The organism is Haemophilus haemolyticus (assembly GCF_001679045.1).
Classification (GTDB): domain Bacteria; phylum Pseudomonadota; class Gammaproteobacteria; order Enterobacterales; family Pasteurellaceae; genus Haemophilus; species Haemophilus haemolyticus.
Window position 1 is genome coordinate 72,793 of the sequence record NZ_LYCK01000001.1, and the last position, 230,686, is coordinate 303,478.

General features: G+C 38.1%; 228 protein-coding genes, 9 tRNA genes, 1 pseudogene, 1 riboswitch and 1 other annotated feature (1 of these 240 cut by a window edge). Of the genes and pseudogenes, 149 read left to right on the forward strand and 89 right to left on the reverse strand.

Going from position 1 to position 230,686, the window contains the following annotated elements; all coding sequences use genetic code 11:
- The 3 genes from A8M50_RS08940 to A8M50_RS00425 form a co-directional block, all read left to right on the forward strand.
- Window positions 1-540, forward strand: a 540-nt coding sequence (locus tag A8M50_RS08940; RefSeq protein ID WP_162270450.1) for a hypothetical protein, incomplete at its 5' end; no start/stop codon positions are given.
- Window positions 541-629: 89 nt separating this feature from the next.
- Window positions 630-2,099 (forward strand): surface lipoprotein assembly modifier, encoded by a 1,470-nt coding sequence (locus A8M50_RS00420; protein WP_005645778.1) that lies wholly within the window; start codon window positions 630-632, stop codon window positions 2,097-2,099.
- Between the two features lie 125 nt (window positions 2,100-2,224).
- A complete protein-coding gene (locus A8M50_RS00425; RefSeq protein WP_005645640.1) occupies window positions 2,225-4,075 on the forward strand; it encodes a monovalent cation:proton antiporter-2 (CPA2) family protein in 1,851 nt (616 codons plus the stop codon).
- Between the two features lie 69 nt (window positions 4,076-4,144).
- Here the strand turns inward: A8M50_RS00425 and A8M50_RS00430 are convergent, their stop codons facing one another.
- The gene (locus A8M50_RS00430) at window positions 4,145-4,651 is read right to left on the reverse strand and encodes a single-stranded DNA-binding protein (RefSeq protein WP_005645816.1); all 507 of its coding nucleotides are present in this window, start codon (window positions 4,649-4,651) and stop codon (window positions 4,145-4,147) included.
- A 152-nt stretch (window positions 4,652-4,803) separates the two neighbouring features.
- On the opposite strand from A8M50_RS00430, the gene uvrA reads away from it, so the two are divergent.
- The 9 genes from uvrA (at window position 4,804) to secF (ending at window position 15,130) form a co-directional block, all read left to right on the forward strand.
- Complete coding sequence (gene uvrA / locus A8M50_RS00435) at window positions 4,804-7,635, forward strand: excinuclease ABC subunit UvrA (RefSeq protein ID WP_005645654.1); 2,832 nt, start codon at window positions 4,804-4,806, stop codon at window positions 7,633-7,635.
- A gap of 157 nt (window positions 7,636-7,792) precedes the next feature.
- The gene (locus A8M50_RS00440; protein WP_005645765.1) at window positions 7,793-8,236 is read left to right on the forward strand and encodes an ACP-like domain-containing protein; all 444 of its coding nucleotides are present in this window, start codon (window positions 7,793-7,795) and stop codon (window positions 8,234-8,236) included.
- Between the two features lie 187 nt (window positions 8,237-8,423).
- Entirely contained in the window at window positions 8,424-9,515 is a 1,092-nt protein-coding gene (gene queA / locus A8M50_RS00445; protein ID WP_005645785.1) for a tRNA preQ1(34) S-adenosylmethionine ribosyltransferase-isomerase QueA, read from the forward strand.
- Between the two features lie 357 nt (window positions 9,516-9,872).
- Complete coding sequence (gene tgt / locus A8M50_RS00450; protein WP_005645731.1) at window positions 9,873-11,021, forward strand: tRNA guanosine(34) transglycosylase Tgt; 1,149 nt, start codon at window positions 9,873-9,875, stop codon at window positions 11,019-11,021.
- Between the two features lie 64 nt (window positions 11,022-11,085).
- Entirely contained in the window at window positions 11,086-11,604 is a 519-nt protein-coding gene (locus A8M50_RS00455) for a hemerythrin domain-containing protein (protein ID WP_032826536.1), read from the forward strand.
- A complete protein-coding gene (locus tag A8M50_RS00460) occupies window positions 11,601-11,822 on the forward strand; it encodes a sulfurtransferase TusA family protein (protein WP_005645642.1) in 222 nt (73 codons plus the stop codon). Before A8M50_RS00455 ends, A8M50_RS00460 begins: the two co-directional genes overlap by 4 nt.
- Before the next feature lie 109 nt (window positions 11,823-11,931).
- Window positions 11,932-12,225, forward strand: coding sequence for a preprotein translocase subunit YajC (yajC, locus tag A8M50_RS00465; protein WP_005645638.1), 294 nt, complete (start codon window positions 11,932-11,934; stop codon window positions 12,223-12,225).
- 69 nt (window positions 12,226-12,294) lie between these two features.
- The gene (secD, locus tag A8M50_RS00470) at window positions 12,295-14,145 is read left to right on the forward strand and encodes a protein translocase subunit SecD (RefSeq protein ID WP_005645619.1); all 1,851 of its coding nucleotides are present in this window, start codon (window positions 12,295-12,297) and stop codon (window positions 14,143-14,145) included.
- A gap of 10 nt (window positions 14,146-14,155) precedes the next feature.
- Window positions 14,156-15,130, forward strand: a complete 975-nt coding sequence (secF, locus tag A8M50_RS00475; RefSeq protein WP_005645713.1) for a protein translocase subunit SecF — start codon at window positions 14,156-14,158, stop codon at window positions 15,128-15,130.
- A 98-nt stretch (window positions 15,131-15,228) separates the two neighbouring features.
- Here the strand turns inward: secF and A8M50_RS00480 are convergent, their stop codons facing one another.
- Entirely contained in the window at window positions 15,229-16,278 is a 1,050-nt protein-coding gene (locus tag A8M50_RS00480; protein ID WP_005645548.1) for an AI-2E family transporter, read from the reverse strand.
- A 77-nt stretch (window positions 16,279-16,355) separates the two neighbouring features.
- Here A8M50_RS00480 and arsC point away from each other — a divergent pair, with 77 nt between their 5' ends.
- From arsC to A8M50_RS00500, 4 genes and pseudogenes are all read left to right on the forward strand, one after another.
- Complete coding sequence (gene arsC, locus A8M50_RS00485) at window positions 16,356-16,706, forward strand: arsenate reductase (glutaredoxin) (RefSeq protein WP_005645617.1); 351 nt, start codon at window positions 16,356-16,358, stop codon at window positions 16,704-16,706.
- A 67-nt stretch (window positions 16,707-16,773) separates the two neighbouring features.
- Complete coding sequence (locus A8M50_RS00490; protein ID WP_005645720.1) at window positions 16,774-17,019, forward strand: alternative ribosome-rescue factor A; 246 nt, start codon at window positions 16,774-16,776, stop codon at window positions 17,017-17,019.
- Window positions 17,020-17,042: 23 nt separating this feature from the next.
- On the forward strand, window positions 17,043-17,339 hold the full coding sequence (locus A8M50_RS00495) for a DUF5377 family protein (protein ID WP_005638898.1): 297 nt from the start codon (window positions 17,043-17,045) through the stop codon (window positions 17,337-17,339).
- A gap of 46 nt (window positions 17,340-17,385) precedes the next feature.
- Window positions 17,386-17,742: pseudogene (locus tag A8M50_RS00500) on the forward strand (DUF1440 domain-containing protein); the annotation flags it as partial.
- Window positions 17,743-17,825: 83 nt separating this feature from the next.
- Here the strand turns inward: A8M50_RS00500 and A8M50_RS08975 are convergent.
- From A8M50_RS08975 to pnp, 5 genes are all read right to left on the reverse strand, one after another.
- On the reverse strand, window positions 17,826-17,978 hold the full coding sequence (locus A8M50_RS08975) for a hypothetical protein (RefSeq protein ID WP_005631066.1): 153 nt from the start codon (window positions 17,976-17,978) through the stop codon (window positions 17,826-17,828).
- Between the two features lies 1 nt (window position 17,979).
- On the reverse strand, window positions 17,980-19,431 hold the full coding sequence (gene mltF, locus A8M50_RS00505) for a membrane-bound lytic murein transglycosylase MltF (protein ID WP_005645644.1): 1,452 nt from the start codon (window positions 19,429-19,431) through the stop codon (window positions 17,980-17,982).
- 168 nt (window positions 19,432-19,599) lie between these two features.
- Window positions 19,600-21,438: a DEAD/DEAH box helicase gene (locus A8M50_RS00510; RefSeq protein WP_005645715.1), complete on the reverse strand. Its 1,839-nt coding sequence runs from the start codon at window positions 21,436-21,438 to the stop codon at window positions 19,600-19,602.
- A gap of 120 nt (window positions 21,439-21,558) precedes the next feature.
- Window positions 21,559-22,503 carry a lipoprotein NlpI gene (nlpI, locus tag A8M50_RS00515; protein WP_032826538.1) on the reverse strand — a complete coding sequence of 315 codons (945 nt, stop codon included), beginning with the start codon at window positions 22,501-22,503 and terminating at the stop codon, window positions 21,559-21,561.
- A gap of 81 nt (window positions 22,504-22,584) precedes the next feature.
- Complete coding sequence (gene pnp / locus A8M50_RS00520; protein WP_005645748.1) at window positions 22,585-24,714, reverse strand: polyribonucleotide nucleotidyltransferase; 2,130 nt, start codon at window positions 24,712-24,714, stop codon at window positions 22,585-22,587.
- 273 nt (window positions 24,715-24,987) lie between these two features.
- Between pnp and A8M50_RS00525 the strand changes: the two genes are divergently transcribed.
- The 3 genes from A8M50_RS00525 to A8M50_RS00535 all read left to right on the forward strand — a co-directional run bounded on the left by A8M50_RS00525 (window position 24,988) and on the right by A8M50_RS00535 (window position 27,209).
- Entirely contained in the window at window positions 24,988-25,830 is an 843-nt protein-coding gene (locus tag A8M50_RS00525; protein ID WP_005645540.1) for a glycosyltransferase family 8 protein, read from the forward strand.
- A gap of 75 nt (window positions 25,831-25,905) precedes the next feature.
- The gene (gene nanQ, locus A8M50_RS00530) at window positions 25,906-26,373 is read left to right on the forward strand and encodes an N-acetylneuraminate anomerase (protein ID WP_005645703.1); all 468 of its coding nucleotides are present in this window, start codon (window positions 25,906-25,908) and stop codon (window positions 26,371-26,373) included.
- 347 nt (window positions 26,374-26,720) lie between these two features.
- Window positions 26,721-27,209: a hypothetical protein gene (locus A8M50_RS00535; protein WP_198429500.1), complete on the forward strand. Its 489-nt coding sequence runs from the start codon at window positions 26,721-26,723 to the stop codon at window positions 27,207-27,209.
- A gap of 65 nt (window positions 27,210-27,274) precedes the next feature.
- Here A8M50_RS00535 and A8M50_RS00540 read toward each other — a convergent pair whose 3' ends face one another.
- The 3 genes from A8M50_RS00540 to A8M50_RS00550 all read right to left on the reverse strand — a co-directional run bounded on the left by A8M50_RS00540 (window position 27,275) and on the right by A8M50_RS00550 (window position 29,474).
- Window positions 27,275-27,496, reverse strand: a complete 222-nt coding sequence (locus tag A8M50_RS00540) for a sulfurtransferase TusA family protein (RefSeq protein ID WP_005645725.1) — start codon at window positions 27,494-27,496, stop codon at window positions 27,275-27,277.
- A 9-nt stretch (window positions 27,497-27,505) separates the two neighbouring features.
- Window positions 27,506-28,549, reverse strand: coding sequence for a YeeE/YedE family protein (locus A8M50_RS00545; RefSeq protein WP_005645600.1), 1,044 nt, complete (start codon window positions 28,547-28,549; stop codon window positions 27,506-27,508).
- A 217-nt stretch (window positions 28,550-28,766) separates the two neighbouring features.
- Window positions 28,767-29,474 (reverse strand): 7-cyano-7-deazaguanine/7-aminomethyl-7-deazaguanine transporter, encoded by a 708-nt coding sequence (locus tag A8M50_RS00550; protein WP_005631081.1) that lies wholly within the window; start codon window positions 29,472-29,474, stop codon window positions 28,767-28,769.
- 190 nt (window positions 29,475-29,664) lie between these two features.
- On the opposite strand from A8M50_RS00550, the gene pdxH reads away from it, so the two are divergent.
- Window positions 29,665-30,297 (forward strand): pyridoxamine 5'-phosphate oxidase, encoded by a 633-nt coding sequence (gene pdxH / locus A8M50_RS00555; protein WP_005645545.1) that lies wholly within the window; start codon window positions 29,665-29,667, stop codon window positions 30,295-30,297.
- A gap of 85 nt (window positions 30,298-30,382) precedes the next feature.
- On the opposite strand, the gene typA is transcribed toward pdxH, so the two are convergent.
- Entirely contained in the window at window positions 30,383-32,233 is a 1,851-nt protein-coding gene (typA, locus tag A8M50_RS00560) for a translational GTPase TypA (RefSeq protein WP_005645535.1), read from the reverse strand.
- A 232-nt stretch (window positions 32,234-32,465) separates the two neighbouring features.
- Between typA and glnA the strand changes: the two genes are divergently transcribed.
- Entirely contained in the window at window positions 32,466-33,884 is a 1,419-nt protein-coding gene (gene glnA, locus A8M50_RS00565) for a glutamate--ammonia ligase (protein WP_005645646.1), read from the forward strand.
- Window positions 33,885-33,959: 75 nt separating this feature from the next.
- On the opposite strand, the gene A8M50_RS00570 is transcribed toward glnA, so the two are convergent.
- Window positions 33,960-34,646: an IS3 family transposase gene (locus A8M50_RS00570; protein WP_032826540.1), complete on the reverse strand. Its 687-nt coding sequence runs from the start codon at window positions 34,644-34,646 to the stop codon at window positions 33,960-33,962.
- 118 nt (window positions 34,647-34,764) lie between these two features.
- On the reverse strand, window positions 34,765-35,118 hold the full coding sequence (locus A8M50_RS00575) for a helix-turn-helix domain-containing protein (protein WP_032826541.1): 354 nt from the start codon (window positions 35,116-35,118) through the stop codon (window positions 34,765-34,767).
- Between the two features lie 134 nt (window positions 35,119-35,252).
- Between A8M50_RS00575 and A8M50_RS00580 the strand changes: the two genes are divergently transcribed.
- From A8M50_RS00580 to rfbB, 8 genes are all read left to right on the forward strand, one after another.
- The gene (locus A8M50_RS00580; protein WP_005645576.1) at window positions 35,253-36,044 is read left to right on the forward strand and encodes an ABC transporter permease; all 792 of its coding nucleotides are present in this window, start codon (window positions 35,253-35,255) and stop codon (window positions 36,042-36,044) included.
- Window positions 36,044-36,772 carry an ABC transporter ATP-binding protein gene (locus A8M50_RS00585; RefSeq protein ID WP_005645717.1) on the forward strand — a complete coding sequence of 243 codons (729 nt, stop codon included), beginning with the start codon at window positions 36,044-36,046 and terminating at the stop codon, window positions 36,770-36,772. The genes A8M50_RS00580 and A8M50_RS00585 overlap by 1 nt, the downstream gene beginning before the upstream one ends.
- A 42-nt stretch (window positions 36,773-36,814) precedes the next feature.
- Complete coding sequence (locus A8M50_RS00590; protein ID WP_005645759.1) at window positions 36,815-37,879, forward strand: glycosyltransferase family 2 protein; 1,065 nt, start codon at window positions 36,815-36,817, stop codon at window positions 37,877-37,879.
- Window positions 37,876-39,021, forward strand: coding sequence for a UDP-galactopyranose mutase (glf, locus tag A8M50_RS00595; protein WP_005645812.1), 1,146 nt, complete (start codon window positions 37,876-37,878; stop codon window positions 39,019-39,021). Before A8M50_RS00590 ends, glf begins: the two co-directional genes overlap by 4 nt.
- Window positions 39,022-39,095: 74 nt before the next feature.
- Window positions 39,096-40,022: a glycosyltransferase family 2 protein gene (locus A8M50_RS00600; protein ID WP_005645589.1), complete on the forward strand. Its 927-nt coding sequence runs from the start codon at window positions 39,096-39,098 to the stop codon at window positions 40,020-40,022.
- A gap of 1 nt (window position 40,023) precedes the next feature.
- Complete coding sequence (locus A8M50_RS00605; protein WP_005645742.1) at window positions 40,024-40,794, forward strand: DUF4422 domain-containing protein; 771 nt, start codon at window positions 40,024-40,026, stop codon at window positions 40,792-40,794.
- Between the two features lie 10 nt (window positions 40,795-40,804).
- Complete coding sequence (gene wbaP, locus A8M50_RS00610) at window positions 40,805-42,220, forward strand: undecaprenyl-phosphate galactose phosphotransferase WbaP (RefSeq protein ID WP_005645780.1); 1,416 nt, start codon at window positions 40,805-40,807, stop codon at window positions 42,218-42,220.
- Window positions 42,220-43,263: a dTDP-glucose 4,6-dehydratase gene (gene rfbB, locus A8M50_RS00615; protein WP_005645663.1), complete on the forward strand. Its 1,044-nt coding sequence runs from the start codon at window positions 42,220-42,222 to the stop codon at window positions 43,261-43,263. The genes wbaP and rfbB overlap by 1 nt, the downstream gene beginning before the upstream one ends.
- 11 nt (window positions 43,264-43,274) lie before the next feature.
- Here the strand turns inward: rfbB and A8M50_RS00620 are convergent, their stop codons facing one another.
- Window positions 43,275-44,495 carry an O-antigen ligase family protein gene (locus A8M50_RS00620; RefSeq protein ID WP_005645671.1) on the reverse strand — a complete coding sequence of 407 codons (1,221 nt, stop codon included), beginning with the start codon at window positions 44,493-44,495 and terminating at the stop codon, window positions 43,275-43,277.
- Window positions 44,496-44,643: 148 nt separating this feature from the next.
- Here A8M50_RS00620 and pepB point away from each other — a divergent pair, with 148 nt between their 5' ends.
- The 4 genes from pepB (at window position 44,644) to A8M50_RS00645 (ending at window position 52,780) form a co-directional block, all read left to right on the forward strand.
- On the forward strand, window positions 44,644-45,948 hold the full coding sequence (gene pepB / locus A8M50_RS00625; protein WP_005645822.1) for an aminopeptidase PepB: 1,305 nt from the start codon (window positions 44,644-44,646) through the stop codon (window positions 45,946-45,948).
- A gap of 9 nt (window positions 45,949-45,957) precedes the next feature.
- Window positions 45,958-46,380 (forward strand): nucleoside-diphosphate kinase, encoded by a 423-nt coding sequence (gene ndk / locus A8M50_RS00630; protein WP_032826543.1) that lies wholly within the window; start codon window positions 45,958-45,960, stop codon window positions 46,378-46,380.
- A 257-nt stretch (window positions 46,381-46,637) separates the two neighbouring features.
- Complete coding sequence (locus A8M50_RS00640) at window positions 46,638-48,233, forward strand: ShlB/FhaC/HecB family hemolysin secretion/activation protein (RefSeq protein ID WP_005645750.1); 1,596 nt, start codon at window positions 46,638-46,640, stop codon at window positions 48,231-48,233.
- A 173-nt stretch (window positions 48,234-48,406) separates the two neighbouring features.
- The gene (locus tag A8M50_RS00645; protein ID WP_005645736.1) at window positions 48,407-52,780 is read left to right on the forward strand and encodes a two-partner secretion domain-containing protein; all 4,374 of its coding nucleotides are present in this window, start codon (window positions 48,407-48,409) and stop codon (window positions 52,778-52,780) included.
- Between the two features lie 96 nt (window positions 52,781-52,876).
- Here the strand turns inward: A8M50_RS00645 and cgtA are convergent, their stop codons facing one another.
- The 4 genes from cgtA to rplU form a co-directional block, all read right to left on the reverse strand.
- Window positions 52,877-54,049: an Obg family GTPase CgtA gene (gene cgtA / locus A8M50_RS00650; RefSeq protein WP_005645582.1), complete on the reverse strand. Its 1,173-nt coding sequence runs from the start codon at window positions 54,047-54,049 to the stop codon at window positions 52,877-52,879.
- Window positions 54,050-54,076: 27 nt separating this feature from the next.
- A complete protein-coding gene (locus tag A8M50_RS00655; protein ID WP_005645538.1) occupies window positions 54,077-54,997 on the reverse strand; it encodes a DMT family transporter in 921 nt (306 codons plus the stop codon).
- A gap of 80 nt (window positions 54,998-55,077) precedes the next feature.
- Entirely contained in the window at window positions 55,078-55,335 is a 258-nt protein-coding gene (gene rpmA / locus A8M50_RS00660; RefSeq protein WP_005626413.1) for a 50S ribosomal protein L27, read from the reverse strand.
- Between the two features lie 20 nt (window positions 55,336-55,355).
- On the reverse strand, window positions 55,356-55,667 hold the full coding sequence (gene rplU / locus A8M50_RS00665; RefSeq protein ID WP_005626416.1) for a 50S ribosomal protein L21: 312 nt from the start codon (window positions 55,665-55,667) through the stop codon (window positions 55,356-55,358).
- A 213-nt stretch (window positions 55,668-55,880) separates the two neighbouring features.
- Here rplU and ispB point away from each other — a divergent pair, with 213 nt between their 5' ends.
- Together ispB and A8M50_RS00675 are read left to right on the forward strand one after the other, a co-directional pair.
- Window positions 55,881-56,870 carry an octaprenyl diphosphate synthase gene (ispB, locus tag A8M50_RS00670; protein ID WP_005645722.1) on the forward strand — a complete coding sequence of 330 codons (990 nt, stop codon included), beginning with the start codon at window positions 55,881-55,883 and terminating at the stop codon, window positions 56,868-56,870.
- Window positions 56,871-56,920: 50 nt separating this feature from the next.
- Entirely contained in the window at window positions 56,921-57,658 is a 738-nt protein-coding gene (locus A8M50_RS00675) for an epoxyqueuosine reductase QueH (RefSeq protein WP_005645533.1), read from the forward strand.
- Window positions 57,659-57,709: 51 nt separating this feature from the next.
- Here the strand turns inward: A8M50_RS00675 and rplS are convergent, their stop codons facing one another.
- From rplS to rpsP, 4 genes are read right to left on the reverse strand one after another with little or no spacing between them, the layout of a single operon-like run.
- Window positions 57,710-58,060 (reverse strand): 50S ribosomal protein L19, encoded by a 351-nt coding sequence (rplS, locus tag A8M50_RS00680; RefSeq protein ID WP_005626422.1) that lies wholly within the window; start codon window positions 58,058-58,060, stop codon window positions 57,710-57,712.
- Between the two features lie 36 nt (window positions 58,061-58,096).
- Window positions 58,097-58,837: a tRNA (guanosine(37)-N1)-methyltransferase TrmD gene (gene trmD, locus A8M50_RS00685; RefSeq protein WP_005645800.1), complete on the reverse strand. Its 741-nt coding sequence runs from the start codon at window positions 58,835-58,837 to the stop codon at window positions 58,097-58,099.
- Between the two features lie 37 nt (window positions 58,838-58,874).
- Window positions 58,875-59,402 carry a ribosome maturation factor RimM gene (gene rimM, locus A8M50_RS00690; RefSeq protein ID WP_005645677.1) on the reverse strand — a complete coding sequence of 176 codons (528 nt, stop codon included), beginning with the start codon at window positions 59,400-59,402 and terminating at the stop codon, window positions 58,875-58,877.
- 44 nt (window positions 59,403-59,446) lie between these two features.
- Entirely contained in the window at window positions 59,447-59,695 is a 249-nt protein-coding gene (gene rpsP, locus A8M50_RS00695) for a 30S ribosomal protein S16 (RefSeq protein WP_005626429.1), read from the reverse strand.
- Between the two features lie 310 nt (window positions 59,696-60,005).
- On the opposite strand from rpsP, the gene A8M50_RS00700 reads away from it, so the two are divergent.
- The 5 genes from A8M50_RS00700 (at window position 60,006) to A8M50_RS00720 (ending at window position 65,418) form a co-directional block, all read left to right on the forward strand.
- A complete protein-coding gene (locus A8M50_RS00700; protein WP_005645774.1) occupies window positions 60,006-60,785 on the forward strand; it encodes an amidohydrolase family protein in 780 nt (259 codons plus the stop codon).
- Between the two features lie 24 nt (window positions 60,786-60,809).
- Window positions 60,810-62,621, forward strand: coding sequence for an NAD nucleotidase (gene nadN, locus A8M50_RS00705; RefSeq protein ID WP_005645753.1), 1,812 nt, complete (start codon window positions 60,810-60,812; stop codon window positions 62,619-62,621).
- 284 nt (window positions 62,622-62,905) lie between these two features.
- Entirely contained in the window at window positions 62,906-63,448 is a 543-nt protein-coding gene (gene aroK, locus A8M50_RS00710) for a shikimate kinase AroK (protein WP_005645599.1), read from the forward strand.
- 19 nt (window positions 63,449-63,467) lie between these two features.
- Window positions 63,468-64,556, forward strand: a complete 1,089-nt coding sequence (gene aroB / locus A8M50_RS00715; protein ID WP_005645625.1) for a 3-dehydroquinate synthase — start codon at window positions 63,468-63,470, stop codon at window positions 64,554-64,556.
- Window position 64,557: 1 nt separating this feature from the next.
- Complete coding sequence (locus tag A8M50_RS00720) at window positions 64,558-65,418, forward strand: Dam family site-specific DNA-(adenine-N6)-methyltransferase (protein ID WP_005645595.1); 861 nt, start codon at window positions 64,558-64,560, stop codon at window positions 65,416-65,418.
- A gap of 21 nt (window positions 65,419-65,439) precedes the next feature.
- Here the strand turns inward: A8M50_RS00720 and mobA are convergent, their stop codons facing one another.
- The gene (gene mobA, locus A8M50_RS00725; RefSeq protein WP_005645570.1) at window positions 65,440-66,030 is read right to left on the reverse strand and encodes a molybdenum cofactor guanylyltransferase MobA; all 591 of its coding nucleotides are present in this window, start codon (window positions 66,028-66,030) and stop codon (window positions 65,440-65,442) included.
- A 64-nt stretch (window positions 66,031-66,094) separates the two neighbouring features.
- Between mobA and A8M50_RS00730 the strand changes: the two genes are divergently transcribed.
- From A8M50_RS00730 to A8M50_RS00775, 10 genes are all read left to right on the forward strand, one after another.
- Window positions 66,095-66,361, forward strand: a complete 267-nt coding sequence (locus A8M50_RS00730; protein WP_005645791.1) for a YihD family protein — start codon at window positions 66,095-66,097, stop codon at window positions 66,359-66,361.
- Window positions 66,362-66,373: 12 nt separating this feature from the next.
- Window positions 66,374-66,991: a thiol:disulfide interchange protein DsbA gene (gene dsbA / locus A8M50_RS00735; protein WP_005645630.1), complete on the forward strand. Its 618-nt coding sequence runs from the start codon at window positions 66,374-66,376 to the stop codon at window positions 66,989-66,991.
- Window positions 66,992-67,051: 60 nt separating this feature from the next.
- Complete coding sequence (locus A8M50_RS00740) at window positions 67,052-67,387, forward strand: MaoP family protein (protein ID WP_005626449.1); 336 nt, start codon at window positions 67,052-67,054, stop codon at window positions 67,385-67,387.
- A 142-nt stretch (window positions 67,388-67,529) separates the two neighbouring features.
- Window positions 67,530-68,621, forward strand: a complete 1,092-nt coding sequence (gene trmA / locus A8M50_RS00745) for a tRNA (uridine(54)-C5)-methyltransferase TrmA (RefSeq protein ID WP_005645804.1) — start codon at window positions 67,530-67,532, stop codon at window positions 68,619-68,621.
- Window positions 68,603-69,376, forward strand: a complete 774-nt coding sequence (locus tag A8M50_RS00750; RefSeq protein WP_005645650.1) for a class I SAM-dependent methyltransferase — start codon at window positions 68,603-68,605, stop codon at window positions 69,374-69,376. The genes trmA and A8M50_RS00750 overlap by 19 nt, the downstream gene beginning before the upstream one ends.
- Window positions 69,370-69,804 carry a SoxR reducing system RseC family protein gene (locus A8M50_RS00755; RefSeq protein ID WP_005645607.1) on the forward strand — a complete coding sequence of 145 codons (435 nt, stop codon included), beginning with the start codon at window positions 69,370-69,372 and terminating at the stop codon, window positions 69,802-69,804. Before A8M50_RS00750 ends, A8M50_RS00755 begins: the two co-directional genes overlap by 7 nt.
- A 112-nt stretch (window positions 69,805-69,916) precedes the next feature.
- The gene (locus A8M50_RS00760) at window positions 69,917-70,138 is read left to right on the forward strand and encodes a hypothetical protein (protein WP_005645740.1); all 222 of its coding nucleotides are present in this window, start codon (window positions 69,917-69,919) and stop codon (window positions 70,136-70,138) included.
- A gap of 153 nt (window positions 70,139-70,291) precedes the next feature.
- Window positions 70,292-70,807, forward strand: a complete 516-nt coding sequence (gene mobB / locus A8M50_RS00765) for a molybdopterin-guanine dinucleotide biosynthesis protein MobB (RefSeq protein ID WP_005645648.1) — start codon at window positions 70,292-70,294, stop codon at window positions 70,805-70,807.
- Complete coding sequence (locus tag A8M50_RS00770) at window positions 70,804-72,192, forward strand: MDR family MFS transporter (protein WP_005645605.1); 1,389 nt, start codon at window positions 70,804-70,806, stop codon at window positions 72,190-72,192. The genes mobB and A8M50_RS00770 overlap by 4 nt, the downstream gene beginning before the upstream one ends.
- Window positions 72,193-72,345: 153 nt before the next feature.
- A complete protein-coding gene (locus A8M50_RS00775; protein WP_005645666.1) occupies window positions 72,346-73,989 on the forward strand; it encodes an ABC transporter substrate-binding protein in 1,644 nt (547 codons plus the stop codon).
- Between the two features lie 69 nt (window positions 73,990-74,058).
- Here the strand turns inward: A8M50_RS00775 and ligA are convergent, their stop codons facing one another.
- Window positions 74,059-76,077 carry an NAD-dependent DNA ligase LigA gene (gene ligA / locus A8M50_RS00780; RefSeq protein ID WP_005645744.1) on the reverse strand — a complete coding sequence of 673 codons (2,019 nt, stop codon included), beginning with the start codon at window positions 76,075-76,077 and terminating at the stop codon, window positions 74,059-74,061.
- A gap of 109 nt (window positions 76,078-76,186) precedes the next feature.
- Window positions 76,187-77,173, reverse strand: a complete 987-nt coding sequence (gene zipA / locus A8M50_RS00785) for a cell division protein ZipA (protein WP_005645691.1) — start codon at window positions 77,171-77,173, stop codon at window positions 76,187-76,189.
- A gap of 152 nt (window positions 77,174-77,325) precedes the next feature.
- Between zipA and cysZ the strand changes: the two genes are divergently transcribed.
- Together cysZ and cysK are read left to right on the forward strand one after the other, a co-directional pair.
- On the forward strand, window positions 77,326-78,144 hold the full coding sequence (cysZ, locus tag A8M50_RS00790; protein ID WP_005645814.1) for a sulfate transporter CysZ: 819 nt from the start codon (window positions 77,326-77,328) through the stop codon (window positions 78,142-78,144).
- Between the two features lie 99 nt (window positions 78,145-78,243).
- Window positions 78,244-79,194, forward strand: a complete 951-nt coding sequence (gene cysK, locus A8M50_RS00795) for a cysteine synthase A (protein ID WP_005645685.1) — start codon at window positions 78,244-78,246, stop codon at window positions 79,192-79,194.
- A 100-nt stretch (window positions 79,195-79,294) separates the two neighbouring features.
- On the opposite strand, the gene sodA is transcribed toward cysK, so the two are convergent.
- On the reverse strand, window positions 79,295-79,942 hold the full coding sequence (gene sodA / locus A8M50_RS00800; RefSeq protein ID WP_005645593.1) for a superoxide dismutase [Mn]: 648 nt from the start codon (window positions 79,940-79,942) through the stop codon (window positions 79,295-79,297).
- A 261-nt stretch (window positions 79,943-80,203) separates the two neighbouring features.
- On the opposite strand from sodA, the gene ccmA reads away from it, so the two are divergent.
- From ccmA to A8M50_RS00855, 11 genes are all read left to right on the forward strand, one after another.
- Window positions 80,204-80,842 carry a cytochrome c biogenesis heme-transporting ATPase CcmA gene (ccmA, locus tag A8M50_RS00805; RefSeq protein WP_005645729.1) on the forward strand — a complete coding sequence of 213 codons (639 nt, stop codon included), beginning with the start codon at window positions 80,204-80,206 and terminating at the stop codon, window positions 80,840-80,842.
- Between the two features lie 4 nt (window positions 80,843-80,846).
- A complete protein-coding gene (gene ccmB, locus A8M50_RS00810) occupies window positions 80,847-81,512 on the forward strand; it encodes a heme exporter protein CcmB (RefSeq protein ID WP_005637214.1) in 666 nt (221 codons plus the stop codon).
- A gap of 59 nt (window positions 81,513-81,571) precedes the next feature.
- Complete coding sequence (locus A8M50_RS00815; protein WP_005645615.1) at window positions 81,572-82,312, forward strand: heme ABC transporter permease; 741 nt, start codon at window positions 81,572-81,574, stop codon at window positions 82,310-82,312.
- 42 nt (window positions 82,313-82,354) lie between these two features.
- Window positions 82,355-82,558 carry a heme exporter protein CcmD gene (gene ccmD, locus A8M50_RS00820; RefSeq protein ID WP_005645660.1) on the forward strand — a complete coding sequence of 68 codons (204 nt, stop codon included), beginning with the start codon at window positions 82,355-82,357 and terminating at the stop codon, window positions 82,556-82,558.
- On the forward strand, window positions 82,555-83,076 hold the full coding sequence (gene ccmE, locus A8M50_RS00825) for a cytochrome c maturation protein CcmE (protein ID WP_005631161.1): 522 nt from the start codon (window positions 82,555-82,557) through the stop codon (window positions 83,074-83,076). Before ccmD ends, ccmE begins: the two co-directional genes overlap by 4 nt.
- On the forward strand, window positions 83,073-85,019 hold the full coding sequence (locus A8M50_RS00830) for a heme lyase CcmF/NrfE family subunit (RefSeq protein WP_005645761.1): 1,947 nt from the start codon (window positions 83,073-83,075) through the stop codon (window positions 85,017-85,019). The genes ccmE and A8M50_RS00830 overlap by 4 nt, the downstream gene beginning before the upstream one ends.
- A 112-nt stretch (window positions 85,020-85,131) precedes the next feature.
- A complete protein-coding gene (locus tag A8M50_RS00835) occupies window positions 85,132-85,671 on the forward strand; it encodes a DsbE family thiol:disulfide interchange protein (protein ID WP_005645772.1) in 540 nt (179 codons plus the stop codon).
- 5 nt (window positions 85,672-85,676) lie between these two features.
- Window positions 85,677-86,138 carry a cytochrome c-type biogenesis protein gene (locus tag A8M50_RS00840; protein ID WP_005645674.1) on the forward strand — a complete coding sequence of 154 codons (462 nt, stop codon included), beginning with the start codon at window positions 85,677-85,679 and terminating at the stop codon, window positions 86,136-86,138.
- Window positions 86,139-87,056, forward strand: a complete 918-nt coding sequence (gene ccmI / locus A8M50_RS00845; protein ID WP_005645719.1) for a c-type cytochrome biogenesis protein CcmI — start codon at window positions 86,139-86,141, stop codon at window positions 87,054-87,056. It abuts the gene before it with no gap.
- Between the two features lie 225 nt (window positions 87,057-87,281).
- A complete protein-coding gene (locus A8M50_RS00850) occupies window positions 87,282-87,812 on the forward strand; it encodes a DUF8095 domain-containing protein (protein ID WP_005645794.1) in 531 nt (176 codons plus the stop codon).
- A gap of 10 nt (window positions 87,813-87,822) precedes the next feature.
- Window positions 87,823-88,122, forward strand: a complete 300-nt coding sequence (locus tag A8M50_RS00855) for a hypothetical protein (RefSeq protein WP_005645634.1) — start codon at window positions 87,823-87,825, stop codon at window positions 88,120-88,122.
- A gap of 68 nt (window positions 88,123-88,190) precedes the next feature.
- Here A8M50_RS00855 and A8M50_RS00860 read toward each other — a convergent pair whose 3' ends face one another.
- The 4 genes from A8M50_RS00860 to A8M50_RS00875 form a co-directional block, all read right to left on the reverse strand.
- Window positions 88,191-89,558, reverse strand: coding sequence for an L-serine ammonia-lyase (locus tag A8M50_RS00860; protein WP_005645776.1), 1,368 nt, complete (start codon window positions 89,556-89,558; stop codon window positions 88,191-88,193).
- Between the two features lie 35 nt (window positions 89,559-89,593).
- Window positions 89,594-90,832 (reverse strand): HAAAP family serine/threonine permease, encoded by a 1,239-nt coding sequence (locus A8M50_RS00865; RefSeq protein ID WP_005645609.1) that lies wholly within the window; start codon window positions 90,830-90,832, stop codon window positions 89,594-89,596.
- 222 nt (window positions 90,833-91,054) lie between these two features.
- Window positions 91,055-93,226, reverse strand: coding sequence for a heavy metal translocating P-type ATPase (locus tag A8M50_RS00870; protein WP_032826546.1), 2,172 nt, complete (start codon window positions 93,224-93,226; stop codon window positions 91,055-91,057).
- Window positions 93,201-93,407, reverse strand: coding sequence for a heavy-metal-associated domain-containing protein (locus tag A8M50_RS00875; RefSeq protein WP_005634291.1), 207 nt, complete (start codon window positions 93,405-93,407; stop codon window positions 93,201-93,203). Before A8M50_RS00875 ends, A8M50_RS00870 begins: the two co-directional genes overlap by 26 nt.
- A gap of 76 nt (window positions 93,408-93,483) precedes the next feature.
- Between A8M50_RS00875 and cueR the strand changes: the two genes are divergently transcribed.
- A complete protein-coding gene (cueR, locus tag A8M50_RS00880; protein ID WP_005645709.1) occupies window positions 93,484-93,870 on the forward strand; it encodes a Cu(I)-responsive transcriptional regulator in 387 nt (128 codons plus the stop codon).
- Window positions 93,871-93,883: 13 nt separating this feature from the next.
- Here cueR and metJ read toward each other — a convergent pair whose 3' ends face one another.
- Complete coding sequence (gene metJ / locus A8M50_RS00885) at window positions 93,884-94,201, reverse strand: met regulon transcriptional regulator MetJ (protein ID WP_005645566.1); 318 nt, start codon at window positions 94,199-94,201, stop codon at window positions 93,884-93,886.
- A gap of 247 nt (window positions 94,202-94,448) precedes the next feature.
- On the opposite strand from metJ, the gene rho reads away from it, so the two are divergent.
- Entirely contained in the window at window positions 94,449-95,711 is a 1,263-nt protein-coding gene (gene rho, locus A8M50_RS00890) for a transcription termination factor Rho (RefSeq protein ID WP_005645796.1), read from the forward strand.
- 53 nt (window positions 95,712-95,764) lie between these two features.
- Here rho and A8M50_RS00895 read toward each other — a convergent pair whose 3' ends face one another.
- The 4 genes from A8M50_RS00895 to ppdD are packed head-to-tail and all read right to left on the reverse strand — an operon-like array spanning window position 95,765 to window position 99,502.
- On the reverse strand, window positions 95,765-96,457 hold the full coding sequence (locus A8M50_RS00895) for a prepilin peptidase (RefSeq protein ID WP_032826547.1): 693 nt from the start codon (window positions 96,455-96,457) through the stop codon (window positions 95,765-95,767).
- Window positions 96,454-97,674 carry a type II secretion system F family protein gene (locus A8M50_RS00900; protein ID WP_005645613.1) on the reverse strand — a complete coding sequence of 407 codons (1,221 nt, stop codon included), beginning with the start codon at window positions 97,672-97,674 and terminating at the stop codon, window positions 96,454-96,456. The genes A8M50_RS00895 and A8M50_RS00900 overlap by 4 nt, the downstream gene beginning before the upstream one ends.
- Window positions 97,671-99,065, reverse strand: a complete 1,395-nt coding sequence (locus A8M50_RS00905) for a GspE/PulE family protein (protein ID WP_005645627.1) — start codon at window positions 99,063-99,065, stop codon at window positions 97,671-97,673. Before A8M50_RS00905 ends, A8M50_RS00900 begins: the two co-directional genes overlap by 4 nt.
- Entirely contained in the window at window positions 99,062-99,502 is a 441-nt protein-coding gene (ppdD, locus tag A8M50_RS00910) for a prepilin peptidase-dependent pilin (RefSeq protein WP_005645818.1), read from the reverse strand. The genes A8M50_RS00905 and ppdD overlap by 4 nt, the downstream gene beginning before the upstream one ends.
- A 114-nt stretch (window positions 99,503-99,616) precedes the next feature.
- On the opposite strand from ppdD, the gene ampD reads away from it, so the two are divergent.
- The 6 genes from ampD to tadA all read left to right on the forward strand — a co-directional run bounded on the left by ampD (window position 99,617) and on the right by tadA (window position 104,275).
- Window positions 99,617-100,171, forward strand: a complete 555-nt coding sequence (gene ampD, locus A8M50_RS00915; RefSeq protein ID WP_005645711.1) for a 1,6-anhydro-N-acetylmuramyl-L-alanine amidase AmpD — start codon at window positions 99,617-99,619, stop codon at window positions 100,169-100,171.
- Between the two features lie 525 nt (window positions 100,172-100,696).
- Window positions 100,697-101,287, forward strand: coding sequence for an RNA pyrophosphohydrolase (gene rppH, locus A8M50_RS00920; protein ID WP_005631202.1), 591 nt, complete (start codon window positions 100,697-100,699; stop codon window positions 101,285-101,287).
- Window positions 101,287-102,084 carry a sulfite exporter TauE/SafE family protein gene (locus tag A8M50_RS00925; RefSeq protein WP_005645820.1) on the forward strand — a complete coding sequence of 266 codons (798 nt, stop codon included), beginning with the start codon at window positions 101,287-101,289 and terminating at the stop codon, window positions 102,082-102,084. Before rppH ends, A8M50_RS00925 begins: the two co-directional genes overlap by 1 nt.
- A gap of 8 nt (window positions 102,085-102,092) precedes the next feature.
- A complete protein-coding gene (lgt, locus tag A8M50_RS00930) occupies window positions 102,093-102,899 on the forward strand; it encodes a prolipoprotein diacylglyceryl transferase (protein ID WP_005645724.1) in 807 nt (268 codons plus the stop codon).
- Window positions 102,900-102,908: 9 nt separating this feature from the next.
- Window positions 102,909-103,760 carry a thymidylate synthase gene (locus tag A8M50_RS00935; protein WP_005645602.1) on the forward strand — a complete coding sequence of 284 codons (852 nt, stop codon included), beginning with the start codon at window positions 102,909-102,911 and terminating at the stop codon, window positions 103,758-103,760.
- The gene (tadA, locus tag A8M50_RS00940; protein WP_005645705.1) at window positions 103,760-104,275 is read left to right on the forward strand and encodes a tRNA adenosine(34) deaminase TadA; all 516 of its coding nucleotides are present in this window, start codon (window positions 103,760-103,762) and stop codon (window positions 104,273-104,275) included. The genes A8M50_RS00935 and tadA overlap by 1 nt, the downstream gene beginning before the upstream one ends.
- Window positions 104,276-104,308: 33 nt before the next feature.
- Here tadA and A8M50_RS00945 read toward each other — a convergent pair whose 3' ends face one another.
- Window positions 104,309-104,623, reverse strand: coding sequence for a DUF721 domain-containing protein (locus A8M50_RS00945; RefSeq protein ID WP_005645632.1), 315 nt, complete (start codon window positions 104,621-104,623; stop codon window positions 104,309-104,311).
- A 78-nt stretch (window positions 104,624-104,701) separates the two neighbouring features.
- Between A8M50_RS00945 and secM the strand changes: the two genes are divergently transcribed.
- From secM to mutT, 3 genes are all read left to right on the forward strand, one after another.
- Window positions 104,702-105,004, forward strand: a complete 303-nt coding sequence (gene secM, locus A8M50_RS00950; RefSeq protein ID WP_005645802.1) for a secA translation cis-regulator SecM — start codon at window positions 104,702-104,704, stop codon at window positions 105,002-105,004.
- A gap of 124 nt (window positions 105,005-105,128) precedes the next feature.
- A complete protein-coding gene (secA, locus tag A8M50_RS00955; protein WP_005645563.1) occupies window positions 105,129-107,834 on the forward strand; it encodes a preprotein translocase subunit SecA in 2,706 nt (901 codons plus the stop codon).
- Between the two features lie 64 nt (window positions 107,835-107,898).
- Window positions 107,899-108,309 carry an 8-oxo-dGTP diphosphatase MutT gene (mutT, locus tag A8M50_RS00960; protein ID WP_005645826.1) on the forward strand — a complete coding sequence of 137 codons (411 nt, stop codon included), beginning with the start codon at window positions 107,899-107,901 and terminating at the stop codon, window positions 108,307-108,309.
- An 83-nt stretch (window positions 108,310-108,392) separates the two neighbouring features.
- On the opposite strand, the gene holA is transcribed toward mutT, so the two are convergent.
- The 4 genes from holA to yggU form a co-directional block, all read right to left on the reverse strand.
- Complete coding sequence (gene holA, locus A8M50_RS00965) at window positions 108,393-109,427, reverse strand: DNA polymerase III subunit delta (RefSeq protein WP_005645587.1); 1,035 nt, start codon at window positions 109,425-109,427, stop codon at window positions 108,393-108,395.
- Window positions 109,427-109,930: an LPS-assembly lipoprotein LptE gene (locus A8M50_RS00970; protein ID WP_005645746.1), complete on the reverse strand. Its 504-nt coding sequence runs from the start codon at window positions 109,928-109,930 to the stop codon at window positions 109,427-109,429. The genes holA and A8M50_RS00970 overlap by 1 nt, the downstream gene beginning before the upstream one ends.
- Window positions 109,931-110,025: 95 nt before the next feature.
- Window positions 110,026-112,611 (reverse strand): leucine--tRNA ligase, encoded by a 2,586-nt coding sequence (gene leuS, locus A8M50_RS00975; RefSeq protein ID WP_005645664.1) that lies wholly within the window; start codon window positions 112,609-112,611, stop codon window positions 110,026-110,028.
- A gap of 128 nt (window positions 112,612-112,739) precedes the next feature.
- Window positions 112,740-113,027: a DUF167 family protein YggU gene (yggU, locus tag A8M50_RS00980; RefSeq protein WP_005645806.1), complete on the reverse strand. Its 288-nt coding sequence runs from the start codon at window positions 113,025-113,027 to the stop codon at window positions 112,740-112,742.
- Window positions 113,028-113,179: 152 nt separating this feature from the next.
- Here yggU and uppS point away from each other — a divergent pair, with 152 nt between their 5' ends.
- From uppS to lpxD, 6 genes are all read left to right on the forward strand, one after another.
- On the forward strand, window positions 113,180-113,899 hold the full coding sequence (gene uppS / locus A8M50_RS00985; protein WP_005645727.1) for a polyprenyl diphosphate synthase: 720 nt from the start codon (window positions 113,180-113,182) through the stop codon (window positions 113,897-113,899).
- 21 nt (window positions 113,900-113,920) lie between these two features.
- On the forward strand, window positions 113,921-114,787 hold the full coding sequence (locus tag A8M50_RS00990) for a phosphatidate cytidylyltransferase (RefSeq protein WP_005645611.1): 867 nt from the start codon (window positions 113,921-113,923) through the stop codon (window positions 114,785-114,787).
- A 9-nt stretch (window positions 114,788-114,796) separates the two neighbouring features.
- The gene (rseP, locus tag A8M50_RS00995) at window positions 114,797-116,128 is read left to right on the forward strand and encodes a sigma E protease regulator RseP (RefSeq protein ID WP_005645798.1); all 1,332 of its coding nucleotides are present in this window, start codon (window positions 114,797-114,799) and stop codon (window positions 116,126-116,128) included.
- Window positions 116,129-116,147: 19 nt separating this feature from the next.
- The gene (bamA, locus tag A8M50_RS01000; protein ID WP_005645670.1) at window positions 116,148-118,526 is read left to right on the forward strand and encodes an outer membrane protein assembly factor BamA; all 2,379 of its coding nucleotides are present in this window, start codon (window positions 116,148-116,150) and stop codon (window positions 118,524-118,526) included.
- A 111-nt stretch (window positions 118,527-118,637) separates the two neighbouring features.
- Window positions 118,638-119,246 carry an OmpH/Skp family outer membrane protein gene (locus tag A8M50_RS01005; RefSeq protein ID WP_005645543.1) on the forward strand — a complete coding sequence of 203 codons (609 nt, stop codon included), beginning with the start codon at window positions 118,638-118,640 and terminating at the stop codon, window positions 119,244-119,246.
- A gap of 12 nt (window positions 119,247-119,258) precedes the next feature.
- Entirely contained in the window at window positions 119,259-120,284 is a 1,026-nt protein-coding gene (gene lpxD, locus A8M50_RS01010; RefSeq protein WP_005645668.1) for a UDP-3-O-(3-hydroxymyristoyl)glucosamine N-acyltransferase, read from the forward strand.
- Window positions 120,285-120,463: 179 nt separating this feature from the next.
- On the opposite strand, the gene tsf is transcribed toward lpxD, so the two are convergent.
- From tsf to mtr, 4 genes are all read right to left on the reverse strand, one after another.
- Entirely contained in the window at window positions 120,464-121,315 is an 852-nt protein-coding gene (gene tsf / locus A8M50_RS01015; RefSeq protein WP_005645732.1) for a translation elongation factor Ts, read from the reverse strand.
- Between the two features lie 133 nt (window positions 121,316-121,448).
- Entirely contained in the window at window positions 121,449-122,171 is a 723-nt protein-coding gene (gene rpsB / locus A8M50_RS01020) for a 30S ribosomal protein S2 (RefSeq protein ID WP_005645552.1), read from the reverse strand.
- A 177-nt stretch (window positions 122,172-122,348) separates the two neighbouring features.
- Window positions 122,349-123,113: a class I SAM-dependent methyltransferase gene (locus A8M50_RS01025; protein ID WP_005645669.1), complete on the reverse strand. Its 765-nt coding sequence runs from the start codon at window positions 123,111-123,113 to the stop codon at window positions 122,349-122,351.
- Window positions 123,114-123,177: 64 nt separating this feature from the next.
- A complete protein-coding gene (gene mtr / locus A8M50_RS01030) occupies window positions 123,178-124,434 on the reverse strand; it encodes a tryptophan permease (RefSeq protein ID WP_005645559.1) in 1,257 nt (418 codons plus the stop codon).
- Between the two features lie 120 nt (window positions 124,435-124,554).
- On the opposite strand from mtr, the gene A8M50_RS01035 reads away from it, so the two are divergent.
- A complete protein-coding gene (locus tag A8M50_RS01035; protein WP_005634227.1) occupies window positions 124,555-125,334 on the forward strand; it encodes a M48 family metallopeptidase in 780 nt (259 codons plus the stop codon).
- 97 nt (window positions 125,335-125,431) lie between these two features.
- On the opposite strand, the gene A8M50_RS01040 is transcribed toward A8M50_RS01035, so the two are convergent.
- Complete coding sequence (locus tag A8M50_RS01040; protein ID WP_005637314.1) at window positions 125,432-126,646, reverse strand: pyridoxal phosphate-dependent aminotransferase; 1,215 nt, start codon at window positions 126,644-126,646, stop codon at window positions 125,432-125,434.
- A gap of 156 nt (window positions 126,647-126,802) precedes the next feature.
- On the opposite strand from A8M50_RS01040, the gene A8M50_RS01050 reads away from it, so the two are divergent.
- The 4 genes from A8M50_RS01050 (at window position 126,803) to A8M50_RS01065 (ending at window position 131,972) form a co-directional block, all read left to right on the forward strand.
- A complete protein-coding gene (locus A8M50_RS01050) occupies window positions 126,803-128,074 on the forward strand; it encodes an isochorismate synthase (protein WP_032826548.1) in 1,272 nt (423 codons plus the stop codon).
- A 14-nt stretch (window positions 128,075-128,088) separates the two neighbouring features.
- Window positions 128,089-129,795: a 2-succinyl-5-enolpyruvyl-6-hydroxy-3-cyclohexene-1-carboxylic-acid synthase gene (gene menD / locus A8M50_RS01055; protein ID WP_005645770.1), complete on the forward strand. Its 1,707-nt coding sequence runs from the start codon at window positions 128,089-128,091 to the stop codon at window positions 129,793-129,795.
- Window positions 129,796-129,856: 61 nt separating this feature from the next.
- The gene (gene menH / locus A8M50_RS01060) at window positions 129,857-130,600 is read left to right on the forward strand and encodes a 2-succinyl-6-hydroxy-2,4-cyclohexadiene-1-carboxylate synthase (RefSeq protein WP_005645665.1); all 744 of its coding nucleotides are present in this window, start codon (window positions 129,857-129,859) and stop codon (window positions 130,598-130,600) included.
- 55 nt (window positions 130,601-130,655) lie between these two features.
- A complete protein-coding gene (locus A8M50_RS01065) occupies window positions 130,656-131,972 on the forward strand; it encodes an MFS transporter (protein ID WP_005634220.1) in 1,317 nt (438 codons plus the stop codon).
- Window positions 131,973-132,044: 72 nt separating this feature from the next.
- Here the strand turns inward: A8M50_RS01065 and hpf are convergent, their stop codons facing one another.
- From hpf to arcA, 3 genes are all read right to left on the reverse strand, one after another.
- Window positions 132,045-132,368 (reverse strand): ribosome hibernation-promoting factor, HPF/YfiA family, encoded by a 324-nt coding sequence (gene hpf, locus A8M50_RS01070; protein ID WP_005645591.1) that lies wholly within the window; start codon window positions 132,366-132,368, stop codon window positions 132,045-132,047.
- Window positions 132,369-132,603: 235 nt separating this feature from the next.
- Window positions 132,604-133,974 (reverse strand): alanine/glycine:cation symporter family protein, encoded by a 1,371-nt coding sequence (locus tag A8M50_RS01075; protein ID WP_005645757.1) that lies wholly within the window; start codon window positions 133,972-133,974, stop codon window positions 132,604-132,606.
- A gap of 111 nt (window positions 133,975-134,085) precedes the next feature.
- Window positions 134,086-134,196: riboswitch (glycine riboswitch) on the reverse strand.
- A gap of 198 nt (window positions 134,197-134,394) precedes the next feature.
- Window positions 134,395-135,105, reverse strand: coding sequence for a two-component system response regulator ArcA (arcA, locus tag A8M50_RS01080; RefSeq protein ID WP_005627543.1), 711 nt, complete (start codon window positions 135,103-135,105; stop codon window positions 134,395-134,397).
- A 190-nt stretch (window positions 135,106-135,295) separates the two neighbouring features.
- Between arcA and A8M50_RS01085 the strand changes: the two genes are divergently transcribed.
- From A8M50_RS01085 to adk, 12 genes are all read left to right on the forward strand, one after another.
- Window positions 135,296-137,035 carry a protein-disulfide reductase DsbD gene (locus tag A8M50_RS01085; protein WP_005645764.1) on the forward strand — a complete coding sequence of 580 codons (1,740 nt, stop codon included), beginning with the start codon at window positions 135,296-135,298 and terminating at the stop codon, window positions 137,033-137,035.
- Between the two features lie 112 nt (window positions 137,036-137,147).
- The gene (locus tag A8M50_RS01090) at window positions 137,148-137,552 is read left to right on the forward strand and encodes a DoxX family protein (RefSeq protein ID WP_005645657.1); all 405 of its coding nucleotides are present in this window, start codon (window positions 137,148-137,150) and stop codon (window positions 137,550-137,552) included.
- A 181-nt stretch (window positions 137,553-137,733) separates the two neighbouring features.
- Window positions 137,734-139,332: a bifunctional phosphoribosylaminoimidazolecarboxamide formyltransferase/IMP cyclohydrolase gene (gene purH, locus A8M50_RS01095; RefSeq protein ID WP_005645661.1), complete on the forward strand. Its 1,599-nt coding sequence runs from the start codon at window positions 137,734-137,736 to the stop codon at window positions 139,330-139,332.
- A gap of 185 nt (window positions 139,333-139,517) precedes the next feature.
- The gene (purD, locus tag A8M50_RS01100) at window positions 139,518-140,807 is read left to right on the forward strand and encodes a phosphoribosylamine--glycine ligase (protein ID WP_005645751.1); all 1,290 of its coding nucleotides are present in this window, start codon (window positions 139,518-139,520) and stop codon (window positions 140,805-140,807) included.
- Window positions 140,808-140,930: 123 nt separating this feature from the next.
- Complete coding sequence (glyA, locus tag A8M50_RS01105) at window positions 140,931-142,196, forward strand: serine hydroxymethyltransferase (protein ID WP_005645550.1); 1,266 nt, start codon at window positions 140,931-140,933, stop codon at window positions 142,194-142,196.
- On the forward strand, window positions 142,193-142,489 hold the full coding sequence (locus tag A8M50_RS01110) for a DUF1294 domain-containing protein (RefSeq protein WP_032826549.1): 297 nt from the start codon (window positions 142,193-142,195) through the stop codon (window positions 142,487-142,489). Before glyA ends, A8M50_RS01110 begins: the two co-directional genes overlap by 4 nt.
- Before the next feature lie 109 nt (window positions 142,490-142,598).
- Complete coding sequence (gene coaE / locus A8M50_RS01115; protein ID WP_005645810.1) at window positions 142,599-143,219, forward strand: dephospho-CoA kinase; 621 nt, start codon at window positions 142,599-142,601, stop codon at window positions 143,217-143,219.
- The gene (gene yacG / locus A8M50_RS01120; RefSeq protein ID WP_005645697.1) at window positions 143,212-143,418 is read left to right on the forward strand and encodes a DNA gyrase inhibitor YacG; all 207 of its coding nucleotides are present in this window, start codon (window positions 143,212-143,214) and stop codon (window positions 143,416-143,418) included. Before coaE ends, yacG begins: the two co-directional genes overlap by 8 nt.
- A gap of 116 nt (window positions 143,419-143,534) precedes the next feature.
- Window positions 143,535-144,782, forward strand: coding sequence for an ATP-dependent RNA helicase RhlB (gene rhlB, locus A8M50_RS01125; RefSeq protein WP_005645636.1), 1,248 nt, complete (start codon window positions 143,535-143,537; stop codon window positions 144,780-144,782).
- 43 nt (window positions 144,783-144,825) lie between these two features.
- Window positions 144,826-145,842 (forward strand): UDP-glucose 4-epimerase GalE, encoded by a 1,017-nt coding sequence (galE, locus tag A8M50_RS01130; RefSeq protein WP_005645769.1) that lies wholly within the window; start codon window positions 144,826-144,828, stop codon window positions 145,840-145,842.
- Window positions 145,843-145,984: 142 nt separating this feature from the next.
- Window positions 145,985-147,262, forward strand: coding sequence for an MFS transporter (locus A8M50_RS01135; protein ID WP_005634191.1), 1,278 nt, complete (start codon window positions 145,985-145,987; stop codon window positions 147,260-147,262).
- An 83-nt stretch (window positions 147,263-147,345) separates the two neighbouring features.
- Complete coding sequence (adk, locus tag A8M50_RS01140) at window positions 147,346-147,990, forward strand: adenylate kinase (protein WP_005625977.1); 645 nt, start codon at window positions 147,346-147,348, stop codon at window positions 147,988-147,990.
- Between the two features lie 68 nt (window positions 147,991-148,058).
- Here the strand turns inward: adk and acrB are convergent, their stop codons facing one another.
- The 6 genes from acrB to A8M50_RS01170 all read right to left on the reverse strand — a co-directional run bounded on the left by acrB (window position 148,059) and on the right by A8M50_RS01170 (window position 156,287).
- Entirely contained in the window at window positions 148,059-151,139 is a 3,081-nt protein-coding gene (gene acrB, locus A8M50_RS01145; RefSeq protein WP_005645620.1) for a multidrug efflux RND transporter permease subunit AcrB, read from the reverse strand.
- A gap of 17 nt (window positions 151,140-151,156) precedes the next feature.
- A complete protein-coding gene (gene acrA / locus A8M50_RS01150) occupies window positions 151,157-152,353 on the reverse strand; it encodes a multidrug efflux RND transporter periplasmic adaptor subunit AcrA (RefSeq protein ID WP_005634187.1) in 1,197 nt (398 codons plus the stop codon).
- A 31-nt stretch (window positions 152,354-152,384) separates the two neighbouring features.
- Window positions 152,385-152,948, reverse strand: coding sequence for an efflux transporter AcrAB transcriptional repressor AcrR (gene acrR, locus A8M50_RS01155; protein WP_005634185.1), 564 nt, complete (start codon window positions 152,946-152,948; stop codon window positions 152,385-152,387).
- A gap of 171 nt (window positions 152,949-153,119) precedes the next feature.
- A complete protein-coding gene (locus A8M50_RS01160) occupies window positions 153,120-154,112 on the reverse strand; it encodes an amidohydrolase family protein (protein ID WP_005631292.1) in 993 nt (330 codons plus the stop codon).
- A gap of 197 nt (window positions 154,113-154,309) precedes the next feature.
- Window positions 154,310-156,067 (reverse strand): DUF3413 domain-containing protein, encoded by a 1,758-nt coding sequence (locus tag A8M50_RS01165; RefSeq protein ID WP_005645789.1) that lies wholly within the window; start codon window positions 156,065-156,067, stop codon window positions 154,310-154,312.
- A gap of 1 nt (window position 156,068) precedes the next feature.
- On the reverse strand, window positions 156,069-156,287 hold the full coding sequence (locus A8M50_RS01170; protein WP_005625990.1) for a YejL family protein: 219 nt from the start codon (window positions 156,285-156,287) through the stop codon (window positions 156,069-156,071).
- Window positions 156,288-156,415: 128 nt separating this feature from the next.
- On the opposite strand from A8M50_RS01170, the gene yejK reads away from it, so the two are divergent.
- The 5 genes from yejK (at window position 156,416) to A8M50_RS01195 (ending at window position 161,121) form a co-directional block, all read left to right on the forward strand.
- Window positions 156,416-157,432 carry a nucleoid-associated protein YejK gene (gene yejK, locus A8M50_RS01175; RefSeq protein ID WP_005645701.1) on the forward strand — a complete coding sequence of 339 codons (1,017 nt, stop codon included), beginning with the start codon at window positions 156,416-156,418 and terminating at the stop codon, window positions 157,430-157,432.
- A gap of 64 nt (window positions 157,433-157,496) precedes the next feature.
- Entirely contained in the window at window positions 157,497-157,910 is a 414-nt protein-coding gene (gene bamE / locus A8M50_RS01180; RefSeq protein ID WP_005645784.1) for an outer membrane protein assembly factor BamE, read from the forward strand.
- A gap of 54 nt (window positions 157,911-157,964) precedes the next feature.
- Window positions 157,965-158,651, forward strand: coding sequence for a response regulator (locus tag A8M50_RS01185; protein WP_005645734.1), 687 nt, complete (start codon window positions 157,965-157,967; stop codon window positions 158,649-158,651).
- Between the two features lie 4 nt (window positions 158,652-158,655).
- Complete coding sequence (gene cpxA / locus A8M50_RS01190) at window positions 158,656-160,056, forward strand: envelope stress sensor histidine kinase CpxA (protein WP_005645667.1); 1,401 nt, start codon at window positions 158,656-158,658, stop codon at window positions 160,054-160,056.
- A 108-nt stretch (window positions 160,057-160,164) separates the two neighbouring features.
- Complete coding sequence (locus tag A8M50_RS01195) at window positions 160,165-161,121, forward strand: sigma 54-interacting transcriptional regulator (protein ID WP_005645808.1); 957 nt, start codon at window positions 160,165-160,167, stop codon at window positions 161,119-161,121.
- 11 nt (window positions 161,122-161,132) lie between these two features.
- On the opposite strand, the gene hflX is transcribed toward A8M50_RS01195, so the two are convergent.
- The 4 genes from hflX to A8M50_RS09015 all read right to left on the reverse strand — a co-directional run bounded on the left by hflX (window position 161,133) and on the right by A8M50_RS09015 (window position 164,256).
- On the reverse strand, window positions 161,133-162,494 hold the full coding sequence (gene hflX / locus A8M50_RS01200) for a ribosome rescue GTPase HflX (protein WP_005645787.1): 1,362 nt from the start codon (window positions 162,492-162,494) through the stop codon (window positions 161,133-161,135).
- Window positions 162,495-162,508: 14 nt separating this feature from the next.
- On the reverse strand, window positions 162,509-162,784 hold the full coding sequence (gene hfq / locus A8M50_RS01205; RefSeq protein WP_005645681.1) for an RNA chaperone Hfq: 276 nt from the start codon (window positions 162,782-162,784) through the stop codon (window positions 162,509-162,511).
- A 91-nt stretch (window positions 162,785-162,875) separates the two neighbouring features.
- Window positions 162,876-163,844, reverse strand: coding sequence for a 23S rRNA pseudouridine(955/2504/2580) synthase RluC (gene rluC / locus A8M50_RS01210; RefSeq protein ID WP_005645738.1), 969 nt, complete (start codon window positions 163,842-163,844; stop codon window positions 162,876-162,878).
- 211 nt (window positions 163,845-164,055) lie between these two features.
- The gene (locus tag A8M50_RS09015; protein ID WP_157776299.1) at window positions 164,056-164,256 is read right to left on the reverse strand and encodes a hypothetical protein; all 201 of its coding nucleotides are present in this window, start codon (window positions 164,254-164,256) and stop codon (window positions 164,056-164,058) included.
- On the opposite strand from A8M50_RS09015, the gene rne reads away from it, so the two are divergent.
- Together rne and A8M50_RS01220 are read left to right on the forward strand one after the other, a co-directional pair.
- On the forward strand, window positions 164,256-167,069 hold the full coding sequence (rne, locus tag A8M50_RS01215; protein WP_032826551.1) for a ribonuclease E: 2,814 nt from the start codon (window positions 164,256-164,258) through the stop codon (window positions 167,067-167,069). The two genes, A8M50_RS09015 and rne, sit on opposite strands and share 1 nt — an antisense overlap.
- A gap of 152 nt (window positions 167,070-167,221) precedes the next feature.
- Window positions 167,222-167,311: transfer RNA gene (locus A8M50_RS01220), tRNA-Ser, on the forward strand.
- A gap of 51 nt (window positions 167,312-167,362) precedes the next feature.
- Here A8M50_RS01220 and priC read toward each other — a convergent pair.
- The 5 genes from priC to cmoA form a co-directional block, all read right to left on the reverse strand.
- Window positions 167,363-167,950: a primosomal replication protein PriC gene (gene priC, locus A8M50_RS01225; RefSeq protein WP_005645203.1), complete on the reverse strand. Its 588-nt coding sequence runs from the start codon at window positions 167,948-167,950 to the stop codon at window positions 167,363-167,365.
- Window positions 167,951-167,983: 33 nt separating this feature from the next.
- Window positions 167,984-169,336 (reverse strand): Na+/H+ antiporter family protein, encoded by a 1,353-nt coding sequence (locus tag A8M50_RS01230; RefSeq protein WP_005645201.1) that lies wholly within the window; start codon window positions 169,334-169,336, stop codon window positions 167,984-167,986.
- Window positions 169,337-169,445: 109 nt separating this feature from the next.
- Window positions 169,446-169,566, reverse strand: a sequence feature (His leader region).
- Between the two features lie 94 nt (window positions 169,567-169,660).
- Window positions 169,661-170,350, reverse strand: a complete 690-nt coding sequence (gene rnt, locus A8M50_RS01235) for a ribonuclease T (RefSeq protein WP_005645243.1) — start codon at window positions 170,348-170,350, stop codon at window positions 169,661-169,663.
- Window positions 170,351-170,423: 73 nt separating this feature from the next.
- A complete protein-coding gene (gloA, locus tag A8M50_RS01240) occupies window positions 170,424-170,831 on the reverse strand; it encodes a lactoylglutathione lyase (protein ID WP_005645220.1) in 408 nt (135 codons plus the stop codon).
- A 75-nt stretch (window positions 170,832-170,906) separates the two neighbouring features.
- Window positions 170,907-171,629, reverse strand: coding sequence for a carboxy-S-adenosyl-L-methionine synthase CmoA (cmoA, locus tag A8M50_RS01245; RefSeq protein WP_005645197.1), 723 nt, complete (start codon window positions 171,627-171,629; stop codon window positions 170,907-170,909).
- Window positions 171,630-171,826: 197 nt separating this feature from the next.
- On the opposite strand from cmoA, the gene aspS reads away from it, so the two are divergent.
- The 6 genes from aspS (at window position 171,827) to ruvB (ending at window position 177,152) form a co-directional block, all read left to right on the forward strand.
- Window positions 171,827-173,593, forward strand: a complete 1,767-nt coding sequence (gene aspS, locus A8M50_RS01250; RefSeq protein WP_005645238.1) for an aspartate--tRNA ligase — start codon at window positions 171,827-171,829, stop codon at window positions 173,591-173,593.
- Window positions 173,594-173,614: 21 nt separating this feature from the next.
- Window positions 173,615-174,088: a dihydroneopterin triphosphate diphosphatase gene (gene nudB / locus A8M50_RS01255; protein WP_005645189.1), complete on the forward strand. Its 474-nt coding sequence runs from the start codon at window positions 173,615-173,617 to the stop codon at window positions 174,086-174,088.
- Between the two features lie 12 nt (window positions 174,089-174,100).
- Window positions 174,101-174,841, forward strand: coding sequence for a YebC/PmpR family DNA-binding transcriptional regulator (locus A8M50_RS01260; protein WP_005645263.1), 741 nt, complete (start codon window positions 174,101-174,103; stop codon window positions 174,839-174,841).
- A gap of 46 nt (window positions 174,842-174,887) precedes the next feature.
- Window positions 174,888-175,460: a crossover junction endodeoxyribonuclease RuvC gene (gene ruvC, locus A8M50_RS01265; protein WP_005645209.1), complete on the forward strand. Its 573-nt coding sequence runs from the start codon at window positions 174,888-174,890 to the stop codon at window positions 175,458-175,460.
- A gap of 62 nt (window positions 175,461-175,522) precedes the next feature.
- Window positions 175,523-176,137 carry a Holliday junction branch migration protein RuvA gene (gene ruvA, locus A8M50_RS01270; RefSeq protein ID WP_005645187.1) on the forward strand — a complete coding sequence of 205 codons (615 nt, stop codon included), beginning with the start codon at window positions 175,523-175,525 and terminating at the stop codon, window positions 176,135-176,137.
- A gap of 7 nt (window positions 176,138-176,144) precedes the next feature.
- Window positions 176,145-177,152, forward strand: a complete 1,008-nt coding sequence (ruvB, locus tag A8M50_RS01275; protein ID WP_005645216.1) for a Holliday junction branch migration DNA helicase RuvB — start codon at window positions 176,145-176,147, stop codon at window positions 177,150-177,152.
- A 51-nt stretch (window positions 177,153-177,203) separates the two neighbouring features.
- Here ruvB and A8M50_RS01280 read toward each other — a convergent pair whose 3' ends face one another.
- Window positions 177,204-177,488, reverse strand: a complete 285-nt coding sequence (locus A8M50_RS01280) for a DUF5339 domain-containing protein (RefSeq protein ID WP_005634127.1) — start codon at window positions 177,486-177,488, stop codon at window positions 177,204-177,206.
- Window positions 177,489-177,940: 452 nt separating this feature from the next.
- Between A8M50_RS01280 and A8M50_RS01285 the strand changes: the two genes are divergently transcribed.
- From A8M50_RS01285 to iscX, 21 genes are all read left to right on the forward strand, one after another.
- Window positions 177,941-179,506 (forward strand): cytochrome ubiquinol oxidase subunit I, encoded by a 1,566-nt coding sequence (locus A8M50_RS01285; RefSeq protein WP_005645222.1) that lies wholly within the window; start codon window positions 177,941-177,943, stop codon window positions 179,504-179,506.
- Between the two features lie 14 nt (window positions 179,507-179,520).
- Window positions 179,521-180,657: a cytochrome d ubiquinol oxidase subunit II gene (gene cydB, locus A8M50_RS01290; protein ID WP_005645224.1), complete on the forward strand. Its 1,137-nt coding sequence runs from the start codon at window positions 179,521-179,523 to the stop codon at window positions 180,655-180,657.
- 110 nt (window positions 180,658-180,767) lie between these two features.
- The gene (ybgE, locus tag A8M50_RS01295; protein ID WP_032826521.1) at window positions 180,768-181,061 is read left to right on the forward strand and encodes a cyd operon protein YbgE; all 294 of its coding nucleotides are present in this window, start codon (window positions 180,768-180,770) and stop codon (window positions 181,059-181,061) included.
- 78 nt (window positions 181,062-181,139) lie between these two features.
- On the forward strand, window positions 181,140-181,550 hold the full coding sequence (ybgC, locus tag A8M50_RS01300; protein WP_005645191.1) for a tol-pal system-associated acyl-CoA thioesterase: 411 nt from the start codon (window positions 181,140-181,142) through the stop codon (window positions 181,548-181,550).
- Window positions 181,551-181,567: 17 nt separating this feature from the next.
- Window positions 181,568-182,254, forward strand: a complete 687-nt coding sequence (gene tolQ / locus A8M50_RS01305) for a protein TolQ (protein WP_005626973.1) — start codon at window positions 181,568-181,570, stop codon at window positions 182,252-182,254.
- A gap of 64 nt (window positions 182,255-182,318) precedes the next feature.
- Window positions 182,319-182,738 (forward strand): colicin uptake protein TolR, encoded by a 420-nt coding sequence (gene tolR / locus A8M50_RS01310; protein WP_005634116.1) that lies wholly within the window; start codon window positions 182,319-182,321, stop codon window positions 182,736-182,738.
- Window positions 182,739-182,752: 14 nt separating this feature from the next.
- Window positions 182,753-183,940: a cell envelope integrity protein TolA gene (gene tolA / locus A8M50_RS01315; RefSeq protein WP_005645195.1), complete on the forward strand. Its 1,188-nt coding sequence runs from the start codon at window positions 182,753-182,755 to the stop codon at window positions 183,938-183,940.
- 41 nt (window positions 183,941-183,981) lie between these two features.
- Window positions 183,982-185,265, forward strand: a complete 1,284-nt coding sequence (tolB, locus tag A8M50_RS01320) for a Tol-Pal system beta propeller repeat protein TolB (RefSeq protein ID WP_005634111.1) — start codon at window positions 183,982-183,984, stop codon at window positions 185,263-185,265.
- A 25-nt stretch (window positions 185,266-185,290) separates the two neighbouring features.
- On the forward strand, window positions 185,291-185,752 hold the full coding sequence (pal, locus tag A8M50_RS01325) for a peptidoglycan-associated lipoprotein Pal (protein WP_005626966.1): 462 nt from the start codon (window positions 185,291-185,293) through the stop codon (window positions 185,750-185,752).
- A gap of 153 nt (window positions 185,753-185,905) precedes the next feature.
- A tRNA-Lys gene (locus tag A8M50_RS01330) sits at window positions 185,906-185,981 on the forward strand.
- Window positions 185,982-186,004: 23 nt separating this feature from the next.
- Window positions 186,005-186,080, forward strand: a tRNA-Lys gene (locus A8M50_RS01335).
- A gap of 116 nt (window positions 186,081-186,196) precedes the next feature.
- Window positions 186,197-186,916 carry a tRNA (cytosine(32)/uridine(32)-2'-O)-methyltransferase TrmJ gene (gene trmJ / locus A8M50_RS01340; RefSeq protein ID WP_005645266.1) on the forward strand — a complete coding sequence of 240 codons (720 nt, stop codon included), beginning with the start codon at window positions 186,197-186,199 and terminating at the stop codon, window positions 186,914-186,916.
- 56 nt (window positions 186,917-186,972) lie between these two features.
- Window positions 186,973-187,428: a Fe-S cluster assembly transcriptional regulator IscR gene (gene iscR, locus A8M50_RS01345; protein WP_005645205.1), complete on the forward strand. Its 456-nt coding sequence runs from the start codon at window positions 186,973-186,975 to the stop codon at window positions 187,426-187,428.
- Between the two features lie 71 nt (window positions 187,429-187,499).
- Window positions 187,500-188,714: an IscS subfamily cysteine desulfurase gene (locus A8M50_RS01350; RefSeq protein WP_005645193.1), complete on the forward strand. Its 1,215-nt coding sequence runs from the start codon at window positions 187,500-187,502 to the stop codon at window positions 188,712-188,714.
- Window positions 188,715-188,771: 57 nt separating this feature from the next.
- Window positions 188,772-189,155 carry a Fe-S cluster assembly scaffold IscU gene (gene iscU / locus A8M50_RS01355; protein ID WP_005626962.1) on the forward strand — a complete coding sequence of 128 codons (384 nt, stop codon included), beginning with the start codon at window positions 188,772-188,774 and terminating at the stop codon, window positions 189,153-189,155.
- Window positions 189,156-189,208: 53 nt separating this feature from the next.
- Window positions 189,209-189,532, forward strand: a complete 324-nt coding sequence (iscA, locus tag A8M50_RS01360) for an iron-sulfur cluster assembly protein IscA (RefSeq protein ID WP_005626961.1) — start codon at window positions 189,209-189,211, stop codon at window positions 189,530-189,532.
- A 12-nt stretch (window positions 189,533-189,544) separates the two neighbouring features.
- A complete protein-coding gene (gene hscB, locus A8M50_RS01365; RefSeq protein WP_005645256.1) occupies window positions 189,545-190,066 on the forward strand; it encodes a Fe-S protein assembly co-chaperone HscB in 522 nt (173 codons plus the stop codon).
- A 30-nt stretch (window positions 190,067-190,096) separates the two neighbouring features.
- Complete coding sequence (locus tag A8M50_RS01370) at window positions 190,097-190,783, forward strand: DUF2625 domain-containing protein (RefSeq protein WP_005645233.1); 687 nt, start codon at window positions 190,097-190,099, stop codon at window positions 190,781-190,783.
- 18 nt (window positions 190,784-190,801) lie between these two features.
- On the forward strand, window positions 190,802-192,661 hold the full coding sequence (gene hscA, locus A8M50_RS01375; RefSeq protein WP_005645218.1) for a Fe-S protein assembly chaperone HscA: 1,860 nt from the start codon (window positions 190,802-190,804) through the stop codon (window positions 192,659-192,661).
- A 40-nt stretch (window positions 192,662-192,701) separates the two neighbouring features.
- Window positions 192,702-193,043 carry an ISC system 2Fe-2S type ferredoxin gene (gene fdx, locus A8M50_RS01380; protein WP_005645184.1) on the forward strand — a complete coding sequence of 114 codons (342 nt, stop codon included), beginning with the start codon at window positions 192,702-192,704 and terminating at the stop codon, window positions 193,041-193,043.
- On the forward strand, window positions 193,043-193,237 hold the full coding sequence (gene iscX / locus A8M50_RS01385; RefSeq protein WP_005645247.1) for a Fe-S cluster assembly protein IscX: 195 nt from the start codon (window positions 193,043-193,045) through the stop codon (window positions 193,235-193,237). The genes fdx and iscX overlap by 1 nt, the downstream gene beginning before the upstream one ends.
- A gap of 50 nt (window positions 193,238-193,287) precedes the next feature.
- Here iscX and A8M50_RS01390 read toward each other — a convergent pair whose 3' ends face one another.
- The 6 genes from A8M50_RS01390 to rlmN all read right to left on the reverse strand — a co-directional run bounded on the left by A8M50_RS01390 (window position 193,288) and on the right by rlmN (window position 199,095).
- Entirely contained in the window at window positions 193,288-193,902 is a 615-nt protein-coding gene (locus tag A8M50_RS01390) for a YfgM family protein (RefSeq protein WP_005645207.1), read from the reverse strand.
- Between the two features lie 17 nt (window positions 193,903-193,919).
- Window positions 193,920-195,191, reverse strand: coding sequence for a histidine--tRNA ligase (gene hisS / locus A8M50_RS01395; protein WP_005645214.1), 1,272 nt, complete (start codon window positions 195,189-195,191; stop codon window positions 193,920-193,922).
- Window positions 195,192-195,200: 9 nt separating this feature from the next.
- Window positions 195,201-196,307 carry a flavodoxin-dependent (E)-4-hydroxy-3-methylbut-2-enyl-diphosphate synthase gene (ispG, locus tag A8M50_RS01400; protein WP_005630108.1) on the reverse strand — a complete coding sequence of 369 codons (1,107 nt, stop codon included), beginning with the start codon at window positions 196,305-196,307 and terminating at the stop codon, window positions 195,201-195,203.
- A gap of 11 nt (window positions 196,308-196,318) precedes the next feature.
- Window positions 196,319-197,230: a RodZ domain-containing protein gene (locus A8M50_RS01405; protein WP_005645186.1), complete on the reverse strand. Its 912-nt coding sequence runs from the start codon at window positions 197,228-197,230 to the stop codon at window positions 196,319-196,321.
- Between the two features lie 70 nt (window positions 197,231-197,300).
- Entirely contained in the window at window positions 197,301-197,843 is a 543-nt protein-coding gene (gene pilW / locus A8M50_RS01410) for a type IV pilus biogenesis/stability protein PilW (protein ID WP_005645212.1), read from the reverse strand.
- A 100-nt stretch (window positions 197,844-197,943) separates the two neighbouring features.
- Complete coding sequence (gene rlmN, locus A8M50_RS01415) at window positions 197,944-199,095, reverse strand: dual-specificity RNA methyltransferase RlmN (RefSeq protein ID WP_005630119.1); 1,152 nt, start codon at window positions 199,093-199,095, stop codon at window positions 197,944-197,946.
- A gap of 246 nt (window positions 199,096-199,341) precedes the next feature.
- Between rlmN and A8M50_RS01420 the strand changes: the two genes are divergently transcribed.
- From A8M50_RS01420 to A8M50_RS01440, 5 genes are all read left to right on the forward strand, one after another.
- Window positions 199,342-200,220, forward strand: coding sequence for a D-alanyl-D-alanine carboxypeptidase family protein (locus A8M50_RS01420; RefSeq protein ID WP_005645253.1), 879 nt, complete (start codon window positions 199,342-199,344; stop codon window positions 200,218-200,220).
- 202 nt (window positions 200,221-200,422) lie between these two features.
- Window positions 200,423-201,304, forward strand: coding sequence for a metal ABC transporter substrate-binding protein (locus A8M50_RS01425; RefSeq protein WP_005637458.1), 882 nt, complete (start codon window positions 200,423-200,425; stop codon window positions 201,302-201,304).
- The gene (locus A8M50_RS01430) at window positions 201,304-202,224 is read left to right on the forward strand and encodes an ATP-binding cassette domain-containing protein (RefSeq protein ID WP_005634082.1); all 921 of its coding nucleotides are present in this window, start codon (window positions 201,304-201,306) and stop codon (window positions 202,222-202,224) included. The genes A8M50_RS01425 and A8M50_RS01430 overlap by 1 nt, the downstream gene beginning before the upstream one ends.
- Window positions 202,225-202,227: 3 nt before the next feature.
- On the forward strand, window positions 202,228-203,076 hold the full coding sequence (locus A8M50_RS01435) for a metal ABC transporter permease (protein WP_005645260.1): 849 nt from the start codon (window positions 202,228-202,230) through the stop codon (window positions 203,074-203,076).
- Window positions 203,069-203,884 (forward strand): metal ABC transporter permease, encoded by an 816-nt coding sequence (locus A8M50_RS01440; RefSeq protein ID WP_005645182.1) that lies wholly within the window; start codon window positions 203,069-203,071, stop codon window positions 203,882-203,884. The genes A8M50_RS01435 and A8M50_RS01440 overlap by 8 nt, the downstream gene beginning before the upstream one ends.
- 355 nt (window positions 203,885-204,239) lie before the next feature.
- On the opposite strand, the gene A8M50_RS01445 is transcribed toward A8M50_RS01440, so the two are convergent.
- Both A8M50_RS01445 and rnhA read right to left on the reverse strand, forming a co-directional pair.
- A complete protein-coding gene (locus tag A8M50_RS01445; protein ID WP_005645258.1) occupies window positions 204,240-205,322 on the reverse strand; it encodes a porin in 1,083 nt (360 codons plus the stop codon).
- 254 nt (window positions 205,323-205,576) lie between these two features.
- The gene (rnhA, locus tag A8M50_RS01450) at window positions 205,577-206,047 is read right to left on the reverse strand and encodes a ribonuclease HI (protein WP_005645230.1); all 471 of its coding nucleotides are present in this window, start codon (window positions 206,045-206,047) and stop codon (window positions 205,577-205,579) included.
- Between the two features lie 60 nt (window positions 206,048-206,107).
- Between rnhA and dnaQ the strand changes: the two genes are divergently transcribed.
- From dnaQ to A8M50_RS01465, 3 genes are all read left to right on the forward strand, one after another.
- Window positions 206,108-206,878, forward strand: a complete 771-nt coding sequence (gene dnaQ / locus A8M50_RS01455) for a DNA polymerase III subunit epsilon (RefSeq protein ID WP_005645250.1) — start codon at window positions 206,108-206,110, stop codon at window positions 206,876-206,878.
- Window positions 206,879-206,965: 87 nt separating this feature from the next.
- A tRNA-Asp gene (locus A8M50_RS01460) sits at window positions 206,966-207,042 on the forward strand.
- Between the two features lie 23 nt (window positions 207,043-207,065).
- Window positions 207,066-207,142 (forward strand) — tRNA-Asp (locus A8M50_RS01465).
- A 133-nt stretch (window positions 207,143-207,275) separates the two neighbouring features.
- Here A8M50_RS01465 and A8M50_RS09090 read toward each other — a convergent pair.
- Entirely contained in the window at window positions 207,276-207,335 is a 60-nt protein-coding gene (locus A8M50_RS09090) for a hypothetical protein (RefSeq protein WP_371316032.1), read from the reverse strand.
- A gap of 225 nt (window positions 207,336-207,560) precedes the next feature.
- Here A8M50_RS09090 and der point away from each other — a divergent pair, with 225 nt between their 5' ends.
- The gene (der, locus tag A8M50_RS01470) at window positions 207,561-209,072 is read left to right on the forward strand and encodes a ribosome biogenesis GTPase Der (protein WP_005645168.1); all 1,512 of its coding nucleotides are present in this window, start codon (window positions 207,561-207,563) and stop codon (window positions 209,070-209,072) included.
- A 79-nt stretch (window positions 209,073-209,151) separates the two neighbouring features.
- On the opposite strand, the gene A8M50_RS01475 is transcribed toward der, so the two are convergent.
- The 4 genes from A8M50_RS01475 to udk are packed head-to-tail and all read right to left on the reverse strand — an operon-like array spanning window position 209,152 to window position 212,764.
- Complete coding sequence (locus tag A8M50_RS01475) at window positions 209,152-210,342, reverse strand: sugar transporter (protein ID WP_005645174.1); 1,191 nt, start codon at window positions 210,340-210,342, stop codon at window positions 209,152-209,154.
- A complete protein-coding gene (locus tag A8M50_RS01480; protein WP_005645166.1) occupies window positions 210,342-211,526 on the reverse strand; it encodes a hypothetical protein in 1,185 nt (394 codons plus the stop codon). The genes A8M50_RS01475 and A8M50_RS01480 overlap by 1 nt, the downstream gene beginning before the upstream one ends.
- 3 nt (window positions 211,527-211,529) lie before the next feature.
- Window positions 211,530-212,117 carry a dCTP deaminase gene (dcd, locus tag A8M50_RS01485; protein ID WP_005637479.1) on the reverse strand — a complete coding sequence of 196 codons (588 nt, stop codon included), beginning with the start codon at window positions 212,115-212,117 and terminating at the stop codon, window positions 211,530-211,532.
- Between the two features lie 8 nt (window positions 212,118-212,125).
- Window positions 212,126-212,764, reverse strand: coding sequence for a uridine kinase (udk, locus tag A8M50_RS01490; RefSeq protein ID WP_005627960.1), 639 nt, complete (start codon window positions 212,762-212,764; stop codon window positions 212,126-212,128).
- Window positions 212,765-212,930: 166 nt separating this feature from the next.
- On the opposite strand from udk, the gene A8M50_RS01495 reads away from it, so the two are divergent.
- From A8M50_RS01495 to fbpC, 4 genes are all read left to right on the forward strand, one after another.
- Entirely contained in the window at window positions 212,931-213,971 is a 1,041-nt protein-coding gene (locus tag A8M50_RS01495) for an ABC transporter substrate-binding protein (protein WP_005630149.1), read from the forward strand.
- A 121-nt stretch (window positions 213,972-214,092) separates the two neighbouring features.
- Entirely contained in the window at window positions 214,093-215,127 is a 1,035-nt protein-coding gene (locus A8M50_RS01500) for an ABC transporter substrate-binding protein (RefSeq protein WP_005645162.1), read from the forward strand.
- A gap of 63 nt (window positions 215,128-215,190) precedes the next feature.
- Window positions 215,191-217,248 carry an ABC transporter permease gene (locus A8M50_RS01505; RefSeq protein WP_032826520.1) on the forward strand — a complete coding sequence of 686 codons (2,058 nt, stop codon included), beginning with the start codon at window positions 215,191-215,193 and terminating at the stop codon, window positions 217,246-217,248.
- 24 nt (window positions 217,249-217,272) lie between these two features.
- Window positions 217,273-218,322, forward strand: coding sequence for a ferric ABC transporter ATP-binding protein (gene fbpC / locus A8M50_RS01510; protein ID WP_005645176.1), 1,050 nt, complete (start codon window positions 217,273-217,275; stop codon window positions 218,320-218,322).
- An 89-nt stretch (window positions 218,323-218,411) separates the two neighbouring features.
- On the opposite strand, the gene A8M50_RS01515 is transcribed toward fbpC, so the two are convergent.
- Complete coding sequence (locus A8M50_RS01515; protein WP_005645171.1) at window positions 218,412-219,728, reverse strand: NCS2 family permease; 1,317 nt, start codon at window positions 219,726-219,728, stop codon at window positions 218,412-218,414.
- Window positions 219,729-219,961: 233 nt separating this feature from the next.
- Between A8M50_RS01515 and A8M50_RS01520 the strand changes: the two genes are divergently transcribed.
- Window positions 219,962-220,492 (forward strand): inorganic diphosphatase, encoded by a 531-nt coding sequence (locus A8M50_RS01520; RefSeq protein ID WP_005630160.1) that lies wholly within the window; start codon window positions 219,962-219,964, stop codon window positions 220,490-220,492.
- 118 nt (window positions 220,493-220,610) lie between these two features.
- Here the strand turns inward: A8M50_RS01520 and A8M50_RS01525 are convergent.
- The 4 genes from A8M50_RS01525 to A8M50_RS01540 all read right to left on the reverse strand — a co-directional run bounded on the left by A8M50_RS01525 (window position 220,611) and on the right by A8M50_RS01540 (window position 220,975).
- A tRNA-Lys gene (locus A8M50_RS01525) sits at window positions 220,611-220,686 on the reverse strand.
- 19 nt (window positions 220,687-220,705) lie between these two features.
- Window positions 220,706-220,792 (reverse strand) — tRNA-Leu (locus A8M50_RS01530).
- A gap of 27 nt (window positions 220,793-220,819) precedes the next feature.
- Window positions 220,820-220,893, reverse strand: a tRNA-Cys gene (locus A8M50_RS01535).
- Window positions 220,894-220,899: 6 nt separating this feature from the next.
- Window positions 220,900-220,975: transfer RNA gene (locus A8M50_RS01540), tRNA-Gly, on the reverse strand.
- 246 nt (window positions 220,976-221,221) lie between these two features.
- On the opposite strand from A8M50_RS01540, the gene A8M50_RS01545 reads away from it, so the two are divergent.
- The 3 genes from A8M50_RS01545 (at window position 221,222) to trxA (ending at window position 223,782) form a co-directional block, all read left to right on the forward strand.
- The gene (locus tag A8M50_RS01545; protein WP_032826575.1) at window positions 221,222-222,331 is read left to right on the forward strand and encodes a methionine biosynthesis PLP-dependent protein; all 1,110 of its coding nucleotides are present in this window, start codon (window positions 221,222-221,224) and stop codon (window positions 222,329-222,331) included.
- Window positions 222,332-222,343: 12 nt separating this feature from the next.
- Window positions 222,344-223,339 (forward strand): 2-hydroxyacid dehydrogenase, encoded by a 996-nt coding sequence (locus A8M50_RS01550; RefSeq protein WP_005646086.1) that lies wholly within the window; start codon window positions 222,344-222,346, stop codon window positions 223,337-223,339.
- Between the two features lie 119 nt (window positions 223,340-223,458).
- The gene (gene trxA / locus A8M50_RS01555; protein WP_005627940.1) at window positions 223,459-223,782 is read left to right on the forward strand and encodes a thioredoxin; all 324 of its coding nucleotides are present in this window, start codon (window positions 223,459-223,461) and stop codon (window positions 223,780-223,782) included.
- 100 nt (window positions 223,783-223,882) lie between these two features.
- Here the strand turns inward: trxA and A8M50_RS01560 are convergent, their stop codons facing one another.
- From A8M50_RS01560 to A8M50_RS01585, 6 genes are all read right to left on the reverse strand, one after another.
- Window positions 223,883-224,347, reverse strand: a complete 465-nt coding sequence (locus A8M50_RS01560) for an OsmC family protein (RefSeq protein ID WP_005646064.1) — start codon at window positions 224,345-224,347, stop codon at window positions 223,883-223,885.
- On the reverse strand, window positions 224,340-225,509 hold the full coding sequence (locus A8M50_RS01565) for a cobalamin-independent methionine synthase II family protein (protein ID WP_005646037.1): 1,170 nt from the start codon (window positions 225,507-225,509) through the stop codon (window positions 224,340-224,342). Before A8M50_RS01565 ends, A8M50_RS01560 begins: the two co-directional genes overlap by 8 nt.
- A gap of 53 nt (window positions 225,510-225,562) precedes the next feature.
- Window positions 225,563-226,369 carry a phosphate/phosphite/phosphonate ABC transporter substrate-binding protein gene (locus A8M50_RS01570; protein WP_005646082.1) on the reverse strand — a complete coding sequence of 269 codons (807 nt, stop codon included), beginning with the start codon at window positions 226,367-226,369 and terminating at the stop codon, window positions 225,563-225,565.
- 13 nt (window positions 226,370-226,382) lie between these two features.
- Window positions 226,383-227,510, reverse strand: coding sequence for an acyl-CoA dehydrogenase family protein (locus A8M50_RS01575; RefSeq protein ID WP_005646057.1), 1,128 nt, complete (start codon window positions 227,508-227,510; stop codon window positions 226,383-226,385).
- A 111-nt stretch (window positions 227,511-227,621) separates the two neighbouring features.
- Complete coding sequence (locus A8M50_RS01580; RefSeq protein WP_005646076.1) at window positions 227,622-228,410, reverse strand: TatD family hydrolase; 789 nt, start codon at window positions 228,408-228,410, stop codon at window positions 227,622-227,624.
- Between the two features lie 54 nt (window positions 228,411-228,464).
- Window positions 228,465-228,974, reverse strand: coding sequence for a peptidylprolyl isomerase (locus A8M50_RS01585; RefSeq protein WP_005646093.1), 510 nt, complete (start codon window positions 228,972-228,974; stop codon window positions 228,465-228,467).
- A gap of 102 nt (window positions 228,975-229,076) precedes the next feature.
- Here A8M50_RS01585 and cysS point away from each other — a divergent pair, with 102 nt between their 5' ends.
- Window positions 229,077-230,456, forward strand: coding sequence for a cysteine--tRNA ligase (gene cysS / locus A8M50_RS01590; protein ID WP_005646049.1), 1,380 nt, complete (start codon window positions 229,077-229,079; stop codon window positions 230,454-230,456).
- 74 nt (window positions 230,457-230,530) lie between these two features.
- Here cysS and A8M50_RS01595 read toward each other — a convergent pair whose 3' ends face one another.
- Window positions 230,531-230,686: the final stretch of a ferritin-like domain-containing protein gene (locus A8M50_RS01595; RefSeq protein ID WP_005646055.1), read on the reverse strand. It continues 711 nt past the right edge of the window; only the last 156 of its 867 coding nucleotides appear in the window; the start codon falls outside the window, past its right edge; the stop codon is at window positions 230,531-230,533.

The window sequence follows — 230,686 nt, forward strand, 5'->3', positions numbered from 1 at the left end:
GAGGCAGAAGCAGCTAAAGAAGATGCAACTAAACCAGCGGCATCTTCATACGATGATCTTAAAAAGCTGTTTTATCTACCTGTAGTAGATGGTAAATCTAGCGATTTAATTGATGCAACTTATAACGGTAAAGTATTTGCAAAAGTTAAGCTTGGTGACAAGGACGAGGAACGCTACGCACAAACGACGATAGGTGAAGACGGTAATGTTACACTTAATGTTCAAAAAAATTCTCCTGATAAATTTAAAATGTCGGGAACTATCGATAGTAAAACCGTAGGTAGCATTGAGTTGAGAGAAAAAGAGATTATAGAAAATAAAGTGAAAGATGGTCATGTAGGGTTTTGGGATGAGGATGTTGAAGGTAAGTATTCTGCTACTATTTCAAAAAATGGTGATATAGTTGGACGTGTGGAGTATGATCCTCGTCATTACGTAGAAGAGAATCATTTTTATCCAAGCCTTGATGACACAAATGGTGCAACAAAATATATTTTTGGCTATGAAGCCTTTTTTGATGCAACCAAACAACCTAAATAATCGTTATAAAACAATATTTGGCGGATTTTTGTCCGCCATTTTTCAACTTATTGTTTGTTTATAAATATTTACTTAAAGTTACTCATTTTATGAAAAGTATTGCTCTCTTTTTTACTGCACTTTTCCCCGCTCTTGCTTTAGCAGAAACAACGGCACTAGATATTCGTCAAACACCAATTAAAACCGAACTTGAACCACAAATTAATGTCGCTAAGCTTGAAAAACGCGAACAAAATTTACCGCCCTTAGGCACAGAGCAAGCCGAACAAATTCAAATTACCCTTGAGCAACTTAAACAAAACCCCGCTTTAACCCAAGAATTATTAAGCCGTGCCATTTACGCACGCAATCCAGAAATGATAAAAAAATTGCTGGAAATTTACCGCACTTTTCCAAATCGTGACCCGATTATGGAACGCTTTGCGGAAGGAAAATTGGCTGCGATAACGGAAAACTATACTGTAGCCATTGATAAATATCGCGAAATTTTAGCCAAAAATCCAAATTTAAACCCTGTACGAATTGAACTGGCTATTGCTTTATTTAATCAAAAACAAGACGGTGCTGCTAAAGACCAATTTGAAAAAGCACAAACCGCAGAGGATTTACCGCCTCAAGTTAAGCGTTTAATGGATGCTTATTTAGAGGCTTTAAAAGAACGTGATAGCTGGAATGTGGACTTTTCTTTTAATTATGTACGTGATACCAATGTCAACAATGTCGGCGAGGGTAAAACGGTCGCATTAAATAATGGTGGCACCTTAACACGTTCGGAATCTATGATGCCACAAACAGCACACGGCTTAGCGTACTCACTCGATATTTCCAGAGATTTCAATTTATGGCGTTCTCATTACCTCACGGTGGGCAATGAGTTCGGGGGCAAGAGCTATTGGGATAATCATGAATTTGATGATATTTCCAACCGCACTTTTGTTGGCTATGCACATAAAACCGCGAAACAAAATTTCCGTATTAAACCCTTTTATGAAAAACGTTGGTATGGCGGCGAAAGTTACCGTTGGTCTAACGGGGCAAGGGTGGAATTTTCTCGTTGGTTAAGCCCAAATTGGCAACTTTCTACAGCAGGAGAGTTTTCAAAACAACGTTATTTAGACAGTACATCACAAAACGGCAATAACAAACTAATTTCCGCAACCTTACTGTGGGCAAGAACACCGAAACAGTTTTTCTATCTCGGTTCTGATTTCATAGCAGAAAGAACGAAGGTTCGTCAATATGGTTCAGACAGTAAAAGCCTACGTTTAGGTTGGGGACAAGAATGGAATTGGGGTATTTCCTCACGTCTCGGCTTATCATTAATGAAACGTGAATTTAAAGATATTGCCAAACTTGGTAATCTCAATTTGTTTTCTTTTGGAAAACATCGAGAAGATAAAATTTATGGCGTGAATTTATCTCTATGGAAACGCGACTGGCATATTTGGGGAATTACACCAAAACTCCAACTAAGCTGGCGTAAACAAGATAGCAATATTCCAGAAATGTATTCTTACACTCAGAAGAATGTGAATATGTTGTTTGAAAAGACATTCTAAGTTAATTAATTGAACTTAGGTTTATTCATTTTTAAAGTGAGCATAATATGAGATATGCTCACTTTTTTATTTAAAGGAAACTAGTTAGAATACAATTATATTCCGTTTCATCATTGGAGCTATTAATGTCCCATCTTGCCGATTCAGATCTGATTAAAACCGTAATTTTGCTTGCGTCGAGCGTGACTATTGTGCCGTTATTTAAACGCCTAGGGCTTGGTAGTGTGCTAGGGTATTTAGTGGCGGGCTGTATGATTGGTCCTTCAGTGTTCGGTGTTATTCAAGATCCGGCTTCAGTCGTGCATTTGGCTGAATTGGGTGTCGTGATGTTCTTGTTCATTATTGGGCTTGAAATGCACCCTGAACGGCTTTGGTCTATGAAAAAAGCAATTTTTGGTCGGGGATTGTTACAAGTTGGATTCTGTGGTGTGCTGCTTACTTTTGCGGGGATTTATTTACTCGATTTACCGAAAGAAGTCGCGTTTATAGCGGGTATGGGATTTACACTTTCTTCAACCGCGATTGTGATGCAAACGTTAGAAGAACGTTGTATTACCAGTACATCTAAAGGTCAGCGAATTATTTCGACTTTAATTTTTGAAGATATTGCTATTGTGCCATTATTGGCATCAGTGGCGTTTCTTGCGCCTCATTCTGAAGAAAGCACTCATACCGATTGGATGTCTATCGGCATCGCATTAGGGGCAGTAATCGGCTTGATTGTCGCGGGTAAATGGTTAATGAATCCGTTATTCCGATTAATTTCTAAAGCACATATTCGCGAGATGATGACAGCGGGTGCTTTATTAGTTGTACTTGGCGCAGCATTAGCCATGGAAATTGGCGGACTTTCAATGGCAATGGGGGCATTTGTAGCGGGAGTTATGTTGTCAGAATCTTCGTTCCGCCATCAATTAGAAGCGGATATCGAGCCATTTCGTGGTTTATTGCTTGGCCTGTTTTTTATGGGGGTGGGCATGTCATTGGATTTGAGCTTAGTGTTTAATCACTGGTTATTACTACTCGGAATTGTATTCCTTTATATTATTGGCAAAGGACTTTCTGTGTATGTTGTTGCTCGAATCACTCGCTTAGAACATAGGGAAGCAGTCGGAAGAATGTCACTCTTGGCGCACGGTGGTGAATTTGCTTTTGTACTTTTTTCTGCCGCAACGACAGCGGGCGTAATGAGTAACCATGAAAATGCTACTTTTACTGCTGCAGTAATTATTTCCATGTTGTTTTCTCCATTTATTACACAAATTACTCGTAAATTAGCGCAATCTGGAGAGAGAAAATCAGCGACTCAACCAGATACGAGCGATCTGTCGCCTATTGATGATTTAGAAGATAACGTGCTTGTAATTGGTTTTGGCCGCTTTAGCCAGATCGTATGTCAAACATTATTAATCCGTGGCATCAGCGTTTCAGTGATTGATCGTAATATAGAAAATATCCGTGCTGCGGCAAAATTTGGTTTTAAAGTCTATTATGGTGACGGTATTCGTTTGGATGTACTTTACGCCGCGGGAATTGAAAAAGCTAAATGTGTCGTGATTGGTATTAATGATACAGATCGCATTGAAACGATTGTGAGCCAACTTAAAGGAGCTTATCCAAACTTGCCGATTTTAACCCGCACTTATGATAGAAAAACGACAGTAAGCCTAATTAAGCAAGATGTGGATTTTATTGTGCGTGAAACTTTTGAATCTGCCATTGCCCTTAGCCAAGCAACATTGATGAAACTTGGCATTGATAAGATTGAGGCTGATGAAGTCATTAAAGAAGTTAGAGCATTGGATCAAGAACGTCTAAATGAGGAAGTTCTGCATGGTTTTTCTAATGAAATCTTAAAAAAATATTGGACGCCAAAACCATTTATTAAACCTCATGTCGATGCTCAAGCATTAAATGATGAAACAGCAGGAATATTGATTGAGGAATCTGAAGAAACGTCAAATAATAATTCTTAAAATTCTTTCAATACATTTCAACTAAAAAAGGAAGCAAATTGCTTCCTTTTTGTTTTGAGTCCGTTTGAATTAGAAGGGGATATCGTCATCGAATCCATCCATTGGTGGCTCAGCCTGTGGTGCAACTTGTTGTGGTGCTGGACGAGATGATTGATAATTACCACTATTGTTAGTTTGACGAGCTTGGTAAGAAGGTTGTGGTGCAGCTCCCATATCACTAGGGTAACCACCTGCGTTTTGATTGCGCGCACCAAGCATTTGCATTACATCACCTTGAATTTCTGTGGTGTAACGATCTTGACCATTTTGATCTTGCCATTTACGCGTTTTTAGACGACCTTCCACATATACTTGAGAGCCTTTGCGTAAATATTCACCGCAAATCTCCGCTTGACGACGATAGAATACAATGCGGTGCCATTCCGTTACTTCACGGCGCTCGCCAGTATTGCGGTCGTTCCAGCTTTCACTCGTTGCTACGCTAATATTTGCTACGGCATCGCCATTCGGCATGGTACGAATTTCAGGATCATTGCCTAGATGACCCACAATAATGACTTTGTTAACTCCAGCCATAAAAAACCTCATTTTTTATCTAAAAAAGTGCGGTTATTTTGCCTGAAATTTTTCAAAAGATCTATATATTTTAACTGGATATTTGCACAGATATTAAAATATGCGATAATGATCGCAGAATTTAAACTTATTTCATCCTTTTGAGTTATTTTATGGAAAATATCGATATTCGCGGGGCTCGAACCCATAACCTGAAAAATATAAATCTAACTATTCCACGCAATAAACTTGTGGTGATCACTGGGCTTTCAGGTTCGGGAAAATCCTCTTTAGCGTTTGATACACTTTATGCGGAAGGTCAGCGCCGCTATGTTGAATCTCTTTCGGCGTATGCGCGTCAGTTTTTATCTTTAATGGAAAAGCCTGATGTGGATTCTATTGAGGGACTTTCCCCTGCAATTTCGATTGAACAAAAATCTACCTCACACAATCCACGTTCTACGGTGGGAACAATTACGGAAATTTACGATTATTTACGTTTATTGTTTGCCCGAGTAGGTGAACCGCGTTGTCCAGATCATGATGTTCCATTAACGGCACAAACGATTAGTCAAATGGTGGATAAAGTATTAAGTTTGCCAGAAGACAGTAAGATGATGTTACTTGCGCCAGTTGTCAAAAATCGAAAAGGTGAACATGTTAAGACTCTAGAAAATATTGCAGCGCAAGGTTATATTCGAGCACGTATTGATGGCGAAATTTGTGATTTATCTGATCCACCAAAATTAGAGTTACAGAAAAAACATACTATTGAAGTGGTGGTAGATCGCTTTAAAGTGCGGTCAGATTTAGCAACACGTTTAGCAGAGTCTTTTGAAACCGCATTAGAGCTTTCAGGTGGCACCGCGATTGTGGCAGATATGGATAATCCGAAAGCGGAAGAATTAGTTTTTTCGGCAAATTTTGCTTGTCCGCATTGCGGTTATTCTGTGCCAGAATTAGAACCACGTTTATTTTCCTTTAATAATCCTGCCGGAGCTTGCCCTACTTGTGATGGTTTGGGTATGCAACAATATTTTGATGAAGATCGTGTGGTGCAAAATCCAACTATTTCCCTTGCTGGTGGTGCGGTAAAAGGTTGGGATCGTCGTAATTTCTATTATTATCAAATGCTCACCTCATTGGCGAAACATTATGATTTTGATGTTGAAGCCCCTTATGAATCTTTGCCAAAGAAAATTCAACACATCATTATGCATGGCTCAGGTAAAGAGGAAATTGAATTCCAATATATGAATGATCGTGGCGATGTGGTTATTCGCAAGCATCCTTTTGAAGGTATTTTGAATAATATGGCTCGCCGATATAAAGAAACAGAATCAATGTCGGTGCGAGAAGACTTAGCAAAAAATATTAGCAATCGACCTTGTGCAGACTGTGGTGGATCTCGTTTACGACCAGAAGCGCGTAATGTGTATATTGGAAAAACGAATTTACCGATGATCGCGGAAAAAAGCATTGGTGAAACGCTCGAATTTTTCACCGCACTTTCTCTTACTGGTCAAAAAGCGCAAATTGCAGAAAAAATTCTTAAAGAAATCCGTGAGCGTTTGCAGTTCTTAGTGAATGTAGGTTTGAATTATCTTTCTCTTTCTCGTTCAGCTGAAACTCTTTCAGGCGGTGAAGCACAACGTATTCGCCTTGCTAGCCAAATTGGTGCGGGGCTTGTTGGTGTAATGTATGTATTAGATGAACCTTCTATTGGCCTACATCAACGTGATAATGAACGCTTACTTAACACGTTAATTCATCTGCGTAATCTTGGTAATACAGTAATTGTCGTGGAACACGATGAAGACGCGATTCGTGCGGCTGACTATATTATTGATATTGGACCTGGTGCTGGCGTGCATGGCGGGCAAGTTATTGCGCAAGGAAATGCCGATGAAATTATGCTGAATCCAAATTCCATCACGGGACAATTTTTATCGGGCGCAGATAAAATCGAAATTCCTAAAAAACGCACCGCACTTGATAAGAAAAAATGGCTCAAACTTAAAGGGGCATCAGGTAATAACTTAAAAAATGTGAATTTAGATATTCCCGTTGGTTTGTTTACTTGCGTAACTGGTGTATCAGGCTCAGGAAAATCAACACTCATTAATGACACTTTATTTCCACTTGCGCAAAATGCATTAAATCGAGCGGAAAAGACGGATTACGCACCTTATCAGTCTATCGAGGGATTAGAGCATTTCGATAAAGTTATTGATATTAACCAAAGCCCGATAGGACGTACGCCACGTTCAAATCCTGCCACTTATACAGGTTTATTTACCCCGATTCGTGAACTTTTTGCAGGTGTGCCAGAGGCACGTGCTCGTGGTTATAATCCGGGGCGTTTTAGCTTTAACGTACGAGGTGGGCGCTGTGAAGCCTGTCAAGGCGATGGTGTACTCAAAGTTGAAATGCATTTTTTACCCGATGTTTATGTTCCTTGCGACCAATGTAAAGGTAAACGCTATAATCGCGAAACCTTAGAAATTCGTTACAAAGGCAAAACGATTCATCAAGTTTTAGATATGACGGTGGAAGAGGCTCGCGAGTTTTTTGATGCGATTCCAATGATTGCAAGAAAATTACAAACCTTGATGGATGTGGGATTATCCTATATTCGATTAGGTCAATCTTCTACAACACTTTCAGGAGGTGAAGCGCAGCGCGTTAAGCTAGCGACGGAGCTTTCTAAACGTGATACAGGTAAAACTTTATATATTCTAGATGAGCCGACTACTGGTTTGCATTTCGCTGACATTAAGCAATTACTTGAAGTACTGCATCGATTACGCGATCAAGGAAATACTATCGTCGTCATTGAACACAATCTTGATGTGATTAAAACGGCAGACTGGATTGTTGATCTTGGTCCTGAAGGGGGAAGTGGTGGCGGACAAATTATTGCTACAGGCACACCTGAAGAAGTTGCTAAAGTCGCAGGATCTCATACCGCCAGATTCCTTAAACCAATTTTGGAAAAACGTTAAAAATTACCGCACTTTTAGTATAAAAAGTCGTAAAATGAAAATTAGAATTTAGTTTCATGTTAATCGATTTTTTGATTTAACATTGGGAACTTTATTTAATTAAACGTATCTAAGTAGCGCCTCAGTCAGATTGGGGCTTAATTAAGAGGATTTAATGATGAACTTTACTAAAGTTTTACCGGCATTTGCTGCCGCTGTTGTATTATCTGCATGCGCAAAAGAAGCACCAGTAATGGAAAAAGCATCGACTCAAATGGCTGCTCAAACTGCGTCAACTATTACTGACAAAACAGTAGTTTATTCTTGTAATAAAAAAACTGTGACTGCAGTGTATCAATTTGAAAATCAAGAGCCAGTTGCGGCAATGGTTAGTTTAGGTAACAAAATTATTGCAAAAGATTTTGCTCGTGATAAATCACAAAATGATTTTACAAGTTTCACTTCTGGTGACTATGTTTGGAATGTAGATAGTGGTTTAACTTTAGATAAATTTGATTCTGTTGTGCCGGTGAATTTAATTCAAAAAGGCAAAACTAGCGATAAGATCATCATCAAAAACTGTGATGTAAACGCAAAAGCAACTAAAAAAGCAAATTTATAATTCATCAAAATGGCTAGCGTAATTGCTAGCCATTGTTCTATCTTAAATAGTTCTTAACTTGCATCAGCTCAATAGATAAATAAAAAATTTTAACTACAACATAGAAGATAAGATTTTTATTTTTTCTTGAGATCATCCCCGATTCAAACTAGACTTACCGCCTGTTTTATTTAACCTAAACTTTATTATGCGTGTTTCAGATTTTAATTTCGATTTACCTGATGAACTTATTGCTCGCTATCCAAAAGAGGATAGAGCATCTTGCCGTTTATTACATTTGAATGGGGAAAATGGAGCGGTAATTGACCGCACTTTTTCAGATGTATTGGATTTAATTGATGAAGGCGATTTATTGATTTTCAATAATACTCGCGTCATTCCTGCAAGAATGTTTGGGCGTAAAGCCAGCGGTGGGAAAATTGAAGTTTTAGTTGAACGCATGTTAGATGAGCATCGTTTCTTAGCGCATATTCGTTCATCAAAATCACCCAAAGAAGGGGCTGAATTATTTTTAGGTGAAGATAAATTAGGCGAAAATCATGGAATTAAAGCGGTAATGACAGCGCGTCATAGCGCATTGTTTGAAGTGGAATTAAGTGATAAATCAACCGCTCTTTTAGATGTGTTGCAAACCATTGGACATATGCCATTGCCGCCTTATATTGACCGTCCTGATGAAGAAGCCGATCAAGAATGTTATCAAACGGTTTATAGTCAAGTACCGGGGGCTGTCGCAGCGCCAACAGCAGGATTACATTTTGATGAGAACTTACTTGAGAAACTCAAAGCTAAAGGCGTGAATTTTGAATTTGTCACATTGCATGTAGGCGCGGGCACATTCCAGCCTGTTCGAGTCGAAAATATTGAAGATCATGTGATGCATGCAGAATACGTAGAAGTTTCCCAAGAAGTTTGCAATGCAATTATTGCAACAAAGAAAGCGGGTAAACGTGTTATTGCAGTGGGAACGACTTCTGTTCGCTCTATTGAAAGTGCGGCGCTTTCTGCGGAAGAATTTGGCAATCCAGATTTAATTGAGCCTTATTTTTCTGATACTTCTATTTTTATTTATCCAGGAAAAAAATTCCGAGTGGTGGATTGTTTAATTACTAATTTCCACTTACCTGAAAGCACATTGATAATGTTAGTTTCAGCTTTTGCTGGTTATAAAAATACTATGAATGCGTATAAGCATGCAGTGCAAGAAAAATATCGTTTCTTTAGTTATGGCGATGCGATGTTTATTAATAAAAATTCTAATGTGAGAGGATTGGAATAAGTTGTTTGACTTGTAATTAGTCAGCACCTACAATAAAGAGCAAGAGATGGCGGTAACTATCCCTTGTCGGCATCCCTTGTCGGAGAATCTACATAGCCAGCGCTACCTTTCAATAGTAGGCAAAGTAGAATAACAATGATTAGTTTAATAATGAGATTAATCATAGTTTTTATCCTCAATTTGATTACAAATGAAGGATCTACTCAAACAGCCCGTTAGGTGCATACTGGCGGACTGATTTTAGCAGATCCGCCTCTGCTCAAAGAGCATTGGAAATATAATATCACAAGGCCTGTATTTTTTAACAGGCTTTTTTATTCAAAAAAATCTTCGAACTGTTTATTCGTTGGAGCAAAAATGAAGTATGAATTAGATAAAACAAGCGGCAATGCTCGTCGTGGTCGCTTGGTATTTGAACGTCCACAAGGCACGTTCAGTGTAGAAACCCCTGCGTTTATGCCAGTGGGCACTTATGGCACCGTAAAAGGCATGACACCAGAAGAAGTGCGTGCGACAGGTGCAGAAATTTTGCTTGGTAACACCTTCCATTTATGGCTTCGTCCTGGACAGGAAGTGATGCGTAAACACGGTGATTTGCACGACTTTATGCAATGGCATCGCCCGATTTTGACAGACAGTGGCGGGTTCCAAGTATTTAGTTTAGGTAAATTACGTAAAATCACCGAAGAAGGCGTGAAATTCCAAAACCCAATTAATGGTGAGCGCATTTTCCTTTCACCTGAAAAATCCATGGAAATTCAATATGATTTGGGTTCTGACATTGTGATGATTTTCGATGAATGTACGCCTTATCCAGCGACTTTCGATTATGCGAAAAAATCCATGGAAATGTCTCTTCGTTGGGCCAAACGCAGCCGTGATCGCTTTGATGAATTAGGCAATAAGAATGCACTATTTGGTATTATTCAAGGCGGCGTATTTGAAGAATTACGCAAAGTATCACTAGAAGGTTTAGTGAATATTGGCTTTGACGGTTATGCGGTGGGCGGTTTAGCGGTAGGCGAACCGAAAGAAGATATGCACCGTATTTTGGAATATATTTGTCCACAAATCCCGGCTGATAAACCGCGTTATTTAATGGGGGTAGGTAAACCAGAAGATTTAGTGGAAGGCGTACGTCGTGGTATTGATATGTTTGACTGTGTAATGCCAACTCGTAACGCACGTAATGGTCATTTATTTGTGACTGATGGTATTGTTAAAATCCGTAATGCAAAATATCGCGATGATACCAGCCCATTGGATCCTGAATGTGATTGCTACACCTGTAAAAACTACACCAAAGCGTATTTATATCATTTAGATAAATGCGGTGAAATTTTAGGTGCACGCTTAAATACCATTCACAATTTACGCTATTATCAACGTTTAATGGCGGAAATCCGTCAAGCGATTGAAGACGATCGTTTTGATGATTTTGTGGTGGAATTCTATGCTCGCATGGGCAAACCTGTTCCACCATTACAATTAGCGGATAAATCATAATTGATGAAAGTGCGGTAGAAAAATGAAGCGTTTTTTGACCGCACTTTTTAACAAAGGAAACCTTATGCAAATTCTTGAACCTCAACAATTCGCCACCTGGAATGAACCTATTGAAATGCTTTATGCCTGTCATAGTAAGGTAAAACGTTTTTGTCGCCAGTTAAGCATTTTGCCTGATTATCTAGAAAAACATGGCTATACTCAGGCTGTGTTAAATGATGTTGAGCAGATTTTAACTTATTTCAATTGTGCCGCACCGTTACATCATGAGGATGAAGAATTAGATTTTTTCCCTCAATTAGTCAAAGTGGCTCCGCAAGCACAAAGCTCCATTGATGAATTAGAAAAACAGCACGAATATTTGCATGAAAATTGGAATGCACTATCTGCGCAGTTAGAAGCGCTTATTTCTGAACAACGTCAAAATATTGATGAACATTTAATTGAACGCTTTATTCAAGGTTATGATCGTCATATTGCGTTAGAAGAACCGCTATTTGAAATGGGGCGTGAATGCTTAAGTGCGGATATTTTGGCTGAAATGGGCAAGAGCATGAGTGCTCGTCGTCAAATTAAAGAATGAAATATCAGCTCAATTTAACCGCACTTCGATGTCCGATTCCTCTTTTAAGTGCCCAAAAAGCCTTAAAAAATTTGGATAAAAATGATGAGCTAATGCTGATCTTAAACCTTGAAAGTGCGGTGGAAAATTTTTCTATTTTTGCAGAAGAAAATTCGGTTGCTTTGGTCGAGCAATATTACGCTTCGGAAAAAGAATTTATCGTTATCTTGAAAAAATAAAATTAATCGCCATAACGTAGGATATTGGGCGTGGTTCACCTTTCCCAATGAGTCAATTTATGGTATTTTAAGCACAATTTTCAACTTAAATTAACAAGGAAAACATACAATGGAAGCACAAAGCCCAATGTCCACGTTATTTATTTTCGTGATCTTTGGTTTAATTTTTTACTTTATGATTTATCGCCCGCAAGCTAAACGCAATAAAGAACATAAAAAATTGATGTCTGAGCTTGCAAAAGGTACTGAAGTTTTAACCGCTGGTGGTTTAATCGGCAAAATTACTAAAGTAACCGAAGGTAGCGATAGCATCGTGATTGCGTTAAACGACACGACAGAAATTACGATTAATCGTAACTACATTGTGAGCGTTCTTCCTAAAGGTTCATTAAAATCACTTTAAGAGTAACGTTAAATTATTTTCCAGAGCCACGAATTGTGGCTCTGTGCGTTAGAAAAGAAAAGGAAAACTATGTTAAACCGTTATCCATTATGGAAGAATTTGATGGTGATTTTTATTGTGGCCATCGGGATTTTATATTCTCTTCCAAATATTTATGGTGAAGATCCTGCGGTTCAAATTTCTGGTACGCGCGGTCAAGAAGCGAATACTAGCGTGCTTGGACAAGTTCAAGATGTGCTTAAAACCAACAATCTTCCAACCAAATCTATCGTGCTTGAGAACGGCTCAATTCTAGCTCGTTTCACTAATACCGATGATCAACTCCTCGCTAAAGATAAAATTGCTGAACGTCTTGGCAATAATTACACCACTGCATTAAATCTTGCGCCTGCCACTCCAGCTTGGTTAAGTATGTTTGGTGCTAACCCAATGAAATGGGGATTAGACTTACGCGGTGGGGTTCGTTTTTTGATGGAAGTTGATATGAATGCTGCACTTGTAAAACGCCAAGAGCAATTACAAGACAGTTTACGTAATGAACTTCGCAAAGAAAAAATTCAATATACGGCAATTAAAAATACTGAGCACTTTGGTACTTCTGTCACATTGGCCGATGCAAGTCAACGCTCTAAAGCGGAACGTATTATTCATCAGTTACATCCAACCTTAGATATAACAGAGTTGGATAACGATAGTATCAATTTAGGTCTTTCAACTTCAGCATTAAATGAAGCACGCGACTTAGCAATTGAGCAAAACTTAACGATTTTACGTAAACGTGTTGCTGAATTAGGTGTATCTGAGGCGGTTATTCAACGTCAAGGTGCTGAACGTATTGTGATTGAATTACCTGGTGTTCAAGATACTGCTCGCGCAAAAGAAATTTTAGGGGCAACTGCAACGCTTGAGTTTCGTATTGTAAATCAAAATGTTACAGCCGATGCAATTTCTCGTAATATGTTGCCAGCTGATTCGGAAGTTAAATATGATCGCCAAGGTCATCCTGTTGCATTATTTAAACGCGCAGTATTAGGTGGTGAGCATATTATTAATTCAAGTTCTGGTTTAGATCAGCATTCAAGCACCCCGCAAGTGAGTGTAACCTTGGATGGTGAAGGTGGTGAGATTATGTCTCAAACCACCAAAAAATATTACAAGAAACCAATGGCGACGCTTTATGTTGAATATAAAGATAACGGTAAAAAAGACGAAAATGGTAAAACTATTTTAGAAAAACATGAGGAAGTCATTAATGTGGCGACGATCCAAGGTCGTTTCAGTTCTAATTTCCAAATTACCGGTGTTGATAGTATCGCGGAAGCGCACAATCTTTCTACCTTATTGAAATCTGGCGCATTAATTGCACCAATTCAAATTGTTGAAGAACGTACAATTGGCCCATCTTTGGGTGCACAAAATGTAGAACAAGGGATTAATGCGAGCTTTTGGGGACTCATCGCTGTGATTGTCTTTATGCTGTTCTACTACAAAATGTTCGGTATTATCGCAAGTTTTGCTTTGGTCATTAATATTGTGTTGTTAGTGGGGTTAATGTCTATTTTACCTGGTGCGACACTTTCCATGCCAGGAATTGCCGGTATTGTATTAACCTTAGGTATGTCGGTGGATGCAAACGTGTTGATTTTTGAACGTATTAAAGAAGAAATTCGTAATGGTCGTCCAATTCAACAAGCAATCAATGAAGGTTACAACGGGGCGTTTACCTCTATTTTTGATGCTAACTTAACGACAATTTTAACCGCAATTATCTTGTATGCGGTGGGGACTGGCCCAATTCAAGGATTTGCGATTACGCTTTCACTTGGTGTGGCAATTTCAATGTTTACCGCAATTACAGGAACACGTGCATTAGTTAATACGCTTTATGGCGGCAAACAACTTAAGAAATTATCAATTTAGGTAGGGAACGATGAAAATTTTTGCAAAAGATAAAGACGGACATTTTATCCGTGAAATCAATGGGATTAAACTCCCGTTCCCATTGACCGAATTTATGAAAATGCGTAAATGGGGATATGTTTTTTCCGCACTTTTAATGGCCGTTTCGCTATTTTTTATCGTATCAAAAGGCTTCAACTGGGGCTTGGATTTTACCGGTGGGGTTGTTTTTGATACCCATTTTTCACAATCTGCAGACTTAGAAAAAATCCGTGGTAAGCTCCATGAAAATGGTATTGAAAGCCCAATTGTGCAGACAACGGGTTCTGTTCAAGATGTCATGATTCGTTTACCAGCTACGGACAATGATTCAGGCATTGGAGATCGTGTAAAAGGGATGCTCCAAGAAGTAGATTCTGGCATTAAGATTCGTAGTGTTGAATTCGTTGGACCAAACGTAGGGGAAGAATTGGCTCAAGGAGCGGTATATGCGACATTAGCAACATTAGCGATGATGCTAGTTTATGTAGGTTCTCGTTTTGAATGGCGTTTAGGTTTCGGCGGTATTGCATCCCTTGCGCATGACGTAATTATTACTCTTGGTGTGTTTTCAGCGTTACAAATCGAAATTGATTTAACCTTCGTTGCAGCGATTTTATCTGTTGTGGGTTATTCTATTAACGATAGTATCGTAGTTTTTGACCGTGTGCGTGAAAACTTCAGAAAAATAAGACGTCTAGATACGATTGATATTATTGATGTTTCTTTAACGCAAACTTTATCAAGAACCATCATGACCTCTGCTACAACATTAATTGTTGTTATTGCATTGTTCTTTTTTGGTGGTCCATCAATTCATAACTTCTCTTTAGCGTTACTTATTGGTATTGGATTTGGTACATATTCTTCAATCTTTATTGCAATCGCAATTGCATACGATGTTGGATTACGCCGTGAACATATGATCCCGCCTAAAGTAGATAAGGAAATTGATGAATTACCTTAGTTAAATTCTATTCTTAGAATAAACTTCAATAAAAAATAGTTAACCAAAAATTCATGGTTAACTATTTTTTTATTTGTATCGCTTTTTAATTTAGACTTTTAATCTTGAGGTAAAGCATTTATAACCGCTTTCACTAAAGTCGCTAAAGGAATGGCAAAGAATACGCCCCAAAATCCCCATAAACCGCCGAAAATTAATACTGAAATGATAATAATCAATGGATGCAAATTCACTGCTTCAGAAAATAAATAAGGGACGAGTAAGTTTCCATCTAAGAGCTGGCTCACAGCAAAAGCGATGATGATATACCAAAATGTTGGGGTGATTCCAAATTGGAATAAAGCAACCAATGCAACTGGAATCGTGACAATTACCGCGCCAATATAAGGAACGAGAACTGAAAGCCCCACCGCAAAAGCCAATAAGAGCGGGTAATTTAGTCCGAATATTAAGAAAATAATGTAGGTGATGAGCGTGACAATCAGAATTTCTAATAATTTTCCATGAATGTAGTTGGAAATTTGCTGTTGCATTTCTTTCCATACTTTGAAAGCTAAGTTTCTATTTTTTGGTAAAAAATGGCTCACGCCTTGTAAAAGTTCTGATTTATCCTTCAACATAAAAAACATCATTAATGGCACTAAAAAGGCATAAATCCCTAAAGAAACCAAGTTCATGATGGAGGATAAAGAAAGTTTTACCGCAGATTCACCAAAACCAAGGATTTTTTCTCGCACAGAATTGAAAATAGAATCTACCATTGAATAGTCGATGAGTTCAGGATAATGCTCAGGTAAGTTTAGTAACCATTCATTGAGCTTATTAAACATTGCGGGCAAATCACTTAATAAGGAAATAGTTTGATTCCATAGCATTGGCATGAGGATCAAAAAGAAGATTGTCGCTAGTCCAATAAAGCCACCAAAAATGATGATTGTGGCTAACATTCTTGGACATTTTAAATGTTGATGCAAAAAATTGATCGGCATTTCTAGTAAATAGGATAGTACTAGAGCAATCAACAACGGCGCGATTAAATCTCCAAAAAAATAAATGGAGATAAAGCCAAATAATAATATTGCTAATAGCCCCATCGCTTGTGGATCGCTTAAGCGACGCGAGTACCAGCTTTTCAACATTTCTAGCATAATTTCTTTTCCTATAAGTATTTTTTGCCATTATAAGTTAAAATTTATAGTGTTTATAGCTACTAAGAGGAAATCCTATGTCTGTCGTGATTTATCACAACCCTCGTTGTTCAAAAAGTCGTGAAACGCTAGCATTATTAGAAAATCAAGGAGTTCAGCCAATCGTTGAATTGTATTTGCAAAAACAGTATTCCGTTAATGAATTACAAAGCATTGCTCAAAAATTAGGGATTGATGATGTGCGCCAAATGATGCGTACGAAAGATGATTTATATAAAAGCTTAAATTTAGATAATTTAGATCTCTCTCAAGCTGAATTATTAAAAGCCATGAGTGAACATTCAGCGCTTATTGAACGTCCAATCGTTATCAATGGTAATCAAGCTAAAATTGGGCGTCCGCCAGAAAGTGTACTTGAGATTTTGTAATTTAAACGTTTGCGCGTATAATACTCCTGCCGTGGAAATCCTTCCGCGGCTTTTTTGAGGAAAAATCATGGGAAAGAAACAAAAAAGTGCGGTTGAAAATGAAACCGTTTATTTGCACACTCGAGGAGTGATAAAAGATAATGCAGTGATGGCATTATTGCATGATAAATTATTTCGTCAGCGTGTTGAGAAAAAACGCAAAGGGAAAGGGAGTTACCAACGTAAAGCGAAACACGCAGGGAAAATGTTTGAAAAGCCCGATTATAAATTTTTTGATTACAAAGACTTTATAATCGGGTTTTTCTTAGGCTAAAAATAGTAAAAAGGAGTATAAAAATGTCAAATCAGCCTCAAGTCCTATTTAATAATACATGGAATGTACGCATTAGTGATCCTGGTGAAGAGGGGGCTAAAAGCCATTTTTTTGAAACTATTTACCTCACTTTAACGGCATATTTTGAAGAAAATAGAGTACGTTATGAGTTTGTTCGTAAAGTAGAAGATCAAATAAAAATTCAACGCTCTTTTACAGAACTAAATGAGTTATTCAAATTTCTGGGTGATTATTTTGATCCCGTTTTTATTGGATTATTAGGCGTAAAAATTGGGAACCTTGGTGTGAAATCAGAATAATAACTTGACTAATCCACAAAGTATTTTAGCAAAATACCTATATTTAGGTGCCAATCCAACAAATGTGGCATTTACCTTTGCTGATCATGCATTCAATTGGATTAGTGTTACCCATATGATCTTTTCTTTAGTTTTTGCGATTGGTTACTGCTTAGTCGCAGAACGTTTTCCAAAAATTAAATTTTGGCAAGGTATTGGAGCAGGGATTATTGCTAATATTTGCGTGCACTATATTACTTTCCCTGCACTAGATTTAACCCCACCAGTTGCAGAATGGCCGCTATATGAACATATTTCAGAATTAGTTGGGCATATTTTCTGGTTCTAGACTATTGAGGTTATTCGTCGTGATTTACGTAATCGCTTAACTGGCGAGCCAGATGCAGAGATTCCTTTAGCTTAAGCTAAACAATATAAATTTTGATAAGAAACGGGTTAAGACTAATAAGTTTTAACCCGTTTTTTTGTTGGATAGAGATGCTTTAATTAACAACAAATTTCTTGTACGACAAATTGTAATGAATGTCTTGCAAATTGCTGTTGTTTACGGTGTTTCAAGCGTCTCAAACGTAGGTTACGTGATAAAGAGGTTTGTTGTAAATTGGTTTTCTTTTTAAGAAAAGTTTTGCGTTTTAACATTTTATTTATCCTTTTTTTCTTTTATTTCTTCTGAATTTCCAACCGCACTTTCGTTGTTTGCATTATCATTCGTTGTTTGATTTTCTTGGACTCGATGATAATTCACAATGCTATTCATATAGCGGCGAATATTTTCTACATATTGATGGGCTTCATAGCCTCGTGCATAGCCGTATTTCAGTTGGGAATAATAGCGTTTTTCTGCTAATAAAGGCAGATTTTTTTTCACATCGAGCCAATTATCTGGATTTCCGCCAAGATTTTTGGTTAAACGACGCGCATCAATTAAGTGGCCTAGTCCCATGTTATAGGCGGCCAAGGCAAACCAAATTCTTTCTTCTTTTTCAATGGTTTCTGGAATTTGACTAATTAGCCAGTGTAAATATTCTGATCCCGCTTTAATGCTTTGTTCAGGATCTGTTCTATCACTGATTTTCATATGTTGCGCAGTATCTTTCGTTAGCATCATTATGCCACGCACGCCCGTAGGTGATGTTGCATCTGGATTCCAATGAGATTCTTGATAAGCGACGGCCGCGAGTAATCGCCAATCTAATTCACCTTTATATTTTTCAAAGAGCGGTGAAAATTGTGGCAATATATTTTCAATCGCGTTCATATAAGAGCGCGTATCCACGTAATCAAATTGTGAAATATGCCCTAAATATTTTTCTTTTAAATTATCTACTAGCCCTGTTTCTTGTGCATTATTCATAAAATTGAGTAAGGCAGCTTGCAAATCATTGTAGGCATTATTTGGTAAATACCAGTGAATGTTTGCTTCATCAGTAATATCAAAGGCAATGGCTAATTCTGGTTTGATTTGTTGGATCGCCGCGATATCAATGGAATTTGCAATAACGTAAGGAATTTTTCCTTCAGATAGTTGTAGCAATAGTTCTTCTTGAGTAAACGCTTGATTTCTTTTCCAAGTTAATTGTGGGGATTGTTTTTGTAATTCTTTTAGTGTTTCTTCCAATGATGAATTGTTAGCGATATAAATTTCTTTCTTGATATCGCCTAGATTTTTAGGGCGTTGTTCATCTTTTCGATAAGCTAATTGCCATGAAGCTGAATGATATGCCGGGCCAATTTGGAAACGTTCAGCATTATTAGGATGATATAAAAGGTGAGCCGCAGCTAAATCAATATTATGCTTATCTAACTCATTAAATAATTGTTCTTGATTATCGAAAGTTTTAATTTCGAGTTCTACACCTAGTGAATCAGCAAATGCTTTAGCCAATTCATATTCAAAGCCTCGTTCGCCGTCTTTATTTATAAAATAAGAAATAGGGTTGTTCATTGTGCCCACCATGAGTGAGCCTCGTTCTTGAATTGCTGTATAGTGGTTTTCTTCAGAATGGCGTAAAAATTGCCATGGGAATACCATATCAATAGCCCAAAGCAACAAAGCCAAGGCAGTAATAATACGTAAAAAGAGACCTTTCAATGATTTTTCCTATATAAAAAGCTTGCGGGATTGTAGCCAGAATTTAAGCAATAGACAATAAAAAGCCCCTTGAGGTTCAAGGGGCTAATTCTACTTTATCATTAGTGCTAAATTTTAAATGATGTAAAAACATTAGGAAGTAGCACTATTCGTTATATCGTAAGGATATTATCCTCGGCGATCACGGCGTGGTTTATCGCTAAAAGAGCGGTTACTTTTTTCATTAAATTTACGATTTCCACGATTGTCACCACCGCGTTCATTACGTCCGCGTTCTCCACGGAAATCGCCACCACGACCTTTACGTTTACCGTTAAAATCATCGCCACCACGGGAACTATCAGACTTCACCGCACCTAAGAAAGACATTTGCATTTGTTTATTCAATACGCGTGTTTTACCGAATTGTTGCAATAATTCTTTCGGCATACCTTGTGGCAATTCAACGGTAGTGTGGTCATCATAAAGTTTGATATGACCAATATAGCGGCTATTGATATCACCTTCGTTAGCAATCGCACCAACGATATGGCGAACTTCTACACCATCTGCACGACCCACTTCGATACGATATAAATCCATTGGTTGTGGATTTCCATAGCCTTTACGTTCGCCACGACGTTCAGCTGAACGTGGATTTTCACGGCGATCACCTCGTTCATTACGTTCACGACGACGTTTTTCCATTGGTGGATCAGGTGGAAGAATTAATTTTTGTTTGCCTTGTAGCAACATTAACATTGCTGCAGCAATATCTTCTTGATCCTGATCGGCTGTGAATAAGTCTTCTAATAAACTACGATATTGTTCTAAATCGTGATGCTCGAGTTGTTTCGTAATTTTTGCAACGAATTTTTTGCGGCGGCATTCTTGTAACACAAGATGATTTGGCAATTCTACTTCATTGATACCTTTTTTCATTAGGTGTTCAATATTACGAAGTAAACGACGCTCACGAGGCTCAACGAATAATAAAGCACGACCAGAACGACCTGCACGACCAGTACGGCCAATTCGGTGTACATAAGATTCTGCATCCAGCGGAATGTCGTAGTTCACCACAAGGCTGATACGTTCAATATCAATACCGCGTGCGGCTACATCGGTTGCCACAACAATATCCAAACTACCGCTACGTAAACGATCGAGGGTTTGTTCGCGGAGTTGTTGTGTCATATCACCATTAAGTGCAGCAGAACGGAAACCATTTTTTTCAAGTAGTTCTGTAATGTCTAAAGTACCTGTTTTAGTGCGAGCAAAGATAATCGCAGCATCAAAATCTTCCACTTCTAAGAAACGAAGAAGGGCTTCATTTTTACGCACTCCGTGCACATACCAACAACTTTGGTCGATATCTGGGGCATTTTCGTTATTAACTTTGATCTTCACTTCTTTCGGATCATTCATAAAACGTTTCGTAATACGACGGATCGGTTCAGGCATTGTTGCAGAGAATAACGCTGTTTGGTGATTCTCTGGTAATTCTGCCATGACGGTTTCTACATCATCAATGAAACCCATACGTAGCATTTCATCTGCTTCATCTAATACGATAAAACGAAGTTCAGAAAGATTTAATGTTCCGCGGCGAATATGGTCAAGAATACGACCCGGTGTACCCACAACTACTTGTGCGCCTTGCTTTAATGCACGAAGTTGGATGTCATAACGTTGGCCACCATATAAGGTAACAATGCGAGTGCCGTGAGCATATTTAACAAATTGTTCGCACGCATCGGCAACTTGAATAGCAAGTTCGCGAGTCGGAGCCATCACTAACATTTGTGGATGTTTTTCACTTGGATCGATTTGCGCTAATAAAGGCAGTGCAAAGGCAGCGGTTTTACCACTACCCGTTTGTGCCATACCTAGCACATCATTGCCACTGAGCAAATGCGGGATACAAGCTTGTTGAATTGGAGAAGGGGTTTCAAAACCTAAGTCAGAAACAGCTTTTAAGATGAACTCAGGTAAGCCTAAGTCATTAAAAGTAATTTTGTCAGTCATTAAAATACTCGAATATAAATAAGGAAAGCTCAAAGAGGCCTTCGGTTTATTAAGTTGAGCAGAGCGAATGAATTTTTTTATTCATTCTACTGTAAAGAGCGGTGAGTTTTTGATTGATTTTTAGAAAGCAATCGCTTTTGTTACCGCACTTTTCTCTTCTTTTTCGTCTTCTGTTTGAACCGGTTTTAATTTCATTAGTTCAAACGCGGCAAAACGATACTCAACAAAGTTATAAACCTGATTTGCCATAGCTAGTTTAAATAAAGCTGCTGCTTCATCTACTAGCCCTACATTGAGTTTTTGTTTTGCTAGATAAAAATAGGTTTCTGTGAGAATTTCAGCATATTGTTGTGAATTTTCAGCAAAGTCACTCGCACGTTGTTGTAATTCTTCTACAGAGATGTGTCCTAAGTAATATTGAACGATATGTGTACCCCAGAAGTCCTCTGATAGCCCTTTTGCTCGTTCAACAAGGTTTGTTTGGGCTTCTTGTGGTTTTAATTTTTGTTCGTTCAAATATAGCCATAAGACACGATAGGGATCTTTTGTATCGGCTTGGTAGAACTGTAAGAAATCTTGCTGAGCAAGATGGTAGCGCCCTACATAATAAAAATTTAAACCACGATTAAGGTGGGTATAGTCATAACTTGAATCTAATTCAAACACCGTATTGAATGCTTCCAATGCGCCGTCATAATCTTCTTCAAGCAATAAATAAAGCCCTAAGTAATTGTACACAGATGCCATTTTAGGCTGTAATGCAAGGGCTTGAGTAAAATCGTAACGAGCAAGTCCCCATAATCCAAGGGAATCATAGAGTACGCCACGTTCAAAATGTAGCGATGCACGTTCTTCATTACTCATTTTTCCAACGAGCAGTACTTGGCTTAATCGTACGATCATCACTTCTTGTTCAAAGTGAGTATTCGGGTTTTGTTCAGCCAACACGACATGATTTTTAGACACAAAACCGCCCCTAGACTGAACACAGCCTGCAAGGAGTAAGATCGCACATAAGCTAAATAAATAGACTATAAAATGGCGAGATAAGCGAAAACACTGCATTTGCTTTCTTTATGCCTAAAAGTTGGAAAACAACAAAACTTGGCAGCGAGTGCTACCAAGTTTTGATTCGATATTCCAAGATTATTCCTGTTCTTCTACAGAATCTTCTTGGTTAATTTCAGTTTCTTGTTTTGGAGCCAAGTCTTTCATTGTTAAACGAATACGACCTTGACGATCGATTTCAACAACTTTTACGTTTACTTCTTGGCCCACTTGGAGGTAATCGCTAACTTTTTCTACGCGCTCTTCAGCAATTTGAGAAATATGAACTAAACCTTCTTTATTTCCAACGATTGCTACGAATGCACCAAAATCAGCAAGACGAGTGACTTTACCTTTGTAAATTGCGCCAGCTTCAACTTCTGCAACGATTTCTTCGATACGTCCCATTACGTTTTTCGCAGCATTACTATCTACTGCGGCAATTTTCACTGTACCATCATCATCAATGTCAATTGATGTACCAGTTTCTTCAGTTAATGAACGAATTGTTGCACCACCTTTACCAATGACATCTTTGATTTTCTTAGGATCAATTTTCATTGTGTAGATGCGCGGCGCGTAATCTGAAATATCCGCACGTGGAGCTGGGATTGCTTGTTCCATTACACCAAGAATGTGCATACGCGCACTTTTCGCTTGGTTTAATGCAATTTGCATAATTTCAGGGGTGATACCTTCAATTTTGATGTCCATTTGAAGGGCGGTCACACCTTCACGTGTACCCGCTACTTTAAAGTCCATATCACCTAAGTGGTCTTCATCACCTAAGATATCTGAAAGCACCACAAATTTTTCTTCTTCTTTCACTAAGCCCATTGCGATACCCGCAACTGCTGCCTTGATTGGTACACCTGCATCCATTAATGCTAAAGACGCACCACATACAGAAGCCATAGAAGAAGAACCGTTAGATTCAGTGATTTCAGATACAACACGCACTACATACGGGAATTCTGCAAGGCTTGGCATAACAGCCGCTACACCGCGTTTTGCTAAACGACCGTGACCGATCTCACGACGTTTTGGAGAACCAATCATTCCTGTTTCGCCTACAGAATATGGAGGGAAGTTGTAGTGGAATAAGAAGTGATCTTGACGTTCACCTGTTAATTCATCGATGATTTGTGCATCACGTTCAGTACCTAACGTTGCAACGGCTAATGCTTGCGTTTCACCACGGGTGAAAATTGCAGAACCGTGAGTACGTGGTAATACACCTGTGCAAATATCTAATGCACGAACGGTATCAACGGTACGACCATCAATACGTGGTTCACCTGCAATGATACGGCCACGAACGATTTGGCTTTCAAGTGCGGTGAAAATATCCACGATTTTACCTTCGCTGATTTCTTCATCTTCTGCTGTGATTTGTGCAATCGCATCTGCTTTAATCGCATCGATTTGTTCGTAACGAGCTTGTTTTTCAGTAATGCGGTATGCATCGCCTAAACGTGCTTCTGCAATCGCTTTTACTTTATTGATTAAATCTGTGTTTGGCTCTGGAGCAACCCAATCCCAACGTGGTTTGCCAGCTTCTTTTGCAAATTCTTTGATTGCTTCAACTACAACTTGTTGTTGTTGATGACCGAATACAACTGCCGCTAACATTTGTTCTTCAGTTAAAATGTCTGCTTCAGATTCAACCATTAATACGGCTTTATCAGTACCCGCAACCACTAAGTCCAAACGGCTTTGTTTTTGTTCAGCCATAGTTGGGTTTAATACGAATTGGTTGTCAATAAAACCAACACGAGCCGCACCGATAGGGCCGTTGAAAGGTACACCAGATAAGGTTAATGCTGCAGAAGCACCGATCATTGCCACTAAGTCTGGGCTGATTTGTGGGTTTACAGAAACTACAGTTGCCACAACTTGGATTTCGTTGAAGAAACCTTCTGGGAATAATGGACGAATTGGACGGTCGATTAAACGTGCAATTAAAGTTTCGCCTTCAGATGGACGACCTTCACGTTTGAAGAAACCACCAGGGATTTTACCCGCCGCATAAGTACGCTCTTGGTAGTTTACGGTTAATGGGAAGAAGTCTTGACCTTCTTTCACATCTTTTTTAGCAACAACAGTCACGAATACCGTAGTATCGTCCATGCTTGCCATGACCGCAGCCGTTGCTTGACGTGCAATTGCGCCGGTTTCTAGAGTAACGGTATGTTGACCGTATTTAAATTGCTTAACAATTGGGTTCACAATGTTTTCCTTAAAATTTACATTAAAAACAATGCTTTATTTTCCAGATTGCGACTAGCAAAAGAAATCTTTTGTAAAAACAACCGCACTTTCGAGCGCTTAAAATTGCTTTTGATAGCCGCACGCTAATGTAGAAAATAAAGCCTAAGCATTATACAGGATGTTTTGCCTTAGTGGGTAACTTTATTTCACATTGTCAACTTGTTATGATTGTGTCACTTTTATTTTGCTCTAAAAAAGTTGATTTTGACTCACTCAAATTAGATTCCCCTTATGAAATATAATGTAATTATGGCTAGTGATGCCAACTATCTTCCTTATGTAGAAATCACACTGAAATCTTTATTAATGCACCATGAAAATCTCTCTGTTTTTATTTTACATACAGGAGATATTTCTGAGTCGTGGCAAAATGATCTTCAACCTTATTTTGCTAAACGCTATTCAACATTACAATTAGTTCATATAGATAAATCAGAATTAAATTCTTTCAGTGCAAATAATTATATTACTTCTGCTACTTATTTAAGGTTTTATATTGATCGCTTGCTTCATTATAGCGATATTCCTTATTGGATTTATCTTGATTGTGATATCGTGATTAATGGCAATATTATGCTTCCTTTTGAATGCTTAGATTTTTCTCGCCACTCATTAGCCGCAGTTTTAGATCCTTATGTAACTCGCATAGGCCATCCTTATCAAGATGGGGATTATTTTAATGCGGGAGTTTTATATTTGAATATGGAGAAGTATCGCTTAGGTATTTCATCATTTTCTAAAGAATTATTTGAATTACATGAAAAGTTAAAAGAACGTTTAATTTATGGCGATCAAGATATACTAAATTACTATTTTAAAGATTGTTGGATACCATTAGACAAGCGTTATAATTTTCAATTAGATCATATGATTTCAATTAATAGTCTTGATATTTCTCCTGTTATTTTTCATTTTACAGGTCCTCATAAGCCTCTCGATAATATTTTTTCTGAGAATGCTTGTGTTAATGCCGTAATTTCATTGTTTAGACTTTATGCGTCAATAAGTTGGCAAGATGTTTGCTCTCTTCCGCTCGGTACTGTAAGAGCTAATTGGACTAATCAAGAGAGATGATGTAATCGGTAGCTTTATTTAATTTAACCGACTTGGTATCATAGGATAACTTTTATCCACTATAAGGAAAATTCTATGATTATTAGCAGTTTAACCAGCCCAAATTTTAAAGTTGGTTTACCAAAAGTGATTGCTGAAGTATGTGATTATTTAAATACGTTAGATTTGAATACGTTAGAAAATGGTCGCCATGATATTAACGATCAAATTTATATGAACGTAATGGAACCAGAAACTGCAGAATCAAGCAGCAAAAAAGCAGAGTTACATCATGAATACTTAGATGTTCAGGTGTTAATCCGAGGTACGGAAAATATAGAAGTTGGCGCTAATTATCCTGATTTGTCTAAATATGAATCTTATAACGAAGCAGACGATTATCAACTTTGTGCAGATATTGATGATAAATTTACCGTCACAATGAAGCCAAAAATGTTCGCTGTATTCTATCCTTATGAACCGCATAAGCCTTGCTGTGTAGTGAATGGAAAAACAGAAAAAATTAAAAAATTAGTCGTGAAAGTGCCAGTAGAATTGATTTAAATATTTTAATTAATCACACCAAAAGTGCGGTCAGAAATTCATATGTTTTTCTGACCGCACCTTTTAGAGTTAAGTTTTTACCTTTTTATAAGGAAAATTAAATTAAAATTATTGATGAGTTTATTAAAAAAACTGAAGAGTTTTATGAGGAACTTAAAGGACAAGATAGACATAGATACTGTTCTTGGGAACATTGTTATGCTCAATTTTATGAAGCCAGACAAAATCCTGAAAAAGCCAATGTTGATAATTTAAGTTTACATTTGGCGTTCTATTTAGCCAGTTGGGGGATGTATAGAGGGTCGTCCTTTTTATTGCAATATGATTACACTATCCATACTTCGGTTGTGGAAGAAATTTTAAAACAAAAATATGACAAATTATTGGGTTTAGAATGTAATGAATTAAATAATGACGAAATTTGCTCTTTACTGGATGAATTAAATACGAAAATAAAGGAGATTTATGATCCGTTTCGTTCGAAGGTAAAGAAACCAAAAGGAAAAAAAGATATTTCAAATATTTTAGTTTCTAAGATTTTATTGGGAACTTTAGGTTGTGTACCTGCTTATGATCGTTTCTTTGTTAAGGCAGTGACAAATATTGATAAAAATACAAAGAAGAAAGTGACAACAAAAAATTACAATATTGCCTCTTTAAAGAAATTAATTAAATTTTATGAAGAACACCAAGAAAGGCTGGAAGAATTAAGAAGTAAATTTTTAATTGAAAATGAATTTAACGAAGATAAGAAAACTCTACTTTATCCGCAAATGAAAGTACTTGATATGGGTTTTTGGAAAATTGGTTTTGATTTGTCTAAAGAGGCAGAATAGGTTTTCAAATTTACTAGAAAAAGTGCGGTCAGAAATTTATGTATTTTTCTGACCGCACTTTTTTATTATTTAATCACTGTAATTGACCATTTGGCATCATCAATTTGCTCGAAGTTTGTCACTTCATAACCTTCTTCAGCCGCCCAAGCGGGAATGGCTTCAGTAGCTTGGGTGCAGTCGAATTCAATTTCTAGGCCATAGCCTTTATTTAACTTAGCCATGGCTTCCTTAGCTTCAACGAGAGGAAATGGGCAAACAAGGCCGAGTGTAGGTAATTTAACGATCATATAAACTCCTTATGATGCTTTTGTTAATTTTAAACGTTGTGGACGGATAATGGTGAAGTAGGCGGCCACCCAAGTGCCGAGAATCATCAATGGCAATGAGACCCAACCTTGCCAAGAGAAAAAGGCGGTTTCGACTAAGCCATTACCGATAGAGCAGCCACCCGCAAGGGTTGCACCGATGCCCATGAGAATACCGCCGAGTCCGCTGCGTAGAATCGTGGTGGCATCCGGTACGCGGACACGGAATTCATTGCTTGCTTTCGCGCCAATGAATGAGCCAATAAAAATTCCTAAGACTAAGAATACGCCCCAGTTAATAAATTTACCGTCGCCAGTAACGAGGAATTGCATAATATTGGCTGATGGACCAGTGATCCCAAGTCCAAATTCACGACCAGTAGCGACACTGAGTGGCCAAGCGGCAAGTGCGATTAATCCGATTAATACGGCAGAGAAAAATGGATGCCAGCGTTTTTCAAATAATAAATGAGCAAGTCCCGTTTTCTTTGGTTTTAATGCCGCGACTTTTATGCTTGGTTTGCAGAGATGTTTGTACACATAGAAAGCAGTCACTAAAGTTAATAATGCGACTAACCACCAAGGTGATATACCGAATGTATCGTAAATATTGCGTTGTTCGATATTGATGCTACGTAAAGTTTTATTGAATTCGCCTAATGGGCCGGTACGCATGATGGCACTTAGCAACATATAAGTGAATAACGCGACCCAACTGCCGACTAAGCCTTCCGCAGCACGGTACCAAGTTCCTGTTGCACAACCGCCAGCAAGAACAATGCCGATACCAAACACAAAGGCACCGATAATCACTGCTAAAAATGCAAAATTTTCAGCTGGGTCGACATTTAATACCCCGATTTCCTTTAACAGGAAGAAACCGATGGATTGCACGGTAATCGCCAATAAAAGGGCTACAAACATTTTGTTATTTTTGGTGACATACATATCGCGAAATGCACCAGTAATACAAAAGCGCCCACGCTGCATCACAAATCCGAGTAAAATTCCGCAAAGTAATCCGGTTAAAAGCATAAATATTCCTTCTATTTTAGAACTAAGTAGGTCGGTATTTTCTAAAAAAATAAGAAGGTAGCGCCAATAACTTTTAGCTAGAAAATATGTTTTTTTGATATAAAAAAAGTGCGGTTATAAATTTATACTTTTTACCACACTGCTTTAGCAACGTAATAATAATTAACCCCACTCAAAAGAGCGGGGTTAATTGTTTTATATGCGCTAGAAATTTGGTTTATGCAGGAACGCGTTCTGCTACGAGCATTTGTAGTTTTCGTAAAATGACATTTAATACTACGCCATAGGCTGGGACGAACAAGATAATTCCTATAAATAATTTAAATAGATAATCTACAAAACCGAGTTGTGCCCAGTGTTCAGCCATGAAAGGATCTGCACTTTGGTAGAATGCTACACTGAAGAAAACAAAAGTATCAGCCATTGAGCCGAATGTCATTGAGCTAGTTGGCGCCACCCACCATGTTTTTAACTGGCGTAAGCGGTTAAATACGATCACATCAAGTAATTGTCCTACCACGTAAGCGGCAAAGCTCGCAATAGCAATACGGAATACAAACAGATCAAAATGCGTTAATGATTCGAAACCTTGGAATTTGCTTTCAGAGAATAAAACAGATATGACGTAACTTACAATAAGTGCAGGAAACATCACCACGAAGATGATTTTTCTTGCATCTTCCGCACCGAAAATACGCACAGTCAAATCAGTAGCTAAAAAGATAAATGGGAATGTGAGTGTTCCCCAAGTACTGTGGAAAGAAAAATCATTTGCTGCACCAAGTGCGGTTAATTTTAGCGTGATTTCAAACGGGATTTGTACAAAGTAATTGCTCGCGGCAATGATGAATATGTGGAAAAAGCTGAGCCAGATGATTGCACGACGTTTTTGTTGATCATTAAAGATCGGAGAGTTTAATTTCATGTTGTACCTTTTTAGTTTAAATAAATCGGGGTTAGGGAACCCGAGGTTAAATATAGGGGGCTAGATAATACGCATATTTCAAATAATTGCAAGATTCGATGCCATTTGAGTTTTATTTTATGAAAATTGACGAACGATTTCACAGACTTTATTCTATTTGCATTTTTCATCAAATTTGAAAGGAGAGAAAATGGAGTTACACAATATTCGCGATGAATATACTAAACGAGTGCTTTCACAACATGATTGCCATGAAAATCCAATCTCGCAATTTGAACAGTGGCAGAAAGAGGCAATTCATGCTCAAGTTAACGAGCCTACTGCAATGAATATTGCGACTGTTGATGAACAAGGTCACCCAAATAGCCGAATGGTATTGCTAAAAGAAGTCAATGAGCAAGGTTTTGTCTTTTTTACGAATTATCTTAGCCGAAAAGGCGGCTGTATTGAGCGCAATCCTTATGTCGCTCTGACTTTCTTTTGGCCTGAATTGGAACGCCAAGTGCGAATTGAAGGTAAGGCAGTCAAAATCTCAGCAGAACAATCCGATAAATATTTTGCTACCCGACCTTACACCAGTCGTATAGGGGCTTGGGCAAGTGAGCAAAGTTCGGTGATTTCCAATTATAAATCTTTGTTAGCAAAAGCCGCATTAGTTGCCGCTAAACATCCGTTAAATGTGCCTCGACCAGATTATTGGGGTGGCTATTTAGTTGTGCCAGAAACCGTGGAATTTTGGCAAGGTCGCCCAAGCCGTTTACATGACCGAATTCGTTATCGCAAAGAAAGTGATAATTGGATTAGAGAAAGACTTTCTCCTTAGTAAATTAAGCATAAAAATAACCGCACTTTAGTTGTATCCCAAAGTGCGGTTAATTTTTTACAAATTTTCGTGCTAGCGTTGTTTATTAATGCGTGCTAGTACTTGTCGTTGTACGATTTGCACGTTTACGATCGTTTTCCGTCAAAAGTTTTTTACGGATACGAATCGATTCAGGTGTCACTTCCACTAACTCATCGTCATCGATAAATTCAATCGCTTGTTCAAGACTGAATTTTACAGGCGTAGTTAGCACAATCGCATCGTCTTTACCTGACGCACGCATATTGGTGAGTTTTTTACCTTGCAAGCAGTTTACTGTTAAGTCATTTGAGCGGCTATGAATGCCGATAATTTGACCTTCGTAAACTTCTACGTTTGCATCAATCATTAACTTACCACGTTCTTGTAAGCCAAATAATGCGTAACCCAGTGCTTTACCTGTTGCATTAGAAATCAACACACCATTTTTACGTTGACCGATATCTCCACCTTTGATTTCATCATAGTGGCTAAAGCTTGAGTAAAGTAAGCCGGTACCAGAAGTCATGGTCATAAAGTCACCACGGAAGCCAATTAATCCACGGCTAGGAATGATGTATTCTAAGCGAACGCGGCCTTTACCGTCTGGTAACATATCTCGAACTTCACCTTTACGGATACCTAATGCTTCCATCACAGAACCTTGATGTTGTTCTTCCACATCAATAGTTACTTGTTCGTATGGCTCTTGTTTTTTACCATCAATATCACGGTAGATTACTTTAGGGCGAGAAACGGCAAGCTCATAACCTTCACGACGCATATTTTCGATTAACACAGAAAGATGTAATTCACCACGACCAGAAACACGGAATTCATCTGGGTTTGGGGTTTCTTCTACGCGTAATGCCACATTGTGAACTAATTCTTTATTTAAACGTTCAAGAATTTGACGAGAAGTCACATATTTACCTTCTTGACCCGCAAATGGAGAGGTATTTACACAGAAGAACATGGTTACAGTTGGTTCATCAACGGTTAATGAAGGTAAGGCTTCAACGGCGTTGATATCACAAATCGTATCAGAAATATTTAATTCACCTAAACCAGTGATCGCCACGATATCGCCCGCGTAAGCAATATCTTCTTCATAACGTTGTAAACCAAGATGACCAAGTACTTGACCGATACGACCTTGACGAGTTTTTCCTTCACTATTGATGATAGTAACTGGTTGGTTTGGTTTAATCGAACCACGCTTAATACGACCAATGCCGATAACACCTACATAGTTGTTGTAGTCTAATTGTGAAATTTGCATTTGGAATGGCGCATCAAGTTCTACTTTTGGCGGTTCTACATGTTTCACAATGGCTTCAAATAACGGGGTCATATCTTCTGCTAATTCTTCGTGCTCAAGACCTGCAACACCATTTAATGCAGATGCATAGATAATTGGGAAGTCTAACTGTTCATCTGTTGCACCAAGATTAACGAATAAATCAAATACTTGATCTACCACCCAATCAGGACGTGCGCCTGGACGGTCAACTTTGTTGATAACTACGATTGGTTTTAAACCATGAGCAAAGGCTTTTTGGGTCACGAAACGCGTTTGTGGCATTGGGCCATCAAACGCATCAACAACTAATAGAACAGAGTCCACCATAGAAAGTACGCGTTCAACTTCTCCACCGAAGTCTGCGTGTCCCGGAGTATCCACGATGTTAATGCGGTAGTCATTCCAGTTAATCGCGGTATTTTTTGCAAGAATTGTAATGCCACGTTCTTTTTCAAGATCGTTTGAGTCCATAACTCGTTCATCTACATCACCACGTGCAGATTCAAAAGTACCAGATTGTTGAAGAAGTTTATCTACAAGAGTGGTTTTACCATGGTCAACGTGCGCAATAATTGCGATGTTACGGAGTTTTTTAATATCGATTTCGTTTTTCATTGTTTAATGCTTTGATTAGATGAAATGCAATTTCTTATTGCATCGTTACATAAAAAATGGTGCAACGAGTTGCACCCTACGTTTCTACATTTGTCGAAAGGGCAAAAATTATACATGCATTTTTCTTTTTCTGCTATGACTAGAATAAGAAAAATAAATCTCATGAAAAAATAGTATGGTTACGTTATAATGCGTACTTATTTTAATCGGACTAATTATAGAGGACTCCCTAATGCCAAACGCAAATGCAATCGCCAATGTATTTAAGCTAATTGAAGAAAATAATGTGAAATTTGTGCTTCTTCGATTCACCGATATTAAAGGCAAAGAGCATGGTGTATCCATTCCAGTAAGCCTTGTGGATGAAGAAATGTTTGAAGATGGCAAGATGTTTGATGGTTCCTCTGTAGAGGGATGGAAGACCATTAATAAAGCCGATATGTTGCTTATGCCAATGGCTGAAACTGCAGTTGTCGATCCATTCGCGCAAATTCCAACGCTTTCTATTCGTTGTAGCGTTTATGAACCAACGACAATGCAAAGCTATGATCGCGATCCGCGCTCTATTGCAATTCGTGCAGAAAATTATATGCGTTCAACCGGTATTGCGGATCAGGCTTTTTTCGGCCCAGAGCCTGAATTCTTCTTGTTTGATGATGTGCGTTTTAATGTATCAATGAACAAAGCGTCTTTTTCTATTGATGATATAGAAGCTGCTTGGAACACGAATAAAAAATATGAAGAAGGCAATAATGCTTATCGTCCATTGAAAAAAGGTGGATATTGTGCCGTTGCACCGATTGATAGTGCACACGATATTCGTTCTGAAATGTGCTTGATTTTAGAAGAAATGGGATTAGTCATCGAAGCCCACCATCATGAAGTAGCTACTGCTGGGCAGAATGAGATTGCGACTAAATTCAATACACTAACCTTAAAAGCAGATGAAACGCAAATCTATAAATATGTCGTACAAAACGTTGCATTAGAGCACGGTAAAACGGCGTGTTTTATGCCAAAACCAATTACTGGAGATAATGGTTCAGGCATGCACTGTAATATGTCGTTAAGCAAAGATGGAAAAAATATTTTCCAAGGCGATAAATATGCTGGTCTTTCAGAAACCGCACTTTACTACATCGGCGGTATCATTAAGCATGCTAAAGCATTAAATGCGTTCACTAACCCAAGCACTAATTCATATAAACGTTTAGTGCCAGGTTATGAAGCGCCAGTGTTATTGGCTTACTCAGCAAGCAACCGTTCAGCCTCAATCCGTATTCCTGCAGTAACCAATCCGAAAGCGATTCGCGTAGAAGCACGTTTCCCCGATCCTTTAGCAAACCCATATCTGGCTTTTGCTGCATTATTGATGGCAGGTCTTGATGGTGTAGTAAACAAAATCCACCCTGGCGATGCAATGGATAAAAATCTTTACGATCTTCCACCTGAAGAATTAAAAGATATTCCAGCGGTAGCAAGTTCACTAGAAGATGCGTTAAGTTCATTAGAAAAAGACTATGAATTCTTAACTCAAGGTGGCGTATTTGCTAAAGATTTTATTGATGCGTTTATCAGTATCAAACGTAAAGAAGTGGAGCGTTTAAATATGGCACCACATCCGGTTGAGTTTGAGATGTATTATGCATAATGATAAACAACAAAATTCAAGTTGTTGAACAAGAAAAGTGCGGTCGTTTTGATCTGACCCAAAAAATCTAGACGATTAATTCAAGGACTGACAATGATATTGTATCAGACTCAGTCCTTTTAATTTTAGTTGAATTCGTCGGTGATTATAGTAATCCAAATAATCCCTGATAGAATCAACTATCTCTTCTCTGCTGTTAAATTCCCGACCATAAAAACATTCCTTTTTTAATCGCCCAAAGAAACTTTCCATCGCTGCATTGTCCAAGCAATTTCCTTTTCTAGACATACTTTGAATGATGCCATGTTCAGCTAAAATTCGACGATAAGCCACCATTTGATATTGCCAGCCTTGGTCTGAATGTAAAATGACACCACAGGCTTTATTTAACCCTTTGACGGCTTGCATTAACATGTACTCTACTTGTACCCAGTTTGGGGAGTAGCTGAGGTTATAGGAGACTATCTCATTGTTAAATAAGTCTAAAATTGGGGATAAATAGACTTTACTTCCATCTTTCGCCTTAAACTCGGTGATATCGGTCACCCATTTTTGTTTCGGGGCTATTGCGCTAAAATTGCGTTCAAGATGATTTGGGGCAATCACCCCTATCGCGCCTCGATAGGGGGTAAATTTCTTGCTTTTTCTTGATCGCACTTGAAGGCCAAGTGTCTGCATTAAACGTTGGACTTTCTTATGATTGACACATCGCAAACAGGCATGAACGCGTCGATAGCCATAATCAGGATGATTGGCTTTGATGGTTTAATGGCCTTTTTCAGCGGCTCATCCTTATCTAGTTTAATCTGAAGTTTGGCAAAAAACGTACTACGCGCTAACTGTGCAAAACCTAAAAGCCATTTTAACGGATAGCGTGTTCTTAACCTTTGGATAATTTCTGTTGCTCGGCTTCGTCCTGAAGTCTGAGCCTTCTCAACTCCTTTAGGTAGGCTACCTCCGCTTCAAGCAGTAAAATTCTCAGGCGTAAACGGTCTTCTTCAGTTTTGGGTGGCGGTGGCATTTTTGCATATCTGGGTTTCATCGGCGGTCGTCCTGATGGTTTACGGGGAATAAGTCCTTTTATGCCACTTTTTTCAAATCGTTTCAACCATGTCCAGACTAAGGCGTTGGAAGGAATATTGTAAAAACACGCAGCCTTTCTGATACTCATTTTCCCATTCAAAATAGGTTGAATAACCTGTAATTTAAATTCGATTGTGTAGTGTTTACCCATAAAAAATCTGCACCTCAATTGTTGGTTGTTGAGTCCAACTTTTGGGAGCAGATCAATTTTGACCGCACCTTTTGTATTGTTAATTTATATAACTACCGTATAATCACGCTGAGAAAAATTTATAGGAATAATTTATGATTAAAGGTTTTGTAAACGGATTTCAGCGTTTTTGGGCTTTTGATGAGCTACTTAAGCAGCTAGTTATTCGCGATGTAAAACTTAAATATAGACGAAGCTATCTGGGTTATTTGTGGAGTATTTTAAATCCACTAATGTTAATGATGGTGTTAGTAATCGTTTTTTCAAATCTCTTCCGATTTGATATCCCTAATTTCCCTCTTTATATGATTGCAGGCCAAACAATGTTCAATTTTATGATTGAAGCAACTAATAATGCGGTCTGGTCTATTACTGGAAATGCTTCATTGCTTAAAAAAACTTATGTGCCGAAATATATTTTTACCCTTTCTAAAGTAGGAAGCTCATTAGTTAATCTTGTCTTTTCTTTGGGGGCTTTAGTACTAGTGATGGTTTTTACTGGTGCTGAGTTTTCTTGGAACCTTTTATACTTTCCTATTATTATCTTGCAAGTGCTGATTTTTAGCTTGGGTATTAGTTTATTTTTAGCGGCAGCAACAGTTTTCTTCCGAGATATCCAATACCTTTGGGGGGTGTTTACTTCTATGTGGATGTATATGACACCACTGTTCTATCCTGTAACAATAATCCCTGAAGAATATCGTTGGCTATATAAAAACTTAAATCCTATGTATAGATATATTGAACAATTTAGGGATATTGTTTTACATGCACACGCTCCTAATTTTCATTCTATGTTTTTAGGTTTTTTAGTTGCACTTATTGTATTAGTTGTTGGAATTTGGTATTTCAATAAGAAACAAGACGAATTTATTTTATATATCTAATGAATACAGAAACTGTTATTAAAGTTACTAATGCCACTGTGCGATTTAATAAAGCGACAGAGAATTATAATGGCTTGAAAGAGTACGTAATTAAGATGCTAAAAGGTGAGCTTATGTTCCAAGAGTTTTTAGCATTAAAAGACGTTAACCTTGAGGTTAAAAAAGGTGAGTCATGGGGGCTAATTGGCACCAATGGTTCGGGTAAGTCGACACTTTTAAAGTTAATTTGTGGTATTTTAAAACCTTATAAAGGTATCGTAGAAGTGCACGGTAATATAGCTCCTCTGATTGAGTTAGGGGCAGGTTTCGATGGTGAGCTTACAGCAAGAGAGAATATCTATCTTAATGGTGCGATACTCGGGCATAAAAAAGCCTTCATGGAGCAGCACTTTGATGAAATTATCGAATTTGCTGAGCTTCAAGATTTTGTGGATGTGCCACTTAAAAACTTCTCATCAGGTATGGCTGCGAGGTTAGGCTTTGCTGTAGCAACGATTGTTAAACCAGAAATTTTAATTGTGGATGAAGTCTTGGCTGTAGGTGATGCTGCATTCCAAGAAAAATGTAAGCAAAGAATGGAGAAAATGTTAGCTGGAGGCACAACACTTTTATTCGTTTCACACTCTATCGACCAAGTAAAAGAACTTTGTCAGAATGTTATTTGGATTGATAAGGGAGTGGTAAAGGTTGCTGGTAAGGCGGAAGATGTAATTCCTTTATATGAGTAACATACTCAGTAAAAAACAAGATAAGTTATTATAGGAAAAATTATGAATAAGAAACTACTAATTAGTATTATTGTGCCTGCATATAATGTAGTTGAATATTTATCAGACGCGATAAATTCTATTATCTCTCAATGGGATGATGATTGGGAGTTAATTGTTGTTAATGATGGTTCAACAGATGGAACATTTTCCTTATTAGAAAAATATAAAGCTAAAATTAACTCTCAAAGATTTGTGGTCTTAAATAAAGAAAATGGTGGTCTAAGTTCAGCAAGAAACGCAGGGTTGGCAATTGCTCAGGGAGAGTATGTGGTTTTTTTGGATGGTGACGATTTATTTAGTAAAAGAAAATTGCCATACATTAAATATTGTTTATTAGAAAATAAACCAGATTGTTTAGTGATTGATTTTCAGTATTACTGGGATGATGGTTGTACTTTGGGAACCCACAAATATAAGAAATTGCCTGAACGAAAATTATTAAATGTGAAGGAAAATAATATTGTCTCAGCTGTTTATCATAATGCGCAAGTGTATGCTTGGCGTCATATTTTTAAGAAATCTATTTTAAATAAGAGATTGAGTCCAGTTGGATTTAACTATGAAGATGTGAGAACTACAACGTTACATATTGATGAATGTGAAACAATTTTCTATTTACCAATAAAATGTATACTTTACCGTCAAAGAGATGGCAGCATTATGAAGGTGAAAAATAGAAAAAATATTCTAGATCTATCTTCTGCCCTTAGAACGGTAACAGATGAATTCAAAAATAGATATGGTGTTATTCCAAAGGATATCGCTTTGGAGCATTCGATTTTTAACTTATCTATTTTTACATGGGCATGTGGAGATACGTTATCTAATGTTGAATTAGATCCTAAAGAGCTTTATCCTTTATTTGTGGATAATTTCAAATATTCCAATTTAGTAGATATGGATCTTCTGAAGAAAGAAATGCGTAGAGATCCTAAGACATGGAGAAAATTCTATATATTTTATAATTATCCTCAATCATTCTATTTGGCTTTTTATCTTCGTCATAAGTTTAATAGAACATATAAATTATTAAATAAATTACGGAATTTTGTTTATAAAACATGAATTTTCTCTTAATTGGCGCAGGTTTCTCAAATGCCGTTATCGCTCGAGAGTTAGCAGAAAAAGGATATAAAACTGTTGTTATCGATTCTCGTGGCCATGTGGCAGGTAACTGTCACTCTGAACGTGATGCTGAAACGAATGTAATGGTGCATGTTTATGGTCCGCATATTTTCCATACTGATAATGAGCGAGTATGGACTTATGTGAATAATTTTGGTGAGTTTATGCCGTTTGTTAATCGTGTAAAAACGATTAGCCAAGGTGCTGTGTATTCTCTTCCAATTAACTTGCATACGATTAACCAATTCTTTGGCAAAACGTGTTCACCGAAAGAAGCAAAAGCGTTAATTGAAGCACAAGCAGATTTGTCTATTACTGATCCGCAAACCTTTGAAGAGCAAGCAATGCGTTTTGTCGGTAAAGATTTATATAAAGCTTTCTTCTATGGTTACACTAAAAAACAATGGGGTGTTGAGCCAAAAGAGTTACCGGCAAGCATTTTAAAACGCTTACCTGTGCGTTTTAACTATGACGATAACTACTTCGCACATAAATTCCAAGGTATGCCCAAAAACGGTTATACACAAATTGTGGAAGCGATTTTAGATCATAAAAATATTGAAGTACGTTTAAATACGCCGTTTGCTGAGTCTATGAAAGCAGAATTTGATCATATTTTCTGGTCAGGTCCTTTAGATGCATACTTCGGGTTTGAATTAGGTCGCTTAGGTTATCGTACTTTAGATTTCGAGGCATTCCGTGATGAGGGCGATTTCCAAGGTAATGCGGTAATTAACTATGGTGATGAAGAAGTACCCTATACGCGTATTTCAGAACATAAACACTTTGCACCATGGGAACAACATGAGAAAACAATTTGTTATCGTGAATTTAGCCGTCTATGTGGTGAAAATGATATTCCGTATTACCCGATTCGTTTAGTGAAAGATAAAGCACTCTTGCAACAATATGTTGAAAAGGCAAACAAAGAAACGCAAGTTACTTTCGTAGGGCGTTTAGGTACTTATCGTTATTTAGATATGGATGTGACGATTAAAGAAGCCTTAGAAACAGCTGATGTTGTAAAAGAATCATTAGAAAAACAGACCGCACTTAAACCTTTTTATGTAAATATGGACTAAAGTATAGCGAGTCTAGAAATAAAGCCATATACGATTTCGTGTATGGCTTTTGTTTAAATAAAATTGAGTTGATTATGCACGCTGAAAAATCCATTTGTGCGGTGGTTGTGACGTTTAACCGCAAAAAATTATTACTAAATTGTTTAGGTGCTCTGAAAGCCCAAACACGCCAATTGTCTCATATTGTCGTGATTGATAATGCTAGTACAGACGGTACTGCAGATTTTTTAGTACAGCATAATTGGACAAATAGTGATTTTTTTACTTTGATTACTTTGCCTGAAAATATGGGTGGGGCAGGTGGATTCCATGAAGGAATCAAGTATGCTTTTGAGCATGGCTTTGATTATATTTGGTTGATGGATGATGATGGTGTTCCAGCTGCAGATTGTCTAGATAAGTTACTCCCATTTGCGACAGAAAATAATTATTTAGGCCCACTAGTGCTTGATATTAAACAATCAAATAACTTTTGTTTTCCTATGCGATTACCTTCAACGTTGAAAAGATTGGATACTTTAGCTGATCTGAATACGTTAGAAATCAAAGAAAAAATAGATGGTATTGTTATTCCATTTAACGGTATTCTGCTTTCATCGAAAGTGGTTGAAAAGGTCGGTTTCCCTTTAAAAGAGTATTTTATTTGGGGTGATGATATGGAATACACTGCAAGAATGAAAAAATATGGTGTAGACATTGCTTCTATCGTGGATGCTTATTTTTATCACCCTAAAGATGAATCATTAGGTACGCCGATGTTTTTTAACAAACTACATTTTAATGATACACCATCGAAGTTGAAGCTTTATTGCATGTGTAGAAATGCCATATCCAATTATAAAAAATATAGTAGCTATTTGCATGTTTCTGCATTTATACTTAAAACGCTGTGGTTTTATTTATTTACCAAACCGAGTTTTTCTAAATTAAGCATTGCTGCCAGAGGAGTTTTTCATGGCATAATGGGCGACTTCTCTCATCATAAGGATTACTTAAAATAACATGCAAAAGCTTACTGTATTAGTGATTGCGCATAAAGACTATGAGTTTCCAGATTCTGCATGCTATCGCCCGCTTTTTGTGGGAGGGAAGACTACAAGCGATCTAAAAAATGAAAGGTTTTACCAAGATAGTATTGGTGTGAATATAGCTGAAAAGAATAGTAGTTTTTGTGAGCTAACAGGACTTTATTGGGCTTGGCAAAATGGTATCTTTAAAAATAACCAATATGTTGGGTTAGTGCACTATCGCCGTTATTTTGCAGGTGAAAAGTTATGTTTGAAGAAACAGCATATTGCATCAGAAAGAGAGTTGCTATCTCTTCTAGAAAAATATGATACGATTTTACCGAAAAAACGAAATTATTTTATTGAATCAATTTATTCTCACTATCAACATGCCCATCATGTTAAGGATCTGAATTGTACAAGGGAAATTATTTCTGAATTGCATCCTGAGTATATAACGAGCTTTGATGCAATTATGCAAGGCCGAAAGATTCATATTTATAATATGTTTGTCATGTCATCAGAGAAAGCATCAGAATACTGTAAGTGGCTTTTCCCTATTTTGTTTGAATTAGAAAAGCGAATAGATATAACCCAGTATGATAGCTACCAAAAAAGAGTATTTGGTTTTATTGCCGAGCGCCTATTCAATGTTTGGTTGCTTCATCATCAGTTAAAGTTTTGTGAAATTCCGGTAGTTAATTTGGAAGGCGAGAATTTTTTAAAAAAAGCGATTAATTTATTAAAACGGAAATTTTTAAAATAAGGATTTCACTATGCATAAAATTACGTGGTGTAAATTTATTTTGTTAGCTACTGATTTTTTAACACTTTTCAGTTCATTATTTATTGCTTATGAAGTGTTAGATATCACTCGTGGCGGCCGTTTTTATTTCCCTTTGGAAGAATTTAATGCCTATGTATTGATTCATGCCTGTGTATCTTTCGTTGGTGTGTTATGGTTTTGGATACGATTACGGCACTATACTTACCGCAAACCGTTTTGGTTTGAATTAAAAGAAATTATCCGTACCTTACTAATCCTTTTCATTATTGAATTGGCTATAGTTGCCTTTTCTCGTCTATATGTTTCCCGTTATTTCTGGTCTGTAACTTGGATTTGTATCTTTGTTGGACTTCCTTTTTTCCGGATTCTTGTAAAAAAGCTTTTGATAAAAAGTGGAATATATTTGAAAGAAACGATCATTATTGGCAATGGAAAAAATGCTAAAGAAGTATTTAACGCCTTAAATAATGAATCATATTTAGGATTCGACATAAAATTATTTGTGACAACGGAAGATTATCATTCAGAGTTTATTGAAGGTATTCCCGTCATACGCCATAACCCTGAGCTACTAATGAAATTAGTGTCGCCAGAATTTACTCAGTTTATTCTTGCAATTGATGAAGAAAATAAAGCCAAACAAGATTTTTGGTTGCGTTATTTAATTCGCAAAGGATGCCGTTCTATTTCAGTGATTCCTGATTTTCGAGGTATTCCACTTTATGGCACGGATATGTCTTTTTTATTTAGCCAGGAAATGGTGCTTTTTAGAGTAAATAATAATTTAGCAAAACGTTCATCTAAGATTGTTAAAAGAACCTTTGATATCTTAGGTTCATCTTTTCTTTTACTTTTATTGTTACCATTTTGTATTCCTTTATATTTTATCATTACAAAGGATGGCGGTAATTTCATATACGAGCATCCAAGAATTGGTCAGCATAAAAAGAAATTCAAATGTTTGAAGTTTCGAACAATGGTGAATAATTCAGATGAAGTGTTAGAAAAGATTTTGGCAACGGATGAAAGTGCTAGATTAGAATGGGAAAAAGACTTCAAACTTAAAGATGATCCACGCATTACACCAATAGGCAGATGGTTAAGAGAGAGAAGCTTAGATGAACTACCTCAACTTTGGAATGTACTTAAAGGTGAAATGAGTTTAGTCGGACCTCGTCCAATAGTGAAAAAGGAATTGTCTTATTATCAAGAGGACGTTGATTATTACCTTATGGCAAAACCTGGAATGACAGGCTTATGGCAGGTAAGTGGGCGAAATAATGTGAGCTATGATACGCGAGTTTATTTTGATACTTGGTACGCTAAAAACTGGTCTCTATGGAATGATATTGTGATCTTACTTAAAACAGCTAAAGTGGTGTGTAAGAAAACAGGGGCCTATTAATGACGCGAATTCTCATCACCGGCGGTTCTGGTTTCATCGGTTCTGCCCTTATTCGATATATCATTAATCAGACTCAAGATTCTGTTATCAATATTGATAAACTGACCTATGCGGCAAATCAATCAGCTTTGAAAGAGGTAGAAAATAATCCTCGTTATGTCTTTGAAAAAGTTGATATCTGTGATCTTAACGCAATAGAAAGCGTTTTCGAGAAATATCAGCCTGATGCAGTGATGCATTTGGCGGCAGAAAGTCATGTCGATCGTTCTATTTCTGGAGCAGCTGATTTTATTCAAACCAATATTGTTGGTACTTATACATTATTAGAAGTGGCGAAGAATTATTGGCATACCTTAGACGAAGCTAAAAAAACGACCTTTCGATTCCACCATATTTCTACAGATGAAGTGTATGGGGATTTATCCCCTTCTGAGCCTGCCTTTACCGAACAGTCTCCTTATCATCCGAGTAGCCCTTATTCAGCCTCAAAAGCGGCGAGTGACCATTTGGTGCACGCTTGGCATCGCACTTATGGTTTGCCGGTGATTATCACAAACAGTTCCAATAACTATGGGGCTTATCAGCATGCTGAAAAGCTTATCCCTTTAATGATTTCAAATGCTGTGATGGGGAAACCTTTGCCAATTTATGGTGATGGGCAGCAGATTCGTGATTGGTTATTTGTGGAAGATCATGTCCAAGCTTTATATTTAGTTTTGACAAAAGGTCGAGTCGGGGAAAACTATAATATCGGTGGAAATTGTGAAAAAACAAACCTTGAAGTGGTTAAAACAATTTGCCAATTACTCGAAGAACTTGCGCCAAATAAGCCTAATCACATTAAGTATTACGAAGATTTAATGACTTTTGTCAAAGACCGACCTGGTCACGATGTGCGATATTCATTGGATTGTTCTAAAATTCATGCAGAATTAGGTTGGCAACCACAAATAACCTTTGAACAAGGACTTCGTCAGACGGTAACATTGTACTTGTGTAATAGAAACCTTAATCAAAATAAACTAAAAGAGGATAATACCTGATATCTTATTATTTAATTTTGTTTTCGTTTAATTAGGCAATAAAATATAAGGCAAGTAAAAAAATAAAATATATTACCTGAATTATGGGCTAAGAATGATTGACTTGTGAAAAAGAATAGATGAGAAATAATATGTGTAATTCCTAGGATAGTAATGCATTTTATTTCTAAATTTTCAGTATTTAAATTTTTAATAAAGAAAAATAATGGTATTAGAATAACAAAAATTAATCCTATAAATCCAATTATCCCTCGTTTCACCCAGGATTCTAAATATTGGTTATGTAAACTTTTAAAGCCTAAAGTTGTTTTAGCCATTTGTCCTGAGCTAACTTGTCGATCTCTAAATTGGTTGTATCCTTCACTACCATGACCAAATATAGGTGCTTCCTTAATAGCAATTAATGCATTTTCCCACATATCAAAGCGAGCCCCTAAGGATGTATCTTTATTACTTTCTTCAAAGTAATTAATTATATCTGATTTTGCTTCATTATAACGTTGTTCAATTCCAAATTTAGAGCTTGAAAGTAATGTGGAAAATGTCAGGATGGTTAGTATAAATAAAGATAGAATTAATTTTTTATTAATATATTTTCTATATAGAACTAAAACAATATAAAATATAATAGGGAAACCAATCCATCCACCTCTAGCCCCAGATAGTGCACTAGTACTTACAGCTAGTATCAGACCAATCATTCCGAATAGTGCTGATTTATATTCTTGTTTTATAGAAAAATAGATACTAATAATAAGACTTGATATTGCTAAAGATATGGCGATATCACCCATTTGTATATGCATTGTTTCAGGAAATGGTTTTTCATATCCTAATACAAACTTCTGAAATAACGCAATACATCCAGTAATTAATGCACTAGAAGGAATTGCATATAAAATTGTTTTCCTTTTTATTGGAAAGTTTTTGAATAAAAGTAGTAGGGGAATGAATAAAAGAAGTCGGCTTGGATTGTCTATTTCTCTTATTCCATCTTTATTGATAATGATAGATAATAAGAATGTGCAGAAATAAAATAAAAAAGAAAAAATCAGTTTTTTATCTTCAGAGCTAAAAGATAGTTTTTTCTTTAATGGTATGAAATAAATCAATCCAATCGCGCTTAATATTATTGGTGCATAATTATAACCCTTTGGAATGATCAAAACGGTTAAGAAAAATAGAGAAACTAAGAGGTTAATTGTAAACGTTAGATGTTTTTCTTGAATCATACGAATAAAAGCATGTGCAAACTTAAATTTAGTAGATTCTACCTTAAATATTTGTAAAATGCTTGTTATTCATGATTGAATGATATGAAATTAGGTATAAAACTGGTATAGTTTTTTAATCCTTTTTTGTTTTATGTATGGGGAAGATATGCAAATCACGATTTCAAATTCGTTAGCCACAGACGCTTGGGGAAAAAATGCTATTTTGAGCTTTGACTCTAATAAAGCTACGATTCATTTAAAAAATAATGAAAAAACTGACCGCGCTTTAGTTCAACAAGCTGCTCGTAAATTGCGTGGGCATGGAATTAAAGATGTGGAATTGGTCGGTGAAGAATGGGATTTGGAATTTTGCTGGGCGTTTTATCAAGGTTTTTATACAGCAAAACAAGATTACGCGATTGAGTTCCCACATTTAGATGATGAGCCACAAGATGAATTGTTAGCGCGTATCGAATGTAGCGATTTTGTGCGTGGAATTATTAATGAACCAGCACAAAGTTTAACGCCAGTTAAATTAGCGGAGCGTGCGGCTGAATTTATCTTAAACCAAGCTGATATTTATAATAAAAAAAGTGCGGTAAGTTTTAAGATTATTTCTGGTGAGGAACTTGAGCAACAAGGTTATCATGGAATTTGGATGGTGGGTAAAGGCTCTGCTAACTTGCCCGCTATGTTGCAACTTGATTTCAATCCAACGCAAGATCCGAATGCGCCAGTGTTAGCTTGTTTAGTTGGCAAGGGGATTACTTTTGATAGTGGCGGCTATAGTATTAAACCAAGTGGTGGAATGAGTACAATGCGAACTGATATGGGCGGGGCTGCATTATTAACGGGGGCTTTAGGTTTCGCTATCGCTCGCGGATTAAATCAACGCGTTAAACTGTATTTATGTTGTGCAGAAAATTTGGTAAGCAATAATGCATTTAAATTGGGTGATATTATTACTTATAAAAATGGCGTAAGCGCAGAAGTGTTGAATACTGATGCTGAAGGACGTTTGGTGTTAGCTGATGGATTGATTGAGGCTGATAACCAAAATCCAGGTTTTATTATTGATTGTGCGACGTTAACTGGCGCGGCAAAAGTGGCTGTAGGAAATGACTATCATTCGGTATTATCTATGGATGATGAGCTCGTGAAGAATCTTTTCCAATCAGCACAAGAAGAAAATGAACCCTTCTGGCGTTTACCATTTGAAGATTTTCATCGCTCACAAATTAATTCATCCTTTGCCGATATTGCTAATATTGGTTCGGTTCCAGTTGGAGCGGGTGCAAGTACTGCAACTGCATTTTTATCATATTTTATAAAAAATTATCAGCAAAATTGGTTGCATATTGATTGTTCCGCGACTTATCGTAAATCTGGTAGTGATTTATGGGCTGTTGGGGCAACAGGGATTGGTGTGCAAACTTTAGCAAATTTAATGTTATCAAAATCATTGAAGTAAGGAGATATGATGACAGAAAGAACTTTTTCGATTATTAAACCTGATGCTGTAAAGCGCAATCTAATTGGGGCGATCTTAACTCGTTTTGAGCAAAATGGCTTTAAAATCATAGCTTCTAAAATGGTACGCTTAACTCGTGAGCAGGCTGAAGGCTTTTATACAGAGCATCAAGGCAAAGAATTTTTTGCTCCTTTAGTTGATTATATGATGTCTTCACCGATAGTGGTGTCCGTTCTTGAAAAAGAAAATGCAGTGAAAGATTATCGCACTTTGATTGGTACAACGAATCCAGAAACTGCAGCAGAAGGTACAATTCGTAAAGATTTTGCATTGAGTCAGCGTGAGAATTCGGTTCATGGTTCGGATAGTGTGGAAAGTGCAAATCGTGAAATTGCTTATTTCTTTACTGATTCTGAAATTTTTGAGCGTTGATGCTTAACTTGTAAGACTTGATATATAAAGGCTAATTGCAATTTTGAATTTAAATTGATTAAGTCTCACTAGTCGCCATTTATATAAATTTTATCGGATTCTGGATTCAGTATCTTGAGCCGATAAATGTATAAATGGCGTTTTAGTATTATTAGAACGTTAGTTTTAATTATAGTTATAAGCACTTCCCTTATTAAATTAAGAGGTAGATTCCGATATACTGAATATAAACTGTAATTGTTATGAAGCTTTTTCATATGAAATACCTTTCTTTCTCATTTCTTTTACTTGCTACTTCACCTGTGGTTTTAGCAGATAATTTGACTCAATCATTTCAACAAACTAAACAGCAATTCAATGAATTTCAATCTTTGAATCAAAATCGTTGGATTCAACAACATTCTTTTCAATCTGCTACTCAACAATCAAAAAATGATTCTCTTTCAAAAGCTTGTTTAAATTATCAAGGCATTCAATTTAAGGGCGTGACACTTGTTAAGGCAGACCACTTATTACCAAAGAAAGAAGAGTGCATAAATGAGGAAAGATTGAATCAGCTTAGTCAGCAGCTTACGCAGGAATATATTGATAAGGGATATATTCATAATCCATTCCAATTTGAAGATGATCACTCAGGTTTATTAACTTTGCATGTTTTTGAAGGAAAAACTGCAGAATTAGAAAGTGATGATAAGCAACTTAATTTAAATCAGTTGTTACCAAATGTTTTGGGTAAACCACTTAAAGTGCAAGATCTTGATCAAGCACTTGACCAAGCGAATCGTATATCTGGAAACAATGTGACCGTTGATGTTTTGCCCGCTAAAAATGGTGAAATAAGATTGTCTTTTAGTAATGAGCCAACTTCTCGTATTTCAGGCTCTATTGGCATAGATGATCACGCGTCAAAAAATTATGGACGTTGGCAAGCACGTGCTGCGGTGAACATTGGAAATCCGTTTGGTTTATCCGATACGTTATATTTAAGTGGAGCACATACTTTAAAATCCCGTTATCAATTTAACCGCTCTTTGTTACTTCATTATTCTTTACCATACGGATATTGGACATTTAGTAGTTTTGCATCCTTCTCACAATTTAAATCACCTTTAATACTGGAAAACTTTTCTTTACAGCAAAATGGTCGTACTGTTCAAGCTGGAATTTCAGCTGAATATGTTTTCCATCGAGGTGCAAACCATATATCTACATTTTCTACCCAATTTGAAAAACTCAAGAGTAAGCATCGTCTTGAAGATGTAGTATTGGCATTGCAAAGTCCGACACTTTCTAGTATTTCTGTTGGTATCAATCATCTCCAATTATTTGAAAATGGAAATTTAGTTGTCGATATTCGTTATGAACAAGGAAAAAATAAAGCAGAGGATCAACCTGAATCTCAATTTAAACGTTGGAACTTGGATCTGAAATTTAATCGTTATCAAGCGTTAGGTAGCGAAATTTTCCGTCACTCTCATCAGCTCACTGGGCAATATGGTTCTCATTATTTACCATCGGTAAAACAAGAGGATTTAACAGGTTATAATCGTGTTCGTGGGTTAAATGATTTAAATTTATCGGCTGAAAAAAATCTTGTATCACATAACGATATTGCTTGGATCAAGCAAACGAAAATAGGAACATTTTCGCCTTATTTGGGTTTTGATTTAGGCATACAGAAATCTGTTAATGAAGATCAACGTGAAAAAGCACTTGCTTATGCGATAGGATTAAATTGGTCTCGTAAAGCATTTCAAGCAAATCTTGAATGGGCAACTGGACGGTTATTTGGTAAATCAGATGGCGTAAAGCAAGAACGTTTTATTTCAACGAATTTTGTCTACTTGTTCTGATGTAATCAATAAAAAATCTTAATCCTGTGATACAGATCACGTTTTCTAGATTTTAAATACTGGTCGAACTTCTCTGATTTTGTTTTAATACAAACACTTCTCATAACTATCAAGAGGCACTGTAACCATACAAGAGAGCCTCTTGAATTATTCTCCATCTTAGAGGTAATAATATGTCTAAATCTTACTCATTAAGTAAAATTTCTCTCGCCATTACATTAAGTATTGCAGGACAGTCAGCTTTCGCTGAAATTAATGTTGCAGACAGTAACACTCAAGTTACTAAAAAACAAAATATTGAAATCATCAATATTGCTAATCCAAGTAATTCGGGGCTTTCTCATAACCGATATAATAAATTTAACGTAGAGCAAGCGGGTGCTGTTTTAAACAATGCGCGTCAAAATGGAAAATCCCAACTTGCTGGTGATCTTAATGCTAACCCAAATCTCAAAACTCAATCTGCAAAAGTTATCCTTAACGAAGTGATTAGTCGTAATCCTTCTAAAATTGCAGGTAAACAAGAAGTTTTTGGGGATAAGGCTGATTATGTGTTAGCTAATCCAAATGGTATTAGTGTTGAAGGTGGTGGCTTTATAAATACACCTAGAGCTTCTTTAGTTGTTGGTAAACCTCAAGTATCGACTGGAAATTTAAATGGTTATGATGTTGCCGGGGATAAGGGATTGAATACCAATGGCAAAATTACAACAAGTGGTGATATTGATTTAATTGCACCGCAAGTAAATGTTGCTGGTCAAATCTCAACAAGTGAAGGGGTAAATGTGATTGCGGGTAAAAATAAAATTACTCGAGAAGATAACGGTACACTAAAAATCACTACAACAGAAAAAACAGGGCAAGTATTAGATGGGCGAGTGGTTGGTAGTATTCAAGCTGGCAGAATTCGTATTCATTCTGCGGATGATCGAGCCACAATTACAGCTCAAGCAACAGAGCTAAGCGCAAAAGAAATTAGTATTACCGCCGGTAAAGCGAATATAAATGGAAAAGTAAGTCGTGGAGATGGTTATAGTTCAGGTAAATCTGGCAAAGTAGGAGCCGTTAATGTTCGTGAAGAACGTAGTGGCACCTCTGAAAATTATCAAGCGACACATATTAAAGCAGATAAACTCAATATTAATGTTATTAATCAATTGAATATTAATGGTGCCGATATTCAAGCTAAAACTAGCCAAATCAATGGTGGTGGCGTTCATTTAGGTTCAGAAAAAACAGTTGTTGCGAATAAATCTAGCAAATTTCAAAGTAAAGGTGGTTGGTATCGTAATGAATTGGATAGCAACAGAACAGAAACTACTCACCGTATGACTATCGCAAGCGACAATATCAATATAGTTGCTACAAAAGGTAAAGTGACAACGGAAGGTGCAAAAATTTCAGCAAAAACAACCGCACTTTATGGAGAGCAAGGAATAACTTTACGTGGAGCAAGTGCTACTCAATCTCAAGCAGCTTATGCTGATTTTAAAAATGAAACGGCTCGTTTAAAAACGGGTACGAGCAATCAAGATAGTCATATTCAACGTTATACAGCAACTGAAATTTCAACACAAAATGACCTTGTTTTAGGTGGCAAAGGCGATGTTAATCTTATTGGCGTGGTTGCGAAGGTTGATGGAGCATTATTAGCTAAAAATGAAGGAAATTTAGCTTTTAATGCAGAAAAAACAACGGAACATTATAGCTTAAATGACCATATGCGTTTCTGGGGAGGCTTGGCAGGTTCTAAAACTGTGGGGACAGGGAGAAACGCTGAGATTATTCATGGCTCAGATCTCACTGTAAGAGGTGATGCTGTATTAGATGCGAAAAGAGGCGTCCATATTACTGGTAGCCGAGTGGTGACTGGTGGTAATGGTATTGTAAAAGGAAATGCAGGTTCCTTAACTATTGATAGTGCTCACGCAAATAAAACCGCTAGTGATTATGCTCGTCAGGGGACGATTTTTGATATAACTAAAGCTCGTAAAAGCAGCTATGAACATACTTCCACTGCACATGGTTCAACACTTAAATCAGAGTCAAACCTACAGCTTTCTACTAATAAAAATGTCAGTATTATAGGCTCAAATGTTCAATCTGCAGGTTTATTGGATATTGCTGCGAAAAGTGGTATTGAGATTAAAGGTGCGACTAATCATATTGAAAAATCTTCAAATGAAGCAGGTTTCAGTCTTTTTGGTGGATTTGATAGTTTAAAAACTACATTCCAGCATGGACATTTAGCAGCGAACTTAAATATAGATAACAGTAAAGGTAAACCAAGTGTTGATTCTGATGCTGAAATCAGTATTGATAAAAAGCCTGATGCTGTAAAAGCAGAAGGCAAATTCCATGTAGGTTTGCATGCGTATAACAATAGCCAAAATAGCCAAGCTACGACGCATACGGCCTCAACATTAAAAGGTGGGGACGTCTCTTTAACTGGAAAAAAAGTGGTGATTTCTGGTAGTGAAGTTGCCGCAGCAAAAGGTAATTTAGCTATTCAAGCTGATCACATCACTACGAAAGCAGATTCCAACGAATCTATCCAAAATAGTGTGAAAAATGAGGTGAATATCGGTTTAAGTGGTACTGTAACAGAAAGTAAAGTTAGTGGTACTTTAGGTGCAAGCGTGAATTATTCACTTAATTCATCTGTAGATAATAAAGCACAAGTGAGTAAGCTTTCCGCTGCAAATAATGTTCAACTTAATGCAAATCGTATTGAGCACCAAGGTACACAAGTACAGTCTAATGGAAATATTCAAGAAAATGCCAAACAGATTGTTCATTCTACAGCACAGGATAGCCATAATGGTTTCGGCAATAATGTGAATGTAGGAGTAACAGTTTCAGCCAGCATTGATAATAAAAAAGCATTTAGCGTTCAAGCAGATCTTTCTGCAAAAGGTGGGCGTGAAACATCCTCAAGTGTTACTCATCATGCTTCAGCATTACAAGCGGGTGAAAATGTGGATGTAACGGCAAATCATATTCAAGATAATGCAACGAAATATAATGTTGGTGAAACGGCTCAATTTAACTCACAAAACCATCAACTTGTTGCTGTCGCTAATCAAGCTTCAACAGACAAAATGAATGCTGGAGTAAGTGTTGGTGTTTCGGCTAATACGAGTGATTTTCAACGTTTTAATGTATCCGCTAATGTAGGCGCAAATTACAGTCAATCAAGTAATCATGAAAGCAATTCAGTACAAGGTTCTGTTAATGCTAAAAATATAAACATCAACACAGGTAAATTAAACAGCCAAGCAAATATTCATGGAAAAGAAAACGTGAATATTAATGCTCAAACTGCACAATTTAATCAAGCAACAAACAGTAAGAACCAATCTGGCGGTGGTTTTGATGCTAAGTTAGGCGTCGGTGCTATGGTTGTACCATCGGCGGGGGCGGCAGTTCCATCTATTGATGTAAGTGTGTCTGCAAATGGTAACCAAGGTAACCAAAGCCAAGCAGTAACAGGCTCTATTTCTGGTAAAAACGTGAATGTCCAAACCCAAGGCGTGCTAAGTTTGCAAGGAACGAATGTGCAGGCTACAGAAAATGCAAATTTATCTGGTAAGCGAGTAAATATCACGGCGGGCAATGATCATAATCAAAATACAGCAGCAACTGTTGGATTAGGTGTAAATATTGGTGCTGATGTATCTAATGTTGGCTTTAATGCGAATGTTGATGTGAATGTTGGTAATAGTCAAACCCATACTGGCGTTTCAGTAAATGGCAAGAATGTAAATATTACCGCACAGAATGGGGTGAATTTACAAGGCGTAAATTCTCAATCTCAAAACCTTAACTTAAATGCAGGTAAAGGTAATTTATCACTTACAGCAGCAAAAGATAATGTGAACAAAACCGATGTGTCCGTAGGATTAAAAGTAGGTGGCAGCGTTAATGATCAAAAATGGACGCCATCATCTGGTAGTGGAAATTTATCGGTAAATGTTATTCGTAATGAAACTCATACTGAAACCACTATGAATACCAATACAGCGACAATTAATGCTGGTGGTAATGCTAAATTTGTGGGTGGTTCCGTTAATGCAAATCATGTAAACGGTACAATTTCTGGTGATTCTCATACTGAACAACTAGCAAATAAGGTGAATGAAGTGAGTGTCAATCTTTCTGCTAATGGCAGTGGCAAACTCACTGTTCCAACAGCAGATAAATGGGCTGAAACAGCTAAAAAAGATTGGGATAATGGGACTATTGCTGGTGTGAAAGCAGATGCGAAAGTTGAGGTTAATGCGAAAAAACAACAAACTGCAACTAATGCTGGGGTGAATGCTAAGCATAATCAGATTGTAGTAAAAGGTGTCAAAACCCGTACTGAAATGAAAAATGCTCATAGCCGTCAACTTCATTTTAAAGTAGATGCTACAACACAAATTAAACAACGTGTCGAAAGCAAACTTCCAGAGAGTGTGAAACCAATAGTCAAACCTATACGAGGTCTCCACTTACAATTGGTAAAAAATAATAAGCCAAGTGTTAAAGTGCGGGTAAAATACTAGAGGTTTTCATCTAAGGTATCTCCTTTATATAATAAAAGCACCTAAACAATAGTTTAGGTGCTTTTAAATTTTTAATACTTATAAAATCAGACCTTCTTAAGGTTTATAGATGAACTCAATTCCTTCATCGTCTTCTTCGGTCCAATCATCATCCCAATCTTCTTCATCATCAAATTGATGCTCTGCTAGTTTTTCTTGATGATAATCTTCCCATTTGAATTTTACTTCTTCAGGTGCAACTTGTTGTATTTCGGCTTCGCGTGGATTCGCTATGATAAAGTCCATAATATCACGACAAAGTGATGGAACATTTTTTCCTGTTGCAGCTGAAATCAAGTAATAATCTTCTTCCCAACCTAATTGTTCAGCAATTTCTCGAGCTCGCTCTTCAGATTCTTTATCGCTCATCGTATCAATTTTATTGAATACCAACCAACGTGGTTTTTCTGATAATTTTTCACTGTATTGGAAAAGTTCAGATTCAATAATAGCCACGTTATCTGCTGGATTAGATCCATCAATTGGGGCTATATCAACTAGGTGAATAAGCACTCTACAACGTTCTAGATGTTTCAAAAAGCGAATTCCTAGTCCTGCGCCATCTGCTGCGCCCTCAATTAATCCTGGAATATCAGCGACTACGAAACTATGTGAGTCGTCAACTTTCACAACACCGAGACTTGGCACTAAGGTAGTAAATGGATAATCTGCAACTTTTGGTTTGGCTGCTGAAACGGCACGAATAAAAGTGGATTTACCCGCATTAGGTAAACCGAGCATTCCCACATCGGCAAGTAGCATTAACTCTAGTAATAAATCGCGTTTTTCGCCTGGCGTTCCCATTGTTTTTTGACGCGGTGCACGGTTTATCGATGATTTGAAACGGGTATTCCCTAAACCGTGATAACCACCTTTGGCTACCAACATTTTTTGACCGTGTTGGGTTAAATCTCCCAAAGTTTCTTTAGTATCGTTATCAATAGCGCGAGTTCCTACGGGAACAGGTAAAATAATATCTTTACCGCGACGCCCTGTACAATCTGAACTTCGTCCATTCTCTCCACGCTCTGCGGCAAAGCGTTTATTAAAGCGATAATCGATTAAGGTATTAAGGTTTTCATCTGCTTGTAAATATACATCGCCACCATCACCACCGTCGCCACCATCAGGGCCGCCTTTAGGAATAAATTTCTCTCGACGGAAACTTACGCAACCGTTGCCACCATCCCCAGCCTCAATTCGAATAAGGGATTCATCAATAAATTTCATTAAAACTTCTCCAAAATAAACCGCACTTTAATGAGTTTTATGCGGTAATAATTTATGTCCAATCGCGGATAAAATTGCCCCGCATACTACAACAAATGCGCCAATATAGCTAATATTATTCAATTCTGGTGCGGCAAAATCTGATGGGCTAAAATAATGAGCAATATGAGAAAATAGGATCGTGAAAAGCGGTACAAGTGTGATAACAACACTGACTTTTGATACATCCCAACGATTAAGTGCTTCCGCATAAGAGCCGTATCCAATTAAGGTATTTAAACAACAGTAAATAAAACAAATCAAAGCTAAAGGTGTGAGTTCTTGTACTTGCGAGAATTCAGCCATCGGCATAAAGGCTATGGCACAACCTAAATACATCATTAGCAAGATTTGTTGTGAATTAAATTTACGCAACATTAATTTTTGCGCCATTCCATAAGCGACCCAAATAAGGGATCCTGCTACGCTTAAGATGACACCTGTTGAATACTGATTTAGTCCGGCAAATACATCAAAACTATCATTAAAGAATAAGCCTAAACCAATTAACAATAAGAAAAGTCCGATCTTTTGGTGCATCCCCAATTTTTCTTTGAAGATCAGTACACCACAGATAAGCATTCCAAAAGAGGATAAATGAATAAAAATTTGTGCAACTGAAGGTTCAATATAATTCAGCGAACTACTAAATAATAGAAAATTGCCAGTAAGACCAATTACCCCAATAATAGCAAGCCAAGCATATTGGCCGACCTTCATTAGTTCAGGTAATTTCTTTTTATAAGCAAGTAGAGCTAATAATGAGATCGCCGCTACAATAAAACGATACCATACGATAGTTTGCGCATTCATTACAGATAAAGCTTGTTTGAGAGCGATAGGTAAGGATCCCCAAGCCATAGCGGTAATAAGCGCGAAAGTAAAGCCTAATAAAGGTTGTTGTTTCATTGCTTGCTCGCTTATGTGAAATTAAAAAAGACAAAACGCCCCACAAAATTGTAGGGCGTTTCAATCGAATAGATTTTAAATTATTCAGTAACAATACTTACGTATTTACGGCTTTTCTCGCCTTTTACTTCAAATTTAACTTTACCATCTGCAGTTGCGAATAAGGTGTGGTCTTTGCCCATACCTACGTTGCTACCCGCGTGGAACTTAGTACCACGTTGACGAACAATGATGCTACCTGCTAATACAGATTCGCCACCGAAACGTTTAACACCAAGGCGTTTAGCTTCAGAATCGCGACCGTTACGAGTTGAACCACCAGCTTTTTTAGTTGCCATCTACTTGATCTCCTCTGAAATTATGCTTGAATCCCAGTGATTTTCACTTCTGTGAACCACTGACGATGACCTTGTTGTTTACGGCTGTGTTTGCGACGACGGAATTTAACGATTTTAACTTTCTCGCCACGACCTTGTGCAACTACTTCAGCCACTACTTTTGCGCCAGCAACTACTGGTGCACCGATTTTAACATCTTCACCATTAACGACCATCAACACAGAATCGAACTCAACTGTTGCGCCAGTTGCAAGTTCAAGTTTTTCTAAACGAACAACTTGACCTTCGCTCACACGGTGTTGTTTACCGCCACTTTGGAAAACTGCGTACATAAATACTCCGCTTAATTGTGTTTCCCTGCTCTTTAGCAGTCCACACTTAAAAATTCATATAAATAGGTCGCAAATTCTACGGAAAAATCCTACCTATGGCAAGAATTTATTTACAATAAAATAAAAAAATTCCCTTCATTTGCGGATTGATTTCAGAAAGTCTGAAAATTCGGGTAAAATGCACCGCACCTTTGACTAATAATTGATGAAAAAATGAAGAAACAAGATCTTATGAGCATAGACGAGATCCAGAAACTTGCAGATCCCGATATGCAAAAAGTTAACCAAAATATTCTTGCTCAGCTTAATTCAGATGTTCCATTAATAGGGCAGTTAGGTTTTTATATTGTTCAAGGTGGTGGTAAGCGGATCCGTCCATTGATCGCAGTTCTTGCAGCTCGATCTTTAGGGTTTGGAGGCTCTAATTCAATTACTTGTGCTACTTTTGTTGAATTTATTCATACTGCCTCTTTATTACATGATGATGTGGTGGATGAGTCTGATATGCGTCGTGGGCGCGCTACGGCGAATTCAGAATTTGGGAATGCTGCAAGTGTACTTGTAGGAGACTTTATTTATACGCGTGCATTTCAATTAGTTGCACAATTAGAGTCATTGAAGATTTTGGGAATCATGGCCGATGCGACTAACGTTTTAGCGGAAGGCGAAGTTCAGCAGTTAATGAATGTTAATGATCCTGAAACGAGCGAAGCTAATTATATGCGTGTAATTTATAGCAAAACTGCGCGTTTGTTTGAAGTGGCAGGTCAGGCTGCGGCAATTGTTGCGGGCGGAACAGAAGTTCAAGAAAAGGCTTTACAAGATTATGGGCGTTATCTTGGAACTGCATTTCAGCTCGTGGATGATGTATTGGATTATAGTGCAAATGTGCAAGCTCTAGGTAAAAATGTAGGCGATGATTTAGCTGAAGGAAAACCAACCCTTCCTCTACTACATGCTATGCGTCATGGTAATGCTCAACAGGCTGCTTTAATTCGCGAAGCGATTGAGCAAGGTGGTAAACGTGAAGCTATTGATGAAGTATTAGCCATTATGGCTGAGCATAAGTCTTTAGATTACGCGATGAGTCGTGCAAAAGAAGAAGCTCAAAAAGCTGTAGATGCAATTGCAATTTTGCCAGACACTGATTATAAGAAGGCGTTGATTTCTTTGGCTTATTTGTCTGTGGATAGAAATTATTAGCCCTTGATTTAGTTTATATACTTGATACCCATTAATTTTAATTAAACTTTATGAATACAGAATTTCAATCTAAACCTGAGCAGAGTGCGGTTAACTTTCAAGGTAAAACTCGTAAACAAAAGGTACGCAAAGATCCTAACGCACCTTTTATTCGTGAAAAACTTGAGTTGCCAGATGGGCATAATAAACTTCTTTTACATTCATGCTGTGCACCTTGTTCGGGTGAAGTGATGGAGGCAATCCTTGCATCTGGCATTGAATTTACGATTTATTTTTATAATCCAAACATTCATCCACTCAAAGAATATTTAATTCGTAAAGAAGAAAATATTCGTTTTGCCCAAAAATTTGGCATTCCATTTATTGATGCAGATTACGATCGTCAAAATTGGTTTGATCGTGCCAAAGGAATGGAATGGGAGCCTGAGAGGGGAATTCGTTGTACTATGTGTTTTGATATGCGTTTTGAAAAAGCTGCTGAATATGCTCATGAACATGGTTTCCCTGTATTTACTAGTTGTCTTGGTATTTCTCGCTGGAAGGATATGAATCAAATCAATGGCTGTGGCCATCGCGCTGCGGAAAAATATGATGATGTTATTTATTGGGATTATAACTGGAGAAAAGAAGGTGGCTCGCAACGCATGATTGAGATTAGTAAGCGTGAGCGGTTTTATCAACAGGAATATTGTGGTTGTGTGTATTCTTTACGTGATAGTAATAAATGGCGTGAAGAGACTGGTCGTCAAAAAATTGAAATCGGAAAATTGTATTATAGTGCTGATTAATATGATGAATGCAAAAAAGGCTTGGAATTCCAAGCCTTTTTCTTTGCGAAATTATTCGCCCAAACGCTCTTTAATACGAGCAGATTTACCTGAACGTTCACGTAAGTAGTAAAGTTTAGCTTTACGTACCGCACCTTTACGTTTAACTGCGATAGAATCTACAGCTGGAGAGTGAGTTTGGAATACACGCTCAACGCCTACGCCGTTAGATACTTTACGTAAAGTAAATGCTGAGTGCAAGCCACGGTTACGAATTGCAATAACCACGCCTTCGAATGCTTGCAAACGACGTTTGCTACCTTCAACTACCCATACTTTAACTTCTAAAGTATCACCTGGGCGGAAGCTAGGTACGTTTTGTTTTAATTGTTCTTGTTCAAGTTGTTTGATAATGTTAGACATTGTTTGATCCTTTATTGATCCTAGATGTAACTGAAACTAACTGTTATGCTCGGCTTGCGTCTCTTTTAACAGTTTACGTTGTTCGTCAGTCAGAGCTAGGCCTTCTAAGAGCTCAGGGCGTCGGAGCCACGTTCTTTGTAGCGATTGTTTTAATCGCCATTTCCGAATTTCTTCGTGATGTCCCGACATCAGCACGGGCGGTACAGTTAATCCTTCTAACACTTCCGGTCTGGTGTAATGCGGGCAATCTAATAAACCGTCTGCAAAAGAATCTTCTTCTGCGGAGGCTTGTTTGCCCAATACACCGGGAATAAAACGTGCAACAGCATCAATTAATGTCATTGCAGGCAATTCTCCACCGGTCAGAACGTAATCGCCGATTGACCATTCTTCATCAATTTCAGTTTGAATCAATCGCTCATCAATACCTTCGTAACGTCCACATACCAAAATCAATTTCTGATTTTGAGCAAGTTCGGTTACACCGCCTTGATCGAGTTTACGTCCTTGTGGCGAAAGGTAAATCACCTTTGCGTCTTCTCCTGCCGCTGCTTTCGCAGCATGAATCGCATCCCGTAAAGGTTGCACCATCATTAGCATTCCTGGACCACCACCATAAGGTCGGTCATCCACGGTTTTATGCTTATCGAATGTAAAATCTCTTGGATTCCAACATTCCACTTTCAGAAGATTATGTTTTACGGCTCTGCCTGTAACCCCAAATTCCGTAATTGCTTTAAACATTTCGGGAAATAATGAAATCACCCCTATCCACATAAAAAGCCTACTACATTACGTTTGTGCATACTTGAGATTAGAAACCAGCGTCCCAATCCACTTCAATAGTTTTCGTGGTGAGATCGACTCTTTTAACTACTTGTTCATACAAAAACGGAATTAACCGCTCTTGTTTTCCAAAAGCATCTTTAGTGTTGGCTTTAACCACTAAAACATCATTAGAACCCGTTTCCATCATCTCTGTCACCGTTCCCATTGTATAACCTTCTAGGTTTACGACTGAGCAACCAATTAAATCGTGCCAGTAATAATCGCCTTCTTCCAGTTCTGGGAAAACAGATAAATCCACACCAATTTCAACATTTGCTAAAATTTGTGCAGCTTCACGGTCATCAACGCCTTTTAATTTAACGATGATTTCGTGATTATGATGACGCCAGTTTTCTAATTCAGTTGGCTGCCATTCACCTTTGATTTTTAAAAACCAAGGTTGATAATTAAAAATGCTTTCAGCTTGTTCTGTTGATGAATAAATACGTAACCACCCACGAATACCGTAGGTTGAGCCTAATTTGCCCACAACTTCAATACGTTGTTGTTCCATATTTCTCACCTATCTTAGCTTAAGAACTAAATCAAAAAGCAAAATTATGCTGCTTTTTGTGCTTCTTTTACCAAGCTCGCAACACGATCAGAAAGTGATGCACCTTGACCAACCCAGTGGTTAACACGGTCTAAGTCGATACGAACACGTTCTGCGTTACCTTGTGCGATTGGATTGAAGAAACCTACACGCTCAATGAAACGACCGTCACGTGGTGAACGGCTGTCAGCTACTACGATTTGATAAAATGGGCGTTTTTTAGCTCCGCCACGAGATAAACGAATGGTTACCATAACCTTCCTCTAAATGTTTAATTACTAAAAGAATATTCCTAAACTCGAAAGCGATTTAAGAATATAGCTTACTTTTTTCTCTGTATATATAGACAAAAAGCCTGCGAATTTTATACTTTTTGAGCAAAATTGCAAGTTTTGGATGAGCATTCTAATAAGTACGTTATATTCTCTTGAAAAAGTAAACATTATCATTCACATGCAATTTTGTTTTACGTATAATCTAAAAAACTCTTAAACAGTTTTAGGTCAAGTTTACGCGTTAAGCGGTATTTTACATTGATAAAATATCAGTTAAATGAGGTTTATTATGAAAATCGGTTTTCATTCTGTGTTACTTGGATTAGCGTCATGTATTGGCATTCAACAATCTGTGATAGCAAGTCCTCCTCCGTCTTCTCAACAATCAGTATCTACTGAGTCCGCTGAGGCTTTAAAACAACAATTTTCAATCGCTTTAGCCAAACAAGAAAAGCAACAAGTTTCGATTTTACAGAAAAAACTCACCGCACTTTTTTCTTTACCTCCTCAATTCCTAGATAATCAGATCCAAATAAGCGAAAAAATCCTAACTCGCATTTTTAAAACAGATAAAAATCTCACTCCTAAATTTCTTGATTACTTATACTTTGAGCCGATAAATACTGGCGATGCTAATTTAATTCAGGAAATGAAGAAAAACTTATTGGTGTCTTTTTTAGCGAATGAGCAGGCAAAAATTTATATTCGTCAAACAGATAATTCGGAGCAATTTGTTCAGGCTTTACTAGAAAGGGGAGCCAAACCAGATCAAATTATATTATTGTCTTTGGATGCTAAAGGCATATTTCAAAAAATTATTGAACAGATGCGTCAAGATTTTCCTAATCAAACAACTTTTTCTATTACTGAGAATCGAGTGAGTTTGATAACCCCTTCTTCTGAAATTAAGCCCCGCCTCGCTCTAGCCAATATGATGTTTGCTCGCCAATTTAAAGGGGTGGAGGTTGATGATTTTTCGTATTTAGATCAAGCACGTGAAAATCTTCAACACAATAACTATGCTATTCGTTATAAGACTTTCCAAGCAATGCTTGAAGGCTTAAATTAATCCGTTTACTCACAAGGAGCCATTATGTTTTTATCTAAAAAATCAGTTACCTTTGCAGTTAGTGCGTTAGCAATGCTTTGCTCAGGTGCAGCCTTTGCTAAAGAAGCGCCGCAAGCACATAAAGCTGTGGAGTTAAGTATCTTACATATTAACGACCACCATTCTTATTTGGAACCGCACGAAGCAAGAATTAATCTAAATGGTCAACAAACAAAGGTTGATATTGGCGGTTTTTCTGCTGTGAATGGAAAACTTTATGAGTTACGTAAAAAGTATAAAAATCCATTAGTGCTACATGCTGGTGATGCGATTACCGGTACGCTGTATTTCACACTTTTTGGCGGTTCCGCTGATGCGGCTGTCATGAATGCTGGTAATTTCCATTATTTTACTTTGGGTAACCATGAATTTGACGCGGGTAATGAAGGTTTATTAAAACTACTCGAGCCATTAAAAATTCCAGTACTTTCAGCCAATGTTATTCCTGATAAAAATTCAATTTTATATAACAAATGGAAACCTTACGATATTTTCACTGTGGATGGAGAAAAAATTGCCATTATCGGATTAGATACCGTGAATAAAACGGTTAATTCATCTTCACCAGGTAAGGATGTGAAGTTCTATGATGAAATTGCTACCGCACAAATTATGGCAAATGCGCTAAAACAACAAGGCATTAATAAAATCATTTTACTTTCACATGCAGGAAGTGAAAAAAATATCGAAATTGCTCAAAAAGTAAATGATATTGATGTGATCGTTACTGGGGATTCACATTATTTATACGGAAATGATGAATTACGTGGTTTAAAACTTCCAGTAATCTATGAATATCCGCTTGAATTTAAAAATCCGAATGGCGAACCGGTATTTGTAATGGAAGGTTGGGCTTATTCTGCTGTTGTGGGTGACTTAGGTGTTAAATTCAGTCCTGAAGGTATTGCGTCTATTACTCGTAAAATTCCTCATGTGTTAATGAGTTCTCATAAACTTCAAGTGAAAAATGCGGAAGGTAAATGGACTGAATTAACAGGCGATGAACGTAAAAAAGCGCTTGATACTTTAAAGTCAATGAAGAGTATTTCACTTGATGATCATGATGCAAAAACAGACATGCTTATTTCAAAATATAAAAGTGAAAAAGATCGTTTAGCACAAGAAATTGTTGGCGTCATCACCGGTTCTGCAATGCCGGGTGGTTCAGCAAATCGTATCCCAAATAAAGCAGGCTCAAATCCAGAAGGTTCTATTGCAACGCGTTTTATTGCAGAAACAATGTATAACGAACTCAAAACAGTGGATTTAACCATTCAAAATGCAGGCGGTGTTCGTGCGGATATTTTACCAGGCAATGTAACCTTTAATGATGCTTATACTTTCTTACCTTTCGGGAATACGTTATATACCTATAAAATGGAAGGTTCGTTAGTGAAACAAGTGCTTGAAGATGCGATGCAATTTGCTTTAGTTGATGGTTCTACAGGGGCATTCCCTTATGGCGCGGGCATTCGTTACGAAGCGAATGAAATACCAAATGCGGAAGGTAAACGTTTAGTCAGCGTGGAAGTATTGAATAAACAAACCCAACAATGGGAACCAATTGATGATAATAAACGTTATCTCGTTGGTACCAATGCTTATGTAGCTAGCGGTAAAGATGGTTACAAAACTTTTGGTAAATTATTTAATGATCCAAAATATGAAGGCGTTGATACATACTTGCCTGATGCGGAAAGTTTCATTAAATTTATGAAAAAACATCCACACTTTGAGGCTTACACTTCATCAAATGTAAAATTTAATGCTTCAACTGATGCATTACCTAAAAAATAAAATTGAAAAATAGACTAAAAATAGCGCGTATTTAACGCGCTATTTTTGTTATTAGTCTGAGTCTTGAAAATTTCATCGATGATTGAGAATCTTAACTATTCCATATCTGGATGGTTTCTCGTAGAAAATAAATTCCCTAGAAAGGTTGAAAAATAGGGTAGTTTATTGCGATAATCTAGGCCATTTTTGGGGAGATCTTTCAAGTAGTCGAATTTGTTTTAGACTGTATTTTTGTTAGAAAGATCAAATTTTTATTTCACCTTTAATTTAATTAGAAAAGAACAATGGCGGAAAAACGTAATATTTTTTTAGTGGGACCAATGGGTGCAGGTAAAAGCACTATCGGTCGTCAATTAGCACAACAGCTTAATATGGATTTTATTGATTCCGATGCCGTGATTGAAGAGCGTACGGGCGCGGATATTAGCTGGATTTTTGATTTGGAAGGTGAAGAAGGCTTCCGTAAGCGTGAAGAACGCATTATTAATGAGCTTACTCAAATGCAAGGCATTGTGCTTTCAACTGGTGGTGGCGCGGTACTTTCTAAAGAAAGTCGTAATTATCTATCTGCACGTGGCATTGTGATTTATTTGGAAACAACGGTGGAAAAACAATTCCAACGTACTCAACGTGATAAAAAACGTCCATTGCTCCAAGATGCAGAGAATCCTCGTCAAGTATTGGAAGATTTAGCAAAAATTCGCAATCCGCTTTATGAAGAAATTGCGGACATCACTTTGCTAACTGATGAGCAAAATGCCAAAGTAATGGTGAATCAAATTGTTGATTTAATTGATAATATGAATGGATTGAATGGTGCACTTTAAACACACCTAAGGATAAATTATGCTGTGCGTCAACGTGGAATTGCAAGAGCGTCGCTATCCTATTTTAATTGGTAGCGGATTGTTACAAGATGAACGTAGTTACCCGATTAAACGAGGGGATCGCGTGATGATTGTAACGAATCCCACGATCGCACAGTTTTATCTTGATACCGTCATCTATGCGTTAGAAAAACGTGGTTGCGTGGTTGATCATGTTTTATTGCCAGATGGCGAAAAATACAAAACGCTTGAATCTTTAAACTTAATTTTCACCGCACTTTTGCAAGGTAATCATGGACGAGATACCACGATTATTGCATTGGGCGGCGGTGTAATTGGCGATGTTGCTGGCTTTGCTGCGGCAAGTTATCAGCGCGGCGTCCGTTTAATTCAAATTCCAACCACATTGCTTTCACAAGTGGATTCTTCAGTGGGCGGTAAAACGGCTGTTAACCATGAATTAGGCAAAAATATGATTGGCGCATTCTATCAGCCATCAATGGTTATTATTGATACGCTCACGCTTAATACACTTCCTAAACGTGAAGTAAACTCGGGTCTTGCTGAAGTTATCAAATATGGTGCCATTTTAGATTACGAATTTTTTGAATGGCTAGAACAACATATTGATGAACTTGTCGCTTTGCATCCTGAAGCGCTTCAACATTGTATTTCTCGTTGTTGCCAAATTAAAGCAGATGTGGTTGCGAGAGATGAAACAGAAAAAGGCGATCGTGCATTGCTCAATCTTGGACATACTTTTGGGCATGCTATTGAAACTCACTTAGGTTATGGAAACTGGCTTCATGGCGAAGCTGTTTCGACGGGAATGATGATGGCAGCAGCGCTTTCGGAAGAACTTGGTAATATTTCTATTGCAGATGTGTCTCGCCTTGAAAAATTACTTGCTCGTGCCAATTTGCCCACCGTATCACCGGATACGATGCAGCCGGAAGACTATTTACCGCATATGATGCGTGATAAAAAAGTTCTAGCGGGTAAATTGCGTCTGGTGCTACTCAAATCTCTAGGCCAAGCTTATGTGGCGAATGATGCCGATCATACCCTCGTGTTAAACGCAATTCGTTGTTGTACTCAAACGGATTAAGATGTTACGTCCGAAAAAACAATCTTTAAAACCTAAGTTAAAACACCGTCCATTTTTAAAATGGGCGGGGGGAAAATTTCGCTTAACGGACGATATAAATAGAGCCTTTCCAAACAAAAAAAACTGCTTAATTGAGCCATTTGTGGGCGCTGGAGCAGTGTTTCTTAATTCTAATTTTGAACGCTATATTTTGGCAGATATCAACCCTGATTTAATCAATCTATTCAATATTGTTAAAGAAAATGTAGATGGTTATATTGAAGCTTGCAAGCCGATTTTCTTCGCTGATGATGCCAATACACCCGATTATTACTATACCAAACGTCGCCAATTCAATGCATCTACGGATCCTTTCGAACGTTCGATTATTTTTTTGTATTTGAACCGTTTTGGGTTTAATGGATTATGCCGCTACAACAGCAAGAATGAATTTAACGTACCTTTTGGTGCTTACAAAACTCATTATTTTCCAGAAGATGAATTACGTTATTTTGCTCATAAAGCGCAAAGTGCGGTATTTTTATGCTGTGATTTTCAAAAAACTTTTGAATTTGCCGATAAAGATTCGGTGATTTATTGTGATCCGCCGTATGCTCCGCTACAACAGGATACTAATTTTACTGGTTATGCGGGCAATGAGTTTGGTTTGATGCAGCAACGTGCTTTGGCAGATTTAGCGAAATCTATACAAAAAGAAAAACAAATTCCGATATTGATCTCGAATCACGATACTAAATTTACGCGTGAAATTTACAATGGTGCAAAATTTAAACGGGTAAAAGTTCAACGTTCTATTAGTCAGAATTCAGAAAAACGCGTAAAAGTGAAAGAATTAATTGCGATATTTGGAGCCCGTAAATAATAAAAATAAATCGCACTTTTGCTAGTTATCAATTAGATTACTGTTTTTCTTTAAATCATCCAGCGTATTAAAATTCTCGAAATGCCCTTCTTCTTTCGTAAATTTTACTGAAATTCCACCATTTTCGTTCATAAATTGTAAAAGACGTCGTTCACCTGATGCTAAGTAGTGTCGCAATTTTTCTTTTAGCTGAACGGACATCAAACAAAAAACGGGATGTTCATGTTCTTCATCGCAAGCATACGCAATTAAAGTGCGGTCATTTTTAACCGCGCTTTTGAGTTTATCTAAAAGATTCGTAGGGAAAAAAGGTGTATCACAAGGAGTAAAAAGGATGAAGTCACTTTTTGTCTTTTCTAGGGCTGTCAGCATGCCGCTCAATGGACCTTGAAAATCGGGTAGTTCATCGGAAAAAACAGGAAAGCCAAATTTAGCATATTCTGTTTGACTTCGGTTAGCATTAATCGAAATATCATGAACTTGTGGTTGCAAGCGATGAATAACATGTTGAATTAAAGATTGTTTACCTAAAATCTGTAATCCCTTATCTTGCCCGCCCATTCTGCGTGCTTTGCCACCTGCCAAAATTACCGCACTTATTGTAATTGTCATATTTTAATCTATCGTTATTTCAAGTATCATTTGTCTATTTTTTACGATTAAAAAGGAAATAGCAATGAAATGTAAGCGTTTAAATGAAGTTTTGGAACTTTTACAGCCTTATTGGTCTAAAGATCCGGATTTGAGCTTAATGGAAATTTTGCAAAAAATTGCCAATGAATCAGGTTTTCAAAAGCCATTAAATGAATTAACTGATGAAGTGATTATTTATCAGTTAAAAATGGGTGGTATAGATAAGCATGAGCCAATTCCTGGTCTCAAAAAAGATTATGAAGAAGATTTTAAAACCGCATTGCTCCGTGCTCGCGGTATCATTAAATAAGAAGGAAAGCAAATGAAAAAAGTATTACTTGTGTTAGGTTTAGGTATCAGCATGCTTATGTCTGCAAATAGTTTTGCAGCAGATTTACAAGAAGGCAAACAATATGTTCAAGTGAGTCAACAGGCTTCACAGCAAAAAGAAGTGATTGAGTTTTTCTCATTCTACTGCCCGCATTGTTACGCCTTTGAAATGGAATACAAAATTCCACAACAAGTCGCAGATGCTTTACCAAAAGACGTGAAATTTAAACAATATCATGTGAATTTCTTAGGTCGCCAGTCTGAAAACTTAACTCGTGCTTGGGCGTTAGCAATGGCATTAGGTGCTGAAAGCAAAGTAAAGGCACCATTATTTGAAGCGGCTCAAAAGGATGCCTTGAAGTCAATGGATGATATTCGAGCTATTTTCTTATCTAATGGTGTAACGGCCGAGCAATTTGATGGTGGCATTAATAGTTTTGCAGTGAATGGTTTAGTCAATAAACAAGTAAATGCCGCAGAACAATTTAAAGTGCGTGGCGTACCTGATTTTTATGTAAATGGTAAATTCCGTGTAAACCCTGAAGGTTTAAATTACGATGATTTCGTGAAAGATTATGTGCAAACCGTAAAAGGTTTATTGCAAAAATAACGAAAAATTGGTTTAATGCCTGCCCTATTTGTAAATATTAATGAAAGAAGAGAGAATATTATGGCTGCAAGTTTTAGCGTAACGCGTCGTTTCTTTGACGACAAAAACTACCCACGTGGTTTTTCCCGTCACGGTGATTACACAATCAAAGAATCACAAGTGCTTGAGCAATATGGTCAAGCGTTCAAAGCATTAGACTTAGGGGAACGTGAGCCAGCGACTAAAGAAGAAAAAGATTTCGTCGCGTTTTGCCGTGGTGAGCGCGCAGCAGAGACTTTCTTTGAAAAAACTTGGAATAAATATCGTACTCGTATTAACACTAAAAAACGTGTTTACACCTTATCTGGCGATGTGAGTGAAGCTGCCTCTGGCGGTGAAGATTATTCCGGCGAATAAGATATGTTAAATAAGGCAGGCGGAAGTCTGCCTTTTGTTTTTGAATAGCTTGTTAAATCAGGCTAATTCACGGCCGATAACTTTATTCTCCTATCTTTGTATGAACGATTCATCTTCATACGCCCTATGAATACTAATTTCTATGCAATTACCGATTTCTCAATACAACGAACTGCTACAAAAAAAACTTGAAAAATTAACCTCACTTTTGCGCCCTTTCAATGCACCTGATATTCAAGTTTTTGACTCTCCAACAAGTCATTATCGTATGCGTGCGGAGTTTCGTATTTGGCACGAGCAAGATGATTTTTACCATATTATGTTTGATCAATCGACGCTGCAGCGTTATCGCGTGAATGAGTTTCCAATTGCCAGCATGCTAATTAATCGTATGATGCAAACCTTATTATCCTTGTTAAAACAACAAGAAGTGCTACACAAAAAATTATTCCAAATTGATTACCTTAGCACCTTGAGCAATAAGATTATTGTGAGCTTGCTTTATCATAAAACGCTCACTGAAGAATGGGAAAGTGCGGCTAAAAATCTGAAAGTTTTACTCGAAAAGCAAGGTTTTGATGTGCAAATAATCGGGCGTGCAAGTAAACAAAAAATCTGTTTTGAGCAAGATTATGTGGATGAAGTTTTACCTGTGAATGGCAGAAATTATGTCTATCGACAAGTCGAGAATAGTTTTACCCAGCCAAATGCAACGGTAAACTGCAAAATGCTTGAATGGGCAATTGATTGTACCCAAAATAGTGAAGGTGATTTATTAGAACTTTACTGCGGAAACGGTAATTTTTCTATTGCACTTGCACAGAATTTCCGTAAGGTATTAGCAACAGAAATCGCCAAACCTTCTGTAGCCGCTGCACAGTTTAATATAGCTGAAAATAAAGTTGATAATTTACAAATTATCCGTATGTCAGCGGAAGAATTTACGCAGGCTATGAATGGGGTTCGAGCCTTTAATCGCTTGAAAGGGATTGATTTAAAATCTTACGAATGTAATACTATTTTTGTCGATCCTCCTCGCGCAGGGCTTGATCCTGATACAGTGAAACTTGTACAAAATTACGATCGCATTTTGTATATTTCCTGCAATCCACATACGCTGTGCGATAATCTTGTTGAACTTTCAAAAACGCACCGAATTGAAAAAGCAGCGTTATTTGACCAATTCCCTTACACTGACCACATGGAAAGCGGCGTATGGCTCATTCGCAAGTAGGCATTCAATTAATTTCTGAATCTCCAGAAAAAACATTAGCAGAATTGACCGCACTTTGTGCTGAACATAACATTATTCATGATGAACAAAGCCCACTTGCACTTGTTCAAACCGATGAACGCTTAGAACTTCGTAAACTAGACGAACCTAAACTCGGGGCGGTTTATGTTGATTTTTTAGGAGGCACAATGGCTCATCGTCGTAAATTTGGTGGTGGTCGCGGTGAAGCTGTAGCGAAAGCGGTAGGGATTAAAGGTTCGGAATTGCCAACGGTTATTGATGCCACAGCAGGTCTAGGGCGTGATGCCTTTGTGCTAGCCTCGATTGGTTGCCAAGTTCGCTTAGTGGAACGTCATCCTGTCGTTTTTTTACTTCTACAAGATGGTTTAAATCGTGCTTATCAAGATGAAGAAATCGGTGAGATGTTGCAACAAAATTTGTGCTTGCTGAATGTTCATCATATTAATGAACTTGATCCTAATACCGATTATGCCGATGTGGTTTACCTTGATCCAATGTATCCGCATAAACAAAAATCTGCGCTAGTAAAAAAAGAAATGCGCGTATTCCAGCATTTAGTCGGAGCTGATTTAGATGCCGATGAATTGCTTTTACCTGCATTACAATTAGCTAAAAAACGTGTGGTCGTGAAGCGTCCTGACTACGCAGAGTTTCTTGGTGGAAAACAACCGCACTTTAGCCGTGAAACGAAAAATCATCGCTTTGATATTTATATGGGAGAATCCCAATGCTAAAAGAAAATGCCGTTGTTATTAGCTATGAAAATGGTATTGCCAAAGTGAAATGCCAATCCCAAAGTGCCTGTGGCCAATGCGCAGCTAAAAACAGTTGTGGGACATCAAGCCTTTCCGAATTAAACGGTAAACGTGGCGAGCATATTTTTAATGTAGAAACATTAATGCCATTACGCGAAGGTCAAATTGTTGAAATTGGATTAGAAGAAAAGTCGATGTTGTTGTCTGCATTATTGATGTATGTTGTACCGCTTTTGACCTTGTTGATTGCGACGATGTTGTCTGATTACATCAGCGATAATGAAATTCTGCGTGCCATTTTAATCTTTGGGTTAACCGCACTTTCTTTCATTTTTGTAAAATCTTATAGCAGAAAATTAGGACAACAAACAGAATTTCAGCCTGTTTTATTGCGCATATTGTCTTAAGTTTTTTATTCGCTTTTTATTATTTCTGCGATCTAGATCGCAAACTATAAAGCTAGTTGAGTAATTTTCTTTCTATTCCAGCAAAATTTCTCTTTTATTCATCGGAGAAATTATGCTGAATTTATTTAAATTACCCATTGAGAAAAGCTCTTTAGAGGCTTGGTCAAAACTTAGTGATGATGTGGCAAAAGTTGCTATTCTAGCAATGCCTGTTATACTTTATGGCGAGCAACCGCTTTTCCTAAAAGGATTAAATATTAGTTTTTTGCTCATTATTGCTTATGCTTGCCTTGTGATGGGGCGTAAATTTCGTCAATTAGTGGAGGGAAAATAATATGTGGCTTACTATAGGGCTTGGCATTGTTGCTCTTCTTGCTATTGGCGGACTTATTTTTGCCAATTATGCAGCAAAACATTCTTAATTTATTAACCCCGATCTTTCGGGGTTTTCCGTATCTAAAGTGCGGTTATTTTTAAGGTTATTTTTATGAACAATCAGATTCCTTTACTTGGAATTACCGGTTACAGCGGTAGTGGTAAAACAACATTATTAGAAAAACTTATCCCAGAACTTATTGCTCGTCACATTCGCGTTTCGGTGATTAAACATAGCCATCATAATATGCAAGTTGATAAGGAAGGAAAAGATAGTTGGCGTATGAAAGAGGCGGGTTCTTCTCAAGTCATTTTAGCGAATGATGAACGTTGGGCGATAATGACGGAAACGCCAAAACCTGTTTCATTGGATTATTTAGCGCAACAATTTGACCGCACTTTAACGGATTTAGTGTTGGTGGAAGGCTTTAAACAAGAGCCAATTCCAAAGATTTTGCTCCATCGTCAGGAAATGACAAAACCTTTACCCGAAATTGACGAATATGTGCTCGCAGTTGTAACGAATTATCCCCTTGAAATTGACCGCACTTTGTTGGATATTAACCGCATTCCGCAAATTGCCGATTTTATTGAAAATTGGTTGCACCATTTTCACGGAGCACGATGACTGAATCCAATGCCTATCGCGGTTTAGCTTGGGTAGCAGCAATGGCACTTTTTATGCAAAGCCTAGATGCCACCATTCTTAATACTGCCTTACCGGCGATATCCTCCGATTTACATAAACCCGCCTTTGAAATGCAAATGGCGATCATCGCTTATTCTTTAGCCGTTGCATTATTTATTCCTCTTACCGCTTGGGCTGCGACAAAATTTGGGACATTGACCGTTTTTCGCGCTGCGGTGCTGACTTTTATTTTAGGTTCTATTGCTTGTGCTGCAGCCCCTAATTTAGAAAGTTTAATTTTAGCCAGAGTGATTCAGGGGATGGGCGGTGCTTTTATGATGCCAGTGGCGCGTTTAGCCATTATTCAAGCTGTCCCCAAACAACAATTAGTTAATGCTTGGAATTTAATGGCAACTGCAGGTTTGATTGGGCCAATTCTAGGGCCTATTTTGGGTGGATGGTTAGTCATTCACGCTAGCTGGCACTGGATTTTTTTAATTAATATTCCAATTGGTGCACTAGGAATTTTGGCATCAGGCAGCGTGATGAGTAATATTAAAGGCGAGGCAGAGAAACTAGATTGGACAGGTTTTTTACTCTTTGCATTAGGATTAGTTGGCATCACACTTGGTTTGGATTTACTCGGTGAAAGTCAGCATAGTGCAATTACAACCTATAGCGTGTTAGTTGTTGGTGTTCTGTTACTTGTGGTGTATTGTAGCTATGCCAAAAACAATGAAGATGCCATTTTACCTTTATCCCTTTTCCGTACTCGTACATTCAGATTAGGCATTATTGCCAATATTTTTATCCGATTATCTGCATCTGGTGTTCCTTTTTTATTGCCTTTGATGTTCCAATTATCTTTCGGTTATAGTGCTGAAATGTCAGGCTGGCTATTAGCTCCGATTGCGCTCATTTCTGTGATTTTGAAAATATTAATTGGACGAATTCTAAATCGTTGGGGCTATAAAACAACGCTAATTTCATCTGCACTTTTGATGGCTGGCTCTGTGATTTCAATGGCTTGGTTAGATAAACAAAGTTCTCTAACTTGGATTATTTGCAATCTCATGTGGTACGGTGCTTGCATGTCGATAATTTTCACTTCAATTAATACGTTGACTGTAGGTGATCTTTCAAAACAACAAGCAGGCACAGGTTCTACAGTATTAAGTATTGTGCAGCAAGTTGGGATTGGATTTGGTATTGCTATTTCATCGATAATTCTAAATCTCTATAGACATTTCTTTAGCGCGAGTGATGGATTACAACAGGCATTTAGCTATACTTTCTTAACCTCATCACTTTTTACAATCGCCTTAGTTTGGTCGCTTATGAAATTACATAAAAATGATGGCGATCATTTACGGAAGAATCCTTAGATTAATTTGTTATAATCCATAGAATTTTTTTATTTAAAAAAAGCGACATTTGCTTATATCTTATTAAACATTTATTTTAGATAGGATTTATCTAGCATCTTGGTTATATCACTATGCTCGCATAAATCTCTGCCAACAAAGTGAGGAACTATCATGAAGCTAAAAGCAACACTAACTCTTGCGGCTGCAACTCTTGTATTAGCCGCTTGTGATCAATCAGGTTCAACAAATAAACCGACCGCACAAGCTGAAACTAAATCAGCATCTAACAACACTTTCGTTTACTGTACAGCAAAAGCACCTTTAGGATTTAGCCCTGCACTTGTAATGGAGGGAACATCTTATAATGCAAGCTCACAACAAGTGTATAACCGCTTAGTTGAATTTAAAAAAGGCTCAACAGATATTGAACCAGCCTTAGCTGAAAGCTGGGAAATTAGCGATGATGGTTTAACTTACACATTCCATTTAAGAAAAGGTGTTAAATTCCATACAACAAAAGAATTTACCCCAACACGTGATTTTAATGCAGATGATGTTGTATTTTCATTCCAACGTCAGTTAGATCCAAATCATCCATATCACAATGTATCTAAAGGGACTTATCCATATTTCAAAGCAATGAAATTCCCTGAGTTGTTGAAATCAGTGGAGAAAGTAGATGACAATACAATTCGTATTACCTTAAACAAGAAAGATGCGACTTTCTTGGCAAGTTTAGGCATGGATTTTATTTCTATTTATTCCGCAGAATATGCTGATGCAATGCTGAAAGCAGGTAAGCCAGAAACAATTGATAATCGTCCAGTGGGGACTGGGCCATTTGTGTTTGTTGATTACAAAACGGATCAAGCTGCCCAGTATGTAGCAAACGAAAACTATTGGAAGGGTAGAACACCATTGGATCGTTTAGTTATCAATATTGTGCCAGATGCGACAACACGTTATGCAAAATTACAGGCCGGTTCTTGTGATTTAATTTTATTCCCGAATGTAGCGGATTTAGCCAAAATGAAAACAGATCCAAAAGTACAACTTTTGGAACAAAAAGGTTTGAACGTGGCGTATATCGCATTCAATACCGAAAAAGCACCGTTTGATAATGTCAAAGTTCGTCAAGCGTTGAATTACGCAGTGGATAAAAAAGCGATTATTGAAGCAGTTTACCAAGGAGCAGGTACACCAGCTAAAAATCCACTTCCTCCAACAATTTGGAGTTACAACGATGAAGTTCAAGATTATCCGTACGATCCAGAAAAAGCAAAACAACTTTTAGCTGAAGCAGGTTACCCAAATGGTTTTGAAACTGATTTTTGGATTCAACCTGTTGTACGAGCTTCTAACCCAAATCCAAAACGTATGGCTGAACTTATCATGGCGGACTGGGCAAAAGTTGGTGTAAAAACTAACCCAGTTACCTATGAATGGGCGGATTACCAAAAACGTGCGAAAGCGGGTGAGTTAACTGCGGGTATCTTTGGTTGGTCTGGTGATAATGGTGATCCTGATAACTTCTTATCTCCATTATTGGCAAGTTCAAACGCGGGCAATTCCAATATGGCTCGTTTTAAAAATCCAGAATTTGATGCATTACTAGATAAAGCAATCGGATTAACAAATAAGGAAGAACGCACCGCACTTTATAAACAAGCGCAAGTTATCATTCATAATCAAGCACCTTGGATTCCAGTGGCACATTCTGTTGGTTTTGCACCACTTAGTCCACGCGTAAAAGGCTATGTACAAAGCCCATTTGGCTATGATGCTTTCTATGGTGTGAGTGTTGATGGTAAATAATTAATACTATTTCAGTTTTTTAGGCCCTTATTTCGTAAGGGCCTTTTTATTTATATGATTCTAATTTAATTAATTTAAAATATTAACCTGCTCTAAGAATTCTTCTTCTGTTAATACTGTAATATTTAGTTCCTGTGCTTTGGTGAGTTTAGAGCCAGCGGCGTCGCCTGCGATGACAAAGTCCGTTTTACTTGAAACAGAACCGCTTACTTTGGCGCCTAGCTGTTGTAGTAATGATTTTGCTTCATTGCGACCCATTTGAGTGAGGGTGCCGGTGAGGACGACGGTTTTATCTTTGAATAAGTTTTCATTGGCTTCTTTTACTTCCACGGTTTCCCAATGTACGCCTTGTGCGATTAAGTCATCAACGACAGCAACATTATGTGTTTCACGCCAGAATACAAAAATTCTGTTTGCTACAACTTCACCCACATCAGGCACTTGTTGAAGCTCTTCAAGATCAGCGGCTTTAAGCGCATCTAAAGTTTTGAAGTGATTAGCAAGATTCAATGCAGTGGCTTCACCCACTTCACGAATGCCTAAAGCAAAAATAAAGCGAGCAAGAGTCGTGCTTTTGGCTTTCTCAAGACTATTGAGAGCGTTTTCTGCAGATTTTGCGCCCATTCTTTCTAAGCGTGTGAGCGTAGTTAAATCAAGTTTAAATAAGTCCGCAGGTGTATGAATCAGTTCTCTATCGACTAATTGTTCTATTAATTTTCCGCCTACACCATCAATATCCATGGCTTTACGAGAGACGAAATGTTTTAGCGCCTCTTTGCGTTGTGCAGCACAGAATAATCCTCCCGTACAGCGAGCTACTGCCTCGCCTTCAATACGAATAATTTGAGAATCGCACACGGGGCAATTTGTTGGGAAAATAATTGGTTTAGCATTATCAGGGCGACGTTCATGTAATACGCCGATAATTTGTGGAATCACATCGCCTGCTCGACGAATGACAACAGTATCGCCAATAGCAATATTTAAGCGTTCAATTTCATCACCATTGTGTAAGGTGGCATTACTTACTGTGACACCTGCAACAAATACTGGTTCTAATTTAGCGACTGGTGTGATTGCACCGGTTCGGCCAACTTGAAATTCAACATCATTTAGCACCGTTAATTCTTCTTGAGCGGGGAACTTATAAGCAATCGCCCAACGAGGTGCTTTAGAAATAAATCCTAGCTCATTTTGTAAGGCTATATCATTGATTTTTAGTACAGTTCCGTCAATGTCATAACCCAGCGAGCTTCGTTTATTCTGAATATCTCGGTAAAAATCTAAAACTTCATTCGTACCATTACATAAACGAATTTCTGGATTCACTGGAATACCGATAGATTTTAGCCATTGCAAACGAGCATAATGAGTGTTCGGTAGTTCAATGCCTTCAGCAATACCAATACCATAAGCATTTAATACCAATGGGCGTTTACTTGTAATATTAGGATCAAGTTGACGCAAAGAGCCTGCTGCTGCATTACGAGGGTTCGCAAAAGTTTTTTCACCATGTTCTAGTGCATATTCATTTAAACGCTCAAATCCTGCGTGTGGCATAAAAACTTCGCCTCGCACTTCTAAACGTGCTGGAGGATTATCTGTTAGAAGTTGTAATGGAATATTACGAATAGTGCGGATATTAGCCGTAATATCTTCGCCTGTGGTGCCATCACCACGAGTGGCAGCTTGGGTGAGAATGCCATTTACATACAAAATACTCACTGCTAAACCATCAAGTTTAGGTTCACAACAGAAGGTAAGCGGTTTAGGTAATATGATTAAACGATCTTCAATACGTTTTACAAAGGCATTGAATTCTTCATCGGAAAAAGCATTATCTAAAGAGAGCATGGGAATTTCATGACGAATTTGGCTAAACCCAGAAAGTGGTTTTGCACCAACACGTTGAGTTGGGGAATCTGAAGTAAGAAATTCAGGATGCTCTAGCTCTAACGCTTTTAGCTGATGAAAGAGGCGATCATATTCGCTATCAGGCACTGTTGGATTATCTAGAACGTGATATTCGTATTCATATTGGCGCAAGGTTTTGCGTAGATTGTCTATTTGAGTTTGAATATTTGTCATAAAATTCTCGGGGAAAATGACCGCACTTTTTGTATGTTTAGAGTGAAAATAGACAGGCGTAAAGCCTGTCTCAATAAAGATAAAAGTGCGGTAAATTTAAGGTATGAATTTACACGCGAGCAAGATATGTTTGCTCTGCATTTTCATCAAAGATTTCTTGTTCTTCAGTAAGCACGATGCCTTGTAAATCTTCGGCTAATGTATGTGCTGCGCGGATCATCATTCGTAAATTAGCGAGATTATTACCTGGTGATGGCAGTTGCATAAATAATACAATTCCCATTGTGCTAAAATCCACTAAGTTGTAAGCATCGAATGTTCCTGGTTGCTCTAAATTTGCCACGCTAAAGAGAATGGGACTTGCTACACTTAAATCTAAGTGGCGGTGATACATTTCATCCTCTCCTAAGATAAACCCTAAGTTTTCAAGTGCTTGTACTAATTTTGCACCGTTAAATTGGTCGCTAGATTTTGGAATAAGATAAAGTTGAATATAGCCAGTTTTTTGTTTCGGTTTAGCTGTCGTTTCTGCTTTTGATTCATTAAAAGATACGTTGTAGTCCACTTGACGTTCTTCGTGAGCTAATTCCGCAAGTTGCGCTCTTAATTCTGGTGATGATGAATTAATTCCGTCGAAACTAGCATTTTGGCTTTGTTCTTCAATTTGTTCCAATGTCATATTCGCAACGCTATTTGATGTCGGCATATCATATTGTGGTTGAGTCGGCTTTAACGGCTCAGAACGATGATTTCCCATATCATAAACAGGTTGAACATTTGGAATCGAAATCTTAATGTCATCGACGCTTTTTTCACTTTGTCTATAATCGACAGGTTCTTGAGTCACTGCAGTATTAGGCATGACTTGATGACGAATTGGTGCATTTGCTTGCACTCCAGTGACGTGAGACAAATTAGCATTTGTTGGTTGCGTTTCTTCTTGCGTGTGGGACCTTTGCACATGAGACGTGCGGTCAAATTTATTAGCTTTATCAAAATATTTTGATTTCTCACGACGATTTGACCATAATCCGTGCACGATTAAGGCAACAAGTGCCAAAATGCCCACAATAATCAAAATTGTATTTAAATCCATCTTTATTCCTTACGCGTGCTAGTCCTGCGAGAATGCTATTAATGGCGCTAATCCTACCATATTTCAGTAGGTGAAAAAATACTTCAATGCGTGGAATTTTAAGGGAAAAGAGCGGTCTGTTTTAGGCGTATTTTTATTGAAAGGAAAGAAAAATGTTGAACCCGAATGAATTAAAATCTGGTTTCCATTATTTTGTAATGGGCTGGCATTACATTACACAAAAAGGTTTGCGTCGGTTTGTTATTATTCCAATTTTGCTCAATACCGTTTTGCTTTGTGGTTTATTTTGGCTTTTTATTAGCCAAATTACGAGCGCTATTGATTGGGTGATGAATTTTATTCCAGACTGGTTGAGTTTTCTCAGTGTCATTTTACTGACACTTTCGATCTTAACAATTTTGTTGCTCTTTTATTTTACCTTCACCACACTTTCTGGCTTTATTGCCGCACCTTTTAATGGTTTGTTGGCGGAAAAAGTAGAAAAAATGCTGACGGGGGAAAATATTAATGATGATGGTCTTGTTGATGTAATAAAAGATGTGCCTCGTATGCTTGCTCGAGAGTGGCAAAAATTACGTTATAGCCTACCCAAAATTATCGCCTTATTTTTACTGAGTTTTATTCCTTTGGTTGGGCAAACCATCGTGCCTGTACTAACTTTCTTGTTCACTTGTTGGATGATGGCAATTCAATACTGTGATTATCCTTTTGATAATCACAAAGTCTCTTTTGATATCATGAAAAATGCGCTTGGCAATCAACGAACTCAAAGTTTAACTTTTGGTGGATTGGTTACTTGTTGTACTTTTGTACCAGTGATTAATTTATTAATTATGCCTGTTGCAGTATGTGGTGCGACGGTGATGTGGGTGGAAAATTATCGTAATAACTTACGTTTTAATATGAATAACCATTCTTCATCTCAAACAGGGCTTGAGGCTCGTTCAGAAAATACAGGGATTGTTAAATAGCTTGCGGTTATAAAATAGATCAAATAACTATTTTTTTTATCAAAAGTGCGATGCTATAAATAAACCAACATCAACGAAGTCCAACGAAAGGGAAATATTATGACAATTTATGCAGACAATTCTTATTCTATCGGAAATACGCCACTTGTGCGTTTAAAACACTTTGGTCATAACGGCAATGTGGTCGTGAAAATTGAAGGTCGTAACCCAAGCTACAGCGTAAAATGCCGCATTGGGGCGAATATGGTGTGGCAAGCAGAAAAAGATGGCACGCTCACAAAAGGGAAAGAAATTGTAGATGCAACGAGCGGTAACACCGGTATTGCTTTGGCTTATGTTGCTGCCGCTAGAGGTTATAAAATCACGCTCACCATGCCGGAAACAATGAGCCTAGAAAGAAAACGTTTATTGCGCGGATTGGGTGTGAATTTAGTGCTTACCGAAGGCACAAAAGGAATGAAAGGCGCGATTGCGAAAGCAGAAGAAATTGTTGCTTCTGATCCAAACCACTATGTCATGCTTAAACAATTTGAAAATCCAGCCAATCCACAAATTCACCGAGAAACAACAGGCCCTGAAATTTGGAAAGATACGGAGGGAAAAGTAGATGTTGTGGTTGCTGGCGTAGGAACAGGCGGTACGATTACGGGTATTTCTCGCGCGATTAAATTAGATTTTGGTAAACAAATCACTTCTGTTGCCGTTGAGCCAGTTGAATCACCTGTCATTACTCAAACTTTAGCGGGCGAAGAAGCAAAACCAGGCCCACACAAAATTCAAGGCATCGGTGCTGGTTTTATTCCAAAAAATTTAGATTTATCTATTATTGATCGCGTAGAAACTGTTGATAGCGATACCGCACTTGCTACAGCTCGTCGCTTAATGGCAGAAGAAGGCATTCTTGCTGGTATTTCATCTGGTGCAGCTGTCGCAGCCGCAGATCGCCTAGCTAAATTACCAGAATTTGCTGATAAACTCATTGTCGTTATTTTGCCTTCAGCTTCTGAACGCTATTTAAGCACAGCACTGTTTGAAGGGATTGAGGGATAAATAAAAAAGAAAAAAGTGCGGTGAATTTTCACCGCATTTTTGTATTTGGCATCTCTGGAAACAAAAAAGCCTAGCATTTGCTAGGCTTCTTTAATATTGATTATTTTGCGCAGTTGCAGTGTGCTGTTTTTTGTTCAAAACGTTCTGCGACGAAATCCCAGTTTACCACGTTCCAGAATTCTTTAATGTAGTCTGGACGGCGGTTTTGGAATTTTAAATAGTAAGCATGTTCCCAAACGTCTAAACCTAAAAGTGGAAAACCTTCACAACCAGCTACTTCTTTACCCATTAATGGGGTATCTTGGTTTGCTGTTGATACCACTGCTAATTTACCTTCAGCAGTTAATACTAACCACGCCCAACCTGAACCGAAACGAGTTGCTGCTGCTTTTTCAAATTCTGCTTTAAATATATCTACAGAACCGAAATCACGTTCAATAGCATTTTTTAATGCGCCCTGTAAGGTTGTGCCTTTTTTTAAACCTTTCCAGAATAAGCTGTGGTTTGCATGACCACCCGCGTTATTGCGTAATACGCCACGTTTTTCTGCAGGGATTTTGTCAAGGTTAGAAACTAATTGACCTGGGCACATTTCCACTAACTCAGCAGGTAAACCTTCTAATGCAGCGTTTGCATTGTTTACATACGCTTGGTGGTGTTTGCTGTGGTGGATTTCCATTGTTTGCGCATCGAAATGTGGTTCTAATGCATCGTAGGCGTAGCCTAATTCAGGTAGAGTGTAAGCCATAATTTATTCCTTCTATGTAAAGACAAATTTCGTTGAGGGTTTTGGTCTATAACCAAAATTGGGCAAATAATAGCAAAAATTTTGATTTAGATCATTAAATGTTTTTCCTTTTGCATTAATAGACGAATTTATTAAACCTTGTTTTAAATCAATAAACCTATTAATCTACACCTAAAGAGTTATCTGTTTTAGGGGCTAAAATCTCGTCAAATATTTCTCTTGTGATAGAATACCGCCACTTTTTATTTTCCCTTTGCAATTATGTTTGAACCACACAAGTTATCTCTGCAAAATTTATCCTGCCAACGTGGTGAGCGCGTACTTTTTCGTGCTTTGACTTGCGATTTTAATAGCGGTGATTTTGTGCAAATTGAAGGGCATAATGGCATAGGTAAAACCAGTTTATTGCGTATTCTTGCTGGTTTAGCTCAACCTTTAGAAGGCGAAGTGCGGTGGGATGCTGAAGCAATTTCTAAACAACGTGAACAGTATCATCAGAATTTGCTTTATTTAGGTCATCTTTCTGGTGTTAAACCAGAATTAACCGCGTGGGAAAATTTGCAGTTTTATCAACGAATTAGCCAAGCTGAACAAAATACTGACATTCTGTGGGATTTGCTTGAGAAAGTAGGGTTGTTAGGTCGTGAAGATTTGCCTGCCGCACAACTTTCTGCTGGGCAACAAAAGCGTATCGCGTTAGGTCGCTTATGGCTGTCTCAAGCGCCCTTATGGATTTTAGATGAGCCGTTTACTGCGATTGATAAAAAAGGCGTGGAAATTCTAACCGCACTTTTTGATGAGCATGCTCAACGAGGTGGTATTGTGTTGTTGACCAGCCACCAAGAAGTGCCTAGTTCTCATCTGCAAAAATTGAATTTAGCGGCTTATAAAGCGGAATAACTTAATGATTTTTTTAGAGATAATTAAACGAGAACTTCAAATTGCGATGCGCAAAAATGCGGAAATTTTAAATCCCCTATGGTTTTTTTTGCTTGTGATTACCTTGTTTCCACTTGTTATTGGGCCGGATCCTAAATTACTTTCTCGTATCGCACCGGGTATCGCATGGGTAGCCGCATTACTTTCAGCATTGCTTTCTTTTGAACGTTTATTCCGTGATGATTTTATTGATGGTTCTCTTGAACAATTAATGTTAACCGCACAGCCTTTGCCGATGACGGCTTTGGCTAAAGTCGTTGCACATTGGTTGCTCACCGGTTTGCCACTTATTTTGCTATCACCGATTGCAGCTTTATTGCTTTCTCTTGAGGTCAATATTTGGTGGGCATTGGTTTTGACATTGTTACTGGGTACCCCTGTATTGAGTTGTATCGGTGCAATTGGCGTGGCTTTAACGGTGGGATTGCGAAAAGGTGGCGTGTTGTTGAGTTTGCTTGTTGTTCCGTTGTTTATTCCTGTTTTGATTTTTGCGTCCTCAGTATTAGAGGCGGCAGGATTAAATGTACCTTATGGGGGACAACTGGCGATTTTAGGTGCCATGATGGTTGGTGCAGTAACGCTTTCGCCTTTTGCCATCGCAGCGGCACTGCGAATTAGTTTAGATAATTAATTTCATTCCACCGCATAAAAGTGCGGTGGTTTTTCTCTTTAATTTTTAAGGATTTTTTTATGTGGAAGTGGCTACATCCTTATGCAAAACCCGAAACTCAATATCGTATCTGCGGTAAATTGAGTCCGTTATTTGCATTTTTAACGCTTATTTTACTCGGTGTCGGCATTGTATGGGGCTTAGCATTCGCCCCAGCAGATTACCAACAAGGTAATAGTTTCCGAATTATGTACGTGCATGTACCGACAGCTATTTGGTCAATGGGCGTGTATGGTTCAATGGCGATTGCGGCTGTGGTTGCCCTTGTGTGGCAAATTAAGCAAGCTCACCTCGCAATGATTGCAATGGCGCCAATTGGTGCATTGTTTACTTTTTTATCGCTTGTGACTGGCGCGATTTGGGGTAAACCAATGTGGGGCACTTGGTGGGTGTGGGATGCTCGCTTAACTGCAGAATTGATTTTATTCTTTCTTTATCTTGGTATCCTAGCGCTTTATTCTGCTTTTTCAGATCGTAACGTAGGGGCAAAAGCAGCGGGGATTTTATGCATTACAACGGTCGTGATTTTACCGATTATTCATTTTTCTGTGGAATGGTGGAACACGTTACATCAAGGTGCGAGTATCACTAAACTGGAAAAACCATCCATTGCAATTCCAATGTTGGTTCCATTAATTTTGTGTATCTTCGGTTTTTTAACCTTGTATATTTGGCTTACTTTAGTGCGTTATCGCGTGGAATTATTGAAAGAGGATGCGAAACGTCCTTGGGTTAAAGTATTAGCTCAAACACTGAAATAAAGTGCGGTTAGTTTTTTAGCGATTTTTTATAAGGAATATTTTATGTTTTTCCAAACTTGGAGTGATTTTTTTAATATGGGTGGCTACGGTTTTTACGTATGGTTATCCTATGCAATAAGTTTAGTGGCAGTTATTGCCTTAATTGTTCAAAGTGTAAAACAACGCAAGACAGTGTTACAAAATGTATTGCGTGAGCAACAACGCGAAGAACGTTTACAACAAGCAAATAAAGGGAACACACTATGAATCCAAGACGTAAATCCAGATTTAAATTAGTCATTTTTGTTGTGCTCGGCATTGCTATTGCAAGTGGATTGATGCTGTATGCGTTACGTCAAAATATCGACTTGTTTTATACTCCATCTGAAGTGATTCAAGGTAAGGATAATAACCCGAATCAAAAACCTGAAGTGGGGCAGCGAATTCGTGTTGGTGGTATGGTGGTTGAAGGCACGGTAGTGCGTGATCCAAAAAGCTTAAAAGTGCGGTTCGATTTAAATGATATTGGCCCTGCGATCACTGTTGAATATGAAGGCATTTTGCCAGATCTTTTCCGCGAAGGACAAGGTATTGTGGCTCAAGGAGTATTAACTCAGCCAACCGTTTTAACCGCAACAGAAGTATTGGCTAAACACGATGAAAATTATGTGCCACCAGAATTAGGTGAAAAAATGCAAAAAGTGCATAAACCAATGGGGATTGGTGATGCAGATTTAAAAGGCGAAAGCACACGTGATCGTCAAGAAAAAGAAGGCGCAAAATGATTGCTGAATTAGGAAATTATGCGCTGGCTTTAAGTTTAGCTGTATCGCTTATGTTGGCGATTTTCCCTTTGTGGGGGGCAGAAAAGGGCAATGCACAATTAATGGCATTAGCTCGCCCAATGACTTATGGTTTATTTGCAAGTTTAAGCATCGCTTTTGCTGCGTTATTTTATTTATTCGCAGTAAATGATTTTAGTGTGCAGTATGTGGTGAATAACTCTAATACGGCTTTACCTATTTATTATCGTTTGTCTGCCGTATGGGGTTCTCATGAAGGTTCTTTATTACTGTGGATTTGGCTATTGGCCGTTTGGTCATCTGCCGTTGCTTTGTTGAGTAAACATTTACCTCAAGAAGCGGTTGCTCGCGTGCTTGGTATTATGGGGATTATTAGCGTAGGTTTTGTGTTGTTCGTCTTGTTCACCTCAAATCCTTTTACGCGTACTTTCCCTGATTTCCCAGTGGACGGAAAAGAGCTCAATCCAATGTTGCAAGATGTAGGCTTGATTTTCCATCCGCCATTACTTTATATGGGCTATGTTGGTTTTTCTGTGGCATTTGCGTTTGCGATTGCATCCTTAATGACCGGAAAATTAGACTCGGCTTGGGCGCGTTGGTCACGTCCTTGGACACTTGCTGCTTGGGTGTTTTTAACTTTAGGTATCGTGCTCGGTTCTTGGTGGGCTTATTATGAGCTTGGCTGGGGGGGCTGGTGGTTCTGGGATCCTGTGGAAAACTCATCGTTTATGCCTTGGCTTGCTGGTACTGCATTGATTCACTCCCTTTCTGTCACAGAAAAACGCGGTTCTTTCAAAGCTTGGACGGTATTACTTGCTATTTTAGCCTTTTCACTTTGTTTGCTCGGCACATTCTTAGTTCGTTCTGGCATCTTAGTTTCAGTTCACGCATTTGCATCGGATCCAACTCGTGGTTTGTATATTTTGGCTTACCTTGTTGTGGTGATTGGTGGTTCGCTAGCGCTCTATGCGTATAAAGGCAGTCAAATTCGCTCTCGTGATAATGCAGAACGTTATTCACGTGAAAGCATGTTGTTATTAAATAATATCTTATTAATGACCGCACTTTGCGTTGTGTTCTTAGGAACGTTGTTACCGCTCGTTCACAAACAACTTGGTTTAGGCTCTATTTCTATTGGTGCGCCATTCTTTGATCAAATGTTCTTAATTATTATGACACCATTTGCATTATTGCTTGGTATTGGACCTTTGGTGAAATGGCGTAGAGACCAATTTTCTGCAATTCGTACGCCTGTTGTTATCAGCGTATTTGTTATGGTGATTGCAGGTTTTGCGTTACCTTACTTCTTGCAAGATAAAATTACCGTGAGTTCGGTGCTTGGTTCAATGATGACGGTGATTATCGCGTTACTTGCGCTTTATGAGTTGCAACAACGTGCTACGCATCGTGAGTCATTCTTTGTGGGCGTACGAAAACTATCTCGTTCTCATTGGGGAATGATGTTAGCTCACTTAGGCGTAGCAATGACTGTTTGGGGGATCGCATTTAGCCAAAACTTCAGCGTAGAACGTGATGTTCGAATGAAAGTCGGGGAAAGTGCACAAATTGGTCGTTACGATTTTAAATTCGCCGGAGTGACGGATGCGAATGGTCCAAATTATGTTGGTGGAAAAGCGAAAATTGATATTTCGAAAGATGGGCAACCAGAGGCAAGTTTATTCGCAGAAAAACGTTTTTACACAGTAAGTCGTATGTCTATGACGGAAGCCGCTATTGCTGGTGGTTTAACTCGTGACCTTTATGTGGCACTTGGTGAAAAACTTGAGGACAATTCTTGGGCGTTACGCTTATATTACAAGCCATTTATTCGCTGGATTTGGATTGGCGGCTTGTTTATGGCGTTAGGTGGATTGTTGTGTATGTTCGATCGACGCTATCGATTTAACGCTTTATTGAAAAAATAATATGACGGCGCACCTTGATTAAGGTGTGCCTTAACTTTTAATTAGCTTGTGTGAATAATGCGGGCTTTCAGGAAAGCCAACTTTGGTTTTTATATTTAAAGTGCGGTAAAAAATGAAAAAAAAATTACTCGTTCCTCTTATTCTCTTTTTATCGATAACAATTGCCTTTTTAGTGCAATTAAAACGCAATGCGCAAGGTGAAGATATTAAAGCATTAGAGTCTGCTTTGGTTGGAAAGCCTGTGCCAGCAAAAAATTTAACGGAGTTGTTTGAAAATAAAGCTTACACGAACGAATTGTTTCAACAAGGTAAGCCAGTTTTGCTTAATGTTTGGGCAACGTGGTGTCCGACTTGTTATGCAGAGCATCAATATTTAAACAAACTTGCTAAAGATGGTGTGAGAATTATCGGTTTAGATTATAAAGATGAATCACCTAAAGCAATGAAGTGGTTAAAAGATCTTGGTAATCCTTATAAAGTTGTTTTAAAAGATGAAAAAGGTTCTTTCGGTTTGGATTTAGGAGTATATGGTGCGCCAGAAACTTTTATTATAGATGGTAAAGGCCTGATTCATTATCGTTATGCTGGTGATGTAAACGAGAAGGTTTGGATTCAGACTTTGAAACCAATTTATGACAAACTTTCGGAGTAACAATAATGAAAAAAACATGGCTATTTTTGACCGCACTTTTGTTTAGCTCAATGGCGTTTTCAGCTATTGATGCACTTAATTTTACTTCTCCACAGCAAGAGAGTGATTACCATCAATTAACACAATCTTTGCGTTGCCCTCAATGTCAAAATAACAATATTGCGGATTCCAATGCGACTATCGCTGTGGATATGCGTGGCAAAGTATTTGAGCTTTTACAAGAAGGCAAATCGAAAAATGACGTAGTGGATTATATGGTGGCTCGTTACGGCAATTTTGTAACCTATGATCCACCTATGACAGCGAGCACATTAGTGCTATGGATTGCGCCATTATTGCTTGTGTTGTTAGGTGTGGTATTTTTATTAAGACGTAAACCAAAAGCTCAAAGTGCGGTGAAATCCCAAGATGTTTTAACTGATGAAGATAATGCTCGTTTGGCAGAATTATTAAACAAGGATAAATAGATGAATTTTGCATTAATTTTTATATTAACCACTTTAGTTGTGTCGTTAATTTGTTTTTATCCTTTATTGCGTCAATTCAAAGCGAAACATGGGCAAAAACGTGATGATTTAAATAAGGCGTTATATTTCTCGCGCTTGGAAGAAATTGAGCAAGATAATTCCCAAGGTTTAGTTGAAAATGTTGAGCAGCTCAAACAAGAATTACAGAAAACCTTGCTTGATGATGTTCCGAGCAAGGTTCAAGAGAATGTGGATTCTTCAGGTAAATCTTATGGAAAAGTGTGGTTTGTGTCTGGTGTGTTGGCGCTAGGAATTATCGCGGGCTCTTCTTATTTTATGGTGGGCTCTTGGCAAGCCGAATCGATGTTAGAGCAAACTTATGCGAAATTGCCATATTTCTTTGATCGAATGAAAGATGAAGATAAAAATCCATTTTCTGATGCAGAAATGCAGCAATTTTCTACCGCACTTCGAATTGATTTGCAAAAAAATCCAATTGATGCAAAAAAATGGTGGATGCTCGGTCAAATTGGGATGAATTTAGGTGATGCACGTTTGGCATTCGATAGCTATCAAAAGGCTAATAAACTCGAACCAGATAATGTGCAATATAAATTAGGCTATGCCCGCGTATTGATGTTCTCTGAAGATGCGACTGATAAACTTAAAGGTGGAGATTTATTACGTGAAGTGATTCGTCAAGATCACACTAATGTTGAGGCGTTAAGTTTGCTCGCGTTCCGTTACTTTGAAACGGAAGATTATAAAATGGCGGCAGTGACTTGGGCGATGATGCTACGCTTAATGCCGAAAGATGATGAGCGTGTTCCACTAATTGAAAAAAGTATTCGTGCCGCGCGTGATGCTTTAGAAGCTCAAAATGAAGAAAAATCAAAAAGTATTACGCCTGAAAAATAACCTAGTAGATTGTACCTCTTTTTGGTATAGTGCGATGGATTGGTGATTTTAGCGTAGTTATTAGTCAAAATAACAATTAAACTGTTACCTAGCTTTTTGATGAAAATTTAATGCAAGCTTGTTGGAGTCAGTAAATAAATTTCACCTGGTTGTATTTTTTTATAGAGCTGACAATCTATCTCGCAGAACAATATTAATTTAACGAGTATTAAGGAAAAACTTGAAATGAAGCAAAAAAATTGCACTTCTTTTTCTTTGTTCTGTCTTATAGCAGGAAGTTTATTTACTTCGCCATTTTCTCTTGCCGATGGCTTTTCTAGCTCAATTACTTATGTTGATGCTGGAGATAAAAAAACGTTTAATTCTGATGTTTCGGATAATGATGTTAAAAAGCTTGCTCAAAGTATAGAATTAAAAGTTTATAAAATTGATGAAATGAGCTCATCTGAGAGCATTTATGAGTCTCCAGCTGGTATTTGTCACGGATTTAAAGTAAAAAATGGGGTGGATTACACCAATTCAACGCATCATTATATTTACCCTGATGATACGAGTGAATATTATGGCAGTGTAACGGGGGCAACGATTTATAGTCGGAAAGAGTCTCAGAATTTAAGTTATGTGCCTGTTTATTCAATTACAAACAAAGCTTTGTTTGAGCGTATTCAATTACAGGAAAATAAAACATTGAAAGAAAAAGCAGTTAATCATATTTCCGAAGGAAGAGCGGTATTAACTGACGTAATTTGTAAATAGGATGTATTTAATGAGAAAAATAGTTTTTGTTAGTTGTGCAATTTTAGGTTTAGCAGCATGTTCATCTCAACCAGAACAAACTAGTGGCGGTGTTTATGATATGAAGGCTGTGCAAGAGTATAATGCTCGTGTAACAAGTGGTAATACGGTTACTCAGGCGCAGAAAGATAAAGTGGCAAGTCAAGTTGATACTAACTTAAAATTGAATGCGAGTGATAATAAGGTTAAAACTCGAGTGAGAAGTTCGCTACCAGTTATCCCCGTAGTCCCAAGTGTCGGGTATCATTATAATTACCATTATTTTAGATAGAAAAACTAAAGCCTTGATTATCAAGGCTTTAGTTTTATATACAATAAATTGAATTGAAATTTTTGTATTTAAGTACAAACAATCTTAACTGCAAGTCCGCCTTGCGATGTTTCGCGGTATTTGGCGTTCATATCTTTGCCTGTTTCGTACATTGTTTCAATCACTTTATCTAAGGTTACTCTTGGATTAGTGGTCCGGCGTAAAGCCATGCGTGATGCATTGATTGCTTTTACTGAAGCAATCGCATTGCGTTCGATACAAGGTACTTGAACTTGACCACCGACAGGGTCGCAAGTTAATCCCAAGTTATGCTCCATTGCAATCTCAGCTGCGATACATACTTGCAGTGGATTACCACCCAAAATTTCAGCTAGTCCTGCAGCAGCCATTGAACAGGCTACACCCACTTCACCTTGGCAACCCACTTCTGCACCAGAAATCGAAGCATTCATTTTATAAAGTGAACCAATCATACCTGCTGCTAATAAATAGCGTTCAATGATTTCAGGTGTTAATGGTGAGATGAACTTCTCATAGTAAGCCAATACAGCTGGAATAATCCCGCATGCACCGTTTGTTGGTGCTGTGACTACACGTCCACCCGCTGCATTTTCTTCATTGACAGCAAGTGCAAACATATTGACCCAGTCGATCACACGCATTGGATCGTTGGACAAATTAGTATTTGCTTGCAACATACGATAAAGAGATGCTGCACGACGTGGCACTCGTAATGGCCCAGGTAAAATCCCTTCAGTGTGAATACCGTGTTCGATACAAGCTTGCATCGTCTTCCAGACATTTTCTAGATGAGCACTGACAGCTTCTTTGCCATGCAAGGCAACTTCATTTTCCAACATCACAGTGGAAAGCATTAAGCCGTTATCACTGCAATGTTTTAAAATATCTTCTGCATTTTTGTAAGGATAAGGCACTTGGACCGTGTTTTTTTCTTCTTGGCCAAAATGGGCTTCATCGACAATAAAACCACCACCGATCGAATAATAGGTTTGGCGATAAAGTTCTGTGCGATTTTCATCAAGAGCGGTAATTGTCATGCCATTTTCGTGCAATTTTAAAAAAGTGCGGTGGAAAATGAGATTATTTTCAAAATCAAATTTTACCGTCTTTTGACCAATATTAATTGGTAAAAGCGCAGTTTGTTTCACTTTATCGATGAAATCTGAAATCATATCGATATCCACATTATGTGGTAAATAACCCGCTAGCCCCATGATGATGGCGATATCCGTACTGTGGCCTCTCCCTGTCATCGAAAGAGAACCATATACATCCACATGAATTTCAGCCGTTTGTTCAAACTGATTTCGTTCAATTAAGTCGTCTATAAATTGTTTGCCGGCTTTCATCGGACCGACAGTGTGGGAACTGGATGGCCCAATTCCCACTTTAAACATATCAAATACGCTAATCATAAATTTCTCAAAATTCGCTAAACTTTAAAGGGCGCTTATAATAATCCATAAACAACCGCAGAGATAGCGATTAATCCCATAATCGTTACAAAAACATTACTGAAACGTCCTCTGTAGCGTTTCATCGCTGGGATTTTACGAATCGCGTACATTGGCATGATAAACAAAATCATCGCAATGATTGGACCGCCAAGAGATTCGATTAAGCCTAAGATACTTGGATTAATAATCGCAACGCCCCATAAAGTTAATAGGAAGAAAAGTGCGGTCGCATAATTGAGTTTTTTACGATTTACAGATTCGCCTTTCATTTTCAAATATAAGCCTTCTAAGCCTTCACGTGCGCCCATATAGTGACCAAAGAATGAGCTAGTAATCGCTAAGAATGCAACAAGCGGGCCAAAATAAGAGATATATGGGTTATCAAATTTATTCGCTAAGAAAGACAAGATACTGATATTTTGTGCTTTTGCTGCCACTAATTCTTCAGGTGTTAGTGTTAATACACAGCTAAATACGAAGAACATTACGAAGAATAATAAAATGGTTGAGGTGCCTTTTTCTGTATGGCCGATATGGCGTTCTGCACCCTCGAAAGTTTTGTATTCACGGAATTGTGAGCAAGTGAAAGATGAAATTGCTGGTGAATGGTTAAATGAGAATACCAATACAGGAATAGTAAGCCACAATGTGGTGACAAAACCGCCTGCTGTTGGGAATTCATGTAACATCGCACCATTCCATTCCGGAATTAAGTAAATAGAAAGTGCGAATAAAATTAATACTAATGGGTAAACAAGCCATTCTGTGATTTTTAGCATCACTTTTTCATTAAATAGCATGACGGAAATCAATACTGCAATTAATACAAAAGAGAGAATAGCTCGGTTTGGCGATGCCATGCCAAGTTGGTTTACAATGAAAGAATCGACTGTGTTAGTAATACCGTTTCCGTAAATTAAAAGAATGGGGAAAATCGCGAAGAAATAAAGTAGGGTGATAAGTTTACCCGCTGTTTTACCAAAGTGTTCTTCCACTACTTCAGTAATATCGCTGCCAGGATTTTTTGATGAAAGTACAAAATAGGCTAAGCCACGGTGAGCAAAATAGGTCATTGGTCCGACGATAATTGCCATTAAAACTAACGGCCAAAATCCGCCCATCCCTGCGTTAATCGGTAGGAATAAGACGCCAGCGCCAACCGCCGTACCGAAAAGGTTTAACATCCATGTTGCATCAAATTTGTTCCATTTGAGTTTTTCTGTTGGTTTCATAGTTTGCTCCAAAGCATAAATTATTTAAATTTGTCAATTTGCAGAGCAAAATATGCCCTAACAAAATTTGAGTATTATGTTATGCCGATAAATAGAGAATCTCAAAGAGCAAATTCTAAAATTGTGATCAAGTTAAAATTTTTTTATAAAAAGTGCGGTAATTTTCAGCGACAAAAAAATCGGTGCGAGCACGACACCGATTGCGTATAAAAATAAATGAAATTAGAACCGCACTTTTTTCAATCTTAAGGCGTTCATCAATACGGAAATTGAACTCATCGCCATCGCGGCGCCTGCAATCACTGGATTTAGAAAACCGAAAGCAGCAAGGGGTATGCCGAGAATATTGTAAATCAATGCAAAAAATAGATTTTGTTTGATATTTTTCAAGGTTGCCCTTGCAATAAAAAGCGCATCCACAAGTTGATTCACCGAATGTTGCATAAGCGTTGCAGAGGCCGTTTGTTCTGCAATATCTGAACCTGATTTCATCGCAAAACTGACGTTTGCAGCGGCTAAAGCAGGCGCATCATTTATTCCATCACCTACCATGGCAACAACATGACCTAGATCTTTCAGCTTTTGAATTTGTTCCGCCTTATCTCTAGGGCTGAGTCCACCAAAGGCTTTCTTAATGCCGAGCTGTTTTGCTATGTAATCCACGACAGATTGTTGATCGCCACTCATAATTACTACATCAATATTTTGCTGTTGTAAGCGTTGAATGGCGTGCAAACTATCGTTTTTTAAGGTGTCCGTTAGTGCAAATGCGCCAATGGGTTCATCATTTATAGATACTGCCACAATGCTCGCAATCTGCCAGATATCTTCTAAATTTTTAGGCAAGATTAAACCGCAATAATCTGGTTTACCGACTTTTATTGTTCCCACTTGTTCTAATTCAGCTTGAATGCCTTGACCGACTTCCATTTTTGAAAAAAGTGCGGTAGGAATTTCTAACATTTTTTGTTCTGCTGCTTGCACAATAGCTTTTGCAATTGGGTGGTTAGCTTGTCGTTCAACTGCTGCGGCAAAACAATATAAATCTTCTTCAGAATACATGGCATTTTGTGGTTGCCATAGTGCTGAAATTTCAAGCTCGCCTTTTGTTAGTGTGCCAGTTTTATCAAGCACAACGGTATCCACGTGGGCGGTTTCCTCCATTGCTGCCGCATCTTTAAACCATACGCCAGCATTGACCGCTTTACCCAAACCAACCATTATGGCTGCTGGTGTGGCTAATCCTAAGGCACAAGGGCAAGCAATCACAAGCACGGCTACTGCGTGAATAAGTGAAGATACACTATCATTCGTCAGAATATAAGTGAGCGCGAAAGTAACAAGTGAAATCACTAATACGGCTGGCACAAACACTGACGCAACTTTATCGGCAAATCGCGCAATTGGCGCTTTTGAGCCTTGCGCATCTGATAATGCATTCATCATATCGCCAAGTAAGGTTTGGCTACCAAGTTGATTCGCTCGATAGATAATAGAACCTTCTGTTACCATTGCCCCCGCTAATACTTTTCCACCTTTCTGTTTTTCTTCTGGACGAGATTCGCCCGTTAAATGACTTTCATCACACCATCCATTTCCACTTTCAATTATGCCGTCTGCTGCAATACGCTCGCCTTGATTTGCACGAATGATTTCGCCGATATTTACTTGGTCAAGAGCAATTTCAGTCCATTTGTCATTACGTAGAGCAGTGACTTTTTTCGGTGTCAGTTGCAAAAGCATGCTTAAGCTATTTAGGCTATGCTTTTTAGTGCGCTCTTCAAGAAATTTTCCAAGACTGACAAAACCAATCACCATAACTGAAGCTTCAAAGTACACATGTCCCATTGCATGATTGGCGTGGTAAAACAACATGAAAGCAGAATAAAAATAAATTGTGAGCGTTCCTGTACTGACAAGTACATCCATATTGGCAAGTCCACCACGAATACTACCGATTGCTCCGCGATAAAATGGAATGGCTAGCCAAAGTTGCACAATGCTCGCTAATGCAAATTGCCAAATAGGGGGCAGCATCAAGTGATGTGATCCGCTCATCATGCCAAGCATACCAATCAGAAATGGAATATTGATTATCCAAAGTATGATTAATCGCCAAGGGATTGATGTATTTTTTTCTTCTATTGGCAATTCATTGGCTTGTTTGATATGAGCAGAAAAACCTGTTTTATGAATAATCTCTATAATTTGAGTTTCGCTTGCTTGCGTAGAGTCAAATACAACTTGAGCTTCTTCAGCGGCAAAATTCACCCCAGCTTGTTGCACGAATGGTTTTTTATTTAAAACTTTTTCAATGCGATTGGCACAAGATTGGCAGGTCATCCCACCAATCTGAATCGAAATTTTTTTACTCTGTGGCGTCAAATCCGGCATCTTCAATTACCTCAATCAACTGTGCAACATTGACTCGATTTTCATCAAAAGTAATATTTGCTTTCCCTTCTAATTGCACATCAGCAGACTGTACGCCATCTAATTCAGTTAAAACTCGAGTAACGCTTTTTACGCAACCGCCGCAGTGCATACCTTCTATGTTTAATGTGATAGTTTTCATTTTTACTCCTTGTTAGTCGTTTTATTGATGGCTACACTATAAACCTTTACGTAAGGTTAAGGTCAAGAAATTTTTTATGAATATTAGTGAAGCTGCCAAATTAGTAGGTTTATCTACCAAACAAATCCGTGATTATGAAAAAATGGGTTTAATTAAACCCGCTGTTCGCAGTTTGTCAGGCTATCGAAATTATGGAGAAAGCGATTTAGAAAGGTTGTATTTTATTCGTCACTCACGCGATGTTGGGTTTTCATTACATCAAATCGCACAATTATTAGAACTACAAGATAATCCTAATCGTAGCAGTCGCGAAGTGAAAGCACTAACGGCGCAACATATTGCGATGTTAAATCAACAAATAGAACAGTTACAAAAAATGGTACAAGAATTGCAGCATTGGCATGATAATTGTCAGGGCAATGACTGCCCTGAATGTTCAATTTTGAATGGATTAAAAGGATAAATGAAAAGTGCGGTTAATATTCCCAACTTTCTGGATCGACGCCTAATTCACGCATAAGCACTTTGGCATCTTCGGGAATTTCATCATTACGGTCTTTCATTAAATCGGCATCAGTGGGCAAAGGTTGACCGGTGAAAGCATGCAAAAATGCTTCGCAAAGTAATTCACTGTTAGTTGCATGACGTAAACTTTTTAATTGGCGGCGAGTGCGTTCATTCGTCAAAATTTCTAACACTTTGATCGGAATAGACACAGTGATTTTTTTTACTTGCTCGCTTTTTTTGCCATGTTCTGCATAAGGGCTGATATATTTTCCGTCCCAATCCGCCATAATTTACCTTAGTGCTTATTGATAACCTTACAAATTGTCCGTATTCTAATGAAAAATCAAATAAATAACAATCTAGACGGCTAAACTTCTATGTTAAAAAGAGAAAGAAAAGTGCGGTAATTTTTTAGATTAAATATAAAGAAACACTAGACAGTACAGGGTTTTAGTGGTAATTTACGCGCCATTCAAAGGGCATTGGCTCACCATTCGAATCATCAATTCTTATTAATTCCAATATTTATTCATTATGCATTTAACTGAACTTAAAAATACGCCTGTTTCTGATCTTGTGAAACTTGGCGAAGAACAAATGGGCTTAGAGAATTTAGCTCGTTTGCGTAAACAAGATATTGTCTTTGCAATTTTAAAACAGCACGCCAAAAGCGGTGAAGATATTTTCGGCGGTGGCGTGTTAGAAATCTTACCGGATGGTTTTGGTTTCCTTCGTTCAGCTGACAGTTCCTACCTTGCAGGCCCTGATGATATCTATGTTTCCCCAAGTCAAATTCGTCGTTTTAACCTTCAAACTGGTGATAAAATCGAAGGTAAAATTCGTCCACCAAAAGAAGGCGAACGCTATTTTGCACTTTTAAAAGTTGATCAAGTTAATGATGACAAGCCTGAAGTTTCTCGTAGCAAAATCTTATTTGAAAACTTAACGCCATTACATGCTAATTCTCGTTTAAGAATGGAGCGCGGCAATGGCTCAACAGAAGATTTAACTGCCCGTATTTTGGATTTAGCATCACCAATTGGTAAAGGTCAACGTGGTTTGATTGTTGCTCCGCCAAAAGCGGGTAAAACCATGTTGCTGCAAAATATTGCGCAAAGTATCACGCATAATTATCCTGATGTAGAGCTTATCGTATTATTGATTGATGAACGCCCAGAAGAAGTGACAGAAATGCAACGTTCAGTAAAAGGCGAAGTTATTGCTTCTACTTTTGATGAGCCTGCAACTCGTCACGTTCAAGTGGCAGAAATGGTAATCGAAAAAGCGAAACGTTCAGTCGAGCATAAAAAAGATGTGGTAATTTTGCTTGACTCTATTACACGTTTAGCACGTGCTTACAATACAGTAACCCCCGCTTCAGGTAAAATTTTGTCTGGTGGTGTGGATGCTAACGCGTTGCATCGTCCAAAACGTTTCTTTGGTGCTGCTCGTAATGTGGAAGAAGGTGGTAGTTTAACGATTATTGCGACTGCGCTAGTTGATACCGGTTCGAAAATGGATGAAGTTATTTTCGAAGAATTTAAAGGTACAGGTAATATGGAATTACACCTTTCTCGTAAAATCGCAGAAAGACGTGTATTCCCAGCCATTGACTTTAAACGCTCTGGTACTCGTAAAGAAGACTTACTCACAACACCTGATGAATTACAAAAAATGTGGATTCTTCGTAAGATTCTTAATCCAATGGATGAAGTAGATGCAATGGAATTCTTGATTGATAAGCTCATGATGGCGAAAACCAACGAAGAGTTTTTTGAAGTGATGAAACGTTCGTAAAAGTAACCGCACTTCTATGAAGAACAAGGGGAAAATATTATTTTTTCCCCTTTTTAATATCCGTAATATTTGACGAAATAAATGATGATAGCCGACAAGTTCATAAAAGGGGCAAAAGGTAAAAATTCTTTTTTCTTCCTATGAATAAGCGAAAAACATATTCCAAGAACTGAGGCTAATAATAAAAAGTGCGGTAAAGTTTCTAAATGAATAAAACTTCCTAATGCCATTGCTAGCCAATAATCTCCTCGTCCAAAGGCTTCTTTTTTGTAATAGAATTTTGCAATCCAATAGATTGCGTAGAAAACAATAAAAAAACTTGCCGCACTTTTTATGCTTTCAGATAACGTAAGCAATGAAAAATTATTGTCTGCTCCAAATAAACCAAGAGTAAGTAACCATAAACAGGATGTAGTAGAAATAAGTTGATAATCCCAATCAAGATAACTGATTGTCCAAAGAATAAGAAGTGTGAGTCCGATCCATATAGTAAAAATAGAATCTTTGAAGGCAATTTGTAAAAATATAAATCCAATTCCAACACTTAAAAAATACCTCAAAATATGACCGCACTTTTTTTGTCGAATAGAGGCAAAGTGCGGTTGAAATAACAGAAAGTTTTGTGGAAATAATTCAATATAAGTTGTATAAATCTCTTGCTGTAAACGCGTAATAAAACCAGATAGGTAGAACCACAGTGCGATCCCTAAGATACCGCCTAATAAAAACATTGCGAAGTAAATCATTGAATAACAGAGCCCATATTAAAGATAGGTAAATACATTCCCATCATAATAATTCCAATCAGACTACCGATGATCACCATCATTAATGGTTCTAGCATTTGTGAGAGTAAGTCAATTTGATGATTAAGTTTTTCTTGGTAATTATCCGCGATATGCTCTAGCATCAAAGCGAGTTTTCCGCTTTGCTCGCCAATTTGTAGCATTTGTTGTGCTTCCATCGGGAAAAGATCGCTACTTACACTATTAGAAAATGCATAGCCTTGAGAAACCCATTGTAAAATTGACCGCACTTCTTTATATAATACGATGTCATTTATGAGAGTTTTCTTGGCTTGCCAAGTTTGTGTGCGAGGTAGAAAACTGTCTAGTGCTTGATTAAGCGGTACGCCGGCTTGCAACATAATTTGTAAACTTTGACTAAAGTTCACTAAACGTGAAAGCTTTTTAATTGTGCCAAAAATAGGCGTGATAGAAATAAGTTGATTTTTCTTTTGATAAAACCAGGTCTGGCGTTTTAGATAGAAGTAATAAAATAGAAAAAAATTAAAAGAGAAAAATAGCAAAACGCCGATATTTTGCTTAAGAAAATTGGATATAGAGAGCAATATTGCGGTGATTGTTGGTAATTCGGCGTTGTTGCCACTGTACATTTCAGCAAATTGAGGTACGATAAAAAGCAGTAATGCGAGTGTCAATAATAAAGAAATTCCCAATACCATTGAGGGGTATAACATAATTTTCTGTAATTTACGTTGTAATGCTAAAGATTGGCTACGATGCGTGGCTATTTTTTTACAAACAACGGAAAGTTTGCCCGTCATTTCTCCCACTTGAATCAGTTGAATTTCTTGTTGAGTGAGATATTTTCCTTGTTGTTCAATTGCTTGTGAGAATGCTAAACCAGATTCAATAGATTGAATCAGTCGTTCAAGCCATTCATTGAGCATAATTTGAGTGCAATTTTGTTGCAAAATTTGCATACTGTTTTTTAACGGAATAGCGGATTGTAGCAATGTCGCTAATTGATTGAGTAATTCACTGATTTCTGAATTTTTGGGCTTTGCCCCAAATTGCCAGTTTTGTTGTAATTTGATGTGAGTAAGCCCACGGCTTATTAATTGAAAGTGTGCTTGTTGTTTCGTATCCGCAATAATTGAGCCTTTTTGTTTCTGATTTAATGCGTTACTACCTTGATAATAAAAGAGTTTTTTAGTCATGAGTTTTTACCTAACACACGTTCAATTTCTTTCTCATCTGTTATACCTTGACTAACTTTTTCTAAACCACTCGCACATAAATTTTGAAAATCAGTTTGATAGCCATTCTGCTGCCAATGTAGAAATTGATACACGCCGATTCGGCCTCGATAACCTTGATGGCAATCACAAGAATTTATTAAATTTCCACCGCACTTTGGACAGATTTTTCGTACAAGACGCTGCGCAATGACGAGTAGTAAACTGTTTTCAATTTCATGTTGTTGAATACCGAGTTGTTGTAAGCGAGATATGGCAGATATTGCATCATTGGTATGTAAAGTTGAAAGCACCAAATGCCCAGTTTGAGCGGCACGTAGTGCAATCATTGCACTTTCTTCATCGCGAATTTCACCTAGCATAATGATATCGGGATCTTGACGTAAAAAAGCGCGCAATAGACGGCTAAAATCTAATCCAATTTGTGGATTAATTTGGCTTTGAATAATGCCATCAAGCTCAATTTCAATGGGATCCTCTGCGGTCATAATATGTTTATCAGGTGTATTTAGCCACTGAAGTGCGGTGTAAAGTGAGATACTTTTCCCACTTCCTGTTGGGCCTGTAACTAAAATTAATCCTTGTGGTTGGCTAAGCGCGCGTTGAAATGCTTGTTGTTGACTCTCTGTCATACCCAGTTCAGAAAAGCTGAGTTCTACTGGTTTATTTTGCTGTGCTCTCAGGACAACTTTCTCTCCCCAATGGGTTGGCAACGTTGAAAGACGGAAATCAAGAATATCGGAAAAAGTGGTTTTAAATTGAAATCGTCCATCTTGTGGAAGGCGGGCTTCACTGATATCTAATTTAGCGAGCAATTTTAGGCGAGAAATAATTCGATTCGCCAAATTTTTACTAAGTGGAGGCTGAGCTTGTAAAACACCGTCAATTCTAAACCGCACTTGGAAATGATCCGATAAGGTCTCCAAATGAATATCTGAGGCATTGTTTTGTAAAGCAGATTCAAAAATTTGATTAAGCAAGCGAATAACGGGCTCATCATCTTGTTGTTCAAGATGGGACTGTTCTTGATGTTGGTAATATTTAACTTGCTCTTCCACTTGAAGTTGATTTGGGGCAAGTTGTTGTAATAGTTCTTTAAGTTGAGTGCTTTCTAATAAAACTGGCTCAACAAGCTTGCCAGTTATAAACGCAATAGTTTCACAGGCGGAAAGATTAGAAAGAGAATCGACACCTAGCCAGAGACGATTATTTTCTTCTTTGAGTGGTAACGCAAAATAACGTAAGAGTAGCGACTGTTGTTGCTGATTACGCCCCCATAAATCTGGCGAGATCGTAAATATCTCGCCATTTTGTGCTTTTACACGAGGTTTTGCACCAGTTAAGTCGATCATTTTGAACAGAATCCAGCAGGGAAAATATCGGCATTCGTTGTGCCACAGGTGGTTTTCCATGTAACGCCTTTTGCACTATCGCCTTCAGCTGTGAGTGTATAACTCATTCCATCTAATGTACCATTACCCTCTACTGTTATTCCACCGTTGCTTGTTGTCACTGATTTTACATAGCCTTTTGCTGTTGTAATATCAGCCGCAATTCCATTGCTTCCTCCTGAGCAACTAGAAGGTTTGCCTGTGCTATAAACGCATAATTCCACATCTGACTTATAAGGTGCGGAAGCTTGCAGTAATTCGGATACTGCTGCTTTTTTGGTATAATTTTGATAAGAAGGAATAGCGATAGTGGCTAAAATCGCGATGATGGCGATGACTATCATCAATTCAATTAAGGTAAACCCTTTCTTCAAGGTAGTTTGTGTAGTTAGTTTCATTTATTTTCCTTTCGTTAAGCCTTTATTGGCTGAAATATTGTGAAAAGGGAAAATTGTTTTGTAAAACAGACCGCACTTTTTCTGCGATCCTGATCGCAAAAATAGGAAAAATGTATGCGAAAAATAAAAGATATTGAGAAAGGATTGCTGACTGATTGTCGACAAATTCCATCTCCTCATTTTGATGAACGTCCAGATTTACAAGATATTTCACTTCTGGTGATCCATTACATTAGCTTACCGCCAGAACAATTTGGTGGCGGATATGTGGATGATTTTTTTCAAGGAAAATTAGATCCTAAGATTCATCCTTATTTTGAAGAAATTCATCAAATGCGTGTTTCTGCCCATTGCTTGATTGAACGAGATGGGCGAATCACGCAATATGTTAATTTTAACCAAAGGGCTTGGCATGCTGGATTATCTTGCTTTCAAGGGCAAGAAAAATGTAATGATTTTGCCATTGGAATTGAGTTAGAAGGTAGTAATGAACAACCTTTTACTAATGAGCAGTATTTGGCATTACAAGAACTTACTAACTTAATCATGAAAAGTTACCCTAAAATTACGAAAGAGCGGATTGTTGGGCATTGTGATATTTCGCCAGGGCGTAAGATCGATCCTGGTCAATATTTCGATTGGGAACGTTATTTTGCCTGCCTGAAATAATTTGTTCAAAAATCAGACATTAAAATTTAGAGACTTCTGTGTATTACAAATATTGTTATGTTTTGTTTCTAAATGTTTGAATTTAAATTGAAAAATTTTATCTAGGGATTGTCTTGGAAAGGTTTGTTTGAGTTATACAACATTATGGATTTTCTCAATCACAATTTTATCCACAGAAATATTGAATAACTCAAAGAGCTAGCTAAAAGATCTTTGGGGAATGGAATCTCTTTAAAAATTGTATTTTTTTACCGCACTTTCTTCCATTTTTATATGTGAAAAGTGCGGTTTATTTTTGTTTAAGATCTTTTAATTAGAAATAATTCAATTTATTTTTAAGTTTGATGAGATAAGGATTCCGCCCTGTTTTTACGTGATCAATTCACAATCAGAAATACGTTATTCACAATGTTATCCACAATCTGTGTATTTTATTGTGTAATCAGCCCTTTGGTTGATAAAAACACTGATTTATGAAACAATCTGCAGACTATTTTTATATGAAAAATTTAAGGTAAAACGATAGTGATCGATTTTGATGGCTACCGTCCAAATGTGGGTATTGTGATTTGTAATCGCAACGGGCAAGTGCTTTGGGCGAAGCGCTGTGGGCAAAATTCGTGGCAGTTTCCGCAAGGTGGCATTAATGATAATGAAAGTGCCGAGCAAGCGATGTATCGTGAACTGTACGAAGAAGTTGGTCTACAGCCTAAAGATGTGCGCATTTTATATGTATCTAAGCATTGGTTGCGTTATAAATTACCAAAACGTTTGTTGCGTTATGACAGCAAACCGATGTGTATAGGGCAAAAACAACGCTGGTTTTTGTTACAGCTTGTTGGCGATGAAAAAAATATCAATATGCAAACAACCAAATCGCCAGAATTTGATGGGTGGCGTTGGGTGAGTTTTTGGTATCCTGTTCGTCAGGTCGTATCTTTCAAAAAAGAAGTGTATCGCAAAGCGATGAAAGAGTTTTCGGGCGTGTTGTTCTCAGAAAATCCTCCTGTATATCAACCTGCGCGAGAATTGGAGCAAAAATCTTATACTCATCCTAAAAAATATAATGGTTCAAAATTTCCAAAACGTTCTTTTAATAAAACAAGGAATTCATAATGCTTAGCTTTATTTTACTTTGTTTGCTTGTGGGGGCTGTGGCTGGCTTTTTTGCTGGGCTTTTTGGTATTGGCGGTGGATTGATGATTGTTCCTGTGTTGGTGTACTTACTACCAATGGTGGGTGTGCCAGAACCTTTATTAATGTCTACCGCACTTGGAACTTCTTTCGCAACGATTGTTATTACTGGCTTTTCTTCGGCTCAACGACATCATAAGTTAGGTAATGTTGTGTGGAGTGCAGTGAAGATCCTTGCTCCGAGCATCATGGTTAGCGTGTTTATTTGTGGTTTTTTTATCGGAAAACTTGATCGCGATATTTCTAGTAAATTATTTGCCTGTTTAGTGGTTTATCTCGCGGTTAAAATGGTCTTATCTATTAAACCTAAGACAAATAAAATAGTTAAACCTTTGACGACTCAATCGTCTATTATAGGTGGCATTCTAATTGGCATGGCATCTAGTGCTGCAGGCATCGGTGGTGGTGGATTTATTGTACCATTTTTAAATTCTCGCGGTATCGATATGAAAAAGGCTATTGGTTCCTCGGCTTTCTGTGGCATGTTACTCGGAACTTCTGGAATGTTCAGTTTTATGTTAAGCGGCTGGGGAAATGCAGCTATGCCAGAATATTCTTTAGGTTACATTTATTTCCCTGCAGTGTTATGTATTACTGCCACATCGTTTTTCACGTCAAAACTTGGTGCAACCGCGACCTCAAAACTACCCGTGCCAACTTTAAAGAAAGGGTTTGCACTTTTATTAATTACCATTGCTGTTGATATGTTTATTAGATAGAGAAAATTATGAATTCAAATTACTTGCTTCTGCCTCATTTTGATCCAACTCTTTTTACTCTTGGTGATAGCAATATCGGCTTACGTTGGTATGGTTTGATGTACCTTTTGGGTTTTATTTTTGCACGCTGGCTTGCGGTTCGCCGTGCTAATCGCCCAAATAGCGGTTGGACAGTGGATCAAGTTGATACCTTACTTTTCAATGGTTTTATGGGCGTATTTATTGGCGGACGTGTTGGCGATGTATTTTTTTATAATTTGGATCGTTTCTTACAAGAGCCGCTTTATTTATTCCGCGTTTGGGAAGGTGGAATGTCTTTTCATGGCGGCTTAATAGGCGTCATTGTTGCCATGATTTGGACGTCTTATTCACAAAAACGTAATTTTTGGCAAACGGCTGATTTCGTTGCGCCTTTAATTCCATTTGGTTTAGGTCTAGGTAGAATTGGTAATTTCATTAATCTCGAGCTATGGGGACGCGAAACGGATGTGCCTTGGGCAATGATTTTTCCGAATGATTCACTATTACTTCCTCGTCATCCATCACAACTTTATGAAGCTTTTCTAGAAGGTATAGTGTTGTTTGCAATTCTGAATATTTTTATTAAAAAAACACGTCCAATGGGCTCTGTTGCTGGCTTATTCTTAATTGGCTATGGTATCTTCCGTTTTATTGTGGAATATGTGCGTGAACCTGAAGTTGAAAATTTCTTTGGCGTCATTACAAGAGGACAAGCACTTTGTTTACCGATGATTATTGGTGGTGCCTTAATTATGGCTTGGGCTTATTCACGCAAAAGTGCGGTAATAAAATAGGAGATTTTTATGAAGCAATATCTTGATCTTTGTCGCCGCATTGTTAATGAAGGTGAATGGGTTGCCAATGAGCGTACAGGTAAGCGCTGTCTCACTGTTATTAATGCAGATTTAGAATATGATGTGGCGAATAATCAATTTCCGCTGATTACCACGCGTAAAAGTTATTGGAAAGCGGCCATTGCTGAATTTTTGGGTTATATTCGTGGATATGACAATGCCGCTGATTTTCGCGCACTTGGTACTAAAACTTGGGATGCTAATGCGAATGAAAATGCCGCATGGCTCGCGAATCCTCACCGTAGAGGTGTTGACGATATGGGACGCGTATATGGTGTGCAAGGCAGAGCATGGCGTAAACCTAATGGTGAAACCATCGATCAGCTACGCAAAATTGTTAATAATTTGACGAAGGGCATTGATGATAGAGGGGAAATTTTAACCTTTTTTAACCCAGGGGAATTTGATCTTGGTTGCCTTCGTCCTTGTATGCACACGCATACTTTTTCTCTTGTGGGTGATACTTTACATCTTACTAGTTATCAACGTTCCTGTGATGTTCCGCTTGGATTGAATTTCAATCAAATCCAAGTGTTTACTTTCTTGGCGCTTATGGCACAGATTACAGGTAAAAAAGCAGGCAAGGCATATCATAAAATTGTGAATGCGCATATTTATGAAGATCAGCTTGAGTTAATGCGTGACGTACAACTTAAACGCAAGCCTTTCCCATTGCCAAAATTAGAAATCAATCCAGATATAAAAACGCTTGAAGATTTAGAGACTTGGGTCACGATGGATGATTTCAAAGTCATTGGCTACCAATCTCATGAACCGATTAAATATCCTTTTTCCGTCTAATGGATGCAGCAAAAGTGCGGTCAGAATTTGACGAGAAAATGATGCGCCATGCCCTTGAGCTTGCCGATAAAGCGGAAGCGTTAGGTGAGATTCCTGTGGGGGCGGTTTTGGTTGATGACGCTGGAAATATTATTGGAGAAGGTTGGAATCTCTCCATTGTTCAAAGCGATCCTACCGCCCATGCTGAAATTATCGCTTTGCGAGACGGCGCAAAACATCTCCAAAATTATCGTTTACTGAATACTACGCTTTATGTGACATTGGAGCCTTGCACAATGTGTGCTGGGGCAATTTTGCATAGCCGTATTAAACGCCTAGTATTCGGCGCTTCTGATTATAAAACCGGTGCGGTTGGATCACGTTTCCATTTTTTTGATGATTATAAGATGAATCATACTCTGGAGATTACATCTGGTGTATTGGCAGAAGAGTGTAGTCAGAAATTAAGCGCATTTTTTCAGAAGAGACGCGAAGAGAAAAAAATAGAGAAAGCATTGTTAAAAAAGCCTGATTGATATTAAATTTCCATTTGCTCCTATTCTTATATTTTAAAAACCAGGGTTTATTGTTATCTCAAGTTGTTTTACATGCGGAAATTCTTCTTGAATGAGTTTCAACAATTCTGTCTGTCTGAATAAAATTCCTTGGCGAACGATCGCATTTGCTGTCTCAATAAAAATTGAGTTATCTATCATATTACCAATACGAAATTTGCCGTGAAATTCCTGTGGAAAAATGCGGTTAAATTTTTGATTAAGTTCATTGATGGCAAGGCCTTTTTTCATTATTTTGGCAAAGGGCGATTGCTCAAGTACATCCATAATATTGACTGCTTTTTGATAACGCTCAGCCTTGTTTTCCATAAAGTCTGCCCTCAGTAAATGACATTAGTTTAGATTTCCGCTACAATACACGCAATTTTCATAATAAACAACTAGACGATGATTTCAGGCACTGTCAAACCGAATTTTTGGTCGCGATTACTTTTGAGTATTATCGCGATTTTTGCTTTGCCTAACGCACAAAGTTTTGAAAATCAAAATAATGCGGAAAATTATTCTTCGAGTGTTTCCATTCAACAAGCGTTAGAAACGGTAAAAGTAGCACGTGAAGTGCAACGACAAGCCATTCCTCAACCTTTAATTTCCCACCAAACTGAAAAACAACCTAAAATTCAACCGCACTTTTTTGCTGAAGTGTTGAATCTTAGTGCGCCAATTCGAGCTGGTCCCTTGCTTATTTAATTTTCTGTTTTCTGTGAAGAATATTGCTATTGAAATAGCGATATTTTAAAAAAATTATTGTGCATGAAAGAAAGTATTTCATACGCATTTAACTATTTAACTTATATATTTAAAAAGAGAAATTATGAGCATTTTAACGAAAATTTTTGGCAGCCGTAACGACCGTATTTTACGTAAATTAAGAAAACAAGTTGCAAAAATCAATAAATTAGAACCTGAGTTTGAATCCCTAACAGATGAACAACTTCGTGCAAAAACAGATGAATTCCGTCAACGTTTAAGTGCGGGCGAAACTTTGCAACAAATTTTGCCAGAAGCATTCGCAACGGTACGTGAAGCAAGTAAGCGCGTGCTTGGTATGAGACATTTTGATGTTCAGCTTATTGGTGGGATGGTATTGACTAACCGCTGTATCGCAGAAATGCGTACTGGTGAAGGTAAAACATTAACTGCGACTTTGCCTTGTTATTTAATCGCACTTGAAGGTAAAGGCGTTCATGTTGTCACGGTGAATGATTATCTTGCTCGCCGAGATGCAGAAACCAACCGTCCGTTATTTGAATTTTTGGGCATGAGTGTAGGCGTAAATATTCCTGGTTTACCGCCTGAAGAAAAACGTGCAGCTTATGCAGCAGATATTACTTATGCAACCAATAGTGAACTTGGTTTTGATTACTTACGTGACAATTTAGCTCACTCAAAAGAAGAGCGTTTCCAACGTACTTTAGGCTATGCGTTAGTGGATGAAGTGGATTCCATCTTAATCGATGAAGCACGTACGCCATTGATTATTTCTGGTCAAGCTGAAGACAGTTCTGCGCTTTATATTGCAGTCAATAAACTGATTCCAAACTTAATTAAGCAAGAAAAAGAAGATACAGAAGAATACCAAGGTGAAGGTGATTTTACTTTAGATCTTAAATCTAAACAGGCGCACTTAACTGAACGTGGCCAAGAAAAAGTGGAAGATTGGTTGATTGCGCAAGGTTTAATGCCGGAAGGGGATTCTTTGTACTCTCCTGGTCGAATTGTGTTGCTTCATCATGTTATGGCTGCCTTGCGTGCGCACACATTGTTTGAAAAAGATGTCGATTACATTGTGAAAGATGGTGAAATCGTGATTGTTGATGAACACACTGGTCGAACAATGGCAGGTCGTCGCTGGTCAGATGGTTTACACCAAGCCATTGAGGCAAAAGAAGGGGTTGAAATTAAGAGTGAAAACCAAACTGTTGCGTCAATCTCTTACCAAAACTACTTCCGTTTATATGAGCGTCTTGCCGGTATGACGGGGACTGCGGATACCGAAGCGTTTGAGTTCCAACAAATTTACGGCTTGGAAACTGTTGTGATTCCAACAAACCGTCCAATGATTCGTGATGATCGCACCGATGTGATGTTTGAAAATGAACAATATAAATTTAATGCGATTATTGAAGACATCAAAGATTGTGTAGAACGCCAGCAACCTGTATTAGTGGGGACGATTTCAGTAGAAAAATCGGAAGCGTTGTCTAAGGCTCTAGATAAAGCGGGCATCAAACACAATGTGTTGAATGCAAAATTCCACCAACAAGAAGCGGAAATCGTGGCAGAAGCTGGTTATCCTGGTGCGGTGACTATCGCAACGAATATGGCGGGTCGAGGTACAGATATTATCCTTGGTGGTAACTGGAAAGCGCAGGCTGCTAAATTAGAAAATCCAACTCAAGAACAAATTGAAACGCTTAAAGCTGAGTGGGAAAAGAACCACGAGATTGTAATGAAAGCAGGTGGTTTGCATATTATCGGTACAGAGCGTCATGAATCTCGCCGTATCGATAACCAGTTGCGTGGTCGTTCTGGTCGTCAAGGTGACCCAGGTTCTTCTCGTTTTTACCTTTCTTTGGAAGATGGCTTAATGCGCATTTATTTGAATGAAGGTAAACTCAATTTAATGCGTAAAGCGTTCACCGTGCCTGGTGAGGCAATGGAATCGAAAATGTTGGCGAAAGTTATCGCATCTGCCCAAGCAAAAGTTGAGGCTTTCCACTTCGATGGTCGTAAAAACCTACTTGAATATGATGATGTAGCAAATGACCAACGTCATGCAATTTATGAGCAACGCAATTATTTGCTTGATAATGATGATATTTCCGAAACTATCAACGCCATTCGCCACGATGTATTTAATAGCGTGATTGATCAATATATTCCACCACAATCTTTGGAAGAACAATGGGATATTAAAGGGCTTGAAGAACGTTTGGCTCAAGAGTTTGGTATGGAATTACCAATTTCTCATTGGCTGGAAGAAGATAATAATCTGCACGAAGAAAACTTGCGTGAACGCATCGTCGAAGTCGCAGAAAAAGAATATAAAGAAAAAGAAGCGCTGGCTGGTGAAGAAACCATGCGCAACTTTGAAAAAGGTGTCATGTTACAAACCTTAGATGAGCTTTGGAAAGAACACTTAGCTGCTATGGATTATTTACGCCAAGGTATTCATTTACGCGGTTATGCACAAAAAGATCCAAAACAAGAGTATAAAAAAGAATCTTTCCGTATGTTTACGGAAATGTTGGATTCTTTAAAACACCACGTTATCACGACTTTAACGCGTGTACGTGTGCGTACTCAAGAAGAAATGGAAGAAGCTGAACGTGCTCGTCAAGAAATGGCTGCTCGTATCAATCAAAATAATTTACCAGTGGATGAAAATGGTCAGGCAATCCAAAATTCAGATTCTGAAGATTATTCAGAACGTCGTATTGGACGCAATGAGCCTTGTCCTTGTGGTTCGGGTAAAAAATACAAGCATTGTCATGGCAGTCGTGCTGCTCGCCATTAATGATTAGCCAAAGTGCGGTGATTTTTCACCGCACTTTTTTGATAGGTGCTATTGGATAGAAAAAATGGATAAAAAAATTATACAAGTCGCTGCAGGTATTATTCGTAATGAGTTTGGGCAGATCTATTTAACGCAGCGTTTAGAAGGACAGGATTTTGCCCAATCTTTAGAATTTCCCGGTGGAAAAGTGGATGCGGGAGAAACTCCAGAACAGGCTTTAAAACGTGAACTGGAAGAGGAAATTGGCATTGTGGTATTAAATACTGAACTTTACGAACGCTTCCAATTTGAATATCCGACAAAGATTATTTCTTTTTTCTTTTATGTTGTAGATGAATGGATCGGTGAGCCTTTTGGGCGAGAAGGGCAAGAAGGTTTTTGGGTTGAGCAACGCGCATTGGATGCAGGACAGTTCCCACCAGCTAATGCTAAATTAATTCATCGATTGCTGAATGAAACAAATAATTCTCTTTAAAATAAACCCCAGTTTTTAGCTGGGGTTTATTTTTAATCTATTGATTGCAAAGAATGTGAATTCACAGGTGAAAAAATAGTGCTCTACAAACAAATTTTTACAGATAAATCAGCGAGTTTAATCCACACTTCATCGCTAAATTCTTGCTTAGCAAGACGTTCAATATTGGCAAGCTCTTGGATAATTTCGTAGAGTTTTTGGTAGGTTAAACGTTGAATCGCACTTAAAAAGAGCGGTCGGCGATTTTGCCAGATTTTTAGACGGTCAAATTCAGTCTTAATTTGTTGAGTTGGAAGTTTTTCCTTTGTCACAATACGTTGCTGTGGTTTGGTAAGTTCAAGCAACGTAAATAATTCTCGCTGTAGTGTGCGTAATAAAATAACAGGTTGCACATCTTCAGCTTGTAACCCTTGTAAAATACGTTTAGCGCGATTGGCTTTTCCCATTAGCAAAGCATCAATCCATTGAAATGGGGTAAAAATTGAGGATTGTTCGACGACACTAATGACACGATTATAGTTAAGTTTATGGTCAGGATAGAGCAAATCTAAAAGTTGCAGAGCTTGTTTGAGCGCAAGCAGGTTATTCTCATAACTGTAACAAAGTTGTTGAATTGCTTCATCATCAGCTTCTAATCCCATCGCTTTGGTACGATTTTTTACCCAACGAGGAAGATTTTCAGCCGTAGGTGTTTGGCAATTTACAAGAATTGCACTGGTTTCATATTGGTTTAGTTCAACAAACCATGCTTGGTTTTCATTTGCTTTTGTTAGTTTTGAAATTTGTAAAATTAGCAAGATATCGTCATGTAGAACCGAGATAAATTCTTGCAGATTTTTCTGTAAAAGTGCGGTGAAATTTTCAGGTAAATTTAATACCATGACTTGTTTGTTAAAAAACAATCCCATGGACTGACAGGATTCTATGAGTTGTGCCCAGTCAGTTTGGCTATCAATCTGAATGTTATTTTTCTCATCGAATCCTTGTTGGTTGGCTGTTTTATAAATGGCATCTTCACTTTCACTCAGTAACAATGGATCTTGCCCTACCAAAAAGTAAACTTTGGCTAAACGTTGGGAAAGATGTTGATTAAGTTGCTCAGGGAAGATGCGATTCATTATTTGTTTTTCACTTGTTTTTCTAATGCAACCATTTTAGTAATGAGCTGACGTGCAGCTTGTTCCCGCATATCATTCCAAATTACTTCTCGTTCGGCGGATTTAGCTAGTGCTGCGCGAGAGTTATCAAAGAAAGTGCGGTTGACTTTTGCCGTGATTGGGTGGCTTTCACCATTCGCTAAACGAATGCTTGCTTCCACTTCTAACATCAATACTTTTTCAGCTTCACGCCCGCGTTTAAATACAGAAGCGACTTCATCATTTGTGCGGAATTTATTGATGCGTAAAACAGGAATGCCTTGAGTTGAATTGACGAGCTGAATATTGTTCGCTTGTAGCTGATTACGCATCGCCACTGACATTTCGCTGTATGGATCAGGGCTTTCAAATGTAAGAGTACGTAATTCTTGTGGAATTAATGTACCTTTTTGAAAATGCCAGCCACAAGCAGAAAGTACGGTAATGCTTGCGACAATAAACAACGCTTTGATTGATTTAATCATAAAAATTACCTTTATTGTGGAGTGTATGAATTTAAAATCCATACACTAATAAAGATAGAATCTGTGAAATATCAATATTCCACAGATTCTACGGATTATGGTTTAACCACAAAATTCAACATTTTTAATGGAATATAGATTTCTTTAAGGATTTCTTTTCCATCAAGGAATTTTGCAACATTAGGATCTGCTTTGGCTGCCGCTTTAATTTCTTCTTCTGAAGACGTTGCAGGGACAGTCACTTTTCCACGAACTTTGCCATTTACTTGCACAACAATCAGTTTTTCATCTTCTACCATTGCAGCTTCATCAGCTTTCACCCATTCAGCGGTATCGATGTTGCTTTCATTTCCTAGCGCTTGCCATAATTCAAAGCAGATATGTGGTGTAATTGGATAAAGCATACGAACAACAGCGCTTAATGCTTCCGCCATGACAGCACGATCTTGATCGCTTTCTAAAGATGCTTTGGTCAATTTATTCATCAATTCCATTACGGCTGCAATCGCAGTATTAAATGTTTGACGACGACCAATATCATCGCTCACTTTCGCAATGGTTTTATGTACTTCACGACGAAGTGCTTTTTGTTCTGCGGAAAGTGCGGTCAAATCTAGGCTAGTTTTGGCTGGATTTTGTTGATATTGATATACCAAATTCCAGACACGACCTAAGAAACGTTTCGCACCTTCTACGCCAGATTCTTGCCATTCCAAGGTCATTTCTGCTGGAGAGGCAAACATCATAAATAGACGAACAGTATCGGCACCATATTTTTCTACCATTTCTTGTGGGTCAATACCGTTATTTTTGGATTTCGACATTTTAGTCATGCCACTGTGGACTAGTTCTCGCCCTTCAGGATCGGTCGCCTTAATAATTCTGCCTTTTTCATCACGCTCAAGAGTCACCTGTGTTGGACTCACCCAAATACGCTCATTGGTTGGACTGGTGTAGTAGAAGGCATCTGCAAGCACCATACCTTGACACAATAATTTATCGGCTGGTTCGTCACTGGTTACAAATCCTGCATCACGCAATAATTTGTGGAAGAAACGGAAGTAGAGCAAGTGCATTGTTGCGTGTTCAATACCACCGATATATTGATCCACTGGTAACCAATAGTTTGCTTCTTCCGCATCCAGCATGCCATTTTGATATTGTGGACAAGTGTAGCGCGCGTAATACCAAGAGGATTCCATAAAGGTATCAAAGGTATCCGTTTCTTTTAACGCTGGTGCGCCGTTAAGAGTTGTTTTTGCCCAGTTAGGATCTGCTTTAATTGGACTTTTTACGCCATCCATTACCACATCTTCAGGAAGAATAATTGGTAAATCTTCCATTGGTGCAGGTACTACATCGCCATTTTCAAGGGTTAGCATCGGAATTGGTGCACCCCAATAACGTTGGCGAGAAACACCCCAGTCACGTAGACGATAATTAACTTGACGTTTTCCAACGCCTAATTTTTCTAATTTATCTGCAATGCCGTTGAAAGCGCTATCAAAATCTAAACCATCAAACTCAGCTGAGTTCACTAATTTACCGTGCTCAACGAAAGCTTGTTTGTTTAAATCAATTTCTTCATCTGCAAGTGGTGCGATCACTTGTTTAATTGGCAAACTGTATTTTTGAGTAAATTCAAAGTCACGTTGGTCGTGAGCTGGAACCGCCATTACCGCGCCGGTACCGTAGTGCATTAACACGAAATTAGCGACCCAAATCGGTAATTTTTCACCCGTCAATGGATGAATAGCAAATAAGCCCGTTGCCATTCCTTTTTTCTCCATTGTCGCAAGATCAGCTTCCGCTACTTTTGCGTTTTTCGCTTCTTGGATAAAGGTGGCTAATTCAGGATTATTTTGAGCCGCTAAACTTGCTAATGGATGTGCTGCCGCAATGCCTAAATAACTCACGCCGTAAAAGGTATCTGGACGCGTGGTGTAAACAGCTACTTTTTCGTTGGTGTCTGCAACATCAAAGGTAATTTCTACCCCTTCAGAACGACCAATCCAGTTACGTTGCATGGTTTTTACCATATCTGGCCATTGTGGAAGGGTATCTAAACCACCTAATAATTGCTCTGCATAGTCAGTAATTTTGATAAACCATTGTGGGATTTCTTTTTGTTCCACAGGTGTATCACAACGCCAGCAACAACCTTCGTGTACTTGCTCGTTTGCGAGTACGGTTTCATCGTTCGGGCACCAGTTTACGGTTGAGGTTTTTTTGTACACTAAGCCTTTTTTATAAAGCTCAGTGAAGAACCATTGCTCCCATTTGTAGTATTCTGGTTTACAGGTTGCGATTTCACGATCCCAGTCGAAACCAAAGCCTAAAAGCTGAAGTTGTTTTTTCATGTAGGCAATGTTTTCGTATGTCCATTTAGCAGGCGCAGTTTTATTTTTGATCGCCGCACCTTCTGCTGGTAAGCCGAAAGCATCCCAACCAAATGGTTGCAATACGTTTTTTCCTAGCATGCGTTGATAACGAGAAATTACATCACCAATAGTGTAGTTGCGCACATGCCCCATATGCAAGCGACCAGAAGGATACGGGAACATAGAAAGACAGTAATATTTTTCTTTAGATTCGTCTTTGATTGCTTTGAAAACTTTATTTTCTGCCCAATATTGTTGAACCTTTGGTTCGATCATATCGGGGCGATATTGTTCTTGCATAAAATCACCTTAAATTTTAACCGCACTTTTGCAGCATTTTGACAATAGAAAATGTGGCATAGAATACCGTAAAATGGCATAAATTGATAGGGTGAGAGTTCAAAGTGCGGTGATTTTTTTCTTTGTTTTTACAATAGATTTTGAATTTCTTTGGGAATTAATTTGGGTTCAGGAATCCAAACTTGTTTGTGTCGGCTCAATTCTCCTTTTTCTAAAATAATACTGCTTTTGGGCACTTTGAAGGATTTACTTAAAAATTTCAATAAATGCGTATTTGCTTGACCATCAACAGGTGGCGCAGTAATGGTAATTTTTAGTTCATCATCGTGAATGCCAGCAATATGATCTCTACTGGCTTTTGGTTGTAAGAATATTCTTAATCTAATACCGTCTTTATTTTGTTCAATCGCAGACATAAATTCTTCGTTTTGTTTATTTTTCTTTATTATAAAAATGAATTATGTAAAAAATAAAGTGTGGATTAGGGCTCGCTAATCCATAGCAAGCAAATACAACTTATGATATAGTTCACAGCCGAATTTATAGGGATCTTTTTATAATAAAAATAATGATAGAACTCGATCAAAACAATATTCCAAAACACGTTGCCATTATTATGGATGGCAATGGGCGGTGGGCAAAACAAAAAAATAAAATGCGTATTTTTGGCCATACCAATGGCGTATCTGCAGTTCGCCGAGCGGTAAGTTATGCTCGCCAAATTGGCGTGAATTTCCTTACACTTTATGCTTTTAGTAGCGAAAATTGGAATCGACCAGAGCAAGAAGTCAGCGCGTTAATGACGCTTTTTATGCAAGCTTTAGATCGCGAAGTAAAAAAATTACATAAAAATAATATTCGCCTGAAAATTATTGGCGATGTATCTCGTTTTAGTGAATCTTTGCAAGAAAAAATTTCAAAAGCGGAAAATTTAACAGAAAAAAATACCGCACTTACGCTTAATATTGCTGCAAATTACGGCGGTTGTTGGGATATTGTGCAAGCAGCAAAACAACTTGCAGAAAAAGTAAAAAATAATGAAATGAGCGTTGAAGAAATTGATGAAATTGCTTTTCAGCGTCATTTGGTTACACAAGATGAACCACCAGTTGATCTATTGATTCGTACGAGTGGTGAACAACGAATTAGTAATTTTTTATTATGGCAAATTGCATATGCAGAACTTTATTTTTCCGATGTGCTATGGCCAGATTTTGATGAGGCGGAATTTAACCGCGCCATCGCTTGTTATCAACAACGTCATCGCCGTTTTGGCGGGACAGAATAATTCAATAAATGGATTAAAATTATGCTTAAACAACGAGTTTTATCTGCCATTGTGTTAATCGTAGCTGTACTATGTGCGCTATTTTTATTCACGCCTTTTTATTTTGCCCTCGCGTTATGTGCTGTGGCGACTTTAGGCGTTTGGGAATGGACTCAGTTTGCTCGCCTTAAACAGCCTTTAGCGCGTTTTTGTGTTGCAGCCTTTTTAGGCGCCTTTATCTTTTTGTGGCTCTATACTGAGGGCAACTATTTAGATGCAGGTCGTGTGTTCGAACAGCATCTTCAGCTTTTATTGATGAACGCTGTTGGTTGGTGGCTTTTAGCTTTATTGCTTGTGGTGAGTTATCCTAAATCAGCTAAATTTTGGTCTAAAAATCCTCTTTTACAGCTTTTATTTGCCTTTTCTACTTTAATCCCATTTATCGCGGGCGTATTACGTTTACGTTTAGAACACTATACCCATGATCCTTATCACGGCTTATTTTTATTACTTTATGTATTTGTACTTGTTTGGGCGGCTGATTCTGGTGCTTATTTTAGCGGACGAGCATTTGGTAAACGTAAACTTGCTCCAAAAGTTTCACCGGGTAAAAGCTGGGAAGGCGTTGTTGGTGGTTTAATTACAGCGTTAGTGCTTGCTTTTGTATTTATTCATTTCTTTGGGGATTCTTTGGTTGGTGAGCGAAACATATCTGGATTCGTTATTCTTTCCGTTGCAACAGTTGCAATTTCGGTATTGGGTGATTTAACTGAAAGCATGTTTAAACGTGAGTCTGGTGTGAAAGACAGCAGTCAATTGATTCCTGGTCATGGCGGTGTATTAGATCGCATTGATAGCTTGACTGCCGCGGTACCTTTTTTCAGCTACTTCTATTTCTTTGTGTTATAAGGATTCTGAATGTCATTTTTGTGGTCGCTAGGTTCTTTTATCATTGCTATTGCGGTATTAGTATCCGTTCACGAATATGGTCACTTTTGTGCCGCTAGAAAGTGCGGTATAAAAGTCCATCGTTTTTCAATTGGCTTTGGTAAGGTAATTTGGAAACGTATCGATAAGCACGGTACAGAATTTGCGATTTCAATGATTCCTTTAGGCGGTTATGTAAAAATGCTTGATGGACGTAATGAAGCGGTTCCAGTTGAACAAAAGTCACAAGCATTTGACAGTAAAAGCGTATTACAACGCGCATTTGTGATTATTGCAGGCCCTTTGGCGAATTTTATTTTCGCGATTTTTGCCTATTGGGTCATCTACCTTTATGGAATGCCAAGTGTTAAACCTGTGATTGAATCGATAACGCCAAGTTCAATCGCGGCACAAGCTCACATTGAATCTAATACACAAATTCTTGCTGTTGATGGAGAAGAAACTCAAGATTGGGAAACCATCAATATGCTACTTGCCACAAAAATGGGTGAGCCTAATGTTGAAATTACCCTTTCTCCTTTTGGTTCTAATATTGAACAACAGCGGACTTTAAATCTTACAAATTGGACTTTTGATCCTGAAAAAGAAAGTGCTTTTGAGGCATTAGGGATTATGCCTATGCGTCCTAAAGTTGAAATGGTGCTTTCTAAAGTTGTTCAAGATTCTCCCGCTGAGAAAGCTGGTTTACAAATCGGTGATAAAATTTTAAAAGAAAATTTAACCGCACTTCCTTGGCAAGATTTTATAAAACAGGTCGAACAAGGCGAATCTTTTTCTATTAAAGTTGAACGTAATGAGGAAACGCTTGACAAAATTATCACTCCAGTGCGTAATCAGAGTGGAAAATGGTTTGTAGGTTTAAGCCCAACTTTCGTAAAATTATCTGATGAATATCGTACAGAATTAAAATATGATATTCTTGACTCTTTGCAAAAAGGCATTGAAAAAACTAGCCAACTTTCTGTGTTAACCTTGAAAGTGTTAGGTAAACTAATTACGGGTGATTTGTCATTAAATAATTTAAGCGGTCCGATTTCTATTGCAAAAGGTGCTGGTGCATCCGCTAATATTGGATTGGTGTATTTTTTAAGTTTTATGGCATTGATTAGTGTTAATTTAGGCATTATGAATTTATTCCCATTGCCTGTATTAGATGGCGGTCATTTAGTTTTTTTAGCAATGGAAGCTGTTAAAGGAAAATCTGTTTCTGAGCGGGTGCAAAGCATCTGTTATCGAATTGGCGCAGCACTGTTATTAAGCTTAACGGTGTTTGCATTATTTAATGATTTTTTACGTCTATAATTTATATAGGATACAATCGATGAAAAAACTTCTAATCGCAAGTTTATTATTCGGTACGACAACGACTGTGTTTGCCGCACCTTTTGTGGCAAAAGATATTCGTGTGGATGGTGTTCAAGGTGACTTAGAACAACAAATCCGAGCAAGTCTACCTGTTCGTGCTGGTCAGCGTGTGACTGACAATGATGTGGCTAATATTGTCCGCTCTTTATTCGTAAGTGGTCGATTCGATGATGTGAATGCACATCAAGAAGGCGATGTACTTGTTGTTAGCGTTGTGGCTAAATCGATCATTTCAGATGTTAAAATCAAAGGTAACTCTGTTATTCCAACTGAAGCACTTAAACAAAACTTAGATGCTAACGGTTTTAAAGTTGGTGATGTTTTAATTCGAGAAAAATTAAATGAATTTGCCAAAAGTGTAAAAGAGCACTATGCAAGTGTAGGTCGCTATAACGCAACAGTTGAACCTATTGTCAATACGTTACCAAATAATCGCGCTGAAATTTTAATTCAGATTAATGAAGATGATACAGCAAAATTAGCATCATTAAATTTCAATGGTAATGAATCTATTAGTAGCAGTACGTTGCAAGAGCAAATGGAATTACAACCTGATTCTTGGTGGAAATTATGGGGTAATAAATTTGAAGGCGCTCAGTTCGAGAAAGATTTACAGTCAATTCGCGATTATTATTTAAATAATGGTTATGCCAAAGCACAAATCACTAAAACTGATGTTCAGCTAAATGATGAAAAAACGAAAGTGAATGTAACCATTGATGTAAATGAAGGTTTACAGTATGACCTTCGAAGTGCTCGCATTGTTGGTAATCTGGGCGGTATGGCTTCAGAACTTGAACCTTTGCTTTCTTCATTACATTTAAATGACACTTTCCGTCGCAGTGATATCGCAGATGTTGAAAATGCGATTAAAGCAAAATTGGGTGAACGTGGTTACGGTAGTGCAACGGTGAATGCAGTACCTGATTTTGATGATGCAAATAAAACTTTAGCAATTACTTTTGTTGTTGATGCTGGTCGACGTTTAACTGTTCGTCAACTACGCTTTGAAGGAAATACTGTTTCAGCAGATAGTACTTTACGTCAAGAAATGCGCCAACAAGAAGGGGCGTGGTATAACTCGCAATTAGTTGAGTTAGGTAAAATCCGTTTAGATCGTACAGGATTCTTCGAAACGGTAGAAAACCGAATTGATCCTGTAAAAGGTACGGATGACGAAGTAGATGTCGTGTATAAAGTTAAAGAGCGTAATACAGGTAGTATCAACTTTGGTATTGGTTACGGTACAGAGAGTGGTATTAGTTATCAAGCTAGTGTTAAACAAGATAATTTCTTGGGAACGGGTGCTTCAGTTAGCCTTGGTGGAACACGTAATGACTATGGTACTAGCGTAAATTTAGGTTATGTTGAGCCGTATTTTACGAAAGATGGGGTCAGTTTAGGTGGAAATGTTTTCTTTGAAAACTATGACAACTCTAGAAATGATACCTCTTCTAATTATAAACGTACGACTTATGGTGGTAACGTTACTTTAGGTTTCCCTGTAAATGAAAATAACTCTTACTATGTAGGATTAGGTTATACTTATAATAAAATTAGTAACTTCGCAACAGAATATAGCCGTGAACTATATATGAAATCAATGAACTTTAATGGAAATGCCATTAAAACAAACGACTTTGATTTCTCATTCGGTTGGAATTATAACAGTCTCAATAGAGGATATTTCCCAACTAAAGGGGTTAAAGCAAGTCTTGGTGGACGAGTTACAACTCCTGGTTCCGATAATAAATACTATAAATTAAGCGCAGATGTTCAAGGATTCTATCCATTAGATAGAGATCATCGCTGGGTAATGTCGGCAAAAGCATCTGTTGGCTATGCAAATGGATTTGGTAACAAACGCTTGCCATTCTATCAATATTATACTGCGGGCGGTATTGGCTCTTTACGTGGATTTGCGTATGGTGCTATTGGACCAAATGCTATTTATTTAAATCCTTCGCAAAATAAATGGGTGCCAAGCACAGATGTTGTGGGTGGTAATGCAATAGCTACAGCTAGCGCAGAGTTAATTGTGCCAACTCCATTTGTTGGTGATAAAGGCCAAAACTCTGTTAGAACTTCATTATTTGTGGATGCAGCAAGTGTGTGGAATACAAAATGGAAATCCGATAAAGCATTAAACGCAAGTATTGCTGCGTTAAAATTACCTGATTATGGAAAAGCTAGTCGAGTTCGTGCATCTGCAGGGGTAGGCTTCCAATGGCAATCACCTATTGGGCCGTTAGTGTTCTCTTATGCTAAACCAATCAAAAAATATGAAAATGATGATGTAGAACAGTTCCAATTTAGTATTGGTGGTTCTTTCTAATTAAATTGAACTTTTTTCATCATTTAAATTCAAAGATAACATTCTCAGCCTAATAAAGTTAGGCTGAGAAAACATTAAACAAACCACTATTTAATTAAGGATATTGATCAAATGAAAAACATCGCAAAAGTAACCGCACTTGCTTTAGGTATCGCACTTGCTTCAGGCTATGCTGCAGCGGAAGAAAAAATTGCTTTCATTAATGCAGGTTATATTTTCCAAAATCACCCAGATCGCCAAGCGGTAGCGGATAAACTTGATGCTGAATTTAAGCCTGTAGCTGAAAAATTAGCTGCAAGTAAAAAAGAAGTTGATGATAAAATTGCAGCTGCGCGTAAAAAAGTAGAAGCAAAAGTTGCAGCTTTAGAAAAAGATGCGCCTCGTTTACGTCAAGCAGATATTCAAAAACGCCAAGAGGAAATTAATAAATTAGGCGCGGCTGAAGATGCTGAATTACAAAAATTGATGCAAGAACAAGATAAAAAAGTTCAAGAATTCCAAGCGCAAAATGAAAAACGTCAAGCAGAAGAGCGTGGTAAATTATTAGATAGCATTCAAACTGCGACAAATAATTTAGCAAAAGCGAAAGGTTATACTTATGTGCTTGATGCAAATTCGGTTGTATTTGCGGTAGAGGGTAAAGACATCACAGAAGAAGTGTTAAAATCTATTCCTGCTAGTGAAAAAGCAGCACCTGCTAAAGCAGAAGAGAAAAAATAATAGGTTCTCATAATGCAAAAATCCTATTCTTTACAAGAATTGGCAACTCAAATCGGCGCTACCGTTCGCGGTAACGCCGATGTTGTTGTTGAGAATATCGCTCCACTCGATAAAGCCCAATCAAATCAACTTACTTTTATTTCTAACGCAAAATTTCGTGCGTTATTGAAAGATTCTAAAGCAGGAATTTTGGTTGTTTCTGAAGAGGATGTCGAACACTGTTCTCCAGAAAGCAATTTACTTATTGTTAAAGAGCCTTATGTAGCTTACGCAATTTTGGCTCAATATATGGATAGCACACCAAAGGCTGCGCAAGGCATTGCAAAAAGTGCGGTAATTTTTGATGGCGCATCTTTAGGAAAGAATGTTTCAATTGGCGCCAATGCTGTTATTGAAGAAGGTGTTGTACTTGGTGATAACGTGATCATTGGTGCAAATTGCTTTGTTGGTAAAAATACCAAGATCGGTTCAGGCACTCAACTTTGGGCTAATGTAACTGTTTACCATAACGTTGAGATTGGCACAAATTGCCTAATTCAATCAGGAACGGTCATCGGTAGTGACGGTTTTGGTTACGCAAATGATCGTGGTCGTTGGGTTAAAATTCCACAAGTAGGGCAAGTAATAATTGGTAATAACGTTGAAATTGGTGCGAATACCTGTATCGATAGAGGCGCATTAGATGCAACGATTATTGAAGATAACGTGATTATCGATAACCTTTGTCAAATTGCACATAATGTTCATATCGGCACAGGTACAGCGGTTGCTGGTGGCGTTATCATGGCGGGTAGTTTGACTGTTGGGCGTTATTGCTTAATTGGCGGTGCAAGTGTGATTAATGGCCATATGGAAATTTGCGATAAAGTCACGATTACTGGAATGGGAATGGTTATGCGCCCAATTACAGAGCCTGGCGTATATTCCTCTGGTATTCCATTGCAAACGAATAAAGAATGGCGTAAAACAGCGGCACTGACATTAGGTATTGATGGAATAAATAAACGTTTAAAAGCGTTAGAAAAGAAAATTTCTTAATTTATTCTGAAGTTTTATTACAAAATCCACACTTTAAAAGTTTACTATTAAAGTGTGGATTTTTTATTTTACTAAGCGTAACTAAAAAAGTTTAAGCCTGTTAATTAAGCAGCTTATCCTATAAAACAAATAAGCCCAACTTAAGTTGGGCTTATTAACATATCGTTATCTTTAAAGAATTACGCGTTACCGCCAGTGATTTTTGCAACTTCAGCTGCGAAATCTTCTTCTTTTTTCTCGATACCTTCACCCACTTCTAAACGGATGAAGTTAGACACAGAAGTGTTTACTGATTTTAAGAAATCCCCTACAGATACAGAAGGATCCATTACAAATGCTTGACCTGTTAATGAAACTTCACCAGTGAATTTCTTCATACGACCTTCAACCATTTTCTCTGCGATTTCTTTTGGTTTACCAGAGTTGATCGCAATATCGATTTGGATTTGGCGTTCGTGTTCAACCACTTCAGCAGATACATCTTCTGGGTTCACGAATTCAGGTTTAGATGCAGCTACGTGCATTGCTACTTTTTTCAGTTCATCAGCAGAACCTTCGCCCGCAACTAATACGCCAATTTTTGCACCGTGTAAGTATTGTGCAATTACTTGACCATCTAAGTAAGCAACACGACGGATATTCATATTCTCACCGATTTTAGCAACTAATGCAGCACGTTTTTCTTCAAATTGTGCTTGTAATGCTTCGATAGTTGTACCTTTGTTTGCTGCTGCGAAATCAGCCACTTCGTTTGCTAAACCTAAGAAGCCAGCATCTTTTGCCACGAAGTCAGTTTCACAGTTCATTTCAACTAATACACCGAAACCATTTTCTACACGAGCAAGGATAACACCTTCAGCTGCAACACGGCCTGCTTTTTTAGCTGCTTTAGCTTGACCAGATTTACGCATGTTGTCGATTGCTAACTCAATATCACCGTTTGCTTCAACTAATGCTTTTTTACATTCCATCATACCGGCACCGGTACGTTCACGAAGTTCTTTTACTAATGATGCTGTGATTTCAGCCATTTTTAAAATCCTCTGTCGAAAATGCGATTTATTTTGACCGCACTTTTAGATAAAAATATAGGGGCTAAACTTTAGCCCCTATGCCAATTAATCGTTTGATTATTAAGGGCTTCGCCTTATTGCAAAACTTAAATTATTCTGCGTCAGCTGCTAATTCTTCAGCAACTTGAGCTTCGTTACCACGACCTTCTTTAACCGCTGCTGCAGCTGCAGAAACGTAAAGTTGGATAGCACGAGTTGCATCATCGTTACCTGGGATAACGAAATCTACGCCAGCTGGAGTTGAGTTAGTATCAACGATAGCAAATACAGGAATACCTAGGTTGTTTGCTTCTTTAACTGCGATATGTTCGTGATCCGCACCGATAACAAATAATGCATCTGGTAAGCCACCCATATCTTTGATACCGCCAAGGCTTAATTCAAGTTTTTCCATCTCACGGCTACGCATTAACGCTTCTTTTTTGGTTAATTTATCAAAAGTACCGTCTTGAGATTGGGTTTCTAAATCTTTTAAACGTTTAATTGATTGACGAACGGTTTTCCAGTTAGTCAACATACCACCTAACCAACGGTGGTTTACGTAATATTGCTGACAATCTAATGCTGCTGCTTGAACTGCTTCAGACGCTGCACGTTTTGTACCAACGAATAATACTTTACCGTTGTTGCTAGCAATGCGAGTTAATTCCGCTAAAGCTTCGTTGAATAAAGGTAAGGTTTTTTCAAGGTTGATGATATGAACACCATTACGAGCACCAAAAATGAAAGGTTTCATTTGTGGATTCCAGTAACGAGTTTGGTGTCCGAAGTGTACGCCTGCGTTGATCATGTCGCGCATTGAAACTTGTGCCATAATATTTTCCTTTTGTTGGGGTTGAGCCTCCACATATCAGCTAATCGACCGTTTGGCACCCCGATTAAGCCTTGTTGATATGTGTGTGTTGTTAGTAATTAAAAAGCTGCTTTTGAAAGTCAAAAATAGCGGGACGATTTATACCATAAAGTGCGGTTAAAAACCAGTTTATTTTGTTTATTTCTCCACTTTTCTTGCTTTGATAAATAACAATGGTGGGCGGTGTGATAAATCTTTAAATTCATTATGCCATTGCGGTTGGTCGGCAAGCATTGGTTCTTCCATTTGCTCGATTTGAAACCCTGCATGAATTAAATTATTGATAATTGTCGCTGTTGTTCGATGATAGGTTTGAAAAGGTTGTTTGAACCAATTTCTATTGCGTTCGCCCTCTTCTCGGTAATGATTTAAACGATAAGCAACTTGCTGTTTTTTGTCATTTTTTTCCCAGCGTTCTCCTTCTTTGTGGCAGGTAGTTATCGGGTGTTCTTGTGAGAAAACCAATATGCCATTAGACGAGAGTTTGTCATAGATAGTTGATAATAATGCCGGAAAATTTTCAATATAATGAAAGGCAAAAGAGCTAGTAATCACATCGAAATGACATTCTAGCAATTCTGCTAATTTTTCCATTGGTAAGTGATATAAGGAAAAACGCCCTGAAAATTGACTGCACTTTTGCAGATCTTTTTCAGCTTGTTCAAGCATTTTTTCTGAAAGGTCGGTTCCAATTACTTTAGCTGCCCCTCGTTCTAGATAAAGTTGTAAATGTCCTCCGGTGCCACAGGCTAAATCGAGTAATTTTTTCCCTTTTAAATCAGGCAACAGTGAGAGCATGGTGGGCTTTTCAACAATTTCATTGAGACTAATTGGATTTGCGCGGAGTTTCTGATAAAGCTCAAAGAAGTTTTCTTTGTCATAAACGCTAGTTTTATTATTCATCTCATATCCTATATTACAAATAAAAAGGGCGCATGATATACGCCCTTATTGTATCGAGTAAAACTTATCCTGTGAAATTGGCAAACCACCCTAAGTTTGCGCCGACTTGTGCCACAATGTTTAACACACCGAATAAGATCACAAAGCCAATCATAAAATTACCACCGTAAACTTTATAACTCGCTTGTGGGAATTTTTGACGGCTTGCTTTAGCAAGAAGTGCAGGTACGATTGCAGCCCAAATGGTTGCTGCTAATCCTGCATAACCAATGGCAATCACAAAGCCATAAGGGAATTGTAAACTTAACAATAGCGGTGGTAAAAATGTCACTAATGTGGTTTTTGTTCGTCCTAACAAGCTGTCATCAAATTTAAACAGATCCGCAATATAGTCAAATAAGCCTAACGTTACGCCTAAGAATGACGTAGCAATCGCCATATAAGCAAAGAAATTTAATGCTACGGCAAGGTATTCTACTTCAATATATTTATGTAATGCCTCTAGTAATGCTGAAACATCGCCGCCTTTTTCAATTACCGGAGCAAATTCGTTGCGTGGCAAATTACCTTGCACTGCAAGTTGCCATAAAATATAAATTACGAGTGCTAACCCCGTACCAATAAAGATTGATTTCATGACTCGGCTGCCATCACGGTTGTAATATTTTACTAAGCTCGGCACGTTTCCATGAAAACCAAAAGACACTAAGCAAACTGGAAGTGCGGTAAATAAATAAGGTAAATATGTTTGTTCGCCTTCAGCAACGGTATTGAATAAAACTTCTGTTTTTACAGAGCTTAATAAACCGGTTGTAGAAAGGAAAAAAGCGACAACCATCCCGACAATTAATACGGTTGTGAAACGATCCACAGCTTTGGTTGAAAGCCACACGAAGGCTGCAAGGATAAGGCAGAAAATTAAAGATCCTGAAGTTCTTCCAATATCCACCGCACTTTCAGCAGAACTAAATGCTTGGTTGAGCAGATTTTGTGTAATGCCTCCGCCTGAGGTGATGTAGGCATAAGTCAAAATATATAAGACGAAAGCAACGGAAAGACCATTGATAATATTCCAACTTTTTCCTAATAAATCTTTAACGATGGTGTCAAAACTTGAACCTGTTGGATAATGTAGATTAGCTTCTAGGATCATTAATCCTGATGTTGTCATACAAAACCAAGTATAAATTAAAGCGAGAATCGAACCAATAAACCATACACCAGCCGTTGAAGTTGGGTTGGCAAGCATGCCTGCACCAATAGCTGTACCCGCGATGATCATCGCACCGCCTAAGAGAGAAGGGGATTTTTGTTGTGTCATAAAATGCCTCTAAAATAAATTTGCACTATTATAGTAGTACAAAAGGAAAGTGCAATATATTTATATCGACAAAAAATAATAAATTCATATAATCTGCGTCAGTTCAAAAAAGGATCACTTATGAAAAAACAACTTAAAAGTTTTGCTTTTGCGCTATTAGCTAGTTCACTTATCACAGCTTGTGCTGATTCAGCTTCTATAAATCGAGAGGCTGCGAGTAGTTATGCACAAGAAATGGGAAAAATTCGTACTCAGGGTGCAATAGATACTTCATCAAATACCGCAAAACGAATTCACCATGTGTTTCATAAAATGGTGAATTATGCAAACCAAGCCAATGAGACTGGACAGCAATTTAACTGGCAAATTAATGTGATTAAGTCAAAAGAATTGAATGCTTGGGCAATGCCAGGTGGTAAAATGGCATTCTATACTGGGTTAGTTGATACCTTACAACTTAATGATAATGAGATCGCGGTGGTAATGGGGCATGAAATGGCTCATGCATTAAAAGAGCATGGTAAAGCTAAAACTAACTTTGGAACCGTGAGTAATATTGTTGGTGCCATTGGAGGGACGGCATTATCCATTGCAGTTGGGACGGATGTGACTGATTTGGTTTCGCTTACTAAAGATTTTGCGTTAGACAAACCTTATTCTCGTAGCGCTGAAACTGAAGCAGATGAAGTCGGACTAATGTTAATGGCCCGTTCTGGATACAACCCACAGGTAGCGCCAGGATTGTGGCAAAAAATGGCAAAAGTGTCTGGTGGTTCTCGAGGAGCTCTTGATGTGTTAGCTTCTACTCATCCTAGCGATCAGTCTCGTCAAGAAAACTTACAACGTTTATTACCTGAAGCGATGGAGCTTTATAAAGCCGCTAAAGATAAAAATGGCTAAATAAATTTAGTCAAAAAAATGACCGCGCTTTATTTTTGAAATTTACAATAAAAAGAGGGGACATTTAGTCCCCTTTGTAATTTTGTCAACGCATACATTATTGACGGTAATCCGACAAAAATCTTGCTAATTTTGTAATGGCCTCTTCAAGCTGATTCACATAAGGAAGGGTGACAACACGGAAGTGATCTGGTGAATGCCAATTAAATCCTTTACCGTGCACAAGTAGTACTTTTTCTTGGCGAAGTAAATCAAGCACCATTTTTTCATCACTGTGAATATTGAATTTTTTCACATCAATTTTCGGGAACATATACATCGCCCCCATTGGTTTCACGCAAGTAATGCCTGGAATTTGAGTGATGAGATCGTAGGCTTTATTGCGTTGCTCAAGTAATCGGCCTCCAGGTAAAATAAATTCATTAATACTTTGATAGCCACCAAGTGCGGTTTGAATTGCATGTTGCATTGGTACGTTGGCACATAAACGCATTGATGCCAGCATATCCAAGCCTTCAATATAACCTTTCGCATTATGTTTTGGTCCGTTCAAAATCATCCAGCCTTGACGGAACCCCGCAACTCGATAAGCTTTTGATAAACCATTCAGCGTAACCGTTAATAAATCAGGAGCAAGTGCGGCAATATGATGATGCACCGCGCCATCGTATAAAATTTTGTCGTAGATTTCGTCAGCGAAGATAATCAAATTATTTTGGCGCGCGATTTCCACAATTTCTTGTAATAATTCTTTGCTATACACCGCTCCAGTTGGGTTGTTCGGGTTGATGATGACAATCGCTTTAGTCTTCGCATTCACCTTGGCTTTAATATCATCAATAGCGGGGAACCAATTTGCTTCTTCATCACAAAGGTAATGAACAGCCTTGCCGCCAGAAAGGGTTACCGCAGCAGTCCAAAGCGGATAATCAGGCATCGGCACAAGTACTTCATCGCCATCATTGAGTAATGCTTGCATGGCCATTGTAATAAGCTCAGAGACGCCGTTACCAATATACACATCATTGACGGTTGCGCCGTGAATCCCTTTTGATTGGTAATATTGAACAATGGCTTTACGAGCAGAATATAACCCTTTTGAATCGCAGTAGCCTTGAGCTGACGGTAAATTACGCAATACGTCAACTAAAATTTCATCTGGTGCTTCAAAGCCGAAAGGTGCGGGGTTGCCGATATTAAGTTTTAAAATTTTATTGCCTTCTTCTTCTAAGCGTAGTGCTTCTTTGTGCACTGGCCCGCGAATGTCATAACATACGTGTTCTAATTTGTCGGATTTTGGGAATAATCGCATAGTGAAATCCTTTTGTTTCTAATAAATTTTTCGAGAAAAGTGCGGTTAATTTACGCTGAATTTTCAATATTGAAAAGATTTTGTAAAAAAATTTTTTGTCATTAACAATCTGCGGTAGAATACGGCTAATTTTTTGTGTATTTAAAACAAAATCTAATGAGTTATTTAGCGCAGGCAATAGGCGAGTTAGAATCGCAAATTCACGCATATTTACAGCAATCAACGAATGAACTTGTCCGTTTTCAGGTGGAACTGGACAAGGTCGATTTGTTGGCGTGGCTGAAAGGTCAATCTGCGTATCCACAATTTTATTTACATTTTCGTGATGAAGCAAAAGCATTGGCTGCTCTTGGTGAAGAGCGGTCATTTTCACAGTTAAATTTAGCGCAAGAATTTATTGAAGAAAGTGGTTTTCCGCTGGTAGGTGGTTTGCAATTTCAAGGTACAGCACAATTTGTACTGCCAAAAATTCTTGTTGAACAGGATGAGAAAGGTGCGTTGGTATCATTTTTTGTGAAAGATGAGCAAAGTGCGAATGATACTTTAGCCCACCTCAAAACTTTTGAAAATCTCACCGCACTTTCTACTTTGCCAAAACAGATTCCTTTGCATACAGAGCCTCGAGCTAACGAAAGAACCTGGTGTGATTGGGTAAATCAGGCTTTGGTGGAAATTAAAAGTGGAGAGCTGACAAAAATTGTTTTAGCTAATGAAACCACTTTTCATTTAAAGCAAGCGATTAATGCGTACGATTTTTTAGCAGAAAGCGAAAAACAAAATCAAGGTTGTTATCATTTTTTGTGGGCTGAAAATTCTCATTCGTTTTTTGTTGGTTCTACGCCAGAACGCCTATTTGCTCGTGAGTATAACTTGTTGCTAACCGAAGCTTTGGCGGGGACGGCATCGGTTTTGGAAAGTGAGGAAGAAACGCAATCTCAAGCCAATTGGTTATTAAATGACGAGAAAAATTTAAAAGAAAATTGGTTGGTCGTAGAAGATATTTCGCAGAATTTACGTAAGCAAGTAGAAAGTTTTGATGTAAGCGATGTGGAATTGAAACCGTTACGTAAAGTACAACATTTGATTCGTAAAATTCGTGCAAATTTGACCGCACATTATGCAGATGTAAATATATTAAAAGCGATTCATCCTACAGCAGCGGTATCGGGTTTGCCACAACAACAAGCCAAAATGATTTTGTCAGAAATTGAAACCTTTGATCGAGGCTGGTATGCGGGAACATTGGGCGTTATGAGCGATGCATGTTCAGAGTTTTGTGTAGCGATTCGTTCTGCCTTTATTGAAGATCATCGTATTCGTGTATTTGCTGGCGCGGGCATTGTGGCGGGCTCGCAGCCATTGGAAGAATGGAAAGAAATTGAACGTAAAGCAGCAGGGTTAATTTCCTTGTTTGCAGAAGAAAAATGATAACGGAGAAAAAAATGTCGGTAAGCGTGTTTAATCGTTGTTGGTCGAGAGTGATTTTAGAAACCTTGGTGCGCCAAGGCGTTTCTCACGTTTGTATCGCGCCAGGTTCGCGTTCGACACCTTTAACTCTAGAAGCGGTACGTTTGCAAAATGCGGGCTCAGTCACTTGTCATACGCATTTTGATGAACGTGGTTTAGGTTTTTTTGCTTTGGGTATTGCTAAGGCAACTCAATCACCTGTTGCAATTATTGTGACATCAGGCACGGCGACTGCAAACCTTTATCCTGCCATTATTGAAGCACGCCAAACAGGCGTGAATTTATTTGTTTTAACTGCTGATCGTCCACCAGAACTTTGGGAGTGCGGTGCAAATCAGGCGATTTTGCAGCAAAATATGTTTGGTCAATATCCGGTTGCAAATGTTAATTTACCTAAACCGAACGCGGATTATTCTGGGCAGTGGTTGATTTCTATACTTGAACAGGCTGCCTTTCAACAAAAACAACAAGGTGGCGTTGTTCATATTAATGTGCCATTTTCCGAGCCTCTTTATGATGCAACTGATGAGGCTGTAGATTCTCACCCTTGGCTGCTGCCGTTACAACGCTGGTTAATTCAAACTAAGCCTTGGATGAATGTGGAAGCGCAACAGAACGAAGTATTAATGCATGAAAACTGGGATCATTGGCGTACCAAACGTGGTGTCGTTGTGGTTGGTCAATTACCGGCAGAACAAGCGATGGGCATTAACTCTTGGGCAAGTGCTATGGGATGGGTGTTACTGACGGATATTCAATCTGGTGTTGTTCCAACGACGCCTTATGAAGATATTTGGCTAGCAAACCAAACTGTTCGTGAAAAACTTCTGCAAGCTGATATTGTGATTCAATTTGGTGCACGCTTTATCAGTAAACGAATTAATCAATTCTTACAGGCGTTTAAAGGTGAATTTTGGTTGGTTGAACAAAGCGGTAAAGCACTGGATCCTTACCATCATTCATTGACAAGATTTAATGCTAAAGCACATCATTGGTTGCGTGCGCATCCACCATTACGCCAAAAGCCTTGGTTGCTTGAGCCATTAGCTTTATCTAAGTTCTGTGCGACCTTTATTGAACAGCAAGTAGGCGGAAATTTAACGGAAGCCTCACTTGCATTACGTTTACCAACACTTTTACCTTATAACGGTGTTTTATTTTTAGGTAATAGTTTACTTGTTCGTCTGGTTGATGCGCTAACGCAATTACCAGAAAGTTATCCCGTTTATACCAATCGTGGTGCGAGTGGAATTGATGGTTTGTTGGCTACGGCTGCGGGAATTGGTATTGGTTCAAATAAACCTGTTGTTGCGGTGATTGGCGATACGTCCACTTTATATGATTTGAATTCTTTCGCATTATTTAAAAATGTTACGCAACCAACGGTAATTTTTGTGATCAATAATAATGGCGGTGCGATTTTTGATATGTTACCTGTGGATGAACAAGTCAAAGATCAGTTCTATCGATTACCGCATAATGGTGATTTTTCTCAAATTGCGTCAATGTTCGATCTCAAATACGCCCATCCTTATACTTGGGCGGATCTCAATTCCGTTGTGAAACAGGCTTATAGTCGCCGCAAGGCAACGTTAATTGAAATTAAAACGAATCCGAGTGATGGTAGTAGTTTGTATAAACGCTTAATCGAGCAAATTAGTCACGCCGTGATTGGTGCTTAAGTATTCTGTAGGCGGGCTTTAGTCCCGCCATATTTTATTATTTCTATCAATAATCCCTTCAATGATAAACATTATTTTTCTTCACGGACTTCTTGGTACAAAAAATGACTGGCAAAAAGTCATTGAAAATCTACCGCACTTTAATTGTATTGCGCTAGATTTACCCTTTCACGGGCAAGCTAAAGATATTGAAGTCACAAATTTTGAAGAAACGGCAGAGTATTTGGCTCGGCAAATTAAAAGTGCGGTGAAAAATGAACCGTATTTTCTTGTTGGGTATTCGCTAGGTGGCAGGATTGCTTTGTATTATGCACTGCAAGCTCAGGTGGAAAGATCTAATTTGCAAGGTGTTATTTTAGAAGGGGCGAATCTAGGTTTAAAAACTGACGAAGAAAAACAGGCTCGTTTTCAGCAGGATTTTGCTTGGGCTCAACGTTTTATGCAAGAATCACCAGAAAATGTATTAAATGATTGGTATCAACAGCCCGTGTTTTCTCATTTAACTGAAGAAGAAAGACTGCAATTAGTTGAAAAACGAAAATTAAATTGCGGTGAAAATATTGGCAAGATGCTATTGGCGACAAGTCTATCCAAACAACCTGATTTTAGTGAAAAAGTGAGGTTAAGTTCTTTGCCATTTTTTTATTTTTGTGGGGCACGAGATCATAAGTTCCAAGTTTTAGCCAAAGAAAATCAAATTAATTTAGTAACCATTCCTTCCGCTGGGCATAACTCACATTTAGGAAATTCAAAATATTTCTCTGAAAAAATAGAAAATTGCATATTAAAAATTGCTAGACCTTAGTTAAAATGCTAGGATTCAATCCTTTCTCTTTATAATAAACTACTAAGGAAATACAATGTCTACACAACTTCGTAATAATCCGATGAAAGTGGCGTTAGCCTCGATGGTCGGTACGGCAATCGAATTTTTTGATTATTATATCTATGCAGCTGCCGCTGTATTAGTTTTCAATACGCAATTCTTCCATAGCGATGATCCGCTTTCTAATGATTTACTTTCTCTTTCTACGCTTGCTTTAGCATTTTTTGCACGTCCAATTGGTTCGGCATTATTTGGTCACTTTGGCGATAAAATTGGTCGTAAAAAAACCTTAGTTGCCTCCCTTGTTTTAATGGGCGGTTCAACGGTAGTAATTGGCTTACTTCCTAACTATGCTCAAATCGGTATCTGGGCACCGATTTTGCTTTGCGTATGCCGTGTTGGTCAAGGTATTGGACTCGGTGGCGAATGGGGCGGTGCAGCTTTAGTTGCAACAGAAAATGCGCCAGAAGGTAAACGTGCATGGTACGGTACTTTCCCTCAATTAGGTGCACCAATCGGTTTATTTGTAGCGAATGCAACATTCTTCTTGGTTAGCTATTTCCTCGGGCAAGATGCCCTTGTGGAATGGGCATGGCGTATTCCGTTTGTATCTTCTGTTTTATTGGTCGCTGTCGGCTTATATGTTCGCTTAACTTTGCATGAAAGCCATGTATTTGTGGAAGCGGAGCAAAAAGGTAAAAAGTTGAATGCACCAGTGAGTGTTGTTTTTACTAAACACTTAAAACCAATGGTTATTGGTACATTTATCATGGTGGCAACTTATTCTCTGTTTTACATTATGACGGCTTTTGCTCAGGCATATTCTCGAACAGCACCAAAGCTTTCTGAAGCAGGTTATGCGCTTGGCTTAGGTATCCCAGCAAATACATTTACTGGCTTGTTATTAATTAGCGCTATTGTATTTGGTATTTTTATCAGTATTTCTGGTGTTTATGCCGATAAAATTGGTCGCCGTAAATGGTTGATTTGGGTGACGGTAGCCGTTGGCGTGCTCGGTTTAACCATGCCATTCTTCTTAGAAAATGGTACCCCAATGAGCGTATTTGCATTTTTAGTAATTGGTATGGCGATCATGGGGATGACATTTGGTCCAATGGCTGCGCTATTACCAGAATTATTTCCAACGGAAGTGCGTTATTCAGGCGCATCTCTTGCCTATAATTTAGCATCAATTATTGGTGCAACGATTGCGGCGATGATTTCTTTAAAAATTAATGCGTCATTTGGTGTGATGGGTGTAGGTATTTATTTAGCAATCAATGCCCTCATGACGCTATTGGCATTATTAGCGTCAAAAGAAACTAAAAACGTAGATTTAACACAAATCTAATCCTAGTTAAGAAAAAAGAGCGGTGAAATTTCACCGCTCTTTTGCCTTTCTTTCTTTAGTTTATTTTCAATATTAACTTTCAAACGAATCTTTTAAGCGTTCATCTGCTCGACGAGATTCATTTTTATGTTGAAGTTTATTAAGCTGGCGCTCCAATTTTTCCTCAACTTCATTAATTGCTTTATACATATCATCTGAGGTTGCACTTGCCAATAAATTGCCCAGTGGCGTGCCAATAGATGCTTCTACAGTAAATCCATTCGGTACTTTGTTTAAAACAAAATGGGGGGTAATTAACTGTGTTTGCCATTTACCTAATTTCGCGAGTCTTTCCTCCACGTGTTCACGAATTGTAGGGGTGATTTCCATTTGTTTGCTGGTGATATTAAGTGTCATAGCATTTACCTCTTTGTTGCGCGATTTACAGTTTTCTTTAATTACAAAATAGCTTTCTTAATTCAGGTTTTCAAGGTCTTTAAGAGGAAATGTCAAAGTAATTTTTAAAAATATGATCTATGTCTAATTTCTGAAAAAAGCTGTTTTTCTTTCTAAGATAAGTTGTTAAGATGGGAAATTGTGATAAGAAAAAAAAGTGTGGATATTGATTGTATCCACACCTTTTTTCATTTGATTATTCTACGATTTCATCTTGATCGTGATGATTTATTTTCAATCGTTGGAAATAGTCTTTTGTTTCTTCAATCACAACTTTTCGCAATCCAATGAGCGCGATGAGATTTGGAAATGCCATTAAACCATTTACGATATCGGCGATAATCCATATTAAATTTAAGTGTAAGAATGAGCCTAACCCCACCAACACAATATAAGCTAAACGATATAGTTTTACGCCACGAATACCAACGAGATAAACAAAGCAACGTTCACCGTAGTAACACCAGCCTAAAATAGTTGTGAATGCAAAAAATAATAAACCGACGGTTACAATCGTTGCGCCAATTGATGCCCCTAAACCTTGTGCAAAGGCGTAGTTTGTTACTGTTGCACCCGCTAATTCAGGGTTATTCCAAGCTCCTGTTAACACTAATACAATACCTGTCATTGTACAAACGATGATGGTATCCAAGAATGTTCCTGTCATGGAAATTAAGCCTTGACGGACAGGCTCACGAGTTTGTGCCGCTGCAGCTGCAATTGGTGCGCTTCCTAAACCTGATTCATTGGAGAAAATGCCTCGAGCAACGCCTGATTGAATAGCCTTCATTACGGTAAAGCCAACAGCCCCGCCTAGCGCAGCTTGGGGCTCAAAAGCGCTATAAATAATTAATGAGATCGCATCTGGTACTTTTTCTATATTTAAAAGGATAATAACTAGTGAAGTAGTGACGTATAAAATCGCCATAAACGGCACAATTACCGATGATGCGGTTGCGATACGTTTTACACCACCAAGAATGATTAAGCCGACTAAAAGTGTAACAATAATTGCAGTAACTAAAACTGGAATATTAAAAGTGTCTTGCATTGCATGGGTAATCGCATTGACCTGTGGGAATGTACCGATCCCGAAAAAGGCAACCATTACACCAAATAATGCAAATAATTTTGCTAGCCATTTGATACCTAACCCGCGTTCAATGTAATACATTGGACCGCCAGCCATAAAGCCATTTTTATCGCGAACACGGTATTTTACCGCAAGCAAGCATTCAGCATATTTTGTTGCCATTCCTAATAAGGCGACCAGCCACATCCAAAAAATAGCGCCAGGTCCACCTGCTTGTACAGCAGTTGCAACGCCCACAATATTCCCCGTTCCGATTGTTGCTGCTAATGCGGTACAAAGTGCGGCAAAAGATGAGACATCACCTTTTCCACCTTTATCTTTTTTAAATAAATAACCTAGCGCACGTGGTAAATAGCGAATTTGAATAAAGCCTAAACGTAGCGTTAAATAGAGCCCCGTGCCCGATAAGAGTATGAGTAGCGGAGCGCCCCAAATAAAGCTATCAATAGCTGAAAGAATTGACTCAATTGTCATGTGATTCCTCGTCGTTTAAATCAAAAATAAACACGACAAGAAGACGAAAAGATACAATGGAAAAGAAAGTGCGGTGAAAAGATAGATAATTTCCACACTTACGATAGATTGTCTTTTGCCCCTGTCCTTTTGCCTGAGCGTTTGAAAAACGATTGAAAAATTAACCGCTCTTTTGCGCCTTCGGCGTCCATTTCTAAAATGGATCTCTCCAAGGGTTCGTCCAGTAACAGTCCCTGCCATCGCACCTGAAAGATTTTACATCGTCGGTGTGGGGTCAATTCCCCGCTCTCCAGCTACCTTCATCCGAACTCACTTTTCATTGTGACAATCACAATGAAAGCATGTGAATTCTATCAAAATGGGAAATTAATTTCAAAAAGGAATTTTAAAATAGTCTCTCAGTTGATAGAAATAATGGCTTTATTCTATATCCCCACAAAAACGATACCCTTCACCATGCACCGTCATAATGATATTTGGGGTATTAGGATGATCTTCAAAATGTTTTCTAATGCGTCGAATTGTGACATCTACAGTACGATCCTGAGGTTTCAATTCACGTCCCGTCATTTTTTTTAGTAATTCTTCACGAGTTTGTAATTTTCCTGGATTTTCACAGAAATGCAGCATTGCACGAAATTCACTGCGCGGAAGTTTAAATTCTTGACCTTCTGGCGTAATTAAACTGTGGCTATTTAAATCTAATTTCCAACCATTAAAACGATAGAATTCTCGACCAAATGTATTTTCTTTTTCTTGATGTGGCATTGTGCGATGCAATAGATTACGTGCACGGATAGTCAATTCCCGAGGATTAAAAGGCTTGGTTAAATAATCGTCGGCACCGATTTCTAGCCCTAGAATTTTATCGACTTCATTATCACGACCAGTTAGGAATATTAGTGGCAAGTTGAGCTCTTCGCGGAGCTCTCTTGCTAATAATAAACCGTTTTTACCCGGTAAATTAATATCCATCACCACCAAATTAATATTGTGGTTTTCCAACATGTGATGCATCTCTGCGCCATTTTCTGCTTCAAGCACATCATACCCTTCTGCTTCAAAAATCCCTTTAAGCGTATTTCGGGTAACGATTTCATCTTCAACAACGAGAATTTGTGGAGTAGCCATTTTCCATCCTTATACTTATTTTGGTGTATGCTATCATGATTCCATTCTAGCGGTGTAACATTGTTGTAACAATAAAAAAGTGCGGTTATTTTTTATAAGATTTTCTTTTTTATGATCTAAATCATAGTTTTAGATATTCAAATTTCTTTGTGATAGAATTTTGCGCATTTTTACTTTTCCTTTCAATTCTATGAAAAAACTTTTTCTTTTTTTTACACTGATTTTTACCGCACTTGCAGCTAATGCAGGTCTATTTGATAAAAAACAATCTTTCTTGAAAGTAGATGATGCTTTTGCATTCTCTGCCACTTTATCTACGGATAAAAGTCAATTACAGGTTCATTGGGACATTGCTGATGGCTATTATTTATATCAAGATAAGATTAGTGCTGAATTAGTGGGTAAATCGGATTCTCTCACTTTGCATGCCCAACAAGCAGCTGAATTACACCAAGATCCTTATTTTGGTGAAGTGAAGGTGTTTACTCACTCAATTGATGGCGTATTTATCGGCGCATTTAGCAATGCTGATGATCAGGTTGAAATCACTTATCAAGGATGTACCGAAGGTTTTTGCTATCCGCCTGAAACTAAAGTATTACGAATTGGGGATTTAGCCGTTTCTCAAGAGAAAATTGTCGAAAAAACAGTTGAAAAAAATACCGCACTTTTATCTGAACAAGATCGTTTAGCTGATGGTTTATTCCATAGTAAATGGGCGATTTTGGGTTTCTTTTTCTTGGGATTGGGACTGGCTTTTACGCCTTGTGTATTGCCAATGTTACCGTTGCTTTCTGCTATTGTTATTGGTCAGCAACAACGTCCAAATATGATGCGAGCGTTTAGTTTAGCTTTTCTTTATGTTCAAGGCATGGCACTGACTTACACCTTGTTAGGACTAGCAGTAGCGGCTATTGGTTTGCCGTTTCAAATCGCCTTGCAACATCCTTATGTGATGATTGGGCTTTCTATTTTATTTGTTGTGCTTGCCCTTTCAATGTTTGGCTTATTTACCATTCAATTGCCAAATAGCTTACAAAATAAATTGAATACATGGAGTCAAAAACAAACCTCAGGTGCTTTTGGCGGTTCCTTTGTGATGGGAATGATTGCTGGGTTGGTGGCATCACCTTGCACATCTGCACCACTTTCTGGCGCTTTACTTTATGTGGCGCAAAGTGGTGATTTATTCACTGGCGCGGCAACTCTTTATTTACTCGCACTTGGTATGGGCGTGCCGCTAATGTTAATCACATTGTTTGGTAATAAAATTTTGCCAAAATCAGGTGAGTGGATGAACACAGTGAAACAAACATTCGGCTTTGTTATGTTAGCGTTACCTGTGTTTTTACTTTCTCGTATTTTGCCTGAAGTATGGGAGCCACGCTTATGGGCTGGATTAGTGACAGCATTCTTTATTTGGTTTGCGTTGCAGATGCCTAAGAGTGGTTTTGGCTATGCCATTAAAATTATCAGTTTTGCGTTGGCTATGGTTTCCGTACAACCTTTGCAAAATTGGATTTGGCAAGCTCAGACCACAACACAAAGTGCGGGAGAAAATAAGCCTGTTTCTCAGGTTAAATTTAAGCAAATTAAAAATATTGAAGAACTTGACCGCACTTTAGCGGAAACTCCGCATTCGATCGCGATGTTGGATTTATACGCGGATTGGTGTGTGGCTTGTAAAGAATTTGAAAAGTTGACTTTTTCAGATCCAAAAGTGCAACAGCAATTTCAAAATATCTTATTGTTACAAGTGAATATGACAAAGAATAGCCCTGAAAATAAAGCATTAATGGAACGCTTTAATGTGATGGGATTACCCACAATTTTATTTTTTGATAAGCGAAATAATGAGATTCAAGGAAGTAGAGTAACGGGCTTTATGGATGCCGATTCTTTTTCTAATTGGATTGAAAAGCTACTTTAGTTATTTTTTAATTTTAGTAAAGAGTTTTTTTCAATTTTGATTATTGTTTAACTATCCGTTAAATATTAATATGACACAGTTTTAATTCATCTTTAAACACAAAGGAAAGCAAATGAACAATCTTGAAAAATATCGCCCTTATGTATTAGCGCTATTACGCATGACTGCTGCTTACATGTTTATCTTACATGGCACAGCAAAATTATGGGAGTTCCCAATTTCCATGACGGGTGGAAATGGCCCAGTCGGTGACTCTATGATGATTGTAGGTGGCGTGATTGAAATTGTCGGTTCAATCTTATTAATTTTAGGATTATTTACGCGTCCAGCTGCGTTTATTTTATCTGGTCAAATGGCTTTTGCGTATTTCTTTATGCATGTGGCTGGAAAAGGGAATTTATTATTCCCAATTGCAAATGGCGGTGAGCTTGCGTTACTTTACTCTATACTTTTCTTATATTTTGTATTCTCTGGTGCAGGTGCTTGTGCCTTAGATAACAAGTTTTTTAAAAAGTAGTTTAGTTGTAGTTTCATAATTTAATCCTTTTATTTGCCCACGTTTTGTGGGCTTTTTTATATCTAAAATTTACCGTACTTTATTCTGATTACATTTTATTTAATCTTTCCTATATTTACGCAAACGATTGCGTTATAATTCACCCCGCTTATTTTTAACCATTTAATGAAAGGAAAATGTAATGACAGATCGTCCAATTCGTCAGGCTTTACTGAGTGTTTCTGATAAAACCGGTATTGTAGAATTTGCTCAAGGATTAGTACAGCGTGGTGTAAAACTACTTTCCACAGGAGGTACCGCAAAATTGTTGGAGCAGCATGGTTTGCCGGTGACTGAAGTGTCTGATTATACGGGATTCCCTGAAATGATGGACGGTCGTGTGAAAACCTTACATCCAAAAGTGCATGGTGGGATTTTAGGTCGTCGCGGTACAGATGATGCCATCATGCAACAACACGGCATTGAAGGCATTGATATGGTGGTGGTGAATTTATATCCATTTGCAGCCACCGTGGCTAAACCTGATTGCACCTTGGCTGATGCGGTAGAAAATATTGATATCGGTGGACCAACTATGGTGCGTTCTGCCGCGAAAAACCATAAAGATGTGGCGATTGTGGTGAATAATCATGATTTCAACACAATTCTTGCAGAGATGGATAAACATCAAAACAGCCTAACGCTTGAAACTCGTTTTGATCTTGCCATCAAAGCATTTGAACACACCGCGCAATACGATTCTATGATTGCGAACTATTTCGGACAAATGGTGAAACCATATCATGTAGCTGAGGAAGAAGATGCGAATGCGAAGTGCGGTCAATTCCCACGGACTTTAAATTTGAATTTCGTGCGTAAACAAACCATGCGTTACGGCGAGAATGCCCATCAAAATGCTGCTTTCTATGTTGATTTGAATGTGAAAGAAGCGAGCGTGGCTACGGCTAATCAACTGCAAGGTAAAGCCTTGTCTTACAATAATATTGCTGATACTGATGCAGCACTTGAATGCGTGAAAGAATTTGATGAGCCAGCTTGTGTAATCGTTAAACATGCCAATCCATGCGGCGTGGCTTTAGGTAAAGATATTTTAGAAGCCTATAATCGTGCATACCAAACCGATCCAACTTCTGCATTTGGCGGCATTATTGCTTTCAACCGTGAATTAGACGAAAAAACCGCGAATGAAATTGTGGAACGTCAATTTGTTGAAGTGATTATTGCACCGAAAGTTTCTGCCGAAGCGCAAGAAGTGGTGAAACGTAAGAAAAATGTTCGTTTGCTTGAATGTGGCGAATGGACGTCACGTTCTGAACGTTTGGATTTTAAACGTGTAAACGGCGGTTTATTAGTACAAGATGCGGATTTAGGCATGGTTGGTGTGGAGGATTTAAAAGTGGTGAGTAAACGTCAACCAACTGAACAAGAATTAAAAGACTTATTATTCTGCTGGAAAGTGGCGAAATTTGTGAAATCCAATGCCATTGTTTACGCCAAAGATAACCAAACCATCGGCATTGGTGCAGGCCAAATGAGCCGTGTGTATTCGGCCAAAATTGCAGGTATCAAAGCACAGGATGAAGGCTTGACCGTGGCAGGTTGTGTAATGGCATCTGATGCGTTCTTCCCATTTCGTGACGGTATTGATGCAGCGGCGAAAGTAGGGATTCAATGTGTGATTCATCCAGGTGGCTCAATGCGCGATCAAGAAGTCATTGATGCCGCGGATGAACATAATATGGTGATGGTATTGACTGGAATGCGTCATTTTAGACATTAATTTATCTAACTATCCCCCTCTTTAGCAAAGAGGGGAAGGGGAGATTTGGCAGAAGTGATTTCAAGCTCATACTAAATTCAATATCGTTTAAATCTCCCCCTCGCCCCCTCTTTACAAAAGAGGGGGGAATTGCAGGTAAAAAATAGCCGCACTTTTTTAAATTAAGCATACACAAGGACTACAACATGAATATCCTCATCATCGGAAACGGCGGTCGTGAACACGCCCTCGCTTGGAAAGCAGCACAATCTCCACTAGCAGATAAAGTTTTTGTCGCACCAGGCAATGCGGGTACCGCATTGGAACACAAACTAGAAAACGTGAATATTTCTGCAACAGATATCCCCGCATTAGTGAAATTTGCTCAAGATAACCAAATTGGATTGACAATTGTAGGACCAGAGGCTCCGCTGGTAATTGGTGTGGTGGATGCATTTCGTGCAGCTGGATTGAAAATTTTTGGTCCAACGAAAGCGGCGGCGCAATTGGAAGGTTCAAAGGCATTCACTAAAGATTTCCTCGCTCGTCACAAAATTCCAACAGCAGAATATCAGAACTTCACCGAAGTAGAGCCGGCATTGGCATACTTGCGAGAAAAAGGTGCACCAATTGTCGTAAAAGCAGATGGTTTGGCGGCGGGCAAGGGCGTCATCGTGGCAATGACATTGCAGGAAGCGGAAGAGGCTGTGCGTGATATGCTTTCTGGCAATGCCTTTGGTGAAGCGGGTAGCCGAGTGGTGATTGAAGAGTTTCTAGATGGCGAAGAAGCCAGTTTTATCGTCATGGTAGATGGTAAAAACGTCGAACCTATGGCGACTAGCCAAGATCATAAACGCGTGGGCGAAAATGATACAGGTCTGAATACCGGCGGTATGGGGGCATATTCACCAGCCCCAGTGGTGACACCAGAAATTCATGATTGCATTATGCGTGAAGTGATTTATCCAACAGTCAATGGCATGGCGGCAGAAGGCAATGTTTACACAGGTTTCTTGTATGCAGGACTAATGATTATGCCGAATGGCCAGCCGAAAGTGATTGAATTTAACTGTCGTTTTGGTGATCCGGAAACGCAGCCGATTATGCTTCGTCTTGAATCCGATCTCGTTGAGCTTTCTCTTAAGGCTTGCGAGGGAAAATTGGATGAAGTGAAATCCCAATGGAACCCGAAGGCTTCTTTAGGTATCGTATTAGCAGCAGAAGGTTATCCGGGAGATTATCGCAAAGGCGATGAAATCAGCGGTTTGCCTCAAAGTGCGGTCGAAAATGAGAAAGTTTTCTTAGCGGGCGTTGCAGAACAAGAAGGCAAGTTAGTCACGAACGGCGGTCGTGTGCTTTGTGTTACTGCGTTAGGCGAAAGCGTATTTGAAGCGCAACAAAAAGTCTTAAAACTCGCTGAACAAATTCAATGGTCTGGACGTTTTTATCGTCGAGACATTGGTTACAGAGCTGTAGAACGAGAGTTGCAAAAATAATTCATATCATTATGATGAATTAATTTCATTTAAGTGATGAAAATTTAGGAATGAAATTTTAATTAAGTTTTTATCCATAAACAGTTAAACTATCTGCCATAAATTACATAACAGGAGAACACAATGTTTACAAGAAATATGACTATCGCTGATTACGATCCAGTATTGTGGCAAGCGATCCAAGATGAAAATCGTCGTCAAGAAGAACATATCGAACTAATTGCATCTGAAAACTATGCTAGTCCGCGCGTGATGGAAGCTCAAGGCTCACAATTCACTAATAAATACGCTGAAGGCTATCCAGGTAAACGTTATTACGGCGGTTGTGAGTATGCAGACATTGTGGAACAGTTAGCAATTGATCGTGCGAAAGAATTATTTGGTGCAGATTACGTGAATGTTCAACCGCACTCTGGTTCACAAGCAAATGCTGCGGTGTATGGTGCATTGATTAATGCGGGCGATACTATTTTAGGTATGGATTTGGCTCACGGTGGGCACTTAACTCACGGTGCAAAAGTAAGTTTCTCTGGCAAGATTTATAACTCTGTGCTTTATGGAATCACTGCGGATGGCTTAATTGATTATGAAGATGTTCGTCAAAAAGCATTAGAATGTAAACCAAAACTTATCGTTGCTGGTTTCTCAGCTTATTCACAAGTTGTGGATTGGGCGAAAATGCGTGAAATCGCAGATGAAGTTGGTGCATATTTATTTGTGGATATGGCGCATGTAGCAGGATTAATTGCAGCGGGTTTATATCCAAACCCACTCCCTCATGCACATGTTGTGACAACAACAACTCACAAAACATTGGGCGGTCCGCGTGGTGGTTTAATTCTTTCATCTTGTGGCGATGAAGAAATCTACAAGAAATTACAATCATCCGTATTCCCTGCAAACCAAGGTGGTCCATTAGTTCATATTATTGCGGCAAAAGCAGTTTGCTTTAAAGAAGCATTAGAGCCTCAATATAAAGAATACCAAGCAAATGTGTTGAGAAATGCAAAAGCGATGGTTGAAGTATTTAAACAACGTGGTTATGACGTTGTGTCAAATGGTACTGAAAACCACTTGTTCTTGGTAAGTTTCATTAAACAAGGATTAACAGGTAAAGCAGCTGATGCGGCATTAGGCAAAGCAAACATTACCGTGAATAAAAATGCTGTACCAAACGATCCGCAAAAACCATTTGTGACTTCAGGTATTCGTGTAGGTACACCATCTGTAACTCGCCGTGGTTTCAATGAAAATGATGTGCGTGAATTAGCTGGCTGGATGTGCGATGTTTTAGATGCTTTAGGCAAAGAAAATGAAGAACAAGTGATTGCTGAAACTAAAGAAAAAGTATTAGCAATTTGTAAACGTCTTCCAGTTTATCCGAAATGATTTATTTTCTTTCGTTGATTATATGGTTAGCGGCGATCAATATCGCCGCTTATTTTTTTATGTGGAGAGATAAAATTCGGGCCATGCGTAATGAGTGGCGAATTCCTGAAAAAACATTTTTTCTTCTAAGCCTTTTAGGTGGTTTTATGGGAATACATTTAGCTATGAACCATTTTCGTCATAAAACCCTGCATTTTAGTTTTAAATTTATTGTTGTTATTAGTGCATTTCTTTGGGGTGTCGTTTTTCCATGGTTATATTTTTCTTTTATTTTTCAATATGTAAAAGCATGATAATGTAGATAAACTAATTTGTTATACCTCACTAAACATTGTGCTTGGAGAACTGATTTTTACTAGCGTTATTTTGTATAATACTGAAAATTTTTTTATGGGAAATCATATGACTTATATTGTTGGCTTAACTGGTGGTATTGGTAGTGGTAAAACAACGATTGCTAATTTATTTGCCGATCTTGGCGTACCTCTAGTGGATGCAGATGTGGTTGCTAGAGAAGTCGTTGCGAAAGATTCCCCTTTATTATCAAAAATTGTTGAACATTTTGGGGATCAAATTTTAACGGAACAAGGCGAACTTAATCGTGCGGCTTTACGAGAACGAGTTTTTAGTCATGATGAAGATAAATTGTGGTTAAATAATCTTTTACATCCCGCTATACGTGAACAAATGAAACAACAACTCTCTGAACAAACTGCGCCTTACACATTATTTATCGTCCCTTTATTAATAGAAAATAAATTGACCGCACTTTGTGATCGTATTTTGGTGGTGGATGTGAGTCCACAAACTCAACTTGCTCGTTCAGCTCAACGAGATAACAATAATTTTGAACAAATTCAACGAATTATGAATTCTCAAGTTTCTCAACAAGAGCGTTTAAAATGGGCGGATGATGTGATTAACAATGATGTTGAACTGGCCCAAAACTTACCGTATTTGCAGCAAAAGGTGCTAGAATTGCACCAGTTTTATTTACAACAAGCGGAAAATAAAAATGTCTGACGAAATTATTGAAGTACCTTGTCCGATTTGCCAAAAATCTGTGCCTTGGACAAATGAAAGTACTTTTCGACCTTTTTGTAGTAAGCGCTGCCAGTTAATTGATCTTGGCGAATGGGCTGCTGAAGAAAAAGCGATTCCAAGCGATACTGCTGATTTTGCAATGGATCCAAATGTGAGTGACGAATGGAGTATTAAATAGAGATTAACCGATAGGAAACCCTATCGGTTAATTTTTATAAGTGCGGTCCTTTTTTGAGGATTTTCCCTAAGCATGCTATGCTAAACGTAATTTTATTATTCTAAAATGTGATTTTTATGCAACAAGATTATTTAAGCCAACAACGATTCTCCGATCTTCCTCTACATCCGATTGTACGAGATGCTTTGGCAAAAAAAGGCTTTGATTTTTGTACCCCAATTCAGGCTTTATCCTTGCCTAGCAGTTTAAATGGACGAGATGTCGCAGGACAAGCTCAAACTGGTACAGGCAAGACAATGGCTTTTTTAACTGCTACTTTTCACCATCTTTTAACTCACCAAGATCCTAATCTTGAATATCGTCACCCAAGAGCTTTGATTTTAGCACCTACTCGAGAATTAGCGGTGCAGATTAGTAATGACGCAGAATTTCTTACAAAAGCAAGTGGATTAAAGACCGCACTTGCTTATGGTGGCGATGGTTATGATAAACAGCTACAAGCGATTGAGCGTGGCGTCGATATTTTGATTGGTACGACGGGGCGAGTCATTGATTATGTAAAACAAGGCGTAATTTGTTTAGATGAAATCCAAGTTGTCGTACTAGATGAAGCGGATCGAATGTTTGATCTTGGGTTTATCCGTGATATTCGTTATTTATTGCGTAAATGCCCCGCTCCACAAGCGCGTTTAACGATGTTATTTTCAGCGACGCTTTCTTATAAAGTGCGTGAATTAGCATTTGAAGATATGAATGACCCTGAATATATTGAAATTGAACCGGAACAAAAAACAGGGCACCGAATCAAAGAAGAACTTTTTTATCCATCTAATCAGGATAAAATGGCACTTCTCTTAACCTTAATGGAAGATGAATGGCCTGAGCGCTGTATTGTATTTGCAAATACGAAACATCGTTGTGAAGAAATTTGGGGGTATTTGGCGGCTGATGGACATCGTGTTGGTTTACTGACTGGCGATGTAGCACAGAAAAAACGTTTGTCGTTATTGAAACAATTTACCGACGGTGATCTAGATATTTTAGTAGCAACAGATGTGGCTGCTCGTGGTTTGCATATTTCTGATGTGACGCATGTTTTCAATTATGATTTACCCGATGATAGAGAAGATTACGTTCACCGAATTGGCCGTACTGGACGAGCAGGGGAAAGTGGCGTTTCGATTAGTTTTGCTTGCGAAGAATATGCGATGAATTTACCCGCTATTGAAGAATATATTGGCCATTCTATCCCAGTGAGCCAATATGAAACAGAAGCCTTGCTTGAACTGCCGAAACCATATCGTTTAAAACGTGCAGATCCGGCGCAAGGGCATACAAGACATCGTTCTTATCACACAAAATAGTGATATAATTTTTTTAGTTTCAATAATTAATAAGGAAATCATTATGGCCATTTTAGTGACAGGTGGCGCCGGTTATATCGGTTCTCACACAGTTGTAGAATTATTAAATGCTGGCAAAGAGGTGGTGGTATTAGATAATCTTTGCAATTCATCGCCAAAATCCCTTGAGCGTGTAAAACAAATTACAGGCAAAGAAGCAAAGTTTTATGAAGGTGATATTTTAGATCGTGCTTTGTTACAAAAAATTTTTGCAGAAAATGAGATTAACTCCGTTATTCACTTTGCTGGGTTGAAGGCCGTAGGTGAAAGTGTTCAAAAGCCGACAGAATATTATATAAACAATGTCGCTGGCACCCTTGTATTAATTCAAGAAATGAAAAAAGCGGGTGTTTGGAACTTCGTATTTAGCTCATCTGCAACGGTTTATGGTGATCCAAAAATTATTCCAATTACGGAAGATTGTGAAGTCGGTGGTACAACCAATCCTTATGGTACCTCTAAATATATGGTTGAGCAGATTTTACGTGATACAGCAAAAGCGGAACCAAAATTTAGCATGACCATCTTGCGTTATTTTAATCCGGTTGGGGCGCATGAAAGTGGATTAATTGGTGAAGATCCAAATGGTATTCCAAATAATTTATTACCTTATATTAGCCAAGTTGCTATCGGTAAATTAGCACAACTTTCTGTATTTGGTAGTGATTACGACACCCATGATGGAACAGGTGTGCGTGATTATATTCATGTAGTGGACTTAGCTGTGGGGCATTTGAAAGCGCTTCAACGTCATGAAAATGATGCTGGCTTACATATTTATAACCTAGGTACAGGCCATGGTTATTCCGTATTAGATATGGTAAAAGCCTTTGAAAAAGCCAACGACATTACCATTGCATATAAACTTGTAGAACGCCGCCCTGGTGATATTGCGACATGCTATTCTGATCCTAGTTTAGCTGCAAAAGAGCTTGATTGGGTGGCAGAACGTGGTCTTGAAAAAATGATGCAAGATACGTGGAACTGGCAGAAAAATAATCCAAAAGGGTACAGAGATTAATATTCTCTAATATTTGTTTTTCTTTTTTAGGAAGAAGAATGCTAAACATTGGGGGAGTGATTCAAAATCCCCCTAATTTTTACACTTATCCTTTAATTGAAAGGCAAAGTTTCTAAAATATAACCCAAATTAACCGCACTTTATGTCAAATTCCCTTTCTTCCCAAATTTTTACACGCAAGATGTTGATTTGCGTATTCACAGGTTTTAATTCTGGTTTGCCATTATTTGTGTTATTGCAAATGTTGCCTGTTTGGCTGACAGATAAACATCTTTCAATTGAGCTTATTGGTGCAGTAACCGGTGTGATGTTGCCTTATGGATTGAAATTTTTGTGGGCACCATTATTGGATCGTTATTTCCCGAGTTTTTTAGGGCGTCGTCGTAGCTGGATGTTGCTTTCACAAGTGGCATTATTGATCTTACTTTACATCATTAGCCTTTTTGATCCGCTCACACAACTGAGCATGGTAGCAAATATTGCATTGCTTATAGCTTTTTTTTCAGCCACACAAGATATCGTGTTAGACGCTTATCGTCGTGAAATTTTGAGTGATCATGAATTAGGTTTGGGAAACACTATTCATATTAATGCTTATCGAATTGCGGGATTAATTCCTGGTGGGCTGTCGCTCTATTTGGCGGCGATTTATCCTTGGGAAACAGTCTTTTTATGGACCGCACTTTGTATGTTAGCGGGCATCTTCATGACATTATTTTTAGCAAAAGAACCAAAAATAGACATGCAGCAAACTAATCAGCCGTTCTATCAAGCATTTTGGATTCCATTACAAGAATTTTTCCAGCGTAAGGGCGTTATTCAGGCTATCGGTTTTTTACTGTTTTTGTTTTTGTATAAGTTCGGGGATTCTTTTGCCACAACGCTACAAACCAAATTTATTTATGATATGGGGTTTAGCAAAGAGGATATAGCCATTGTTGTAAAAAGTACCGCACTTTGGTCAAGCATTTTATCTGGGCTTGCCGGTGGTGTGATAATGCTAAAACTGGGTATTAACCGTGCATTGTGGCTATTTGGGCTTGTACAAATGGTGACAATTGGTGGGTTTATTTGGTTGGCCGCTTTCGGACATTTTGATGTTATTACATCGGCCGAGTTATGGAAACTGGGTGTTGTGATTGCGGCAGAATATATCGGTGTTGGACTTGGCACCGCAGCTTTTGTGGCTTTTATGGCGCGTGAGAGTAATCCTCTTTATACCGCAACACAGCTTGCACTTTTTACAAGCCTTTCAGCTTTGCCAAGTAAAGTTTTAGGTATGCTTTCTGGTTATGTTGTGGGAGCAGTGGGGTATTATCAGTATTTTTGGTTTTGTTTATTTTTAGCGATTCCTGGCATGCTTTGTTTATTTTGGGTAGCGCCTTGGAATCAAGATAATAATACGGCCAATTCACTATAAAAGTGCGGTAAAAATTATAAAAAATTTGACCGCACTATGCTTTATCAGTATCTTAACCACGTTTTTATTAATGGAGATTTTTTATGAAAATTATTCTTTTAGGTGCACCAGGTGCAGGTAAAGGCACTCAAGCACAATTTATTATGAACAAATTTGGTATTCCACAAATTTCAACTGGCGATATGTTCCGTGCTGCAATTAAAGCAGGGACTGAACTTGGCAAACAAGCTAAAGCATTAATGGATGAAGGTAAATTAGTACCAGATGAATTAACCGTTGCCCTTGTAAAAGATCGTATTGCACAACCTGACTGCGCAAATGGTTTCTTGTTAGATGGTTTCCCTCGTACTATTCCTCAAGCGGATGCATTGAAAGATTCAGGCGTTAAAATTGACTTTGTTTTAGAATTCGATGTGCCAGACGAAGTGATTGTTGAACGTATGAGTGGTCGTCGAGTGCACCAAGCATCTGGTCGTTCTTACCACATCGTTTATAATCCACCAAAAGTGGAAGGTAAAGATGATGTAACAGGTGAAGATTTAATTATTCGTGCAGATGATAAACCAGAAACTGTATTAGATCGTTTAGCCGTATATCATAAACAAACCAGCCCATTAATTGATTATTACCAAGCAGAAGCGAAAGCGGGGAATACTCAATATTTCCGTTTAGATGGTACAAAAAAAGTAGAAGAAGTTAGCCAAGAGTTAGATAAAATCTTAGGCTAAAAATAATCTAAAAAAATAAACCGCACTTTGGGTGACCTAAGTGCGGTTTGTTTTTTTCTATGTTTTAATTAGTGGGTTGTTTTATTTTCATCAAAAACCGGTAATGGTTTGTGTTCGGTTGCGACATAGCTATATACCACAGGCAATACGAACAAGGTGAAAATAGTACCAATGGATAATCCTGCTACAATCACTATCCCCATACTAAAGCGAGATACTGCTCCCGCACCTGTTGCATAGAGTAATGGAATTAAGCCAGCTACCATTGCAGCGGTTGTCATTAGGATTGGGCGTAAACGTACTTTTGCAGCATGAGTGATTGCCTCAATTCGCGTTTTACCATGGTTTAGCTGCTCTTCTTTTGCGACCTCACACATTAAGATACCGTGCTTGGTGATTAATCCAACGAGAGTAATTAACCCGACTTGAGAATAGATATTTAATGTTGTTCCCGCGATGCCAAAGAAGGATAAAATATTTAAGCTCACTAATGCACCACTTACGGCTAATGGTACGGAAATCATAATTACCATTGGGTCACGTATAGATTCAAACTGAATGGCAAGTACTAAGAATATGATGATAACAGCCAATGCAAAAGTGACGGCTAATGCGTTACCTTCTTGTACTAATTGACGTGCTTCAGATTTAAAGTCAAACGTATAGCCTTGCGGTAAGTTGTCTATTGCATGTTGTTGTAGCCATGAAACTGCATCACCCGTTGATGAACCAGGCATTGGTACTGCGCTAATCTGTGCTGAGTTTAATTGGCTAAAGCGTGATAATGAAGTTGGCTGTGTTTCTAGCTTCATCGTGATTAAACTGCTTAATGGCACAGATTGCCCATTACTTGCCGTTAAGTAATAATTTTTGAATGCTTCGGGCGATAAACGGTCGTCACGTTTTACTTGTGAAATAATCTTATAGGCACGTCCATCGACATCCACTCGCGTAATTGTTGCTCCAGATAAGAAACTTCCGAAAGTATTACTGATTTGTTGCATCGTAATACCGTAAGTACCGGCTTTCTCTTTATCGACTGAAATTGTCATTTGCGCCGTGTCATAGGTCAAATCTAAATTTGTATAAATAAATTTGCCAGAGGCTTTCATCGCACTTAAGAATTTCTCAGCGGTATTTGCCAACGATTTATAATCTTGAGCCGTTTTTAACACAATAGCGATTGGAGGGCCTTGTTCCCCTGTATCAATTTCAGGAAAGTTAAATGCAGATACGGAGACTTCTGGAATTGATTTCGCTTTTGCATTGATTTCATTCATTACTGCAGATTGTTTTCGTGAACGTTCTTTCCAGTCTTTCAATGTGATGATATTTAACGAACCATTAGAATTTGGCGCGCCTGCAATACTCATCCCAAAAGAGACTTCAGGTGTTTCCATTACATTTTTCATGTATGGTTGCATTGCATTTTGAATGTAATCCACATTTACGCTAGATGGCGCATTACCAATCGCAATAAATGCACCTTTATCTTCATTTGGTGTTAATTCATTAGAAAGTGAATTAAACAAAAATGGGAGCGTTGAGAAAATCACCACAGCAAAAGCCAGCATTGATTTACGATTGAGCATAACGAGATCAAGCATGTATTCGTAAATACGATTTACTTTACCTAAGGTATGTTCTACGCGTTCTTCCATCCATGTTGGTTTAGCATTGGATTTGAGTAACTTACTACTCATCATTGGCGATAACGTTAATGCCACAACACCAGAAATAAACACTGCACCAGCAAGGGTTAAAGCAAACTCTTTAAACAATGTGCCGGTAATTCCGCCCATTAAAGCCATCGGTGAATAAACCGCGATCAATGCGATAGTCATAGAAATTACAGGCACGGCAATTTCACGAGTACCAATAATTGCTGCGCGGAATGGTGTTTCTCCTTCTTTAATATGACGATCCACGTTTTCTAACACGACAATCGCATCATCAACGACTAAACCGATAGCGAGAATAAGTGCTAATAGTGTCATTAAGTTAATAGAAAAATCTAAACTTTGTAGCATCATTAAAACACCGATCAACGAAATCGGAATGGTGAGAACTGGAATTAAAATTGCGCGAAACGATCCGATAAACATCAAAATAACCACTAATACAATAACAGTTGCTTCCACAATAGTTTTAATTACTTCATGAATTGAGCTATTAATTGCAATAGTGCGGTCATAAAGAATGTCAGTTTCCATACTATCCGGTAGTTGCTTTTTAATACTTTCAAAGAGCGGTCGGATTTTCTCTGCCACTGTTAATGGATTAGCCGATGAAGTTGGATTAATGCCTAATACAACAGAATCCGCACCATTTGCAGTTGCACGAGAATTATCACTTTCTTTGTTCAATTCAATGGTTGCAATATCGCGCAGGCGTACTAAATCATCGCCACGAGAAGCAACAATTAAGTTACCTAATTGCTCAACTGATTTTGTCGTTGTTTCAACTTTGTTGCGGTAAGTGACATAGTAGCCGTTATCATTACCAGCCGCAGTTTGTACATTATTTGCAGAAAGAGCAGACATTACCGTTGGCGCAGAAAGATTTTGTGACGCCATTTTTTGTGGATCTAACCAAATACGTAATGCATATTCAGCTGCACCAAATACTTGTACTTCTGCCACACCTTCAATCGTAAAGAATTGAGGTTTGACTACGCGATTAATGTAGTCTGTTACTTGACTTGAGTCTAGTTTGTTGGAGCGGAAACTTATATACATAATCCCCGTACCACCGGAAGATGAAGCCACCGTTGGATCTTCAATACCGCTTGGTAATTTTGAACGCACAGCATTTACTTTTGCCAATACATCAGCAAGTGCTCCGGCAGGATCGGTATTCAGTTTCATTTTGACTGTAATAGTCGATGCATTTGGAGCACTACTAGATGACATATAGTCAATGTTATCCGCTTGGGCGATAGATTCTTCTAGTGTAGAAGTAACAAATGCTTGAATTAGATTTGCATCAGCACCAGGGTAGGCAGTTGTTACCGTAATTACCGTGGTGGTCATTTTAGGGTATTCACGCACTGTCAATTTCGAAATAGCTTGCAAACCTAAAATAATAATAAGCAAGCTAATTGAAATCGCTAAAACAGGACGACGAATAAATATATCGGTAAATTTCATTCGTATTTCCTAGTTGATTAAAGGTTAGTTTTATTTACTGGTTCTGTTGCACCTACAATGTCTTTTTCAATCCATTCTACAAGACTGCCATTGCCGATACCTTGTTGACCACCAGTGATAATTTTATCACCCGGTTTTACTTCATTACCTTGTAATTGAGAATAAATGCCTTGGCGATCTTTAGTAAATACAGTGATTTGTTTTGCTCGATATAAACGATCTAATTTTTTATTCTCAGCCATTTTCTCTTTGTCTTCATCAGATAATGGTGTGAGTAAGTAAGCAATTTCACCATACATGTTGTAGCTAATGGCTACTTGTGGAACGACAACTTGATTTGTTTCAGTTGGAAGCGCAATGCGTAAACGTGAGAACATGCCTGAAAGCAATTTACGCCCATCCTCTGGATCAAATGTAGCCTGAACATCAACTAAACCAGTTGATGAATTAATGGCAGGTTCAATAGCTGTGATTCGAGCTGAAAATGTTTCGCCCAAGCGAGCATCTGTTGTCGCTGTGACGCGTTGACCGATATGCAATTTATCTAAATCATTTTGTGAAAGGGCAAAATCCACTTTCATTGAGCTAGTATCTTCAACACGCACAATTTCTGTTCCAACATTCACATATTGACCAAGGTTTACTTTCACAATACCTGCTTTGCCATCAAATGGCGCAACGATTTTACGGCGCTCAATTGCTGCTTTTAAAGATTCGATATTGGCTAGTTGAGCGTCATAAGCCGCTTTTGCGTTATCCATTTCTTGTCGTGAAACGGCATTGCTTTTCAATAAATTCGCATAACGTTGATAAGTTTGGCGAAGAGCTGGGAGTTGTGCCTGTGCGGCTTGAAGGCTAGCATGTTCTACTGAACTGTCGAGTTCAATGAGTAAATCGCCTTTTTTCACTTGTTGGCCATTTTGCACAAATACTTGAGAAATCGTACCGGCATTTTGTGTACTGAGCATTGCGCCTTGATTTGGACGCACAAGACCTGTTGTGTTAATAACTGGCGTCCATTCACGCGGTTGAACTTCAAGTGCAGTCACTGGGCTTGAAGGTTCTGGCATGCCCGCAATGGCTCGGCTTATCATTACGCCTTTTATCATATTAAAACCGATGACACCGGCAAAAATTAAGACAAATACCACTAAAATTATTTTCATAAAGAAAATATGTGAGCGTTTTGGTCTTTGATGTTGAGTTTGACTCATGTTTAAAGCTCCGTTATAAAAATAACAACAATTATTTCTGAATCGCACGCCAAGAGCGTTCAATCACAGATTCTAAAATTTCAGGCTTAAGATCGAAATCGATAAATTTTGTATCAGAGGCTAAATTTATCGCTGTTTTCAAACTTAATAAAAAGAGAATATCTTCAGATAATTCCGCTAATAAGCCAGCTTTTTGTGCTTGATGATGAAATAAATCCCAACGGCAGTTTTTAACGTTTTTACAAATATCCTTGAAATTAGGCAAAGATTCATATTGCTTTAAATTGGATAAGATAGTGGGATTTTCTTGTAAGAAATACCAAATGTTTTTCCACATTTGTCGATACTGTTCGAAAAAAGGCTTAGTTTCATCAAAATCTTTTTCAAGTGTTGCCATAAACATTGAAAACACTCTGTGTGCAAATTGTTCAAGCAACTCATCTTTGTTTTTGAAATAAAGGTAAATCGTTCCTGCTGCTACATTTGCTTCTTTCGCAAGTTTGTGCATAGAAAGTTGATTCAACCCTTCTTTTGCCATTAAACGATCTGTCGCTGAAAAAATCTGTTCAGCTAAGTCTGTTTTAGCTTGTCGCATAAGATCCTTGAGTAAAATAAGGAGCAATAATTGCTCAAAATGAATGAGCGTTCATTTTATTTGTTTTTTGGCAAGTTAAAAAACACAAAAGCACAACGAAAATGGGCAACACTTAAAANNTTTTAAGTGTTGCCCATTTTGACCGCACTTTTGATTGTGAGGAATAAAAAGCTAAATTGGCTCTAGCCCTAACACTTTACGACCATTAATACTTGCAATATTGACCATTTCGTCTAAGTGTGGGAAACGGCATCCTGCAGCCAATAGGCTTAATTCTTGCCATAAATCGCCTTCACATAGAGGAACCATGTAATCACAAATATTATCTGTGCCTAGGGCAACGGTGATACCTTCGGGGATCATTTCATCTGCTGGCGTGAGCGCATTATGGAATGGCATAAGATCTTCTTTGCGATTACTGTCAATCCATGCCATAGGACAGGCGATCATCATCATTTTGGCTTTACGCATTTTTTCGTAAAGTTTGTAGCGATATTCTTTTGAATGTGAGCCAATGGAAATACCATGGATACCTACAACTCGCCCCTCCATTCCGTGTTCAATGGTTTTGTCGCAAAGTTGCTCGGTTTCTTTTTCACTTGGATTGTTGAATTGGTCTACATGTACATGACACATAATTCCAAGAGATTTGGCCTTATCTAACAAGATATCCATCGCTTCTAAGCCACGTCCATAATCCAATTCATCACGATATGGTAAGCCGCCAATCATATCTACCATTTCTGCACCAATATCAAACCATTTACGCGCAGTGGGTTCGATTACCCCTTTTAAAGTTTGATTGGCAAATTTCAAAATAATGTCATGTTTATACACTTCGCGGGCTTTGTGTGCGGCAATAATTGCACGATCTTCACAAATTGGGTCTATATCGACAAAAGTACCAAATGCGGTTACACCTTGGGATATCATTAATTCAATAGATTGGCAAAAACGTGCGTAATAATCATCAACACTGGAAGTGCGTTTTACTTCATCCACTAAATCCCATTTTTGTTGCAAATTACTACTATGATAAATCCCAATTTTCTCTGGCGTCATCGTAAAAGCGCGGTCAGCATGTGCATGGGCATTTACCCACCCGCCTTTTTTGATAATTTCATCGCGAATATAGGTTTTAAAACTACGAACGTGGCTTTTCATACAAACTCCGTAAAAAAGAAAGGATAAAAAGACGAGAATGTATATTAATTGAAAGGTACTGTAAGTACGGCGAGAAGCATTATGATAATGTTATGAAAAACTCACGGATTTTCATTAATAACATTTTTCAGTCTTAAACTGAGTCGTGAGTATAAAGGCTTAAGGGCAAAAAATCTATTCTTTTATGCCCTTATAGATTATTTTTCAAAGAAGAAATTTTGTAATTGGAAGGCTTCTAAGAAGATTCCAAGTGGCGGTCTGTCTGAAGATTGCTCGATATAATCTTTATCGAATTTTTTGTAATTCCCTTTGCGATCAATGTGATATTGTGTTCCATCAGGTTGAATCACCACATTCCAATGGAAATTAGAGGCAAGCACCCAGTCATCACCCTTAAGATCAAAGAGATTACGTCCCTGACTATAATCCATCAACGGGTTTTCTACACGGAATACTGTTTGCATTAATGCAGAGAAAATATCCGCATGATTACTTAATCCATTTTGTTTGCCTACTGGTAAATCTTTCCAATATACAAGCAATGGCACTTGAACTTCATCGCGCCCAAAGTAGTTTTCTCGCTCTTTTTCATTCATTTCATTAAAGGTTAAACCATGCTCTGACGTGATAATGACTAACGTATTTTCAAGCGGTGTAGTTTCTAACACTTTTGCTAAAAGAGAATCAATGTCCTGCAAAGTGCGGTCATAATCTGATGGATTTTTAGCCTCCAAGGCTAAATCTAAATAAGCAAACCAAGGTGAGTCAGTTTTTTGTGCTTTAATAAAATCATTGAGATTTTTTACCGCACTTTCATTATTTGGTTTGTTGGTTTTATTTGATGGAAGTTTTATTTCACGAAATAATGCTTGGCGGAAGACGCTATCTTTAAAATTCGTAGCAGAAAATAAACCCAATTGATAATGTTCAGCACGTAATTTTTCGATTAAAACAGATTGGGTATGATTGCTTAAAATGCTATCGGTGTAATTTGCATTTAGCCCGTAAAATAACCCAATTAAGCCGGCGTTGTTACTATTGCCTGTGCTGTAATGATTAGTGAATTCTGTTGAACTTGTTACAAATTCAGCAAGTTTTGGCATCTTTTCACTAGAAATCGCATCATAGCGTAAACCCGAAACCGTTACGATCAGAATATTAGGTTTGTACGTAATTGGTGCGTAAGTGAGTTCTTTTTTCGGATAATCAATTTTTAAGGCATCTAAACGGCCTTCTTGTGCCAATTTTTGCGTATATTCTTCTCCATCCAAGAAACCGTGTTTTTCTAAAAAAGAACGAGCTGTCATTGGATAAGATAAAGGGAAATTAGATCGTTGCATGGTAATAGGACGATACAAATAAGCATCTGCCCAAGCATAAATTAAATGCGTCACAATAAACATTGCGGTTAAGAATATACCGGTTCCTTTTAGCCATTTTTGGCGTTCAAGACTGCGTAATTTTTCCCAACTCCAGCGAGAAAATAACATTTGTGCCAGTAAAATTATTGGCATTGGTGCAAAAAATATTTGCCAATCGCGTGACATTTCACCATTTTCTGGATTGACCAGCAAATTCCATACAACAGAGGATAAATGCAGATTAAAACGATTGAAAACGGCGGTATCAAATAATAATAAGGTTGTACAAATCGTGGAAAATATCACGGTTAATCCGCGAAAAGTGCGGTGATTTTTAACAATGAAACTTAGTGGAAAGACCACGAGTAAGTACAACGCAAAAACGTTGAAACTGAAATGTCCAAGCAAACTCACAAAGAAATAAAGTTTTCCTGCGAGAGTATCTGGCCAGTCAATGATAAAGGCATAACGAGTGCCAATAAGAAAAGCAACAATAATATTAAAAAAGGCAAACCAATGGCCCCACGAAATTTTTCGTGAAACGTCATCACGGTATTGTTTGCCGCTGAAAGTGCCTTTTTTAATCCATTTCATATTAACGTGTTTTTACCGCATTAATTAAGGAATTCGAAAACGCTTGAGCTAATGCCTCACGTTGAGTTTGCGGCACACTGGTGGTTAATAAATTGCTTGCCATGTTACCCAGAGCGATTAAGGAGAGATCTACAGGGGCTTTATGCTTTTCTAGCACTGCGATCATATCGTTTACAATCGCACTTAATTGAGCATCAGAATATTTAGAATGTTGAGCCATAATGTTAAAAATAAAACAAAAAATTTGGCTTATGATACCCGATTATTTGGTAGAACCTAAATAATTTCTTTTTTCTTGCTTAAAAAGTGCGGTTATAATTTGCGGCAAATTTTTCAAAGGTGACAAAAATGAGTATTACCGTTAATCAAATTGTTTTGCATCAGTTAGTCAAAAATGTGGATGGCGACAGCATAAAAATGGAAAGCGTATTACGCGATGAGCTGTTGTCAATTACGCCAGAAGTAGAACAAATGATGTTGCAACTTCATCAAGGCTATCAAAACAAAGCGAAGGCTTTTGGCGTGTTTCAGGAAAAGTCTATATTTGCACAACATTTAAATCGTTTATTGGAACAAGAAATTGAGTTTTTAGGTTTTAGTCAACACTCAACAAAATTGCTTGCAGATGAGCTGGGCAAATATAACTTTGCAGAAAGTGGAACCTTGATTTTATGTCAATATAATTTCTTGGCGACAGATTACTTGTTTATTGCATTGCTTGATAGCCGTCATAGTATGTTAGTGGATGAGCATTTAGATATTCGCCGTACAGAATATCTTGATATTACTCAGTTTGATATTGCGGCAAGAGTGAATTTGACGGATTTGCAGGTGAATGCAAACTCTAATCGTTATTTAACTTTCATAAAAGGTCGTGTTGGTCGCAAAATTAGTGATTTTTTCATGGATTTTTTAGGTGCCGAAGAAGGGTTAAATCCACAAGTTCAAAATCAATGTTTATTGCAAGCTGTGAGTGATTATTGTGATCAAGGTGAACTCAACAAAGAGCAAACTCAAGCAGTGAAAAAACAAGTGTTTGAATATTGTAAAGCTCAACTTGCAGGCGGCGATGAAATTGAATTGCAGGAACTTTCTGATTCCTTACCCACTCTAAACGAACAGCCTTTTGTTACCTTTGCGGGAGAACAGAATTATGGCTTGGAAGACAGCATTCCGCCAGTACGTTCAACTTTAAAATCCCTAACAAAATTCACTGGTTCAGGAAAGGGGGTGAGTATTAGTTTCGATGCTGATTTATTAAATACTCGAATTCAATGGGAACCGATGACTGATACACTTACTATCAACGGTTTACCGCCGAATTTAAAAGATCAATTACAAAAGGCTTTAAAATCAGAGAATTAATTTGGAAATATGCTCAAACTTGGGTATTATTTGACAGTACTTTTGCACAAATAAGGTAAAGAAAATGCAAGTTAAAACACTTTTAGGCGCAACCTTTTTAGCATTAAGCGTCGCTTCTTGTTCCACCATTGAAAAAGTTGTATATCGAATTGATGTACCACAAGGCAACTATTTAGAAGCGACTACAGTTGCTCAAGTTAAAGAAGGCATGACTGCTCAACAAGTACAATATTTGTTGGGTACGCCAGTATTAATCGATCCTTATAATAGTCAGACTTGGTACTATGTGTTCTTACAACAACGTGCTTATGAAACACCTGTTCAACATACTTTCACTGTAAAATTTGATCAACGTGGGATTGTGACAGAAACCAATCTTGATAAACCTTTGCCAGAAGTTTCTCAACAAGGCGAGAACAACACCATTATTCAAACTGGTGAGAAACCAAAATCAAGCTGGTGGCAATTCTGGAAATAATCTTTCTATTTTCACCGCACTACAACAAGAACTATTGATAAAAAGGAATCCCCAATGTCAAAACTCTTGCTCGTTGATGATGATGTTGAATTGACGGAATTACTTTCATCCCTTTTAATGCTAGAAGGGTTTGATGTTCAAACAGCAAATAATGGATTAGAGGCATTACAAAAACTTGATGAGAGCCATGAGTTGGTTTTGCTTGATGTGATGATGCCGAAGCTAAATGGTCTTGATACATTAAAAGAAATTCGCAGAGTCTCTAATGTGCCAGTGATGATGCTTACTGCAAGAGGTGACGATATCGATCGTGTAGTGGGCTTAGAATTGGGTGCGGATGATTACTTGCCTAAACCATTTAATGATCGTGAATTAGTTGCAAGAATTAGAGCGATTTTGCGTCGAAGTGTGTCGCCATCAAATAATGTTGACGATACAAAAGAAATATTATCTTTTGAAAACGTAACTTTATATTTGACTCGCCAAACTGCGATGTATGGCGAGGAAAACTTAAATTTAACCGATTATGAATTTAAAATTCTTTATCTATTACTGAAGTCGAAAGGTAATATTGTTACTCGAGAAGAATTAAGTTTAGAGGTAATGGGAAAATCGCTAAGTCCATTTGATCGCTCTCTTGATATGCATATATCTAATTTGAGACGCAAGTTACCAGAGCGAGAAAGCAAATTGCCTTGGTTTAAAACCTTACGCGGAAAAGGATATCTTTTAGTCACTTAGTTTTATGAAATTGCGTAGTCTTTTCAGTTTAAATCAACTTGCAATCAGAACATTTGCTCTGTTCTGGTTTTCTTTTTTCATTATGATGAGTCTTGTGATCGCACTACCTAACTTCGATCTCAGACTCTATTCTCCTCTAAAAGAATCAGATATTGTTAACTATCAAAAAGAAATTCTGAATATCGTTCGTAATGGTCAATTACAAGGACTAATTTCAAAAGTTCCTGTTTTACATTCAGATAAATTTCAACCTTTCAGACCTGTTCTGATTAATTTAAAAACTAAAAATATTCTCGGCGAATTGCCAGAGGAAGCGCCTTATATTCGAAGATTTGCAGATGTGTCTGGCGATTTTTCAGAACCTAAACGTAAAAATTTTAATGAGCTTCAGCTTTCAGGGCCGTTCCAAGTTTATTTAGGGGATACGGCTTCCTATGCCTTGTATTTTATTTCTTACGTTAATCCACAGCGTGAGATTTTTAATTATGTTTTTGATAGACCCATTATATTGATTTTGATTATTCTTTTAATCACTAGCCCATTGCTTTGGTGGTTTACAAGAATGCTGACTAAGCCTATTTCTCGCTTGCAAGAAGCAGCGAATTCAGTGGCATTAGGTAATTTTAAAATTGATAAGAGCTTAGTGGCTAATGGTCCATTAGAATTACGTCAAGTTGGTCAAAGTTTTAATCGAATGGCAACGTCTATTGATAATCTAATTTCTAATCAACAAACTCTACTTTCATCGATTTCACATGAATTAAAAACGCCACTTACTCGTTTACAGTTGGCTACAGCGCTTGTTCGCCATGAATGTGGTGAAACAGATAGCGTAAAACGCATTGAAAGAGAAATTGGCCGAATGGATAAGATGATTAGTGAGCTACTTCTACTTTCACGCCATCAAATGAATAGTCAAGTGGAACGGGAGATTTTTTATGCCAATACGCTTTGGACTGATATTATCAATGATGCAAAATTTGAGGCAGAGCAACGTGGAATAGCGTTTCTTGTAAAAATTAATCTGCCGAAAAATGAACCACAACTTAATGGTAATTTTAGATTGCTAGAAAGTGCGGTTGAAAATATTGTGACAAATGCGCTCAAATATACAAAAAATAAAATTGTATTAAGCATTTCTTTTCTGAAAGAAGAGCGTGAAGGGTTCCTGTCGATTCGTATTGATGATAATGGTGCTGGCATTAATCCCGATGAATTTGGGAAAATTTTTGAGCCATTCTATCGTGTGGATGAAACACGAACTAGAACGACTGGTGGTACAGGTCTGGGACTGGCGATTGTATCTAATGTTATTAAAGAACATCAGGGTAAAGTTTGGGCGGAAAAAAGCCCAATGGGTGGACTTGCTGTGACTATACAATTGCCATTATGGATCAGTAACTAAAAATCAAAATAGACCGCATTTTCATTCCCTAATGTGTAAAATAATATTTACACCTTTATGTAAAAAAACTATCATAATCCAATCTTATTTTCCCTACATTTCTGATATATGACCAGTTTCAAATTTAATCCACAAAATCCTTTCGATTGTTTTATTGTGCAAAGTGAATCCATGAAAAGTGCGGTAGAAAATGCGAAACGTTTTGCTATGTTTGATGCGCCTTTATTGATTCAGGGGGAAACTGGGACTGGAAAAGATTTGTTGGCTAAAGCCTGCCATTATCAGAGTTTGCGTCGTGATAAAAAATTTATCGCAGTAAATTGTGCTGGGTTGCCTGATGAAGATGCGGAAAGTGAAATGTTTGGTCGAAAAGTTGGAGACAGTGAAACCATCGGTTTTTTTGAATATGCGAATGAGGGAACTGTATTACTAGATGGTATTGCTGAACTTTCATTGAGTTTGCAGGCTAAATTATTGCGTTTTTTAACAGATGGATCTTTCCGTCGAGTAGGTGAAGAGAAGGAACATCATGCAAACGTACGAGTGATTTGCACATCACAGGTTCCACTTCATTTGCTTGTTGAGCAAGGTAACGTGCGTGCTGATTTGTTTCATCGCTTAAATGTTCTCACTATTAATGTTCCAGCATTACGCGATCGCATGGCAGATATTGAGCCACTGGCACAAGGTCTTTTACAGGAAATCAGTGAAGAATTAAAAATTGCAAAACCAACTTTCGATAAAGATTTTCTTCTTTATTTGCAGAAATATGATTGGAAAGGGAATGTTCGTGAGCTTTATAACACTCTTTATCGTGCCTGCTCTTTGGTACAAGATAATCATTTAACTATCGAAAGTTTAAATCTTGCTCCTCCACAAAGTGCGGTGATTTCTTTGGGTGAATTTGATAATAAAACCTTAGATGAAATCATTGGTTCTTATGAGTCGCAAGTCCTAAAATTATTTTATGCAGAATATCCAAGCACGAGAAAATTAGCTCAACGTTTAGGCGTTTCCCATACTGCGATTGCGAATAAATTGAAACAATATGGAATTGGAAAATAATTTTCTATAAATTAGCCATTGTCTGATTGTATTTTAATATCTGCTAACCTAGAAAATTGCTTACATAACTTTAACCACATAATCTTATCAATCTGCACATTTAACAAAAATTCGCCTTGTTCAGAAATTTGTTCGTGACGTACACAATCAAGTTGATAAAAAGCATGGCGAAGTTTGCCTTCGTGCGGTTGCAAAATTAAAGAAAGAGAAAGTATCTCGTTTTTTAACCGCACTTTAATGGCTTCAAACAATAAATGAATACCCTGCTCATCTTGCGCAGAGAGATAGACTGCAACAGGCTGGTTTTCATCATTGTATTCGATATGCGGTACAACATTTTCCAACAAATCAATTTTGTTATATATCAATAGAACAGGCACTGGTCCTGCACCAATTTCTTCTAGCACATCATTGACGGCATCGATATTTTCTTGTTTTCGTGAATCGGCCGCATCAATCACATGGAGTAATAAGCTAGCTTCTACCGTTTCTTGTAAAGTCGATTTAAAGGCTGAAACAAGATCATGCGGAAGCTGTCGAACAAATCCTACTGTATCCGCTAAAATTGCTGTACCTACATCTTGAATCTGTAATTTTCGTAAAGTGGGATCTAATGTTGCAAAAAGCTGATCTGCGGCATAAACCTCTGCATTGGTTAAACGATTAAATAAGGTTGATTTCCCTGCATTGGTATAGCCAACAAGTGAAATGGTCGGGATATCTGCTTTTTGGCGTGTTTGGCGATTTTGATTGCGCTGTTTCTCCACTTTTGCCAATCGATTTTGTAATTGAGAAATGCGCACTTTAATCAATCGACGATCTGTTTCTAACTGGGTTTCACCCGGCCCACGTAATCCTACCGCCCCTTTTTGTTGATCTAAGCCTGTTTTGCGACGAACTAATCGAGTGGATAAGTGTTTTAGTTGCGCAAGTTCAACCTGTAATTTTCCCTCATGAGAACGTGCTCGTTGGGCGAAAATATCTAAAATGACGCCAGTGCGATCGACCACTCGACAATGACATAAACTTTCTAAGTTACGTGTTTGTGCTGGGGTTAATTGATGGTTAAAAAGCACAACATCAGCATTATGTGATTGCACCGCATTTGCAATTTCTTGAGCTTTTCCCTCACCTACAAAATATTTAGCTTGAGGAGTGCTACGGCTTGTAGTGATAGTATCTAATACATCCACATTGGCAGAATCAGCGAGTAGCAAAAACTCTTGTAGATCATCAGTGTTTTTATCTTGCGCAAAGAAAACGTGAACCACGATGGCGGTATCACGCGTTTTATCAGATTGTTGGGATGAAGAAAGTGCGGTTGAAATTTTCAGAGAATTTTCAACCGCACTTAATAAATATTGATTATCCATTGATGGATCTGTGATTATTCTGCTTGAGTTTCCACGCTTTCAACGGCTTCAGTTGTTGCTACATGATGGTTGCTATTGTGATGAGAAACAGAGCGCGCAGGCACAACGGTTGAAATTGCGTGTTTATATACCATTTGGTTCACAGTGTTTTTTAATAAAATCACGAATTGATCGAATGATTCAATTTGACCTTGAAGTTTGATTCCGTTTACAAGGTAGATTGATACAGGAATGCGTTCGCGACGAAGCGCATTTAAATAAGGATCTTGTAAAGATTGTCCTTTTGCCATTTTGCTATCCTTTGTTGTCGTTATTATGAAATTTTGGTGATAGAAACGAGTTGTCTCCGCGCGCAAGTGTAGCAATAAACACAAATGTTGTCTATTTGCTTTCCCGTAACTTTTGCAAAATTGCTTTCATTTTATGATCTAGTGGTGCATTGAAACGTAGTGTTTCGCCATTTTTAGGGTGCTCAAATCGAATTGAAAAGGCATGCAAGAACAAACGGCTCAATCCCAATTCGCTCATTTGTTTATCAAAATCTTTATCGCCGTATTTATCATCTAATGCAATAGGATGTCCTGCATATTGTGTATGTACACGAATTTGATGTGTACGCCCTGTGACTGGTGAAGCCTTCACAAGTGTAGCATTTGTATAGCGTTCTTCAATGCTAAATCGAGTTTCAGATGGTTTGCCTTGCTCGCTGACACGCACAATGCGCTCTCCGCTAGATAATTCATTTTTCAAAAGCGGTGCTTGAACAACTTTTACATGGGATTGCCATTGTCCACGTACTAACGCTAAATAATCTTTTTGAACGGTTTTGACGCGAAGTTGTTCATGCAAATTGCGTAATGCTGAACGTTTTTTAGCAATTAATAAAATGCCTGATGTATCGCGATCCAAACGATGAACTAGTTCTAAAAAACGGGCCTCTGGACGCAGTGCTCGCAAGGCTTCAATCACGCCAAAATTTAAACCACTTCCACCATGCACTGCGATTCCTGAAGGTTTATTTAAAACAATCAAACAATCATCTTCAAATAAAATTTGGTTTTCAAGTGCGGCGACTTTATTGAGATTTTTTGAAATCGATGTATCATTTTTTTCAGCCACACGCACTGGTGGAATGCGAACGATATCACCTGTTTGCAATTTATACTCTGGCTTAATACGGCCTTTATTTACCCGCACTTCACCTTTACGCACAATACGATAAATTAAACTTTTAGGCACACCTTTGAGTTTTGCTAATAAATAATTATCGATACGTTGGCCGCTTTCATCTTCACTAATTGTCAGCATTTTTACTGATGAATTAATGATTTTTTCGTTTTGTTCAGTCATCTTTTTCCCTTTTGAAAATTGGCGCGAATCATATCACAAAGGCTCTATTAACGTAACTCTATGAACGTAATATTCACCTTGCTAATTAATCGTTTTCTATGGATAATAGAGCGTCTTTTTGCGCCTAGGAATTTGCGTAAAAAAGGATAAGTTTTGTTGGTGAAAACTCAATGCGGCAATCGGCATAAGACATTGATAATCAACATTTTTCTTAAAATAAATTAGCCGCTTGCAACGCGTGTGGAATATCGCGTTGTTTTATAAAGCAAAGGTTTATGCTTGATAACGTTATCAATGCACCCAGCAACATACAGTCGTGAGATTGACTGGCGCGAGAAACACGAGGTCGATAACGAAGCAAAGTGCGGTTTATTTTGAGGTCTTTTAAAATATTTAATAAGAGAATTGACAATGAAAAGAATGTTAATCAATGCGACTCAAAAAGAAGAGTTGCGTGTAGCGCTAGTTGACGGACAGCGCTTATTTGACCTGGATATTGAAAGCCCAGGACATGAGCAAAAAAAAGCGAATATCTACAAAGGGAAAATTACTCGCGTTGAGCCAAGCTTAGAAGCGGCTTTTGTAGATTATGGTGCAGAACGTCATGGTTTTTTACCATTAAAAGAAATTGCTCGTGAATATTTCCCCGATGATTATGTTTTCCAAGGTCGTCCGAATATTCGCGATATCTTGAGTGAAGGCCAAGAAGTTATCGTTCAAGTTAATAAAGAAGAACGCGGAAATAAAGGGGCAGCCTTAACCACTTTCGTTTCTCTTGCTGGCAGTTATTTGGTCATTATGCCAAATAATCCGCGTGCGGGGGGAATCTCTCGTCGTATCGAAGGGGATGAGCGCACTGAATTAAAAGAGGCATTAAGTTTATTAGATGTGCCTGAAGGCGTAGGCTTGATTGTTCGTACCGCTGGTGTGGGCAAATCTCCAGAAGAGTTGCAGTGGGACTTAAAAGTTTTACTTCACCATTGGGAAGCAATTAAACAAGCATCTCAAAATCGTCCAGCGCCTTTCTTGATTCACCAAGAAAGTGATGTGATTGTACGTGCTATTCGTGATTATTTGCGCCGTGATATAGGCGAGATCCTTATTGATAGCCCTAAAGTGTTTGAGAAAGCAAAAGAGCATATCAAACTTGTTCGCCCAGATTTCATCAATCGCGTGAAACTTTATCAAGGCGAAGTGCCTCTTTTCAGCCACTATCAGATCGAATCTCAAATCGAGTCAGCATTCCAACGTGAAGTGCGTTTACCTTCTGGCGGTTCAATCGTTATTGATGTAACTGAAGCATTAACTGCTATTGATATTAACTCTGCGCGTTCTACTCGTGGTGGTGATATTGAAGAAACAGCATTAAATACTAACCTTGAAGCGGCAGATGAAATTGCTCGCCAATTACGTTTGCGTGACTTAGGTGGTTTAGTTGTTATCGATTTCATTGATATGACGCCAGTTCGTCACCAACGTGAAGTGGAAAATCGTATTCGTGATGCCGTTCGCCAAGATCGTGCTCGCATTCAAATTAGCCGTATTTCTCGTTTCGGTTTGTTAGAAATGTCGCGTCAGCGTTTAAGTCCTTCATTAGGTGAGTCTTCACATCACATTTGTCCTCGTTGTCAAGGAACAGGTAAAGTGCGTGATAACGAATCTCTTTCCTTGTCTATCTTGCGTTTAATCGAGGAAGAAGCGTTAAAAGAAAACACCAAGCAAGTGCATACGATTGTGCCTGTACAAATTGCTTCTTATCTTCTCAACGAAAAACGTAAAGCGATAAGTAATATTGAAAAACGTCACAATGTAGATGTTATTGTTGCGCCAAATGAAGCAATGGAAACACCGCACTTTAGCGTTTTCCGCTTACGCGATGGAGAAGAGTTGAATGAGTTGAGCTATAACTTAGCAAAAATTCACTGTGAGAAAGATGAAAGCACTGAGGAATCTCTTGTTTCTCGTAATGTGGAAACAACCGTTGTTGCTGAACAACCCGCAGTTGAAAGTGCGGCAGTGGCCCTTTCTATTTCTGAAGCTGCTCCGACTCCAGTTGAGCGTAAATCGAATGAACCGTCTTTGTTAGCGAAAATTATCGCGAAGATTAAAGGCTTGTTTGCTTCTGAATCCGAAGAAAATAAACCAAAAAATAACCGCACTTCGCGCAATTCTAATCGTAATCAACGTCGTCCACAGGATCGCCGTACTTCTCGTCGACCACGTTCTGAAAATAACGAAACGGAAAGAACCGAAGAGCAAGTTCGTAATATCCGCGAGCGTAATCAACGCCGTCCGCGCCGTAACTTAGTGGAAGAAAGCATCGCTGAAAGTGCGGTAAATTCTACACCGGTTTTTGAGGCTCAAGATGAAAAAACTGAGCAAGTGACTCAACGCCGTCAACGTCGTGATTTACGTAAACGCGTGCGTGTTGAAGACAATGAGATTTCTGTTGAAAATAACGAAAGCATAGTTGAACAAATGCCAGAAGTGGATGTTGTCGAAGTTCAGGCCGTTCAAGATGATGAAAAACCAGTTCGTCAAAACCAAGAACGTTCTGAACGTCAAGATCGTCAACGCCGCACTCCACGTCATTTACGTGCAGCGAATAATCAACGTCGTCGCCGTAATCAAGAGCCAAAATCGCCAATGCCATTATTTGCTGCAGTGGCTTCACCTGAATTGGCAAGTGGAAAAGCGTGGGTGGACTATTCAACAGTGAACACTCCGAAAGAAAATAATTTCTTATCGGTGGATGAATTGCTAGAGCAAGAGAAAACTAAAAAAGGTTTTATCACGCCAGCAATGGGGATTGTGGTTGAAGAAAAATCTCTTGAAGTAAAACCAGCATTAGATTTTATTACTCAGCCCGCTAATGAATCTGTACAGAAAAAAGTACAAGAGTCTTTAGAGCGTTTAAATTCTCATAAACCTCAAGAAACAGTTGAGTCTATTGAGTCAAAGATTACCGTACATGAGCCTGAAATTGTAAATGAACCAGCCTTTATTCGTACCTATGAGTTTAATGGGCGTTTAGGTACCATTTCTTCAGTGACTCATACAAAAGCAGAGATGACTTTGGCGAAAGCGAGTGATGAAATGCCAGAAGCTTTCCCAATTACTGAATGGCAAGATTCTCGCTATTATTTTTACGGTAAAGGGGCGGCAGGGCATCATTGTGCGATTAGCCATGTATATTCTGAGCCTACCCGAGCAAAATCAGAGTAATCTAAAATAAAAAATTAGAATTGGCGTGATGTTTATTACGTCAATTCTTTTTATTTTTGGGTTGCAGTAAAAATAATCACTTGATAAAAACGAGATGATTTCTGCTTGACGGTCTTTCTCAAAAAACGTATTATGCGTGCGCATTAAATCACGGAGGAATGGTCGAGTGGTTGAAGGCACCGGTCTTGAAAACCGGCGAGGGTTTACGCCCTCCTAGGGTTCGAATCCCTATTCCTCCGCCATCAATTTTTAAAAGTTAACTAATTCGATAGAATTAGTTTTTTTATTTCTAATCATTTATTTTCCGTATTTTCACGGTTTTCTAATTCTTCTTTAAACACCAAATATTCTTCTAAAAGATCTATTGCATCTTGGCATTTTTGCTGGCGTTTTTTATAACCTTTCGCAAGTTGAGCATAACGTATTTTTTCATCATTATTTTTTTCTGCTTGTGCTAAATCTTTATATTGTTGATAAAGCTTATTCAAGCGTTCTAATGCTTCATAGTATTTTCCCAACCGTTCTCTTGGCGGTAATTTATGAATGCTATGTTGAGATTTTTGAATGGTTTGTTTCGTTGCTGTTTGGGATTCAGTTAGATAAGTATTCTTGTGAGTTAAAGCTTCCGAAAGAACGGAACATTGGGCGAGTAAACGCTCTGCCAGAAAATTATAGTGATTAAGATCGTTAGATTCTAATGTCTTTATTCTATCTAGCGTTTGATTAATTTCCTTTAGATAAAAGGAAATATTTTGTCCATTTTCACTGAACAAAGTGCGGTCAAATTTGGCGAAGATTTTTTCTTCTCGTTTGGATAAATGAGCTTGATAAAGTTGCTGAACTTTTTGATCTAATATCTGGATAAGTTGTTGAACAGTCATAAAAAAATCCCCCAAGTCGGGGGATTATAATCGTTAAAGGTACATTGCTGCAATCCAGCCAAACGCTAATAATGGAATATTGTAGTGTAGGAAAGTGGGTACAACAGAGTCCCAAATGTGGTCGTGTTTACCATCCATATTTAAACCTGATGTCGGGCCTAAAGTAGAGTCAGATGCTGGGGAACCTGCGTCTCCTAAGGCAGCAGCAACACCAACGATTGAAACGGTGGCTAATGGTGAAAAACCAAAAGATAAACAAAGTGGCACGTAGATAGAAGCAATGATTGGCACCGTTGAGAATGATGAACCAATTCCCATAGTAATTAACAATCCGACCAGTAACATCAAGAATGCAGCCAAACCTTTACTTTGAATCGCACCATTACTTAAGCTTTGAACTAAATCTGTTACGCCCGTTGTGGCATTAATCACATTAGCAAAACCGGATGCCGCAATCATAACAAATCCAATCATAGCCATTAAACGTAAACCTTGTTGGAAGATATCGTTACTTTCTTTCAGTTTGAAAATGCCAAATATTGCGAAAATGACTATTCCAACTAAACCACCAATAATGGTTGAACTTGTCACTAATTGTGTTGCAAAGGTCGCTACAATGGCGATTAAACTTGCAGTGATTTGTTTTGGTTTTATGTTTGTGATGTGCGCTTCAATTTCTTTTGTGGTTGGCTCTTGAATAGTTACATCATATTCTCTTGGTTTGCGATAAGTGATGAATATTGCGGTGAGCAACCCTAAAATCATACCAATTACAGGCAATAACATCGCGAGGGATACTTGAGCCACATTTGTTTGTAAACCAAGAGCAGCACCTGCTTGATTGATATTTTTTACCAAAATACTTTCGATAAAGATTTTACCAAAGCCTACAGGAAGTAACATATAAGTTGCGGTTAAGCCGAATGTAAGTACGCAGGTTACAGCGCGACGGTCTATTTTTAGACGATTAAAAATAGAAAGTAACGGTGGTACGACGATTGGAATAAAAGCAATGTGTACAGGAAGTAGGTTCTGTGAAGAAATGGCGAATAATACCAATACACCAAAAATTAAATATTTAAACCAAGTTAAGTTGCTGGAGCTTGGGGTTTTATTCATTTTAGTGATGATCTTATAGGCAATTAAATCGGTAATACCTGATTTAGAAATCGCAATCGCGAATGCACCAAGCATCGCATAGTTCATTGCGACTTCTGCGCCGCCACCTAAACCTCCAGTAAAGGTTTCAATTGTTTTGCTTAAACCTAGACCGCCACAGAGTCCAGCAGTGAGAGCGGCAATAACTAACGCAATAATCACGTTAATACGTAGCAAACTTAGTGCTAGTAAAACGATAATCGAAATAACAACGGGATTTGTTAACATTGTATTTTTCCTTGTGAATTATTAAATGGTGAATACTTTACTTTAAAATTTTTGATTGTCGAATAAATAATGATGATGTCGTTGCATTGATGACTCCTATGTTGTAATAAAACAAAACCCCTCGAAAGTTGCCTTCCGAGGGGTAGATTTTTATTATCCTGTCAGCTCGGAAGAAATCTTCCAAGCACACCAAAAACCTGAAAGATTATTCAGTTGAATGGTGATGATGGTGACGACGGATAATGTTCATTTTTTATCTCCAAATAAGAATTGCTTTTAAACTACTGGAAAAATAAAACCATTGCAACCACTTTTTTATTTTTCTTAAAGTGCGGTCTCTTTTTCAGTTGTTTTTTCCTGTTCCAGTTCAGAAGCAATATGCGGGAATCCCCCGAGATCTTTTAAATGATTCACCATATAGCAAAATAATTCCGCTGTACGTTCGGTATCATATAGCGCTGAATGGGCTTGTTTACCGTCAAAAGGAATTTTTGCCGCTTGGCACGCTTTGACGAGCACTGTTTGCCCAAACATAAAACCGGCAAGCGTTGCCGTGTCAAACATTCCAAAAGGGTGGAAGGGATTACGCTTTACACCGGTACGTTCAGCTGCAGCCATTACAAAACTTTGGTCAAAAGCAGCATTGTGCGCCACAATGATAGAACGTTGGCAATCTGCATCTTTTTGTCCTCGACGCACCATTTGAAATAACCCCGTGATTGCATCGAGTTCAGACACCGCACCACGTAATGGATTGTGAATATCAATGCCATTAAATTTTAAGGATTCTGGATTAATATTTGCCCCTTCAAAAGGCTCGATATGAAAATGGCATTTCTGATCAGGGTGTAAATAACCGTTTTCATCCATTTTTAATGTGATGGCAGCCAGTTCGAGTAACGCATCTTTTTTTGCATCAAAACCTGCAGTTTCAACATCAATAATGACGGGGAAATAGCCACGAAAGCGATTTTTTAATTGGTTGTGATAAGGGATTTCTTGAGAATCGGACATAATCTATCTCTTAAAAATAAAATAACGTAGGAATCCCTACGTTATTAAAAATACAATAAAAATTGACCGCATTTTAGTTGCCTAAACCAGATTTAGTACTTTTATTTTCGATAAATTCAATTTTATAGCCATCTGGATCTTCAACAAAAGCAATGACAGTTGAGCCACCTTTAACTGGCCCTGCTTCGCGAGTAACGTTACCACCGCTCGAGCGAACGGCTTCACAAGTCGCATAAATATCATCCACGCCGATAGCGATATGTCCATATGCAGTGCCATGTTCATATTTATCTACGCCCCAGTTGTATGTTAATTCAATTTCTGCCGCACTTTCGCCATCTTCGTAACCTAAAAAAGCCAGCGTATATTTGAATTCTGGGTTTTCACTGGTGCGTAATAAACGCATCCCTAAAACATCTTGATAAAATTTGATTGAACGATCTAAATCGCCCACGCGTAACATAGTGTGTAAAATTCGCATTGGTTTAATCCTTTTTTGATAAAAAGTGCGGGCATTATGCCATAAAAAAGTTGAATTAAATAAATTTGTTATGAATTATTTAACTGCAATCATCGAGCCAAAATTAAAGCATTGGAACCAAAGTTCTACTTGTGAAAATCCTACGTTTTTTAACCGCACTTTGTGTGTTTCGATAGAATCTGTACGCATCACATTTTCAAGTGCGGTGCGTTTCTGGCTCACTTCAAGTTCGCTATAACCATTGGCACGTTTGAATTGGTGGTGCAAGTCAATGAGTAAATTATCAATTTTAGTGTCTTCAAAACGGAATTTTTCTGATAACACGAGCACGCCGTTTGGGTTTAAGCCTTCATAGATTTTGGTAAGCAATGCGATGCGATCTTCAGGCGGTAAGAATTGCAAGGTGAAGTTCAGAATGACCATTGAGGCATTTTTAATTTCAACGTGGCGAATATCATCACAGAGAATTTCTACAGGTACTTCACTATGATACGCCGCAATATGTTGGCGACAACGTTCAACCATAGGTTGAGAATTATCGATACCAATAATTTTTACGTTTGGTTGATGAATATTTCGACGCGCTGAAAGTGTGGCAGCCCCTCTTGAGCAACCAAGATCATAAACATTACTATCAGCCGTGACGAAACGTTCTGCCAGCATACCGATTGCAGTAATAATGTTGGAATAGCCAGGTACGGAGCGTTGAATCATATCTGGAAAGACTTCAGCAACGTTTTCATCAAAGGTAAAATCGCCGAGTTTTTCAATGGGAGCGGAAAAAATAGTATCTTTCATAGTTTACATTGTGTGCGGGATGTGTGTTTTTTCAACTTTCCACACCCTACGAATTAGAAAATATTTAAAAAGTGCGGTCATTTTAAGGAAAGTTTTCAAGGGGTCAAATAAATTTCCGTTTAAGATTTAAAAGGCGCGCCTTTTTCCGTATAATTCTGCGGTATTTTCCATTTTTATAGAGAGTTAAGGAATTGAATATGATGCGTACACATTATTGCGGAGCATTAAACCGTAACAATATCGGACAAGATGTAACATTAAGCGGTTGGGTTCACCGCCGTCGTGATTTAGGTGGCTTGATTTTTATTGATATGCGCGATCGTGATGGCATTGTGCAAGTTTGTTTTGATCCGAAATATCAAGATGCATTGACAGCGGCTGCTGGGTTACGTAATGAATTCTGTATTCAAATTAAAGGCGAAGTGATTGCGCGTCCTGAAAACCAAATCAATAAAAATATGGCAACAGGCGAAGTAGAAGTGTTAGCGAAAGAATTACGCATCTACAATGCTTCTGACGTTTTGCCACTAGACTTCAACCAAAATAACACCGAAGAACAACGTTTAAAATACCGTTATTTAGATTTACGTCGTCCAGAAATGGCACAACGTTTGAAAACCCGTGCAAAAATCACCAGCTTTGTACGTCGTTTTATGGATGACAACGGTTTCCTTGATATTGAAACCCCAATGCTTACCAAAGCAACGCCAGAAGGTGCGCGTGATTATTTAGTGCCAAGTCGTGTACATAAAGGCAAATTCTATGCGTTGCCACAATCACCACAGCTTTTCAAACAGCTTCTAATGATGTCTGGTTTTGATCGTTATTATCAAATTGTGAAATGTTTCCGTGATGAAGACTTACGTGCAGATCGTCAGCCTGAATTTACTCAAATCGATGTGGAAACTTCTTTCTTAACTGCGCCAGAAGTACGTGAGATCATGGAACGCATGGTACATGGTTTATGGCAAAACATCATTGGTGTAGATTTAGGTAAATTCCCACAAATGACCTGGCAAGAAGCGATGACGCGTTTTGGTTCAGATAAACCAGATTTGCGTAACCCGCTTGAATTAGTCGATGTGGCTGATATCGTTAAAGATGTTGAATTTAAAGTATTTAATGAGCCTGCAAACAATCCAAACGGCCGTGTGGCAGTGATTCGTGTACCAAATGGTACTGAAATCACTCGTAAACAAATTGATGAATACACACAATTTGTTGGTATTTACGGTGCAAAAGGTTTAGCTTGGGCGAAAGTAAACGACATCAATGCGGGTCTTGAAGGCGTACAAAGCCCGATTGCGAAATTCTTAAATGAAGAGGTATGGAAAGCATTATCAGAACGTGTGAAAGCACAAACCGGCGATATCTTATTCTTCGGTGCAGATAAATGGCAAACCACCACTGATGCAATGGGCGCATTACGTTTGAAATTAGGACGTGATCTTGGCTTAACTCGTTTAGACGAATGGCAACCGCTTTGGGTGATTGATTTCCCAATGTTTGAACGTGATGAAGAGGGTAATCTTGCAGCAATGCATCACCCATTCACGTCACCAAAAGATTTTAGTCCTGAGCAATTAGAAGCTGATCCGACAAGTGCGGTAGCAAATGCTTACGATATGGTGATCAATGGCTACGAAGTGGGCGGTGGTTCTGTCCGTATTTTCGATCCGAAAATGCAACAAACCGTATTCCGCATTCTTGGTATTAACGAACAAGAGCAACGCGAAAAATTCGGCTTCTTGTTAGATGCATTAAAATTCGGTACACCGCCACATGCAGGTTTAGCATTTGGTTTAGACCGTTTAACCATGCTTTTAACGGGCACTGAAAATATCCGCGATGTGATTGCTTTCCCTAAAACTACTGCGGCAGCGTGCTTGATGACAGAAGCACCTAGCTTTGCGAATCCGCAAGCGTTGGAAGAGTTGGCAATTTCTGTCGTTAAAGCAGAATAAGTTTGAAATATTAGGAATGAAGTGCGGTCAGATTTGGCCGCATTTTTAATGATGCAATACAAAAATAATCAATCTGTTCTCGTTGTAATTTACGCTAAAGATACAAACCGAGTTTTAATGCTCCAACGCCAAGATGATCCTGATTTTTGGCAGTCTGTTACGGGCACTATTGAAAGTGGTGAAACACCAAAAAACACAGTAATTCGTGAGCTTTGGGAAGAAGTACGGTTAGAAATTTCAGAAAATTCCACCGCACTTTTTGATTGCAAAGAGAGCATAGAATTTGAAATTTTTCCACATTTCCGATATAAATACGCACCGAATGTGACGCATTGCCGTGAACATTGGTTTTTATTGGCAATGGAGCAAGAATTCGAGCCAGTATTAAGTGAGCATTTGGCATATCAATGGGTTTCCCCTGAACAAGCAATCCAAATGACAAAATCTTCCAATAATGCGGAAGCAATTAGAAAATATATTCTTAAAGATAAATAGAAGGAAAACAACATGGCAGGCCATAGTAAGTGGGCTAATATTAAACACCGCAAAGCAGCACAAGATGCACAACGCGGTAAAATTTTTACTAAATTAATTCGTGAACTTGTTACCGCAGCTAAAATTGGTGGTGGTGATGTGAGTGCTAATCCACGTTTGCGTGCAGCAGTAGATAAAGCACTTAGCAACAATATGACGCGCGATACTATCAACCGCGCTATTGATCGAGGTGTAGGCGGTGGCGATGACACCAATATGGAAACCAAAATCTATGAAGGTTATGGTCCAGGCGGTACAGCAGTTATGGTTGAATGTTTAAGTGATAATGCAAACCGCACTATTTCACAGGTTCGCCCAAGTTTTACCAAATGTGGTGGTAATTTAGGAACAGAAGGCTCTGTGGGTTACTTATTCAGCAAAAAAGGTTTAATCTTAATCGCAGAAGCGGATGAAGATGCATTAACTGAAGCGGCTATCGAAGCGGGTGCTGATGATATTCAACCACAAGATGATGGTTCATTTGAAATCTATACTGCTTGGGAAGACTTAGGTTCAGTGCGTGATGGCATTGAAGCAGCTGGCTTTAAAGTACAAGAAGCTGAAGTAACGATGATTCCATCAACAACGGTTGATCTTGATATTGAAACTGCACCAAAATTACTTCGTTTAATTGATATGTTGGAAGATTGTGATGACGTACAAAACGTATATCACAACGGTGAAATCAGTGACGAAGTGGCATCTCAGCTTTAATGATGCAATAAATGGGTAATTTAATTACCCATTTTTTATAGAAATTATGAGCATTATTTTAGGTATTGACCCCGGCTCTCGAGTAACGGGTTACGGTGTGATTCGCCAAACTGGGAGACATTTGGAATATCTCGGCAGTGGCGCAATTCGTACTCAAGTTGAAGATTTACCAACCCGCTTGAAACGCATTTATGCTGGAGTAACTGAAATCATCACGCAATTTCAGCCTGATATGTTTGCAATTGAGCAAGTGTTTATGGCGAAGAATGCGGATTCAGCTTTAAAACTCGGGCAGGCTCGTGGTACGGCGATTGTTGCCGCGGTAAATCATGATTTACCTGTTTTTGAATATGCCGCACGTTTAGTAAAACAAACAGTGGTGGGCATTGGTTCCGCAGATAAAGTTCAAGTACAAGAAATGGTGACTCGTATTTTGAAATTGTCAGACAAACCTCAAGCCGATGCCGCGGATGCCTTGGCTATCGCGATTACACATGCGCATTCTATTCAACATTCTTTGCATATTGCCAATTCTGTGAAAATGACAGAAACGCAAGAAAAAATGACCGCACTTTTAAAGACCAGATATAGCCGAGGACGCTTTAGATTAAAAAATTAACTGGATGTTCGTCCAGTTTTATTTTATTCTATGCGCTAAGTTTTTTATCATTCGGAAGAATTATGATCGGTCGCTTGCAAGGCATTCTTTTAGAAAAACAACCTCCAGAAATTTTACTCAATGTGCAAGGCGTAGGCTATGAATTGCTTTTGCCTATGACGAGTTTCTATGATTTACCAGAAATTGGTCAAGAAACTACTTTATTCACCCATCTTGTTGTTCGGGAAGATGCTCATTTACTCTTTGGATTTGCCCAGAAAACAGACCGCACTTTATTTCGTGAATTAATTAAAACAAATGGGGTGGGGCCTAAATTAGCCTTAGCGATTTTATCCGCCATGTCGGTCGAACAATTTGCTTATGCGATAGAGAGAGAAGAGCTTTCTAAACTCACTAAAATTCCAGGAGTTGGCAAAAAAACAGCTGAACGTTTGTTAGTTGAGCTCAAAGGTAAATTTAAAGGCGTAAAACAAAGCGATTTCTTTGTAAAAAGTACTCATATTCCGTCAGTTCCATCTATTGAACCGCGTGTAGAAAATTCATCTGATGAGGCTATTTCAGCTTTGATTGCTTTAGGTTATAAACCTGCAGAAGCAGAAAAAATGGTGAAACGAGTTGCTAAGCCAGAATTAACCAGTGAACAAGTTATTCGCGAAGCTTTAAAAGCCGCACTGTAGGTGAGACATGATTGAAGCAGATAGAATTATTAGCGGGCAAGCTAAGCTTGATGAAGATGTTATCGACCGCGCTATTCGTCCGAAATTATTAGCGGATTATGTTGGGCAGCCGCAAGTGCGAGAGCAAATGGATATTTTCATCAAGGCAGCCAAACTACGTCAAGATGCCTTAGATCATTTATTGATTTTTGGCCCTCCAGGTTTGGGAAAAACTACGCTTGCTAATATTGTGGCAAATGAAATGGGCGTGAATATTCGTACGACATCAGGACCTGTATTGGAAAAAGCGGGAGATTTAGCCGCAATGCTAACCAATCTTGAACCGCATGATGTGTTATTTATTGATGAAATTCATCGACTTTCCCCTGCTATTGAAGAAGTCCTTTACCCAGCAATGGAAGATTATCAATTGGATATTATGATTGGTGAGGGGCCTGCTGCTCGTTCTATTAAATTAGATTTGCCGCCTTTTACTTTGATTGGCGCGACGACTAGAGCGGGTTCTTTGACTTCCCCATTGCGTGATCGTTTTGGTATTGTACAACGTTTGGAATTCTATTCTGTAGAAGATTTAACATCTATCGTTGCAAGAAGTGCGGGGTGTTTGAATCTTGAATTAGAACAGCAAGCCGCTTTTGAGGTGGCTCGTCGTTCACGAGGCACGCCTCGAATTGCAAACCGTTTATTACGACGTGTGCGTGATTATGCAGATGTGCGTAATGGGGGCGTAATTTCTGTAGATGTGGCAAAACAAGCGCTTTCAATGCTGGATGTCGATGATGCTGGATTTGATTATTTAGATAGAAAATTATTGTTTGCAGTTATTGAACGTTTTGACGGCGGGCCAGTAGGACTGGATAATCTTGCTGCTGCAATCGGTGAAGAACGCGATACTATTGAAGATGTGTTAGAGCCTTATTTGATTCAACAGGGGTTTCTACAAAGAACTCCGCGTGGGCGTATTGCTACATCGCAAACTTATCGCCATTTCGGTCTGCAGAAATTATCAGACTAGGTAAATTTAATCACTAAAAAAGCCTTATTGTACTCAATAAGGCTTTTTTAATTACTCACTATAACTTTTCAAATTACTTAATTTTGCTAAACCCACTTCACAACTTTTTAACTGAGTCGCTAATTCCATTTGAAGAATCTGTTGTTTACTTTGGTTTAACTTATTTTTAATTTTTCCTACCTGTGTATGTGTGCCAGGCTGTTTTTCTGCTTGCGCAATCAAATTCTCTGTTTCTTTAAATAGTTGTTCACATTGTTGTGGCAGAATATTTGATGCAAAAGTAGAGGTTGATACAGCAGAGAAAAGTGCGGTTAAAATAAGGAATGTTTTTTTCATTTTAAGTCCTTGTTTCTCTTTATTATGAAATCTAAAAATTAAACTAGGCGGGAAAATAGCAAAATATACTTAGTATGTCTAGCTTTTGAAGTCATTTATTGTTGTAAATTGTGATAAGGATCACGTGTAATACATATTTTTGTACAAAAAATAGCAAAATTGATTTATATCAATTAAATTATTTTTAATAAATAATAGGTATTTTATATCTTATGTCAAAAATGTGATCTAGATATCGTTTTTACTGTTTTTTATCCTTATGTTTAGTAGTAGAATACCCTCAAATTTGGCTTATCTCTATAATAATTGGTGTTTTTTAACCATTTGAGAATGATTATGTAGATAAACCAATTTAAACTTAGCTAATTGGAGTTGAGTGATTAGGGATTATTTAAGGCTTTGCCTTTTTAATCATTGTTGGAACTAATGTTGTTTATACAGAGGAGTTGAGAATGTTGGACGTTGTTGACCTTTCTCGCTTGCAGTTTGCTTTAACTGCGTTGTATCACTTCATTTTCGTGCCGCTGACATTAGGTTTGTCATTCGTCCTTGTGATTATGGAAACTATTTATGTGGCGACAGGAAAAGAAGTTTATAAAGATATGACAAGATTCTGGGGTAAGTTATTTGGTATTAACTTCGCCCTTGGGGTGACCACAGGTATCATTATGGAATTCCAATTCGGTACTAACTGGTCTTATTATTCTCACTATGTAGGTGATATTTTCGGTGCGCCATTAGCGATCGAAGCATTACTTGCATTCTTTTTAGAATCCACTTTCGTGGGTCTATTCTTTTTCGGTTGGGATCGTTTAACTAAAGGTAAACACTTACTCGCAACTTACTGCGTAGCCTTTGGTTCAAACCTTTCTGCAATGTGGATTTTAGTGGCAAATGGTTGGATGCAACATCCGGTAGCGGCAGAATTTAACTTTGAAACCGTTCGTATGGAAATGACTAGCTTCTTAGATCTTTGGTTAAATCCAGTTGCACAAAGTAAATTCTTACACACATTAACAGCAGGTTATACAACCGGTGCAATGTTTGTATTAGGTATCAGTGCATTCTATTTATTAAAAGGTCGCGATATCGGTTTTGCTAAACGTTCATTCTCTGTAGCGGCAACTTTTGGTTTTATCGCTGCATCAGCTGTATTAATTATGGGTGATGAATCAGGTTATGACATCGGTAAAGCGCAACCTGTGAAATTGGCTGCAATGGAAGCTGAGTTTGATACTCATGCAGCTCCAGCGCCATTCCATCCAGTTGCTATTCCAAATACCGCTGAAATGAAAAATGATTTTGCGATTGAAATCCCTTACTTAGGTGGTTTAATTGCAACTCGTTCTTTAGACACTGAAATTGTTGGTTTGAAAGATATTCAAGCGAAAAATGAAGGTCGTGTTCGTAATGGTATGGTAGCGTATGATTTATTCACACAATTAAAAGCAGAGAAAAAATCAGCAGGCCAAGTAAGTCCAGAAACTAAAGCTAAATTTGATGAAGTCAAAGGTGATTTAGGTTTCGGTTTATTATTAAAACGTTACACAGATAAAGTTGTTGATGCAACGGATGAACAAATTAAACAAGCCGCACGTGATACTATTCCAAACGTAGGTCCTAACTTCTGGGCATTCCGTGGTATGTTAGCGGCTGGTGGTTTAATTATCTTATTAGCTTTCGGTGCATTTGTTCAGAATTTACGTAACAAAGTGACTTCTTCTCGCTTATTACTTAAAGCATTGCTTTGGAGTATTCCATTGCCATTCTTAGCGATTGAATTTGGTTGGTTCTTAGCTGAATTTGGTCGTCAACCTTGGGCAATTTATGAAGTTTTACCTGTTGGGGTATCGGCGTCTCAGTTAAGTACTGGCGATTTATGGTTCTCTATTGGTTTAATTTGTGCGCTTTATCTTGCGTTCATTATTGTTGAGATGTATTTGATGTTTAAATATGCGCGTTTGGGTCCAAGTGCGTTAAAAACCGGCAAATACTACTTTGAACAATCATCTAAATAAGCAGGAGATGAATTATGATTGATTATGAATTTCTACGTTTTATTTGGTGGGTGTTAGTCGTTGTATTATTGATCGGTTTCTCTGTAACTGATGGATTTGATATGGGCGTGACCGCACTTTTACCTGTAACAGGTAAAAAAGAAGTGGAACGCCGTATTATGATCAACTCTATTGCCCCACATTGGGATGGTAACCAAGTTTGGTTGTTAACTGCAGGCGGCGCAGTATTTGCGGCATGGCCAATTGTATATGCAGTTTCATTCTCAGGTTTCTACATCGCTTTAGTGTTGGTATTAGCAGCGTTATTCTTACGTCCATTGGGTTTTGAATATCGTGCAAAAATTGATAACCCGACTTGGCGTTCTGTTTGGGATTGGGGACTATTCGCAGGTGGTTTCGTACCATCATTAGTATTTGGTGTAGCTTTTGGTAATTTATTACAAGGCGTTCCATTCCATTTCAACGAATTGACTCAAGTAACTTATACCGGTTCATTCTTTGAATTATTAAATCCATTTGCATTATTGTGTGGTGTTATTAGCTTATCAATGCTTGTAACTCATGGTGCGAACTGGTTACAAATGAAAACAACCGAAGAATTGCGTGATCGCGCTCGCTCAGTCAGCCAAATCGGTGCGATTGTGACTTTAATTGCATTTGTATTAGCTGGAGCATGGTTATACTTTAAAGAGGGTTATGTAGTAACGAGTGTTGTGGATCATTACGCTCCATCTTCTCCAATGAATAAAGAAGTTGCTGTCGAAACTGGTGCATGGTTTAGAAATTTCAATGAAATGCCAATTCTTTGGATTTTCCCTGCATTAGCAGTAGTAGCTGCATTATTAAATGCGGCATTTTCTAAAGCTAATCGTTGTGGTTTCGCATTCTTTTTCTCTGCATTAACAATGGCTGGCGTAATTATTACTGCTGCAGTATCTATGTTCCCATTTGTGATGCCTTCAAGCTCACACCCTGAACAGAGTTTGTTAATGTGGGATGCAACTTCAAGTGAATTAACATTAACGTTAATGTTGATTTTTGCACTTATCTTTGTGGCTATTTCTTTGGTTTATACCATTTGGTCTTATTCGAAGATGTTTGGTCGCTTAGATGCGAATTTCATTGATGAAAATAAACACTCATTATACTAAGGAGATTAATATGTTATATGTAATTTGGGTAGTGGGTGTGTTATTAGCTATATTTGCCAGTGCAAAATTAACCATTGGCAAAGAAAAAGCAGGAAAATTTGACGAGTAATATGATTCATTCACTCTATCAATTAATTAATAAGGGTTCGTTTCGAACCCTTTCATTTATTTTAGCGCTAGGACTAACAGCCGTATTTTTCTTTAATATTGATAATTTTTCAACGTTGTTACGAAATGATTCCCCAGGGTGGATTTTGATGATCTTTTGGGGATTGATTACGGTTTGGATTCATGGAATCGGATTTGAAATTAAAAGCGTAATTTGGAAACTAATTTTCTTACCTTATATCGCTTATATCATTATATTGATTAGTGCTGTAGAGCATTTTTATTTACGAGGATGATTTTTTTCTTCGGCATATTGCTTATCTAAAAAACAGGTTCTAAAATATCCGACCTATTGCGGTGGGCAAAGCTTAATAATGTCAGAAAAAACCTTCTATCTTCCCGTTCGAGTATATTATGAAGATACTGATGCTGGTGGCGTTGTGTATCATGCTCGTTATTTGCATTTTTTTGAGCGGGCTAGAACAGAATATTTGCGAGCGTTAAATTTTACGCAGCAAACTTTATTACAAGAACAACAACTCGCGTTTGTTGTCAAATCGCTCGCTATTGATTATTGCGTTGCGGCAAAATTGGATGATTTACTCACGGTAGAAACAGATGTCATAGAGATAAAAGGCGCAACAATCCTTTTTGAGCAACGACTTATGCGTGATACTGTGATGTTATCAAAGGCTATAGTCAAGGTAGCCAGTGTTCATCTTGGCAATATGAAACCTGTGGCGCTTCCTAAAGAAGTAAAAGCTGCGTTTTACAACTTAAAATAAACTTTTCGGAGTATGCAATGACTGCAGAATTGAATTTTTTAGATCTTTTTCTAAAAGCAAGTATTGTTGTTCAACTTGTAATTGTGATTTTGATTTCATTCTCAATTATTTCTTGGGCGATTATTATTCAACGTAGCCGAGTTTTAACGGCTGCTTTAAAAGAAGCGAATACTTTTGAAGACCGTTTCTGGTCTGGTGAAGATTTGAATAAGCTATATGAAGGATTATCAAATCGTCGTGATATTTTAACGGGTAGTGAGCAAATTTTCTTTGTTGGTTTCAAAGAGTTTTCTCGTTTGAAACAAGTGAATCCTGATGCACCTGAGGCGATTATTAAAGGAACCACGCGAGCAATGAATCTTACAATGAATCGTGAAGTTGAAAGCCTTGAAAGCCGCGTACCATTTTTGGCTACAGTAGCTTCTGTTAGCCCTTATATTGGTTTATTTGGAACAGTTTGGGGGATCATGCACGCTTTTATGGCATTAAGTGGTGCTAAACAAGCAACTTTACAAATGGTTGCTCCTGGTATCGCTGAGGCATTGATTGCTACTGCAATCGGTTTGTTTGCTGCGATTCCAGCTGTAATGGCTTATAACCGTTTAAGTTTACGCGTGAATGCTATCGAACAGAATTACGGTAACTTTATTGATGAATTTACGACGATTTTACATCGCCAAGCTTTCGGCAAAGCACCACACTAAAATATAGAAAAAATACACGGCACTCTTTCGTTAAGTGCGGTGAAAAATAAGAGAGATTTGAATTATGGCTCGTCGTCAGCGTAAAGATATTAAATCTGAAATTAATATTGTCCCGTTTTTGGATGTATTGTTAGTGCTTGTGTTGATCTTTATGGCAACAGCACCAATTATTAGCCAAAGCGTACAAGTGGAATTGCCGGATTCAGTGCAAAGTCAAAATGTATCTAATGAAGATAAAGTGCCGGTAATTCTTGAAGTTTCAGGGATTGGACAATATGCGATTTCTATTGGCGGAGAACGTCAAGAAGGGTTAACGGAAGAAATGGTGACACAGTTATCTCGACAAGAGTTTGATAAAGATAATAACACACTATTTTTAGTGGGTGGAGCTAAGGAAGTTCCCTATGAAGAAGTGATTAAAGCACTTAATCTGCTCCACCTTGCTGGAATTAAATCTGTTGGTTTAATGACAAACCCAATTTAACTAAGTAGGTAACCGTGCAAAATAATCGACAAAAAAAAGGCGCAAATGCATTTGTTATTTCTATAGTGATGCACCTTGTTTTGTTTGGATTGTTGATTGTCAGCTCTTTCTACCATACAGTTGAAATTATGGGTGGTGGTGAAGGTGATGGCGATGCAATGGGGGCAGTAATGGTTGATACTGGCTCTGCAGCGCAAGAATGGGGTAGAATTCAACAACAGAAAAAAGGGCAAGCGGATAAGCAGAAACGTCCAGAACCCGTTGTTGAAGAAAAACCGCCACAACCTAATCAAGAAGAGATTAAGCGTCAACAGGAAGTTCAACGACAAGAAGAGTTAAAGCGTCAGCAAGAACAGCAACGTCAGCAAGAAATAAAAAAACAACAAGAGCAAGCTCGTCAAGAATCGTTGGAAAAACAGAAGCAAGCTGAAGAGGCTAAGGCTAAACAAGCGGCTGAAGCTGCAAAATTAAAAGCAGATGCAGAGGCTAAACGTTTAGCTGCAGCAGCAAAACAAGCTGAAGAAGAGGCCAAAGCTAAAGCGGCAGAACTTGCAGCACAAAAAGCAAAACAAGAAGCTGAAGCCAAGGCAAAAGCAGAGGCTAAAGCGAAAGCTGAAGCTGATGCAAAAGCTAAAGCAGCTGCTGACGCTAAGGCAAAAGCTGAAGCCGATGTAAAAGCTAAAGCCGCTGCTGATGCTAAGGCAAAAGCTGAAGCCGATTCAAAAGCTAAAGCCGCAGCTGATGCTAAAGCAAAAGCAGATGCAGAGGCGAAAGCTAAAGCGGATGCAGCAAAACGAAAAGCTGACCAAGCCAGTTTAGATGATTTCTTAAATGGCGGAGATATTGGTGGCGGTAGTGCATCTAAAGGCGGAAATGCGAATAAAGGTGGAACACAAGGTAGCGGTGCTGCGCTTGGTTCTGGCGATGGTGGCAAAGTAGGAGATCAATACGCTGGAGTAATTAAGAAAGAGATTCAACGTCGTTTCTTAAAAGATCCAAGTTTTGCTGGAAAAGTTTGTCGTATTAAAATTCAATTGAGTCGAGATGGAACAATCTTGGGATATCAAAAAATTTCAGGTCCTGATGATATTTGTACAGCAGCATTAAGTGCGGTGGCTAGAACGAAAAAAGTTCCAGCAGCTCCATCGGATGCTATCTATGAGAAATATAAATCGCCAATTATTGACTTTGATATTCGATAATTCTTTAGAAAAATTTATTGTTAAATTTTAAAGGTAACAAAATGAAATTATTAAAACGTTTAGTGAGCGTATTAGCGATTGTACTTGCTGTTGCAAACAATGCATTCGCTGATGATGAAGTTCGCATTGTAATTGATGAAGGGGTTGATGGTGCACGTCCTATAGCTGTTGTGCCGTTTGCTGGATCTGCACCGGAAGATATTAGCAAAATTGTTGCTGATGATTTACGTAACAGTGGTAAATTTAATCCTATTGCAGTGTCTCAGATGCCTCAACGTCCAACTTCAGCAGCTGAAGTAAATCCTGAAGCTTGGTCTAATATTGGCATTGACGCAATTGTGGTCGGACAAGTTGTTCCGTCTGGTAATGGTTATAGTATTACTTATCAATTAATTGACACCGTTGGTGCATCAGGTACGCCAGGAGCTGTATTAATGCAAAATAGTTATACAGTGACAAATAAATGGTTACGCTATGGTGCTCATACTGTTAGTGATGAAGTTTTTGAAAAATTAACTGCGATCCGTGGTGCCTTTAGAACTCGTATCGCTTATGTTGTGCAAAAAAATGGCGGTTCACAACCCTATGAAGTGCGTGTTGCAGACTACGATGGCTATAATCAATTTATCGTAAATCGTAGCTCTCAACCAATTATGTCACCAGCTTGGTCTCCAGATGGTCAACGTTTAGCGTATGTATCTTTTGAAAATAAAAAATCACAACTTGTTGTACAAGATTTAAATTCTGGTGCTCGCAAAGTGGTGGCTTCTTTCCCTGGACATAATGGTGCTCCTGCATTCTCTCCAGATGGTTCACGTTTAGCCTTCGCCTCTTCACAGGATGGCTCATTAAATATTTACGTGATGAGTTCTCACGGCGGTGCTCCGACTCAATTAACTCGTGGTGCAGGTAATAATACAGAACCATCTTGGTCTCCGGACGGTAGCTCAATTTTATTTACATCCGATAGAAGTGGTTCACCACAAGTTTATCGTATGAGTGCAAACGGTGGTGGTGCAACACCGGTTGGTGGTCGCGGTAGTGCACAAATTAGCGCTGATGGCAAAACCCTTGTGATGATTAATGGAAACAATAATGTTGTTAAACAAGATCTCACATCTGGTGCATCAGAAGTACTTAGTACATCTTTCTTAGGCGAAAGTCCAAGTCTTTCACCAAATGGAATTATGATTATTTATAGCTCTACACAAGGCTTAGGAAAGGTGCTACAATTAGTTTCTGCAGATGGTCGCTTCAAAGCGAGCCTTCCAGGAAGTAATGGCCAAGTGAAATTTCCTGCTTGGTCGCCATACTTAACTAAATAAAGAAAACTCATTGAGGAGAAATCTAATGAACAAATTTGTTAAATCATTATTAGTTGCAGGTTCTGTAGCTGCATTAGCTGCTTGTAGTTCATCTAACAACGATGCTGCAGGCAATGGCGCAGGCCAAACTTTTGGCGGTTACTCTGTTTCTGATCTTCAACAACGTTACAATACCGTATATTTCGGTTTTGACAAATACAACATCGAAGGTGAATACGTTCAAATCTTAGATGCACACGCAGCATATTTAAATGCAACTCCAGCTGCTAAAGTATTAGTAGAAGGTAACACTGATGAACGCGGTACACCAGAATACAACATCGCGTTAGGTCAACGTCGTGCAGATGCAGTTAAAGGTTATTTAGCTGGTAAAGGTGTTGATGCTGGTAAATTAGGCACAGTATCTTACGGTGAAGAAAAACCTGCAGTATTAGGTCACGATGAAGCTGCATATTCTAAAAACCGTCGTGCAGTGTTAGCATACTAATTCTTAGTATTTCTAATGCTTGAAAAACAGGATCCATTTTTATTGGATCCTGTTTTGTTTTCATCGTTTGTAATTTAACCAATTAGTTTGAAAGAATGAATTTATTCTTTTGATTCTAAAATAAATGCGCTATCATTAATTCATCAACACAGTGGGTCGTTAGCTCAGTCGGTAGAGCAGCGGACTTTTAATCCGTTGGTCGAAGGTTCGAATCCTTCACGACCCACCACTCTCTGATTTAGTTGTCCAGTTGGGTTGTTAGCTCAGTTGGTAGAGCAGCGGACTCTTAATCCGTCGGTCGAGAGTTCGAGCCTCTCACAACCCACCATTCTTATTTTTATTATTCATCTCTAATATTTTAAATTTCTTTAATTTGCTTAAATTCTTGACTATTTTTAGCGGTTATTGTGGTAGAATATCCTTAAATTTTAGTCGGGCATCATTATGTTGGAAAATATTCGTATTGTTTTAATTGAGACTTCGCATAGCGGTAATATTGGTTCTGCTGCTAGAGCAATGAAAACAATGGGATTGACCAAGCTTTGTCTTGTTTCACCAAAATCCGTTGATGAACAATCTTATGCTCTTTCAGCTGGCGCAGAAGATATTGTAAAAAATGCTAGAGTTGTCGATAGTTTTGATGAAGCCGTCGATGATTGCTCTTTGGTAATTGGAACAAGTGCTCGTTTACGTCATTTACAAAGTACCTTGATCGAGCCTCGAGAATGCTCGGAGAAAGTTGTAGCGCATGAAGGCAAGATAGCTATTGTATTTGGTCGTGAACGTATTGGATTAACGAATGAAGAGTTGTTGAAATGTCATTATCATTTGAATATTCCGGCTAATCCTGATTATTCTTCTTTAAATTTGGCAATGGCGGTACAGTTGGTAAGCTATGAATTACGCATGGCATTTTTAGCTCAAGATAAGAAGGAAAATTCACTTTCTTTAATAGAACAAAACTATCCAACTGCAGAACAACTCGCTTATTTTTTTGAGCATACTGAGCGTGTATATCAGTCACTCGGGTTCATTCAAAATCAAGGTGTTATGCAAAAATTAAAGCGTTTATATTATCGCGCTCAACTTGAAAAAAATGAATTAAATATTTTAAATGGCATGCTAAGTGCGGTCGAAAAACGGATTGATCTTGATTTAGATTAATTGACTGATTTAGTAGGATATGTAAATATTGCAATATCACTTTTTAGGAACACTTTATGAAACTTACATCGAAAGGTCGTTATGCAGTCACTGCGGTTTTAGATATCGCTTTAAATGCAGAAAAAGGTCCTGTGAGCCTTGCAGATATTTCTGAACGTCAACATATTTCGTTATCTTATTTAGAACAACTTTTTGCTAAATTACGTCGTGATGGATTAGTAAAAAGTGTTCGTGGACCTGGTGGAGGTTATCAGCTAGGTTTACCAAGTGATCAAATTTCAGTAGGAATGATTATTTCAGCGGTAAATGAAAATATTCATGTGACAAAATGTCTTGGTCGTGGAAATTGTCAAAATGGCGTAGAATGTTTAACTCATACATTGTGGGAAGATCTGAGTAATCGTATTGAAAGTTTTCTCAATGAAATTACTTTGGCTGAATTGGTGAGTAAACGTGAGTCAAAACGCCAAAGTCATAGCGATTTTGAGAATTTATTAATTGTTAATCAATAAAGGAAAGTAGTCCGTACAGTGCAAAATGCATTAAAAGTGCGGTCAAATTTAGAATGATTTAGGAGTGAAAAATGAAATTACCTATTTATTTAGACTATGCAGCAACTTGTCCTGTGGACGAGCGTGTTGCGAAAAAAATGATGGAATTTTTAACCATTGACGGTACATTCGGTAACCCAGCTTCTCGCTCGCATAAATTTGGTTGGCAAGCAGAAGAAGCGGTTGACGTAGCTCGCAATCAAATTGCGGATCTTATTGGTGCCGATTCTCGTGAAATTGTGTTTACTTCTGGTGCGACAGAATCAGATAACCTTGCAATTAAAGGCGCTGCGCATTTTTACCAAACTAAAGGTAAACATATCATCACTTGCAAAACTGAGCATAAAGCTGTCTTAGATACTTGTCGTCAATTAGAGCGCGAAGGTTTTGAAGTGACCTATTTATCACCCGAGTCTGATGGTTTAATTGATTTAGAAAAATTTAAAGCAGCACTTCGTCCTGATACTATTTTAGTTTCAATTATGCATGCCAATAATGAAATTGGTGTGTTGCAAGATATTAAAGCTATTGGTGAGCTTTGTCGTGAAAATAAAACGATTTTCCACGTAGATGCAACTCAAAGTGTGGGCAAAGTTGCGATTAACTTGGAAGAGCTGCCAGTTGATTTATTATCTATGTCTAGCCATAAACTTTATGGGCCTAAAGGTATTGGTGCGTTATACGTTCGTCGTAAACCACGTATTCGTTTAGAAGCGATTATTCATGGCGGTGGTCATGAACGTGGAATGCGTTCAGGTACATTACCTGTCCACCAAATCGTGGGAATGGGCGAGGCTTATCGAATTGCAAAAGAAGAAATGGCGTCAGAAATGCCACGTTTAAAAGCTCTTCGTGATCGTTTATATAATGGTTTAAAAGATATTGAAGAAACCTACGTAAATGGCTCAATGGAGCACCGTTTAGATAGTAATTTAAATATTAGCTTTAACTATGTTGAAGGTGAATCTTTAATGATGGCGTTGCGTGATATCGCTGTATCTTCTGGTTCTGCTTGTACATCAGCTAGCCTAGAGCCATCTTATGTATTGCGCGCACTTGGTTTAAATGATGAATTGGCACACAGTTCAATTCGTTTTACACTTGGCCGTTACACCACTGAAGAAGAAATTGATTACACTATTAATTTAGTAAAAGGTGCGGTGGAAAAACTTCGTGCATTATCGCCATTATGGGATATGTTTAAAGAAGGTATCGACCTTAGTACAATTGAGTGGTCTGCTCACTAGGATTTAACTGCTATTATGAAATGGCGTTTCTCAAGGATTTAAAAAAGGAAAGTTAAAATGGCTTATAGCGAAAAAGTAATCGATCATTATGAAAATCCGCGCAATGTGGGTTCTATGGATAAAAAAGATAGCAATGTTGGTACTGGCATGGTAGGTGCACCGGCTTGTGGTGATGTAATGCAGCTACAAATTAAAGTAAATGATAACGGCATTATTGAAGATGCAAAATTCAAGACTTATGGTTGTGGTTCTGCTATTGCATCTAGCTCATTAATTACAGAGTGGGTTAAAGGTAAATCTTTAGAAGAAGCAGGCGCAATCAAAAATAGCCAAATTGCAGAAGAGTTAGAATTGCCACCAGTGAAAGTACACTGTTCCATTTTAGCGGAAGATGCAATTAAAGCGGCAATTGCTGATTACAAATCCAAAAAAGGCGAATAATATGAAAAAGTGCGGTCGGTTTTGACCGCACTTTTAGTGGTTTTGGGGGATATATGAGTATTACATTAACAGAAAAAGCCGCTCAACGAGTGAAAGCTTTTTTGGATAATCGTGGCAAAGGTATTGGCTTGCGTTTAGGAGTGAAAACATCAGGCTGTTCTGGATTAGCTTATGTGCTTGAATTTGTTGATGTCTTAAATGAAGAAGATCAAGTTTTTGAACAGCACGGTGTGAATATTATTGTTGATCCAAAAAGCTTAGTTTATCTCAATGGTATTGAGTTGGATTATGTGAAAGAAGGCTTAAATGAAGGCTTCAAATACAATAATCCAAATGTAAAAGAATCTTGTGGCTGTGGTGAAAGTTTCCATGTTTAAGGTAATAATCTGATGTTAAATCCTTTTCAAATTTTTGATTTACCCATTGATTTTCAGTTAGATGAGAAGGCGCTAAATACACGTTATTTAGAATTACAAAAGACGCTACATCCAGATAATTTTGTATCAAGTAGTGCGTTAGAACAACGCGTTGCGATGCAAAAATCCACCGAAGTGAATGATGCCTTAAAAACGCTAAAAGACCCAATTTTGCGAGCGGAAGCTATCATTGCTATTAATACTGGTGAGCGGATAGATCTTGAGCAAAAAAGCACACAAGATGTAGCGTTTTTAATACAACAGTTACAGTGGCGAGAACAACTAGAAGAACTTGAAGATCAGAAAGATGAAAAAGCATTAAACGCTTTTGCGAAAGAAATTAAACAAGAAACTCAGTCATTATTGACCGTACTTTCCGAGAGTCTGACATCCCAACAATGGACGAAAGCATCTCAACTGTGTGATAAATTACGTTTTACTCGTAAGCTTTCTGAAGAAATTGAACGTGTAGAAGAACGCCTTTTTGAACTGTAATAGATCTATATCTCAATATCCCTTGATATTATGCAAACTCTCGAACAATTAATATCTCCAGAAACTTCTGCTTGGCCTATACTTTCTCAATGGATTGAAAGTGCACGTAATCATTGTTATGTCATTAAAAAAGATCAATCAAGTGCAGAACGTGAACTTTTTACCATGCAAATGCCTACGTCATCACCAATGGGTGCAGTGATTTATGAAACAGGTGGAATTTTAATTCATCATGGTTGGTTGCGTATTTTAGGTTCAGGAAGTTTTAAATTACCGCGTGGATTGATGGATTGGAATTTTAGTAAGTCTTTTAATGAGTCTGGTGAAAAACCAAAGTATTTATTGGTTGCAGATGATGTGATCGGCGGTTACTTTGCATTAAATGGTGGTTCGTTAGGCGATAACTTTGGCAAAATTTATTATTTTTCACCAAAAGATCTCACTTGGCATAATTTAAATTTTACTTATACAGAATTTTTAGCTTGGGCATTGAATGGTGATTTAGAGGCTTTTTATCAAGGTCTATTTTGGCAAAATTGGCAAGATGATGTGAAACAATTGGATGGTAATCAAATTTTTGTATTCACGCCCGACTTAAGCGAAGATAGAAAAATAGCGATTGATGAATGTCAAAAACATGAAGTCAATATTGAAACACATTACCAAGCAAGTTTTGCAGAAAAAAATAAATTTGATTTGGCGTATTCCGTCGCATAACCAGTAGAAAAATAGTATATGGCATTATTACAAATTTCAGAACCAGGACAAGCTGCTGCACCGCATCAACATCGTTTAGCCGTTGGGATTGATTTGGGAACAACCAATTCTTTGGTTGCATCCGTGCGCAGTGGGCAATCCGTGATTCTTAATGATGAACAAGAACGTAGCCTTGTGCCGTCAGTTGTTCATTATGGCGTTGAAGAGAAGAAAGTTGGTTTAGAAGCTTTTGAACAAGCCTCACTTGATCCAAAAAATACGGTAATTTCTGTAAAACGCCTAATTGGTCGCAGTCTTGCAGATGTTCAGTCTCGTTATTCTAGTTTGCCTTATGAATTTGTGGCGAGTGAAAATGGATTACCTTTAATTGTTACGGCACAGGGACCAAAAAGTCCAATTGAAGTATCCTCAGATATTTTATCGCGTTTAAATCATATTGCAGAACAACGCCTTGGTGGCGAGCTTTCTGGGGTTGTGATTACGGTTCCAGCTTATTTCGATGATGCTCAACGTCAAAGCACTAAGGATGCTGCGCGTTTAGCTGGGCTAAATGTATTACGCTTATTGAATGAACCCACTGCAGCCGCAGTCGCTTATGGATTAGATAGCGGGCAGGAAGGGATTATTGCTGTTTATGATTTAGGTGGAGGTACATTTGATATTTCAATTTTACGTTTATCAAAAGGTGTCTTTGAAGTCCTAGCAACGGGTGGCGATACTGCGCTAGGTGGAGATGATTTTGATCATTTAATTGCAGATTGGGTCGTTGAACAAACCCAACTAAAACCACAAACCCCAAATCAACAGCGCGAACTGATAATCCTTGCGAACCAAGCCAAAATAGCTTTAAGTAATGAAAAAAGTGCGGTGATTTCTTGGCAGAATTGTTCAGTAGAAATTTCACGAGAACAATTTAATGCGTTGATTCATTCACTTGTAAAACGTTCACTGTTAACTTGTCGCCGAGCTTTGAAAGATGCCAACGTTGAATCTGAAGAAGTGCAAGCTGTGGTGATGGTTGGTGGTTCAACTAGAGTGCCATACGTACGAGAACAAGTTGGCGAGTTTTTTGGTAAAACACCACTCACTTCCATTGATCCAGATAAAGTTGTGGCACTAGGTGCCGCAATTCAAGCGGATATTTTGGTCGGTAACAAAACTGATTCTGATATGTTGTTGCTCGATGTCGTGCCGCTTTCTTTAGGCATTGAGACGATGGGTGGATTAGTGGAAAAAATTATTCCACGTAACACAACAATTCCTGTTGCTCGTGCACAAGAGTTTACTACTTTCAAAGATGGCCAAACAGCAATGACTGTTCATGTTGTACAAGGTGAACGTGAGCTGGTAGATGATTGTCGTTCTTTAGGGCGTTTTACTCTACGAGGTATTCCGGCAATGGCTGCGGGTGCCGCTCATATTCGAGTGACTTATCAAGTCGATGCGGATGGTTTATTAAGTGTGACTGCAATGGAAAAATCGACGAAAGTGCAGGCATCAATCCAAATTAAACCTTCTTATGGTTTAACCGATGAAGAAGTGACAGCAATGATAAAATCTTCTTTTGATAATGCGCAAGAGGATTTACAAGCTCGTGAATTAGCAGAGCAACGAGTAGAAGCAGATCGAGTGATTGAAAGCGTAATTGTTGCGTTACAAGCAGATGGAGCTGAATTGCTTAGCACAGAAGAGTTTCATCATATTGAAAGTGTGTTAAAACAATTAATGGATGTAAAACAAGGTTCAGATCGTGATGCAATTGCACAAGGCATTAAAGCCTTGGATATCGCTACTCAAGAATTTGCAGCACGTCGAATGAATGCATCAATTAATAAAGCTTTGACAGGCAAAAATTTGTCAGATATTGAAAAACCGTAAAAGTGCGGTCAGATTATTAAATAATTTTGAGGAAAGTGTTATGCCAAAAGTGATTTTTTTACCTAATGAAGAATTTTGTCCCGAAGGTATGGTGGTTGATGCGGCTACAGGTGATAATTTATTAGAAGTTGCACACAATGCAGGAGTAGAAATTCATCATGCTTGTGATGGCTCCTGTGCTTGTACAACCTGCCATGTGATTATCCGTGAAGGTTTTGACTCTCTAAATGAAACGAGTGATCAAGAAGAAGATATGCTGGATAAAGCTTGGGGATTAGAAATGGATAGTCGTTTATCTTGCCAATGTGTAGTGGGAGATGAAGATCTTGTGGTAGAAATTCCGAAATATAACATTAACCATGCCAATGAGGCTGCCCACTAATGAAATGGACTGATGCTCAATTAATTGCAGAAGAACTTTACGATCGTAATCCAGATTTAGATCCAAGAACTGTCCGTTTTACTGATTTACATAAATGGGTTTGTGAACTTGAGGATTTTGATGACGATCCGAATAAGTCAAACGAAGCAATTCTTGAGGCTATTTTATTGAAATGGTTGGATGAATTTGAATAATTAGAAATTTGATTGAAAAAATACCCGCACTTTGATGCGGGTATTATTTTTTAAAGATTGTTTAATTTCATTTTGGCCATTTGTTGTTCTAATTGGCTACCACTTTGTTGTGCTTGCTCAAAGCTGTTTTTAGCCGCAACTTTATCTCCTTTGGCGACTTGGATATCGCCGGTTAAAATTGCTTTACGAGCATTAAAGCTTTCACCTTTCACTTGATTTAAGGTGGTTAATGCATTGTCTAATTGACCCAATTGAAATTGCACTGCACTTAGACGCAATGCAACAATAGATGTTAATACTTCATCTTGAGATTGAGTTAATGCTTGATTTAAGTTTGCTTCTGCTGCTGCAAAGTCTTGTTTCTCTGTCGCTTTTTTCGCTTCATCTAATAAAGCAAATACAGCGTATGCAGTTTTGCTATTAGTTTGCACAAATTGTTCTATATTTGCTTTTTTAGCTTGTTCATCTTGTTGTGCGGAATAGATTAACGCATCATACTGTGCAGAAGCTTGAGCGATTTGTTCTGCTTGGTGGGCTTGCCAATAACGCCATCCAAACATGCCTCCAACCCCTAAGATAAAAGCGACAATAATTGTTTTGCCATTCTCTTTCCACCAGTCTTTCAACTGGTTAATCTCTTGTTCTTCTTCAATGGAATAAGCCATGTTTTTCCCCTTTTAAATTAAAATTGAGTTTGAATATAGTCGATTACATTCACTAAATCTAAGGTTTGCTGATCTGCGCCACCTTGCAAGTGTTTAACAACGACTTGTTTATTTTGTACTTCGCTTTCGCCGATAACTAATGCCAATGTTGCGCCAGATTTATCTGCACGTTTAAATTGTTTTTTGAAATTACCGCCAGAGCAGTGCAACATAGTATTTAAGTGCGGTAATTCTGAGCGTACTTTTTCCGCTAATTCAAAAGCGGCTAATGTTGTGCCTTCACCTTGATAAACAACATAAATATCCACCGCACTTTTCACTGGAATATTTGGATTAACTTCTTGCACCAACAATACTAAACGTTCTAATCCCATCGCAAATCCGATGCTCGGTGTTGCGTGTCCGCCAAGTTGTTCCACTAAACCGTCATAACGACCGCCGCCACACACGGTACCTTGTGCGCCAAGAGCGGAGGTTACCCATTCAAATACAGTTTTGTTGTAATAATCTAAGCCACGCACGAGTTTAGGATTAATTTCATATTGAATACCAACAGCATCTAATAATGAACATAATTGTTCAAAATGTTCACGGCTTTCGTCATCTAGATAATCAAGTAATTTTGGTGCGTTATCTAATACTTTTTGTAATTCTGGATTTTTTGTGTCCAAAATACGAAGCGGATTTTTTACCAATCGATCTTTTTCTTCATCGCTCATTAAATCTTGATGGTTTTCTAAGAATCCAACCAACGCTGAACGATAATTTGCGCGTGCTTCTAAAGAACCAATTGAGTTAAGTTGAAGTGTCACATGTTGATCGATACCTAATGCTTTCCATAAACGGTAGGTAAGCATGATTAATTCTGCATCGATTTCTGGATTTGCAATACCGAATACTTCAACACCTGCTTGATGGAATTGACGGTAACGACCTTTTTGCGGACGTTCATGACGGAACATTGGCCCCATATACCATAAGCGTTGTTCATTGTTATAGATCCAACCGTGTTCAATGGCAGCACGCACGCAACCTGCAGTGCCTTCAGGGCGTAAGGTTAATTGTTCATCGTTATCCCAAAATGTGTACATTTCTTTTGAAACAACATCTGTTACTTCACCGATTGCACGAGCAAATAATGGCGTGCTTTCTACAACTGGCATACGCACTTCGGAATAACCGTAATTGTTTAATACCTGGCGTACTTGCGCTTCAATCCATTGCCATAATGGAGATTCAGTAGGGGAGCAATCGTTCATTCCACGAATTGCTTGAATAGTTTTAGCCACGAGCTTTCCTTAAATAATTCTGTTTTTTGGATCTTGTTGTGCAACTTTTGCACGAATTTTTGCTTCTAATTGGTTAACAATATCTTCGTTATCGAAGCGTTCTTTTTGGCGTTCGCCATTAAGATAATAACCGCTTTTTTTGTTACCACCAGTTACCCCGAGATCAGATACGAGCGCTTCGCCAGGACCATTCACTACGCAACCGATAATTGATACATCCATCGGTGTAATAATATCTTCAAGGCGTTGTTCTAACGCATTTACTGTACCGATTACATCAAACTCTTGGCGAGAGCAGGTCGGGCACGCAATAAAATTAATGCCACGAGAGCGAATTCGTAAAGATTTAAGAATATCAAAGCCTACTTTAATTTCCTCTACGGGATCTGCAGCTAATGATACACGTAATGTGTCGCCAATACCTTCGGCAAGCAACATACCTAAACCTATTGCAGATTTAACCGCACCTGCACGCGCGCCACCCGCCTCTGTAATACCTAAATGCAATGGCTGTTTGATAGATTTGGCAAGTAAACGATAAGCTTCTACCGCTAAGAATACATCGGAGGCTTTTACACTCACTTTAAATTGATCGAAGTTAAGACGATCTAGAATTTCTACATGACGTAATGCTGATTCTAATAATGCCTCTGGTGTTGGTTCGCCGTATTTTTCTTGCAGATCTTTTTCTAAAGAGCCTGCGTTTACGCCGATACGAATGGGAATATTTTTGTCACGAGCACAATCAACAACGGCACGGATGCGATCTTCACGACCAATATTGCCTGGATTGATACGTAAACAATCCACTCCATATTCTGCGACTTTTAGCGCAATTCGATAGTCGAAATGAATATCTGCTACGAGAGGGACATTTACTTGCTGTTTAATTTGTTTAAATGCTTCTGCAGCATCCATTGTTGGAACAGATACACGAACGATATCTGCGCCAACACGTTCTAATGATTTAATTTGAGCAACTGTCGCTTCCACATCAGTGGTGCGAGTATTTGTCATTGATTGCACGGCAATTGGCGCATCACCACCAACAGGTACATTTCCTACATAAATTTTTGTCGATTCACGACGCTTAATGCTTGGTTGAAAAGCTGACATCTTTTTCCTTATTAAGGTTGTGAAAGTTTGAATTTTGCAATGCGGCCATCCACTTTTAATGGATAATTTTCGCCTTTATAGGTGATACGCACATTACTTGGTGCTCCAACAATTAATGAAAACTCATCTCCATTAAAAGTTAATATTTCACCTTTTTTGTACTCTTTTTGTGCTAATACTCGACGATTTTTATCTTTTACGCTGAGCCAGCTCGTATTATTTAAGATTTCTACAATCAAGTCTCCTTTAACAGTTGGGGCTGCTGGAGAAATGGATGGATTTTCTACCGCACTTTGAGTGTCTGAAACTGATTTTTCATCGTTTTTTGTTTGTGAAACAGCATTTTCTTGTGCTATTTCTGGTAACACATTATTTGTCATTTCTACTGGTTGTGAGACAGCTGCTGTTGTTTCTGGTAAAGTTTTATTACTTTCTTCTGTCGTCACAGGAACTGTGGCTGGCTGATTGTTTTCGGTAGAAGCAACATAGCTTTGTACTAAGTCATCTCGTTCTTGGTTATTTTGCTGATAACTTTGCCACCACCAAAGTCCAGTCATGCCAAGGACTAAAATCAGTACAATGATAGATAAACGTCCGACCCAACGAGAGTGCGATGAATATTGATTTACTTCACGAGTTGAACGAGCATTTTTACTCAGATCATTTTTGTCATTTTCTGCAAATGTAATATTTTTCCATACAGAATCAGGTAAGCGTAAGAACTTGGCATAGCTACGCACATAACCTTTTACAAAGATTGCAGGGGTAGATTTTTGAATAAATTCGTTGTTTTCAAGTTGCTGTAATATGGAAGGACGCAGCGCAATTTCTTTGGCGACGTCTTCGAGAGAAAGATTCAAGTTTTCACGTGCTTGGAGAAAAATCTCACCTGGTGAAAGTTCTTGCTCAGTTGTTGGATTCATAAATTCAATCAAATAACATGCGATAAATAAAGGCTAAATTTTAAAGTCCAACGCTTGATTTGGCAATGCTTTATTTGAAGGTATTAAATTTTTCCGCTCGTTTACTATCAGTTTGTCGCAATTTTTGTAATGCTTGTTGATAAATATCCATTTTTTGAGCGGAATAAGCACAAAGAGCCATATTTTCAAATGTATCTGTTTGATGATAATAATTAGGTGAATTCAGTGCGAGTTGAAATTGCTTCTGAGCTTGTTCAAATTGTTTTTGACGACATAAAAATGTACCAAAATTATTATGCAAGTCTCCCTGTTGATTATTGAGTTTTAAAGCTATTTCATATTCACGATGTGCATTCTCGATTTCCCCTTGTTGTTGATAATAATGCGCAAGTGCTGAATGCACGAGATAGTAATCTTTATCGTGTTGAAGTGCTTTATCTAAGTTGATTTTGGCTAGTTGAGGATTATTTTGTTGAAGGTAACCTAGTGCAAGTTCTACGCGAGCTTTAGCTGCTGATTGTTGATTGAAATCTTGAATGGTTGATTGGGAAACGCAAGCAGAAAAAATGAAAGGAAAAATAACCGCACTTAGTTGTTTACTTATTGTTTGCATTTTTTCTCCTTTTAACAGGGGAGGAAGAAATATTTAATATGCTTTAATTTGTATGAAAACATAGGGCATGTGAACTTGATTAATTCACATGCCTAGAATATTAATTAACTTCTGTCACCCCAATATTTTGTCCAAATTGGCGTTTCATTGCCGTACGTTTAGTACGATCGATAACATCTCCTGCTAGCTGTCCGCAAGCTGCATCAATGTCATCTCCTCGCGTTTTACGAATAATTACGGTAAAGCCATATTCCATTAATGTTTTTTGGAAGCGGTCAATTCGCGTATTCGAGCTTTTTGCATAAGGTGCTTCTGGGAACGGATTCCACGGAATTAAATTAATTTTACAAGGCGTATTTTTTAATACTTCTGCAAGTTGATGAGCATGTTCAACACCATCATTTACATGATCGAGCATGACATATTCAATCGTGACTTTGCCGTGGTTTGCATTTGATACGCTTAAATAACGATTTACCGAGTCAATCAACATTTTGATATTATATTTTTTGTTGATTGGCACAATTTCATCACGTAATTCATCGTTTGGGGCATGTAATGAAATAGCCAAAGCTACATCGATCATTTTGCTCAAATTATCTAATGCTGGCACAACGCCAGAAGTAGATAAAGTGACACGACGTTTTGATAAACCGTAGGCAAAATCATCTAACATAATTTCCATTGCGGGAACAACGTTAGCGACATTTAACAAAGGTTCACCCATTCCCATCATTACCACATTTGTAATTGGTCTAATGCCAGTCACTCCAAAGTTGCCAATAATTTTAGAGGCTCTCCAAACTTGGCCGATAATTTCTGAAACCGTTAAATTGCGATTAAATCCTTGTTGTGCTGTTGAACAGAATGTACAAGCTAAGGCACAGCCAACTTGGGAAGATACACAAAGCGTCGCGCGATCTGCTTCGGGGATATACACGGTTTCAACTTGCTGCTCGCCCACTTGCATTGCCCATTTTATCGTGCCATCGGCTGAACGCTGTTCAACGGCAACTTCTGGGGCTTTAATTTCTGCAACAGCCTTAAGTTTTTCACGTAATTTTTTATTAATGTTTGTCATATTGTCGAAGTTATCTTCGCCAAAATGATAAATCCATTTAACTAACTGATCTGCACGAAATGGTTTTTCGCCGAGTTCTTTAAAAAATTCGCGCATTTGTTGGCGCGTTAAATCCATTAGATTAATTTTTTTAGCTGGTGCATCTGATTGCACAGACAATAATTCTGACATTTTAGCCTCGTTATTACACATTGTGGCGATAGCGTTGTGCTGGTGTTCTTATCAAAAACTCACAACGAAAAATTCGCAATTAAAAAATGAACGGCGATTGTACAGATTTGTCACCGCATAATCTAGCGGAATTGAAAAACGATAGAAAATATCACCGCACTTTTTTGCGATCTAGATCGCAAATATTTCCAATTACAGAGTAAAAAGTGCGGTAAAATGTAAGCCTATTTTCTAAGGTGACCAATAATGTTTAAAAAAGCTTTATTTATTTTATCTTTGTGTCCTTCTTTTGCGGTGGCACAGTCTTATGTTGTGTATGATTTTACGCATAATCGAGTGTTGGAAAGCCATGCGCCTGATAGCGTTCAGCCCATTGCCTCTGTAACGAAATTAATGACGGCGAACGTTTTTCTAGAGAATAATACAAATCCTAATTGTACCATTGCGATAACCAGTGACGATCGTGATTACATTAAAGGTACAAGCACCAAATTACCGATGAATGTTCCGATGGCTTGCAGAGAATTATTAAAGGCGATGCTTGTGCATTCTGATAACTATGCCGCTCATGCGCTTTCTCGTGCTGCAGGAATGAGCAGAATACAATTTATTCATAAAATGAATGAAAAAGCTCGCCAATTAGGCATGTATTCTACTCGTTTTCATGATAGTTCTGGTTTATCGAGTAGCAATATTTCCAGTCCTATGGATTTAGTTAAACTTGCTAAACATTCTTTAAATAAGCCTGAAATTCGACAATTATCTAACATCAGCGCTACGAATATTCAAGCTGGAAGACATAGCGTATTAATGAAAAATACAAATAAATTAGTGCGTGATGAAATTTTTGATGCGGTAGTAAATAAGACAGGCTACATTCGAGAATCTGGTTATAACCTTGTTTTTATCAATAAACACCCATGTAAAAGTTCCACCATTGGTGTAATTAGTCTCAATAATTCTTCTTCTGCATATCGTTCTAGCTTTACTAAAAACAAATTAGAAAAATATGGTTGTACGGCATTGAATGGACGAACCATTCATGATGTTGAAGGTGAGGCACAATACGAAGACGGCTATGATGAAGAAGGCTTAAATGATCTAATAAGAAAAGTATCAGGCTAATAGAATAACCGTTGAACAAATAGGGAAAATCTATCACATTTTTTGTTATTCTCTATGTAATTAAAAATAATCACATAATTTGATAATTATTTTCATTTGAAAAGCGTGATAAAAATAGTACTATTACCCTTGATGAATAATTGTTGAGCTGTTGAGCGATTATTCAGGCATCCAATCTAATACTTTTTTATAAGGACATCTTATGCGAAATTCATTAAAAATTATGACCGCACTTGCACTTGGTTTGTTTGCAATGCAGGCTAATGCAAAATTCAAAGTCGTCACCACCTTCACCGTGATTCAAGATATTGCACAAAATGTGGCGGGTAATGCAGCTACAGTGGAATCTATCACCAAACCAGGTGCTGAAATTCATGAATATGAACCTACTCCAAAAGATATTGTGAAAGCACAATCTGCTGATTTAATTTTATGGAATGGTTTAAATTTGGAACGTTGGTTTGAACGTTTCTTCCAAAATATTAAAGATAAACCAGCAGTGGTGGTGACAGAAGGTATTCAACCATTGTCTATTTATGAAGGTCCGTATAAAGATGCGCCTAACCCACATGCGTGGATGTCGCCATCTAATGCATTAATTTATATTGAAAATATTAAAAATGCATTGGTGAAATACGATCCACAAAATGCAGCAGTGTACGAAAAAAATGCCGCTGACTATGCTCAAAAAATTAAACAACTTGATGAGCCACTTCGTGCAAAATTAGCACAGATTCCAGAAGCTCAACGCTGGCTTGTGACAAGTGAAGGTGCTTTCAGTTATTTGGCGAAAGATTACAACTTAAAAGAAGGTTATTTATGGCCAATTAATGCTGAACAACAAGGCACCCCACAACAAGTGCGTAAAGTGATTGATTTAGTTCGTAAAAACAATATTCCTGTTGTGTTTAGTGAAAGTACAATTTCAGCAAAACCAGCACAACAAGTAGCGAAAGAAAGTGGCGCAAAATACGGTGGTGTATTGTATGTTGATTCACTTTCTGCGAAAAAAGGCCCAGTGCCAACTTATATTGATTTGCTTAACGTAACAGTATCAACCATTGTTAAAGGATTCGGAAAATAATGGACTCTTTCTCGACATCAATTTGGGTTAATGATGTAACTGTTCGTTACAACAATGGCCACACAGCTATTCACAATATGACGTTCTCATTAAACAGTGGAACTATTTGTGCATTAGTGGGTGTAAATGGAAGTGGTAAATCTACGTTATTTAAAAGCATAATGGGGCTTGTGAAGCCACAACAAGGTGAAATCAAGCTTTGTGATTTGCCAATTTCTCAAGCACTGAAACGTAATTTGGTTGCTTATGTTCCACAATCTGAAGAAGTGGACTGGCAATTTCCTGTGTCAGTGTATGATGTTGTGATGATGGGGCGTTATGGGTATATGAATTTCCTTCGTATCCCTAAAGCGATTGATAAACAAAAAGTTCAAGAGGCGATGCAGAGAGTAAATATTGAGCATCTCGCGCATCGTCAAATCGGTGAGCTATCTGGCGGGCAGAAAAAACGCGTGTTTTTGGCCCGCGCTTTAGCACAACAAAGTCCAATTATTTTATTGGATGAACCTTTCACAGGCGTTGATGTGAAAACTGAAAATGCCATTGTTGATCTTCTTCAACAGCTTCGAGAAGAAGGTCATCTGATTCTTGTCTCAACTCATAACTTAGGTTCTGTTCCTGATTTCTGTGATCAAGTTGTGATGATTAATCGTACGGTGATTGCCGCAGGGAAAACGGAAGATACCTTTAACCAACATAATTTGGAAATTGTGTTTGGTGGGGTATTACGCCATATTAAATTGTTGGGTGAAGATTTACATAACGATGAAGATAAACGTGCTGTTACCGTCTTGACGGATGATGAAAAAGCCGTTGTATTCTATGGTGAAACTAAACAAGATCCACCAGCACCAACAACAAAGGATTGCCATTTTGAAGACTGTCCTTATAAAAGTGCGGTCGAAAATAAGAAGGAATAGGTGATGTTAGATTTATTGCTCGAACCTTTTTCCTATGATTATATGCTCAAGGCGATGATCTTGAGTACCGCAGTTGGTGGGATTTGTGCTTTTTTGTCTTCATATTTAATGCTTAAAGGCTGGTCTTTGATTGGCGATGCGCTTTCTCATTCCGTTGTGCCAGGCGTCGCGATTGCTTATGCCTTTTCTTTGCCTTATGCCCTTGGTGCATTTTTTGCCGGAATTTTAGCCGCACTTTCCATTCTTTGGATTAAATCCATTTCTAAACTGAAAGAAGATGCCGTTATTGGATTTATTTTCAGTACTTTCTTTGCATTAGGTCTATTGATCATTTCTTTAAATCCAACCGCAGTAAATGTGCAAAGTATCATTTTAGGCAATATTTTAGGCATTGCTGACGAAGATATTTACCAAGTGGCAATTATCATCGGCGTTTGTTTAGTATTGCTTTTATTATTTTGGAAAGATTTACTGCTGATTTTTTTCGATGAAACTCAAGCGATTACAGTCGGCCTTTCTCCATTATTTTATAAAATCTTATTTTTCACATTATTAAGTGCTTGTGTGGTAGCTGCATTGCAAACTGTCGGCGCAATTTTAGTGATTGCGATGGTCGTTACCCCGGGTGCGACAGCATATTTACTGACAGATAAATTCAAAACCTTGTCAATCATCGCTATTATTTTAGGGGCGGTGACAAGTTTTGTTGGTGTTTATATTAGCTATTATTTAGATGGTGCCACAGGCGGTGTGATTGTCACATTGCAAACTATATTGTTTTTGGCTGCTTTCTTATTTTCACCCAAATATGGCTTACTCACGCGTAATAAAAAGGCGGTAGAAAATGTTTGATTGGCTCTTAGAACCGCTACAATTTGAGTTTATGCAAAATGCCTTGTTGACTGCATTTATTGTTTCAATTATTTGTGCGTTGCTTTCTTGCTATTTAGTCTTGAAAGGTTGGTCATTAATGGGCGATGCGATTTCCCATGCCGTATTGCCTGGTATTGTACTTGCTTATTTGGCAGGGATCCCTTTAGCGATTGGGGCATTTTTTTCAGGCATTTTTTGCTCGCTTGGTGTGGGATATTTAAAAGAAAATAGTCGCATAAAAGAAGATACAGCAATGGGCATTGTATTTTCTGGTATGTTTGCTATTGGTCTTGTTATGTTCACCAAAATTCAAACAGAACAGCATTTAACGCATATTTTGTTTGGTAATGTATTGGGTGTAAGTCATCAAGAGCTTATTCAAAGTGCGGTCATTTCTGCGATAATTTTTTGTATGATTGTCTTTAAACGTAAAGACTTTTTGCTTTATTGTTTTGACCCAAGTCATGCTCGTGTTGCAGGTCTTTCTCCTAAAATTTTACATTATGGCTTATTAATACTGCTTGCTTTAACCATTGTAAGCACGATGCAAGTGGTAGGCGTTATTTTGGTGGTGGCAATGTTAATTGCGCCAGGAATTACCGCACTTACGCTCACAAAATCTTTTGATAAAATGCTATGGATTGCTATTGTCAGTTCCATTACATCAAGCCTAATTGGCGTAATATTGAGCTATCATTTTGATGCGTCAACTGGTGCTTGTATTATTCTGCTACAAGCTGTGTTTTTTGTTATTGCATTAGCTTATAGCAAAATTAAAACAAGATAATTTCCCTTCTTTAAAAACGGCATAAGCTTAAGTTTGTGCCGTTTTTGTTCGATGAAATATTCTTTCAACTTCCACAAATTATTTATTTTATATAAGTCATCTTTATCTTATTTTCCTCATCATTTTTAAAATCTTCTTTAGCTGAATTTTGTGGTATCTCTTATTGAATAGATATATGTGAGGATTTAACGTAGAGAAAAATCGAAATGAACAACTATAAAATAACGTCATATACTTTGTAATTCCTATCGGCCTTAAATATTTTAAAAAACTTTAGATTGTCTTATTCGATTTTAGAACAAACAAAAAGGCGAATCATTTGATTCGCCTTTAATAGTAGTTTTTAATTAGTTAATTAGAAGTATACGCGGATACCTACGCCAATAGCTTTATCTTTAATTTTGCTATTGTTTACATATTTACCATCTTTGTCATAACCTTTAGTAACTTGGTATTTACCTTCAACATAGGTTACAACTTGTTTATGAAGTTTATAGTCAATACCTAGTAAGAAACCGTGTTGTTTATCTTTAGAACTATCTGTGTTTTTAACTTGTTCATATTTATAGTTACCATATACTTTACTTAAGTCAGTAATTTGATATTGGAAACCTGGTGATACAAAGAAACGAGTTTCTTTTTTATCGGTATCTTTAAATTTGGTTTTTGCGTAACCACCATCCACAGAAAGAGTTACATCATTGAACTCATAACCTAAGCTAGCAACAACGCCATCTCTATGTTCTTTAGTTTCTGTATTGCCAGTTTTGTAATTTGTTCTACCAAACACAGTTTTAGCAATTATGCCATCTTTTTCATATAAAGCACCAAATTGGTTTGAGTTTTGAACAGAACCTTCAATTACTTCATTATCATCTTTGCGTTGTTCTGCAAATTGGTAACCAACCCCTAATTGTAAACCTTCAATACCATAGTAGTCGTAACGAACAACAGATTTTCCTTCTTTTGATACGTAATCATCTGGTTCAATTAGACCGTATGTTTTGTCTTCTGCTGTTACTACGTCATCAACAATAGTTACTTGACGGCCAAAAGTTACTTGACCAAATTCTTTGTGGCCTAAACCAACATAAGCACGTTTCGTAGTTAAATTACCAAAACCATCGTTGTCTTTCTTTTTAAGACCTTTTTCATCACCATCAAAACGTACTTCAGTACGCGCTAATGCGTAATAGCCATCACCCAAATCATGATGTGCTTTAATTTCAAAACGAGAACCATCATTTTTTAAACCTGAGTGTGAATGACGTTTAGTTGTTTTGCTTTTGTTGATACCATCTTGGTTAGATTTTTCTAAGTTGATACGTAAAGAACCGTTTAATTCAACTTTAGTACCTTCATTATTATAGATTACTGCTGCGTTTGCTGCTGAAGCGGCAAATGCACCAATGATTAATGCTGCAAGTGTTTTTTTCATAATTTGTATTCCTTATGGTTGTTTTACTATCTATGATTGAACTCTTTCCTTATATGGCAGTCCAACCGCCTAAATAGACGTGCAAATCATTGCAAATTCCATTTTTTGTGTCAATCACTCCTATAGGCTTAATTTCCAAAAATCTGATCAGGATCACATTTTTCATCTATTTTTGTTTATTTTGTGTTCAGGTGAATGCTTTCGTAATCGTTTGCTTAAGTAAAGTGCTATAAAAATACATCGAAGCTGTGTATTTATATTGAGGTTTCAAAATATCCTTCATCTTCCAATATTGGGTTTTCAGCCCCTTTTTTGGCTAATTCATCACAGATTTCATTTTCACGATGTCCCGCATGGCCTTTTACCCATTGCCAACTGATTTGATGATGTTGAATGGCTTCATTCAGCGCTTGCCATAAGTCTTGATTTTTTACAGGTTTGCCTTGACTTGATTTCCAATTATTTTTTTTCCAATTGAAAATCCATTTTGTGATCCCGTTTTTCATATATTGGCTATCACTGTAAAGTGTGATTTGGCAGGGCTCTTTTAAAATATTCAGTGCCTCAATGACAGCACGAAGTTCCATTCGATTATTTGTAGTTTTGAAGTAGCCTTTGGAAATGGTTTTTTCATGTTGCTTATAGCGTAAGACAATGCCAATTCCTCCCGGGCCAGGATTGCCCAAGCAGGAACCGTCAGTAAAAATTTCAATCTGTTTTTGCATAACAAAAGGGTTGTTGTGTAAAATGGCCCTCATTTTAAAGGAAAGAAATAGGTTGAACAAATGGTTAATCCAAATCGCCAAATTGTACTGGATACCGAGACAACGGGGATGAATCAATTAGGGGCGCATTATGAAGGACATTGTATTATTGAAATTGGTGCGGTAGAAATGATTAATCGTCGTTATACTGGCAATAATTTTCACTTTTATATTAAGCCTGATCGTCCAGTTGATCCTGAAGCAATTAAAGTTCATGGCATTACAGATGAAATGTTGGCAGATAAACCCTCATTTAATGAGATTGCACAGCCATTTTTGGATTATATTAAAGGCGCAGAATTATTGATTCATAATGCGCCCTTTGACGTTGGATTTATGGATTATGAATTTCGTAAACTCAACCTTAATGTGAAAACAACCGATATTTGTTTGGTGACAGATACGCTACAAATGGCGCGTCAGATGTATCCTGGAAAACGTAATAATTTGGATGCACTTTGTGATCGTTTAGGTATTGATAATAGCAAACGTACTTTGCACGGTGCGTTACTGGATGCCGAGATCTTGGCGGATGTTTATTTGATGATGACGGGGGGGCAAACAAATTTATTCGATGAAGAAGAATCTGTTGAGTCTGAAGTCATCCATGTTGTGCAAGAAAAAGCGGCGGAAGAAATAAAAAATGCGGTAGATTTTGCGCATAATTTAAAATTACTTCAACCTAATGATGATGAGCTACAAGCGCATTTAGAATTATTAAAGATGATTAATAAAAAAAGTGGAAATAATTGTCTTTGGGATAAACGCTTTGGCAATGATAATGTGCATTAATCGTTTGGAATTTAAGCAGGTAAGTAAAATTTAATAAAAAAAGATTGACGAGATTTATGTTCATCATTATGATACGCACCACTTAGCGGAGTGGTAGTTCAGCTGGTTAGAATACCTGCCTGTCACGCAGGGGGTCGCGGGTTCGAGTCCCGTCCATTCCGCCAATTTAAAATTAATATCTTATCTCGGAGTGGTAGTTCAGCTGGTTAGAATACCTGCCTGTCACGCAGGGGGTCGCGGGTTCGAGTCCCGTCCATTCCGCCAGTTAAGATAAATAAAGATAGCACCTAAGGGTGCTTTTTTTGTATGTGAAATTTGCTTCATCCTTGACAAAAATAAAGTAAACTTTTAAGATTTGAAGAACTAGGGAGCTGTAACTCCCTAGTGTGTCGTGTTATTAGTAAGTCGGTAAACTCACTAATAATAGTAGTACGACAAGGATAATGACTTTAATCATCTTTTTATCCTCTTCAAACGTTGCGAAAAAGCGCAACACTCGCTTTCAAGCTGGATCCTTGAAAGCGAGATTATTATAACGTTAGGTTATAGATAAATAAACAGTGTTTAGAAAGCCATAGGATTGTATCCTGTGGCTTTTTCTTTTCTTTATGAAATCATTTTTTACCAATCCTTTAACTTCCGATATAATAGCGGCCATTTTTGACAAAATAAGAGATTTTTTATGGCAACTCCAGTTGTGGCCCTTGTTGGTCGCCCGAATGTGGGAAAATCCACATTATTTAATCGCCTTACTCGTACACGAGATGCGTTAGTCGCTGATTTTCCTGGTTTAACTCGTGATAGAAAATACGGCCATGCTCATATTGCTGGCTATGAGTTTATTGTTATTGATACTGGCGGGATTGATGGAACCGAAGAGGGCGTAGAAGAGAAAATGGCGGAGCAATCTTTGCTTGCTATTGATGAAGCCGATATTGTTCTTTTCCTTGTGGATGCGCGAGCTGGGTTAACGGCAGCGGATATTGGTATTGCTAATTACTTACGTCAACGTCAAAACAAAACGACGATTGTGGTGGCAAATAAAACTGATGGTATCGATGCGGATTCTCATTGTGCTGAATTTTATCAGTTAGGCTTAGGGGAAATTGAGCAAATCGCTGCTTCGCAAGGCCGTGGTGTCACTCAGTTAATGGAACAAGTGCTTGCTCCGTTTGCGGAACAAATGGAAAATTCCGATGAAAATGACCGCACTTCTGAGGAAGAACAAGACGAATGGGAACAAGAATTCGATTTTGATTCAGAAGAAGATACGGCATTGATTGATGAGGCTTTAGAGGAATCGGAAGAAGAGCAAGATAAAAATATTAAGATTGCCATTGTTGGTCGTCCAAATGTGGGTAAATCCACTTTAACCAATCGTATTTTAGGTGAAGATCGTGTGGTGGTTTACGATATGCCAGGCACGACACGCGACAGTATTTATATTCCAATGGAACGTGATGGGCAGCAATATACGTTGATTGATACAGCTGGTGTGCGTAAACGCGGTAAGGTGCATTTGGCAGTGGAAAAATTCTCCGTGATTAAAACCTTGCAAGCGATTCAAGATGCTAATGTTGTGTTACTGACTATTGATGCGAGAGAAAACATTTCTGATCAGGACTTATCTTTACTTGGTTTTATTTTAAATGCAGGTCGTTCTTTAGTGATCGTCGTGAATAAATGGGATGGTTTAGATCAAGATGTGAAAGACCGCGTTAAATCTGAGCTTGATCGTCGTTTAGATTTTATTGATTTTGCTCGCGTGCATTTTATTTCCGCATTGCACGGCAGTGGTGTGGGGAATCTTTTTGATTCGATTAAAGAAGCCTATGCTTGCGCGACTCAAAAAATGACGACTTCGCTTTTAACTCGTATTTTACAAATGGCAACCGATGAGCACCAACCACCGATGATTGGTGGTCGTCGAATTAAATTAAAATATGCTCATCCAGGTGGTTATAATCCGCCGATTATAGTGGTTCACGGTAACCAAATGGATAAATTACCAGATTCTTATAAACGTTATTTATCTAATTATTATCGTAAGAGTTTGAAAATTATTGGTTCACCAATTCGTCTTCTTTTCCAAGAAGGTTCGAATCCATTTGCGGGGCGTAAAAATAAACTTACCCCTAACCAATTGCGTAAGCGTAAACGTTTGATGAAGTTTATTAAGAAAGCGAAACGTTAAATTCGAGATAGATAAAACTTAGAAAGATTTAACCGCACTTTTAAAACTCTTTTTGGAGAACTAAAGTGCGGTTATTTTTTTATTTGTTTTGCAGAAGAAATGTATGACGATATTTTAAGTGCGTTGTAATAAAAATAATAAAACCGATTAAACCTAATGCTGCGCCCGTATAGCCAATTTCGTTTAATCCTAAATAGCTTGTCGCAAGATTTCCAAATAGTGCGCCAGCTCCAATTCCTGCATTGAAAATGCCCGAGTAAATAGCAGTTGCAACATCTGTTGCATCTGGCGCAAGTTTTAGTACGCGCATTTGTAAGGATAGTCCGATACACGAAATGCCAATTCCCCAAATAAACACAAGGCTGAACATTGCTATCATTGTTTCGGTTGAAAAGAGGAGTAACAGGAGAGAGAACATCAATAAGCTCATCGAAACAATAATAAATTTTGTAGGAGCAAGTCGGTAGAACCTGTTAAATAATAGGCTTGCGGCAATACCTGAGAAACCAAAAACTAATAATACAGCCGTGGCAAAATTTGGATCCAAGTGCCCTACATCAATCATGAATGGTTCGATATAAGTATAAGCGGTAAAGTGTGCGGAAATGACGATTGCCGTTGTTACATAAAGCCAAAGTAATAATGGGCGTTTAGCAAGTAAGGGTAAACTTGCAATAGAGCCAGCATTTTTACTGGGTAAATTTGGCAATAATCGAATAATTAAAAACATGATGGATAATGCCAGTACTGCAATAATGCCAAAAGTGACCCGCCAACCGACGAGCTGTCCGACAATTCGTCCAATCGGTAAGCCTAAGATGGTGGCAAGTGCGGTGCCAATAGCGAGCATTCCTAATGCTTGGGTTTTCTTGTGTTTAGGTGCTACTCGCATCACAAGTGAAGCGGTAATTGACCAAAACACTGAATGGGCTAATGCAATACACATTCGAGCGAGAAGTAATATCCAGAAATTCCATGCAATGACCGATAAAATATGCCCAACAATAAATATAATGAAAAGCTTAATAAGCAGGCTTTTACGTTCCATGTTGCCTGTGGCAAGCATAGCTGGTAAAGACATAATTAGCACAGTCCAAGCATAAACTGTCATCATTAAACCGGTATCGGCGGTTTGCATATTAAAACTTTGTGCAATGTCACTTAACATTGCAACGGGCACGAATTCTGTAGTATTAAAAATAAATCCTGCGCAAGCCATAATAAGTACGCACCATGATTGGATTTTTTCAGCTTTTAAATATAACGACATTAACGTAACTTTTCTTTAATCGCATCAATTAATTGATGGCGGAATTTCTTCGTAAAATTAATTTTATATTGTGGTGAACTGCAGTTACCAAAAAAATTGATTGGTAGTGTTAAATTTTGATAGCGTTGATCAGTAGAATGTAAATTGATATCCACATTACATTCCATTCGGTTTAAATCAATGATGCCTTTTCCTTGCCCTAAAAGTGCAGGGGTTTTTAATTCAATTTTTTCAGCAATAAGTTGATTCTGTTGGAGAAATAATTGTAAGTAAAATTGTTCAAAGCGAGTGTTTAATTCTTTGTTTTGTAACAGTTCATCGTTGTAATTGATAGGGAAATATTGACTGACCATATCCAATAAATTCACACCAAGAATTTCACCATTTTGAGCGAGGATATTTAACTTTCCTTGAATAGGTTGTGAATGTAGAAACGCTAAATCTATATTAAAGTCTGCGTGCCCACTTAACACTTCTGGCAAATTTAATAGTGCGAATAAGCGTTTAACAGGGAAAGTTTTGCCTGAAAAATTTACCGCACTTTGATTGTCTATTTGTTGATATTTCAATACGGCTAAACAATCGTTATCACACTGCGGTTTTATATAAGTCACTATGTGTTGGCGTGGGGACGTAAAATCTGCGTGGGTTTCGATATAACCAAGAGGCTGGTTATTTAGGCTTGCATCTACAAATTGAATTAGAACTGATTTCGCTTTTGAAAAATCTAAATTCGCTTTGTTGAAAGTAAAATTGAATGTTTTATTTCCATATACAGGTTTATCAAGTTCAATACGAATATGGCTTTCACCATTCAACATCACTTTTTTAGATAATAATTGGTTTAAGGAAAACGGAGCTAAATCCATTGACACATTTGCGCTGTTTTGTGCGTTTTGATTTAGAGTAATTTGTTGAAGATTGAGTGAGTGAAGTTTTGTGTTGCCATAAAAAAGAGGCAAAAAATTGAGCTTAGCTTCAAGTTTTTGAACTGAAAATTGCGTAGTTTTTATATTTTTAAGAGAAAGTGCGGGCGGAAATAGAGATAGATTGACTGATTGAACAGCAATGTTTTGTTGTGCTAGTTGTTCATCGATGGCACTTTTTACTCGATAAAGTTGGATATATAAAAAAGAAAAGATCGCCAAAGCGACGATCCCTACGCCAAGTGCGAGCTTTTTCATCGATTATTCCTTGTCTTCGTCAATTCGACTCGCAACCGCACTTTGTTGATTTTTATATTTTGCATCTTTGCGGCTACTGTATGGTCGTTTCGCTTCGCCACTTAATATTTCAAAGCTTAATGCACCAATCACCATGTTTGGACGTAATGCTAATGGTAATTTCCCTGAATTATAAAATTCTAACACGATTCTTCCTTCCCAACCTGGATCAATACGGTGTGCAGTGACGTGAACCATTAAGCCTAAACGCGCTAAAGAAGATCGACCGTCTAACCAACCGATAATATTGGCAGGTAATTTCACTGATTCAAGTGTAGTTGCTAATGCTAAAGTACCTGGATGTAAGAAAAATGCTTCGCCTTCAGGCACAATAATTTCATCACTCATTACGGATTCAAGCTGGGCGGACACTTCTTCTTTCGGGCCACTTAAATCAATGAAAGGCGCAGAATGTTCACGAAATACGCGGAAAGAATTACCCAAGCGAACATCAATCGTCGCGCCGTTGATTTTGTCATTATTTGGACGTGGCGTTAAAGAAATAATGCCATCATCGAGATAGCGTTCAATATCAGTATCGCAAAGACGCATAAGATTTCCTATTTTTGATTCAATAAATGAAGGATTTGAGCTTTTAACATATTGATTGCAATACGGTTTTTACCTCCGCGAGGAATGACAATATCCGCATATTGTTTAGATGGCTCAATAAATTGTAAGAACATTGGGCGCACGGTTGCACGATATTGATCAATAACCGATTGTAGGGAACGACCACGTTCTTCCATATCACGTTGTAAACGGCGAATAAAACAAATGTCTAATGGTGTATCCACGAATACGGAAATATCCGCAAGTTGACGAACACGTTCATCAGTAAGCAGTAAAATCCCTTCTAAAATCACAATACGTTTTGGTGTAAATGTTGTGGTTTCACCTGTACGAGTATGATCAACGTAGCTATAAACAGGCACATCAACCGATTTTCCTGATTTTAAATCTTTTAAATGTTGAATGAGCAAATCGCGATCCATTGAGCTTGGATGGTCATAATTTGTTTTTATACGTTCGCTCATTTCTAAATGGCTTTGATCTTTGTAGTAACTGTCTTCAGCAATAATGCCAATTTCTTGGCAGCCTAATTCATTACAGAGTTCTTTGTGAACGGTAGAGGCGATAGAACTTTTGCCTGATGCGGATGCGCCAGTGATGGCGATGATGATACAAGAATCTGACATAATTGTGTTTTGATGTAAGGGAAATTTTGGCAATTATAAGTAAAAGTGCAGTGAATTTCACGTTTATTTTTTCACTTGAATTTTAAAAAGTGTGAGCTTCATCACGGTATTATTCGCCTTTTTCACGTAGGATTCGAGTCGTTCTATCCAATAAGGAGTATTTATTATGAAGTTCAACAAAATTTCTCTTTCTGTTTCTGCCGCACTTTTAGCTGCAGGCTTGGCTATTTCTGGTTCTGCTAACGCTAAAGGTCGTTTAGTTGTGTACTGTAGTGCAACCAATATTTTGTGTGAAACCACCACAAAAGCATTTGGCGAAAAATATGATGTGAAAACATCCTTTATTCGTAATGGTTCAGGCAGTACTTTTGCTAAAGTTGAAGCTGAAAAAAATAACCCTCAAGCGGATGTTTGGTTCGGTGGTACTTTTGACCCTCAAGCTCAAGCTGCAGAATTAGGCTTAATTGAGCCTTATAAATCCAAACACATTGATGAAATCGTAGAACGTTTCCGTGATCCTGCGAAAACGAAAGGTCACTATGTTTCCTCAATTTATATGGGGATCTTAGGTTTTGGTGTGAATACTGAACGTTTGGCAAAATTAGGCATTAAAGAAGTGCCAAAATGCTGGAAAGACTTAACCGATCCACGCCTAAAAGGCGAAGTTCAAATTGCAGACCCTCAAAGTGCGGGTACAGCTTACACAGCATTGGCGACATTTGTTCAATTATGGGGTGAAAAAGAGGCATTTGAATACTTAAAAGCCTTGCATCCTAATGTTTCTCAATATACCAAATCGGGTATCACGCCATCACGTAACTCTGCGCGTGGCGAAGCGACAATTGGGGTAGGTTTCTTACATGATTATGCATTAGAAAAACGCAACGGTGCACCGTTAGAATTAGTCGTGCCTTGTGAAGGAACTGGTTATGAGTTAGGTGGCGTGAGTATCTTAAAAGGTGCGCGTAATATTGATAATGCAAAATTATTCGTCGATTGGGCTTTATCAAAAGAAGGTCAAGAATTAGCTTGGAAACAAGGGGATTCTTTACAAATCTTAACTAACACGACAGCAGAACAATCACCAACTGCATTTGATCCAAATAAACTTAAATTGATCAATTATGACTTTGAAAAATACGGTGCAACAGAACAACGTAAAGCCTTAATTGAGAAATGGGTACAAGAAGTTAAATTAGCGAAATAGCGCTGAATAAGTGCGGTAAAAATACTGAAGTTTTTGACCGCACTTTTTCGTATTTTTAATGTGATTTCGTTTTCCCTCTAAGATATTGCAAAATTTTCATTCATAAGGGAGTTATAATCAGATGAAACTATCAAAAATCGCAGTAACCCTGTCGGGTGTGATGCTAAGTGGATTGGTGTTAAGTAATCCATCTTTTGCGAAAGGACGTCTAGTCATTTATTGCAGCGCGCAAAATACGATGTGCGAGCAAGAAGCGATGGCATTTGAGAAAAAATTTGATGTTAAAACAAGTTTTATTCGTGGTGGCACGGGAACCATTTTAGCAAAAATAGATGCTGAAAAAGATAACCCACAAGGCGATGTTTGGTATGGTGGAACAATGGATCCTCATTCTCAAGCAGGGGAAATGGGGTTATTAGAACCTTATAAATCATCCAATCTTCCTCAGATCGTAGAAAAATTCCGTGATCCAGCCAAAGTGAAAGGGAATTATTCTTCTGCGATTTATTTAGGCGTGTTAGGTTTTGGCGTAAATCCAGAACGTTTGAAAAAATTGAATTTACCTATTCCAAAATGCTGGAAGGATTTAGCTAACCCAATTTACAAAAATGAAATTCAAGCCGCAGATCCACAAAGTTCTGGTACGGGTTACACTCAGCTAGCCACTTATATGCAACTTTGGGGAGAAGATGAGGCGTTTAAATTCTTAAAAGAGTTGAATAAAAACGTATCGCAATATACCAAATCTGGTAATACGGCAACACGTAATACAGCGCGTGGAGAAACGGCAATTGGCATTGGTTTCTTACATGAATATTCTTTAGAAAAAGCGAAAGGCGCGCCAGTAGAATTAGTTGTACCTTGTGAAGGTACTGGCTATGAAATTGGCGGAGTGAGTGTTGTTAAAGGTGCTCGTAATTTAGATAATGCGAAACTTTTTGTTGATTGGGCGTTATCCAAAGAGGCGCAAGAATTAACTTGGCAAAAAGGTGAGGCGTATTCCATTTTAACGAACACCACTGCACAACAATCGCCTTATGCGTTAGATTTTAAATCTATTAATTTAATTAACTATGATTTTGATAAATACGGTGCGACTGATTTACGTAAACGCTTAATCACAAAATGGGTTGATGAAGTAAAATTAGCCAAATAATGATGTCACTAACGGAGTGATATGTCGCATATCGCTTCGTTTTTTTACCTTATGCGAGGTTGTATGAACGCAAAAAAACTTTCCATAATGCATTCTGCTTATTTTTGGATTATTTTATCCTTGTTAGCGTTTGCGCTTCTGCCTTCCAATGCACTTGATTACGGTTTGTTTGAAAGTACTTCAGATGAATATTTAGAGGCAATGGGCTGGGCTTCTTTCAATTTAACTTGGGCTTGGTTTCTGCCTGTTATTGTGTATGGTGCTTTGCCGTTATTTAGATTGCCACAGCAAACCCAATCAAAAACAGAGCTATTTTTGACCGCACTTTCTGTATTGTTTATGTTTATCAGTGCGACGGTGTGCAAAATCAGCATGGGTTATTCTGTGATCGTGTTACTTGTGGGATATACCGCATTAGCAACACTTTCATTAGCAAAACTAAAAGTGATGCAAGGAGACAAATTTATCATCGCTTCTTTGCTTTGCATTGTTTTGCTCATTTTCTTCTTTATCGTTTATCCAACATTGGCGATTTTCGTTTCAATGTTTTATGACGGAGATACGTTTGCGCCACAGCAAGTGATGCGTATTTTAACGCAGAGCTATATTGTTCGAGTAATTACCAATTCTCTTTTCTTATCGGGCTTTGTGGGCGTAGTGTCTACTGTATTTGGTTTAGCCTTTGCGCTTTATACCACGCGTATCGCTCGTAGAACGGCATTTATCGGAAAAATTTTCTCTATTTTGCCAATTGTTACACCACCATTTGTTGTGGGATTAGGGGTAACTTTAATGCTTGGCCGTTCTGGTTATGTAACCGAATTTTTAAGTACGAATTTTGGTTTCACCAATCATAACTGGCTTTATGGTTTTAATGGGATTGCAATTGCTCAAATTCTTGCATTTGCTCCTATTTCTTTTATGATTTTAGATGGCGCATTGAAATCGGTACATCCTTCCATTGAAGAAGCCTCTTATACTTTAAGAGCCAATCGCTACCAAACTTTCTATAACATCATTTTCCCATTGTTACGTCCTGCATTGGCGAACTCATTTTTAATTGTATTTATCCAATCCCTTGCAGATTTTAGTAACCCATTGGTATTGGGTGGTAGTTTTGATGTGATTGCAACGCAGATCTATTTCTATATTGCGGGTTCACAATTAGATTACGCATCCGCAAGTACCTTAGGTTCAATATTATTAATTTTCTCTCTAGCGATTTTTATCATTCAATACATTTGGATTGGTAACCGCTCTTATGTCACCGTTTCAGGTAAATCTTATCGTGGTGATGTGCAAGATCTTCCAACTGGTTTGAAATATACCATCATTGGCATGCTTGGATTCTGGGTCATCTTTAATATGGCGCTTTACGGAAGTATTTTCTACGGAAGTTTCACTGTAAACTGGGGCGTAGATTACACTTTAACCTTGAAAAACTATGCTATGTTATTCGGGCAAGGACTGAGCGATGGAGCGTGGCCGTCACTGATCAATACCTTAATCTATGCAGGTATTGCCGCACCATTAACCGCATTCTTTGGATTATTGATTGCGTACATTGTGGTACGTAAAGATTTCCAAGGTAAAAAATCCCTTGAGTTCTTAACCATGCTTTGCTTTGCCGTGCCGGGTACAGTGGCGGGGGTATCTTACATTTTAGCCTTCAACAATGCACCGCTTTATATTACGGGTACTGGTATTATCGTGATTATTTCAATGGTTATGCGTGACTTACCAATTGGTATGCGAGCAGCGATTGCAGGGTTAGGTCAGCTTGATAAATCTCTTGATGAAGCATCGCTTTCTTTAAAAGGAAGTTCGTGGAAAACCTTATGGTATATCGTCTTGCCATTATTAAAACCCGCATTGCTTTCAGCGCTTGTTACCAGTTTCGTTCGTGCAATGACGACGGTGAGCGCAATTATATTCTTAGTGACAGCAGATACTCGGGTTGCAACAGCTTATATCCTAAATCGCGTTGAAGATGGTGAATACGGTGTTGCTATTGCGTACGGTTCAATCTTAATTGTTGTTATGATGGCAATTATCTTATTCTTCGACTGGATTGTAGGTGATACACGTATCTCTCGTTCTAAAGCGAAAAAAATGAATTAACTCGTTAAGTTGTAGGTAAATATTATGAGTAATAATGATTTCTTAGTATTAAAAAATATCACCAAAGCATTTGGTAAAGCGGTCGTCATTGATAATTTAGATTTAACGATCAAACGTGGCACGATGGTGACATTGTTAGGGCCGTCAGGTTGTGGCAAAACCACCGTATTGCGTTTGGTTGCGGGGTTAGAAAATCCAACATCAGGCCAAATTTTTATTGATGGAGAAGATGTAACAAAATCATCTATTCAAAATCGAGATATTTGTATCGTCTTCCAATCTTATGCGCTATTCCCACATATGAGCATTGGCGATAACGTGGGCTACGGCTTAAAAATGCAAGGCATTGGCAAAGAAGAACGTGCTCAACGTGTAAAAGAAGCGTTAGAATTAGTGGACTTAGCGGGGTTTGAAGATCGTTTCGTGGATCAAATTTCGGGTGGTCAACAACAACGTGTAGCATTAGCTCGTGCTTTAGTATTGAAACCAAAAGTCCTATTGTTTGATGAACCATTAAGTAATTTGGATGCAAACTTACGTCGTTCAATGCGTGAAAAAATCCGTGAATTGCAACAACGTTTAGGCATTACCTCGCTTTATGTGACACACGACCAAACAGAGGCATTCGCTGTATCTGATGAAGTTATCGTTATGCATAAAGGTAAAATTATGCAAAAAGCGCCAGCGAAAGAACTTTATCTCCGACCAAATTCCTTGTTTTTAGCAAACTTTATGGGTGAATCCAGTATTTTCGATGGAAAATTAGAAAATGGCGTGGTGGATATTAATGGCTATCATGTACCTTTAAAGGATGCTGCACAGTTTAATTTACCCGATGGTGAATGCTTAGTAGGTATTCGCCCAGAAGCAATTTATCTTGCCACAGAGGGTCGCGATGCACAACGTTGTGAGATTAAAAGTGCGGTCTATATGGGCAACCATTGGGAAGTGGTTGCAAATTGGGCAGGAAAAGATTTATTGGTGAATTGTAAGCCAGAAGATTTTAATGCCGATTTAAAACAAGCTTATGTCAATTTATCTGATCACGGTATTTTCTTATTGAAGAAAGAGTAGTACAGCGAATAAAAAAGTGCGGTGAAATTTCACCGCACTTTTGTGATTACAATTAAGGGGAAGGATTTTCCCCTTTCTTATTTCTGTTACTAAATCGCCCAACCGCCTGCATAGAATGCAACGAGTACGATTGCAATAATCACAGTCCCTACATTTAAGCGTTTAATATCGCCACTCACGATTCTTCCAATTACTAATGCCGCAAAACCTAACATAATACCTGTTACGATGTTCGCGGTAAGTACGATAAATACTGCGCAGATTAATCCGCTCATCGCGCCAACGAAATCATCGAAATCTAATTTGCTTACATTGCTTAACATTAATAAACCAACATACATTAATGCTGGGGCAGTTGCGTACCCAGGCACTAAGAAAGCTAATGGTTGGAAGAAAAGCATTAATAGGAATAACACCCCAACAACGATAGCAGTAATACCTGTTTTACCGCCTGCTGCTGTTCCTGCTGCAGACTCAATATAAACGGCAGCTGGTGCTGTACCGAATAAGCCTGAGAATAAGCTACTGATTGAGTCTGAAGTTAGGGCTTTACCGCCATTGATAATTTGACCGTCTTTATCAAGTAAGTCGGCTTGACCTGCAACTGCGCGAATAGTGCCCGTTGCGTCAAATACGGCGGTCATCACCAAAGCAAATACGACAGGTAAGATTGCGGGTTGTAGTGCGCCCATAAAGTCTAATTGTAAGAAAAGAGAATTTTCACCAAAGGTTGGCATTTTGAAAATCTCTCCTCCAAATTTTACATTTGGGTCAAAAATTAAACCTACGATAGTAATAGCGATAATTACCCATAAAATGCCGCCTTTAATTTTCATTTTTTCAAGGCCGATAATGAGCGCTAAACCAATTAAGGACATCATGACTGGGAATGAGGTGAAATCGCCTAATTTTACTGGCAAGCCCGCTTGGTTGCTGACGACTAAACCAACGCCGTTTGCGGCAATTAAAAGTAAAAAGAGTCCGATACCAATGCCCGCTCCGTGAGCGATACTGGATGGTAAATTACGCAAGATCCATGCACGGATACCTGTGGCAGAAATTAAGGTAAACACAACCCCCATTAAGAATACTGCGCCTAGCGCAATGGGAATGGCGACCTTTTGACCAATCACTAAGCTAAATGCAGTGAAAGCTGTAAGAGAAATTGCACAACCAATTGCCATTGGTGCATTTGCCCATAAGCCGATTAAGATAGAGCCTAAGCCCGCAACTAAACAGGTGGCAATAAAGACAGATTCTGCGGGAAAACCTGCAGCATCTAACATATTGGGTACCACGATTACAGAATAAACCATTGCTAAGAACGTGGTTAAACCCGCGATAATTTCTTGACGAACAGTTGAACCACGTTGCTTGAGCTCAAATGTTTTTTCTAAAGTTGGCATAGTGTTCCTTAAAGTTGAGTGAAAAATTGAAGTGAATAAGGTGCGCTATTTTACATCATAAAAATGAGAAGTAAACGTTTGCGTGAGTTTTGTTTAGGATAAAGTGCGGTCAAAATTATGAATAGTTATGAAATAATCTATTTGCTGATTTTCTCTACAAATGAGACTGCGAGTCAGCAGAAAAACTGCTATACTTGTCACGTTTTTTAACTTGATAAAATGAAGGAAACAAAATGGCTGATTTTAATCAAATTTTAACGCCAGGCGATGTAGATGCTGGCATTATCAATGTAGTAAACGAAATTCCAGAAGGTAGCTGCCATAAAATTGAATGGAATCGTAAAGTTGCGGCATTCCAGTTAGATCGTGTTGAGCCTGCAATTTTTGCAAAACCAACTAATTATGGTTTCATTCCACAAACTTTAGATGAAGATGGCGATGAGTTAGATGTGTTATTAATCACTCGTCAACCATTAGCAACAGGTGTATTCCTTGAAGCTAAAGTAATTGGTGTTATGAAATTTGTTGATGATGGTGAAGTGGATGACAAAATTGTTTGTGTTCCAGCAGATGATCGTGATACAGGAAATGCGTACAATTCATTAGCAGATTTACCGGCAAACTTAATTAAACAAATTGAGTTCCATTTCAATAACTATAAAGCGCTTAAGAAACCTGGCTCAACGAAAGTAACTCATTGGGGCGATGTAGAAGAAGCGAAAGAAGTGATTCGCGAGTCTATTAAACGTTGGAATGAGCGTTAATTAATAAATACATTTGATTGTAAAAGTCCCTGATTCTTTGAGTCGGGGATTTTTTATAATAAGTTTTAAGAATTTAGACAATAAAAAAACACCTTTCGGTGCTTACTTTATTTTTAAGTGGTGGGTCGTGAAGGATTCGAACCTTCGACCAACGGATTAAAAGTCCGCTGCTCTACCGACTGAGCTAACGACCCACTGATATCATTTTTGAAATGGTGCCCGAAGCCAGACTTGAACTGGCACGCCTCGAAAGGCGAGGGATTTTAAATCCCTTGTGTCTACCGATTCCACCACTCGGGCATATAGACAACTAACATTTGCGTATTATGGAGGCGTGTCCCGGAGTCGAACCGAGCTACATGGATTTGCAATCCAGTGCATAACCGCTTTGCTAACACGCCACGAATTGGAGCGGGAAACGAGGCTCGAACTCGCGACCCCGACCTTGGCAAGGTCGTGCTCTACCAACTGAGCTATTCCCGCATTCGCTGTTAGTGGTGCGCATTTTACGGAAATTCAGATAACTGTCAATTACAGATTTAAAAAAATTGTCTAACCGTTTAAAAAAAGTTCATTTTGTTTAAATAAATTACAGAAAATGATGGAAAAATGGAATTTTATGTAATTTTCTAATTTCTACTTTTATCACTTTTTCCTTTGTGCCAAAATGCTAAATGTTTTTTAGCACGTAAAGTGCGGTTTATTTTTTCATTATTTTTAGAGGATGTTATGACACAACAATATGCTATTGATACTTTATTAGCTCAAGCAGGCAATCGCAGTGATGAGCGTACGGGCGCGGTTTCTACACCAATTTTTCTTTCTACGGCTTATGGCCATTATGGTATCGGTGAAAGTACGGGATTTGATTACACGCGTACCAAAAACCCAACTCGTGCAGTATTAGAAGAAACGATAGCTAAATTAGAGAATGGAGATCGTGGTTTTGCGTTTTCTTCTGGTATGGCTGCAATTCAAGTTTTGATGACGCTTTTCACTGCACCAGATGAATGGATCGTTTCTAGCGATGTGTATGGTGGTACTTATCGACTATTAGATTTTTCTTATAAAAATAACAATAGTGTAAAACCTGTTTATGTTAATACAGCATCTGCTTCTGAAATTGAGGCGGCAATTAACCCAAATACGAAAGCTATTTTTATTGAAACCCCATCAAATCCTTTAATGGAAGAATGTGATGTAGTTGAAATTGCAAAACTTGCGAAAAAATATAATTTGATGTTGATCGTGGATAATACGTTTTTAACACCTGTGCTTTCTCGTCCGTTAGATTTAGGCGCTGATGTGGTAATTCACAGCGGAACTAAATATATTGCTGGTCATAATGATGCACTTGTTGGTTTGATTGTTGCAAAAGGGCAAGAACTTTGTGATCGCATTGCTTATATTCAAAATGGTGCGGGTGCGGTGCTTTCACCTTTTGATTCTTGGCTGACTATTCGTGGTATGAAAACCCTTTCTTTGCGCATGAAACGTCATCAAGAAAATGCACAAGCCATTGCGGAATTTTTAAAAGCTCAACCACAAGTGGAATCAGTGCTTTATCCAAATAAAGGTGGGATGTTGTCTTTCCGTTTGCAAGATGAAGCTTGGGTTAATACGTTCTTAAAATCCATCAAATTGATTACTTTTGCAGAAAGTCTAGGCGGCACAGAAAGTTTTATTACTTATCCTGCCACTCAAACTCATATGGATATTCCAGAATCCGAGCGTGTAGCTCGCGGGATTACTAATACCTTGCTGCGTTTTTCAGTCGGTATTGAAGATGTAGAAGATATTAAAGCGGACTTATTACAGGCTTTTGCACATTTAAAATAATTGGAGCAAATCATGAAAATTGCAATCTATAGCACTAAAAGCTATGACAGAAAATATATTGAGCTCATTAACGCGAAATATAATTTCGATTTAGAATTTTTTGATTTTATGTTGAACGAGAGCACCGCACGTTTGGCAGAACATTGCGAAGTAGTATGCATTTTCGTGAATGATAATGGTAGCCGAAAAGTATTAGAAAAATTAGCCGCACTTGGTGTGAAAATCGTGGCTTTGCGCTGTGCCGGTTTCAATAATGTTGATTTAAAAGCTGCTCAAGAATTGGGCATTCAAGTTGTACGCGTTCCAGCTTATTCGCCTGAAGCAGTGGCAGAGCATACCATCGGTTTGATGATGACGCTGAACCGTCGAATTCATCGTGCTTATCAGCGTACCCGAGAAGCGAATTTTTCTCTTGAGGGATTAATTGGTTTCAATATGCATGGACGCACGGTTGGCGTGATCGGAACAGGTAAAATTGGGATTGCGGTGATGCGAATTTTGAAAGGTTTTGGTATGAATATTTTGGCGTACGATCCTTTCAAAAATCCAGTGGTGGAAGAACTGGGGGGACAATATGTTGAATTAGATGAGCTTTATGCTAAATCTCATGTGATTACGCTTCATTGCCCAGCAACGCCAGAAAACTATCATTTATTAAATCGCGAGGCTTTTGCAAAAATGAAAGATGGCGTGATGATCGTTAATACGAGCCGAGGCTCTTTGATTGATACTCAAGCTGCAATTGATGCGTTAAAACTGCGTAAAATCGGTGCGTTAGGTATGGATGTTTACGAAAATGAACGAGATTTATTCTTTGAGGATAAGTCTAACGAAGTGATTCAAGATGATATTTTCCGCCGTTTATCTTCTTGCCATAATGTATTGCTGACAGGCCATCAAGCATTTTTAACCGAAGAGGCTCTAACGAATATTGCGGATGTGACTTTATCAAACGTTTATAAATTGAAATCTGGTAAAGTGTGTGAAAATATTGTTTTGCCGTCTTAGCTTTTGGCAATTAAAACGATTAGTTTACATTTTTTAAAACGGTGTTATTCTGCACCGCACTTGTAAGTTTAAAAAAAGCCCTTATATAGGGATTCCATTCACAAAATAAGGAAAACAAAATGAGCGAAGTATTACACATTAATGACGCAGATTTTGAAAGTGTTGTAGTTAATTCAGATATCCCCGTTTTATTAGACTTTTGGGCACCATGGTGTGGTCCTTGCAAAATGATTGCACCAGTGTTAGATGAACTTGCGCCTGAATTTGCTGGTAAAGTTAAAATCGTGAAAATGAATGTGGATGACAACCAAGCAACCCCAGCACAATTTGGTGTTCGTAGTATCCCAACATTATTATTGATTAAAAATGGTCAAGTTGTTGCAACTCAAGTTGGTGCATTACCAAAAACTCAATTGGCTAACTTCATTAACCAACATATTTAATCGTTGCTTAAAGCTATAAGTAACGTTAGAGCATTGATAAGATTGCCCCTTAATGGGGCAATTTTTTTGTCTGAAATTTTAATGAACGACCTGATGAGAATCAAAGCACTTGCTCAAATTCTATATTTAAAGGAAAGGCTTTGGTTATCGTGTTGTAAATAAAACAACAGCGTAATGCGTTTTGCGTGAGTTGTGTGAAGATATCATCGGTTAAATCCGATGAAATAAAAATTTTAATTTTTCCGTCATTAATGACAGGCGGGTCACTATAGCCGCGGACGCCCAGTAAGGTTAAAGGATTGGCGAGATTGAGCCAAATTTTTCCTTCCATTTCTACAATATCGGCACGTTGTTGAGCAAAATGTGCTTTTACACTACTCAAAATACCACCTAAAATAGAAACAGCAAAATAATCCACCGCACTTTTTTGTAACGATTGGTTATCGAAATTGACTTGTGAATAGAGCGAAATACTGTCATTTGGTGTGAATAATTTAATTTCTTCTCCGCGTAATACGGCTCGATATTTCGCTGTAAAACATTCACTTTCAGGTACGTTATACATAACGTTCCCTCAATATTGATTTTGCTTCATTTAATGCGTTAAGTTTGGCTTCAATAATGTCAAATCCATTTAAAGGGCGGTTAGAAAAAGTGGCAAATCCACAATCTGGATTTAGCCAAATTTGCTCTGGTGGAAGGTAATTTAAGGCTTTTTCTGCGCGCTGAACAATCTGATTTACGGTTTCCACTTCATCAGAACGAGGATTGATGACGCCTAAGCCTAAAATACATTTTTGTCTTAGGATTTTACTTTCTAATAACGAACTTAACTCTCCTGCTCTTGGCGTAGAAAATTCGAGCATTAAAATATCAGGTAATGCCGATTCAAATAAATCCACTAGTGATGTATAAGGCCCGCGCAGTAATACGCTTTCATCTTTGCTCCAGTTGCCTCGGCATACATGTAATGCGGTTTTGATATTTTTATTTCTTGCATACTCAAAGATTTGAGTAATTAAACTTTTCGCAAACTGTAGTTCCGCTGCAAAATCTTGTTTTTCGCTTAACGCCGCACACATAAATGAACGTGTTTGATGATGGCTAAAAATAACTTCTGTCAAAACAGGCTCATCAAATTGAACAACACTTACGCCTAGTTCACATAAATGATCAATTTCTTGCTTTAAAATAGCAACAACATCTTTTGCCATTTCTTCTTTTGATGAATAATGTTGCCCTGACACAGACGAAAGCCACATGGAGCGAGCCATTAAGTAAGGTCCTGGCAAGGTTGCTTTAATTGGATGCTTAGTTAGATTTTTCAGTAGCAACATTTCATCTGCTACTAAAGATTGTTTGTAGCTGATTTTTCCTACGCAAATAGCATTTTTTATGGAAAGTGCGGGAACATCCAAGGTTTCTAGCATTGACTCAAAAATTTGCTTTTCTTTAATGTGATCGAGCATTTCACTCATGCTCATTAAGGTCGCGCCTTGAATTTTTTGTGCAATAAAAGAAAGGTAATTGTCACGAAGTAATTCACCACTCGTGATAACATCAATGTCAGTACGTTGTTGAAGTTCGATAATTTGTTTTGTTTCTTGAACAACGATTTGCTCAAGCTCAGCTGTAGTTATTTTGCCGAGTGCGTGCTTTTTACGTGCCATCAAAAGTGCTTGGCTACGAGGCATTGAGCCTAAAAGGGAAGTTGTGAAAGGTTTCATAGAAAATCCACAATGATGGGCGTTTATCGCACGCCCATCATGACATATTGATCTTAAAAGAATTTTAAATATTCATTGGCAGCTTGTAATTGAGCAAAACCTTTTGTTCTGCCCGCAACCCAACGTTTTAATCCTTCCAAATCCATCATTTCTTTATGTTCTGGATTGTTGTAATCCATTTTGAACAAGGTTTCGGTGAATGCATTGAATTTGGTTTCATCTAATCCCACGCGTCCACTAAAAATACAATGGTCAAATGATGGTGTTTTTGCAAGTACTCGAACTGTTGCTGGATCGAGTGTGCCATCTTTTGTCCAACGTTCAAAGTTGAAATCTAACATCCATGTTGCCGCGACTTGGCGATCTTTTAATGCATTAGCTGCATCTAATTCACCTCCTACATGATCGCCGTGCAAACCAACACCCACATCAAAGCGTTTTTCTACATAATCTTGACCAAACTCTAAGCCATGTTGATGTAAAAACTCGATTGGAATTAACCGCGCTTGTGGAGAATCTATCGCACCAAAAGCAATAGTTTTATTTTTCAAATCTTCAATAGATTGGATGTTTGGATCATTAACAACTAAATAGCTTTGACGATCTTGGTCGGTATCACGCATGGCACCATTTAAGGTTTTACCACCACTACGTAAGTAACCATCTAGCCAAGCTAGGGGAGAGTTCCACGCTACATCAATTTCATTATTGAGTAACGCATCAACTAGTCCTTTGTAGTCTTTGAAATACACGGGTTCAATAGGGAAGCCTTCTTTTTCGAAAAAGTCTGCAATAATGCCCCAAATCACTGTCACTTGTGGGGCGTAGATTACCGCCCCAATTTTTAATTTTTCACTCATTTTTTACCGCACTTTATGGAATTTGTTGACCTGTAATGGCTTTACCTAACCAAATATTTAGCACATCGACACTTGGTGCCATCACTTGACTTGCTAATGCATCGCGTAAATAGCGTTCCATTGGCCCCATTTTGTTATAAGCCTTACCACCGCCAATACGCATACCAATTTGTGCAAGGGTAATAGCATTTTCGCTCGCAAGAATTCGGGCAGCTAATAATTTAGCTAATGCATCAGCATCACCTTCTGTGGCTGCACGAGCCGCATCTTGCATAGCACATACAGCAGCGTTTGTGTTTGCATAGATTTTAGCTAAGTGAATTTGCACGGTTTCGATTTCAGCTAATGCAGTGCCAGATGTGTATTTACGGTGTGTTGAATGTTTAATTGCCTCGGTAAGCACGGCTTTACATACACCGCTATAGACAGCAGCCAAGCCACAAATAAAGGCTGGCGCAATGCCACCAAATACTTGTTCTGCGCCTGCGCCAACTTCGCCAATACGCCAGCTACGATCTAATGGCATATCGGTCATGCGCATAAAGCAAGAAACATTGCTACGCATACCTAAGCCATTCCAGCTATCGGCTTCAAAAGTTAAGCCTTGAGTACCAAGTGGAAGCACCCAGTTATCAATAGTTTCACCATTTTCCGAAGGCAAAAGCGCTAAATAATAAGAAGCATAATTGCCCGATGTCACCATAGATTTTAATCCATTGAATACTGCATGCTCAGCATTAAATTGTGCAGTTGCATCGGTAATATAGAAGTGGGTACCAGTGCCTAATTCACTATAGGCGAGTGCGGCAAAGGTTTGATTTTGAACAATATCAGAAAAGATTTTTTGTTTGAGTTGATCGCTGCCGAATAGATTTAAACAATTCACTGCAACGTTACTCATCATGTAACATAGACCAGCAGAGGCTGAACTTTCAGCTAATGCCATACAGGCTTCAGCGTGTTCTTTTAGGGTTAATCCCATTCCGCCGTATTCTTTTGGAATTAAAAGTGAAAACCAACCAGCTTTACCTAATTCCTTAAATGCCTGAACAGGAAATTCTTTTTTTTGATCGAGTTCGTCGGCGTAAGGCTCAATAAACTGTTCCGCTAACTTTCTCACCTGAGTATAGATTTGCGACATAATATATCCTTATTGTGTGTTGAGAAAAACTTTCTACGAGGCGGATATTATTATGCTCAGTTTCTTTTTTCTAGTATTTAATTCAAAATAATTTCAGTAATGTGATGTGGATCAAGAAAAAATCTGGCAAGCATTTTCCCATGTAACTTTTTTAATCAATTCAGTAGGTTCATTTCTTAAGGTACAAAGAGCTTTGAAACTTTCTACAATACGCTCCGGTCGATTAGGTTGGCCCTGAAAACCAAATACAGGCATATCTGGGCTGTCTGTTTCCAACACTAAGGCATCAAGCGGCAACTTCGCGATTGCTTGACGAGTTTTATTGGCGCGTTCATAAGTGATAGTGCCGCCAACCCCGATTTTATAACCTAAATCAACAAAGCGTTTTGCTTGATCGTAGCTTCCTGAAAAACCGTGTACCACGCCAAGTTTGGATAATGGAATACGTTTTAAAAAAGTAAAAATTTGATCATGGGTTTTTCGACTGTGAATATTGACGGGTAAATTAAATTGTTTTGCCAAATAAAGTTGGCTTTCAAAAAAATGACATTGTTTTGCCCAAAGTTCATCGGTAAGCAAATCGGGAATCGCGCGTTCCAAACCAATTTCTGCCACCGCCGTGCAATTTGCATCACGATTTTTTAAGGCTTGTTCTAACAGCATCAAATCATTTTCGGCGTGTTCTTGAATATAAAGAGGATGTAACCCAAGCCCATAGCGCAAATTATCAGGAAAAAGTGCGGTCATATTTTGGATTGTTTTAAAATCGGCTTCTTTCACCGCCACAATCAGTATTTTTTGCACATCGGCTTGCTTAGCATTATCAACAAGCTGTGACAACGGCTCCCCGGTAAATTGTTGGAGATAATCGAGATGCGTGTGAGTGTCGAAGAAAGGCATGAGCATTGTCCTTTAGGTCGATAAAAAATGGCGGAATTCATCCGTCATTCACTATTATTCTACTGAAACCGATGTAATCACTACATCTTCAGTTGGAACATCTTGATGAAAGCCTTTGTTGCCTGTTTTCACTTTTTTGATTTTATCCACAACATCCATACCTTCAATCACTTCACCAAATACCGCATAGCCCCATTCTTGAACGACTTCACGACCAAACATTTCTTTTGAACGATAATTTAAGAAATCATTGTCTGCCACGTTAATGAAGAATTGTGCTGTCGCTGAATGTGGATCTGAAGTGCGAGCCATGGAAATGGTTCCACGTTTGTTACTTAAACGATTGTTTGCTTCATTTTGGATAGGTGCTTTGGTTGCTTTTTCGCGCATACTGCTTTCCATACCACCGCCTTGAATCATAAAGCCATCAATAACACGGTGAAAAATTGTGTTATTATAAAAACCATCTTTGCAGTAATTTAAGAAGTTTTCTGCAGTAATCGGAGCTTTATCAAAATCCAATTTAATTTTAATGTCGCCAAAGTTTGTGTGTAACGTAACCATTTTGTTTTCCTTCTGAAAAATTAAGGGTCGTATTATTCCACAATCGAGGTAAAAGTGCTATAAAAGTGCGGTTTGTTTTTATTTCATTTTACGAGCTTAAAAATGCTAAAAATTTTCAATACCTTAACGAGAGAAAAAGAAATCTTTAAACCTATCCACGAAAATAAAGTGGGAATGTATGTTTGTGGCGTCACTGTTTATGATTTATGTCATATCGGTCATGGACGCACTTTTGTGTGTTTTGATGTGATTGCTCGTTATTTACGTTCTTTGGGTTACGATTTAACTTATGTGCGCAATATTACGGACGTAGATGACAAAATTATTAAACGTGCGTTAGAAAACAAAGAAACCTGTGATCAACTTGTGGATCGTATGGTGCAGGAAATGTATAAAGATTTTGATGCACTTAATGTATTACGCCCTGATTTCGAGCCTCGCGCAACCCATCATATTCCTGAAATCATTGAAATTGTGGAAAAATTAATTAAACGCGGACATGCTTATGTTGCGGATAATGGCGATGTGATGTTTGATGTGGAAAGCTTTAAAGAATACGGCAAATTATCTCGTCAAGATCTTGAGCAATTACAAGCCGGTGCACGTATTGAAATCAATGAAATCAAGAAAAATCCAATGGATTTCGTGCTTTGGAAAATGTCGAAAGAAAACGAACCAAGTTGGGCTTCCCCTTGGGGCGCAGGTCGTCCAGGTTGGCATATTGAATGTTCTGCAATGAACTGCAAACAACTTGGTGAACATTTTGATATTCACGGCGGTGGTTCTGATTTAATGTTCCCTCACCACGAAAATGAAATCGCGCAATCTTGCTGTGCGCATGGTGGACAATATGTGAATTATTGGATCCATTCCGGCATGATTATGGTGGATAAAGAAAAAATGTCGAAATCACTCGGTAATTTCTTCACTATTCGTGATGTATTAAATCACTATAATGCAGAGGCGGTACGTTATTTCTTATTAACGGCACATTATCGTAGCCAGCTCAATTATAGCGAAGAAAACTTGAATTTAGCGCAAGGTGCGTTGGAACGTTTATACACGGCTTTACGCGGAACGGATCAAAGTGCGGTTGCTTTTGGCGGAGAAAATTTTGTGGCAACTTTCCGTGAAGCAATGGACGATGATTTTAATACGCCAAATGCACTTTCTGTTTTATTCGAAATGGCGCGTGAAATTAACAAGTTAAAAACAGAAGATGTTGAGAAAGCCAATGGACTTGCCGCGCGTTTGCGTGAATTGGGTGCGATTTTAGGATTACTTCAACAAGATCCAGAAAAATTCTTACAAGCAGGTTCTAACGATGATGAAGTGGCAAAAATTGAAGCGCTGATTAAACAACGCAATGAAGCCCGCGCTGCTAAAGATTGGGCAGCTGCAGATGCTGCTCGTAATGAGCTTACAGCTATGGGTATCGTATTAGAAGATGGGCCGAATGGAACAACTTGGCGTAAGCAATAAATTCAAATGTTAAATTAATTTCATTAAAAAGACTAAGTTCAGAATGTAATAGAATTTAGTCTTTTGTTCTTTCATCATTTCTTAATATAGGATTTTAATGTTTGTTCCACTTCATAAATCCAATCCAACTCATGCTGTGTGAAACCCGCTTGAATACGAGCATCGGTATTAATGACACCTTTAAAAATCACAATACGATATTTGTGTAACAGTTCAGTAAAGCATTTCAT

Bases quoted from the DNA above. Each gene is read 5' to 3' on its own strand.
- A8M50_RS00420 (WP_005645778.1), top strand. From the start codon at position 630: ATGAAAAGTATTGCTCTCTTTTTTACTGCACTTTTCCCCGCTCTTGCT.
- A8M50_RS00425 (WP_005645640.1), top strand. From the start codon at position 2,225: ATGTCCCATCTTGCCGATTCAGATCTGATTAAAACCGTAATTTTGCTT.
- A8M50_RS00430 (WP_005645816.1), bottom strand. From the start codon at position 4,651: ATGGCTGGAGTTAACAAAGTCATTATTGTGGGTCATCTAGGCAATGAT.
- uvrA (WP_005645654.1), top strand. From the start codon at position 4,804: ATGGAAAATATCGATATTCGCGGGGCTCGAACCCATAACCTGAAAAAT.
- A8M50_RS00440 (WP_005645765.1), top strand. From the start codon at position 7,793: ATGAACTTTACTAAAGTTTTACCGGCATTTGCTGCCGCTGTTGTATTA.
- queA (WP_005645785.1), top strand. From the start codon at position 8,424: ATGCGTGTTTCAGATTTTAATTTCGATTTACCTGATGAACTTATTGCT.
- tgt (WP_005645731.1), top strand. From the start codon at position 9,873: ATGAAGTATGAATTAGATAAAACAAGCGGCAATGCTCGTCGTGGTCGC.
- A8M50_RS00455 (WP_032826536.1), top strand. From the start codon at position 11,086: ATGCAAATTCTTGAACCTCAACAATTCGCCACCTGGAATGAACCTATT.
- A8M50_RS00460 (WP_005645642.1), top strand. From the start codon at position 11,601: ATGAAATATCAGCTCAATTTAACCGCACTTCGATGTCCGATTCCTCTT.
- yajC (WP_005645638.1), top strand. From the start codon at position 11,932: ATGGAAGCACAAAGCCCAATGTCCACGTTATTTATTTTCGTGATCTTT.
- secD (WP_005645619.1), top strand. From the start codon at position 12,295: ATGTTAAACCGTTATCCATTATGGAAGAATTTGATGGTGATTTTTATT.
- secF (WP_005645713.1), top strand. From the start codon at position 14,156: ATGAAAATTTTTGCAAAAGATAAAGACGGACATTTTATCCGTGAAATC.
- A8M50_RS00480 (WP_005645548.1), bottom strand. From the start codon at position 16,278: ATGCTAGAAATGTTGAAAAGCTGGTACTCGCGTCGCTTAAGCGATCCA.
- arsC (WP_005645617.1), top strand. From the start codon at position 16,356: ATGTCTGTCGTGATTTATCACAACCCTCGTTGTTCAAAAAGTCGTGAA.
- A8M50_RS00490 (WP_005645720.1), top strand. From the start codon at position 16,774: ATGGGAAAGAAACAAAAAAGTGCGGTTGAAAATGAAACCGTTTATTTG.
- A8M50_RS00495 (WP_005638898.1), top strand. From the start codon at position 17,043: ATGTCAAATCAGCCTCAAGTCCTATTTAATAATACATGGAATGTACGC.
- A8M50_RS08975 (WP_005631066.1), bottom strand. From the start codon at position 17,978: ATGTTAAAACGCAAAACTTTTCTTAAAAAGAAAACCAATTTACAACAA.
- A8M50_RS00510 (WP_005645715.1), bottom strand. From the start codon at position 21,438: ATGACTGACAAAATTACTTTTAATGACTTAGGCTTACCTGAGTTCATC.
- nlpI (WP_032826538.1), bottom strand. From the start codon at position 22,503: ATGCAGTGTTTTCGCTTATCTCGCCATTTTATAGTCTATTTATTTAGC.
- A8M50_RS00525 (WP_005645540.1), top strand. From the start codon at position 24,988: ATGAAATATAATGTAATTATGGCTAGTGATGCCAACTATCTTCCTTAT.
- nanQ (WP_005645703.1), top strand. From the start codon at position 25,906: ATGATTATTAGCAGTTTAACCAGCCCAAATTTTAAAGTTGGTTTACCA.
- A8M50_RS00540 (WP_005645725.1), bottom strand. From the start codon at position 27,496: ATGATCGTTAAATTACCTACACTCGGCCTTGTTTGCCCATTTCCTCTC.
- A8M50_RS00545 (WP_005645600.1), bottom strand. From the start codon at position 28,549: ATGCTTTTAACCGGATTACTTTGCGGAATTTTACTCGGATTTGTGATG.
- A8M50_RS00550 (WP_005631081.1), bottom strand. From the start codon at position 29,474: ATGAAATTAAACTCTCCGATCTTTAATGATCAACAAAAACGTCGTGCA.
- pdxH (WP_005645545.1), top strand. From the start codon at position 29,665: ATGGAGTTACACAATATTCGCGATGAATATACTAAACGAGTGCTTTCA.
- typA (WP_005645535.1), bottom strand. From the start codon at position 32,233: ATGAAAAACGAAATCGATATTAAAAAACTCCGTAACATCGCAATTATT.
- glnA (WP_005645646.1), top strand. From the start codon at position 32,466: ATGCCAAACGCAAATGCAATCGCCAATGTATTTAAGCTAATTGAAGAA.
- A8M50_RS00575 (WP_032826541.1), bottom strand. From the start codon at position 35,118: ATGGGTAAACACTACACAATCGAATTTAAATTACAGGTTATTCAACCT.
- A8M50_RS00580 (WP_005645576.1), top strand. From the start codon at position 35,253: ATGATTAAAGGTTTTGTAAACGGATTTCAGCGTTTTTGGGCTTTTGAT.
- A8M50_RS00585 (WP_005645717.1), top strand. From the start codon at position 36,044: ATGAATACAGAAACTGTTATTAAAGTTACTAATGCCACTGTGCGATTT.
- A8M50_RS00590 (WP_005645759.1), top strand. From the start codon at position 36,815: ATGAATAAGAAACTACTAATTAGTATTATTGTGCCTGCATATAATGTA.
- glf (WP_005645812.1), top strand. From the start codon at position 37,876: ATGAATTTTCTCTTAATTGGCGCAGGTTTCTCAAATGCCGTTATCGCT.
- A8M50_RS00600 (WP_005645589.1), top strand. From the start codon at position 39,096: ATGCACGCTGAAAAATCCATTTGTGCGGTGGTTGTGACGTTTAACCGC.
- A8M50_RS00605 (WP_005645742.1), top strand. From the start codon at position 40,024: ATGCAAAAGCTTACTGTATTAGTGATTGCGCATAAAGACTATGAGTTT.
- wbaP (WP_005645780.1), top strand. From the start codon at position 40,805: ATGCATAAAATTACGTGGTGTAAATTTATTTTGTTAGCTACTGATTTT.
- rfbB (WP_005645663.1), top strand. From the start codon at position 42,220: ATGACGCGAATTCTCATCACCGGCGGTTCTGGTTTCATCGGTTCTGCC.
- A8M50_RS00620 (WP_005645671.1), bottom strand. From the start codon at position 44,495: ATGATTCAAGAAAAACATCTAACGTTTACAATTAACCTCTTAGTTTCT.
- pepB (WP_005645822.1), top strand. From the start codon at position 44,644: ATGCAAATCACGATTTCAAATTCGTTAGCCACAGACGCTTGGGGAAAA.
- ndk (WP_032826543.1), top strand. From the start codon at position 45,958: ATGACAGAAAGAACTTTTTCGATTATTAAACCTGATGCTGTAAAGCGC.
- A8M50_RS00640 (WP_005645750.1), top strand. From the start codon at position 46,638: ATGAAATACCTTTCTTTCTCATTTCTTTTACTTGCTACTTCACCTGTG.
- A8M50_RS00645 (WP_005645736.1), top strand. From the start codon at position 48,407: ATGTCTAAATCTTACTCATTAAGTAAAATTTCTCTCGCCATTACATTA.
- cgtA (WP_005645582.1), bottom strand. From the start codon at position 54,049: ATGAAATTTATTGATGAATCCCTTATTCGAATTGAGGCTGGGGATGGT.
- A8M50_RS00655 (WP_005645538.1), bottom strand. From the start codon at position 54,997: ATGAAACAACAACCTTTATTAGGCTTTACTTTCGCGCTTATTACCGCT.
- rpmA (WP_005626413.1), bottom strand. From the start codon at position 55,335: ATGGCAACTAAAAAAGCTGGTGGTTCAACTCGTAACGGTCGCGATTCT.
- rplU (WP_005626416.1), bottom strand. From the start codon at position 55,667: ATGTACGCAGTTTTCCAAAGTGGCGGTAAACAACACCGTGTGAGCGAA.
- ispB (WP_005645722.1), top strand. From the start codon at position 55,881: ATGAAGAAACAAGATCTTATGAGCATAGACGAGATCCAGAAACTTGCA.
- A8M50_RS00675 (WP_005645533.1), top strand. From the start codon at position 56,921: ATGAATACAGAATTTCAATCTAAACCTGAGCAGAGTGCGGTTAACTTT.
- rplS (WP_005626422.1), bottom strand. From the start codon at position 58,060: ATGTCTAACATTATCAAACAACTTGAACAAGAACAATTAAAACAAAAC.
- trmD (WP_005645800.1), bottom strand. From the start codon at position 58,837: ATGTGGATAGGGGTGATTTCATTATTTCCCGAAATGTTTAAAGCAATT.
- rimM (WP_005645677.1), bottom strand. From the start codon at position 59,402: ATGGAACAACAACGTATTGAAGTTGTGGGCAAATTAGGCTCAACCTAC.
- rpsP (WP_005626429.1), bottom strand. From the start codon at position 59,695: ATGGTAACCATTCGTTTATCTCGTGGCGGAGCTAAAAAACGCCCATTT.
- A8M50_RS00700 (WP_005645774.1), top strand. From the start codon at position 60,006: ATGAAAATCGGTTTTCATTCTGTGTTACTTGGATTAGCGTCATGTATT.
- nadN (WP_005645753.1), top strand. From the start codon at position 60,810: ATGTTTTTATCTAAAAAATCAGTTACCTTTGCAGTTAGTGCGTTAGCA.
- aroK (WP_005645599.1), top strand. From the start codon at position 62,906: ATGGCGGAAAAACGTAATATTTTTTTAGTGGGACCAATGGGTGCAGGT.
- aroB (WP_005645625.1), top strand. From the start codon at position 63,468: ATGCTGTGCGTCAACGTGGAATTGCAAGAGCGTCGCTATCCTATTTTA.
- A8M50_RS00720 (WP_005645595.1), top strand. From the start codon at position 64,558: ATGTTACGTCCGAAAAAACAATCTTTAAAACCTAAGTTAAAACACCGT.
- mobA (WP_005645570.1), bottom strand. From the start codon at position 66,030: ATGACAATTACAATAAGTGCGGTAATTTTGGCAGGTGGCAAAGCACGC.
- A8M50_RS00730 (WP_005645791.1), top strand. From the start codon at position 66,095: ATGAAATGTAAGCGTTTAAATGAAGTTTTGGAACTTTTACAGCCTTAT.
- dsbA (WP_005645630.1), top strand. From the start codon at position 66,374: ATGAAAAAAGTATTACTTGTGTTAGGTTTAGGTATCAGCATGCTTATG.
- A8M50_RS00740 (WP_005626449.1), top strand. From the start codon at position 67,052: ATGGCTGCAAGTTTTAGCGTAACGCGTCGTTTCTTTGACGACAAAAAC.
- trmA (WP_005645804.1), top strand. From the start codon at position 67,530: ATGCAATTACCGATTTCTCAATACAACGAACTGCTACAAAAAAAACTT.
- A8M50_RS00750 (WP_005645650.1), top strand. From the start codon at position 68,603: ATGGCTCATTCGCAAGTAGGCATTCAATTAATTTCTGAATCTCCAGAA.
- A8M50_RS00755 (WP_005645607.1), top strand. From the start codon at position 69,370: ATGCTAAAAGAAAATGCCGTTGTTATTAGCTATGAAAATGGTATTGCC.
- A8M50_RS00760 (WP_005645740.1), top strand. From the start codon at position 69,917: ATGCTGAATTTATTTAAATTACCCATTGAGAAAAGCTCTTTAGAGGCT.
- mobB (WP_005645648.1), top strand. From the start codon at position 70,292: ATGAACAATCAGATTCCTTTACTTGGAATTACCGGTTACAGCGGTAGT.
- A8M50_RS00770 (WP_005645605.1), top strand. From the start codon at position 70,804: ATGACTGAATCCAATGCCTATCGCGGTTTAGCTTGGGTAGCAGCAATG.
- A8M50_RS00775 (WP_005645666.1), top strand. From the start codon at position 72,346: ATGAAGCTAAAAGCAACACTAACTCTTGCGGCTGCAACTCTTGTATTA.
- ligA (WP_005645744.1), bottom strand. From the start codon at position 76,077: ATGACAAATATTCAAACTCAAATAGACAATCTACGCAAAACCTTGCGC.
- zipA (WP_005645691.1), bottom strand. From the start codon at position 77,173: ATGGATTTAAATACAATTTTGATTATTGTGGGCATTTTGGCACTTGTT.
- cysZ (WP_005645814.1), top strand. From the start codon at position 77,326: ATGTTGAACCCGAATGAATTAAAATCTGGTTTCCATTATTTTGTAATG.
- cysK (WP_005645685.1), top strand. From the start codon at position 78,244: ATGACAATTTATGCAGACAATTCTTATTCTATCGGAAATACGCCACTT.
- sodA (WP_005645593.1), bottom strand. From the start codon at position 79,942: ATGGCTTACACTCTACCTGAATTAGGCTACGCCTACGATGCATTAGAA.
- ccmA (WP_005645729.1), top strand. From the start codon at position 80,204: ATGTTTGAACCACACAAGTTATCTCTGCAAAATTTATCCTGCCAACGT.
- ccmB (WP_005637214.1), top strand. From the start codon at position 80,847: ATGATTTTTTTAGAGATAATTAAACGAGAACTTCAAATTGCGATGCGC.
- A8M50_RS00815 (WP_005645615.1), top strand. From the start codon at position 81,572: ATGTGGAAGTGGCTACATCCTTATGCAAAACCCGAAACTCAATATCGT.
- ccmD (WP_005645660.1), top strand. From the start codon at position 82,355: ATGTTTTTCCAAACTTGGAGTGATTTTTTTAATATGGGTGGCTACGGT.
- ccmE (WP_005631161.1), top strand. From the start codon at position 82,555: ATGAATCCAAGACGTAAATCCAGATTTAAATTAGTCATTTTTGTTGTG.
- A8M50_RS00830 (WP_005645761.1), top strand. From the start codon at position 83,073: ATGATTGCTGAATTAGGAAATTATGCGCTGGCTTTAAGTTTAGCTGTA.
- A8M50_RS00835 (WP_005645772.1), top strand. From the start codon at position 85,132: ATGAAAAAAAAATTACTCGTTCCTCTTATTCTCTTTTTATCGATAACA.
- A8M50_RS00840 (WP_005645674.1), top strand. From the start codon at position 85,677: ATGAAAAAAACATGGCTATTTTTGACCGCACTTTTGTTTAGCTCAATG.
- ccmI (WP_005645719.1), top strand. From the start codon at position 86,139: ATGAATTTTGCATTAATTTTTATATTAACCACTTTAGTTGTGTCGTTA.
- A8M50_RS00850 (WP_005645794.1), top strand. From the start codon at position 87,282: ATGAAGCAAAAAAATTGCACTTCTTTTTCTTTGTTCTGTCTTATAGCA.
- A8M50_RS00855 (WP_005645634.1), top strand. From the start codon at position 87,823: ATGAGAAAAATAGTTTTTGTTAGTTGTGCAATTTTAGGTTTAGCAGCA.
- A8M50_RS00860 (WP_005645776.1), bottom strand. From the start codon at position 89,558: ATGATTAGCGTATTTGATATGTTTAAAGTGGGAATTGGGCCATCCAGT.
- A8M50_RS00865 (WP_005645609.1), bottom strand. From the start codon at position 90,832: ATGAAACCAACAGAAAAACTCAAATGGAACAAATTTGATGCAACATGG.
- A8M50_RS00870 (WP_032826546.1), bottom strand. From the start codon at position 93,226: ATGCCGGATTTGACGCCACAGAGTAAAAAAATTTCGATTCAGATTGGT.
- A8M50_RS00875 (WP_005634291.1), bottom strand. From the start codon at position 93,407: ATGAAAACTATCACATTAAACATAGAAGGTATGCACTGCGGCGGTTGC.
- cueR (WP_005645709.1), top strand. From the start codon at position 93,484: ATGAATATTAGTGAAGCTGCCAAATTAGTAGGTTTATCTACCAAACAA.
- metJ (WP_005645566.1), bottom strand. From the start codon at position 94,201: ATGGCGGATTGGGACGGAAAATATATCAGCCCTTATGCAGAACATGGC.
- rho (WP_005645796.1), top strand. From the start codon at position 94,449: ATGCATTTAACTGAACTTAAAAATACGCCTGTTTCTGATCTTGTGAAA.
- A8M50_RS00895 (WP_032826547.1), bottom strand. From the start codon at position 96,457: ATGATTTACTTCGCAATGTTTTTATTAGGCGGTATCTTAGGGATCGCA.
- A8M50_RS00900 (WP_005645613.1), bottom strand. From the start codon at position 97,674: ATGACTAAAAAACTCTTTTATTATCAAGGTAGTAACGCATTAAATCAG.
- A8M50_RS00905 (WP_005645627.1), bottom strand. From the start codon at position 99,065: ATGATCGACTTAACTGGTGCAAAACCTCGTGTAAAAGCACAAAATGGC.
- ppdD (WP_005645818.1), bottom strand. From the start codon at position 99,502: ATGAAACTAACTACACAAACTACCTTGAAGAAAGGGTTTACCTTAATT.
- ampD (WP_005645711.1), top strand. From the start codon at position 99,617: ATGCGAAAAATAAAAGATATTGAGAAAGGATTGCTGACTGATTGTCGA.
- A8M50_RS00925 (WP_005645820.1), top strand. From the start codon at position 101,287: ATGCTTAGCTTTATTTTACTTTGTTTGCTTGTGGGGGCTGTGGCTGGC.
- lgt (WP_005645724.1), top strand. From the start codon at position 102,093: ATGAATTCAAATTACTTGCTTCTGCCTCATTTTGATCCAACTCTTTTT.
- A8M50_RS00935 (WP_005645602.1), top strand. From the start codon at position 102,909: ATGAAGCAATATCTTGATCTTTGTCGCCGCATTGTTAATGAAGGTGAA.
- tadA (WP_005645705.1), top strand. From the start codon at position 103,760: ATGGATGCAGCAAAAGTGCGGTCAGAATTTGACGAGAAAATGATGCGC.
- A8M50_RS00945 (WP_005645632.1), bottom strand. From the start codon at position 104,623: ATGGAAAACAAGGCTGAGCGTTATCAAAAAGCAGTCAATATTATGGAT.
- secM (WP_005645802.1), top strand. From the start codon at position 104,702: ATGATTTCAGGCACTGTCAAACCGAATTTTTGGTCGCGATTACTTTTG.
- secA (WP_005645563.1), top strand. From the start codon at position 105,129: ATGAGCATTTTAACGAAAATTTTTGGCAGCCGTAACGACCGTATTTTA.
- mutT (WP_005645826.1), top strand. From the start codon at position 107,899: ATGGATAAAAAAATTATACAAGTCGCTGCAGGTATTATTCGTAATGAG.
- holA (WP_005645587.1), bottom strand. From the start codon at position 109,427: ATGAATCGCATCTTCCCTGAGCAACTTAATCAACATCTTTCCCAACGT.
- A8M50_RS00970 (WP_005645746.1), bottom strand. From the start codon at position 109,930: ATGATTAAATCAATCAAAGCGTTGTTTATTGTCGCAAGCATTACCGTA.
- leuS (WP_005645664.1), bottom strand. From the start codon at position 112,611: ATGCAAGAACAATATCGCCCCGATATGATCGAACCAAAGGTTCAACAA.
- yggU (WP_005645806.1), bottom strand. From the start codon at position 113,027: ATGTCTGCGATTGAACAAAATAAAGACGGTATTAGATTAAGAATATTC.
- uppS (WP_005645727.1), top strand. From the start codon at position 113,180: ATGATAGAACTCGATCAAAACAATATTCCAAAACACGTTGCCATTATT.
- A8M50_RS00990 (WP_005645611.1), top strand. From the start codon at position 113,921: ATGCTTAAACAACGAGTTTTATCTGCCATTGTGTTAATCGTAGCTGTA.
- rseP (WP_005645798.1), top strand. From the start codon at position 114,797: ATGTCATTTTTGTGGTCGCTAGGTTCTTTTATCATTGCTATTGCGGTA.
- bamA (WP_005645670.1), top strand. From the start codon at position 116,148: ATGAAAAAACTTCTAATCGCAAGTTTATTATTCGGTACGACAACGACT.
- A8M50_RS01005 (WP_005645543.1), top strand. From the start codon at position 118,638: ATGAAAAACATCGCAAAAGTAACCGCACTTGCTTTAGGTATCGCACTT.
- lpxD (WP_005645668.1), top strand. From the start codon at position 119,259: ATGCAAAAATCCTATTCTTTACAAGAATTGGCAACTCAAATCGGCGCT.
- tsf (WP_005645732.1), bottom strand. From the start codon at position 121,315: ATGGCTGAAATCACAGCATCATTAGTAAAAGAACTTCGTGAACGTACC.
- rpsB (WP_005645552.1), bottom strand. From the start codon at position 122,171: ATGGCACAAGTTTCAATGCGCGACATGATCAACGCAGGCGTACACTTC.
- A8M50_RS01025 (WP_005645669.1), bottom strand. From the start codon at position 123,113: ATGAATAATAAAACTAGCGTTTATGACAAAGAAAACTTCTTTGAGCTT.
- mtr (WP_005645559.1), bottom strand. From the start codon at position 124,434: ATGACACAACAAAAATCCCCTTCTCTCTTAGGCGGTGCGATGATCATC.
- A8M50_RS01035 (WP_005634227.1), top strand. From the start codon at position 124,555: ATGAAAAAACAACTTAAAAGTTTTGCTTTTGCGCTATTAGCTAGTTCA.
- A8M50_RS01040 (WP_005637314.1), bottom strand. From the start codon at position 126,646: ATGCGATTATTCCCAAAATCCGACAAATTAGAACACGTATGTTATGAC.
- A8M50_RS01050 (WP_032826548.1), top strand. From the start codon at position 126,803: ATGAGTTATTTAGCGCAGGCAATAGGCGAGTTAGAATCGCAAATTCAC.
- menD (WP_005645770.1), top strand. From the start codon at position 128,089: ATGTCGGTAAGCGTGTTTAATCGTTGTTGGTCGAGAGTGATTTTAGAA.
- menH (WP_005645665.1), top strand. From the start codon at position 129,857: ATGATAAACATTATTTTTCTTCACGGACTTCTTGGTACAAAAAATGAC.
- A8M50_RS01065 (WP_005634220.1), top strand. From the start codon at position 130,656: ATGTCTACACAACTTCGTAATAATCCGATGAAAGTGGCGTTAGCCTCG.
- hpf (WP_005645591.1), bottom strand. From the start codon at position 132,368: ATGACACTTAATATCACCAGCAAACAAATGGAAATCACCCCTACAATT.
- A8M50_RS01075 (WP_005645757.1), bottom strand. From the start codon at position 133,974: ATGACAATTGAGTCAATTCTTTCAGCTATTGATAGCTTTATTTGGGGC.
- arcA (WP_005627543.1), bottom strand. From the start codon at position 135,105: ATGGCTACTCCACAAATTCTCGTTGTTGAAGATGAAATCGTTACCCGA.
- A8M50_RS01085 (WP_005645764.1), top strand. From the start codon at position 135,296: ATGAAAAAACTTTTTCTTTTTTTTACACTGATTTTTACCGCACTTGCA.
- A8M50_RS01090 (WP_005645657.1), top strand. From the start codon at position 137,148: ATGAACAATCTTGAAAAATATCGCCCTTATGTATTAGCGCTATTACGC.
- purH (WP_005645661.1), top strand. From the start codon at position 137,734: ATGACAGATCGTCCAATTCGTCAGGCTTTACTGAGTGTTTCTGATAAA.
- purD (WP_005645751.1), top strand. From the start codon at position 139,518: ATGAATATCCTCATCATCGGAAACGGCGGTCGTGAACACGCCCTCGCT.
- glyA (WP_005645550.1), top strand. From the start codon at position 140,931: ATGTTTACAAGAAATATGACTATCGCTGATTACGATCCAGTATTGTGG.
- A8M50_RS01110 (WP_032826549.1), top strand. From the start codon at position 142,193: ATGATTTATTTTCTTTCGTTGATTATATGGTTAGCGGCGATCAATATC.
- coaE (WP_005645810.1), top strand. From the start codon at position 142,599: ATGACTTATATTGTTGGCTTAACTGGTGGTATTGGTAGTGGTAAAACA.
- yacG (WP_005645697.1), top strand. From the start codon at position 143,212: ATGTCTGACGAAATTATTGAAGTACCTTGTCCGATTTGCCAAAAATCT.
- rhlB (WP_005645636.1), top strand. From the start codon at position 143,535: ATGCAACAAGATTATTTAAGCCAACAACGATTCTCCGATCTTCCTCTA.
- galE (WP_005645769.1), top strand. From the start codon at position 144,826: ATGGCCATTTTAGTGACAGGTGGCGCCGGTTATATCGGTTCTCACACA.
- A8M50_RS01135 (WP_005634191.1), top strand. From the start codon at position 145,985: ATGTCAAATTCCCTTTCTTCCCAAATTTTTACACGCAAGATGTTGATT.
- adk (WP_005625977.1), top strand. From the start codon at position 147,346: ATGAAAATTATTCTTTTAGGTGCACCAGGTGCAGGTAAAGGCACTCAA.
- acrB (WP_005645620.1), bottom strand. From the start codon at position 151,139: ATGAAATTTACCGATATATTTATTCGTCGTCCTGTTTTAGCGATTTCA.
- acrA (WP_005634187.1), bottom strand. From the start codon at position 152,353: ATGAGTCAAACTCAACATCAAAGACCAAAACGCTCACATATTTTCTTT.
- acrR (WP_005634185.1), bottom strand. From the start codon at position 152,948: ATGCGACAAGCTAAAACAGACTTAGCTGAACAGATTTTTTCAGCGACA.
- A8M50_RS01160 (WP_005631292.1), bottom strand. From the start codon at position 154,112: ATGAAAAGCCACGTTCGTAGTTTTAAAACCTATATTCGCGATGAAATT.
- A8M50_RS01165 (WP_005645789.1), bottom strand. From the start codon at position 156,067: ATGAAATGGATTAAAAAAGGCACTTTCAGCGGCAAACAATACCGTGAT.
- A8M50_RS01170 (WP_005625990.1), bottom strand. From the start codon at position 156,287: ATGGCTCAACATTCTAAATATTCTGATGCTCAATTAAGTGCGATTGTA.
- yejK (WP_005645701.1), top strand. From the start codon at position 156,416: ATGAGTATTACCGTTAATCAAATTGTTTTGCATCAGTTAGTCAAAAAT.
- bamE (WP_005645784.1), top strand. From the start codon at position 157,497: ATGCAAGTTAAAACACTTTTAGGCGCAACCTTTTTAGCATTAAGCGTC.
- A8M50_RS01185 (WP_005645734.1), top strand. From the start codon at position 157,965: ATGTCAAAACTCTTGCTCGTTGATGATGATGTTGAATTGACGGAATTA.
- cpxA (WP_005645667.1), top strand. From the start codon at position 158,656: ATGAAATTGCGTAGTCTTTTCAGTTTAAATCAACTTGCAATCAGAACA.
- A8M50_RS01195 (WP_005645808.1), top strand. From the start codon at position 160,165: ATGACCAGTTTCAAATTTAATCCACAAAATCCTTTCGATTGTTTTATT.
- hflX (WP_005645787.1), bottom strand. From the start codon at position 162,494: ATGGATAATCAATATTTATTAAGTGCGGTTGAAAATTCTCTGAAAATT.
- hfq (WP_005645681.1), bottom strand. From the start codon at position 162,784: ATGGCAAAAGGACAATCTTTACAAGATCCTTATTTAAATGCGCTTCGT.
- rluC (WP_005645738.1), bottom strand. From the start codon at position 163,844: ATGACTGAACAAAACGAAAAAATCATTAATTCATCAGTAAAAATGCTG.
- rne (WP_032826551.1), top strand. From the start codon at position 164,256: ATGAAAAGAATGTTAATCAATGCGACTCAAAAAGAAGAGTTGCGTGTA.
- priC (WP_005645203.1), bottom strand. From the start codon at position 167,950: ATGACTGTTCAACAACTTATCCAGATATTAGATCAAAAAGTTCAGCAA.
- A8M50_RS01230 (WP_005645201.1), bottom strand. From the start codon at position 169,336: ATGTTAACAAATCCCGTTGTTATTTCGATTATCGTTTTACTAGCACTA.
- rnt (WP_005645243.1), bottom strand. From the start codon at position 170,350: ATGTCCGATTCTCAAGAAATCCCTTATCACAACCAATTAAAAAATCGC.
- gloA (WP_005645220.1), bottom strand. From the start codon at position 170,831: ATGCGAATTTTACACACTATGTTACGCGTGGGCGATTTAGATCGTTCA.
- cmoA (WP_005645197.1), bottom strand. From the start codon at position 171,629: ATGAAAGATACTATTTTTTCCGCTCCCATTGAAAAACTCGGCGATTTT.
- aspS (WP_005645238.1), top strand. From the start codon at position 171,827: ATGATGCGTACACATTATTGCGGAGCATTAAACCGTAACAATATCGGA.
- A8M50_RS01260 (WP_005645263.1), top strand. From the start codon at position 174,101: ATGGCAGGCCATAGTAAGTGGGCTAATATTAAACACCGCAAAGCAGCA.
- ruvC (WP_005645209.1), top strand. From the start codon at position 174,888: ATGAGCATTATTTTAGGTATTGACCCCGGCTCTCGAGTAACGGGTTAC.
- ruvA (WP_005645187.1), top strand. From the start codon at position 175,523: ATGATCGGTCGCTTGCAAGGCATTCTTTTAGAAAAACAACCTCCAGAA.
- ruvB (WP_005645216.1), top strand. From the start codon at position 176,145: ATGATTGAAGCAGATAGAATTATTAGCGGGCAAGCTAAGCTTGATGAA.
- A8M50_RS01280 (WP_005634127.1), bottom strand. From the start codon at position 177,488: ATGAAAAAAACATTCCTTATTTTAACCGCACTTTTCTCTGCTGTATCA.
- A8M50_RS01285 (WP_005645222.1), top strand. From the start codon at position 177,941: ATGTTGGACGTTGTTGACCTTTCTCGCTTGCAGTTTGCTTTAACTGCG.
- cydB (WP_005645224.1), top strand. From the start codon at position 179,521: ATGATTGATTATGAATTTCTACGTTTTATTTGGTGGGTGTTAGTCGTT.
- ybgE (WP_032826521.1), top strand. From the start codon at position 180,768: ATGATTCATTCACTCTATCAATTAATTAATAAGGGTTCGTTTCGAACC.
- ybgC (WP_005645191.1), top strand. From the start codon at position 181,140: ATGTCAGAAAAAACCTTCTATCTTCCCGTTCGAGTATATTATGAAGAT.
- tolQ (WP_005626973.1), top strand. From the start codon at position 181,568: ATGACTGCAGAATTGAATTTTTTAGATCTTTTTCTAAAAGCAAGTATT.
- tolR (WP_005634116.1), top strand. From the start codon at position 182,319: ATGGCTCGTCGTCAGCGTAAAGATATTAAATCTGAAATTAATATTGTC.
- tolB (WP_005634111.1), top strand. From the start codon at position 183,982: ATGAAATTATTAAAACGTTTAGTGAGCGTATTAGCGATTGTACTTGCT.
- pal (WP_005626966.1), top strand. From the start codon at position 185,291: ATGAACAAATTTGTTAAATCATTATTAGTTGCAGGTTCTGTAGCTGCA.
- trmJ (WP_005645266.1), top strand. From the start codon at position 186,197: ATGTTGGAAAATATTCGTATTGTTTTAATTGAGACTTCGCATAGCGGT.
- iscR (WP_005645205.1), top strand. From the start codon at position 186,973: ATGAAACTTACATCGAAAGGTCGTTATGCAGTCACTGCGGTTTTAGAT.
- A8M50_RS01350 (WP_005645193.1), top strand. From the start codon at position 187,500: ATGAAATTACCTATTTATTTAGACTATGCAGCAACTTGTCCTGTGGAC.
- iscU (WP_005626962.1), top strand. From the start codon at position 188,772: ATGGCTTATAGCGAAAAAGTAATCGATCATTATGAAAATCCGCGCAAT.
- iscA (WP_005626961.1), top strand. From the start codon at position 189,209: ATGAGTATTACATTAACAGAAAAAGCCGCTCAACGAGTGAAAGCTTTT.
- hscB (WP_005645256.1), top strand. From the start codon at position 189,545: ATGTTAAATCCTTTTCAAATTTTTGATTTACCCATTGATTTTCAGTTA.
- A8M50_RS01370 (WP_005645233.1), top strand. From the start codon at position 190,097: ATGCAAACTCTCGAACAATTAATATCTCCAGAAACTTCTGCTTGGCCT.
- hscA (WP_005645218.1), top strand. From the start codon at position 190,802: ATGGCATTATTACAAATTTCAGAACCAGGACAAGCTGCTGCACCGCAT.
- fdx (WP_005645184.1), top strand. From the start codon at position 192,702: ATGCCAAAAGTGATTTTTTTACCTAATGAAGAATTTTGTCCCGAAGGT.
- iscX (WP_005645247.1), top strand. From the start codon at position 193,043: ATGAAATGGACTGATGCTCAATTAATTGCAGAAGAACTTTACGATCGT.
- A8M50_RS01390 (WP_005645207.1), bottom strand. From the start codon at position 193,902: ATGGCTTATTCCATTGAAGAAGAACAAGAGATTAACCAGTTGAAAGAC.
- ispG (WP_005630108.1), bottom strand. From the start codon at position 196,307: ATGTCAGCTTTTCAACCAAGCATTAAGCGTCGTGAATCGACAAAAATT.
- A8M50_RS01405 (WP_005645186.1), bottom strand. From the start codon at position 197,230: ATGAATCCAACAACTGAGCAAGAACTTTCACCAGGTGAGATTTTTCTC.
- pilW (WP_005645212.1), bottom strand. From the start codon at position 197,843: ATGCAAACAATAAGTAAACAACTAAGTGCGGTTATTTTTCCTTTCATT.
- rlmN (WP_005630119.1), bottom strand. From the start codon at position 199,095: ATGTCAGAATTATTGTCTGTGCAATCAGATGCACCAGCTAAAAAAATT.
- A8M50_RS01420 (WP_005645253.1), top strand. From the start codon at position 199,342: ATGTTTAAAAAAGCTTTATTTATTTTATCTTTGTGTCCTTCTTTTGCG.
- A8M50_RS01425 (WP_005637458.1), top strand. From the start codon at position 200,423: ATGCGAAATTCATTAAAAATTATGACCGCACTTGCACTTGGTTTGTTT.
- A8M50_RS01430 (WP_005634082.1), top strand. From the start codon at position 201,304: ATGGACTCTTTCTCGACATCAATTTGGGTTAATGATGTAACTGTTCGT.
- A8M50_RS01435 (WP_005645260.1), top strand. From the start codon at position 202,228: ATGTTAGATTTATTGCTCGAACCTTTTTCCTATGATTATATGCTCAAG.
- A8M50_RS01440 (WP_005645182.1), top strand. From the start codon at position 203,069: ATGTTTGATTGGCTCTTAGAACCGCTACAATTTGAGTTTATGCAAAAT.
- A8M50_RS01445 (WP_005645258.1), bottom strand. From the start codon at position 205,322: ATGAAAAAAACACTTGCAGCATTAATCATTGGTGCATTTGCCGCTTCA.
- rnhA (WP_005645230.1), bottom strand. From the start codon at position 206,047: ATGCAAAAACAGATTGAAATTTTTACTGACGGTTCCTGCTTGGGCAAT.
- dnaQ (WP_005645250.1), top strand. From the start codon at position 206,108: ATGGTTAATCCAAATCGCCAAATTGTACTGGATACCGAGACAACGGGG.
- der (WP_005645168.1), top strand. From the start codon at position 207,561: ATGGCAACTCCAGTTGTGGCCCTTGTTGGTCGCCCGAATGTGGGAAAA.
- A8M50_RS01475 (WP_005645174.1), bottom strand. From the start codon at position 210,342: ATGTCGTTATATTTAAAAGCTGAAAAAATCCAATCATGGTGCGTACTT.
- A8M50_RS01480 (WP_005645166.1), bottom strand. From the start codon at position 211,526: ATGAAAAAGCTCGCACTTGGCGTAGGGATCGTCGCTTTGGCGATCTTT.
- dcd (WP_005637479.1), bottom strand. From the start codon at position 212,117: ATGCGTCTTTGCGATACTGATATTGAACGCTATCTCGATGATGGCATT.
- udk (WP_005627960.1), bottom strand. From the start codon at position 212,764: ATGTCAGATTCTTGTATCATCATCGCCATCACTGGCGCATCCGCATCA.
- A8M50_RS01495 (WP_005630149.1), top strand. From the start codon at position 212,931: ATGAAGTTCAACAAAATTTCTCTTTCTGTTTCTGCCGCACTTTTAGCT.
- A8M50_RS01500 (WP_005645162.1), top strand. From the start codon at position 214,093: ATGAAACTATCAAAAATCGCAGTAACCCTGTCGGGTGTGATGCTAAGT.
- A8M50_RS01505 (WP_032826520.1), top strand. From the start codon at position 215,191: ATGAACGCAAAAAAACTTTCCATAATGCATTCTGCTTATTTTTGGATT.
- fbpC (WP_005645176.1), top strand. From the start codon at position 217,273: ATGAGTAATAATGATTTCTTAGTATTAAAAAATATCACCAAAGCATTT.
- A8M50_RS01515 (WP_005645171.1), bottom strand. From the start codon at position 219,728: ATGCCAACTTTAGAAAAAACATTTGAGCTCAAGCAACGTGGTTCAACT.
- A8M50_RS01520 (WP_005630160.1), top strand. From the start codon at position 219,962: ATGGCTGATTTTAATCAAATTTTAACGCCAGGCGATGTAGATGCTGGC.
- A8M50_RS01545 (WP_032826575.1), top strand. From the start codon at position 221,222: ATGACACAACAATATGCTATTGATACTTTATTAGCTCAAGCAGGCAAT.
- A8M50_RS01550 (WP_005646086.1), top strand. From the start codon at position 222,344: ATGAAAATTGCAATCTATAGCACTAAAAGCTATGACAGAAAATATATT.
- trxA (WP_005627940.1), top strand. From the start codon at position 223,459: ATGAGCGAAGTATTACACATTAATGACGCAGATTTTGAAAGTGTTGTA.
- A8M50_RS01560 (WP_005646064.1), bottom strand. From the start codon at position 224,347: ATGTATAACGTACCTGAAAGTGAATGTTTTACAGCGAAATATCGAGCC.
- A8M50_RS01565 (WP_005646037.1), bottom strand. From the start codon at position 225,509: ATGAAACCTTTCACAACTTCCCTTTTAGGCTCAATGCCTCGTAGCCAA.
- A8M50_RS01570 (WP_005646082.1), bottom strand. From the start codon at position 226,369: ATGAGTGAAAAATTAAAAATTGGGGCGGTAATCTACGCCCCACAAGTG.
- A8M50_RS01575 (WP_005646057.1), bottom strand. From the start codon at position 227,510: ATGTCGCAAATCTATACTCAGGTGAGAAAGTTAGCGGAACAGTTTATT.
- A8M50_RS01580 (WP_005646076.1), bottom strand. From the start codon at position 228,410: ATGCCTTTCTTCGACACTCACACGCATCTCGATTATCTCCAACAATTT.
- A8M50_RS01585 (WP_005646093.1), bottom strand. From the start codon at position 228,974: ATGGTTACGTTACACACAAACTTTGGCGACATTAAAATTAAATTGGAT.
- cysS (WP_005646049.1), top strand. From the start codon at position 229,077: ATGCTAAAAATTTTCAATACCTTAACGAGAGAAAAAGAAATCTTTAAA.